Origin of the sequence: Floridaenema flaviceps BLCC-F50 (assembly GCF_041929275.2) — a bacterium.
Taxonomy (GTDB): domain Bacteria; phylum Cyanobacteriota; class Cyanobacteriia; order Cyanobacteriales; family Aerosakkonemataceae; genus Floridanema; species Floridanema flaviceps.
On record NZ_JBHFNR020000001.1, the window covers coordinates 1,953,474 to 2,184,159 of the forward strand.

The window sequence follows — 230,686 nt, forward strand, 5'->3', positions numbered from 1 at the left end:
AACTCGATTTCATTTGGGATTGGCAAAAGCGATCGCATCTATGGTAAATCATTTGCGGGAAACTCACGCTTTTACTCAAGTTGCTTTAACAGGAGGTGTCTTTCAAAATCAGGTGTTATTAGAACAGGTTAGTAAACATCTAAAAGTGATGGGTTTAACAGTTTTAACTCATAGTTTAGTACCTGCAAATGATGGCGGATTGTCTTTGGGACAAGTTGCGATCGCAGCAGCGCGATCGATATCATAATTGATTGTAAATTGCTTGAGAAACTGGAAAATATGAAAACTTTTACTGCAATTATTGAACGAGATCCAGATACAAAACTCTATGTAGGTTACGTCCCTGGATTTCCCGGAGCACATTCCCAAGGTGAAACTTTAGATGAACTACAAGAGAATCTCCGTGAAGTAATTGAGATGCTTTTAGAAGACGAGAATCCTGCCTTTCAAATGGAATAATAGCAATTAAATTTCAACTTACAAAAGGTAACATAAAATGTGTTTAGGAATCCCCGGTCAAATAGTCGAAATAACAGACGTAAAAAATAAACTTGCAACCGTCGATATTAGTGGCGTAAAACGCCAAGTTAACATCGCTTGTATCGTTGATGATACCCATCCCGTTGAATCTTGTTTAGGAGATTGGGTATTAGTCCACGTCGGTTTTGCCATGCAACGAATAGACCCCAATGAAGCAGCAGAAACCCTAAAATTACTGGAGGAACTAGCAGAAATTCAAGAATCACTAACGGTTAGTAATTAACTTTTCCCAAATGACAAATGACCAATGACTAATGACAAACTACTATGAAATACATAAACGAATTTCGCGATCCACAAAAAGCCCAAAAATTAATCGAACAAATTCGACAAATAAGCAGCCAAATTTCCAGCGAAAAACCGATTAAAATCATGGAAGTTTGCGGCGGACATACCCATGCAATCTTTAAATATGGACTAGAAGATTTGTTACCAGAAACGATCGAACTAGTTCACGGCCCCGGTTGTCCAGTGTGTATAATGCCAAAAGGTAGACTCGATGATGCGATCGCCTTAGCACAACAATCTAACATTATTTTCACAACTTTTGGCGATGCAATGCGAGTTCCCGGATCTAAATATAGCTTGCTGCAAGCTAAAGCGAATGGTGCAGATATTCGCATGGTTTATTCGCCTTTAGATGCGCTACAAATCGCCAAACAAAGTCCCGAAAAAGAAGTGGTGTTTTTTGCGATCGGATTTGAAACAACCGCGCCTAGCACTGCTTTAACTGTACTTCAGGCGGAGTGCGATCGCATAGAAAATTTTAGTTTATTTTGCAATCACGTATTAGTTGTACCAGCATTAGAAGCATTGTTAGCTAATCCCGATTTGCAATTAAATGGATTTGTAGGTCCCGGTCATGTTAGCACAGTAATTGGTACAGAACCTTATCAAGTTATTGCCGAAAGATATCACAAACCTGTCGTAGTTTCTGGGTTTGAACCAATAGATATTTTGCAATCAATTTGGATGGTTGTTAAACAATTGGCAGAAAAACGTTGTGAAGTAGAAAATCAATATAGTCGCTTAGTGCAATCTCACGGTAACGCCGTTGCTTTGGATGCGATGCAACGAGTGTTTGCGGTGAGAGAGGCGTTTGAGTGGCGCGGATTGGGTGATATTCCGCTGTCTGGGTTGAAAATGCGTCCAGAATATGCGCGTTTTGATGCGGAGGCGAAATTTACTTTCCCCGGTAGACAAGTCGCAGATCACAAAGCTTGTCAGTGTGGCGAGATTCTTAAAGGTGTGCTGAAACCTTGGCAGTGTAAGGTTTTTGGCACTGCTTGTGTTCCTGAACATCCCCTTGGTGCTTGCATGGTTTCTTCGGAAGGGGCTTGTGCTGCTTACTATAAATATGGACGTTTGTCAATAGGTAAGCGGGAAGAGGTGAAAGTTAATTAGGGCTTGCTGAAAAAAGGTAGAAAGTTAAGATATGCAAGGGTTTTACCGTTTTTTTTGCCCACAATAAGTGCAAGGTTATCACAATCTTTTAGCGCAAAAACCTTGCCTTTTTCAGGCAAATTGTAGGGACACGGCATCAATAATATTTACAACTCCTGCGTTATCTTTTGAATGCCGTGTCCCTACCCTCACCAACAGACTTTTTCAGCAAGCCCTAATTAGATTTGGTTTTTTAACCACAGATGTATATGAATATTTCTCATCTAAAAATGCCTCAACGTAAGAAAAAATTTCAGGAACGCACTATTACCTTAGCTCATGGTAGCGGTGGTAGTGCGATGCGCGATTTGATTGATGATGTTTTTGTAGGTAGTTTTGATAATCCCACTCTTTCTTTATTGGAAGATCAGGCGCGAATCGATTTAAATAGTTTAATGTTGTTGGGCGATCGCCTAGCATTCACCACAGATTCTTACGTCGTTACTCCTTTGTTTTTCCCTGGCGGTGATATCGGAACTTTAGCAGTTAATGGTACTGTTAACGACTTATCTGTTAGCGGTGCAAAACCACTTTTTCTCAGTTGTAGCGTGATTCTCGAAGAAGGTTTAGAAATTGACATTCTGCGCCGAGTTGTTGACAGTATGAAAGCAGCTTCTTTAGCAACGGGTGTACAAATTGTCACAGGAGATACTAAAGTTGTTCCTCGCGGTTCTGCTGATAAATTATTTATCAATACTACTGGTATTGGTGTAATTAAAACGGGCGTTTCTCCCTCTGCTAGAGAGATTCAACCAGGGGATATTGTATTAGTTAATGGTTCTCTGGGCGATCACGGTGCTGCTATTTTGGTAGCGAGAGGTGAGTTATCTTTAGATACTGATATTAAAAGCGATTGTCAACCTTTAAATGGGTTAGTTGATGCGATCGTTTCCGTTTGCCCAAATGTTCGGGCAATGCGCGATGCTACTCGTGGCGGATTAGCAACAGTATTAAATGAATTTGCCCAAAGTGCAAATGTAGGAATTCGTTTACATGAATCAGCTATTCCTGTTAAAAAAGAGGTAGCTGGAATGTGCGAATTGTTGGGTTTCGATCCGCTATATTTGGCAAATGAAGGTAAGTTAGTAGTGGTAGTTCCGCCTGATTCAGCAGATGAAGTTTTGGCGACAATGCGATCGCACTCCACAGGCAAAGATTCGCAAATCGTTGGCGAAGTTATTGCCACTCCTGCGGGAGTTGTATTGTTAAAAACTGAGTTTGGAACAGAAAGAATTGTTGATATGTTAGTAGGCGAACAACTGCCAAGGATTTGTTAAATGCACGAGTTAGGAATTACTAGGAATATTGTAGCGATCGCCACTGAACACGCCAACGGTTCTAGGGTAAAACGAGTATCTCTAGAAATCGGCAAACTATCAGCAATATTACCTGATTCGATCCGCTTTTGTTTCGATGTTTGTTCTCAAGAAACATTGCTAGAAGGGGCAAAATTAGAAATAATTGAAATCCCTGGTTTAGCCCGTTGTCGTCAATGCCAAACCGAGGTTTCTTTAGAAATGCCATTCGGTATTTGTCACGCTTGCGGTAGTAGCGATTTAGAAATTTTTCAAGGCGAAGAACTTAAAATTAAGGAATTAGAGGTAGAAGAATTATGTGTGTAACTTGCGGTTGTTCTGATGATGCCAATGTAACTGTTACCAATCCCCAAACAGGAGAACACACTCATGTTTTAGCTGACGGTACAGTTATTTCCCATTCCCATAACCACGAACATTCTCACGAACATCATCATAACCATTCTGTTGCCAGCGAAACTGCTCAATTGCACGCGAAAATGCACGGGACAACAGTTACTTTAGAACAAAATATTTTAGCCAAAAACGATTTATTAGCTGCCCAAAATCGCGGTTGGTTTAAAGGTCGAAATATCTTAGCACTTAACTTAGTTAGTTCTCCAGGATCGGGAAAAACAACCTTGTTAGCGAGAACGATTCAAGACTTAAAAGACAAAGTAGTGATAAATGTAATTGAAGGCGATCAAGCAACTACAAATGATGCCGATCGCATTAAAGCCACAGGTTGCAATGTCATCCAAATTAACACGGGTGCAGGTTGTCACCTAGATGCCCAAATGGTAGAACGAGGATTGCAAGAACTCAACCCTCCACTTAACTCAATTGTGATGATTGAAAATGTCGGAAATTTAGTTTGTCCGGCATTATTTGACTTAGGAGAAAGTGCCAAAGTAGCAATTTTATCAGTGACAGAAGGAGAAGATAAACCAATTAAATATCCCTATATGTTTCGTGCTAGTCAGGTAATGATCATCAACAAAATTGATTTATTACCTTATGTGCAGTTTAATGTCGATCGCTGCATAGAATACGCCCATCAAGTCAACCCTCACCTCAAAATATTTCAAGTATCTGCCACCACCGGAACAGGTTTAGAAACTTGGTATCAATGGTTAGGTATTTAACACCTCTATCCGTAGGGTGCGTTAGTGTTAACGTAACGCACCTTCTTTATGCTGATATTTTGTTTTTCGTTCCCACAGCGAAAAGAGGCAGAGCCTCTATTTTTCGTTCCCAGGTTCAACCTGGGAACGAGTTCTGGGAGGTTCTACCTCCCCCACTGTGAGATCTACCTTCTGCCTTCTTTTAAGACTCAGGAGTTTGTTCCGGCATTAAGCAAGCATCAGAATCACAACCTGCTGGCCCTGCTTCTGTCATTTCACCCAAATCATATTGACGCAAAGCAGTATAGAAGTTATCAGTTTTCCGCCGCAATTTCACCTCCTTCATTAATTGTTCATACTTTTCTTTAGAAATCGGTTCAAAGGGCAACCGAGGGAAAGTTTGCAAATCATCAAATCGGGCTAAAAGTGCTGCTGAAATGTAACCTTCATCATCACGAATAGCTTCGTAAATTCGATTAGCCAAAGCCTCAATTTCATTTTCTCGCAACTCAATAGTCGCGCTTGTATTGTGCCGCACATAATGTTTTTGGACTTGCATATAAAAGTCCATTTGTGCCAAAGCTGAGAACTTACTAATCTCAATTTCATCAGCGCCAGGTAAATCAGCCCAAAGTACAGAAACGGGAATTTCAACCAACCATTCTGAACACCGAGGATCGAAGGGATCGTTTAACAAATTCCCATTTTCATCTTTGTCAGATTGAGCCGGAATAACATTGTAACCGTAGTCAATACAAGCAAGAGCTACAGGGTCATTTTTCCTAAAGGTAATCCGCCGAATAAAGCGCTGTGCTTTTGGGGGATGCCATCCCGGAGATGCGCCAGTTAGTAATGATTTGGTTCCTGAAGGTTGAACGGTAGTACAGCGATTTGGGCGTTTGATATTGTGCTTGTCGCAATAATCCCAAACCACCCGATGCACAGTTTCTCGCCAACGATTTAAGTACTCTGCTTCCTGTTCTTTAAACTTCAATCCTTGCTCACTTTCTGGTCGTCCTTGGGTCCACCAATGTAACCAATCAACACCAAAAACCTTCACAAAAAAGTCAAATAAACCTGTAAAAGAAACCCCTACAATTGGGTCTAATTCCCGACTGTATCGATAACGAGGTTCAACAAATTCGTGATTCAAAAGTGTTGCAACAGATAAAGCACCTGCGGTGAAAGCATCCTCCTGTTCTTGGTAGTTTTTTGGATCGATTTGATTCAAGTGAATTTCTGCCAAATTACATTGTCCGGTTAGGGTGCCACCAAATACTCCTTTATGGAATTCTGGTTCATTGAAACAGAAGGTGTCGTGATTTCCTGGTAGAGGTTCGATCGATCGCACTACCTGATATTTACCTTTAGCATTAGGTTGATGACCTCTTGAAGTATCCAACCGTTGACAAGGAATCGCCGCACAATTAGTAATTTGTAAATACCACAAATCATGATGGCGAATTCCTAAATTGGTACTAGTTCCCGCCTTTGCTGCCAGATTAATCGAACAACGAATCCCACACTTAATCAACAGTAAATAAACCCGATAAGCACGGTCATAATCAGACAAATAAATCCGAATACCGCCACTAGAAACAACTGAACCATCGGCATCTGCTAACCCAGCAATGAAATGCAAAATAGATTCTCTATCCCAAGATGCAATTTCATCAAAAGCTGTAGCAGTATATTTGAGAGCGCGAACTTGTTCGGGATCAAACTGGTTTTGGAATCCCGTGTAAAGTAGACAAGGAACCTCTTTAGATTCCGTGTAATAGCGTTTTTCTCCGCTAGTTTTTCCGGCAATAACTAACTCTTGATGGCGTTTTACACCGTACAAGCGCAGTTGTAATTGTGGCTTACCATTAGATTGACAAAGGGAACCATCACCCACCAATTGACCTAATGTATAAGCCCAAGTTGGTTCGACAAATTTGCCATCCTGATAAGCAATTTGGAAAGTTTCCGTGTGTAGACTGTACTTGCTAGTTTTTAGCCGTTCTGCGAGTTCTATTGTGGTTAATTCTTCATACTTTTTAGCAAAGCGGTCTTTCACAAAGAAGCGGTGTTTTTCTGTGACATCTAAGAATGTACCATCACCAAAAGATACACGATACAATTGACGATTTTTTCCCGTCAGCATCGGTACTACTTGACTCCAACGTTGACCATTCCAAACTTCTACACTTTGTCCAACAACATCTTGAATTTGGTGCATTCCATCGCGAGTAATTAGCATGGTTTTGCCTGACACGCAATGGAAATTAGCGCCGATAATTTCACCGCAATTATGAGCAACAAAGCCATTAGCATCAAAGCGAGAAACTCCTGGTACAGTGCAATCATAAACTGCTTCTTCCCCATCAGGAATAATTGCACTAATCTGGACAGCAAATCTCTCATGGTTAAATTTACGTTTGTCCCCAGATAATAGTCTTGCTAGTAACTGTGATTTCTCTGGTTCTTGGAATCCAATTACTTGCTGAAAGACATAAATATTGTCATTAGCAATGACTAACTCATGAGATGCCTTACAGAAGTACGCCGCTAAGTTTTTCTGACTATCAGGCAACATTCTCAAGCCTTCTGCTCTGCGATTTTGATATATGGTAGAGCCAATACCTAAACGTAAGAGCATTCTTTGAACAGCTTCTAAATTAGACAAATTGCTTTGGGAAAGCCGAATGCTAATTCCTTTTTCTTGAGTTCCTTGAACACTCCCATCAGCATCAAATAAACCTCTGAGAAAGCCGCGATAAAATTCATAACTTGCTTGCTCAATTTCTGAGGTAATTACTTTAAAATGATGCTGCAAGCCAAATGTCTGAGCAAGATCAGCTAAACTTGATGAGCTAATCTCGTAGTATTTGTTTTTGGGGTGATAAATTCCTTGTAAATTTTGGGAGTATTGAGGAGGCTTAGGTAGGTTATTCACCAGACTTAAGGCATACTCTTTCATTTCCACTTGAGTATTACCCCAGTACCTCAATTTAGCTTGATAGGTGTGATTGGTTTGATTGACAGAAAAACAACCATCTCCTAAGAAATTACCCAACAGCCATCCCTGATCAAAACTACCAACACCTTCCCAAGGTTGGAGATTGCGGTGATTATGAATTAGAATGCGATCGCCAATTTTAAGACTACTAACCTCGCACCATTCTGAATACTGCTTTTTCTGCGTCTGGGCTGTCACTTTCAAAACTTGATGGTTTTTTGTCAACCGTAAGCTATAACCCTCTTTAGTTTGCACCTTAAACACTGGTTTAATTCCAGTGAAAAAGAAGCCTTCCGGGGTAGTGCTAAAAAGCTCTCCATTGACATAGACAGCTTGCTGCACTCCAATTAAATCTTTAACTTGTCTTGCGCCATATTCTGTATGAACCCAAGTATCAGCGGTAACACAAGGATTTAATCCCAAGCGAGCTAAACGATGTTCTAACTCATCAGAAGGAATATTAGGATAGTTTTCTTCTATCCATTCTTTAGCTTTACCTCGATCGTAAGCCTTAAGAAAATCAACTTTTAATTCACCTGTTGTTAGTAGATCGCAGTTAGCTCTTGCAACAGCTTCTCCAGCCCACTGAATTGCACCTTCACCAGAATAATACTGTGTTCTCACAGCTGCAATTGTTTCTTCTAATGTTGGTTTTTGATGAAAAACGCGAGAGTGATTTGCCATTCGCAAAGCATCTCTTTCTGGATCGATTCTCCAGTTTCCATTTTCATCTTGTTGCCAAAGATTAGATTTAGCATTAGCAAACAATTCATCATTACTAATTCCTTGGCGCATTCCCGCTGAATTTGAAACTAGGATTCCCTGACATACAAATTCATGAATTGTGGCAACCTCAATATCATAAGTATGGGTTGTTTTTACATCGAATTCTACCGACTTAACCTTAATAGGAATTAACTCAGTTGTATCAGGTAATAGCCTTTTTAAAGTTGGTGTAATTACTTGCTGCTGATTTGCTCCGTAATGGTATCGGTAAGTACTAACTAAAGGTCTAACCATTTCAACAGGAAACCCATGATCTTTAAATGATTTAGGACGTTGCCTTTGTCGCAGAGTGAACTGTGTTGAATAGGTAAACATTAGCTTTTGGACTGCCTCAAAAGCCGACTCGCCAACTGTTACTAATTCCCCTTCCCATTTACCTGTCCTCTTACGAATTGAAGAACATAATCTGGTAGTAATTCCTAATGAAGCATAGAGAGTTTGAACTTGGCGCAGAAAATCCTGATAGCTAGAAGCAACTAAGACTCCTTGAGAATGACATCCGTCAGCATCAGCTAATCCAGATAAATAGGCAGCCCGAATTTCCTGAGTTCCAAGCAAGATACAATCAGGAATGGAAATTGAGGTAAATGGCTTTTTGAATTGAGAAAGATACTGATTGAGTGCGCTGCTGTTTAACTGTAGTTCAAAGGCTTTTGTTTGACACTGTTCGGGTGTTCTTAAGGTGTATGTTTCTAGCCCAAATTCTTGCGCTACTGCAATCAATCGCTCAATAATTTCTGGGTGATTTTCTGCTATCCGAAATCTGACTCGCCAACCGTCTGTAGCAACAGAACCATCGCCATGTAAATAGCCTAAGAAATAAGCAACTTCTGAAGTTAAAGCGGGAACGGAAATTGGTTTAGCTTGCGATGAAATCTTTGGCTTAAATTCTGGTAATTCGGTTGGGGTTCCGGGAATTGATTGGGGTACAAAAATTAAGCGATCGCCTTCTTTCAAATCTTTCGCTTTCACCATTTTATAGTTGCCGTAAACATCAGTTAATACAGCAACTTTATGGTCAGAGGTACACTCAAAAAACCCATCTTCTGTTTTAATGCGGCATAATGACTGCACGCCTTGATCAAAAAAGTTAGTAACAGGGTAAAAACCTTTGCTGGTTAATACGCGATCGCCAATTCTAATTTTCTCGATCGGCACTAGCCCTGATATTGTATGCACCAAAGCTCCCGCAGGCAAACAGCGGCGCACATTGCCAGCAACCACGACTACCGCAGCTTCATCAATTAATAAACAGCATTCAACTGAATTTAATTGTCGCCCTAATGCTTTGTTTAAAATAGCCGCACAACGCAGATAAAGATCGGGTAATTTAATGGGATTTGCAACTCCGCCAAAACCTTTTAATCTTTCTCCAGCAGGACGAACATTACTCAAATCTACTATTACTTTAACTTCTCCAGTAAAGCGTTCATCTGTTGATAATTCCAGTAAAGTTTGATAGGATTTTACCCAACCTCTGCGGCTGTCTCCTACATAAATTGTGACTTCATTGCCAACAATTGTAACTTCGGTTTCTTCCTGCCGTTGATTGACTGGAATTGTGCCAATTTCACCTTGCAAATTAACTTTTAAATAGTTGCGAATTGCTGGTAATTGATTGATATACTGAGGTTCAAGGACGGCTCCTGTGCCACAGCCCATCATCGCCAAGTCCATCAGCAGTCCAAAGGCTCGCCAATCACAGATGTTGGTGCTGCTGCAATTGTATCCACCGGAAAAGTTTTCTGGTTGTTCGATCCATTCGACCCCACCTACCCACAACCATCGCCCAGAGGAAAGGGCTTTGATTTGGCGTTGCATCCGGTCTAGGATGGTGGCTTCTGCGGGGGTAAGTTTGCCCAGTTTGGTTAGTCCTTGGAGGGTACGATCGCACACCTCATCCCAAGTTTCCCGCCCTTTCTCCGTGCGGCGACTGTACGTTCTGAAAAATACAGGATTGGCAGCTGGCGCAGTTTCAGGAAACTGACTAGTCTGCTGTACTTTTTCAAGCTCTCGAACCATAAGATTTTTGTCATAGATCAACAGACTCACTAGTGTACACGACTTATATATGGGGCAGAAAGGTTTACAAGTGTGAGTTTTTGCGCTAGATGTGGGCTGTTAGTAGAAATAACAATCTGTTGCCTTCTACCACTTGAGTTACCTTGTCCAAGCTCTGTGGAACTTGTTGAGACTCTCCAGACAAAGGCAAAAAAGAATTTAAGTTAGGAGGATAAGTAATGACTTATCTGTACTTCCCATTCCTGTACTTAAGGAAAACTCTTCAAAAATTATTAATTAGGAGTATTCGCTATGTCGAAACTAGTAAATCCCAATCAACCATATACGTTCAGCAAAATTTTTGAACTCCAAATTGATGCTGAAGATTTTGTTATTGAGTTTGGCTACACATTTGAACGAACTAGGCTCAATTTACCTCTGTATTCTGGGGAATTGGATCGTTTAGAAGAACTCCGATCGCGTATTGAAGAGATTTTGCCTTATGTAAGCCTTGGTAGTGAAGCCTCGCGGCGAGAAATTTTGATTTCGCCAGTGGTTTTGGATCTGGTTCACTATACCAAAGCTCAATTACGAATTGAATATCCTCTCAAAGTTACAGAACAACTTCAAGGTTACTTAGATTATCTTTTGAGAACCCAAACAGAGATTTTAGTAATTGAGGCAAAGCGAGAAGATTTAGACTACGGTTTTACACAACTTACAGCTGAAATGATTGCGCTCGATCGGTGGGAGAAAACCTCAGCACAATCTATTCTAATTGGTGCCGTTACAACTGGAAAAATCTGGCAGTTTGGACGGTTAAATCGAGTAACAAAACACATTCAACAAGGCTTAGATATTTATCGAGTTCCAGACGATCTAGATCCTTTGATGCGAATTCTGGTTCAAACACTCATTGCTTAGTTTTTCAAATCACTAAATCTATAGTATTTTAAAATCAGCAGCTTTCTACAGCTTCAATTCCCAGTCCCCAGTACCTAATCCCTAATCCCTGTGTCTCTTGCTCCTTGGCGATCGCATCTCACCCACGCCTTACAACGTAACCGCAGTCTGATTTACTCCCGTTATGTGCAATTAGCGACTGTGCGGGAAAATAATCGTCCGGCTAATCGAACTGTGGTTTTTCGCGGGTTTTTAGAGAATACTAATCAATTGAAGTTTATTACAGATTCAAGAAGTCCGAAAGTTGAGCAAATAAATTACCAACCTTGGGGCGAAATTTGTTGGTATTTTGCTAATACTCGCGAACAATTTCGGATTTCGGGGAAGTTGATTTTAGTTAAAAATAATGAGGTTGATTCAGAGTTACAACAGGCGCGAAAAATTGCTTGGCAAGAACTTTCTGATGCAGGGCGATCGCAATTTACTTGGCCCCAAACTGGTAAATTCAGAGCAGAAGCCGCAGCTTTTCAAGCACCACAACCAAACCCAAATGAACCTTTAGATAATTTCTATTTGTTATTATTAGATCCCGATTTTGTGGATCATTTGGAGTTACGAGGAGAACCACAAAATCGATCGCTCTACAAAATAGATAGTGAAGGAAATTGGTTTATTGAAGAAGTGAATCCTTGATAAATCAACATCTGGACAAGTTTTTACTTAAATCCTGCACGAGTCCCAAAATCCGCCTGCGAATCAATTCGCTTTTCTTATAGCTAAACTCCTCTAAAGAGGACTCAAGACTGAATATTCTTAATATTCAAAGGCTTTCAGTCCATTTTAATGGACTTGAGCTATTAGCCCGGAAATTGATTTCCGGGCGGGCTAAAACCACAGATGCAAGATCTCAGTTTTTAGTCTTTTTTTAACCACAGATATCCACAGATGAACACAGATGTAGGCATAAATTTAAGGCAGAGACAAAAAGTATTTCTTACCTTCTGACTTCTGCCTTCTGCCTTCTGTCTTTAATTTTAAATTCCTGCGCCGTCTAAGAATTCTTGAATTTTTTTATCGTTGATGCGACAGAAGTATTTGAGATCGCAATCATCTACACCGATTGTTGCACCAACAGGAATTGCAACTGGCTGTTGAGATTGTTGTTTATTTTGTAGTTCTTCAAATTTTTGTTCTAAAAAATCGATGCGATCGACTAAAGCACGAATCACTTCTGCTTCTGAGTCGGGTAAACTTCCATGTTCCAAAGGATTAACGCGCACGCCGGAACGATAAATGATTCTACCGGGAATTCCGACAACTGTACAATCAGAAGGCACATCGCGCAACACTACCGATCCTGCGCCAATGCGAACATTGTTGCCTATGTGGATATTGCCCAAAACTTTGGCACCTGCTCCGACAACAACATTTTCTCCTAAAGTTGGGTGACGCTTACCGCTTTCTTTACCTGTACCCCCAAGAGTAACGCCTTGGTAAATTAGCGCATAATCTCCGACAATTGCAGTTTCTCCAATGACCACACCCATTCCGTGATCGATAAAAACACCATGACCAATTTGTGCGCCTGGGTGAATTTCAATCCCTGTGAGAAAACGAGCAATGTGAGAAATTAAGCGAGGGATTAAAGGAAGACCCAGCACATAAAGCCAATGAGCGAAGCGGTGCAAGAACAGGGCTTGCAAACCAGGATAGCAGAATAAGACTTCCAGCCAGTTACGAGCGGCAGGATCGCGATCGAAGATAATGCGGAAGTCAGCTACTAAGGCATTTAGCACGAGTAGATACCAACATTTGGCAATAAATAGGCACTATCGATCTTAGCGTCCCATGTCACACTTTTGAGTGTGGAGAACAACACTCTGTTTGGTTGGATTATATGGCAGAGGCAGAGGGGCAGAGGGGCAGAGGGGCAGAGGGGCAGAGGGGCAGAGGGGCAGAGGGGCAGAGGGGCAGAGGAGCAGAGGGGCAGAGGGGCAGAGGGGCAGAGGAGCAGAGGGGCAGAGGGGCAGAGGGGCAGAGGGGCAGAGGGGCAGAGGGGCAGAGGGGCAGAGGGGCAGAGGGGCAGAGGGGCAGAGGGGCAGAGGGGCAGAGGAGCAGAGGGGCAGAGGGGCAGAGGGGCAGAGGAGCAGAGGGGCAGAGGGGCAGAGGGGCAGAGGAGCAGAGGGGCAGAGGGGCAGAGGGGCAGAGGGGCAGAGGGGCAGAGGGGCAGAGGGGCAGAGGGGCAGAGGGGCAGAGGGGCAGAGGGGCAGAGGGGCAGAGGGGCAGAGGGGAAAGTACAATTTAAGTCCCCTTGTCCCCTTGTCCCCTTGTCCCCAGTCCCCAGTCCCCAGTCCCCAGTCCCCAGTCCCAATTATTCCCTAACAAGTAAAGTATAGTTACCTCTTACGCCTTCGTCTTTGGAGCCTACCCAAATTTCATATTCGCCAGATTTCCAGTTTTTGTCTTCGATACTGCCGATACCACAACGAATCACACCATTTGGCCCTTTAACGACTAATGTCGTAGGGGTACGACCGCTTCTGAGTTCTAATTTAAGGTGAGGGAAGTCTTTTTGCAATGTTAATACGTGGTCGGGTGTGGCGCTGGTGCTGTATCCGACGCAGAAGTTGTTGTCGCGATCGCGGTTAGCAATAGAAAATAGGGAGAAAGAACCTGCGGTGGAACCTGTAGCGATCGCTGTTGAAGGTTCAAATCCCGGTGCTACATTAATAGCACCATAATTAGCTGTTTGCGCCAGTACAGATGAAGTGCAAAGAAGTGTTACCCATGCGAGAAATCTAGCGTTTTTAAACTGCTTAATTGGTTGCTTTAACATAGTACACCCCCTTTTTGATTCATTAGGAATAACAATCTTTCATCTCTAAGCTATTTCAGAGAGCAATGGCTGCTTGCTGAGGGCATGACAGTTTAATTTCTGCACACTTTTTTTCGGCAGAGGAGAGAAATACCGGGGAAATTTAGTAACAAAAAACCCGGTCATTTAGGTATGAACCGGGTAATTAAAAATATTTATGCAGTTTATTTATGATTGAGGAAGTTTGTATTGGTTAACAATCCTTTGGGCATATTCTGGCACATGAGCGGCTAATTTTTCTGGGTAATTCCGCTTCACATACAAATAGTTACGAGTGAAGTGAGAGTCAATGGAAAATCGGGCATATTCCAAACCTTTGGGGCCAATTTTTTCAATTACTACGCCCATTAACTTTGCTGCCCACATCGGGAGAGTTACACCTTTGTCGTAAGCAGGAATGCTTTGCTGGACGGCGTTGCGTCTATCGCCAGAAGAGTTTACAGGTTGAGTTTCTATTAGGTCTTTAACCAAATCCAACATTTCTTGACCTGTATCATTTCTAACAACAATCCACTGCCAACCAAAGGGTGCGCCCATGTATCCGACGACTAAATCTGCCAAGCTATTAACGTAATCGAAACAGGTCATGCAGGAAGGGGCAAATACGTCTTTTAGTTCTTTAGTATTTAAACCGAAGAAGGGGACTGTTTCGATCGATCCATCTTCATGTTTAAAATGTACGCGAAAGTCCTGCATAAATTCGTAATACACGACTGTTTCAGGTGATTTGCTGGTAGTGTCCAGAAATTTTTGTAATCCGGCGCGAGTGACGTTATCGACACAGGGAGTACCTAAAACGTAGAGCTTTTCTAAACCTAGTTGTTTCTCGACGGCGCGTAATGCTTGAATTTGGCAACCAACGCCAATAACTAATAACCGTTTCATGCCAGATTGTTCTATTTGTTCTAGCACAGAAAGGTTGGGTGAAAGTGTGGGTTTGTTGACTTTGGCGGCGAGAATTTCTTCTGGAGTTCGGGCGATAATGGGCATTGGTTGAAAGCGGTCTTCTTTGGTATTTTGGACGCAGACAACGCCTTCGACCATGCCACGATTGAGCATTTCAATTGCGATCGTACTAACTATTCCCGTCCATTGTGCGCCAGGGATTGGCTGTTTTTTGCGTGCAGCCATCATATCTTGGTGAACGCCAAAATACCAATCATCCTGGTTTTCTAGGTTGCGACTGCGCCCATGAGTTTCTGCTTCTAACTCGGCTATTTGCTGATTAATAAAAGCGCAAGCTTCCTTGACATAATGTATGTAATATGTATCGCAAAGTCCGCATTCGCTACAAAGATCTTTGGCGGGGCGGCGACTGGTTGATTTGAGGGCTTTGGCTTTTTTGTGTTTGGGGGAATCTATTGCAGTCATGTAAATTTATTCTGTTATGTAAAAGATCGCTTTTATTAGGATACTTTATTCTCATTAAATGAGATTGTCGATTAATCGCTTAAACAAAGACACAGAGATAATAGTTGTATTTCCCCAAGATTGTACCTCCGTCAAATCTCGATCGCCACTAATCAAAAAAGTAGCATTTGCAGCTACAGCACAAGCGAGAAATTTTGCATCCTTTCTATCTCTGGGAAAATCTACTTCAACTGCAACATCAACTGTAGTTGTCGCGGCATTTAGAACATCAAACCAGCTTTGCTTCAGTTGCTCTGATAATTTTAAGCGAGGACGATTTAAGACTTCTTGATATTCTGCCAAAATTTCTGTTGATACTATCCATTCTATTTCAGGATTGCTGACAACATAAAGAATTATGGCTTCTGGATCTCTACCAACAACTGCGGCGGAAACTAAAACATTCGTATCAATAACAACTCTCATTCTCCCCGCCGATACGCTTCAATTTCTGCCTCAATTTCTGCTTCTGTTAGAGGACGATCTGAGTGTAAAGCTTGAGTTTCTTTTAACAAGTCTTGCATTTTTTGGGTTAAAGAACTGCTTTGATTATTTTCAGCTAAAATAATCACTTCTACTCGCTGCCCTGACTGAAATGGCAGATTAGATAAAACTACTTGCTTTGGGTCTTTTATTGTGATGTATGTTTTGTAAGCATTCATGGAAAATTGCTCCTAGCTAAATTAGTTAAGGCTGATTTTTGGCTATCTTAACCTAATTTGAATTAAAGCATAGCGATCGCATTTCTCATTTCTACAAAACTTTGCTCAGTGCGATCGTTAATGCTATCTCTTGGCAGCATCTCTCATTGGTAAGTTAACATAGCTTTTATTTACTATGCTTTTAAAGATATGAATTTTACGATCGAGATTGAACAAGAGGAAGACGGACGCTGGCTGGCTGAAGTGATTGGGATGCCAGGTGTGCTGGCTTATGGAGAAATGCGGGAAGAAGCAGTTGCTAAAGTTCAGGCGTTAGCGTTGCGAGTGTTGGCGGATAAACTGGAACACAAAGAAGTAATGCCTGAATTAGCAAATTTTATTGAGTATTTACAGTTTAAGGTTAGTTCAACTCCTGCTTTAAAAAAAGATGAACCAGAAGAAAGTAATTTTTTAATGAGTATTGCTGGTTTAGGCGAGTCTGAAGAAACAGGTTTATCCGAAAGAGATGAGGAAATTTTAAAGTCAGAAATTGATTCAGTTCGAGGCTTTTCTCATCTAGGATACAAGCAGTAAACCAAAAGCGATCGCAGCTTTCCTCCTCTTCCTTCGTGTCCTTCGTGTCTTCGTGGTTCAAATAACTCCCTCTTCCTCTGCGTCCTCTGCGTCTCTGCGGTTCCTAAAAAAAATATTTACGTAATTATTCTGAAGCAATAATAAATTAACTTCGTTTAATCTGGGATTGACCAAGTAAGTTTGAAAGCAAAAACAAATGTCAGACAATTTAACAGAAGGTGCAGCATCTATAGCCATTGGAACCGCAGCAGGCGCAGCTTTTTCTGGGACAGCTGGTGGCATAGGATTGGTTGGAAGTGGTGGCGGAATTGGTATTGGTATGGCACCAGTTGCGGTGGTGGGAGGAGTTGTTGGTGCTGCTGCTTATGGGGCTAAAAAGGCTATAGAAGAAGGAGACGCGACAGCTTTGGGTGCGATTGTAGGTGGAGCAGCTGTTGGTACTGGTGTTTCAGCAGTAGTGGGTAATATGGGTTTAGCGATAGGTGGAACAGCTGTTGGTATTGGTATGGCTCCTGTCGCTGCTAGTGGCGCAGTTGTAGGGTTAGCAGCTTATGGTTTAGGAAAATTGATTAAAACCTATTGAGCGACCCAAAACAACCGATTCTTCCTGGTTAGATTGGTTGGATTGACCTGTTTAGCTACGGGTAGATTGTGAAAAGCTTCAATTACTAATCAACCTGTAGCAATTTAAAAATATCAATACAGGCGAAAACCGATGATAAACAATTACAAAGAAAGCACAATATTTATTTCTACTGGAACTTTTACAGGTGCAGCTTTTTCTACAACTTTTGGCAACATGGGATTAGTCGGAGGATTTGGCGGAATTGGTATTGGTATGGCACCTGTTGCGGCGGCGGGAGGAGTTGTTGGTGCTGCTGCTTATGGCGCTTTTCAAGCAATAGGAGAAGGTGATGCAATTGCTATTGGTGCAATAGGAATTGGTGCGGTTGGTGGGGTTGGTTTTTATTCTGCTGTTGGGGGAATGGGATTAAGTGTTGGCGGAACAGCATTTGGAATTGGAATGGGAGCAATGGCAGCTGCGGGGGGTGTAATTGGACTTGCTTTTTATGGGATTGCTAAGTTAATTGATAAATCTGGAAGTGGGGAAAGTGCTGCACAAGCTTTCGCCAGAATGGAAGAAAAAGTTTTGTATATGGAAGCGTATACTGAGGCGCTTTATGAATTAGAATTAATGTCATTGGAGAGCGGTTTAGCTGATTTTATTTGGAAACAAAAGGTTGCCAATTTGGAAGTTGAGGAAGAATTCCAAGCACTCAAAGCTAAACTACATTCTAAAAATCGTGCTTACTGCAATTTTTCCACAGTGAACTTACATAAACAACCTTTTATTCCCTTTATAAGTAAGAGGAAAATAATATCGTTGCAAGTTCAACCTTCTCCTACTTGGCAATGTGTGAAAACTCTCAGGGGAGAGGTTGGCGCAATTAATTCTATAGCTGTTAGTCCTAATGGTGAAGTTATTGCCACTGCAAGCGATAACAAAACAGTTAGTCTTTGGAATTTACAGAAAGGAAAACAAATTTTCAGCTTTTGTGGTTTTGCGAAAGAAGTTTTCTCGGTGGCAATAAGTCCTGATGGGGAAATGCTAGTTAGTGGTGATTTTGAAAATAAGATAACTCGCTGGAATCTTCCGAAAAAACAGCTTATAGGTACTTGTTTTTATTCAATTTCTCCCTATAGTCATTTGGGTTTCGTTTACTCAGTCGCTTTCAGTCCTAATGGAAATATTTTTGCCAGTGCAAGTGCTGATAAAACTATTAAAATTTGGGGTCGGTTTACTGGAGATTTAAAATATACTTTAAATGGTCATTATGAGGCGGTTTTTTGTTTGGTTTTTAGTCCAGATGGCAAGTTTTTGGTTAGTGGAAGTATTGATAAAACTATTAGGATTTGGGATTTAAGTACTAGACGAGTTATTCGGGTTTTACAAGGTCATTCTGGGTGGGTAAGTGCGATCGCCATTACCCCCGACAACCATACTATAATTAGCGGTAGCACCGACACAACTATTAAACTGTGGAATCTGCACACAGGAGAATTAATTTCTACTTTAGACGGACACTCAACAGCAATTTTTTCTCTATCTATTAATCCAGATCAAGAAACTTTCGCCAGTGCAAGCACCAACGAAATAAAACTATGGAATTTAAAAACCGGAAAACTTTTACAAAACCTTTCTGGACGCTATCCCGTAGCTTTCACTCCTGATGGAACAACTTTAGTTAGTGGTAGTAAATACAAAGAAATTCAAATTTGGCAAAAGTCATTTACTCAAAGTGAAAATTCATCAGAAACCTTACTTTCTGGCGAATGGTGGGAGGTTTTAGGAGTACCGAAAAATGCTCAACCAGAAGATGTTAAAATAGCTTATCATCGCCTAGCCAGAAAATATCATCCTGATATTAACAACTCTGTCACTGCTAAAGCTAATATGCAAGCGATCGCCACAGCATACCAAAATTTTAGAAGCAAATGAGTGCGATCGTCATCTAATTTTCAGTCTTTTGGTGGATGCCAACCAGCAATTACCCAATAGCTACGAACTTCCAAAACATCGGCATCTTCACTTAATTTTAGTGCTGCAACTGTCGCCCGCCCAGTCGGTGTTTTTCCTATAATACGAATACTATCTTCAGCCCACTGGAAATGCTCAGACCAAACTTGGGTACGTGGATTAAAAAGACTTACTTGTTCGCTACTTTCTGGATCAACAGCAATCGTTTTGTCACTTTTGTAGCGATTACAAATTGGACAAGCTAACCATAAATTAGATTACATCATTGCTGCCACCTTTAGAGACGGGGATAATATGTTCTATCTCCAAACGTGCCATCACTAAATGCTGGGGACTTAAACAGTAACCACAGCGATTTATAGCAGCAGTACGAACGCGACGTTCTATTTCTACAGGGATGTAAATGCGAGACATTACTATTAATTAATAGCAGGTTTCAATCCACGTTCAACAGCTACCTTAAAAGCCTGGGCTTTCCGCAATAAACCATGTCGATAGACTTGCATTAATTCATCTAGTTGTTTAAATTCTGCATCATTAAGTTGTGCTTCTCTGTTACCTGCTAAAAGCTCACTTAAAGTTTCTTGCCGATCGGGTTCCATTTGCAGTTCGCAGAGAGCCAAAACCTGTTCATCTGGTAGGGAATCTACAGGTAATTCGCTAATAGCACGATCGATCCACTCTACCAACAGATCTTCAACTTTCCGATGTGTAAGAGCAGCGATTTCTTTGGCTTTTTTTGCTAAGGATTCAGATAGTTCAAGTGTAACAATTTCCGCCATTTTCTTTATTTCCACATCCCGCATAACATATTTTACAATACCTCCTCTAATCATTGCTCAAGTATAGAGTAGCGATCGCCCCTCTCCTCCTCTTCTTTCATCTTCTCTTCCTTCGCGTCCTTTGCGTCCTTTGCGGTTCAAAAAAATAACCCTCTGGCATCCCAACAAGATATCCTTAAAAAAGAACCCCATTAACTTGCCAGCATGAACTCCCAAAACCCCAGACAACTGGCATTTCTCACCTTACGAGACATTCACAAAGGCGCTTATGCAGATGTCGCCTTAGATCGTTTTCTACGTGCATCAAACCTCAACGACATAAATCGAAAATTTGCCACCGAATTAGTTTATGGTAGTGTCAGAAGACAGCGCACACTTGATGCAATTATTGACCAATTAGGTAAAAAGAAAGCTCATCAACAACCAACAGATCTCCGCACCATTTTACATTTAGGTTTATATCAATTAAGATATCTTACTAACATTCCTGTTTCTGCTGCTATTAATACTACTGTTGAACTAGCAAAAGAGAATAAATTTGCTGGACTTAGCGGAGTTGTAAATGCTTTGTTGCGCCAGTACGATCGCATCTCCACCACCAACCAAGACCCATTAATTTTACCAGAAAACCTCGTTGAAAGATTAGGAACTTTATACAGCTTTCCTAATTGGATAATTCAATTGTGGTTAGAACAATGGGGAGAAGCGGAAACGGAACAATTGTGCGAATGGATGAATCAAACTCCGGCGATCGATCTCAGAATTAATCCTTTAAAAACCACCCTTGAAGAAGTAGAAAACATTTTTAAATCAGCAGATATTTTAGTTAGAAAAATTCCTCATCTTCCCCAAGCTTTAAGGTTAATTGGGAGTACTGGCGCAATTCAAAATTTACCAGGTTTTAAAGAAGGTTGGTGGACTGTACAAGATAGTAGCGCCCAAATGGTAACACATCTGTTAGATCCGCAACCGGGAGAAACCATAATTGATGCTTGTGCCGCACCTGGAGGAAAGACGACACATATTGTAGAATTGATGCAAGATGACGGGAAAGTTTGGGCTTGCGATCGCACTCCTTCCCGCTTAAAAAAACTGCAAGAAAACGCCCAAAGATTGGATTTAAAATCAATTGAAATTTGCACTGGCGATAGTCGCAACTTTCCCCAATTTACCAATGTAGCCGATCGAGTTTTACTCGATGTACCTTGTTCTGGTTTAGGAACTTTACACCGTCACGCCGATGCGCGTTGGCGACAAACTCCCGAAAATGTTAAAGAATTATCAATTTTGCAGAGAGAATTGTTAGATAGTGCATCTAAGTATGTTAAACCTGGAGGGAGTTTGGTTTATTCTACCTGCACTTTGCATCCCTTAGAAAACGAACAGGCGATCGAAGATTTTCTCACCACTCATGCAAATTGGCAAATTGAATTACCTGCTGCTAATTCACCAATATACTCGTTTGTCACGCCGTCAGGGTGGATTAAAGTTTTACCACACCGAGAACAGATGGACGGGTTTTTTATGGTACGTTTGCGATCGACTACCAGTTGTCTAGCAGCAAATTCTTTATTAATCTAATAGATAAAATCAAGGAAAAAAACAATGGTTTCAGATTCAGATATTACAATTCTCTTCAAGATTCTCGTAGGTGTAGCTTGGATTGATGGTAAAGTTCAACCAGAAGAACGAGAATATTTATACCGACTGGCGAAAGAAAAGGGTGTGGAGAACGATCCAGAAATTTATCCCTGGCTTTATGAATTCCTCACAGTTCCACCCAGCCAATGTTATGAATGGGTACAAGAGTATTTAGGCGATCGTCCTTCTTCTGAAAAATGCCAAAATTTAATTGAAGCGATCAGTGCCTTAATTTACAGTGATAGCGAAGTTACCTCTGAAGAAGCGCAACTAATTAACACTATTCAACAATTAGATCCCGCAAATCACCCACCACAGACAATGCAAAGTGCTGTTTTGGGGGCAATTCAAAAACTTTACAAACGTTGGGTGATCAAACAAAATTAGCGATCGCACTACTAAATTTCCAAATTAGGATTTCAGATTTAGCCGAGAAGTTCTTTCAACAATCAGCAATCTGAAATCTCCAATCTGAAAGTATTATTAGTTGTTTATTAATTAGGCTTTGGGAGTACCAATACCAGGAGTTTCTTCTTTTTTCACTTCTGGAACAACAGAGGGGCGTTCTTTGTCTTCCCAGCCCACAGGACGCTTTGAATTATACCAAGCAATTGATCCGATCGTCACTGCGGCAATAAATCCGACCACATAAACTAAAGTAGCAGACACAGGAAAGTGAGGGGCATTAGCTGCGCTATTAGCTGCACTAGTCGCAGCTTCCATAAGTAGACTCATGTTCTAACAACTCCTTAAATTTTCACCTTATCTAAAGTATAAAGAATTGAAAAAAATTATCATCCTCCAGAAGTTCGAGGCTAAAAGGCAGAGGAACTTTAGGGCAGGGGGCTCTCGGAGCACAGGGGAGTTTTTCCCTAACCGTTCGGACTTCCGCGTGAGCGCTCAGTCGAACGCTGACCAAGACGGAAGCCCCTAACCCCTAGCCCCTAATCCCTAATCCAGCCCCAGTCAAGAGTCAAGAGTCAAGAGTCTCCTACCTGATTTGGTGAGTATTGAGTTCAAAGCTAGGTGCGGGTGCGGGTGCGGGTGCGGGTGCAGCCTGCGGAGTAGCTTGCCTTCTGGTGCGAGTTCTGGTGGAACTCGCACCACTAGAACTGTTGTATGTTCTGCGAGAGCGTTTGGGTTGGTAGGTTGGCGGACTGCTAGACTGCTCAACGCTCCTGCGTCTTTGACGTACTACAGGCTGCTGTGTTGCAGAACTGCTAGTGTTGGATTGGTAAGAGCGACGGCGGGGACGATCGTTGCTTTGGCTGCTACTCGAATTAGAAGTAACAGCAGTGTTTTGAGAATACCGACGACGGGGACGGAATGTGGTTTGGGTAGAAGTCGTGTTAGAAGTGCTGACACTGCTTTGCTCAATGCGCCGACGACGGGGACGGAATGTAGTTTGGGTAGAAGTCGTGTTAGAAGTGCTGACACTGCTTTGCTCAATGCGCCGACGACGGGGACGGGATGTGGTTTGGGTAGAAGTCGTGTTAGAAGTGCCGACACTGCTTTGCTCAATGCGCCGACGACGGGGACGGGATGTGGTTTGGGTAGAAGTCGTGTTAGAAGTAACTGCGGTGTTTTGAGAATACCGACGACGGGGACGAGAAACTGTGGGTGTACTGCTGGTAGCAGCTGGGCTAACTTCTCTTCGGGATCTTGGCCTACGTTCTGGTTCTGTGTTGCTATCCTCTGTTCTGCTAGCTGTAGCCTGAATATTAGACATTTTTTCTGGTTTGATCGGTAGAAGAGCTACTACACCTTTGCGACCTTCCAGTTTAGGACGTTCGGGGAATTTCTCGATCGGGATATCTTCCACCGCTTTCACCATAAATTTATTCCAAGTCCGGGCGGCGGTAGCACTAGTTCCCCAAGTCGGCGAGTTATCATCGTTTCCTAACCAAACGCCTGTGACTAGTTGGGGAATATAACCCACAAACCACAAATCGCGGGCTTGATCGGAAGTACCTGTTTTGCCTGCAACTTGGCGATCGAACAATTGCGCCGGACGACCTGTACCATCATTGACCACATCTTGCAGCATCCAACTCATGATTGCCGCTGTTTCTCCATCCAAAGCTTGTTGCGGCTGCGGTTTGGCTTCAAAAATTACTTTACCCTGTTGGTCAATTACCCGGCGAATTCCGTATCCTGGAGCGTGCATACCTTTAGCCGCAAAGGTGCCATAAGCGTTCGTCAATTCTAAAAGATTGACTTCCGAAGCACCCAAAGCCAGGGAGTAAGTGGGCTTAAGTTCTGACTTGATGCCCATTTTGTGGGCAATATCAATTACTGGTTGGAATCCCGTATTGATTAACACTTTTACGGCAACTGTGTTAACTGATAAAGTCAAGGCATCTCGCATCGAGATCCAGCCGCTATAGTCATCACTGTAGTTTTTCGGCGTATAATCATCTACCTGGAAAGGCGCATCCAAGTAACCGCGATAGGGTGAGATCCCACCAGCAATAGCCGTAGTGTACAAAAATCCTTTAAATGTGGAACCTGGTTGACGTTGGGCTTGGGTGACACGATTAAATTGGGTATTTTCAAAATCTGTCCCCCCTACCATTGCTTTGACTTCACCATTGCGGGGATCGATGGCGACTAAGGCTGCTTGTTGAAATCCTTGTTCTTTGCCGTTTTCGCTAACTACTTGATCGACTACTTCTTCAGCAACTTTTTGCCACTTAGGATTTAGGCTAGTTTCTACAGTTAAACCACCTGCTTCGATCGCATCTTGCGGCACATATTTCGGTAATTCCTGTTGAATATAGGAAGTAAAGTAAGCCGCTTGTGTGGAAAGTCGTTTTGGTGCGGCTGGCTTGAGCGCTAAAGGTTCAGCCGAAGCCGCTTGCGCTTGATCTTTGGTGATAAAACCTGCATCTACCATGCGGTTTAACACTATATTCCGTCTTTCTAAAGCTATTTTCGGATTGGCGAGCGGAGAAAAAGTTGAAGGTGCAGGTGTTACTCCCACAATCGTCGCTATTTCTGGCAAAGTCAAATCACTAGTTGGCTTACTGAAATAAACCCAAGCCGCATCAGCCACCCCGTAAGCACCTTCACCCAAATAAACTAAGTTCAGATACCTTTCCAGAATCTTGTCTTTTTTCATCTCTTTCTCAATCTTCTGCGCCAGCATCACTTCCTGAACTTTCCGAGTAATGGAGCGTTCTTGATTGAGAAAAACAATTCTGGCTAGCTGTTGAGTAATGGTACTTCCACCTTCCACCACGTTTCCGGCACTGATATTGGAAACAAAAGCCCGTCCCACACCTTGCCAGTCTACTCCCTGATGTTGGTAAAAGCGACGGTCTTCTGAGGCAATAAAGGCTTGCACCAGTTGAGGTGGCATTTGCTCTAATTGCAGCTTTTCTCTAGTCGCTGGGCCAACCTGTTGCAGAATCGTCCCGTCTTCTGCTTTGATCGTCAGAGTTCCATCTCGGACAAAGGTGAGAACATCATTGGGTGAAGGTAAGTTGCGCTCCAATGTCCACCAAGTAATCCCTGTCACCAGTGCGCCACCACCTAATGTGACGGCTGCCCCGGCCAAGAGCCAGAATTTCTTTGTCCGGTATACCGGATTATTGGGGTCTAACCAAGGTGAATCTAGGACAGATTCGGGAATATGTAGTTTAGTGGCAATTTCTCTGGTCTTCTGTTTCAGGTTACTTAACCTTCCGGTGCTGCCTGTTTCCTGATTTTGTTCCGCATCTTCTTCACTTTCAGCTATTTCTGCTTCCGTAGCAGCGGAAAAACTCCCCAGTTCTTCTAAACTATTTATTTGAGTAGGCTCAAGTGGATCTTGGGAAGTTCCGGGGGTAATTGGAGAACCATCCTTTGTCACCTCTTGGCGGGCTGTAGGTTGCTCAATTTCTGTTTCTCTGCCAGAGGTCTGTTCCGGTTGTGATTCAGAGCCACTGAACTTGGTCGAAATTTCTTGCAGTTTGGGAATAAATTTTGTCACGATACTGCCTCACACACGATACGGGCCAAGTTTAAATTCGTTTTATTTTCGGTTTTATTTATCGAATTTGCGCCCCTATACCTCTCCGTAATAGACCATCGGTAGCAGAGCGAGTCACTATGAGTTAAAATTTTAGCTCATCTCTTCACTTTAAACACTCATTTAGGTTAATCCACTCTTTGATTCTGGTCAATTAGCCTGCAAGTCGATAATAAACTGAATGGCTACCAACCATTCGCTCGGACAAACTAACAAAAAATTTGTTCGGGAGTGAGGGAGTGAGGGAGTTCCCTTCCCTCACTAAATTGTCCCGCTTGATTACCGATCGCCAACTGAATTTCGGGAATGCGATCGATCAATCAATAGAGTACAGGCTAGGCGATCGCGTTGACACAAATCCATCGAGCCGAATATTCTATCTTAGTGGAGTTCCCTTGACTCCTGGGACAACAAACTTTAACCAAAGTTCAACAACCCCGTCCTTTTTAGGACGGGGATTGACCGAACCAATTCGGGCAACGTAAGCGTTGAATAGCCCATTGAGACTTGATTTGGTACAGACTTCCGAATACTTGTGCGATTCGTTGGGTAGAAACTAACCCTGAAATGGGTGGAGGATTACCCGCAAGGTAAATGAACCTTGACAACTGAGAGAACCATGTAGGTGAGGATAAGTATCCTAGAAAGCCCAAATCCTACCGCGCAGGTGCAGCGTTGACAGCACACAGAATATAGCTTCTAGCTATATCCCCCAGGTTGGCGACTAGCCATCAAAGCCTGAAGCGGGGGTGAAAGGCGGCTCTGTTTTAAGCCTATGAAATATCCGTCGAGCGAAGTGTCCATGAGTAAGTAAAACTGAAGTCTACGTTATAACCATCGTTAGGAAGAACCAAAAAACCCATAAGGGTTGCGAAATTAGGCTGATACGCTGGAGCCAAAAGGCAATAGATAAAGGGATTGGCAAGTGGGTATTTGACCAATAAGCACTCCCAATAAACTCGGTGGAGAGTAGACACTCTAAAGACACACAGTATGGTTCCCTCGGAACGAAGTAACCCTTCGTATGCTCTTAGGGCGGTCGATTCCCTAAGTAGGTGCTAACCGGATGCTGCGAAGGGGGAGATTGAGTCAGAAGCGAACGCCTTGGGTAATGTCAGGGATATGCTGACGGACTCACGATAATGCAGATAGTAGAGGTACAAGTAGCAGTAAATATGTCTAAAACGAGTGTAAAAGCTACGGTGGAATGGAAGAATTTACCTTGGAAGAAAATTGAAAAGGTAGTCTTCAAGCTGCAAAAGCGCATCTACAAAGCTTCTAGTCGTGGTGATATTAAAGCAGTTCGCAGACTCCAAAAGACGTTGATGAAGTCTTGGTATGCAAGATGTTTAGCGGTTCGTAGAGTTACCCAGGATAACCAAGGGAAGAAAACGGCTGGTGTGGATGGCGTTAAGTCGCTAACCCCAAAGCAACGTTTGAACCTAGTCGGTAAATTGAAACTTGGGACAAAAACCAGCCCGACCAGGCGAGTATGGATTCCTAAGCCCGGAACGGAAGAGAAGCGACCTTTGGGTATACCTACAATGAAAGACCGCGCATTGCAAGCGTTAGTCAAACTGGCACTAGAACCAGAATGGGAAACGCGATTTGAACCTAACTCATACGGGTTCAGACCTGGACGCTCATGCCATGATGCGATTGAGGCAATATTTATCAGTATCAATAAAAAGCCTAAATATGTGCTAGATGCTGATATAGCCAAATGCTTCGACCGCATCGACCATGAAACACTGCTAAGAAAATTAAATACATTCCCCACCATGAGAAGACAATTAAAGTCTTGGTTAAAAGCGGGAGTGATGGACGGTAAGCAGTTGTTTCCTACACTTGAGGGTACGCCACAAGGCGGGGTCATTTCTCCGCTATTGGCTAACATCGCCCTTCACGGCTTAGAAGAAATGTTGAAGCAATACATAGAAACATTTCCTCTTAAATATCCCAGTGGCAAAGTCATGCCCAAAAGGGATAAAAGGCAAAGTTTGTGTGTCATAAGATACGCAGACGATTTCGTGATTCTCCACGAAAACCTAGCCGTTGTCCAAAAGTGCAGAGAGATAGTCTCTGAGTGGTTAAAAGGTATGGGTTTGGAATTAAAACCCAGTAAGACGAGACTTGCCCATACCCTCGTACAGTGTGAGCAGGAAAAACCAGGATTCAATTTTCTTGGTTTTTATATTAAACAATTTCCGCAAGGAAAACATCAATCAAAACAGGGTTTTAAGACAATCATCACCCCAAGCAAAGAAAAACTTAAGATACATTATGACCAAATCGCAAAAGTTATTACAGCCCATAAAGCTGTGTCACAAGCGGCACTAATCAAGCATATAAACCCTATTATCAGGGGATGGGCTAACTATTATGCGACTGTAGTAAGTAAGGAAGCTTACACAGACTTAGACAACCTTGTGTATCAAAAGTTATATGCTTGGGCAAAACGCCGCCACCCCCAAAAATCATGGGAATGGGTGTCAAATAAGTATTGGCAATCAATAGGCGGTGATAACTGGGTATTCGCAACCAAAGGGAGTAATCCCCTACAATTACTTGACCATGCTGACACTCCGATAGTGCGCCATGTGAAAGTTAAAGGCAAAGCGTCACCATACGACGGCGACCTAGTTTATTGGAGTACAAGAATGGGTAAAAGTCCTGAATTGTCAACCAGGGTTGCAGAACTTTTGGAAAAGCAAAAAGGGAAATGTACCCACTGCGGATTACATTTTAAAAACGAAGATGTGTGGGAGATAGACCATATCATTCCTAAATCGAAAAATGGAGGGAAGGGTAAAAATAATCTACAACTCCTACATCGACATTGCCATGATAAAAAGACGGCCAGCGATGGTAGTTCTGGTAACAAATCTGGCTGTAACAGTGCCAAACCTAAGCCACTTCTCAATTCAGATTATCAATGGATTGAGGATATGTTGGTAAAGAAGTATGCGTGACAAAGCACTGCATTGTTGAGGAGCCGAATGAGGCGAAAGTCTCACGTTCGGTTTTGAAGACCAGTGGGGCTGGTGACAGTCTCACTGAGTTTAATCCCTAGTTCGGATACTTCTAATCCTGATTGGTGCAGGAGTTGGGCAAGCCAAGACATCTTAATCAAGTTGGGCGAAGGGACTTAAACAATTTTGGGTTATACCAAATTATGCGAGTTCCAGTTACTTCAATTGACAATCAACCCCTAATGCCAACCACCCCTGCCAGAGCTAGGAAATGGATTCAATCTGGTAAGGCAATAAAACGTTGGTCAGATAGTGGACAATTCTATGTTCAGCTAACAGTAGAACCATCAGGTCGTGCTACTCAGGGTATTGTTATTGGCATCGATCCTGGAAAGAAATATTCCGGGATTGGTGTTCAATCATCTAAATTCACCCTTTATACAGCGCATTTAATCCTACCCTTCCAAACAGTGAAAGACCGGATGGAAGCAAGGAGGTTAATGCGACGTGGGCGTAGAGGAAGAAGAATTAACCGAAAAGTTGAATTCTCAAAACGCACTCATCGCCAAAAACGGTTTGATAATCGTCGCCAAGGTAGACTTCCTCCTTCAATTCGAGCCAACCGTCAACTTGAACTTAGGATTGTGTCTGAACTGTGCAAAATCTACCCAGTCACAGCTATTAGATTTGAATATGTTCGAGTTGATGTAGATTTAACATCTGGGCGGAAAAAGGCTCGCACTGGGAAAGGTTTTAGCCCTGTGATGGTAGGGTTAGTGCGATTCGTTGGTTTGAAAGCCGCCTGAAATGGCAGGCAGGATAAGCCGCTTGGTACAAAAGAGGACTCTACATCCTCCTAGAATCTTGACAACTTAACAGCCATGTTGGTGAGGGCTAGTATCCTAGAACCCCCAAGTCCAACCGCCCAGGTGCTGGGTTGAAAGCACACAAAGCGCCCTCTTGAAGGGTGTCCCTTACAAAGGAGACTAGCCATCAAATTTGTAACGCAGGGGTGAAAGCCTACGGGCAAGCAAGAGCCTATGGGTAGGAATACGAAGCTACGTTTGAACCATCGTAACCATGCGTCCGAAAGGAAAGGTTATGGGCTGGCAATTTTGTCCTTGACCAGTTAGCACCCCGATTGAACCCGGTGGACAGTAGCGCCCTAAAGGTTTCAAACAAATGGCTGTTAGGAACGAAGTAACCCTCCCGTATGCTCTCTTTGGAGGTCGATACCAGAGAGCAGGTGCTAACCGAATGCTACGGGATGGGAGGGATTGAGTCAGAAGCGAATGACCTGGGTAACACCAGGTATATGCCGACAGACTCACGGTGATTTGAAAGATAGAGAACACAGTAGCAATGAATAAGACTAAAACGCAGGAAAAACTGACGGTGGTATGGAACGCCATAGACTGGCGAAAGCTGGAGAAACGGGTGTTCAAGTTGCAAAAACGTATCTATCAAGCCTCTCAGCGTGGCGATGCTCGTGCAGTTCGCAAACTCCAAAAGACCCTGATGAGGTCTTGGTCTGCCAAATGTTTGGCTGTCCGTCGAGTAACGCAGGATAACACTGGCAAAAAGACAGCCGGGGTGGATGGTATCAAAAGTCTCGCACCAACCCAGCGACTTGAGTTAGTTAATAACCTGAAACTATCCCGAAAAGCTAGCCCAGTAAGAAGGGTGAACATACCCAAGTTAGGAACTTCTGAGAAGAGGGGACTAGGGATTCCAACGATGACAGACCGTGCCTCACAAGCATTGGTAAAACAAGCATTAGAGCCAGAATGGGAAGCTCGCTTCGAGCCAAATTCCTATGGTTTCAGACCTGGACGCTCGTGCCATGATGCGATTGAGGCAATATTCACAGCAATTAACCAGAAAGCCAAATACGTGCTAGATGCGGATATTGCCAAATGCTTCGACAAAATCAACCATGAAGCACTGCTCAACAAATTAAATACATTCCCCACCATCCGCCGCCAAATACGTGCATGGTTAAAAGCGGGAGTGATGGCTCGTTCAAAGCTGTTCCCGACATCTGAGGGTACGCCACAAGGAGGGGTGATATCCCCCCTATTGGCAAACATAGCCCTTCACGGCATGGAAAATCGAATCAACCAAGTTTTTCCTACGATGGTCAAACAGTCTAGGGTGACTTGGTTTCACAAAAAGGGGGAAACATTCCGTACCCCCAATGTCATTCGATACGCCGATGATTTCGTGGTAGTTCACGAAAATCTAGCCGTTGTCCAAAGATGCCAGCAGATAATTGCCGAGTGGCTAAATGGCATGGGATTAGAATTAAAGCCATCAAAAACCCGCATATCCCATACCCTCACGGAGTACGAAGGAAACACGGGTTTCGATTTCCTGGGGTTTAACATTCGCCAGTACCCAATAAGTATAAAACGGTCTGGGAAAAGCTCAAAAGGCGAACCTCTAGGCTTTAAGACACTCATCAAGCCAAGCCAGAAAGCGATAAAACGTCATGTAGAGGAAATAGGCGACATCATCAAAGCCCATAAGTCAAAGCCCCAAGAGGCTCTTATCGGGAAACTCAATCCGGTAATACAAGGGTGGGCAAACTACAACTCTACACAAGTCAGCAAAGAAACGTTTTCAACGATAGACCACATAGTCTATCAACAGCTTTTGGCTTGGGCTAAATACACCCACAGTGGTACACCACATAAAGAAATCATCCGTAAATGCTGGATGACGGTGGGAAACAATAACTGGGTATTCGCAACCAGGGACGAGCAAGGAAATCTCGTTCGGTACGCACTCATGTCAAGACTCCTATAGTCAGGCATGAGAAAGTTAAAGGCGAAGCTAGTCCTTATGACGGCAACCTAGTGTACTGGTCAACTAGAAGGGGTAAACACCCAGAATGTCCTGAGAAAGTAGCCAAACTCCTCAAGGTTCAAAAAGGGAAATGTAATAGATGCGGATTGCACTTCAGAGAAGACGACTTGCTCGAAATCGACCATAAACTCCCCACCTCGCAGGGTGGGAAGGACGTATTGAGCAACCGTCAGCTACTGCACAGACACTGCCACGACCAAAAAACTGCTAAGGATGCTCTGAGGCAAAAGAGGCAGTTGGCACAAGAAGAGTTAGCGAGGTATTTGGATGATAACCCATTCTAACCGCCTAACCCTAACCGAGGGAAGAGGTGCCCATGACAAGGGTCAAGTTACTGAGGAACCGTGTGACGGGAAACTGTCACGCACGGTTTTGAAAGGGAGACGGGAGGTAGCAATATCTCCCGCCGACCCAAACAAATGGATGGTTGGTCAATTAGAGCAATTAGCTCCCGTAACCACAATTTACGGATATCAAACTGCAAATACCCGTGAACACCTGGGATTAGTTAAGAACAAAGCTGATAAATCCAAGGCAGAGTTTACTACTCACGCAGTTGACGGGGTAGCAATTGCCGCCTCTCACTTTGTCGAATATCGTCAATATCACAAAATTAAGGAAAGTGGCGGAAATTGGTTTGGTTCAGTTGCGATTACCTCTGTGCCATTCTTTGTGATTCGCCGCCCTCCCTATAGTCGCCGTCAACTACATTTAATGGTTCCAGCTAAAGGCGGAATTAGACGCAAGTATGGCGGTTCTACAACTCGTCATGATGTTCGCAAGGGTGATTTAGTCAATTCTCCTAAAGGGATTGGCTACGTTAGCGGCGACACAGACAGACAAATATCTGTCAGCGATGCTAACTGGAAACGGTTAGGACAGATAGCATCTAGCAAAGTAACGTTAATTCGTCGTTCCAACGGATTTATCGTATCTAACTAGATTCAAGTAAAGCCGTCCTCCGCTTCGCTGGCATGACGGGGTTTCAGACCCATTTTTTGTGATGAATTGCCACCAACTAATAATTTCAGCGTAGCGAATCCACTTTTGGTAGTCGTTAAATATAATGTTTCTCCCTATCTTGTCAATTCCCCTGTAAAATATTTAAGATCAAAATCTTGGTTGATTGTTGATTAAGGAATACTCATATTAAGGAGTTTGGTGAGGATGAACGCTAAAACATTCGTTGCTATTATCAGTGCTGCTTCCGTGCTAGCTGGTTGTGAATTTAATTTGTGGGGGCCAAGTGTTAGTGATGTATCAGTCTGCGAAAAGGCTAATCCATTAGAAGGTTGTGAAAAAGAGCAAAATACTTTTAAAACAACCACCCCCCGGATATTCGCTACAGCTAAAATAGATAATGCTGTGGAAGGAACAAAGGTAAAAGTACTTTGGCGCTTAAATCAAAGCGCAACAGCCAAAAATGTTCGCATCTATGAGAAAGAATTTACCACCAAATTAGATCAAAATCAAATCACTACTGCTTTAGCTCCGGGGAAGAGTTGGCAACCTGGAAAATACGAAGTCTCCTTTGTCATAGTAGGAGATGAATCTAAGCGGGAGAGTGAAAAGTTTGAAATTAAATAATGGTTGCTTCGCTTTATTTGTTGGTTGCGTTTTCATCCACACCCACTCTTGGGATGTGGCTTTCAACGCAACATTTCAGTAAAATTTCCAACTAGGACAATTAAATTAACCTTTAGAGTATCCCAACTTTCTTAAGCTAAAAAGCTGCTTGGATGGTGGGATATTGTTATATTTGAACGTAAACAGGTTTCTTTCTTTTGCCAAAATCAGCTTAACAGATGACAAACATTGACATTTTGGGATTTATTGCTGCCGCTTTAACTACGATCGCTTTTGTACCGCAATTGGTAAAAACTTGGCAAACAAAGTCAGCAGGGGATGTTTCTTTGGGAATGTTATTTACCTTTTGTACAGGAGTATTTTTATGGTTATTGTACGGTATTTTCATCCAATCTTGGCCCGTAATTACGGCTAATTTCCTGACTTTAATTTTTAACTTGCTAATTTTATCGCTTAAGATCAGATTTGAGAAAGTATAATTCTACTGAAATTGATCGATCGTGAACTCTGCTATATTTGCTGCTGAACGGTTGCTATTTACAAAAGCAACGCCCAACACCGATGCTATTCCCACTATTTTCGCTTTCCCCAATGAGTATACAGTGGGAATAACTAGCCTTGGCTATCAAATTGTCTGGGCAACTTTGGCAATGCGTTCTGATTTAGAAGTCAAACGATTATTTACTGATATTCACGAAGAATTACCCATAAATCCTCAGTTAGTTGGATTTTCTGTGTCTTGGGAACTGGATTATATTAATATCCTGAATTTACTGGAATTTTTAGAAATCCCCCTGCGTTCCTCAAGACGTGCTGATTCAGATCCCTTAATATTTGGTGGCGGCCCAGTTTTAACTGCTAATCCCGAACCTTTTGCTGATTTCTTCGATATTATTCTCTTAGGAGATGGCGAAAATCTCTTAGATAATTTTATTGATGCTTACCAGGAAGTTCGTGACGCTGATAGGCAAACTAAACTGCAAAGATTAGCCCTAGTTCCTGGGGTTTATGTTCCTAGTTTATATGAAGTAACCTATCAAGAAGCTACAGGTGTAATTAAATCAATTCAACCAATTAATAACCAAATTCCTGCCCAAGTTGAAAAACAAACTTATCGGGGAAATACTTTATCTGCTTCCACTGTGGTGACAGAAAAAGCTGCTTGGGAAAATATCTATATGGTGGAAGTGGTACGCAGTTGCCCGGAAATGTGCCGCTTTTGTTTAGCGAGTTATTTAACTTTGCCTTTTCGCACTGCGAGTTTAGAGGGTTCGTTAATTCCGGCAATTGAAAAAGGTTTGGAAGTAACTGATAGATTGGGATTACTTGGTGCGTCGGTAACTCAGCATCCAGAGTTTGAAAATTTGTTAGATTATTTAGCCCAACCAAAGTACGATAATGTGCGGTTAAGTATTGCTTCGGTGCGAACAAATACGGTGACGCAGAAGTTAGCGGAAATTTTAGCAAAACGCGATACTCGATCGCTAACCATCGCTGTAGAAAGCGGTTCGGAAAGATTGCGGCAAATTATTAATAAAAAGTTAGAAAATCAAGAGATTATCCAAGCTGCTGTTAATGCTAAAGCAGGTGGGTTAAAAGGAATCAAACTTTATGGGATGGTAGGTGTTCCGGGAGAGGAATCATCTGATTTAGATGCAACTGTAGCGATGATGCGGGAAATTAAAAAAGCTGCACCAGGATTAAGATTAACTTTAGGATGTAGCACTTTTGTTCCGAAAGCGCATACACCTTTTCAATGGTTTGGAGTGAATAAGCAAGCTGAAAAAAGATTGAAGTATTTGGAAAAACAATTAAAATCGCAGGGAATAGAATTTCGTCCAGAAAGTTATAATTGGTCGGTAATTCAAGCTTTAATTTCTAGGGGCGATCGCAGATTATCTCATCTGTTAGAATTGACTCGTAATTATGGCGATTCTTTGGGTAGCTATCGTCGCGCTTTTAAAGAATTGCGGGGAAATTTACCCGAATTAGATTATTATGTTCATACTAATTGGGATTTAGACCAAGTTTTACCTTGGAGTCATTTAATTGGGCCATTGCCAGTAGCAACGTTACAAAAACATCGTAGCATGGCGATCGCCAATTTCCCCCAAGCCAAAGATTAATTTTAATACATAAATTTTCAAAGAAATATTAAGAATAATAGGCAACAGCAGAATTAGAAGAGTAGGCTAGTAATTATCTAAAACTGCTGAATTTTACTCTTAAATTTAAAGGAGGAAATAATCGATGCCATGGCGAAAAAATGAGTATAATTACCAAAAAATAGTCGGGCAAATTGGTGTAGGTTTGGCGGCATCTTTGTGCTTATTAGCGGCACAAAACACTAATATTAATCCAGTTAAAGCTAACAGCATAGAAATTGCCCAAGCAGCTTCAGTTTGCGAAAGTAGCGGTGGTAGTCAATTTGTCAGTGCAGAAACCAAAAACTATTTAGTATATATTTGTGGCGGAGATAATCCCAATACCTATATTGGCATGGCGAAAAATGGAGGAAATAGCATTTCTTTACCTCTGCAAACTTCTACTAGAGACAGATTTGTAGCAGTGAATGGTGATACCAGTTATACTCTGACTCGGACTGAATTAATTGTTACTAAAAACGGGCGAGTTCTGGTTAAAGAAAGGGCTCAATGGAAACGATAATAGTGCAGTATAAGATTAATGAGCAACTTATCGATCGAATACTGTTATGCTGCATTTTAAATACTCCTCACTAATTGATGCACCAGTAGAAGTTGTCTGGAACTTTCACGAAAGACCAGACATTTTGCAAATTCTGACTCCCCCTTGGCAACCTGTGGAAATAGTCCGTCGAGAGGGGGGTTTAGATGTGGGTGCAATTACCGAATTTCGCATTTTATTAGGGCCATTTCCCGTAAGATGGGTAGCAAGGCATATTGAATGCGAAAAAAATCGCTTGTTTGTCGATCGGCAAATTAGTGGGCCAATGGAAAGTTGGGTACATCGGCATTTATTTACAGAAGAGAATGGCAAAACCAAACTCACCGATCAAATAGATTACGAAATACCAGGTGGATTAATAGCTGGATTAGTTTTAGAATGGTGGGTAAATGCGCGACTAACTGATATGTTTCGCTATCGCCATGAAGTAACAAAACGGGAATGTGAAAAGTAAGTTATTGCAGACAAAATTACTAATAAAATGCAAACAACAGCAGAATATTTCTGTGCTTATTGTGGCGAACCGAACTTAACATTTGTTGATTTGAGTGCGGGTGGACAACAGACTTATACTGAAGATTGTCAAGTTTGTTGTCACCCCAACGTTTTATATGTGCGCGTAGATGAAGAAAGTTTGGATGTAGAAATTGATACGGAATATGAAGGCTAAAAATTTATTCGCTTCTCTCTGGAATTAGATGATACCACAGTGTATCCCCGCTAGGAATTGAGGGTTGGGGAAAATTTAGGAGAGAGATAAATACTATCCTTAATCCAAAACCTTGTAGAGACGTTATATATAACGTCTCTACATTATCTGTAATCAACCGAACATGATATTAGTTATTGCTGAGTTAGATTAAACACTTAAGTAATTTTTCAGTAAATTTGCGGAAAGAGTTTTGGGGAATTGGAAGAATATATTAGTGAGCAATCAAGTAATTAATGGCTCATCAATAAACTTACCAAAATCATTACGAACTCATCGTTAAGTCAAGGTAAAATTAACACTATGCAACATAAATTAACTAACACAAAAGTATTAAAATTAGCTTTGGCAAGTGCTGGCGCATTGTTGTTTTTAGCTCCTTCTTTAGGAGCAAATGCACTGAGTAATTCTCAGCAAGATGGGTCAGAAAATAGAGATTCTTTCTTAGTTGCACAAGCTAATTGTCCTACTCGACGTTCTACAGTCGATCGCACATTTGAAACTCCCAATTATTACGTGACAATTTGCTCAGGAGACTCGCGCAACTCATTAGGTTATTATGTTGGTGCAGCGAAAGATGGTAGCGGTGGGATTACTGTTCCCTTGACACGCAGAAGCGGCGACAGATACATTGCAGCTAACGGAAATACAATTTATGCCGTCACACCTTATGAGTTGAGAGTAAGTGAAAATGGCAGAACAATTCTCAATGAAAGAATTTTAGCTGCTAGTGGCGATGACACTGTTTCCGCCAGAGGTTGTCGGAACAGAGAAAGCACTTTCGTAACAGCTGAAACAGCAAGTTATGTAATCTCAATTTGTGGTGGCGATCTTCCCGGTAGTTATGTTGGTGAGTCCAAAAATGGTAATGGAAGAATTAGATTACCGTTGCAAAGTTATGGACGCGATCGCTTTGTCGCTGTTAACGGAGGTACCCGTTATACCCTGACTCCCAATGAACTCAGAGTTACTCAAAACGGTCAAACTATCCTCAGAGAAACTGTTCGTAACTGGAATTAAATTTTTATCTTACAACTCTCCGAAATTAAAAACCCGGTTTCTTCTGTGAAACCGGGTTTTTCTCTTGAGTTAAACTTAACTTAGAGCAACAAGAAAATCTTGTGCAGTAATCAAATTAGCAGAAATGCCATTCAAAGTCGCTAACAATTCATTATTGTTAGTCAGACTAATCAAAGTGTTATTTCCGCTTTGGACAATGCTCAGTTGTGGGAAAGTCAAGTTACCAGACAAGACTAAGGAATCAACCCCATCTTGGAAGTCAACAATCACATCACTACCTTGACCAACAGCTAACACAAATTTGTCACTGCCGTTGCCACCCATGAGTGAGTCATTACCGCGATCGCCACTGAGTATGTCATTGCCATCGCGACCAATCAGAGTATCATTTCCTTGACCACCATAAATGGTATCATCTCCCACTTCGCCATTGATCCAATCAGCGCCTTGATTACCGAACAACAAATCATTGCCCGCACCACCGCAAATGTAATCGTCATCGCTGGGGGAAGCGTCACCACCATTAGCACCGACACCGCCGAAAATAGTGTCGTTGCCATCACAACCGCACAGACTGTCATTGCCATGATCGCCAAATAGCACATCGTCTCCGGCATCCCCGGAAGCTATGTCATGATCTTTCCCGGCGCGGATAGTATCATTCCCTTGTTCGCCAAAGAGCGAGTCATTGCCAGTGTTGCCATAAAGCAAATCATCACCGCTACCACCGAAGATTAAATCTCTCTCGTCGTTACCGGGAGCATCGCCACTACCGCCAAACAGGGTATCGTTGCCGTGATCGCCACCCAAGGTATCATTGCCTCTATCCCCATAAAGTATGTCATTGTCTTGACCACCACGCACGAAATCTTGACCTAGACCACCGCGCACCGTATCATTACCTTCATTACCGTTAACAAAGTCGTCACCTTCGTTACCGTTAGCGAAGTCGTCGCCAAAGCCTGCGCCAATCCAATCGCGTCCTTCACCACCAAAAGTTAAATCATTTCCCTTTCCACCAAGTACGTTATCGTCACCCTCTCTTCCTAACAACAAGTCGTTACCACCGAATCCGTGAAGCAGATCATTGCTGCTAGTACCAAACAGAGAATTATCTTCGTCATTATCCAATTGCGACTGCTCGGTGGAATTTAATGCCGATGAAACACCAGGCAAATTGTTGACATTGGGATGAATAATTTGCTCGCAGAAGCAATCTATATCTGAGTTGGCTGGTGCAGGTGAGAGGGTATTAGCAATGTTCAAATTGAATGGGTAATTAACACTAGCATTTGCCGAATCTGTCGCTTTCAATAAAATAGTGACATTTCCGGCATCGCTAGTAGTTGGAGTGCCCACAAAAGTGCGAGCAATTGGGTTAAAGAATAGCCAACTTGGTAAAGGATTCCCATTAGGTAAAGTGGCGGTGTAAGTGAGAATGTCACCCACATCCAGGTCTTTGAAAGTATCAGCAGCAAAAGTGAAATTAAACAAACTGTTGGTCGTGGCAGTTTGAGTGCTAATCGGGAGATTAAGGAAAGGCGGATTGTTAACTCGGTTAATTGTCAGGTTAACAGTAGCATCAGTATTGGAATAAGCTACACCATCAAAACCTTTCCAAGTAAAGTTAGTAGTCCCGTTCCAGCCAGTAGCAGGAGTAAAGCGGAGATTGCTAATATCGGTCAGGGCAATCTCTTGATTTTGGACGACATTGCTGTTACCTAATTGTAATGTACCGTTGTTGGGAAGAGTTGTAATTTTGATTTTACTCGGAGTAGTGCCACCGGCAGCGGTAAAGTCAGTAGCAGAGAAAGTAGTCGGCCCATTTTGAGTCCCAGTTTTGTTGGTGTTAGTGCCAACTAATGAACTGTCATCATTAACAATTGTGCCCACCCCTCGGTTATTAACTATCGTGCCATTACTCGGATTAGAAAGGTTGACTAAGAAGTTTTTGTTGGTTTCTGCAACTGTATTGCCAATCACAGCAACGGAGATATTCTTAGTTATTTCTCCGGGGTTAAAAGTGAGAACACCACTAGTGCTGTTGTAATCTTTAGAAGCAACGGAAATGCCATCAGCAGTAGCGTAGTTGACAGAAACAGTTTGATAGCTGGGGTTAGATAAAGTAACGGCAAAATTGAAGTTAGTAGTGCCACTGTTACCTTCATTTTGTGACACATCGGCAATGGCAATTCCAGGGAAAGAATCATCATTGTTGATGGTTCCTATAGCAGTTGCCTTAGCGATCGTCGCGTTGATGGGATCGGAGAGATTGACATTGAAGGTTTCGTTGGCTTCGTATCTGTTATCACCATTGGAAGTAACAGTAATAGTTTTCTTGGTTTCCCCTGGTTTAAAAACCAGATTCCCATAAGAGCGGTTGTAATCTGCATCTGCAAAATTTGCACTCCCATCAGTTGTGTCGTAATTAACGACGATGACTTGAGAACTGGGATTGCTTAAGGACACCTCAAAATTGTGGGCGACAGTACCACTATTACCTTCATTTTGGGGATTCGGGTTGCTGATAGAAATAGTGCTAGGGGGGGCTGCATCCAGGTTGAAGGATTGAGTAGCTGGTGCGATCCCACCTTTACCATCAGTGACATTGTATATGAGGTTGATAGTGCCGTTGTAATTGGCAGCCGGAGTAAAGCTCCAAGTGCCATTGTTATTGTTCACCAGGGTGCCGTTAGTGGCAGTCAGGTTGGATACTGAAAGGGGATCATTTTCTGCATCGGTGAACCCTGTGAGCAAGTCGATTTGGTTGATTGTGTAGACGGTATCTTGTTTGCCAGCAGCGAGGGTGGCTTTTGTGCCTGTCAGAGTGGGGGCATCGTTGACGTTGGTGAAACTAATCGTCACCCGAGAAGGAGGAGTAGGAGTCGTACCATCGCTGACTGAGACATTGTAACCCGGAGCATTTTCGCTACCATCATGAACAAATCGAACTTGTCCGTTGTTAATTTGCGCTTGAGTAAAACTGGTGATGGCAACTCCGACGTTACTAACTAATTCAAACCGCCCATTGGTGACACCAGTAATGCTATAAGTCAGTGCGGTAGCTGGAGTGTCGGAGTCAGTGGTGTTGAGATTAGTGCTACCCAGAACTACGCTTTGTCCTTCGGTGATGCTCAGGGTATTGGTCGTTAAAACAGGCGGGTTGTTGACGTTGGTGAAACCGATCGTCACCGCAGAAGGAGGAGTAGGAGTCGTACCATCACTGACTGAGACATTGTAACCCGGGGCGTTTTCGCTACCATCATGAACAAATCGAACTTGTCCGTTGTTAATTTGCTCTTGAGTAAAACTGGTGATGGCAACTCCGGCGTTACTAACTAATTCAAACCGCCCGTTGGTTACACCAGTAATGCTATAAGTCAGTGCGGTAGCTGGAGTGTCGGAGTCAGTGGTGTTGAGATTAGTGCTACCCAGAACTACGCTTTGTCCTTCGGTGATGCTCAGGGTATTGGTCGTTAAAACAGGCGGGTTGTTGATGTTGGTGAAAGTACCGATCGTTACAGCAGACGTGGCGCTAGTAGTATTCTCGTCACTAACAGTCACATTGTAGCTGGGGGCGAAATTGCTACCATCATGAACGAATCGAACTAGTCCGTTGTTAATTTGAGCTTGAGTAAAACTGGTAATCGCAGTGCCAGGGTTACTAACTAATTCAAACCGCCCATTGGTCACACCAGTAATGCTATAAGTCAGTCTGTTCGATTGAGTGTCGGGGTCAGTGGTGTTGAGATTAGTGCTACCCAGAACTACGCTTTGTCCTTTGGTGATGCTCAGGGTATTGGTCGTTAAAACAGGTGCGTCGTTGACGTTGGTGAAACTGATGTTCACAGGTGCAGGAGTAGTTCCCGGAGCAATACCATCGCTGACTGAGACATTGTAACCCGGAGCATTTTCGCTACCATCATGAACAAATCGAACTTGTCCGTTGTTAATTTGCGCTTGAGTAAAACTGGTGATGGCAACTCCGGCGTTACTAACTAATTCAAACCGCCCATTGGTGACACCAGTAATGCTATAAGTCAGTGCGGTAGCTAGAGTGTCGGGGTCAGTGGTGTTGAAATTAGTGCTACCCAGAACTACGCTTTGTCCTTCGGTGATGCTCAGGGTATTGGTCGTTAAAACAGGTGCGTCGTTGACGTTGGTGAAACTAATGGTGACAGGTGCAGGAGGAGTAGCAGTCGTACCATCGCTGACTGAGACATTGTAACCCGGAGCATTTTCGCTACCATCATGAACAAATCGAACTTGTCCGTTGTTAATTTGCGCTTGAGTAAAACTGGTGATGGCAACTCCGGCGTTACTAACTAATTCAAACCGCCCATTAGTCACACCAGTAATGCTATAAGTCAGTGCGGTAGCTAGAGTGTTGGGGTCAGTGCTGTTGAGATTAGTGCTACTCAGAACTACGCTTTGTCCTTCGGTGATGCTGAGGGTGTTGTTAACTAAAGTGGGAGCTGCAATGAGATTATTGATGGCAGCAGTAGAAAAGGCGAAATAGTTTGTAACAGTCTTCGTTCCCGTCAAAGCACCAAGGTTGTACTGAACGGCAACACCATTGTCCGTAGAAGAATCAGTGTTGTAGGTGTTTGTCAGGTTTCCACCATTAACTATCTGAGTAAAGGGGGTGCCGTAAAATCCAGAGTACCACTGACTGAACGGAGTATTACCCTCAATGTAACCCATCACGATTTCATCGGTTGCTTGAGGATTCTGCCTCACGCCAATGAATTGTGGGTTGCCACTAGTGTCGCTTATTTGCGATCCGTTTGCGTCCAGTCCATAGGCAGGGCCTTGATCTAGTCCGGTGAGGTAGCTGTCAAAACCTGTGTCAATTTGACGGTTTGAGTGTTTGCCGCAGGAGCCGAGATCGTGAATGTCTGAGCGTAATAATTATTAGGTGCAGCATAGGAAACAGTCCAGTCCAACTTGAAATCTATCGTAGGATCATAAGTACCATTGGAATTCACATCAGCAACAAGGCTGGTAACGACTTTATAGGGGTCAAAGGTATTTCCTGTTCCCGTAACAGCAGTCTGCCCTTGACTGAGCCAAGGTGTGAAATTAGTTGCGGTTGGGGGATTAGTTGAGAGTGGATTTGCGGAACTATAAGTTGTCCCCCCAATTGCCAGAGCCGTCCTGGTATTAGCTGCGCTATATACTTGCTTGACGTTGCTTTCGGTAATGTAGAAGTTTCCATCAGAGTATATATCAATCTTTAGACCGTCCGTACTGTTAGTACCGCCTGAAGGGTTGATGGTTGCAGTTGCAAAAACTCCGGCATAAGAAGCAATTGTCGCTGGAGTAAATACATCTATAGGATGTAGCTCTTCCTCATCTCCTACTTTGCGAAGCTCCCAAGTTCCGCCACGCTCGGACGAACCCACGAGGGAATTCGATGCGTAAACCTCTGCGCCTGTTAACTGTGCCAACCGATCGACAAACTGGCGACCTTGAACTTGATCCGCTACGTTACAGCCGTAAAGTACAAGATCGCAAACATCCCACTGTTGCAATTGAGCAGCATAGCCCTTGAGACTATCCAAACTTAGTTGGGCATTTCCCAAATACAAACAGCCGGGAGAACCGTGAGAAACAATATGTACTGTTGAAATATCAGTGCGACTCGCCAAAACATCTGTCACTAGATAGATGCCGTTTTGTTTCGGGTCAAGAACAATTAATTCATAAGCGTTATCTACCCCAGCTACCAAACTCTGGTAGTCGGAAACAGCAGTGTCGATGAAAACTAGAGATTTTGGTTGGTTGGGATTAATCATATTAATCATGAGAAAACCTTCTGCATGGGGAAATTTGCCAATTGAGAGATAAAGTCCACTCGTGAGAATGGAACATTCTTCTGGAGATAGTTTTAGATGCACAAATCCTGCTAGCCCCGGAACATTCTTCTGGAGATAGTTTTAGATGCACAAATCCTGCTAGCCCCGGAAAGCAAAGGGCTATGTTGTAGTTATTGTGTTCAGGTCAAAAAGGTGACTTTGTTTTTAATCTTTCCGGATCTCTTCTTAGAGTTCCTGAATAATGTAGAGATGCACTAAATACTATTGTGGGGTGACTGCGGTAAATTTTACCTCAGAGAAAATACCTAATATGGTAAAATTTATTAATTTATTATACAGAAAGGAAAATGTTCGGTCTGGTATTAAGAAGTTGTAAAGCCGGAAATAAGCTGAGATTAATAAGTATTGGGTTACGTATTAGTGCCTAATCATTATTTGATTCACTTAACTCATGCCCGTAAATTCCAATAATGTGTTGGGATAATGCTGAACTAACATTTCAAGAATGAAGTAGGTATTGACGTAAGTAAATATATGGAACTTTACAAATTTGCTCACTGAAATTTCAAATACGCTATTTTAGTTTGAGAGAAATAAAGGTTCTGATAATTTTTTATTTTTCTAAGTTAGGCTCTTGCTTAAATTTTATTTATATTTCGTCAAAGTATTTAAAAACCGGGTTTCTTCAAGGGGTTATGAACGAAAAACCAGTGCTTTCAAATTTAACCATTTGCAAGAAACCCGGTTTTTAACCTTGGTGCAAGATCTCAGTATTTCGTAAGGTGTTTTATGTTGTGGCTACGAGATACTAATTAGGTGCGTTACGCTGTCGCTAACGCACCCTACTAAGTTAAGTTACGCTGTCGCTAACGCACCCTACTAAGTTAAGTTACGCTGTCGCTAACGCACCCTACTAAGTTAAGTTACGCTGTCGCTAACGCACCCTACTAAGTTAAGTTTTGCTAGTGGTGACGGAGGTTTTATTGATAGCAGTGGAGGAGATTTGGGGAATACTTTCCCACAGTGGAGGTCGCCAGCATAAATAGAAAAGTGCGCCTAACAAAGGAGTGAGGGAAGCTAACCGCAAAATCGGTTGATTTTTTACGCCTCTTCTGGCAATATCATCTCCCAAAAGTGTAGGAAATAAGAGGCAAAACAAACAAAATGCTAAACTCATGCCGTTAACAAAGCGACTGGTTTGAAACTGAACAATAAAGTCTTGCCAATCTCCCATTTTTAAACCGTAAATCAGCAGGATAACGGTGCTAATAGTTAAAATAAAACCTGTCCAGCGAGAGTCAAAAACTTTGAGAACAATGTCTTTTTTACCGGAAAATTCTTGATTAGCTTCTCGCAGTGCTAAATATGGTATTAAACCAATTACTCCTGTGGCTATTCCTGCTAGAAGAAAAGGCCATGCAGCTATTTTTTGCATTCTGCCATCAATTAGCATTAAACAGCTGTAAATTAGTAACCAAATCCCAACTAAAGAGAATAGGGAAAAGATTATTGGGTTAATTTCTAACCAATGTCCAGTGAAGAGATTTTTTAGTAGTGTAAGTGTGCTGGCTTGTACTGGAGGAGCGAATAAAAGGATGTACAATATGAATCCTGCCCACAAAGTCCATAATGCAATTTTTCTATTCATAATTTCGGTGACAAACTCTACTATTAGTCGGATAGTTAAGTTTAATTTACAATACCAATTAACTACGTCTGTCTTAAGTAAAGTTTTCCGATAGGTTCTTTGTGATTATACATGATTGACATTCAATAGCGTTAACCATTAAAATCTTAGCAATAAGACATAGGTAAATGAATGCTAACTGCGTTGAAGGTAAGAATATATCCGAACAAAGAACAGCAAATAGCCTTAGTGAAAAACTTCGGTTGTTGCCGCTTTGTTCGTAATTACTACCTCAACAAATCCAATGCTCAATATCAAGAAACTGGGAAGGGAATGAGTTATTGCGATATGGCAAAAGACTTAACCCAACTCAAAAAGCAATCCGAGCTTTCTTGGCTAAAAGAAGCAACAGCTACAACGCTACAGCAATCGCTGATGGATTTGGGAACTGCGTTTACCAACTTCTTTGAGGGAAGGGCGAAATTCCCTAATTTCAAAAGTAAGCATGATCAACAATCCCTGAGATATCCTGAAAGTTGTTCGATTCTTAAGAAGGGCATCAAACTTCCTAAAATAGGCGTTGTTAAAGCGGTAATCACCAGAAAGATTGATGGCAAGATTAAGTCTGTGACCATCAGTAAGACAAGCACGGATAAATATTACGCATCAATCTTATTTGAGATTGCCGATGACCCCAAAGAGAAGGAAGGGAAGATATCTGGAATCGACTTAGGGTTAAATAGTTTGGTGACGGTGTTTGACGGGAAGACAACTTATAAGGTTGACCCAGTTAAAACCACCAAGAAATACGCTAAACGTCTAAGGCGCAGACAGCAATCTCTGTCTCGCAAAAAGAAAGGTTCTAGCAATCGCAGAAAACAGATTAAAAGGGTAGCCAGAGTTCATGAGAAGATAGCGAATACTAGACAAGATTTCCTTCATAAACTCTCTCGTAAATTAGTTGACGAAAACCAAGTCATTGTAGTAGAAAACCTTTGTGTTAAAGGGATGGCGCGTACCAAGATGGCAAAATCAGTCTTAGATGCTGGTTTTGGGATGTTGGCAAACTTCCTAGACTACAAATTGAAAAGAGAGGGAGGGAAGCTTGTAGAAGTTGGCAGATTCTTCCCCAGCACAAAGCTTTGTCATTGCTGCAAATATAAGAATGATTCACTCACTTTAAAGGACAGAGAATGGACTTGTCCGAAGTGTGGAACTCATCACGATAGAGATGAAAACGCAGCGAAAAAGTGCGATTCGTTTAGTCAAAACCGAGAAATCGGGGGACGACTAGCAGTATCAAGTAACCAATAGGTTGAGAAGCACTTAAATCCTTGGTACTGACAACTTCATAACCTTGTGAGTGAAGGCAAGTATCCTAGAAAGCCAAAGTCTCATCCCGAAGACACATCGGTGAAAGCACACAAAGCGCGATATTTGTATCGCGTCCCCCCAGGTAGCGACTAGCCATCAATCCTGGAAGCGGGGGTGAAAGCGGAAAGGTGCTGACAGCCTAAAAGTCAGTTCCCCGTGAGCAAGTCCTTATGGATAACGAAAGTGAAGATGTGTCAGAACCACCGTTACGGCGAACCAGTGAAATCAGGCTGATACACTGGGAGTCCCAAAAGGGCAAAGAATAGGGTAATAGGAGGATTTTTGTCGGTCTACTAAGTGTCACCCGAAAACTCGGTGGAGAGCATCATCATAAAAGGACAAACCAAAGGTTATGAGGAACGAAGTAACCCATTTGATTACTCTCATCCAAGGTCGATTGAATGAGTAGTCAGCTAAGACGAAACCTCTAGGAAACTAGGTAACAAATGGGAGAGATTGAGTCAGAAGCGAATGCCCTATCTAACAGTAGGGATATGCTGACAGACTCACGGTGAAATAGAAGGTAGGGGTACAAGTAGCAATGAAAAAGGCTAAAGCCCGACAATCAGATAAAGATTGGTTGAGGATAGTATGGACATCGGATATACCTAATCAAGCCTGCGAAAACCCAACAGTTACCTGGAGGGATATCCAATGGAAGAAATTAGAACGTCAGGTGTTTAAGTTACAAAAGCGCATCTACCAAGCGTCTCGTCGTGGTGATGTCAGAACAACTCGCGGACTCCAAAAGCTGTTGATGAAGTCCCAGGCTGCAAAACTGCTAGCGGTGCGTAGAGTAACCCAGGATAACCAGGGAAAGAAAACGGCGGGAGTGGACGGGATTAAAAGCCTGACCCCAAAGCAACGTTTTGAACTGGCAAAACAATTAAGACTGGGTTCAAAGGTCAAACCAACTCGGAGAGTATGGATACCAAAACCGGGAACGGAGGAAAAAAGACCTTTGGGAATACCTACCATGAAAGACCGAGCATTGCAGGCGCTTGTCAAAATGGTACTAGAACCAGAATGGGAAGCACGTTTTGAACCTAACTCATACGGGTTCCGACCAGGGCGCTCATGCCAAGATGCTATCGATGCAATATTTCTAGCGATAAAGCAAAAAACTAAATTCGTGCTAGATGCGGATATAGCCAAATGTTTCGATAGAATCGACCACGAACAACTACTACGAAAAACCAATACCTTCCCAACCCTACGGAAACAAATCCGAGCATGGCTAAAAGCTGGAGTGATGGAAGGAAAACAGTTGTTCCCAACATCTGAGGGTACACCACAAGGCGGAGTTATATCCCCCCTGCTGGCTAACATCGCCCTTCACGGGATGGAAAACGCAATCATGGAAGCGGCAGATAATTTCGATATGAAACGTCCTGACGGCACACAATTAAGCAAGAGGGATAAAAGAAAGTCTGTTAGCCTGATTCGTTATGCCGATGACTTCGTTATCCTCCACGAAGACATAACCATTGTCCAACGATGTAAAGAGATAATCTCTGAGTGGTTAAAAGGCATGGGTTTGGAATTAAAGCCAAGTAAAACCCGATTAGCTCACACCCTGAAAGAATATGAATCCGAAAAACCGGGTTTTAACTTTTTAGGGTACAACATCAGACAACACCCCACTGGAAAATATACCAGTGGACGAGTCAAAGGGAAACTACTAGGCTTTAAAACAATCATCACCCCAAGTAAGGAAAGCCAGAAAAGACACTACAAAGAGGTTGCAGAAGTAATTGACAAACATAGAGGGGTAAACCAAGCTGCTCTCATAAAAAGCTTAAACCCAATCATCAGAGGATGGAGCAATTACTACTCAACAGTAGTTAGTCAAAAGGTGTTTGAAAAACTCGACCACCTGATAATCTGGAAATTACTTAAATGGGCAAAACATCGCCATAGAAATAAGGGCAGAAAGTGGAATGTCCAACGATACTTTCAAACCATTGGCGGTGATAACTGGGTATTCGCAACCAGGCAAGAAGGAACCAATCCTCTGCGGTTACTAAAACATAGTTCCACAACAATTAAACGCTATGTAAAAGTCAAAGGCGAAGCGTCACCTTATGACGGAAACCTGGTTTATTGGAGTTCCAGAATGGGAGAACACCCTGAAATGCCAAGTAGAATCTCAACCCTACTGAAGCGACAAAAAGGGAAGTGTACCCACTGCGGATTGTTCTTCAAAGATGAAGATGTAATGGAAATAGACCATATCATCCCCAAATCGAAAGGTGGAAAGGATGAATATAAAAACTGGCAACTTCTTCATCGGCATTGTCATGATACGAAAACTATCTTTGATGGTATTTCAGGCAATAAATCTGACTGTAAAAGTGTCAAGCCAAAGCCGCCAGTTAACTCAGAAATTAAATGGGTTAACGATATGTTGGTAATGACGTTTGTTTGACAAACACTATTTCGCTGAGGAGCCGTATGATGCGAAAGTATCAAGTACGGTTTTGGAGAGCAACGGCTCTCGTGAGAGAGTCGTTGACTTTAATCATTAGGGAAGAAGGGGTGCGAACACTGTCAACAAATACGGTAGGACATACCGAATTTCAAGCTTGTGGAGAGGGTGTAAGACTCGCTGGTAAAAGTAGAAATACTAGTTCAGAAAGCAACGCTCGATGAAACAAGAATCTCCCGCCACAGCGTAGCGCAGTGCGGTGAGAGTGTCAAAAAGAAACGACTAAAGTCGTTACAACGAACTTAATTATATAGATGAGGATATTAATTTTTAAGGTGTATTGCTAGTCACAATTTGTTTGGCTTCTGTTGCTTGACTTTCTTGTAAGGGAGGACGCAAGCAAAGATAGGCAAGAGGACCAAATAACGGCAGGAGGGAAACTGCCCAAAAAATAGCGGGGTTTTTCATTTTTCGCCTTGCCATAAGGGATTAATTCCGGCAATTTGACCAGTGGAAAGATTTTTAATTAACTCAAAAGTGCCTGGTTGTTGCGGTGGTGCTAAGAGAAAAGCATAACCAGCAACCGCTAACCAAAGTAACCAAAAACCAACTTTTCTAATCACAATTCCTCTTCTTTTCTGTCTGCGTTCTGGAGCGTCCTAGAGCGGTACAAAAAAATACTAACTCAATGCTTCCGACAAATAATCTGCTGCTGCTTCTACGACTGCGATCGCATTTTCATAAAGCATTCTCGTTGGCCCTAAAACACCCACACTTCCCACCGGAACAGAACCATGACAGTAATTAGCAGAAATTAGGGTACAAGTACGAATTGGTTCTAAAGGATTTTCCGATCCAATTCTCACTGTAACGCGCTTTCCTGTATTTTCTGATTCCTTGGTGGCAAAAATTAACGGCCAAAGTTGGTCTTGTTCTTCTTCCAACAAGTGCATTAACATTTTTACTTGCTGTAATTCCGAAAATTCTGGTTGACGCAATACTTCGGATACGCCACGAATTAAAATTTGGGTAACAGCTGGTGGTTTGGTGCGTCGTTTTACTTCGATGAATAAATCGCGCAAAAAGTCAGCATATTGTTGAAATTGCCGATCTAATTGCATCCAGTCTAATGTTGCTAATTCGGAAAGCGATCGCCCTCTAATTTGCGAATTCAAAAAGTTAGATAGGATTTGCAATTCGCGATCGATCGCTTCTGCATCTGTTGGATAATTTTCCGTTTGTGGTAACTCCATTAACACTGACTGAGTTTCATAACTATCCGTCACCACAATTAACATTACTTTTCCGGGCTCTACCTGGACTAATTGCAAATGTCTTACTTGATTTGTGCGGGATTGGGGTAAAGTAATCAGTGTAATATAACCACTGAGAGTCGCCAGAATTTGCGCTGCACCTTGTAACAGGGCTTCAAAACTCCAATCATCGCGATTCAATTTATCTTGCAGTACTTGTTCTACCTGACGCGCCACAGCTTCATCCGGCGTAATCAGTTGATCCACATAAATTCTATAACCAGAATCAGAAGGAACTCTTCCGGCAGAAGTATGAGGTTGATAGAGTAATCCCACTTTTTCTAAAACACCCATCGCATTACGGATTGTGGCTGGGCTAACGCTAAGATTATACTCTTCTACTAAAGCTTTCGATCCTACTGGCTCCGCCGTTGCTATATAATGACGAACTGTTGCCCAAAGGATATGCTGTTGTCGGTTAGTTAAATGGATTTGCATAGTTTATTTGAGCAAAAGAGCAATTTAAATTGATTTACAAAAGAAAGTCGTGATTTCAGCCATATTGTACTTTTTATTTAACGTAAGTTGCTAGTTATAAGATTAGTCTGATTCTTTGTACGTTGTTGGGCTTTAGCCCTCTTAGGAAACGTGGCATTATAGGGCTAAAGCCCAACAACGTACCTTTATGTAAATAACTAGCAACTTGCGTTATTTAGTAAAAGATGATATCAAATCGCTTCTACTTTAGTACAGAGTTATTCGATTTGGGATTTGGGATTTTAGATTTTAGATTTTAGTTTGACTCCGCAGGTATATTGGGAGGCTTAAACTAAGGACAGGGATTTTTGCTTGCCGCGCCTGAAGTAGGGGCTGATATTCCTCGTGAGGTTCGGTCAAGCTGTAATGGCAGTTTTTTTTATTTTGGCAGATGCTGTTTAAAGTAATTGTATTTAATATAACTCGGATTTAGGTTAAGTGCAGTTTTTTAGCTGCTAATATTTCTCAGGTAGTGCAGCGCGATCGGAATAACTATACAATTAAAAACCAGGAAAAAAGTTTTGTGTAAAGCTTCTTTCCTTGCAGTCTTCTGCCTTCTTAGAGGTTTTTAATATCGAGGTACATTGCGATCGACCGCTATGGAATAAGCATCAATCCCACCCACAATATTTTTGACATTAGTAAAACCTTGACTAATTAACCATTGGCACATTTGAGCCGATCGCACTCCATGATGACAAAGAACCAGAGTTTCTGCATCAGGATTTAGGTGGTTTTTAATATCTTCTGACCAGGTGTTAAATTCGCTTAAGGGGAAGTTTTGAAAACCTGCTAAATTGGCGATCGCTACTTCCTGTGGTTCTCGCACATCCACCAGTTGTAATCCCTCTGGAGAATTTGCCAAATAATTAGCTAATTCTTTTACACTAATTTGTCCAAGAGACTGATTTGAAAATTGTTCTGACATTGGGACACCCTTAATTAAGTCAACAGCTATCCAATTTTAAATTATATCCAACTATTTAACCAAATCCGCAGTTGATATTGCGGTAAAGACAAAGGTAATCCTAGAAATATCGGTAGGCAAAATACAAAAGCTGCCAATACTAGAAAAATCACCGTCACACCCATAATTTTCAGGCGAGTTTGGTAATGCAACCAGCGATCGACCAACCACGCCAACCCCATAAAAGCAAAAACTGCCGCACTCATATAAAGATAAATAAAAGTACAGCGTGTCACCTTTATCCAAGGTAAAAAATGCGCCGACCAATTAATTACCACAAAAGCAACCAACCACAATTCCTTACTTTGAGGGAAGTAATCAGAATAATTAATTGGCGGATTTCTCTGATTAATAACAGTTTTTAGCCAAAGCCAAACTCGTTTCAATAATAACCAAATTAACAGCAAAATAGCCAAACTGGAAAACCACCATAAAACCGGATTTCCCATCCCATAAACAGTGTAAGCTGCCTGTTTAATTCCCGGAGGTAAAGGCGGTAAAGCAGCAGCTTTAGAACTAGTCGCTGACTTTTCAAAAAGATAAACTACCGGACGAATTACTAAAGGCCAAGTATACCAACTAGAGCAATAAGGATGCACCTTTGGCCCACTTTTCATATTTTGGTGAAACCCCAACATTTGTTGATGCACTTTCCCAAAATTAGTATCTTTATTAATCTCTAAATGAGGCATCCATAGCAAAGCGTAAATTATCGCTGGAATCACAGCTAAAAAAATTACGACTTGGAACAAATTAATCTCGGAAAGATTTTGTAAAATACTTTCTTTAACTGGCTTTACCTGCGAGCGCTGACTGGGAATCCCCGGCGAAGTAACTGGGCGATTTTTGCCAAAAATCTGCACAAAATGAGCCAAAACCCATAAAATATAAATGCCTAATAAAAAGCCTAATCCATTCCACTTCACCGCCACCGATGCACCTAAAGAAATGCCGCTAAAAAACAACCAAATTTGCCGATTTTTACCTTGATTCGCTAAAGCTATCAACAAGAATAACTGACCTAAAAGGCCAAACATTACCAAATAAATATTAATCAGTGCATAGCGAGATTCTACTAAAAATAAACCATCCACAGCCATAAACAAACTAGCAATTAAAGTATAGCTGCGCCGTTTACTTAATAGATAAGCTATTCCCCCGACAACCAAGGGAAAGAAAGACCCAGTAAAAGCATTCATCCAACGATAAACCCAAGGATAAATTGCTGTACCTGATAAACTATTTAAATCTTTGCCTAAAAAGTGACTACCTAGCCACATTCCCAGGGCAATCATATATTTCCCTAAAGGAGGATGAGCATCAAAATGGGGCTGATTAGTTAAATAATCTTTGCCATATTTGACATAATAAATTTCATCAAATACTAGCATATTGAATCTGTCTAGTCCCCAAAAATGTAGGGCAAAAGACAAAGCCATTATTGCTAACATTCCGAAACTAAACCAAGCCCAAGACAACTGAGAATTTTGTTTAGTCAATTTCATAAGATTTCGATTATTTTTCCGGTTTCTGACGCTCGACGCACCCCATCAGCTACTTTTAAAGTGTACAAACTAACATCAGGTGTCACATATAAAGGTGTACCTTCAGTTAAGTGATCTAAAACCATTTTGGTTTCTTTGGCAAATAAGCCACGACGACTACCTACATTGATCGCAGTTTTTTCTTCTCCTTGAATTAGATAACCTTCGTCACCATTAAACATTAAACAACCGTTTTCGCCGTAAACTTCAAAAGGACGAGCAGCTTGGGAAAAAACTTCGCCTTTACCATAAGTTGCTTCCGCAATTAATCCACTGGTAAAGCGTAATTTAGCTGTGCAAAGACAGGCGGTGTAGTATTCTGAATCACTTTCCCAAAAGCGACTTTCACAACTGACAGTTGCTACTTTACCGAATAAATCGATTAATCTGTGCAGTCGTGACAATGCGCCAACGAAAGGAAAACCAAATTGAGTATAGTGATAAGTCCACTTACGTGGAGCAGGTTTTTGCGGATTAATAGTACTATAACGGGCGTAGAATGGCGTACCAATTGCGGCGATATTTTGCCTTAGTGCTTGGTGCAGTCCTCCGAGTAGTTCGATATGTTCAACGTGCAAAAGTTTGTTGACATTAGCGGCTAAAGAGATTAGTTCTTCAGCTTGCCAAGGATGGAGAGAGAGGGGGTATTCTACGACTACGTGCTTACCAGAGGAAAGGGCGGCATGAGCGATCGCACCATGCTCACTATTAATAGTACAAACTATCACTAAATCCACATCAGCACGCTGTACCAGCTGTTGCCAACCTAATACTGCCGTCGCTTGGTAAGTTTGAGCAAACGACTCAGTTCTTTCCGGCGTATTACCAGCCACCGCCACCAACTGGGTGCGAGGATCGGATTGCAGAGTTTCGGCTCTCAGTTTAGCCGCATAACCCGTACCGATCAAACCAACCTTCAGAGGCACTGTAACAGAAAAGCGGGCAGAAGCACTCATCTTGAAAAACTTGGGACTTAAGAGATAGGAAATTAGTAATTATTGCAGCATAGCAGTCCGGTCTAGCATACAGCGAAATTCCGCCAAAAACAGATAACGAAAAACGATTCTCTAAAACCGAAGTTGCCACTTTCTGCAATAAGTATAAGTAATCAGGATATTATTAGCAGATTTAATTACGAATCCCATTCATTCAAAGTGCTAATTCGCTATCAAATTCTTTGACTTTTCACGTAGTATCAAGAAGGTGAAAGAAATCCGATCGCAGAACCTAGCAAATTTACCTCGCTAGGACTGCTTAAGGAAAACTTATACAGCTGTCTGGAATACGTGAGAGGATTGATACATGGCAACTTACAAAGTTACGTTAATTAACGAAGCCGAGGGTTTAAATACAACCATTGACTGTGAAGATGACACTTATATCCTCGATGCAGCGGAAGAAGCTGGACTTGACTTACCCTATTCTTGTCGCGCAGGCGCTTGCTCAACTTGTGCTGGCAAAATCACCGCAGGCTCTGTTGACCAATCCGACCAGTCTTTCTTAGATGACGATCAGATTCAAGGAGGCTATGTTCTCACCTGTGTAGCTTATCCCACATCTGACTGTACGATCATGACCCACCAAGAAGAAGAACTGTACTAAGTTAGAGGAATCGAGTAGTTAGTTATCACCAGCTGATAACTAACTACTACTAAATTTCAGATTTCAAAGGTAGTGGGTAATTGGTAAATCACACCAATCACCCCATTATCTGTGCCAATCCCAAATCCCAAATCTAAAATTGACTCAAGGTTCCTGCCAAAAGATAATTGAAGGATTGAGTCGTTCCACTTGGGCACCCGGATAATAAAAATTGAGAATCTGTTGACTTGACCAACCAAGTCTAGCCAACTGAGAAGCACCAGTTTGACTTAAGCCAACTCCGTGACCAAAACCAGCACCAACAAAAGCATAACCGATCAATTCTTGGTTTTGATTTTTGAGCGGGTCTAAGTAGAAAAAGCTGCTGCGCGGAGGTTTAAAAGCGCTACGGACTTCTTCTTTATGTAATTCGACGACTCCTTTATCAGTGTAGATATTCATTTGCAAAATTCGCCCACTTTGGGCTCGTTCTGTCACCTCCATTTTTTGAATGCTTTGCAAGTTGGCGAGGGGATGTTTTTTCGATTCCAAGTAGTTTTGCAATTGTGCGGTAATATCGGGTAGTTTACTTTCGTAGCGCCAGCGAAATAGTGGTTCCTGTTCTTCGTTGAAGCCTTGTTGCAGGCTAATAAATCGGCGGACATTTTCTTCTTTGGTTAAACTGTAACGCGATAAATCCCAAACATTTTTGGTGGTATCGAGTACGGATTGTAAATAAGGTCGATCGGGCCCATTCCACACATCACTAAATCCTGCTGTAATGCCGCCAGTAGTAGAAGAATAAAGGGCATCGACTAACTCATTATTGTAGGTGAGGACTAAACCTCTAGTGGCAGCGATCGCGCGATCGGTATTCGGAATTGCGCCCTGCAAACCGTAATAAACTTGGCAATGAACATCCGCACAAAGTTCATAACCATCGATCGCAAACCGTCGCAAATTCCGCAGTGCATAAGTTCTGGCAATAATCGCTTGTGCTTCCACTGCTGCATTCTGAGCACCTGCACCTATTTCATAAGGTACAACACCGCGCAAATAAATTTCTAAAGGAACCTGATTTACTATAGTGAAATTGCCGTAGGAATTAGGCTGCATTTTCAGCGAACCATAGTATAACCTGGCAGTACGCTCGGTTTTACCTCTATTGACGCGAATTAAGTTCCTTAGCGTCGAAATTTCCACATTTTGGCGATTGTAACCCAACCCATTTACCGCCCAAAATACTTTTGGAACTCGATCGACCACTTTTGTATCTATATAAGCCGTTCGCACACCTTGAGCTTGAATCGTTTGCAACAACAACCGCCGCACTATAGCAGTGCTGTAAACATCTCTTCTGGCCCAAACTTGCCAACGGTTCGTCGGTTGAGCAATTTCTACCAAAATGCCTCGACTGCGCCATGTATTCGCTGCGTATTCCGCTGTTTCAAAGTTTGGGTGATTGCTTAAGACAACCCGTTCCTGCAAAATTGGCTCAGGTAAAGGCTGCATGGCAATTTGGAGTTGGATTTTTTCTACCGCTAGGGTGGTGGGTCTCATGTTTCCCGCCAGGAAGCGCAGGGTTAAGCGATCGCCCCCAGTCGCCTCCAAGGTAATCTGATCCAGGGGATCTTCCCCAAATCGCTGCACAATCCCCACTTGCAGTTCCACATCATCATTGACTCCCCTTTGTTGGGTTAGTCCAGGTGCCGCCATCCCCATTACACAAGTTACTGTAACTACGACACGGCAACTATTGATTAACCACGCCCAAGCACTTTGCTTAGTGCGCTTCTCCATCTCTTTGACATTACAGGTGCGAGTTTTCATGGCTGTTTTGCGATCGCTCACTTCCGAATAGATTACCCGATACTTGGTCAAAAAAACAGTTGCATTTCAAACTCATAACGACTATGATTTAATTAAGAGAGAAAACAACCAGCAACCAATCCGATGGTAAGAGTACAGGAAATCCCCCTCAAGGACATTCGTCGTCCATTGATTAGACAAACAGACCCAACCAAAGTCATAAATTTAATGAAATCAATCCAAGAGATTGGTCAACTTGAACCGATCGATATCTTGGAAGTAGAAGGAAAATACTATGGCTTCTCCGGCTGTCACCGCTACGAAGCCTGCCAAAAACTAGGCAAAGAAACCGTGCTCTGCCGAATCCGCAAAGCACCTGCCTCAGTCTTAAAAATGCACCTAGCTTAGGGGAAGTTTTGAGTTGTAGGGGCAATTCATGAATTGCCCGTACAGAGTTTTGAGTTTTGAGTTAATTAACTTCCCAAGAGTCCCCGTTCTCTGTTCCCTGTTCCCTGTTCCCAAAGAAGCGATCGCGCTTTGCACCTCACTAAGTAGGTAGATGTAAATAAAGTAAAAAGCAAGGTGGGCTCTCTAGGAGAGCCCCATCCTTAGATAACGACGATCGTTAAAGCACTTACCATGACTAACTTTAAGCGCCAAACCGCCTGAAGATGGCTAGCCTGACTCCCTAGCCGAAACAGGGGGGTGCAGGGGTACTCCGGGTGCTCCGGGTGCAGGGGAGAAAATGATGGAAAACTTATCTTACTTCCTACACCCTATTCCCTACACCTACCCCCTGTTCAGGAGTTCCCTTCTACCTCACTAGCTGCTCCCTTCGCTGCTAGGCTGGCGCTTAGGGCGAGGAATAGGTTTGGGAAGTGGTTTGTTGCTTCCGCCTGGAGGTGCTGAAGCACCCTCTGGAGCACCTGGGCGCTGGGGACGATCTTTCTTCCAAGGTTTTTTCCCACCCGGACCACTACCAGCGCCCATGCGTTTTCCTCCGGGGCGCGGTTTTCCTGGTCTTCTCTGGCGTACAGAGGCAATATCTTGTGCTTGTCGAATTACCAGAGAATCAGCCTCTCTGACCACCTGAAAGTCCCAGAAGTAACCTACAGCTTTCTTTTCCAAAAGACCATTGAGGGTCAATTTGAAGAATTTGGGTTTATCACTTTCCTTCTTGGGTGCTTGCTTAATCTTGACGATGATTTTTTGTTGGTCAAGAGATTGGAAAACAACTTCACCACGAATGGAAAAATAACCATCTTCGGCTGGTTGAGCCGAAGATGGCGCTGCTGGTGCTTCTGCTGGTGCTTCTGCTTCTGACTCAGCAGCTAGACGCTCTTTATCTAATTTTTCTGGTTCCCAAACGCCAACAATTTGCACATGAAGGTCGCCTTGTTCTTGTCTGGTTCTGGGATAAACTACCCACAGGTGTTCGTTTGCCAAATCTAAGTGATTTTTGACTAAACTCATTACCCGACCTAGCAAAACAGCATCAATCTGTTTCCCATCTGCGGTAATAACGTTACCACGAGTAAATTGTTCTTCACTGGCAACATATTTTCCCCGTACTAAACCAATAGCTCGATATTGCAAGGGTTCGCTCGGAGGTGGAATTGGTTGTAGCCGTGATAGATTATCTTGCTCAGTTGTAGTATTGGCTTGATCGGAATTTGTGTCTGAGTTGGCTGTTGGCGTAGCAGGAGCAGGATCTACAGTTGCAGTTTGTTCACCTTTTTTAGGTTCACTTTTGTGAACTGCAACAATTTTAGGAGCAGCTTCGCTCTTAGGAGTCGAAGGGACTTCTGGGCGGGATAGGTTCAGCAGTAGTTTTAGGCGCACCTGTTGCTTTAGGTTCGCTCTTGAGAGTTGAGGGACTTTTGGGCGGGATAGCTTCACGAGTGGTTTTAGACTCACTTGTTGCTGTTGGTTCGCTTTTGGCTGTCGGAGCGCTTTTAGGCGGGTTGGGCCGACGCGCCACTGGCGGCTCAGTTGCTTGAGCAGGTTCGGGATTACTAGAGGACTGAGGAAACTGATTAGGATTGGGAGAGGGACTCATAAAAACTCCTTGGAGCGGAGACACACTTTTTTCTGGCTTGGGATGGAAAAGGTCTGGTTTTGATTCAGGAGGATTAGTTGATCCCCCTGTACCAGTCAACAGCCAAAACCTGTATTTACTACTCTATTCTTTTGCTGAACATTTCGTAATTCACAGGATGCTCACAATCCACTCTACTAAAGCAGTTGATTGCGAGCGACAAGTTTTTTAGCCTGTCTATTTTACTCAATGCAATATATATCTTGTTTCATCCGTAAAGTTTCAGTAATTATTTGCATAGTTAACGATCGTCTTAATTGTGGGCATTGGGCTGCTTGTCTGCCTGTTTGGTTTTGGTTACATCAGCGACCCATAGTTGATAATATTAATCAGAGTTCAAAAAAGTTTTGTGTCTGAAAAGCTCCGCCGCTGGTTAATTTTTGGGTTTCTGCTCTTGGGGACTATCTCTTTCGTGATTCCCACTATTATGCCTTTTTTGGGTGGTTCGCCCAATCAAGAATCCTCTTCGGCTCGAACACCTGCATCTATTCAAACGCCAGCAGGGAAGCAAGAGGAATTACTTGCTCAGGCGAGGGGTTATCAGTTAGTCCTACAACGAGAGCCTGATAATGAAACGGCTCTCAAGGGATTGCTGTTTACTCAGCTAGAGTTAGTCCGTCAGGGAGCCGCAGATGTGAAAACCACGATCGAACCCTTGGAAAAGTTGGCGAAACTAAAGCCGGAAAATACGGAATACTCGGTTTTACTGGCTCAGGCTCGGCAACAAACTGGCGATCGCGAAGGAGCCGCTAAAGCCTATCGCTCAATTCTGGAATCTCAGCCAGGGGATGTCAAGGCTTTACAAGGTTTAGTCAGTTTGCTATTGGCTGAAGGTCGTCCCGAAGCTGCTATTGGTTTACTGCAAGATACTTTGGAAAGCGCTCCCAACCTGAACCAAATTAAGCCTAACACTGTCAATGTAATTTCTGTGCAACTGATGTTGGGACAGGTCTACGCTGAACAGGAACGCTATGCTGATGCCATCAATGTTTACGATAATGCGATTAAAGCTAATAAGGAAGATTTTCGTCCGGTTTTAGCTAAGGCTTTGGTGTTACAAAAACAAGGCAAAAATGAGGATGCTAAATCTCTTTTCAATTCCGCAGCTAATTTGGCTCCGGCTCAATATAAAGACCAAATTGTTAAATTAGCATCGTCATCTCCCGCTGCTGCTTCTCCTGCACCAACTGCACCTACCACTCAGGAACAACCGGAAAGTAAGAATTAATTGGTAATTGGTAATTGGGCATTGCAATATCCTTAAATTCAGGTCTGTGCCGCTTATTTAATTAACGAGCCTTGCACAATAACCAGTTACCAATTAACTTTTTAAACACCTTCTAAATAAGATACTAAGGCAAATAGGAGAAACAATAATCCTCCCATAGCTGTTAATCTGCGTTCGGAAATTCGTTTGGCAATTAGTCTACCGCAGGTAACTGCGATCGCCGCACAAATTCCATGCCCTAAAATGGCTCCAGTGGTAACTCCAAAAGCATTGTATCCTGCTGCTAAACTAATTGTGGCAAACTGCGTGCGATCGCCCCACTCTGCCACAAATGTCATCACAAATGCTTTAATCACCACTGCTAATTTACTCTCCTTACGCCGAATTTTTGCTTCGGCTTTGTTCACCACTTCTAAAGCTTCTTCTGCTTCATCACAGCAAGGTTTAGCTGGCATTGTACTGGCTTCATAAAGTAACTTTAGCCCAAAGGCAACGAACAACACAATTTCTGCATAATAAACATATAATTTCGGTAAAAGTGATACCACTTGTCCCATTAAAACCGATAATATTGTCATGGCGGCTAAGGCTGCGGTAACACCAATAAATATCAGCTTCCGCGAATGACGCATGGCTAAAATTGCCGCAATAAAAAATGTTTTGTCGCCTAATTCTGAGACTGTAATTAACAATAATCCAGCAGTAAAAGCTGTCAGCATTCTCTCAAACTCTCCTCTTGTTTTTGCTTTCCCTGAGTGAGCTTGATGAGTGCAAATAGACTTCACCAAGCTCACATCAGTTGTGAACTTAGTGAAGGTCTCGCTTGCAAGATTAATAGGCTCAAAATTTACTTGAGCTTGAAAAACTTGTCACCCGAACCAGGCTCATCGCCAGTATGTTGATTCAGATGGGCTAGGCAAATCTTTATTCGCTATTGCTCAGATTCGCTAGCAGCTACTCCCCTTCGCTTACAGATGTAATTGTACATCTATCTTCTGAAGTAAACAAGTAGTTTTCTTCTCATTGTTGTTTCATTTTTTCGTTGAGTTGGCTAGGATAGTGCTTTAAATATTTTCCAGGTTTTAATATTGATTTGAAATGCGGTTTATTTAAACGATCGCATCTACATCGATTCCCAAATGCGATCGCTAATCGAGCTTAGGCTTACAATCAGTAAAAGATAAAGCTTCTTCATCAAGATAACCTGCTATAGCCATTTCAATTACTGCCCAAACCGGATAATTCATTGTTTTAGCTCGCATTTCCAGTCCGTTACGAATCTTTTCAGGTAGTCCTTCCAGAAAGATTTGTGCTAATTCAGGAGAGAGATGTTCATTGATAGCAGGTTGGGTTTGCATAGAGTTAGTCCCTCGCTGGAATTTTCACGTTATAGGGTGGGTTAATAGCTTGGATGATTAGGCTTTTTAAGGAGAATTCCTTGATTCTGATTCCTTGAGACGTTGCGATAATAGGCAATCTTCAAAGCTGAAAGCTTCAGAGTCTAGAAAACTGGCAATTGCCATTTCAATCGTAGCTTCCAGGGAACATTCTAGCTGATTTGCTTTTTCAAGTAGGGCGACTTTTACGTAGTCAGGCAAATATGGCATTAGCGAATGAATAGCTTCTGGTGGCAAATGTTCGATCTTGAGGGTCTGCATTATTGTTCTCTAGGAATTTTAACGTTGTAGGGAGGATTTGTAGCTTGAAGGATCTGGGTTTCTAATTGATATGATAACCCTGGTTTTTGCCATTGGTTGAGGGTAACGAAGCACGCTCCATTTGAACAAGTCCGATCGCACCCACATCGATCACCACACACGAACGCACTCTCCATTTGAACAAGTCCGATCGCACCCACATCGATCACCACACACGAACGCACTCTCACCCTTCCCTCTTGTAAACCGTACATAATAAAATGTTGGAAGGCTTGTTGATAATTCAAGCCTGCTGCTTTTAAATCAGCGTTATGTTCTAGATAATAGCGGACATCAAAACCTAATGAAGATGTGCGTCCCTCATCTATGCCATATTTAATTAAATGTTCAATACCTGTCAACTCATCTCGGTTTACAGCCTCAGCAACGTCTGTGTTTTTGTCTCAATAATAGTTATTTTCAAATTCGATATTGGGAGGGTGGGTTTTGATTTTTCTCTTGTTCCTTTGAAAAAGGTACGTTGTTGTGCTTTAGCACTAGCGGCGCTGAAGCGCAACAACGTACTTAGAAAGTTAATACTTCCTTTCTTGTGGTTCAAACATGGTGATACTTACAGGTTTATACTGAATCTCAACACCTGCGAGAGAATAGTAAGCTAGGGTATGTTTGAGGAAGTTACTATCATCTCTGTTGGGGAAATCTTCCCGACAATGGGCACCGCGACTTTCTTGACGGTTTAAGGCAGATGATAAGATTAATTCTCCCACAATCATCAAACTACGAAGTTCGATCGCTTCCATAATCTCCGTATTCCAAACTGTCCCTTTGTCGTCTAGATAAATATTGTCGTATTGTGCTTTTAACTGTTGCAATTGGTTTAATCCTTCTTGCATTAATTCCGCAGTGCGAAATACTCCACAATATTGAGTCATGCAATCTTGGAAAGTTTGACGTAATTTGCCAATTCTGATTTCTCCCTTTTGCTCAAAAAGTGATTGAATTTGGGTTTGTGCTTGGGCTAAATATAGCGTTTCATCAATTTCGGGAAGTTTTCGATTTTGAACGTATTGTGCGATCGCAGCACCAGTTCTTCTGCCATAAACGACACATTCTAATAACGAGTTACTTCCTAAACGATTTGCACCATGAACGGAAACACAAGCAGCTTCACCCGCAGCAAAGAAACCTTCAATTAAACTATCAGCACTACTGCGAACTTGACCATCGGTGTTAACTGGAATTCCGCCCATTGAATAGTGTACAGTTGGACGCACAGGCATGGGTTTTTCTACCGCATCAATTCCTAATAATCGATGTGCTTCTTCCCAAGCGAAGGGAATGCGACTCATGATTTTTTCCCTTCCCATGTGCCGCAAATCTAGGTAAACAAAAGGCCCGCCGCAGCTACCATCAGGATGGGCACCTCTAAGAGCGCGGATTTCCAAAGCGATCGCTCTTGAGGTAATATCACGAGGAGCGAGTTCCATTCGGCTAGGGGCGTAGGTTGCCATGAAGCGATCGCCATTACAATTAATGAGATAAGCACCCTCGCCTCGCACTGCTTCCGAGATTAACACACCTACCGGATACAAACCAGTCGGGTGAAACTGCACAAACTCCATATCTTCCAGAGGAACACCCGCCAAAGCAGACATTGCCAAACCATCACCCGTCGAGGCATAGTCATTAGAAGTAGTATTAAAAGCCCGACCATAACCACCAGTAGCAAACATAATAGCTTTAGCGCGGACAACTTGCATTTCCCCATCGCGAATGCGGTACATGACAATACCCTTCGCTTGTCCTTCCTCCAAAATCAACCGCATCACATACCATTCGTCATAGATGTGAACGCCGTAGCGACGGAGGTTATTAACTAATTCATGTAAAATTGCATGACCTGTTTTATCAGCAGCGTAACAGGTGCGACGATGGGAATGTCCGCCGAAAGCACGTTGGGCGATGCGACCATCAGGCAAACGCGAGAATAAAACGCCCATGTGTTCCAAATCAATCAAAACATCTGGCGCTTCACGGGTGAGAAGTTCTACCGCATCTTGGTCTGCTAAATAATCGGAACCTTTGACGGTATCAAAAGCATGAGCTTTCCAAGTATCTTCTAAGTCTACATTGTTGAGAGTCGCGGCGATACCCCCTTGGGCGGCGACGGAGTGAGAACGAATTGGGTGAGTTTTGGCGATTACAGCTACATTTAATTTTGGATCGGTCCGGGCGATTTCCACAGCGGCGCGACACCCAGCTAATCCCCCACCAATAATGATGACATCGTGTTCTAACATTCTCAGTTTTAAATCCAGATTTCCTCTTTATCTATGGTTACTCACAAAAAAATTCCCCGCAAAAAGCAGGGAAATTCTTTATATGAAAGGCAGAAGGCAGAAGGAAAGAAAGGATAAAGGTTATATTTCTCCCCTGCCCCTCTGCCCCTCTGCCCCTCTGCCTCTTCTCAAGTAGCTTCAGCAGTTTTCGGTTTAGGTACATTCACCGGACTAGTGCGAGTAGTTTCCTTGGCATCAATGGGTTTGAATTCAATGTGGTTTAATAAAGTGGTGACGAAGGCAAAAAGTAAGAAAGGCAGGGAAAGAACTACAATTAATCCCACAGCAGCTAAGGCGTAAATTTGCCGACTAGTACTCCATAATGCCAAAGCAGAAGCTAAAGAGAGGAAAATTACAATTAACCAAACTACTATTTGACCGTAGATATCGCCAAAGGTAAGAGTGCAGACCATCCGATACTTTTGTATCTCATTAGCCATGATGCGATCCTCGTAATATTGCTATAAATTTCTACGTTAAAGTTTGAATTAGGGTTTGGTTGATTTTTCAAGATTTTTTTAAATATTTGCAATAGAACTTTACAATTTGTTGACCTTTGTCAGGAAATAAAATTAATTAAAGTAGATAAACGTATCAATTATTACTGTAATTTACTTAAAGGATTTACCGCAAATGATTTTATCCCATCCAGCTATTATTAAGCGCTACAGTAAATTAGGCTTGTTTAGCTTAATTGCGATCGACACCATCTTCGCGCTAATCTATTTGATAAGTGCTGTAACTACAGGCAAACCTTTAGGGGTTTTTGATTTCGATCGCCAATGGTCAATCCCTGTAGTATATTCTGCAATTCAACTTCTGGCAATTGGAATTTGCTTAGTAATTGCGGCTTTCCGAAAAAAGCGTTCTGCACCGCTTCCTTCCCGTTGGTTCCTCTTAGCGGTAGGTGTAGGATTTCTCGATTTATTCATCGAAAAACTGTTTAAATTCCACTCTTCGGAATTACCAAAATTCCTCAATTCTTTAGATTGGATGCCTCGATTTCCCGGTGGAGGTGGTGCTTGGATATTTGTCTATGTACCCGCAGGAACTATCATCATCTTGCTTGGTTATCGGGACATAATAGCACTTTGGAAAGCTTATCCAAAAGGAACATTTATTACAGTATTAGGAGTCGTCCTTTCTTTTGCTGGCGGAGTATTTCTAGATTTTATCTATTACTTGTTTTTGCAAGTTAAATTCGCTCAGATGGCAGAAAATGGCAACTCATTAGCATTGATTTTATCTACTTTAAAAATCACCATTGAGGAATTTTTAGAAATGTTTGGCGAAAGTATAACTCTCTACGGTTTGAGTTTGTTTTTAGTCAAACGATTAGAACGCAGTATTTAACTGATAAACCGGACTTTGCTATAATGGAAACTATTATACTTACAAACATTATGTATAGAGATATTGGCGTTGGCAGGTGAAACTGGCGACTAACTAAGAAACTGGGTTTATGCCATAATTAAGGTATTCTTACCCTAAAGGAAAGGAGAAAAAGAAAATAATGAATGACTTAGAAGTTAGATATATCACAGATTCTTATGGCAATCAAACGGCGGTAGTGATTCCCATTGATTTATGGAGGAAAATTCTACCGGAAGATAGTCAATCCATCGAAACAATAACTGAAAGTATTGAAGATTATTGCCTTAATAAAGCCATGAATGAGGCGAAAGAAACTCCTCTGCTCAGTCGGGAACAAGCTCTTGAATTTTTAGCGGAGGCGGAGGATTGAATATTGAGTATAGAACCCTATTTTTGAGGGATTTGAAGAAGCTGAGAAAACAAGAGATTTATTCGTCTATTTATGAATTAGTCTTTACAACTTTGCCAGAAGCGACATCTATTCAAGAGTTACCAAATGTTAAAGCCTTAGCTGGAACATCGAACCGATATCGTATCCGAGTTGGTGATTATCGGATTGGTTTTGAGGTCAATGAAGACGGGATAGAACTTATGCGAGTTCTGCACCGTAAGGAATTTTATCGGTATTTTCCTTGAGTAAAAAAGAGGCTCTGAGAAACTTAGGTTTCAAAATAAACAGTTAAATCACTAAGGAACAAAACTATGAAAGGGATTCAATTTGTTGTGAATGAAGCAGGAGAAAAGCAGGCGGTATTGATTGATTTAGCCCAGTGGGGTAAGTTGTGGGAAGATTTTTATGATTTGTTGGTAGCACATACTCGTCAGGATGAGGAAGAGGTTTCTTGGCAAGATCTTAAGCAAGAAATCGAGGCTCAAGCTAATGACAAATTAGGGTTATATTGTCCGTTTTAAAAAGTCGGCGGCTAAGGAGTTACGAGAGCTAGATATCGATAGTCTAAATTAAAATATAGAATTCATCAAATTTAATTACTTGAGAATTTGGTTCTCGCGTATCAAAGCAATAACTGCTAACTGTACCATTGGCAGTATCTAAAATACTAAAAACAGTGATATCATTACTGGCAATATATGGCATTGGTCGATCGCTTTCATCAACTAAAGGTGCAATTGTTGGTAATATTGGATCTAATCCGTTGGGGTCGCCAGTTGCCGCATAATTTTCGGAATTGTTAATAGGTACAGGTCGTTTGTTATTGCCTAAAGCTGCACCGTAAGAGTTACCAACGTTGGAAGTTTCTAGAAAGTTAACGCCACTGGAATTAATGAAACGATTCCATAAATGGGAATGTCCAAATAATACTAATTGTACTTTTGCGGCGTTGAGTAATGGTTCAATATCCCGAATTAAGTAATCTTTTTCTTTGGGATATTGATAGTGAATGGATTTAATTGTGCCATCGCCATCTCGATCGATTATTTGCACCGGATAGGTGAATGGAGGAACAACATTATCACCTAAAGAATGGGGAGGATGATGTAACATTACTACTTTATATTTTGCTTGTTTAAATTCGGGACTGTTTAATTCTTTTTCCAACCATTGATATTGAGGGCTACCTTGATGAATTGGCTCGAAAATATGTTGTCCGTATCCCCAATTTATAGGGTTGTTTAAATCGCGATCGCACTCCCGATACTTCCCCTTAATACTACTTGCAAGACTAGGACTGCGCCAAGCACAAGCAGCAAACAAAACTACTAAACGCACATCACCAATAGTAATTGCATAATATTTTTCACCGCCAAAACTATCATTAGGTAAAGTAAAAATTTCTTGGTAAGTATCGGTATTAAAAGAGTAATCTTTTAACCAGAGTTCTTCGGGAATCTCAGCTTTATCCTGATACATTTGTTTGGCAAGTTCTTGGGGAAAAGCATCATAAAATTGTTCGCTTAAGCTGCTTTCTAGGGAAAATTTACCCATAACTTCGTGATTTCCGATGGCGGGAAATATCGGCGCGTGTTGAATGATTTCTCCGCCTTTGTAAATAGTAAAAGTACCATTTTTTTCTAGTTCAGATTTAGCTTTTCCTTGCAAACAGGGGAAGAAAGCATTACCTCGGTTGTCATCAAACCATTCGGAAGCGCGATCGGGTACATTCACCAAATCACCTGCAAAGAAAACTGCATCAACTACGCCAATTGTTTCAGTTAGTTTTTGCAAATTAGCAGCAGTCATTGGTTTTAATTGATGATCGGAAGTCAGCAAAATTTTTAAAGCTGTTCCCGGTAAAGGTTTAGCTGCAAGAGTAAAAATTTCACTACTCACAATTTTCCCATCTTCCCTTTCACTCTTTACTCGATAAGGAACTCGTTTCCCTGGAATTAAATTAGTTATTTCTGCTTCATGTCGCCAAATATCGCGCACAACTGGTTTTTGATAAACTTGGTTTTCTTCGGTTTGTTCCCCAAATTTTGACTTTTGATCTTCGCGGGTGCGACTTAGTTTAATTGTGTTGGCGCTAACAATTTTGTCCAAGTCATAACCAAAGGTAACGGTGTGGCGAGAACCGGGAAATTCTGTAAACCAAACTACTCGAATCGAGTTTTCTGTAGGAAGTTGCAGAAATGGATCGGTTAATAGTTGCGGTTGAGATATCATCACGATCGGAAGTTAGCGACTAATGCTATTCTCTCAGATCCCCGACTTCTTGAAGAAGTCGGGGATCTTAGGGACTAATGCTATTCTCTCAGATCCCCGACTTCTTGAAGAAGTCGGGGATCTAGATTCATTAAAATAAAGGTGGGCGATCGCACTGAGAAACAGGATAGACTATGGCAGCAAATAATCGAGCACCTTGGGAATTTGGCAGATTTTTCCAAACTCTCACTTACTTTGAGGTAATTCCCTTTGTCAACTGCATTCAGAGGATATTTTCAGGAAATTTCAAGGAAAAATCTACTCAATTTAAGGGAGGAAAAAGAGTGGGAGTAGTATTAGTAGCTGGTGCAACTGGCGGTGTAGGAAAGCGCGTAGTAAAACGACTTCTAGAACGCGGATATTCAGTACGCGCCTTGGTGCGAAATGTGGAAAAAGCAAGAGAAATGTTGGGTAATAACCTCGAATTAATCGCAGGTGATATTACCAAACCGGAAACTTTAACGGAAGAAGTTTTCCAAAATATTACTGCGGTAATTTGTTGTACAGGTGCGCGTGTGCAACCTGTGGAAGGCGACACTCCTAACCGGGAAAAGTACTATCAAGGGGTGAAATTTTATATGCCTGAAGTGGTAGATTCTCCCGAAATTGTAGAATACCAAGGTGTGAAAAACTTGGTGCAAGCAGCTGCGAAATATTTAGGGAAACCTGACGAAAAAATAATTTTTGATTTTCGTAATGCTAACGATGATATCAAAAATGTTTGGGGTGCGATCGATGATGTAGTGATGGGTGGAGTTAGCGCCAGCAATATCCAATTAGTAGATAATACTGCTTTATTTGCTGGTAATGTTTCCACTGCTAATTCGGGAGGGTTCGCTTCCATTCGCACTCGCAATTTTGATACACCTTTAGATTTATCTGCTTACGAAGGTGTTGATTTGCGCGTTAAAGGTGATGGCAAACGTTATAAATTCTTTCTGCGTACCGACACCAAATGGGATGGAATTGGTTATAGCTATTCCTTTGACACGATCGCAAATACTTGGATCGATATTCGCATTCCTTTTGCCGATCTAGTTCCCGTTTTTCGCGCCAAAACTGTACCCGATGGCGAAAAGATTGATGCTAGTCAAATTCGTTCTTGCCAATTAATGTTGAGCAAATTTGAATATGATGGCGCACTCAATCCTAACTTTACTCCAGGCGGTTTTGCCTTGCAAATCGAAACAATTAAAGCTTACAATGGTGCGAGTTTACCTCAGTTTATCTTAGTAAGCTCTGCTGGTGTAACTCGTCCAGGTCGTCCGGGAATTAACTTAGAAGAAGAACCCCCAGCTGTGAGAATGAATGATGCGTTAGGGGGAATTTTAACTTGGAAATTGCGGGGAGAAGATAGCGTCAGAGAAAGTGGAATTGCTTATACAATTATCAGACCTTGTGCGTTAACTGAAGAAGCAGGAGGCAAAACTTTAGTTTTTGAACAAGGCGACAACATTCGTGGAAAAGTAAGTCGGGAAGATATCGCCGAACTTTGCGTACAGGCGTTAGAAGAACCAAAAGCTTGTTACCTCACCTTTGAAGTGAAAGAAACAGAAACCGCTTCCACTGGAGAAAATTGGCAAAATTTGTTTAATAGTATACAGCCAGATTTGCGATCGCCAATCTAAACCACTCCCAAAAACCGGATTTTGCCCGCAATTAGGCAAAAACCCGGTTTCTTCTTCTCTTCTCTTCTTCTGCGTTCTGGAGCGCCTGGAGCGGTTTCATATTATACTGTTACGCAATATGACATAATCCCTGTATAATGCTGTGACTTGACAAAAAAGGAAATTAGCCTTTTCATCTGTTCAAGTTAGTAAATTCAACTGACGCAATACAAGCAAGTCAAATTGCTTTTGGTGTGATAGGAGTGTTAAAAATGGATAGCGCAGAACCAATCAATAATGGTTCCGAGTCTCAGTCGGCTAATTTTCCATCAGAAACGGAGAAAACTTCTCCAGTTCAGCGATGGCAAACTTTAAAAACTAGCGCAGTAAAGCGAATTCAATCAGCTGCAAAAAATCAAAGTCTTTTGTGGGGTTTAGCATTTGGTGTAACAACCGCTGTTGCTGCTAGTTTGGGACTTACTTTGGGGATTTTTGCACCTTTACCTTTTGTCGCACCAGAACACCAAATGCGATCGCTAACTGATATTATCCAAAAGTTTGCCGTTCATAAAATGACGCGACCAATTAATATTTTAGTCATGGGAATTGACCGAGTTCCTGATGCACCGAAAGACTCACCTGCTGGTTTAAATGGTCGCAGTGATACATTATTATTATTGCGTTTAGACCCCAGCGATAACTCGGTGAAAATGCTTTCTATTCCCCGCGATACTCATGTAGACAATCCGTTTTTAAGTATTGATAAAATTAACCAAGCAAATGCTGATGGTGGTGCAGCTTTAGCCGCTGAAGTTGTTAGTAGAACTTTGGATGGTGTACAGATCGATCGCTATCTCAGAGTCACAACCGAAGCATTTCGTCAATTAGTTGATTTAGTTGGTGGGGTAGAAGTTTTTGTGCCGAAAAAAATGCACTATAAAGATGTCACTCAACATTTAGAAATTAATTTAGAACCAGGGTTACAAACTCTCAATGGAGCACAAGCAGAACAATTTGCGAGATTCCGTCAAGATGAAAATGGCGACATTGGTAGAGTCCAAAGACAACAGTTATTATTAAAAGCTGTCAAACAACGTTTAACAAATCCCAGTATTTTGACTCGCTTACCACAAATGATGTCAGTCATGAAAAACTATGTGGATACTAATATAAATTGGGAAGAAATGTTAGCCTTGGCAAATTTTGGGCTGAACTTGCAACAAACTGATATTAAAATGGTAATGTTACCGGGTCGATTTAGTGAAACGGGAGAGTTTGATGGCAGGAGTTATTGGGTGATTGATCGGGAGAAGCGCGATCGCCTCATGCAAGACTATTTCAGTGTAGAAGCTAAGGAAATTGCCACAGAGAATGATAATAATCCCAAAACTTCAGTTCGCATTGCCATTCAAAATGCCTCTGGTCAACCAAACATAACTAATAGCGCCGCTCAATATTTAAGAAAATTAGGTTTCCGCAATATTTATGTAATTCCTGATTGGCCCGAAAACCAAACAAAAACCCAAATCATTGTCCAAAAAGGTGATATTAAAGCAGCAGAAAAATTACAATCAGCTTTAGGAATAGGTAATATTGAACCTGCTTCTATTGGAGATATTAAATCCGATTTAACCCTGCGTATTGGTGAAGATTGGACACCATCCACAGCAGCTAATTTTTAAGTTCGTCAAGTTTGTTGTAACGACTTTAGTCGTTGCCTTGTCAGATAGAAGGACTAAAGTCCTCACAACGAACCTGTTTAATCAACCTCCATCGATCGACCAATGAGGCGGATCGTATCGCAAGTGAATTACACCATAAGTAGCGCCTACTTGCCAAAGAACAGTATTTTGATAACTAGTCCGAGGTTCACCAATACTAACTATAGTCCCTTGAGCATTTTTCACATTTAATGTTCCTTCCCAAGTAATTTCCCAATCAATTGCATAACCTTGAGTATGGCGAGAAACTAACGCCACAGGATTACTACCAATCCCATAAGCATTTGCCATATCTCGCGCCGCTTGCACAGAAGCAGCATTTGTATAATGTACCCAATCAATAGCTACGCCGGGATAAGAAGGCACATTTTGTGGTGCAATTTCTCCACGAGAAATCTTCACCGAATAGTGCATTAAATAAGCCCTTTGTGGCGGTCGATAAACACTAGCAATTACTATTTTGGCACCTGCTGCCCGTAGTGCTTGCTCAAATGCTTCGACTCTTTGGCGAAATGGTGAAACTAAATCAGCAATTGTATTTCTACCAGGAAAAAAGTTTACCCAATTAGCACCACTTAATTGTTGTCTTAATCTTCTTGCATATTCGGTAATATTATCTAAAGCTGCTGGCAAATCTGCGCCTAATTTCTGTTTAGTTGTTGGGGAAAGAGTTTGTTCTAATCTAGGACGAAAATTGATATCTATCTTTTTGTAAGTTTCGCCTAATCCTTCTACACTCGTCGTGCCAAAATCACCATCAATTGCTAATGGGGGAACCAAAGAGCCTATCACATTTAAACTTCGCTGCAAATCTCTAATTTCTGTTATCCCAAAATTGAGATAACTTAAAATCATATTAGCAGTACGATTAGGCACAAAAAATAGATATCCCTGTTCTAAAGCTTTGCGATAGGTTGTAGTATCTACCACTCCATTTACAGGTAAATTATTTCTTTGCTGATAGTTCCGAGTGGCTGTATCTGTTACAACACCAAAAGATCCATCAGCTGCCCCAATTGAAAAATTTTTGAACTGTAAAAATTGCTGCCAAGCGCTGACATAAAGCCCTGTCGAGCCTTTTCTAATTGTTTCTAATTTTAGAACATTAATATTAAAAGCCATAAATCAACCTTACTAGATCTTGGATTTCCTCCCAAATTATCATAAAGAGAGGATTTATTTGCCAATTCCTAACGAGAAGACTTGGGAGGATAGCTTAATAGTTATGCCGGAGGTAAAATCAATCTCTTGAGGACTAATTCTTGATTATCTAAAAATGGATTCATTTGGTTTAAATCGTATAATCCGTTTTTAATATCTCCCGCATATTGACGCATGAGAACTTTACAGGGAACTGGGGTAGCTACTCTAGCTTGGTTTTTGTCCCAAGGGGAAATTAGAGCCTGATTATTCCCGTAATGAGCCACCCATAAACCATGACATTGTGCGCCAGATTTCATGGCTGTACTCAGGTTTTTAGTAGTAGTACTATCTGCTGCATTCAGGTAAACAGCAGGCAAAAATCTGACCCTAGTACTGCTTTTAATTACCGCTGTTGACCAGCCTATATAAAAACCGACAGATAAAGGATCTATTGGTTCCACGTCTAGGAAAAAATACAAGCCGTCTACTTGTATGGAAGCTAAATAACTTTCTCCAAAAGTGTTTAAAAGATCTCTCGCATGAAGACTACCTAATTGTTCTCCTACTTGTTGAGTTTCATCTACTCTATTAGTTTGGCGAGAGATGGGTAAAATTCTAATTCCTGCATTTCGGAGAATTTGATTTTCCGTAGCCCGGAAGTATTCTCCAGAACTAAGATTACCTTGGAAATATCTGCCCCAAAAACGTGGAAGAGTGCCCATAAGTTTTTGAGCTTCTGGAATCATAAAAGCTTGCACTCTTTGCAAACTATCAGCACCAGCCATTCCTCTTAGAGTTAAGGAACTAGGCCACTCTGGTATCCAGCCAATTATTTTTTTGTGTTTATCAAGATTAGTCCAAGTAATACTACCAACAATGCCATCTACCTTAAGACCGATATTTTTTTGAAATCTGTTAACTTCTGCTAATGTTTGGGAGCCAAAATCTCCATCTAAATTCATTGGCCCATAGCCACATCCATTTAACTGATCTTGCAGAAATACCACCCAATCTCCTTTCATTCCTTGTTTTAGTAGGGGGCGGTTTTGGGGTTCAACTCTCAGCATAAATTTTGTCCCACTAGAACTATAAACGACGTTTTCACGCTAAGTCCATATATCTTGTTTCTGCACTCATTTGAGTATACAGAATAATTGCTCGATTTTGTTACAAAAATTCACTGAATAATACAGCCAAACTCTAGTTTTGTAAATAATCTAGCTAGGAAGAATTTACAATTTCTCAGAGTTTTAGGGGTGTGGTATGACACCCTACAGTCTCTAATTTTCTGGAGCATTGTTGATTAGTTAGTAAATTTTTTAGCATTAATATGCTGAGAAAAGGCAATACAAACAGGCATTTAATGCAGAGAAAGTCTATTGTGCAAGTGTTTTTATTGAACAGTTTCCTTAAAGGATTTAATGTATGTTTAGATACGATAGTTTACTTAACTTCCCGAACTGAGGAACTGAGCCAATGCGGTCAGTACACTAAAATAAAGCTTTAATTGTGCCTCAAGTTCAGTCTAAACTAAGGTGGAAATCTTTGATAAAACAATGCTGTTAACTCGATTTTTCCGGTTTTTTAAGTACCTTAACTTTGCTGTTGTGCAGGAAGTCCTAAAGCGCACTTTCAGTCAGAGATTACCAGGTTTAGCTGCTGAAATGACTTATCACCTGATGCTGTCTTTGTTTCCAGCGATTATGGCATTTCTAGCAGCAATTGGTTTATTTAATCCCTTAAAAATTACTTTTCAAACTCTGTTAATTAGAGTGACGAAAGTTGTACCAGATGCAGTAGCATTTCTCCTGGGTGGCTTTATTCAAGAAGTGCTGAGAACTGAAAGTCAATCATTATTTTCTCTGAGTTTTTTCTTTTGGATTTGGTCGGCTTCTGCGGGAATGAGTGCGGGAATGTATGCGCTGGATAAAATACAGCGAATTCCTCAAGAAGAGATGCGACCTTTCTGGAAAGCTAGATTAGTTTCTATAACGCTAACAATAGCAACTATGTTTTTATTGATTAGTGCTGTAGCGTTAGTATTTATTACTGATTATTTGGTAAATTTTGCTGCTAGTCAAAATACCTTGATGAGATTTGATATTTTAAGATTTTGGCAACGCTTAAGTTTACCTCTGGCTTTAGGAATTGCGGCGTTAACGATCGCTTTTATTTACCGTTTTGGCTCTAGTCGTTGGATTGCGGGAACTCCCATTTTACCAGGGGCAATTCTCGCTACATTAGCATGGGCAATTCTGTCTCAAGGGTTTAAAATTTATGTCTCTAGTTATGGAAATTTTAATCGAGTTTATGGTGCTGTGGGCGGTTTTATAGTGCTACAGTTGTGGATTTATCTCAGTTGTTTGGTGTTGCTAATTGGCAACGAGTTAAACATTACTGTTGGGGAAGCAATGCAGCGACGAAAAGTGTTAAAAATGTAGATTAGCTTGGTTTGTGGTAAGTAGGGATCGGGAATTAAAATAAGGTAGGTACGTTGTTGCGCTTTAGCGCTAATAAGAGCGCCCAAGCGCAACAACGTACTGCTAGATCATGACGGGTTGTTTGAGTAAATCTAAGGCGCGATCGACTTTATCGGGCAAAATTACGACTAAACTATTTTCGGTAGCTTTGAGTAAAGCTGTTTCGATCGCTGTTTGTTCATCCAAAATAATTTCGTAGGGAAAATCGGGCTTTTCTTGAGTAATTCCTTCCCGAATTAAAGCGGCAACTTCCCCTCGATTACGACCGCGATTATCCTCATCTTCCTTAATAATAACTCGGTCGAAAATTTGGGCAGCTAACATTCCTAATTTCCGCAAATCTTGCTCACGGCGATCGCCTGGTGCGCCAATTACACCGATGCGTTCTCCTGTTGACCAATTCCCCACAAATTGACCTAAAGCTTGATAACCAGCTGGGTTATGAGCATAATCTAATAAAACCTGAAAATTTGCCCAACTAATTAAATTCATTCTTCCGGGAGTTTGTTCCACTGAAGCGCGGAAAGTTCGTAAAGCGGTGCTAATATCTTCCACTTTCACGCCTTGCACATAAGCAGCAAGGGAAGCAGCTAAAGCATTGGCAATCATGAAAGGTGCTTTTCCGCCCAAAGTTAAGGGAATATTTACCGCAAGTTCGACTTGAATTACATTTTCGCCGGAAAGGAAACATAAGTAACCATTGTCATAAACTGCGGCGACTCCACCATTTTTGATATGTTCCCAAATTATCGGATTCCAACGATCCATTGAAAAGTAAGTTACTTTCGCTTTTTGGCGATCGCTTTTTGCCATTGCTGCTACTAATGGATCGTCAGCATTTAATACTACAAAACCATTGGGACTAGTTGCTTCTGCAATCACACTTTTAACATGAGCCATGTCTTCTAAAGTGTTAATATTATGTAATCCCAAATGGTCGTCGGAAACATTCAAAACAACCCCAACATCGCATTGAGAAAATGCTAAACCAGAACGCAAAATCCCACCTCTAGCTGTTTCTAAAACTGCCACTTCTACCGAGGGATCTTGCAATATTAATTGGGCGCTTTGTGGGCCTGTATTATCTCCTGGTTCTGCTAAGAAATCACCGATATAAGTGCCGTCGGTGGTGGTGTAACCTACGGTTTTTTTGGTTTGGCGCAAAATATGAGCAATTAAGCGAGTTGTGGTGGTTTTGCCGTTAGTTCCTGTGACTGCGACAATGGGGATTTGATGGGGGCGATCGAGCGGATATAACATATCCAAAATTGGTGCAGCAACGTTGCGCGGTGTGCCTTCGCTTGGTTGCAAGTGCATTCTTAATCCCGGCGCTGCATTGACTTCAACAATTACGCCATCTACTTCGGTTAATGGGCGAGAAATTTCCGGGGAAGTAATATCAATTCCGGCAATATCTAAACCGATAATTCTTGCCGCTCTTTGAGCGATCCAAACATTTTGGGGGTGAATTTCTTCGGTGCGATCGATCGCAGTTCCCCCAGTACTCAAGTTAGCAGTTGCTTTTAAATAGCAGATTTCTCCCTTTTCCAAAATGCTATTTAAACTTAATCTTTGTTCGGCTAAAAGTTGTTCGCTATGTTCATCAATTGTAATCCGAGTCAGGATATTTTCATGCCCATCACCCCGACGAGGATCTTTGTTGACTTGGGCGATTAATTCCGCAATTGTCGATCTACCATCTCCGACAACATGGGCGGGAACTCTTTCCGCAACGGCGACAACTTTGCCGTTAATTACTAATACGCGGAAATCCCGTCCTTTGTAATATCTTTCTACCAAAACTCCGCCGGATTTGGATTCACTTTTTGCCAAATCATAAGCGGATTCGGCATCACGCCAAGAGTTAATATTTAAAGTGATTCCTCTGCCATGATTGCCATCTAAAGGTTTAATTACAATGGGAAAACCAATTTCTTCAATGGCATTTTCTAATTGGCGCAAACGGTAAATTACTGTGCCTTTGGGAACTGGCAAATTTGCTTCCCGCAACATTGTAATTGTGCCTTCTTTGTCGCAAGCGAGTTCAGTTCCTAACAAGCTGGTGTTACTAGTTTGGGCGGCAACAATGCGTCGTTGATGAATGCCGTAGCCTAGTTGAACAATACCTCTGGCTGGTAATTCTGTCCAAGGAATTTTTCGGGCTTCGGCTTCTTTCAGAATAGCTTCAGTGGTTAAACCAAGGGATGTTTCTGCTTTTAATTTTCTTAAATCTTCTAAGTCTAATTTTAGTTCTTTTTCGGGATAGTAACCGCGATCGATAATGTTTTCGACTAATCTTAATGCGGCTTTTGCGGCATAACGACCTGCGGCTTCTTGGCGATATTCAAATATGACGCGATAAACTCCTGGTTTAGATGTGGAACGGGCGCGACCAAATTTAACCCGTATTCCGGCTAAGGTTTGTAATTCTAAGGCAACGTGCTCGATAACGTGCCCCATTAATGTGCCTTGTTTAACTCGTTTGAGGAAACCTCCGCGATGTCCCGGTGAGCAAAAGTGTTCTTCTAAACTAGGTAAAATTTGGATTAATCCTTCATAAAATTCGGGAATCTCGTTTGAATAAATTTCGTTCATTTCTTCGAGATCCAGCCACATTTCAATTAGTTTGTGTCGGTTAATACTCCAGTAGTTTGGCCCTCTTAGTGTTTGCAGTTTAATTATTTTCATACTCTGCTCAAACTCGCTTGCTTATTATTACTTAAGCTTCCTAAATTTTCTTGGTTGTCGTCGTCCTACAATAGGATCGCCCGATCGGGTGATTCAGAAATTTAGATCCCCGACTTCTTCAAGAAGTCGGGGATCTCAGGGGTGTTAGTCGTCAGGAAATTGCCAGCAAAGAATATGTTCGACTTCTGTACTTCCACAACTACAGGTTTCATAAGTGGATGCTACCCATTCTTTGTGACAGTGACGACAGTGGCAGAGAATATTATGCAGGTTGGCAATAGTAATTTTCATCTGCCATTCTTGGAGTTCATCTGGGGTTAATTGGGGATTATTTTCTGGCATTTTAAATTCTCCCAGTTAAGAAATAGGTGAGCATTTCTCCTTTACCTTTGATTTCGATATATCCGCGTTGTTCAAATAAGTAGCGATCGCGCAAATAATGATAGGTTGCTTCTGTTATTTGAATTTTTCCTGGCAATCCATGAGATTCCATGCGGCTAGCAATATTAACGGTATCACCCCACAAATCATAAGTAAATTTTTTCGTCCCAATTACGCCAGCAACTACATCTCCGCTATTAATGCCAATTCGCATACTTAAAGAGTTGTTGGTTTCTTCATTATATTGAGCAATTGTTGCTTGCATATCGAGCGCCATTTCTGCGATCGCGATCGCGTGATCTTCCCGCGCTTTTGGCAACCCTGCTACTACCATATAAGCGTCGCCAATTGTTTTAATTTTTTCCAATTTATGTTTTTCTGCTAATTGATCGAATTCCGAAAAAATTTCATTTAATATTTCTACCAGTTCCGTTGCCGATACTCTCGAAGAAAGCTGTGTAAACCCAACAATATCAGCAAACATTACGCTAACTTCACTAAAATAATCAGCAATAGTGCTGGGGTGACGTTTTAATCTTTGGGCAATTTTATACGGTAAAATATTCAGCAACAAGTGTTCGGTTTGCTCTTGTTCATGGCGCAGTGCCAATTCTGCTCTTTCCCGTTGCATAAATTGTCCAATTTGATTGCCAATAGTTACCATTGTTTGTAATAAGTGATCGTCGCATTCTTGGCGCTGGCAACTAAAAAAACACATCACTCCTAAAACTTCGTTTTCATGAAGAATCGGAAATGCAAAAGCGCTGGATATTCCAGCATTTGCTGCAAGTTGCGATCGCACAAAGTTAGCATCATTAACTAAATCACTGCTCCATTGAGGAACACCTGTTTGCCAAACTTTTCCCGGTAAACCCTCACCTAATTGAAAAACTGTTTGCTTAGTTACTTCAATAAATTCGGCAACTTTTAGGTATGGTTTAAACCAAATTTCTAAACATTCTAATTGAGTCTTTTCATAGTTTATTTGTGGTAGCCAAAATTCGCCTATATCCCAACTTAAAGTTTCACATACTGAGAGGAGAATTTTTGGTAATGCTTGCTTAAGATTGTTTGAATTTGAAAGGTAACGACTGATAAAATACTGTGCAAATAAACGTTTTTCTATCCGCCTTCTTTCCTGTTCAATTATTTGTTTTTCGGTAATATCTCTACCAATATATAAGAAATCTTGAACCCCTGGTATTTCTGTGGGAATAGTAGAGCAAGAAAAGGCTACATTAAGTTGTTTTCCCGTTTTAGTATGACAAATTAATTCTATATCTGGCAAGCATTCACCTGTAGATATTACTGCTTCGTTAATTATTTTTAGTTGACTTTCATTATTACTAATAATAATAGATATATCTTGGTTAATTAAATCGTTTTCACTATATTCAAATAATTTTTCGGCTGCTTTATTTATAGTTTTAATTTTTCCAGCTTGGTTAGTAACTACTAAAGCATCTGCCATTGAGCCGATAATTTTATCGATGTATTGGTTAGAAGCGGATAGCTTACTGAACAACAGTTCTAATTCATTGTTTCTTTGAATTAAAGTTTGCTCTAGGAGCATTTTTTCCGTAACATTTTCTAAGATTATGAGTAATTGATTACTCATATTTTCATCATTTTTGATAATATAAAGGTCAATGTATAAAGTTGAATTAGAGCTAGTTAAACGCGCAATACCTTTGTAATCGAAATACTGGCGATCGCCTTGTAAAATTTCCCTAAGTATGTCTTCTACTCCGACTAATTCGGGGAAAACTTCACTAACATCTTTATGCAAAATTGCTTCTGATTCAAATTCGGTAAATTTTTGCACTCCCGCTGATATTTCTACTACTTTAAAATTTTCATCGGTTAGCAAATAGTCTATAGAGGACAATTTTTTTTGAAAAATCTGCTCAATTTTTGATGGTTTCATCTGGGAATTCCTGAATATTTACATGACCATAAAACTCTGGAAAAAATTTTTTTGTTTAACCAGCCGATAGTTTATTCGGGAAAAACTATTTTGTGAGCTAGTTTTTCAAAAATGAGATCGACATCTTTACCTGTTTTTGCGGAAGTGGCATAAGTAGATAAGACTCGCACCTGCTCGCTAAAGTCATAAGTAGTAAGTAATTTCTCCATTTTCTCCTCATCAAATAGGTCTGATTTATTAAAAGCAATGATAATAAATCCTTTCGGGTTTATTGACAAAAATAGATTTAAATGTTCCGTTAACCGATCGACTGTTTCTTGGCGGGTAACATCTGCAACTAAAATTGCGCCGCTAGCTCCTTGTAAATAGGAAGGTGCGATCGCTTTAAATTTAGTATGACCTTCTAAATCCCAAATCATCAATTGTAAATTTTCCACTTTCTGTTCAGGAGTTTTGGCTAATTCAATAGTTTTCCGAGAAATTTTCACCCCCACAGTTGAAAGATATTGATCGCTAAATTCCCGTTCGACAAACCGCCGAATCAAGCTGGTTTTTCCTACCCCAAAATCACCCACTAAACAAATTTTCTTCGAGATGGTAGACATAGTTATTCACTGATTTGCTGCGACACCGCTGGTTGAAATTCCACACATCTAGCTAACCATAATGGTTTTTGAGAGTCTACACCCAAAGGAGGTGTTGGTGCTGCTAGAGCTTGCAATCTTTTAGGCTCTATTCCTTGAATAATTAAAGCATTTTTAACTGTTTCCGCACGGGTTTGTGCTAACTTAAGGTTAGTATCGGGAGAACCAATAGGATCGCTATAACCCATGATTCTCAAAGACAAGTTTGGATATTGATTCAAATAAGCTTTGATTTGCAAAATTTTGTTTTTATTCTCTGCTTTTAACTCTGCCGATCCTGAATCGAAATAGATGCGGGTTGCGATCGCTTGCGGTTGAACTTGCACCGTATTAGTAACAGTTTTTACACCAGGAATTTGCTTGAATGCTTGAGTAATTTTTTCCCCATCTTCAATTTGAGATACCGTTCCCTTAACCAGTACTTTACCATTTGAGTATAGAGAATAAACGGTTACTCCATTAATTTTATTTAAAGTAGAAGTTACCCGTTTAATTTCCGAAGCTATTTCTACAGGATTAGGCGGTACTTCGACTGCGATAATTTGGTTTTCTAACAACTGATAGGGGGCAATTTTTCTGGCTATTTCTTCAGCTTTGGTGCGGAGATACTGATTTGGTAAATTTCCTAATAGCTGCAATTTCCCATCATCAACCCGCACTTCTAAACGATAAACTGCTAATTCTGGAGTCGATGCTAAAGCTTGAACTACATCTTTTTCTAAACGGCGATCTGTGCTTTCACGATATTGCCAGTATCCCCAAGGTAAGATGATTGCACCTAACAGTAAGGAAGCAACAATTAACAGTCCAGAAGGTCGAAATCCTTGACGTTTTGCAGCTGGTTCACCAATTTTAATTAATTGGGATAAAAGTTCGTGAACTTTTTCAGGAATAGTATCAGGATCTCCGGCAAAAGTTTCTATTTCGTTACCAGCAACTTGCACAATATTGTAGAGAGTTTGCTGGATTCTGCGAATATACCATTGGGGAGTTTTCCCTTGAGTTACTACTGATAAATAACAGTATCCTGCTACTTCTAAAACAATTTTAGAATTGCCATAATCGATCGCGTCAATTTCCGAAACATCTCCCGATCGAGCAATACAATCATTCACAAAACTCCGAATCGCTGTGAGCATCCCAGCTACCATATCTGATTCTAGTCTTTCTTTGTCCTCTGGTTGAGCTTCTGCGATTAATAAACCTGAGCTTTTGTGAATTAAAAATACTGCACGAACCTTAAAAGGAATAGCTTCTTTAAGAATTAGTTCTGCTTCCGAAACCCCTTGCATTTTGGCGCGAATTTTGCGAGTTATTCCTTCTAAACTGAAAGTATTCTCTATTTTTTCATTAATCGATCGAATCGCATCAGCCATGTATTTGCTAATAGTGCTACCAATCACCGGGTAGAGAGCATCTACCATTGCATCTCGTTCCAGCACTATTTGTTCTTTAATCGCTTTCCCCATTTCTGATGCTAGTGCTTTGGAGATAGCGTTTTCATCTATTTTCTTTTGCTCTTTAATTGCTTCTGCTAATTCCGGCGCGATCGCTTGAGCAATTTCTTGGGGATGTTGGCGAATTTGTTGGGAAATTGCTGGTGGAAGTAAAGGTGCGATCGCCGTAATTAAGGCTTCTTTATCTTCTTCTCTTTTATTCTCAATTACTCGATCGATAATTGGGGTAAGAGCCTCAATCATTGCTTCTGGATCTAACTTAATTTGCTGCTTAATTGCGATTGCTATTTCCGGTGCAATTGCTAGAGCTATTTCCTGCGGTTCTTGACGAACTTCTAAAGAAATTGCTGGTGGAATAGCAGCAGCAATAGCAGCAGCAATACTGTTTTTATCTTGCTGAGTTTTAGCTCCAATTAATTCATGAACGATCGGAGTTATAGAATTGACTAATGACTCCTTTGATTCCTGGGAATCATTAATCTTTCGATTCATTAACTCGGAAAGTACTGGCAAAATTAAATTAACTAATTCCTGCGGCTGATAAATTTGATCCTCAATATTAGCCAGTTTTTGTTCAAATTTGCCAATTATAGCTTGCAATTCCGCTAATTCTGGTTCTAATAAAAGAACTTGCAACCGTTTATAAGCATCGTATAATTCTTCTACGTTATCATCATAATGTTCCAACAATGAGCCGGAAGGTTTAGATACTTCTTTATCCTTAATTTCGGTGAATGAGTTTAATTCTTCGGTTGGTTTTTCTATAGCTGCTAGGATAGCAGTTGGTAAATCTTCCCACTTTTCCCCCCCCAAATTATCGATTTCTAATTCCTGCTTAATTTCGGGAAATGAGTTTAATTCTTCGGTTGGTTTTTCTCTAGCTGCTGGGATAGCAATTGGTAAATCTTCCCGCTTTTCCCCCCCCAAATTATCGATTTCTAATTCCTGCTTAATTTCGGGAAATGAGTTCAATTGCTCGGTTGGTTTTTCTGTAGCTGCTGGGATAGCAGTTGGTGAATCTTCCTGCTTTTCTCCCCCATAATTATCGATTTCTATATCTTGTTGAGCAATTTCTGATACTGTATTTAACTGTTCGCTACTATCAGTAGTACTATCAGCAATTAAATTATTAATATATTTGTCTGTTCGTACAATTTTTAGGTCAACTAATAAGTTGATTAGCTTTTCTACCTCAATTTCTGTTTCTTTATTATGGTGATTAGACTGATAAACAGAAGATTCCAGCTGATTGATTTCAGCTGGATTTTCTGGAGATAAGCTCATAAGTTACAACCCCTGCTTTTAATTGTTAGCTACGTACCCGAAGTAGGGAGTTGAAAACTTATCTCGTAAGCTTTCAACTCGTTAGTTTTAGATTATTCCCATTTTTTACTTTGTTCTATAATTGGGATATCCGTGTAAACATCATCATCATCTAGTGTTACAGCTTGTTTTAATTGCGGAACAAATTCATTTCCTTTCAGTCGCATTCCTAATTCAAACAAGATTTCTGCCACATCATCTTTAGAGACTTTCGCATCTCTCATAGATGTCAAACGTCGCTCTAATTCTTCAAAAACTTGAATTCTCAAAGTCCGAACATCTTCTTGTAATTTAGTTCTACCTTCTGTTAGTTCTTTGCGAATTGAACTACTTTGGCTGTCAAGATTTTGATCCAGTGCTTCTAGAGCATTAGTAAACTTTTTATTGACTCGATCAACTTGTTGTCGTAAATCGCTAATTTCCTCTTGATAACTTAAGCTAATAGATCTGAGTTTTTTCTCTAAAGAATCAAATGCTGAACGTAGTTCTGTCGATACAACTGTCTTTACCTGATCGATGCGATCGCGCATTTCTTGTTGTAGCAGAGAAATGTCAGATTCTAACTTCTCAAAGCGATTATCATATTCTCGCAACTGAGGGCCAAAAATAATATCGCGGATCTGGTCAATGTTTCCCAGTCTTTCCCGCATTTCCTCCTTGCTAATTTCTGACATAATTACACCTTTCTAGATAAAGTTAATCATTCACACCCATTAGAATTGTATCGGTTCAGGCGTTATTTAGTAATCTAGCACTGATTCCAGAATAAATTCATGTTCAGTTTAACATTGTATCTAATCACCTTCACCTCTACTCACATTTTTATCTTCATCTAATCTTTCTTAATAATTTACTCATCCACCGATCGGCTGCAACTGTGGCTCAACCATAGAAACACCTGCTGCTCTTTGATATTATGTGTTATTAAACACCTCTTTGTGTAGATACCGCAACTTGCTCAAATGATGATAAATTAGTATTTATTCCACATTTGGTATCAAGGAATAAATTTATTTACCGCTACTTAGTATAACTCGATCAGCCATGCAGATTACCCAAAGCCTTCACGCAACTATTCTCGTTACTAACCTAGAACAATCTGAACATTTCTATGGCAAAATCTTAGGACTATCCAAAGTAGAGCGATCGCTAAAATTTCCCGGTGCCTGGTATGAAATTGGTAACTTCCAAATTCACCTAATTGTTACCGAAAAAATAGTCCCAGATCTGGTAGATTCTGAAAAGTGGGGACGCAATCGCCATCTCGCTTTTTCTGTTACTGACTTAGATGCTGCCAAAGAACAATTAATCGCTCATAATTGCCCTTTTCAAGTCAGTGCTTCCGGTCGTCTGGCCCTGTTCATTCAAGATCCTGATGGTAACATTATTGAGTTGAGTCAGGTTTGATGAAATTCACCTTTCCCAACACTACTTTTCCCTGATTTTAGCCAGATAAATCCTTCATCTTACTCAGTACATCTGATAAGCTAATGGTAAAAAACATTGCTTATATTTACAGCGATCCTCTGTGGGAAACAACAACCGAAACATCTATTTTTCCCCCAGAAGTAGAGCGAATTTACCAAGATTTAGGAGGACGACAGCAACTCGAAAAACTTTTAACAGACAGCCAAACTGAACCACCAGAGAATCTCATAATTCGCAGTTTAGCAGAGTTAGGAGATTCTGTACAGGAAGTATGCGATCGCCTGCAAAAAATCGAATCACTTGGGATTAAATTGATTGTAGAAGAAAAAAACTCTTCCATTTCGCAAAACAGCAAAATTGACTTACTCAAACTATTACAAGAAATTCAAAATACCCAACGCAGTCGCCGCTTAAAACAAGGACACGCCCGCAATCGTTTAAAAGCCTTACCTCCCCCTGGCAAAGCCCCTTATGGTTATCGCCGAGGTAAAGATAAATACATTATAGATAAAAGTGCTGCTCCCGTAGTCCGCTACTTTTTTGAACAATTCTTACTATTTGGTTCTTTGCGGGGGGCTGTTCGTTATTTAGCCAAGAAATATGGGAAAAAAATATCAGTATCTACTGGAAAACGTTGGTTAATTAATCCCGTTTATCGAGGCGATTTAGCTTACCAAAACAATCAAATTATTTCTGATACTCATGCTGCCATAATTTCCAGAGAAGAAGCAGCACAGATCGATCGCCTTTTACGCCGCAATCAACGAATGTCTCCTCGTACCGCCAGTGCGCCTCGTTCCTTAACCGGATTAGTTGTTTGTGGCGAATGTCGATCGCCCATGAATATCGCCAGAGTCACCACACCCAGAAAAGAAAAGGAATATCTTTATTTACGCCCAATTAACTGTCCTAAATCCCCTAAATGTCGAGCAATTTCCTATCAAGAAATATTAGGTCAAACTATTCAACTTATCTGCCGAGATTTGCCCCTAGCAGTTGCTCAAATGCAATTACCAGACATGGGAGAAATGAAGAAAAATTTGGCAGGTGCGATCGCGCAAAAGCAGCAAATTCTCACCCAACTACCTAACTTAATTCAACAAGGAATTTTAGACCAAGAAACTTCCCAAATTCGCGCTTACAAACTCCGCACAGAAATTGCTCAACTTCAATCAAAACTAGCAGAATTACCACCAGTAAATTTGCGCGAAACCGCACAAGCAGTCTCTATTCCTCAATTTTGGCAAGACTTATCTGAATCAGAACGCAGATTTTATTTCCGTGAGTTTATTCGAGAAATTCAATTATCGCGAAAAGATAAAGACTGGCAATTACAAATCAAATTTATCTTTTTTTATCTGACTTGATTTGACAAAGCTACATTTTTGAAATCACAGAAGCGCAATTATATTTCGTAGGGTGCGTCAGAACCTAAAAATTATTTTTCCTTACCTAAAATCGTGAAAACTCTCGTCGGGCATCCTGCCCACCCCACAAGAGTTACAGCTTTCTTGTGGGGTGGGCTCTCCTAGCCCGCCCCATCCTTAGATAACTATTCTCACTTTATTTATTTACACCTACTTATCGTTTACGTAAATAATAGATACAAATCTGTAGGGGCGGGCTTCGCCGTGAGCTCTGCCGAACGGTTTAGCCAAAACCTTTGAATGCCCAGCAATCAGATTGAAGTCAAAACCCGCTCCTACAAAGCATCTGTAGCTTTTCTGTTTAACTGGATTTTTCTTGATCCGTTCCAGTAATAAATGGTGCGTTACACTGCGTTAACGCACCCTACAATGTTTAAGCAAATTTAAATTAGAACATTGTAAAATTATGTGAAGTAGCGTCTTTTGTTCTTCCAATGAAACTCCATCGTCACATTTTTAGCGTCTTACTCGTTCTTTGTTTAGCCTTACTTCCTTGGTTTAACTTTATTCCAGGTGCAGATGCCCTTGGCGGAAAACTTCCTCCTTTAAATCAACCCGCACCGACATTCACATTACCTACAAATACAGGTGATGGTGAAGTATCACTCACTGATTATCGTGGTAAATGGGTAGTACTTTATTTTTATCCTAAAGACTTTACTTCTGGTTGCACTTTAGAAGCTCGAAGATTTCAACAAGATTTGCCCAAATACCAACAAATAAATACCCAAATAATTGGTGTTAGCGCTGATTCTGTAAATACTCATGCCGAATTTTGTGATTCAGAAGGATTGAAATTTCCCTTACTTGCTGATACCAATGGCAAAGTTAGTAAAGGTTATGGTTCTTGGTTAGGAGCACTTTCCATGCGTCACACTTTTATTATTGACCCAAATGGAGTAATTCGGGAAATTTTTACAGGAGTTAACCCATCAATTCATAGTAAAGAAGTTTTAGCACGTCTTAATGAATTGCAAGAGGCATCTTCTTAAATCATTCTCTTAGTAACAGTAGGGTGGGTAATTTCCACCTTACTATTTATGGTTGCAGATAATCTAAAAAACGATCGCCAGAATCCGCCCGCACCAATCCCACAATCACATCTGGTAAAGCAGCTAAACTGGGATATATTAAATAACGAGGTTCCCATTGAGGATGAAACTTTTCTTTAAAACTGTGTAATCCTTGAAAATTATAAAAATGATTTAAATGTTGATAAAGGTAACGCAAAGCTTTTTCTAAACGGGGAGATTCTTGCTTTTCTCCAATCCCGGAAAGCGCTGATAACCCAAGGTCGAATTTTTCATAACCAAGTTGTTGATAATGCTGTAGCAGGGACACAAACAAAAATTCCATCACTCCATTTTCCACTTCAGCACGTCGCCGCATTAAATCAACAGCAATTTCCTTTGCTTGATTGGCCCAGATCAAGTTAGCAAAAGCAGCAATCTCAGTTGATGAATTTTGGACAACAGCGATCGCATTATTCCGTAAATACTTATCGTTAAACCAGCCTACAGAAAATCTCTTTTCTGCACCTTTCATCATCTGCAACCATTCATCACTTATAGGTTTTAATTTATCTAGCAATTCTTTACTAATTGGGGGTTCGTAAAATTTAACTTCATAGCCTAATTTAGTAAAGCGATTCACAGCAGTCCTTAAATTTTGATTGGCTTTACCTTTAGTACTAAAAGTTGTTAAATCAACAATAGCTGCTTGACCAATTTGCAAAATTCGCCAACCTAAAAGCCGATAAATCTCTAAATTATTTGAGCCAGTTTGGTAAAATGCTGGATACCAATCATTCCGAAAACAGAAATTATTAAATCCTAAAATTGTTTCGGCTAATTCTGCTTTTGGGCCAATGGGATCGCCCAGAGCGATCGCACCCCTACCCTTTGGCACATAAGCAATCACACTGTTACCTGAAGGACTAAAATAATAAAATTTATCATCTAATAAAGTTAATCTAGCAAGCGGCGAAATACCATATTCTCGCACTATCGTTTCCGCCTTCTCCTGTTCTTGTTCTGTCGCCGATCTCCGCAACAAAACTGGGCGCAATAACATAAATAAAGCATAACCAAGTGTAGCCGTTCCTACCACATAAATGGAATTAATAAAAAATTCTCCATAGCGAGTTTTAGCTTCTAAACCAGCGTTATCTTCAGTAAAAAAAACAGCCAATGTTTGTAAGAACGCTTGGATCAAATTAAAATTAATTGGCTGCCGATCGACCTCAAATTTACCATCAAGAATAAAAAAGCCAGCTGTTCCATAAGCAGTAGTAAATAATAAAGCTCCTATTAATACAAAAATTCCTTGGGCAATAGAAGGGCGATCGGATTGAGCAGTAAAAACTCTCCTCATGAATAGCAATTGAATTAACAATACTCCAGCTAGTATGCACTCTTCATAATCCCAACCTTTAATTAAATGACTGAAAATCGAAATAATTAATACCGTTATAGTCAGTAACAAAGCTACTCGTTTGCGACGAAATAAATTAGCTGCTAATGTTAATAAAATAAAGCCTGTCAGTGCCGCAAAAATATGTCCACTAGCACGAATTTCAAAGGGAACAATTTCCCTCAACCACCGAGTTCTTTCTGATAAACTTGGTATCACAGCGGATATCAAATTAACTACTCCCATTAATGCTGTGAGTAGCGTTGCTATCCATAAACCAACTCTAGTTTGCTTTGCTAACAAAGTCTGAACCCCAAATTCTACTCTAACCAAACTTAGTTTAAGAAATTAGGGCTGTAATTGCAATTAATGTTGTAGATATAATACTGCGATTTTTTCCTAAAGTTTGCTGTTTTTTTGGAACTGCTGCCCTACATAGATCAAAGCATCATATAAATGTTTGTGCCAATAGTTCCAGCCTGCATCCGGCCCGACAATACCATGTCCGCCTGGAAACATATTAAACTGATTAGCAATACCTAAACTATTTAAAGTTTGATGAAACTGGCGTGTAGCAACCAAAAAATCGCGATCGTTTTCTCCAGCATCCAAATAAACTCGCAAGTTTTGCCTCGCTTTTGGTGGTATCTGTTGGATAAACTTTTGCGGGCTATTTTGTGGCCCACTAACATCAGTAAAGTAACCACTAGAACTAAACAGAATACTAAAGTTATTCAAATGACGTAAACCAATATTAAAAGCCCCCCAACCACCAGAAGATTGTCCTCCCATTGCCCAATATTCAGGATTTGGCAAAGTCCGGTAACGCGACTTCACTAATTGTACTAATTCCGATCCAATCATTGTGCCTACTTTACCGTTAGGGCCATCATAATATTGTGAGTCCCATAGTGGGCTAGTTCCTCGGCGATCGTTACCATCAGGAGTTATTACAATTGACGGTGGTAACTGATGCTTTTGGTAGAGATCGTGTAGCACTGTCGTAACAGCTGCCTTTTGTTCCCAAGCACTAGCATCTCCATGTCCTCCATGTAACAAAAAAATCACTGGATAGCGTTTTTCAGGATTTTGAGCATAGCCTGGTGGTAGTATTAAACCGTAGGTTCGCACCTCACCCATTGCAGCACTTTTATAGGTTTTTAGCTCAAACTTTAATCCTGTATTTGCTTCCGCTTGGGGAGGATCTAACTGCGGCGCACCAGCAACGAATACATACCAGTATCCGCTTGCTGCTAAGATAGCTAAAGTGAGTGTAATAATGGTTAAAATTTTCCCTGGTTTCATAAGGTTAAATTCCCAAACATAGTATTAACGTAACAACCCAGAAGTTTTAGATCCCCCTAAATCCCCCTTACCAAGGGGGACTTTGAATCCGGTTCCTACCTTTGTCAAAAGGGGAATTTGAATCCGCTTCCCCCCTTTGTCAAAAGGGGACTTTGAATCCGCTTCCCCCCTTTGTCAAAAGGGGACTTTGAATCCGCTTCCCCCCTTTGTCAAAAGGGGACTTTGAATCCGCTTCCCCCCTTTGTCAAAAGGGGACTTTGAATCCGGTTCGGTTCCCCCCTTTGTCAAAAGGGGAATTTGAATCCGCTTCCCCCCTTTGTCAAAAGGGGACTTTGAATCCGCTTCCCCCCTTTGTCAAAAGGGGAATTTGAATCCGGTTCGGTTCCCCCCTTTGTCAAAAGGGGAATTTGAATCCGCTTCCCCCCTTTGTCAAAAGGGGAATTTGAATCCGCTTCCCCCCTTTGTCAAAAGGGGAATTTGAATCCGGTTCGGTTCCCCCCTTTGTCAAAAGGGGAATTTGAATCCGCTTCCCCCCTTTGTCAAAAGGGGAATTTGAATCCGCTTCCTCCCTTTGTCAAAAGGGGACTTTGAATCCGCTTCCCCCCTTTGTCAAAAGGGGACTTTGAATCCGGTTCGGTTCCCCCCTTTGTCAAAAGGGGAATTTGAATCCGGTTCCTCCCTTTGTCAAAAGGGGAATTTGAATCCGGTTCCTCCCTTTGTCAAAAGGGGACTTTGAATCCGCTTCCCCCCTTTGTCAAAAGGGGACTTTGAATCCGGTTCGGTTCCCCCCTTTGTCAAAAGGGGAATTTGAATCCGGTTCGGTTCCCCCCTTTGTCAAAAGGGGAATTTGAATCCGCTTCCCCCCTTTGTCAAAAGGGGAATTTGAATCCGCTTCCCCCCTTTGTCAAAAGGGGACTTTGAATCCGCTTCCCCCCTTTGTCAAAAGGGGAATTTGAATCCGCTTCCCCCCTTTGTCAAAAGGGGAATTTGAATCCGCTTCCCCCCTTTGTAAGGGGGGTTAGGGGGGATCTAACCAACAATCTATGCAACTAGCAACTTGAGTTATTAATTAAATAGTTTCACAGATATTTGTCTTTGTGATGACACTAAGATAAAGTTTATGTGACAGGTAAACACCAAATTTATTTAGGTAAATTGGTCAATGGAAATTCTGATAGTCGAAGATGAACCGGAAATCGCCAAATTAATTCAATTAACTTTGGAAAATGAAGGGTTTTCTTGTCAACAAAGCCGGGACGGATTGAGTGCCTTGCAAACTTTTCAACAGCAGCAACCAGATTTAATTATTTTAGATTTAATGTTACCTGGTTTAGATGGGTTGGAAGTTTGCGCCCGGATTCGCCAAAAACCGGGGCCAAAAGACCCTTATATTTTAATGTTAACTGCTAAAGGTGAAGAGATCGATCGCGTAATCGGCCTATCCACAGGCGCAGATGATTACTTAGTTAAACCTTTTAGTCCCAGAGAATTAGTTGCTAGAGTTCGGGCATTATTGCGGCGCAGTTTGCGACAAGGAGGCAACAGTTTAGTCTACCGAACCCCTCATTTTACTGTTGATATCGATCAACGTACCGCCCAACGACAATTACATCCTAATGAATCAGAAACCTTAGACTTAACTACGTTAGAATTTAACTTGTTAAGCACTTTTATTAGTCAACCGAATCGGGCTTGGAACCGTACTCAATTAATAGATAAACTTTGGGGAGATGACTTTTTCGGTGATGAACGAGTAGTGGATACTCACGTCGCCAGATTGCGGAAAAAAATTGAACCAGATCCAGCAAATCCTACGTTTATTAAAACAGTAATTGGTGTAGGTTACAAATTTGAAGATCCCGGTTAAAACTTGCTAAATTTATCTGTAGAATCAATCTGAAATTTAAAATCGAATGACCAAAGTTGGGTTGCGATCGCGTTTATTTCTCTCTCACCTCCTAGTAATGATGGTAGGAGTAATCAGCTTAGTAATTATTGGAAAAATATCCTCACCCAGAATATTTATTCTTCATTTACAACAACTAGAAGGAGACGGCTACCAAATACGTTACGCCCGAACTAGGCTAATTCAAGGATTTGAAATTGCTTGGAGTCGGAGTACATTTTGGTCAGTTTTAGCTGGCGCTACTGCTGCGGGCGCATTAAGTTATTGGGTATCTCGGCGCATCGTCCAACCATTAAATCAAATGGAAGAAATTACCCAAAAATTTGCCACTGGGCACTTAGATGAACGAGTACCTTCCTTAGAAATTCCTGAACTAAATCAACTCGGAAGTAGTTTTAATCAAATGGTTTCCAGTCTTGAAGGTGTGGAAGTACGCCGTCGAGAATTAGTTAGTGACTTATCACATGAATTACGCACACCATTAACAGTAGTTCGCGGTTATTTAGAAGAACTTGCAGATGGTACAATAGAACCATCACCAGAAATTTACCAGCAATTAGCTAGAGAAACCAAGCGCTTAGAAAGATTAGTTAATGATTTACAGGAACTTTCCAAAGCCGAAGCTGGATACTTACCAATTAGTTTACAACCTGTGAATTTGCGACCTTTAATTGAGTCATTAGTGCAAAAATTTGCAGACCAATTATTAGAAGATGGCCCTGTTTTACGTCTGCAATGTCCGGCACAATTACCTTTAGTATTAGCAGATATCGATCGTGTAGAACAAATTTTAGTCAACCTCTTAGGAAACGCCGTTCGCTACACAAGCCAAGGTACAATTACCTTGCGGGTTTGGAGTGAACCTGGTAAACTTTGGATTGCTGTAATTGACACAGGACTTGGAATTTCCCCAGAAGATTTACCTCATGTATTTGAGCGTTTTTGGCGGGCCGATCGTTCCAGAGCAAGATATTCTGGAGGAACTGGAATAGGTTTAGCCATCTCTCGCCGCTTAATAGAATTACAAGGCGGTCGAATTGAAGTAGAAAGCAAACTTGGTCAAGGTAGTACATTTCGCTTCTTTCTACCTTTAGCTTAAGTCATAACTTTGACACAGAAAAATCATCACGCTGTCACATTTATTTGCTAATTTAAGAATGTGAGATTTTATTTTTCACTAATTCTTGGTATTACAATTTTCATTTACTATTTATTATGCTATCAACATTTTTAGCCATATTTTCCATAGCTTTTCTCAGCTTTTGTGGAATGTTAGCCATTGCCTACTTATTTCCCAACTCTTAATTAATAATGAACCGCTCCAGGACGCTCCAGGACACAGAGGAAAGAGGGAGAATATATGGGGGATAACTAAACCGGATTTGGTATGATTCTTTAGTCCGCCTTCGCGGACTAAGTTTTGTGTAGACGCGGTTGAAACCGCCCTATTATATAGGGGATACTTAACCCAGATTTGGTATAAGTCCTAATTAGAAAATGTTGTAAAAGTCATAATCTTAAGTCAAATTTCCGTAATATGCTCAGTAGTATTTTTACCTTTATTCTTAATAACATACATTAAATAATCAGCCTTTTCGATAATTTCATCAACGGTTTCTGGACAATTAATATAAGTAATAGCGCCGACACTAAAAGTTACAGGCCAAAGATTTTTTTCCATAACCTCTAAAAGTACATTGCGGACTCTATTAATAACTATTTGAGCAGGTTCATAAGCTAATCCAGGCAGTAAAATAATAAATTCATCCCCACCAACTCGAGCCACAATATCAGTTTCTCGCACGGTATTTTTGATGGTGTGGGCTACTAGTTGTAAAACCCGATCGCCAACTTTATAACCACCGTAATCATTAATATTTTTAAAATTATCTAAATCGATATAAGTTACTGTGAAAGGATGACCATAACGCCGCGACTTCTTCAACTCCATGCTAGCCAATTCAGTAAATAATTTTCGATTAGCCACACCAGTTATTTCATCAGTTCTGGCTAATTTACTTTCTCTTTCCCGGGTGTTATGTAATTCCGCAAGCAGATAGTTTACTGTCAAATAGAAGGCTAACCGGATGAAAGCATTCCAATAAGGGAGATAATTCGCTAAGGTAATTTCGCCTTTTAATTGATGAATTGAAAACCAAACTGTAGCGCAAGCAAAAGATATTAATATACCAAATTTTTCACTGACAAACCAACTAACTAAAGCCACAGGAATCAAAAAAAATATTGAAGCAATATCAGGTGAGACTAGGTAATCAATAACCCCGATCGCAATTACGAGTAAAATACTTAACCCGATTAAAAAAGATCTCGATCGGTTTTCCAGATATCTAAATAGGTACACCACAAATTCCCTGAAAGCGTTAATAGTTAGAATGGCTTCCTCCTTAATCATACAAAAGGGATAGGCCAAACACCTATCCCAAGAAACAAATTTACGTTAATTTACTCATTTGTGTTCTTTAGCTTTCCTTATTCTTGTTGCTGTTGCTGTCTATTAGGCAAAGCACCAGGTTGCACAACTAAATCAACATTCTGCCCATTGCGACGCACTTCCATTGGCAAACGAGCACCAACACTGCTGGCATCTACTGCCTGTTGTACAGAGTTAGAATCTTTCACCGATTGATTGTTGATTTTGCTGATAATATCACCAGAACGTAACCCGGCTCTTTCGGCTGGGGAACTTGGCATGACTCGGACAATTAACACGCCATCATCTTCATTGACGTTCAAATTGAGTTCGGGATCGCTGTTAATATTTTGCTTAATCTCAGGAGTCAAGTCTACCATCTGAACGCCTAAGTAAGGATGTTGCACCTTGCCGTCAGAAATTAGCTTGTTAGCAATGCTTTTCGCGGTGTTGACTGGGATGGCAAAACCAATGCCTTGGGCACCTTGAATAATGGCTGTGTTGATCCCAATTACTTCCCCAGAAGCGTTTAACAGTGGCCCACCAGAATTACCTGGGTTAATGGCTGCGTCTGTTTGCACAAAGCTAACTCTTTGATCGGGAACGCCGACTTGACGACTGCTGCGACCTGTGGCGCTGACAATTCCTGTGGTGACGGTATTATCTAAACCAAGGGGGTTGCCGATCGCGATCGCCCATTCTCCCGGTCTTAAACTATCAGAGTTACCCAGCTTCACTGTCGGCAAGTCTTTAGCATCAACTTTGATCACTGCTACGTCAGTCACCGAGTCTGCACCCAACACTTTACCTGTTAAAGCGCGACCATCTTTCAGGGTAACTCTCACGGTGTCACTACCGGAAACAACGTGGGCGTTAGTCAAAATGTGACCGTCAGAGTTGATAATAAAACCGGAACCAGTTTCGCTGACTTGGCGCGATCGTGGCATTTGTGGCATTCCGCGACCACCGAAAAATTGCCCAAAAAACGGATCTTCCTCCATACCTCTCGACATTCTCGTACTCACGCTTCTGGAAGAATCAATTCTCACTACTGCAGGTCCGACGTTCTGCACTACACTAGTGACAAAATTGCTATCAGAATTAAATGGTAATTGGGCTACGAGGTTTGAGGTAACTGATTTATCCGTTGCTTGAGAGGGCAGATTACTTTGTGATAATAAATTGCTACCTGCCAAGCTAATTCCCGATCCTAATAGCACTAACGACAAATAAGTGAATACCCTGGGCATAGCAAATTTCTTAGTTCCTTGATTGTTAGGTTTGGTATCTTTAATTTCCATTTTTTCTAATTCTCCTGAAACTTCAACTGTGGTGTTTTCTGTTGTGGGTTGGCAATAGTTCTTAATCTCGTAAGTAGTAACTTCTGATCCGGAGACACTCCATAAGACTTATCTTTAGTAGTAGTAGACTGTTTTGCTTTACGTTTTTGATTCTAGATATTGAGTGTGACACTTTGATTACAAGTGTGTGTCAATTTAATGGCAATTTTTTCCCGTAAACAAATTTAGGGACGGGCAACGTTTTTTGCGCTTCTGCCTTGGAGCCTTTCTTTGGTCAAAGATCCTTGGATGCTAAGAATTCAGGTCTAGCTTGCTGGGTTTTTAGTAGTGTATCTGTTAAAGAACTCCAGTCTCCTTGTTGGATATGGGTAATTATTTGGTCGAGAGTTTGGCGATAGGAAAAGAGCGATCGCAACAATTGCTCTTGATTATAGGTTGCCATCAACACTCCCAATTCGGGATTTCCACCCCCTACCCGACTGGTATCCCGAAATCCTGAACTAGCTAAATTGTGGGATAATTCCAATACATTAGCATCAGTTTCACTCAAGCAAGCACTAATTAAACTTGCACTTATCATCACTGGTAAATGGGAAATCCAAGCCACTGCTTTGTCATGTTCTTCGGGACGACAAAGGTAAAATTTAGCTTGGAGCGATCGCACAATTTCCCCAACTATTTTTACTGATTCTGGCGTGCTATTTTCTACCGGAGTTAATACGTAAGGTTTGCCAACAAATAAATTAGATTGCGCCGCCTCTATTCCACTTTCCGCAGTTCCCGCCATTGGATGTCCGCCGATAAAATTGGGCCAAATTTTAGCTGCTTCTGCTACAATTGGCGATTTAACCGAACCGACATCAGTTACAATTGCTTGTTGCGAAAGATGGGGAATTAATTGTTCAATTGTGGGAATAATTAAATCTAAAGGTGTACAAATAAATACTACATCAGCTGCGGCTAAAAGTGACAGATTCACGCTAGCATCATCAACAATGCCTCGATCGATCGCCCTTTGACAAGTTGACTCGCGCCGACTGACACCCAAAACTTGATAACCAAGCGATCGCAAATCTAACGCTAAAGAACCACCAATTAAACCTAACCCAACAATTCCAATATTCATTTCTAATCTAATTACAAGAAATATCGTACTGTAGTCACTACTCTACCTTTTTTCGCCCTTAAAGCCAACTTCAGAAATAAAGTTGTTTGGTTATGTAATAAATTTTCCCACCAATTGCGCGTCACAAAAGCGGGAATAATTACCGTTGATAAAAGACCCTCATGTTTGTTTTCAAACTCATCGACAAACTGAACAATGGGAGAGATCACAGAACGATAAGGCGAATCTAGAATTACCAAGGGAATATCTGCTTCTAAAGTTTGCCATCTTTCCTGCAATTTTTCTTGATCGGTGTTACCAATATCCACATGAATGGCGACAATTTCATCTCCTATACTCCGGGCATAATCTAACGCCTCAAGTGTACCTCGATGCAATTGACCAACTACTACTACTGTGGGATGAGCGATCGTTTCTCCTTTGGGACGACGAAGAAAATAATTGCTAGGTGCAAATCCTTGAATACTTAATCTTTCGGCGACAAATTCATAGTGAGTGTGAATATTGATGAAGAGAATTACCACTAAAGGAATTGCCACGACAACTAACCAAGCGCCCAGAAAAAACTTAGTTGATACTATTACTGCTAAAACTAATGTAGTAGCTAATGCGCCCAAGCTATTCATTAAAGAACTTGCTTTCCATCCCGATGTCTTTTCTTTAAACCAATGGAGTACCATTCCCGCTTGGGAAAGAGTAAAAGAAGTAAACACACCCACCGCATATAAAGGAATCACAGCGTTGACTTGTCCCCGGAAAACAACAATTACAATTGCGGCAAAGATACTGAGAAAAATTATCCCATTGGAGTAGACTAAGCGATCGCCCAACAAAGCCAACTGTCGGGGTAAAAATCCATCCCGTGCCAAAAAGTAACACAGTCTAGGAAAATCAGCAAAACTCGTATTTGCCGCTAAAAGTAAAATTAATAAAGTAGCAATTTGGATAAAGTAATAAAACGGATTATTATATCCTAAAATTTCCCTTCCTAATAAAGAGATTATCGTTTGTCCTGACTCTGGAGCAATGTGATAAGCATTAGTTAAAAGCGTAATTCCCAAGAACATAATTCCCAGAATTTCGCCCATATATAATAATGTCTTCCGAGCATTTTTCCATTCCGGTGGTTTAAAAGCTAAAACTCCATCAGAAATCGCTTCAACTCCAGTTAAAGCCGTACAACCCGCCGCAAAAGCTCGCAAAACAAAAAACAAACTAAGTGATTCTTGTGCGGGAATAACCGGATAACTTTGGGGAATATGACCAGTTAATTTTTGATAAAACCCGATAATCAACAGGATAAAAATACAGACGACAAATGTATAGGTAGGAATCATAAATATCCGACCTGATTCGCGCACTCCCCGCAAATTCGCTACCATGATCAAAAATACAAAAATCAAACACAGTTCTACTGTGAAATTTTGCAAAGCAGGAATTGCAGAAGTTAAAGCTGCCGTTCCCGCAGAAACGCTCACCGCTACCGTGAGGATATAATCAATCATTAAGGAAGCAGCTGCGACTAATCCCGGATATAAACCCAGGTTCTCACGAGCCACGATATAAGAGCCACCGCCTTTAGGGTAAGCGCGGATAGTCTGACGATAGGACATGACCACAATCACCAGTAGGATAACGATTCCAGAGGCGATCGGCAAAGACCAACTCAGCGCCCCACTACCCGCAGCCACTAAAACCAGTAAAATCTCTTCAGTAGCATAAGCAACTGACGAGAGAGCATCTGAAGAAAGTACTGCTAACGCAGCGGCTTTACTTAATCGTTCTTCCGCGTGAGCGCTAGTTGGTAAAGATTCACCCAATATGAATTCTTTTAGTTGAGCGTAGAAGGACATATACAGTCGATATATATAATGAATAGTTCCAGCTTACAGGAAATCTTAGCTGACGATAGACTCCAGGGTAACAATTGACAGATGAACATAAAAGATGCTGTACTAGCCTCTCCCCTAATAGGGAAACTAGAAGTATAAAGAACTTCTATATTTAAGGAGAAATTATCTTCATCCATTCCCCACAACAGGAAATAGGTGCAAAATGTAGTGACATATCAGTTTAGCCTCTAATCCTGGGTCTAAAATGCCAATATTCATCAGCAGTTAACTAATTTTGCTATGGGCAAAACCCAAAACAAATTTTTATCGGTTAAATTTGGGTGTTTCTAAGGAAGTCTTATGGAAGTAGAAGAATTTTTAAATAAATATGCCCAAGGAGTCCGTGATTTCACGGGAATTAACTTAACGGAAGCGAACTTAAGTGGAATCAACTTAAGCGGAGCAAATTTGAGCGAAGCGAATCTGAGTATATCAAATCTCAGTGGAGCCAACCTCAGCAGAGTTAATTTTAACCAAGCAAAACTTAATGTAGCGAGGCTCAGTGGCGCGAATCTGACACAAGCAAATTTATCTGGAGCAATTCTGAATGTAGCTAATTTGGCTAGGGCTGACTTGCGGGAAGCGGATTTATTTCAAGCTGCAATGATTCGCACAGAATTAATTAGGGCGGAACTGAGTGGCGCTAATTTGACTGAAGCTAATCTTACCGGAGCAGATTTAGGAGAAGCTAGGCTCAGATTAGCTAACTTGAGAGGAGCAAATTTAAGTGAAGCCAATTTGCGGGGAACGAGTTTAACAGGAGCTAATTTACAACAAGTTAATTTACATGGTGCGGAATTGAGCCGAGCAGATTTAAGCGGTACAGATTTACGTGGTGCAGAACTCAGACAAGCGAATTTAGGCATGGCGAATTTGACGGGGGCGGATTTGCGGGGAGCGAATTTAAGATGGGCGGATTTAAGCGGTGTAAATCTACGGTGGGCGAATCTTAGTGAAGCGAAACTCAGCGGCGCAAATTTAAGCGGTGCAGATTTAAGTAATGCCAATTTAATGAATACTAGTTTGGTGCATACGGATTTATCTCAAGCTAATTTAATTCAGGTAGATTGGATTGGTGCAGATTTAACTGGGGCAAATTTGACAGGGGCTAAACTCTATGCGGTGTCACGGTTTGGGATTAAAAGCGAAGGGATAAATTGTGAGTGGGTGGATTTGAGTCCTGAAGGAGATCGATCGCAAATTTATCGTTTAAATGCCGAAGAAGCTAGCAGATTTTTTCATCAAACATCCCCAACAATTCGGATTATTGTTGATGCTTCTTTAAATCAGGAAGCTAACTTTAATTTAGCCGCAAGTTATTATCAAATTTCCCAAGAATACTCTAGCTTTGCCCGTCCCGCTAGTATTGAGGTTGGCGAAAGAAAAACTACCATTATCTTAAGAATTGATAGCGACGAACAGCTATTTATTAGTGCTTATTTAGCTGTTTCTCCCTTTGCCAATAGTAAAAAAATTCAACAAAATATTATTTCAATATTGCGATCGATCCAGAAACAAGCCGAGGAGTATTTGTTACTAGAATCCGAGAGGATTGAATTAGAAAAAATTACTAATCACATCAATCAAACCAGTGAAAGTATCAAAGATATCGATCCCAGAAAATACTTAAGTAAAAACATCAGTCAAATTGAATTCTTTAAAGCTCCTACACAAATTACCCTGACTAACTCTAGCGAACAAGCTTTAAATATTTATCAAGATTTTAACTTCGGAAAACGCTTTGTTATGAATAATGTGTGGGAAACCTTACCAGATAAAATACCGGATACAAAATTAGTGCTACCACCGCTAAATTTAATTTTTGATTTCCTGAGAAATTCTTATCTCTAAATTCATAATCAAATTAGGGATTTTTTGTAATCCCTAATTAAAATAAGAGTTAGGAGTACATAACTCCAATGATTCAGTTAATTCAATTGTCCCCAGTTTGATGGCAAGGTAGCCAGATGGAAATAGAAGAATTACTCAGCAGATACGCAAATGGAGAACGTAACTTTGCAGCAATTAATCTAAGTGAAGCGCAATTAAGCGGAGTTAACTTGAGTGATGCAAACTTAAGTAAAGCCAACTTAAGTATCGCCAATCTCAGTCGGGCAAATTTGAGTAGAACAGATCTAAGCTACGCTAAGTTGAATGTGGCTAGGCTCAGTGGAGCAGATTTATCTCAAGCTAACTTGAATTATGCTATTCTCAACGTCAGCAATCTAATTTTGGCTAATTTAGGCGATGCAGAATTAGTAGAAGCCACCTTAATTAGAGCCGAATTAATTCGGGCTGAATTTAGTAGAGCGAATCTCACAGGTGCTAACCTCAATAATGCCAATCTTAGAGAAGCAAGACTGAGACAATCTAACCTGAGTCGTGCTAATTTGAGTTCTGCTGACTTGAGGGGTGCTTCTTTAATCGCCGCTAATTTAGAAGGAGCAAATCTGCAAGGTACAGATTTAAGTAGAGCCGATTTAAGTAGTGCTAATGCGACAAACGCTGAATTTAAACAAGCAAATTTGAGTTTTTGTAACTTGAGTGGCGCAAATTTAAGTGGAACAAATTTGCGCTGGGTAGATTTGCGCGGAACCAATTTGCGTTGGGCTGATTTAAGCGATGCTAAATTAAGTGGTGCTAACTTAACAGGAGCAGATTTAACTAATGCTAACTTATACAATGCTAGTTTGGTTCATGCTGATTTAAGAGAAGCAAAATTAATGTATGCTGATTGGACTGAAGCTAATTTATCTGGAGCAAATTTAACGGGCGCAAAACTGCATTCTGTATCTCGATTTGGGTTAAAAACCGAGGGGATAATTTGTGAGTGGTTAGATTTGAGTCCTGATGGCGATCGCACACAAATTCGTCGCCTCAGTCCCGAAGACGTAAGAAAGTTTTTTCATCAAACATTACCCACAATTCAAATCATCATCGACGCTCCCCTAGACCATGAATCTCACATCGTTTTAGCCAATGCCTACCATAAAATAGCGCAAAAATACCCACCTTTATCCCAACCACCAACCATCAAAGTTGGTCATCGTCGCACCATGTTAACTTTTGCAATGGCAAACGACGAGCAATTATTTTGTGCTGCATTCGCCGCTATATTGCCTTTTGTAGATAGTGAAGAAACTCAAAAAAATATTGTGCGGTTTTTGCAAATGTTACAATCTGATAATCTTAATATTTTCCAAAATAAAGATAAAACAAGGATTAAAAAAACTGCTGAGGTTTTGACAGCAGATCTAGGCCAGAAATTTCAGATAAAATTAATGAAACCTGGTTTAAGGATTCCCAAAAGATTGAAATTTTTTCAGGCTCCAACTCAAACAGTTTTATGCAATTCAAGCGATCAAACATTGCCAGTATATAATCATCCTAACTTTGGCAAACATTGGGCAAAATCCTCTAACTTTGTCGATGCTGATGAATTTACTTCCATTAAATCGGTGAAATACACTTTACCAGAAAGTAGTATTCTATCAAATTTTGTGAAAAACTTTCCTCATAGCTAATAAAGAAGTAATGGCAGAGGAAATAATTTAAAATAAGCTTAAAGGCACTGTAGTTGTGAAGTGAAGTGAAGTGATGAGCAATATGCGCGATCGCATGAACAAAATGATGGGGCGCACCCGCTTTGTTGTCAGTCGGATTTTCATTCATTTAGCAGGTGATGAAGTCGCCCCATTAATCGGCGTACTCAATCAAGTTGGTAGAGACGCAATCGATGCCGAAGGTGAGATTGATGTCTTAGGTGAAGGATTAGAAGAAATTTGCCTAAGTCTATTACGAAATGACGTATATTGGCGATCGGCAGCCAATGAAGGAAACGTATTTTGGGACGAAGGGGAAGCAGGCGATGAAGTAAATTATTTATTTACCGACTCGGCTCAACGTTACAAAAGTGACTCATACACGAATGAACAGGTAGGACAAACCGAACCATTATCCATACCAGTCACTCGTAACTTAATTGTTATGATTACAGTAGCATTTGAAGGTGAAGTACCTCAATTAGAAACAGATCTTGCTGAGATTAACGCTCTCAAAGCTGGTTTAAAAGCTCTGATTAATTTACATCATCAAAGGACTCTAAGAGCCATCCAAGTTCATTGGTCTCCAGCCAGATTAAGTGATGAACTAACCGACGATCAAATATTGGAAAATTATCCAGAACTCATCCCTCTATAGATATATATTTGAAAGTTGGAAGCAAATTTTATTAAGCTCTTACTAAGCTCTAGAGAGTGATTAACCACAAATCGAAGTTCCTGAAAACAGCATGAATATCAATCGATCGACACTGCGTAAAATCACTGTACTCTTTCTCTCATTAACCTTGTGTTGGACAACCGTCGCTTGCGGCGGTGGAAACACAGTTTCCAACACACCAGTAGGAAATCAGAACTATCCTGCAAGAACAGTTTCCAGCAAAATCAGTGCCGGAGAATACCCCGTACAACAGGCAAGATACAACGATGCCAACGGCGAATATAGCCTGATGTTGCTCAACACGCCGCCTGGAACACCCGCCAACTTCCGCACCACAGACTTACAAATGGCGCAACTCACACCAGAGGAAATTTCCGCTGGCAAAAAGAGTTACCTGAAGGTAGACAACAACGGTCAAACATCCTTACATATTCCCGAAGACTTCAAAATTGAGTATATCCGCGCAGTCACGGAAACCCGTCCCGATCCGCAAACTGGACAACCTCAAACCGTAATAGTCCGTCAAGAAAGCGGTGGTTTCTGGGCACCATTTGCAGGTGCAGTAGCAGGTAACTTAGTCGGCAATATGTTGTTTGCACCGAGATACTACGTACCACCAGTTTATCAACCAGGAATGTCCGTAATGACTGGTTACGGTGGATATGGCAATACCTACAGCCAAGCTACCACTAGCTACCAACAACGGTATAACCAACCACCTGCGGCAGTAAGAAATCGCCCAGCTTATATCCGTACCACAGGTTCACTGAGAAATTATCCTTCTGGGAGTGGTACATTCGATCGCCCAAGAAGCACCACACCCGGACAAAGAGCCACTGGTTCTGGTTTCGGTTCCAGTACCCTGAGACAATCAGGTAAATCTGCACCTAGTTCTAGTGGCACCTCCAGCTTCGGCAGCGGTGGGCGCTCTCGCAGCACCTCTGGCTTCGGTAGCCGCAGCGGTGGCTTTGGTAGAAGACGGTAGGTACTAGGGACTAGGAACTGGGGACTGGGAAGGGGTTAGGGGGTTGGGGTTGGGGGTTAGGGAAAAACTCCCCTGCCCCTCTGCCCCTCTGCCCCTCTGCCCCTCTGCCCCTCTGCCCCTCTGCCCCTCTGCCCCCCTGCTCCCCTGCCCCTCTGCCCCCCTGCCCTGCCCAAATCCGCTGGGGAAATTATGAAAACCAATGACCGACTATGTTACTTTTTTTAATAGAAGTGAGAGCGTAGCAAAGCTCATCCTTTTCTAAAGGATCGAGAAGACAATGCTCAACTGAGCTAACAACCTGCATAAAATTAAACACGGGCTGTATTTGCCTTACAGTTCTAAGAGGCAAATATTTTTATCCCTAAAGCAGACAAAGGTTGGCTTTTAATTAAACCCATCCTCAAAGCAGGAGATTGGGAAACGCGACATCAGCAATACGTGAGATTAGGAACTCTTGGTTCATGTTTAGTAAGCAGGCAAAGGACTCGACATTATATAACTGGTTCCAGGAACGCCTGGAAATTCAAGCACTTGACGAAGATATAAGCAGCAAGTATGTACCTCCCCACGTAAATATTTTTTATTGCTTGGGTGGGATTACCTTAGTTTGCTTTTTGATCCAGTTCGCCACTGGATTTGCTATGACCTTCTATTACAAGCCAACTGTTACCGAAGCATTTTCCTCGGTGCAGTACATCATGAATGAAGTCAACTTTGGATGGTTAATTCGTTCCGTCCACCGTTGGTCTGCGAGTATGATGGTGCTGATGATGATTCTGCACGTTTTCCGAGTTTATTTAACTGGTGGTTTCAAAAAGCCCCGGGAATTAACTTGGGTAACAGGCGTGGTTTTGGCTGTCACCACAGTTTCCTTTGGTGTAACTGGTTACTCCTTGCCTTGGGATCAAATTGGTTATTGGGCGGTAAAAATCGTTAGTGGTGTACCCGAAGCGATTCCCGTAGTTGGTGTATTGATTGCTGACTTGTTACGTGGTGGTTCTAGTGTTGGTCAAGCTACCCTAACTCGTTATTACAGTGCTCATACTTTTGTGCTGCCTTGGGTGATTGCGGTATTTATGCTGCTACACTTCCTGATGATTCGCAAGCAAGGTATTTCTGGCCCCTTGTAATATCAGAAGTTAACTGCTGTTTTTTGATTTCTCAACAGAGGAGCGCACTTTTTAAAGATGTCCATACAAAAGAAACCGGATCTTAGCGATCCCGTATTACGTGCAAAACTAGCTCAAGGCATGGGTCACAACTATTACGGTGAACCAGCTTGGCCTAATGATTTGTTGTACACTTTCCCGATCGTAATTATGGGTACGATCGCATTGTGTATCGGTTTAGCAGTTCTCGACCCCGCAATGGTGGGCGAACCTGCCGATCCTTTTGCCACACCTTTGGAAATTCTGCCAGAGTGGTATTTGTGGCCCGTATTCCAAATTTTGCGTACAGTACCTAACAAACTGCTAGGTGTATTGCTGATGAGTGCGGTACCAGCAGGTTTGATTTTGGTGCCTTTCATTGAAAACGTCAACAAATTCCAAAACCCCTTCCGTCGTCCAGTAGCAACCGCAGTATTTTTATTTGGTACTTTGGTAACTCTGTGGCTAGGTATTGGGGCAATTTTCCCGATCGACAAATCTTTAACTCTCGGTTTGTTCTAAACTGAAGCAAGTTTTAATTGATGCCTGCTGATTTTTTTTGTTCTCAGAAAACTTCAGCAGGCATCAAGCTATTTTAGAAGGCAGAAGGCAGAAGGCAGAAGGCAGAAGGCAGAGGACAGAGGGCAGAAGAGAAGAAAAGCTATTGTTTTAGCAATTAATAATTATGCAAAATTTGTTATTCATCTTCTCGCAAATCTCCCCGCAAATTTTCACCTTCATTAATCATTTGCGGGGCAAAACCGGGATTAGAGAGAAGTTCTTTGGGGTTGTCGGGAATGTTACCAGTGCGAACTAAATCTCTGGGGTCTACTACACGATCCATATCCATTTTAGGAGGAGCATCAACATTTTCTTTGTATCCCGGCTGTTTAGGTGTCTCAGCCATAATTATTTTCAACCAATAACATACGTTTTCAGCCTAGAATTAGTATTAGGAAATACACACTATCTGAAGACAGATAAAGTTAAAAAATGGCGAAAAAGCAGAAGTTTCCTCATTTAGTTGGTTCCAAATGGACAGCTTTACAAAAAACTTGGGGTTGGAGACATTTTCAAGTAGTAAATCGCAAAAACCAAGGGGAATGGGTATTTGCTGAGATGGTAGCTTCCTGCGATCCAAACGTGCGGTTTTGGATTAATGCTAAAGCGCTGAAAGATCGGACAATGTGGCAAGCTGGTTGGCAAACTTTACAAGAAATAGAGAATATTGAGTTAAACTCAGAAGAAGATATGATACCAGAAATACTTTAATAAAGCTGAGATTGGAGTAACCTATAATTTAAAGGTGCAGCCAAGGTCAAGTGATGGAAACAAAACGCCTGGGAAAGAGTAATGTTAGTGTAAGTGCGATCGGTCTAGGTGGAATGCCAATGTCTTTAAGCAGCAGACCGCCTGAATCGCAATCAATTCAAGTCATACATCGTGCCCTTGACTTGGGAATTACATTCATTGATACAGCGGATTCTTATTGTAAAGATGAAACAGATAAACATCACAATGAGAAACTAATTGCTAAAGCATTAAGCGAATATCCTGGTGATATTAGTAATGTAATTGTTGCTACTAAGGGCGGATTGATGCGCCCGAATGGTGCATGGACAAGAAATGGGAATCCTGAGCATTTAAGGAAGACAATTAGGGAAAGTTTTGCAGCTTTGGGTGGGGGGAAAGCGATCGATCTATGGCAATATCACGCACCAGATCCAGAGTATAGTATTAAAGAATCGCTGAAAGTAGCAAAAGAAGCTGTAGACGAAGGATTAATTAAATTTGTTGGTGTTTCTAACTTTTCAGTTGAGCAAATTAAACAGGCGCGTGAGATAGTAGAAATTGTTTCGGTGCAGAATCAATTTAATCCTTGGTATCGCTTACCAGAAATTGATGGAGTGTTGAAATATTGTGAGAGAGAGAGTTTAACGTTTTTACCTTGGAGCCCCTTGGGTGGGAGTCGGAGAGTTGGTAGTTTAGAAGATGTAGAAGCGATCGCAGACCTAGCAACTGAAAAAGGAGTATCAGTATATTGTATTGTTTTAGCATGGTTAAGAGCCAAATCGCCTTGTGTTTTGCCGATACCTGGGGCGAGTAAAGTTGCTAGTATTGAGGACTCAGTGCGGTCGTTGGAAGTAACATTAACTGAGGCGGAAATCGCAAAGATCGATCGAGGTACAGAAGGTTAAAAGGTACGTTGTTGCGCTGTCTTCGCTAAAGCGCAACAACGTACCTAATCTTATCCGAAATAGCGACCAGCCATTTGCATCGCATCAGCGATATCAACATCGCCATCGCCATCAGCATCGAGGAAATTATTAACTACAGGATTTCCACCTTGGGGATTTTGGGTATTGTTACCAGCTTGGAGGAAATTGAGTACTAGAGGAACTAACATGGGGAGAAGTTGGAGGATGGTATTGCGATCGATCCCCGTTCTTTGCGAAACTACATCTGCGACAGATTCCCACTGAGAACCAAACAAAGCATTAACAGCGGAAGGATTGGGAGAAGTTCCAGCAAATTGATTAATGATACTTTCAACTAATTGATTACCACCTTCAGCACGCTTTTCCTGTAAAGCAGAACGCACCAAACTACCAACACCCGACAAAGCAGATTGCATTGTAGAATTATCAGTACCTTGGTTGTTTTGTACTTGTTGGACGCTATTAAAAATGTTAGCCAGTTGACCTGCATTAGCTTGCAAGTTAGGGTCATTAACTGCGTTGAGTATTTGGTCAAAAAGTCCCATAGTTTTAGCTTTTTGAGATTATATAAATAAAGTTCTCACATTTGCTTGATAATCGTAAACAGAGTTTACCCAGATAGACAAAAGCCTTATGGCTGAATTTTATCATGAAGTGTAGTTGCGATTGTTCGATGAGTCGTCGTTGGTTTGTGCGATCGATCTTACCAGGGGCGCTTTCGTTAGGTATTTTAGGTGTTACTCGACCAGCTTTAGCCCAAAAAACCGCGAAAGCTTTAGTGCTCAGTTGCATTGATTTTCGGATTTTGGAAGCAGAACGTTATTTTTTATCTTTAAATAACTTGGGGAATCAGTATGATTTAACTGCTTTGGCAGGTAGTTCTTTAGCTTTAAGTGGTCTGCCTCATCCGGCAGATGCTCAAGCTTTTTGGGATCAGTTAGAGTTATCTTATCGGTTGCATCATATTCAAAAGGTGATTATTTTGGATCATCAAGATTGTGCGGCTTTTGCTGATAAAGTTAGTCCTGAGTTGAGTAAGGATGCAGAGTTGGAGTTGCAGGTGCATCGGGAGTATTTGAGTAGGGTTTATTGGGAGATTCGGGAGCGTTACCCGGATTTGAATATTGAGTTATACTTTGTAGGTCTGAATGCGGATGTTAAGCCGATAAGTCCTTTGGCGAAGGTTTAAAGAGTTTTTTTTGAACCGCAAAGAACGCAAAGAGCGCAAAGAAGAAGAAGGAAGAAAAGGATTAGGAGGAGAGGACTATGCGTTTAATGCCGTCTTTGAGTATTTGGACGTTGAAGTTGATTAGAAGGGCAAGAGGGTGTTTGGTTGCTTTAAGATAGGAAATTACTCTTGCTTGTTGTATCGGAGGTACGTTTTCCAAGGCTTTTAATTCAACAATTAAGTTATTTCCCACTAAAAAATCTAATCTGCCTTCGCCAACTTCTTGACCCTTGTAGTGGACTGCAAAAACCACTTGACGCTTGAAAGGTATTCCTCGCAAGTCAAATTCTACAGCTAAAGCCTCCTCATAAACTGCCTCTAAAAACCCTGGCCCTAATAGTCGATGTACTTCGATCGCTGCCCCAATTACAGCATAAGCCAGCTGCTCCACTTCTTGACTTGGTTGCCTCATCCTTTTCTCTCTCCTTCTCTTTCTTTGCGTCCTTTGCGTCCTTTGCGGTTCAAAAAAACTCTTCCCCCCTCTCCCTATGGCAAAATTTTACAAGAAACAGCGAATCCCTTAACCAATGACACTAAACCTCCCCCCCCAATACGACCCCTTTTCCACCGAATCTAAGTGGCAAACATTCTGGTCAGAAAACCAAACCTTTAAAGCTGACCCCAAAAACGACGGAAAATCCTACAGCATGGTCATTCCCCCACCCAACGTTACGGGTAGTCTCCACATGGGTCACGCTTTCGGACAAACTCTCATGGATGTTCTCGTCCGTTACCATCGAATGCAAGGTTACAATACTCTTTGGGTTCCCGGAACTGACCACGCCAGCATCGCAGTTCACACCATGCTGGATAAGGAATTTAAAAAAGAGAAAAAAACCCGCTTTGATTTCGGTCGTCAAGCATTTTTAGAACGCGCTTGGGAATGGAAAAATAATTCCGGGGGTGCAATAGTTAACCAGATGCGCCGTTTGGGTATCTCGGTTGATTGGTCGCGGGAACGTTTCACAATGGATGAGGGTTTAACGAAGGCGGTTATTGAAGCTTTCGTTCGCCTTTATGATGATGGTTTGATTTATCGTGGCAATTATTTAGTTAACTGGTGCCCAGTTTCTCAATCTGCGGTTTCAGATTTGGAAGTGGAAAATAAGGAAGTAAACGGTCATTTATGGCATTTCCGTTATCCACTAACTGATAATTCGGGTTATTTGGAAGTCGCAACTACTCGACCGGAAACTATGCTGGGTGATACTGCTGTTGCAGTTAATCCGTCGGATGAACGCTATCAACATTTGATTGGCAAAACTCTAACTCTACCTATTATGAATCGGGAAATTCCGATTATTGCTGATGAGTTGGTTGATGCTAGTTTCGGGACTGGTTGTGTTAAGGTAACTCCGGCACATGACCCGAATGATTTTGAAATGGGTCAGCGTCACAATCTGCCGTTTATTAATATTATGAATAAGGACGGTTCGCTTAACGAAAATGCGGGGCCGTTCCAAGGTCAAGACCGTTTTAAGGCACGGGAAAATGTGGTGAAACGGTTGGAGGAAGATGGGTTTTTGGTGAAGATTGAGGAGTACAAGCATAGTGTACCATTTAGCGATCGCGGAAAAGCCCCGATCGAACCTCTCCTCTCAACTCAATGGTTTGTCAAAATTCAATCTCTCGGTGAAACAACGTTAAAATTCTTAGATGAACAAAATTCCCCCAATTTTGTTCCCCATCGTTGGACTAAAGTCTATCGCGATTGGTTAGTAAAATTAAAGGATTGGTGTATCTCTCGTCAATTATGGTGGGGACATCAAATTCCCGCTTGGTATGCTATCAGCGAAACGAATGGCGAAATCACAGATAATACGCCTTTTGTTGTCGCCTACACGGAAGCAGAAGCTTGGGAAAAAGCTAAAGCTAAGTTTGGCGAAAATGTCAAAATAGAACAAGACCCAGATGTTTTAGATACTTGGTTTTCTTCCGGTTTATGGCCTTTTTCTACTTTAGGTTGGCCCGAAAAAACAGAGGATTTAGAATTTTATTATCCGACAGGTACGCTAGTTACTGGTTTTGACATCATCTTTTTCTGGGTTGCCAGAATGACTTTAATGGCAGCTTATTTCACAGGAAAAATGCCTTTCCGTGATGTTTATATTCACGGTTTAGTCTTAGATGAAAATGGCGAAAAAATGTCTAAGACTAAGGGAAATGGTATCGATCCTTTGGATTTGATTGATAAGTATGGAACTGATGCAGTACGCTATACTTTGGTACGGCAAGTAGCTGGCGCAGGTCAAGATATTCGCTTAGATTACGATCGCAAAAAAGGTGAGTCTTCAGCAGTAGAAGCTTCCCGAAATTTCACCAACAAATTGTGGAATGCTTCCCGCTTCGTAATGATGAATTTAGAGGGATTAGAACCCAGTCCCCAGTCCCCAGTCCCCAGTCCCCAGTCCCTAGAATTATCTGACCGTTGGATTCTCTCCCGATACTATCAGGTGGTGCAGCAAACTACTCAATATATCGATAATTACGGTTTAGGTGAAGCAGCAAAAACACTCTACGATTTCTTCTGGGGTGAGTTCTGCGATTGGTATATTGAGTTAGTCAAATCTCGTCTGCAAAAAGATGCTGATGCGACTTCTAAAAAGGTTGCTCAACAAACTCTTGCTTTTGTTTTGGAAGGGACTTTAAAATTAATTCATCCCTTCATGCCTCACATAACTGAGGAAATTTGGCACAGTCTCACTCAAGCTGATGATTCAGCATCTTTAGCGTTACAAGAGTTTCCGAAAGTAGATCCAAATCTGATTAATTCTGAGTTGGAAGCAGATTTTGATTTGTTAATTAACACGATTCGCACAATTCGCAATTTACGCGCTGATGCTGATATTAAACCATCAACTAAAGTGACGGCAATTTTGCAAAGCGAAAGTGAAAAAGAACGCCAAATTCTCACATCAGGCGAGACTTACATTCAAGATTTGGCGAAGGTGGAAAAACTAACTATTACTCCTAGTTTAAATGAGGATGTTGGACAATCAACTACTGGCGTTGTTGGTACTGTTCAGGTAATTGTTCCTTTAACTGGTGTGGTAGATATTGCAGCTTTACGCAGCAAGTTAGAGAAGAAATTGAGCAAAATTGAGAAGAATATTCAATCACTTTCAGCAAGGTTGAATAATCAAGCTTTTGTGGCGAATGCTTCTCCTGAAGTTGTCCAAGCTGATAAGGATGCTTTGGCGGAAGCGGAGAAACAAGCGGAAATTTTGCGCGAAAAAATGCAGCAACTTCAGTAAGTTTTTAGCGTGAAAACCAAGGCGGGCAGGATGCCCACCCCACAAGAATTACAGCTTTATTGTGGGGTGGGCATCCTGCCCGCCCCACAAGAATTACAGCTTTATTGTGGGGTGGGCATCCTGCCCGCCCCATCCTTAGATAACTATAATCGTCTTCATCAATGATAAAGTTAATTTTACTGCCGCTAACGAGTTTTAGGCGATCGCGGATTTCTTGAGGCAGGGTAATTTGTCCAGTTTCGGTGACAGTTGCACTAAGCATAATCCTCATGATGGTAGGTCGGGTTTTGCGGCTATTTTAGCGCGATCGCTATAAATTTACGAAACAGCAGAAAAGGTACGTTGTTGCGCTTCAGCGCCTTTCTTTGGCGCTGAAGCGCAACAACGTACCTCAAAAATTCTTTAGGTCTTGTGACACTTGCGTAAGTCCTAGAAGAGATTTTACTTCGTGCTTTAACTTCAATTTCACCAGTTTCCTGAAAGTTTATTTGCGTTTAGCTGCTGCTTTTTTAGCTGCTTCTTTAGCTGCTTTTTCGGCTTTTTTAGCTGCTTTTTCCGCTTCAATTGCTGCTAATCTCGCTTGTTCTTTTTCTTCGGCAATTTTATCTAAGTAATAGTGATAATCTCCTAGATAAACGCGGAATTCTCCATCGCGAATTTCGACAATTTTGTTAGCAACTTGGGAGATGAAATAGCGATCGTGCGAAACTATAATAGCGGTTCCATCATAGTTTTGCAATGCTTCTTCCAACATTTCTTTAGCAGGAATATCTAAATGGTTTGTCGGTTCATCTAATATTAGTAAGTTAGCTGGACGTAACAACATTTTTGCTAAAGCTAGTCGCGCTTTTTCTCCTCCACTTAATGCACCAACTTGTTTATATACTGTGTCACCGCTGAACAAGAAACGACCTAACAAAGTGCGAACTTCTTCGTTTTTCCATTCTGGTACTTCATCATGAATTGTATCCATGACGGTTTTTGTTAAGTCTAATGCTTCGGCTTGATTCTGTTCAAAGTAACCGGGAATTACGTTATGTGCGCCTAGTTTTACTGTTCCTTCGGTGGGTTGTTCTAACCCTGTAATTAAACGCAATAGTGTAGATTTACCAGCACCATTGGGGCCTAAAAATGCTATGCGATCGCCTCTTTCAATTAACAATTCTGCTCCTAAAAACAGAATCTTATCATCATAAGTATGCACCATATCTTTGATAATTACTACTTCCCGACCGCTACGAGGTGCTGGGGGAAAACGAAAATGCAATGTTCTCAAAGAACCTGTGGGTGCTTCGATTTTTTCAATCTTTTCTAATTGTTTTTCTCGGCTTTTTGCTTGGGTGCTGCGAGTGGCGCTGGCGCGGAAGCGATCGACAAATGCTTGCTGCTTCTCTAATTCCTTTTGCTGACGTTCGTAAGCTGATAGTTGCGCTTCTTGATTTTCGGCTTTTTGCAGCAAATAGTTGGAATAGTTACCTAAATAAGTAGTAGAAACTCCCCGTTCAGTTTCCACAATTTGCGTACAAAGACGGTCTAAAAACTCCCGGTCATGTGATACAATTACCATTGGAGTTGTTAAACTTTTCAGATAATTTTCCAACCATTCAATTGTTTCTAAATCTAAGTGGTTTGTCGGTTCGTCTAACAGTAACACATCGGGTTTTTGTAGTAGGATTTTCCCCAAACTCATTCGCATTTGCCAACCGCCACTAAAAGCGCTAACTAAGCGATCGCCATCCCCCTGTTCAAAACCTAATTCTGGCAAAATCTTATCAATTTGCGCGTCTAAAACATAACCATTTAAAGCTTCAAATTTCCTTTGAAACCTATCCATTTCGTGAATAAGTTTATCTAACTCTTCTGGGGTCGCAGTTTCCATTTTCCGATGCACTTCTGACAAAGCTTCATGCACATCATTTGCTTCCCCAAAAGCACGCCAAAATTCTTCTTTAACTGTGCGGCTAGGGTCTACTTCAAATTCTTGGGTGAGATATCCTATATGTAAACTTGCGGGACGAATGATTTCGCCAGATGTCGGTTCAATTTCTCCGGTGATAATCTTGAGTTGGGTAGATTTACCCGCACCATTGACACCAACTAAACCGATTCTATCCCCTGGCTTGACTTCCCAGTTGACATCTTTCAAAACCTCGCCTGTGGGGTAAATTTTACTAATATGTTCGAGTCGCAGCATTCAGAAGTCTCCAGGAAGTTAAAACAAGGGGTTTTTCGCCGCTCGATCGGTGCAGCAATAAAACAGGTCGAAACAATCTTAACAAAATTTAATGCCGATTGTTTTAGGAAAGTGCGTTGGCGTAGCCTGCCGTAGGCGTATCGCTTCACTCCCAGTTTTAATTAGAAGATTCCAGTTGCGCCGCCTTCCTGACTTCTTCTATATCCAACTCTAACGCCTGTGCTATTTGTTCGACAGTTAACCCCAATGCTAACAACCGGGGTACTGTTGCTAATTTGGTTGCTATTTCACCTTCTTGACGACCTTCTTGGAAAGCATCTTGATAGACTCTTGTTTGCTTTAATTCACTTAATCCAAACATTGCTTCTATCTCCTTTTGACTCTTGTTTGGTAACTTGTAGACCAATATAGTCTCTATTAATTGTAATACTTGGGTCTGGGTTAGTTCATCAGGTATTTCTGACCTGACTTTATTTATCAGATTTCTTGCTTGTTCTACGGCGTTTTCTTCTGGGGAAATGACTAATTTGATAGTTCCAACACCAATAGATTGTTCTGCTATTTCTCCCAGTTGATTTAGATAAATACGTCTGACTCGTTGACTGGTGAAAAATTCGCGGTAATGTTTGATATCTCCGGTGTCTGTGTTTTGGTTGGGATATAAAACTACTGCACGCCAGTCATTTTCGGGCTTGTTTTGACGCAAGTATAAAAAGATTTCGGCGAAAAAGCGAGAGTAGAATTCTGAGTCGGGTTGAAACTGAACTTCGAGAAAGTATATTGGGTTTTCTTCGCCTGCTGCGGGGAGAAATACGCCGTCAATGCGAAAGGCGGTTTGTTTGATTTCAACTGATGAGAATTGATAGTTGTTTGCTTCTTCTGGGGGACGGTTGATTAGTTCAAAGAAGATGCTGGGGAAAGTTTGGAATAGGCGGTAGAAGAGGGAGTCGGTTTTCACGAATTGGGAAATTTGGGGATTTGTTTGATTTTAGTTTAAGGGTAGGAAGATAAGGATGTTATCCCGAAGTTAAGGAAGTTAAGCTAATGGTTAATTTTGTTGTTATAGATTTGCTGGTGTCTGGAATGCTTGTTGGTGCTGAATTTGCCAAGTTGACTTTACTACAGCTTATCTTCTTGCTTAACTTCGGGAACTCCTCTGGTTAAGGTTGGTTTGATGGTGCAAATTAGATTCTGTTACCCCAAATGTTCTGAGGGAGGTAATCAGTGGTAAATTTATTTGTGCCGGAAAATGTTGAGATGTTTTCGGAAGCGTTAATGGGAACGGTGGAAAAGACTATTACTCAAAATCTGCCGGGAAGAGTTAAGTGTTTGGGTAGTTATTGGCCTGCTCGATTTTATCATTCTAATTGTGATGTTATTGTTTTTCCTGATGATTTTGTTAAGGTTGTTGGTAGACAGGGAATTACTATGCTTGTGGTTCCGGTAAGTTTGGGGAATTAATCATAATGGTTTGATTTTTCAGCCCGCCCGGAAATCAATTTCCGGGCTAATAGCTAAAGTCCATTAAAATGGACTGAATAAAAATATTTCATATTATGTTTGATCGGTCATAATATCCTTTTTCCAACACCCTGTAGAGACGTTATATATAACGTCTCTACATTATAGGTAATCAAAAGGACATGATATCAGTCCGTTTGAACGGACTTTCGCTATTAGCCTGCGATTTGAATCGCAGGTGGGCTGTAAGCGTAGCCATTAAATCTGTTTCCCGTTAACCTTTCTAGGGTTCATTTTGGAATAGAATACTCAACAGAACGAGGGTTATCCATTCGTTTAGAAGCATCTAATATTTCTAATCCGACAACATTTCCATCTTGATCATAATCAACAATAAATCCTGGTTTTTCTTCATCGCTTTCTTCAATTGGGGAATTGTTAAAGATGATTCTCATAACATCTACTTCAGGATCGTAAGTAATTTTCATGATTGTCTCCAATATTTCTGTATTCGGCTGGTTCGATAAACTGTTATTACAACCATTGGTTGTACATCATCTGCTACTATAACGCGGAGTAAAAATCTTCTACTACCGCCAAAGTCAACTTGTGATTGATAAGCTTTGCGCCCTTCTTTTTCAGAAACAATTTGTTGAGGGTTGGCTAAAACAGATTCTACTAAAGAAATAGGAATTCTTCGTCGTTCTATTTCTGTTTGAGCGTGGTTAGATAAAATATAGTTCATATTGCATCTGGTTAATGATTTTCCCCATTTTCCATCGCCCGTTGCACTTTCTCAACTTGGTTGGGTGCTTCCATTTCCGTGAAGAGTTGAATTGCTTGTTGAAAATTTGGCTGACTTTTTTCGGTGTCTCCCATTTTTTGATAAGTTAAGGCAAGTTGATAGTAAGCTTCTGCTAAGTCGCATTTAGCGCCTATTTTTTCTAGGAGTTCGTTCGATTCTGTATGATGGGAAAGTGCTGTTGTAAAATCTCCCTGTTCTCGGTAAAGTTCTGCTAGACCACAGATAGCTTTAGCCTTAACCTGAGTATAATGACTTTCTTCTGCATAACTAATAGCTAAGCGGTACTTTTCAAAAGACTTTTGATATTCTCTTAAATTTCTGTATGCTTCACCCAAAAAGATTAAGCTATAGCCTTTTGCCCATGCTGATTGTAACTTTGTTTTTGACATAAATGTTTCAATCTTTAAGGCGAATTGGCGTGCCTCTGATTCATACTTATCCCCAAAGTACGAATTTACGAATGCCAAACAAAACCAAGCATAAACTGTATATCGATGATATTCCGAATTTTCGGATATTTGAATAACTTGTTTAAATAAAATTACTGCTTCTTCTAATTCCCAAATATATATTTTGCATAAACCCATATTTAATAATGAAACTATTTCAATATCTTTGGCAGATACATCAATTGCTATTGCTTTAGCCTGTTCATTACATTGGATAGATTTATGTATATGACCTGTATGCTCATACAAAGTTCCAAGAATATTGTAAATTCTACTTACAGAGTAACTAGGTTGAACCTTTTCTGTTATTCTGGCTATTACAGAAATAATTAGTTGTAAATAACCAATTCTAGAAAATGATATACCAAGTGGCTCACCTTCTTCCCATCCATCCCATTGATTTTTACGCCGTTTAACAATCACAGTTACAGCTAGCTCATAGTCATTAATCTCTACATAATGGTAGTAAGCCTCAGAAGCTTTCAGCGCATCCTCGATAGTTTCAACAGTCTTAACACTTTCCGTCCAAAAATCTGCCGCTTTCCGATTCGCTGTCTCCCAATCTTCACTTTCCCTGAATCTTTTTACCGCTTCTGCCCGAATCACTGGATGCAGCCAGTATTCTCCATTGTAAAATTCTACTAAAGACCGCTCTCTCAAAGATTTAATTACCCGCCGATGTTGATTATTTGGCACATCCCAAAGCAAACAACACAAACCATTTTCAGGAACCTTTGGAACATCTTGATATCGATAACATCCCAAACGGCAGAGAAGTTTATAGGCAGATAAATCTAGTTTTTGCAAACGATCGAACTGACTAACAACTAAACCTTCTAATTCTCTCTCAATCAACAAATCATCTTTATTTGCTTGCCAATAAGCCGCTAAACTATTGTTAAACTCCTTAATCGCACCAGGGAAAATTTGCATAGCTTTGGCATTTCCCCCATAAGCTTGGTGCATGGCATTTAGCACTTCTGTATCTGTCTGAATTTTGCGGCTGTTAAAAAACTCTTCCCATGCAGCGACATCCAAACCTTCCAAGCGATAATTCTCAACTGTTACTGCTGCTTCGCGCAGGCATTCGCGGCTGGTAATTAGGGTAACAGATTGCACTGCTGGATCAGCTAAAGCAGTGAATAATTCCACATATTTTCGATGTGCTTCAATACACCTGCCATTTTGATCTAGTGCTGGTTCCAAATTATCAATTAATATACCTATTCTTTGGTTGGGATTTCGCAAATGCTGCCTCAATCTATCCAGGGTAACGCCAAACTCTCGCCCTGGTTCTTCTTCAAAATATCGCCGCAACCATTCCTCAATTACACTTTCAGCTGAGGTAATATTTTGTGTTTCCTTTGCCATCCGCAGATCGAGTATTTGATCGAATCCCTGCGTGTGGAGAAATTGCCACGCCAGCGTTGTTTTGCCGATACCGCCTTTACCGTGAATGACGATCGCTTTTGCACCTTGTTGAATTAGGTGGTTGAGATCTGCGATCGCACCCTCCCGCCCCACAAAATTCGGATCTAGCTTCGGTGGCGATACCCTAACAGTAACAGAAAGGTCGTCTTCCTCTAGTTTTAGCCCCAATGCTGTGAACAAAGCCTCGATCGAGGGTCGATCAACCTTTTCTTTCCGTCGCCGTATCTTTGAAACAGTGTCGGGATGTAACTTGGATAGTTCGGCTAAACGTTCATTAGAACATTTACCGCCAAAATTTTTCTCTAGCGCATTTTGGAATTTATTCCAGCCATTCTCGCTGAGGACACGACTCCCCCGATCCCGTTCTGTTTTCTGTTGATTCATCGCCTATCTGCCTAAAACCCTGGTTGCCGAAGTTACACCGAATCTTAAGGAAGATAATAGCTTTTTTGGGATTTTAGGGTAGGGATGCGATCGCAAAATGTATCTTCTCTGGAATCTGGAAAGCCCTTGGCTACTGCTTACCAGCAATTTTAGCCAAAAATGCCAAAGTTCCGGCCTATCTCCCGCATCTTCTCTGGTTGAGATTGTTTACAGTTTGGAGAATGGACTCAACTGATAAGTCAGGAGTCCTAAAAATCTATGAACGGCAAACTTTTGCAAGGCTTCTTAAGTGTACTGAGTATCATCGCCGATGTCCTCACAATTTGGCATGACGATCGCGCTTTAGCAGTTGCATTGGCTGTGGTGATAGCATATTTCCTATATAGGTTATGGGTGAAAAAGCAAAAGAATAAAGACAAACAATAAATCAACTCACTAAACCAAACTCGCCCGGAAATCAATTTCCGGGCTAATAGCTTAAGTCCATTAAAATGGACTGAAATTTTCATTTTTAGTCCTCTTTAGAGGAGTTTTGCTATTAGCCTGGGGTTTGAACCCCAGGCGGGCTGAAATCGCAAATGCAAAATCTCAATTCTCTCCTCCCTCTTCCCTTCGCGTCCTTTGCGTCCTTTGCGGTTCAATTCAAAACTGCATCTAACAACAAATCAGCCCCAAGCCGCACTACATCTGTACAAGGCAAACCTGTCTCTATCTTAACTTGCTCGATCGCACTTCCAGCCCTTTCCTCATCCAAATGTGCGGTATTAAGCGCGATCGCACTCACCTTAACCTCAGCAAAAGCGCCCCCACAAAAAGCCACAGTTTCATACAATTTCACCACCTCTTTTAAAGGTGGAATTGGTACATGGGGAAGGTTGCGAATGTGGGCTTGTCCGGCGCGATGTACTAATATTAAATGTGTGGGTTGAGAACCGCGCAAAAGTGGTAAAGTTGCTGTTGAACCTGGATGCAAAAGTGAGCCCTGTCCTTCTACAAACAGAATTTCATTCTCTTCTCCATGACGCATTACTAACTGTTCAACTGCACCCGCAGCAAAGTCTACTCGTATTGCATCCAAAGGAATTCCATCACCAGAAATCATAATTCCTGCTTGTCCAGTTCCCAGGAATTTTGATTTTAAACCTCGACTTTGTGCGGCTTTATTTAATTCTAAACAAGCTGACATTTTGCCAACTGCCATATCAGTTCCAACGGCTAAAATACGACGACAGATTAGCGATCGCGCCTTCCCACTCCCCACACCTAAACCCGCAGGTTCTTGACGAATATCCCAAATCCATTGTCCTTCTTTTAGTAATGTTTGAATCTCTGGATTTTTTCCTAATTGGGTGTGTAAACCGTTCATTACAGATAAACCAGCAGCTACCCCTCCTTTAACTTCTTGAAACCAAGGATCTGGTAAAATTCCCCCGGAAGGTGCAATGCCAATTGCTAATACATCGGGATGGTAAGAAAGCGCCTCTTCTACTGATGCTACAATTGGTACATCGTAAGGTATTCCTGTTAGTTTGGGTAGAGATTCTCCGGCTGATTTTTGGTCGATTACTGCTACAATTGGCGATCGACTATAGCGTAAAAGCGCTAATCCAGTTTTGCCGTGAGTGCCTTTGATTCCTTCATGGAGTAGAATGGCTAATTTTTGGTTAGGTTTGAGCATAATGATATCGGTTTAAATGTTTACTTCAGATGTTATAGGAATCTTATTTGATTTGTAAGAGAGATTTTTTTGAACCGCTCCAGACGCAGAGAACGCAGAGAGAAGAAAGAGTTTATGATCTAGATAGGATTATTTGGTTAATGTTACTCCTAATCCAGGTAAATCATTGGGTAACAAACGACCTTCTTTTATTGTGGCACCATTAAAAGGATCGTCTAATAAATTTAGGTGACTGTCTAAGTCTAAATGATCTGCTAATGGCGCAAGGTGGGAAAGGGCGGTGTTTGTCAGCGAACTATCAGAATAACAGCCAAACATTACTTTTAATCCGCAAGCTTTGGCTGTATTAATCATTCTCATTGCTTCAGTTAAACCGCCAGATTTCATCAATTTAATATTGATTCCATCAACTTTATCTGCTAAACTGGGAATGTCTTTACTTGTAAAGCAACTTTCATCTACAAAGATAGGAAGCGGGGATTTTTGCTTTAATTCTGGTAAGGTTTTTTCCTCTCCTTTTTCTAAAGGTTGTTCTACATAAGTTACGCCATATTGAGCTAACCATTCACACATTTTTACCGCATCTTCCAAACTCCAACCGCCATTAGCATCGACGCTGAATTTTGCTGTGGGTACTTGTTGGTAAACGGCGGTGAACATGGCTTTATCTGCTGCGATTCCTTGGGGATTACCCAGTTTGATTTTAAATACTTTGGCATCGAGAAAGTTTACCCAATCGCGCACTCTTTGTACCGCAGCTTCGGGGGTGTTTATGCCAACTGTGACGGAGGTGGGGACGATATTATTACAATCTAAACCCCACATTTTCCAGAGTGGTAAACCTGCCTTTTTTCCCATCCAATCATGTAATGCTACGTCTATTGCTGCACAGGCGGCGGAAGGTAATTTGGTTTCAATGAAAACTTGTTCTATTTGTTGTCTTTGGGAAGGGTGAAATTGTTCTAATTTTGGGGCTATTTGTTGGAGAGTTTCTTGGAGAAAGGGGGTAGTTTGCGGGGGGTTGTCAATGGAAAAAGGCGACGCTTCTCCCCATCCGGTGATTCCTTCCTCTTCAATTTCTACCCAAATGTTTGTGGTTTGGGATGTTGTTCCTCTACTTATGGTTAAGGGGAAGCGTTTGTTTACGGTGAAGGTTTTTATTTTGATTTTCATGCGTTGATTGGGTTGGATTTTTTGAACGCAGATGAACGATGCTGAGGTTTTTTTTATTTGGAATTAAGAAGGGTTGTTTCCTAGTTCCCAATCGTTTGTTACTTTTCCCCAGTTCTGTAAATCTTGCAATCCTGAACCGTAAGTTAAGTCGTATTGTAAAGGGGTGATGGTAATATAATTTTTGCGGATTGCTTCAACGTCTGTGAGAATTTCTGGGGGTAAGAAAGGATGGGTTTGGGGTTCTATTTCTTCCTGTGCTTCTCCGGTTAACCAATAGTAGGTTTTGCCACGCGGATCGAGGCGTTTTTCAAATACATCAATGTAGCGACGTATTCCTTGGCGAGTGATTGCTACTCCGGCAATTTCTTCCCATTCTACAGGCGGTACATTGACATTTAACAACATTAATTGGGGTAATGGTTTTTTGGTTAAACGATCTAATAAAAGTTTGGCAAAATTCGCCGCAGGTTGAAAGTCTCTGTTGGTAAAACTGGTGAGACTAAAAGCTATTCCGGGTATTCCTTCAATTACTCCTTCCATTGCAGCGGAAACTGTTCCTGAATATAAAATATCTGTGCCTAAATTGGAACCGTGATTGATGCCGGAAAGTACATAGTCGGGAGGACTATCTAATAATGCCCAGATGCCTAATTTTACACAATCGGAAGGAGTTCCAGAACTTGCCCAAGCTTTTACCGAGGGATGGAAAACTGATTCTACCACTTCGGCGCGAATGGGATCGTGCAAGGTTAAACCATGTCCGGTTGCCGATCGCTCGCGGTCAGGACATATTACACTAACATCATGGCCTGCCTCTGCCAAAGTATTGGCTAAGGTGCGGATGCCAAGTGCGAAAATACCGTCATCGTTACTGATTAAGAGTTTCATATTCTGATTTTCAGAGATTATGAGCTTCGGATCAACCGCAGTTCTAAGAAAATAGGACTTACGCACTGAACCCTAAAACCTAGATCCCCCCTAACCCCCCTTACCAAGGGGGGAATATGTAAAGCCCCCTTGCTAAGGGGGTTGGGGGATCTGTAAAGCCCCCTTGCTAAGGGGGTTGGGGGATCTGTAAAGCCCCCTTGCTAAGGGGGTTGGGGGATCTGTAAAGCCCCCTTGCTAAGGGGGTTGGGGGATCTGTAAAGCCCCCTTGCTAAGGGGGTTGGGGGATCTGTAAAGCCCCCTTGCTAAGGGGGTTGGGGAATATGTAAAGCCCCCTTGCTAAGGGGGTTGGGGGATCTGAGTGCGTAAGTTCTAAGAAAAAATCCAAAATCTCTTAAACTGGTAGCGATAGGCTGTGTTTACCCACACCTTTCCCCTTCTGTTTGACAATAGATTAGCATGACGAATCAGCCGAATGAATTAGAGGCAAAACTAACAGCGTTAAAAGTTGACGCGCAACAAGCGATCGCCGCTGTTAATACTCTACCCCAACTCGAAGAATTGCGAGTTGCCTATTTAGGTAAAAAAGGTCAACTTTCCCAAATTTTAGGCGGTTTGGGTAAACTTTCCCCAGAAGAACGTCCGAAAATTGGCGCATTAGCGAACGAAGTTAAAGAAGCTTTGCAAACTGCTTTAGAAAGTCAGAAATCAACTTTACAAGCTGCTGAAATTCAAGCGCGGTTGGAAGCAGAAACTATTGATGTTACAATGCCAGCGGTTTTCCGTCCCCAAGGTCGAGTGCATCCTATTAATAGTACTATTGATAGGGCGATCGATATTTTCGTCGGAATGGGCTACACTGTGGAAACAGGCCCAGAAATGGAAACCGATTACTATAATTTTGAAGCATTAAATTTCCTCCCAGATCACCCCGCCCGTGATATGCAGGATACTCTCTATTTACCTGATGGAAATTTGTTGCGAACTCACACTTCCAACATTCAAATTCATTATATGGAAGAGAACGATCCACCAATCAGAGTAATCGCACCTGGGCGTTGTTATCGGCGGGATACTGTTGACGCTACCCACACGGCAGTTTTCCATCAAATTGAGTTTTTCGCTGTTGATGAAAACCTAACTTTCACCGATTTGAAAGGTACAATCAAAGAGTTTTTGCATCAAATGTTCGGTGAAGAAATGGAAATTCGTTTCCGCGCCAGTTATTTCCCTTTTACTGAACCTTCCGCCGAAGTTGATATGCGATGGAAAGGTAAATGGTTGGAAATTATGGGTTGTGGAATGATCGATCCGAATGTGCTCAAATCTGTTGGTTACGATCCTGAAACTTACACAGGTTTTGCGGCAGGTTTTGGCGTTGAAAGAGTCGCTTTACTGTTGCACCAACTTGATGATATTCGCCGTTTATATAGTAGCGATTTGCGCTTTTTGCGGCAGTTTTGATGAGGGACTGGGGACTGGGGATTGGGGATTGGGAAAAGAGGAGAAATAAGTAAGTTTAATTTATTCTATTTTTCAGTCTCTTGGGTCTGTTTTCAATCTTGAGATCCCCCCCAACCCCCAAGGGGGGAGTAAGAATTTCAAAATTTACCTTTAAAAGAGGAAGTAAAAAGTTCAAATTCCCCCTTTAAAAGATGAAGTAAAAGTTCAAAGTCCCCCTTGTTAAGGGGGATTTAGGGGGATCTAAATTTGATGGATAACTTTGAAAAAACGCCCCAGTCCCTAGTCCCTAGTCTCCAGTCCCCTCTTCCGACAATTATCACAATGTCCGCATTTCATCTTCTCCGCTTCTTGGGAAAAGCCAAAAGCCTTTAACAGAAATTGCCAGCGACATTGGCGAGTTTGCAAATATTTTTCCATCTGTTTCGCTGCGTCGAATTGATTGGAACTTTGGCTTTTTTCTCCCGATTTTATTATATAATTAAAAGGGTCAATCCAGGATAATTTATTCATACTATGTAACAAGGATAAAGCTATAGCAGCTTCGGGAAATTTCCGGGAAATGTCATTAATATTGCCTTGTTTGGGTAGTTTGTTTAATAGTTGTTGGGCTTGGCGTTGTTGCGATCGCATTTTCCCCTCAAAAAACTCCCGTCTTTGCTTATCTCCCGAATCTAAAAATCCCGTCGGTTCACTCATTAATAATAACGCTTGGGAAACTTTCCCATCTCTCCCCGCCCTGCCAATTTCCTGCACATATTCCGAGAGTAATAACGGTGGTTGAAAATGAATTACCCACCTGACATCCGGTTTGTTGATACCCATTCCAAACGCGGAAGTACAAATTACAAAAGGCACTTTTCCCGAAATCCAATCTCTTTCAATTTCTCGCCGTTCTTGGGGATGTAAACCTGCGTGATAAGCTGCGGTTGTGCAACCTTTTTTTCGCAACCATTCGGCAAGTTCTTCGCTATCTTTGCGAGTTCGCACATATACTAAACCCGCTTGTTTTGGTCTAGCTTGAATAAATTTTAGCAGTCTATGTTTGCGTCCGCAAGGTGTCCAAGCAATTTGGACTTTTAAGTTGAGATTATCTCGATAAGGGTTGAGGCGGAAAATTTCTGGTTGTTGTAATTGTAATACTTGTTGAATAGTTTTTTGGGCGGAAGGATCTGCCGTTGCGGTGAAAGCTGCGATCGCCATTTTACTCCCCGCTGGTTTATCCTTAAGTAAAGCATCTCTTACCGTTCCCAACCGTCGATAAGCTGGGCGAAAAGTATCACCCCATTGCACCAAACAATGTGCTTCATCTAATATCAACCCATTAATTTTTAACTGTGGTTGCGCTAACCGTTCCCAAACAGGTTTACTCAGCAAAGTTTCAGGAGAAACATACAGTAATCTTAACCTTTGTTGCTCCAAAGCTGCTAAAATCCGCTTGCGTTCACCAGTCGATAACTCACTATGTAAAAGTGCTGCGGGTAACTTCCGCTGACGCAACTCTTGCACCTGATTTTCCATCAAAGCTACCAAAGGCGAAACCACTAAAGTTAACCCAGTTTGTAGCAAAGCCGGAAGCTGAAAACAAATCGACTTTCCCCCACCAGTCGGCATAATAATCATTGCATCTTTTTGGGACAATAAGCAACGAATTACCTCGCCTTGTGGCGGACGAAAATCATCATAACCCCAAATATTTTTGAAAGTTTCCCTAACCCTTTCCCAAGACATAGAATCAGAAAAATTATCTGCGTTCATCTTCTTTCTGAGCTACTCGGAGGATAAATAAATTGTAACTCATTGGAGTTCTCGCTCAATTTCTGCGATCGCATCCTCAAAACCAATCACTTCATCATCAGCAGCTTTTGCATTATCAAAAGCCCGAATAGATTCTAACTCTTCCAATTCTTCCAAAAGTTTTTGGTAATCTGCCATATCCAGAAAAACGCCGATGCGCTTCCCACTTTCATCTACTAAATATCGCTCTTTGTAAGGAGTCATGGAATTTCCTGTAGGCTAGTTAGGTATTATTATAATAGCTGCAACTGTTCGCGATCGCACTCACCACAATCTTAAACTTACGACTAGAGCGATCGCACTTACTATGATGATATATTTCTATTACATTGCTATTGAATCAGAAAATTGCTAAAATTAAAAAATGGCTAAATATTTAACTATTAGTGAAGCACAAGAAAAACTGCCAGAATTACCAGATGAGTTGACTGATGATTTGGCGATCGTCACCAATAACGGTCAACCTGTAATGGCAGTTATTAGCTATGAGCAGCTAACATCTCTTTTAGAAACTCTTGATATTCTTTCTGATTCTGAGTTTGCCAATCGACTGAAAGAAAGTATAGCTCAAGCAGAAAGAGGAGAAACAATTTCTTGGGAGGAAGCTAAAAGGAAATTAGGACTATGACAAGTCCAAACCAAAACAATTTAGAATATACAATTGAACTGACTCCCTTAGCTTTAGAAATGCTAGCAGAAGTCAAAGATCGGCGGGAACAGCAAGCTTTGAGCGATCGCATCAATAAACTGAAAACCGATCCAGAAAAACAAGGTAAACCTTTAATAGATAAGCTTCAAAGTTATTTTAGCGTGCGGGCTGTCGGTCAGCGATACCGCATTATTTATCGAATTGTGGAAGAGCGAGTTGTAGTTTTAGTAGTAGGAGTTGGCAGGCGCAAAGAGGGTGATAAAAAGGATATTTATGCAATTATGGAGCGATTTTTAGAGGAGTAAGCAATCAGAGGGAAAAGCTCAAGCTGATTGAGAAGCAAAAAGATTTATTCCCTTCCAATCTATTAAAAGGTGGGAAACATCTTCAGGAGTCTGGAAATTACCACTAAAGAACTCAAACTCATTTGGTTGACGATTAAGTTGCAGAAAAAAGCCTAAAATACTACAGTGATCTTTAACGCCAAAGGGATAACCATTTATTTTCCAGTTATCGGCATTTGCAGCATAGTCTCGAACGGTGTTCAATGCTATTTTAACCTTGGGTGAATAATGAGAAATTAAGTTGATAATTACTGATGGTTCTTGGGAAATTTCACAAAAAAGCTCGATCGCTTCATAAGGCAAACTAGAAGCTTTAGCTTTCATATCTGCTAAGGCTATACACTTATCCAATGCTTGCAAAAATTTATGTTCTGAATCAATCATATTTTCTCCTACTTTCACTTAATCTTTGTCCCCAAGGGTATTGTTGATTTGCTATCTAATGCGCTGCTGGTTGTTCCATACCTTGATTTACTACAAGTTCGGATTCTAAAACTTCATGCCTCAAGAGAATTTCATCAATATCATTTCCCTCTCCTAATGATAACCTCTCCCAAGCTTCTGCTATATCAACATCAGGAACTAAATTATATTTGTAGCCGCTGCCAATGACGTAATTCTTTGCTCGTTCAACTTCTTCAATACTCAAATTATAGCGAATCGCAATTGTGGGAACATCTTCAGTGACTTGTAAAATATTTTCGGATCTTTCGATCGCATTTTTATAGAATTTTCTCTCTAATTGGCTTAGATGCGACCATCTTTGCTCCCTTGTCATCGAGTTACCTAGTTTATATTGGCTTTGACAAGTTTATAACAATCACAACTACTTCAATTACTTTTTGTAAGGTGGATGTTTTTTCTGCCATATTTATCGGTGCAATTGGGATAATTTTATTGTAAGCGATCGCGAAGTTCCTAGTATTCTTATTTAGTCAAAAATTGCTAAACAAAACAAAATCAGGAGCTTGTAAAAGTTTGAATATAGTTGTATAATAGAATTCAACTAATCTGTACATTAACTAATGCTATCTTACAAAATAACATCTCCAAGTGATGCAAAAAATGATTTTTTTAATTTGTTAGACCAGGTAGGAGAAAATCGTCAGGTCTATATCATTAACCGTCGTGAAGGTGAAAATGTAGCATTGATCGCTGAGTCAGATTTGCTAAGTTTGGTTGAGACGGTTTACCTTTTGCGATCGCCTGCAAATGCGCGTCGGTTAATCGATGCGATCGAAGAGTCTAAAACAGGAAAAATTGAACCTCAAACTATCGTAGAACTTCAACAGGAGTTGGGGATTGACAAAGAAGAAAAAAAGAAAGCTGATCCCGATGAAGTTAAGCCAATTGTAATTAATCGCACTCCGGGTTTTAGTTCTCAATTTAAGGAAGATTTAGCCTGGTGGTTCAAGCAAGATTTTCAGAAAGCCTCGAAAATTTTAGATTTAGTTACGACTGTGATGCAAGATCCTTTTGATGGTATTGGTAAACCAGAACCATTAAAATATATGGATGCTGATATTTGGTCAAGGCGGATTGATTTAGAACATCGGCTTGTTTATCGAGTGGGAAATACTCAGATTGACTTTCTCTCTTGTCGGTATCACTATGAATAATCGGTATTTTACCCTAAAGTTTCACTTGATTGATTTAAGTTTATCCTAGCCTCATCTATTTGAATGATAATGATTCCGAGAAGATTTGACAACTATTCTCTCAATCGTTTGCTTCAGTAAACATCATCGTGAGAACCAAGGGTATGTAATAATATCGCTTCTTCTTGCGATTCTGTATGCGGTACAAATTCAAATATTATCCGGTTGCTATAATCAATAGAACATGACCACGTACCAGACAAATCTCCTTTGAGTTTATGAGTTCCTAAACTAGAGTGAAACGGATCTTCAGCTAGTTGTTGTAATGTTCTTTCAACCAGAATTCGTAGCTGTGGATTTCGACGCGATATGCGCTTAAAATCTCGAATAAATCGTGAACTCCATAGCAAGCGCATCAACTATCTAACTCCTCTAAAAGATCTGCGATCGAACCGCTACGCACTTTTCCTTCAGCATACTCTTGACGTGATTCTGCAACCGCTTGCAATATTTCATCCCGACGCTGTTGTTTCAAGCGCTTTTCGATGACATCGATCAGGATAGCTTGTTCGTCGGGAGATAGTGCTTCTACTACTTCAATTGCTTTTTGTAAGGTGGATGTTTTTTCTGCCATATTTATCGGTGGAATTGGGATAATTTTATTGTAAGCGATCGCGAAGTTCCTAGTATTGCTATTTAGTCGAAAATTTGCTAAATTAAAAAAATCAGGAACTTATAAAAGTTTGCTAGATGGTTGGATTACATAGTTGAATTTTACCAGAAGGGAAAAGTCGATCGCAGTCTATAATTCCAAAGCTACTCTTAAACAATTATTCACCTCATTCATAGCTTCAGGCGAAAGACATCCTAGTTTTCTCACAATCATCTGCTTATTTAATGTAAAAATTGACTCGCAGCGAACTACAGAATCAACTCTGATACCAGCAGTAGAAATTTCATCTCCAGTTATCAAATATTGCGTTGCTGTCAGAGAACGATTAGTATTAGAAGTACAAGCGACAATCATTACATCATCAAGAATTTGGTTAAGCCGAAGTGCTGAAATAATTACAGCAGGGCGAAGCTTAAACTCTTGAAGCTGAGTTGATGGCATTGGTACTTGACACAAAACCACATCACCGCGCTGTAAGTTCATTAGCAAAAAGTTCGTCATAAATATCATTTTCAGCGCTTAACCAATCTTGATAAGCCTGAGATACAGGTATTGGTTGAGCAGCATTTTTTTGTTTTTTTAAGGAAACAGCTAAATCTAACAACGCTGATAATTCCTCATCTGAAAGTTGCTCGATCGCACTTAGCAGTTCTTGACGAATATTCATAATATTACCTGTCGCTGGTTATATTTTAATATATAGTGTTAGCGATCGCACTTCCGATCGAATTTAATCAAGATGAACTAGCATATATTTTATAGACGTTTGCTCAAGGAAAGTTTAAATTATGTCAGATACTACTGTAAAAAATAAAGTTCTGAAGGCGGTGGAGGAAATGTCACCAGACGTTACTTTTGAAGAAGTGATGGAACGCCTTTACTTTTTGTACAAAGTTGAACAAGGTTTAAAGCAAGTCGAGACGGGTGATATTATTTCCCATGTAGAAGCTAAAAAGCGAATTAAGAAATGGCAATAATAAACTGCACAACTATAAGCGCAATCGCCCGCTACCAAAATCAGACAAGAAAAATCTTATTCCACTTTTTCTTAAGCAAAAATGAATGAAGAGTTAAAAAACCGATTTTCCATCAGCACAGACAAAGGTAAATTGAACCTAGAAACAATTCACAACTTCCTAAAAAACTCCTATTGGGCGCAAAACATTCCTTTATCAGTTGTCGAAAAATGTATTAACAACTCTTTCTGTTTTGGGGTTTATGAAGGTGATAAACAAGTTGGGTTTGCTAGATTAATTACAGATTATGCGACTTTTGCTTATTTTTCCGATGTGTTTATTTTAGAAGAATATCGCGGTTTAGGTTTGGGTAAATGGTTAGTTGAAACCATGTTGCAGCATCCCGAATTACAAGGTTTGCGGCGATGGTTGTTAGCGACAAAAGATGCACAGGAACTTTATCGACAATTTGGGTTTCAAGAGGTGAAAAGTTCTGATTCTTTTGCGTTTATGGAGATTTTTCGAGGGGATGTTTATACAATTTAGCCTATAGCTATTCATCAAATTAAGACAATCACGAGTTTAAAAATTTTAAATGTTCACCCTTAATTTTGAGTAAATCATCCAAGCTTCCTTGTAATTTTAACTGACTTTCTTCTAAATAAATAATCTCATCTGCTCTACAATTAACACTAGGACGATGACTAATCATAATAGTTGTTTTCCCTTGACGATACTCTAATAATTCATCTAATAAATTTTCCTCGCTAATGGGATCTAATCCTGATGTTGATTCATCTAAAATTAAAATCGGAGGATTATTAACAAGCGCCCTAGCTATGGCTAATCTTTGTCTTTGACCTCCTGATAAATTTGCCCCAAATTCGCCTAATACGGTAAAATATTTGTCAGGTAGTTTATCAATGAATTTATCTGCTTGGGCAAATTGACAAGCTTTGACGATCTCTTCAAAAGTCACATGAGGTGATCCGATTCGGAAATTTTCAATGATACTCCGACTCCAAAACTGCGCTTCTTGTGGGACTAAAATCACTTGTTTTCTGATACATTCTAAACTTAAATTTTGTAAATTATAAGCACCTACTCTAATCGTTCCTCCCTGCAATTCATATAATCCCGCAAGCAGTTTTACTAAGGTACTTTTTCCACAACCAGATTCCCCGATCAGTGCGGTGATTTTTCCCCCTTTAATATTCACATTAAAATCTTTAAATAAATCTAATCTTCCCGCATGATGATATAATATATTTTCACAGTAAATCTGGTCATCGTTTTTAAATGTCACCCATTCTTTATGATGATCATTATCGGTTTCTGAAGGATAATCAATGACGGAAAAAATTCGTTCAATTATAGTTCTTACTCTAATAAGTTCAGTAATTAAACCAACTATTGCCGTCATAAAAACAGTAAAATTAACATTCATGCTATTAAATGCTAATAGTTGTCCAATCGTTAATTCTTTACTAATAACTAAGGTACTCCCAAACCAAAGTAAGGCGATTCCGCCAATACTAGAAATAATTTGAGAAGAATTTAGATTAGTAATTCCTATTTGTCCAATTTTAAATTCCAAATTTGCTAATCGACCAAATCGACTTTGTAAATCTTCCCACAGTTGAGGTTCAGCGGTAGTTGTTTTCAGCGTAATCGCACCTTTAAAACTTTCGATTAATACCCCATGAAGTTCTCCTTCTAATACCAGAATATCCTTGATTTTTCTGATTAAAGAAATCCTAAATATTAAAGGTGAAATCCCTGTCAATAAAGTAATAAATAAGATTACCAAAGTTAACTTAACACTATAAAATACCATTAAAACAAAAGAAATAATGGCAGTAAAAGATTGAGTTAAAATTTTCACAAGGATTTGCGAAACAAAAAAGTTAATTTCTTGAATATCTTTTAAACGACTTACTACTTCGCCGCTGCGATGAGTTTCATAATAATACAGAGGTAATCTTAAGATTTTTAATCCAAATTGTTTCACTAAGTTTAATTGTAACCGATTGGAAAATTGAATGGTTAAATTAGCTTGAATTATGCCTAATCCTCCACTAACTAAGTTCATAATAATAATGGCTATGGTTATTCCTCTCAAAATTTTTTCTTCTCCTCTAATTAATACATCATCGGTTAATATTTGAATTAGAAAGGGTGATGTTAAGGCTAAAACACCCATAACAATATTAATTAATAATACTTCAAACAGAATCGATTTATAAGGCGCAAATCGCTTAAATAATCTACCAATTCCCTCTATTTTATCGTCTGGTTGTTCAGCAAAACGTACTGGATCTGGTTGTAATAAAAGTGTGATAAATCCTGACCAACTTTCCGCTAATTCTTCACGAGTTACATAACGCATACCCACACCGGGATCTGCAATAATATATTTTTTGCCTTTTTGTCCATATAAAACGACATAATGATAACCTTTCCAGTAAATAATTGCGGGTAAAGGTGCATTTTTCATTTGATCTAATATTTGCGGTTGCGCTCTGGTGGAACGAGCATCAAATCCCAAATTTTCTGCACCCCTTCTTAAACCTGTTAATGTTGTTCCTAATTGACCCGTACCAACTGCTTCTCTAATCCGATTAATACTAAAATTTTTTTGATAATATTTAACAATTGTGGCTAAACAAGCTGCTCCGCAATCTTCTTCGCTGTGTTGTAAGACAATGGGATATTGTTTCATATTGAATAACATATAAATATGTTATTTTAACATAGCGAGATAACCAATAATTTATACTTGTAATAAAATTTAAAATTTAGCAAATTAACCTCGCTATTTCATTTTTTTAGTCGCTTTAGCAGAAGTCTGCTAAAGCGACTAAATATTAATTGACTAGCAAAAATTCAAACTCGTAGGGCTTTTTGCAATTGTTTGTGACAGAAATTTAACTAGCGTGCTGATATTCTACCGCCACGTACAAACACTTCTTCTTCAGCAGTGATATTAGTGAATAAAGAATTATTACGAATGTCTTTGCTGGTTTTGTCAGTGTTGTTGGTGGTAGCGGTGTTGTTAATTGCTTTCATGGTGTTATCCTCTTTATAGGTTGATTTTTTGGGATGTAATTTGAGATTGGGTGAAGCAGAACCGCAGGGTAAAGTTAATAGATAACCCTTGGTATGACAGAAATTTAACTAGGCTGCTTATCTGAAGCTGCGACCGCCACGTACAAACACTTCTTCTTCAGCAGTGATATTAGTGAATAAAGAATTATTACGAATGTCTTTGCTGGTTTTGTCGGTGTTGTTGGTGGTAGCGGTGTTGTTAATTGCTTTCATGGTGTTATCCTCTTTATAGGTTGATTTTTTGGGATGTAATTTGAGATTGGGTGAAGCAGAACCGCAGGGTAAAGTTAATAGATAACCCTTGGTATGACAGAAATTTAACTAGGCTGCTTATCTGAGGCTGCGACCGCCGCTTACAAACACTTCTTGTTCAGCAGTGATATTAGTGAATAAAGAATTATTACGAATGTCTTTGCTGGTTTTGTCGGTGTTGTTGGTGGTAGCGGTGTTGTTAATTGCTTTCATGGTGTTATCCTCTTTATAGGTTGATTTTTTGGGATGTAATTTGAGATTGGGTGAAGCAGAACCGCAGGGTAAAGTTAATAGATAACCCTTGGTATGACAGAAATTTAACTAGGCTGCTTATCTGAGGCTGCGACCGCCGCTTACAAACACTTCTTGTTCAGCCGTGATATTAGTGAATAAAGAATTATTACGAATGTCTTTGCTGGTTTTGTCGGTGTTGTTGGTGGTAGCGGTGTTGTTAATTGCTTTCATGTTTGTGTCCTGGGATGAGATATACTTTGTGTTTCCTTATGTTTAAAAACATAATTTATAAAAAAATAAATATCAATTGTGGCTTCCACTGAATTTTTTCCTAATCATGTCTTGACAAAACCTCATAAACCACTTTATTTGATAAAATTTTCGTGAATCTTTCTCCTGAAAGCCTTACCAATATTGAATTGCTGGAAATTCCGCAATTATGCTGAAAAACCCTAATCCTGATTTTCTGCCCGTCTCTCAAGAGGATGAATTTCTACCTCCTGTGAGTGGCTGGACAATTTTTGGCGGTCTATTTTTAGTGGGGACAGTCGCCATAGCCTTTAGTGTATCTGCTTTTACACCCTTACCCGTCACCGTGAAAGCCACAGGACTGGTGCGCCCTAACGGGGGGGTGAAACTGGTACAAGCACCCAGCGATGGGACTGTGATTGGGATTGATGTGAAAGAAAATGAAACTGTAACTCAAGGAAAACCTTTAGTTACTTTGGATGCTTCTCGTTTTAGCACTCGCCAAGTCCAACTTCAGGGGAGCGTAGAACAAAATTTGCAACAATTACAACAGGTTTCAGAGCAATTAAGGAATTTAAACCTACAACTGAATGCAGAAGAAGAAAGAATGAAAAGAGCTATAGCTTCTGCTGAGGCGGATTTTCTGCGGATGGAAAAAGAGTATAACGAACGGCGTTTAACTGTGCAAGCTCAAGTGAATGAAGCCAGAGCGAATTTGCAAGTTGCTGAGGAAGAATGGCAAAAAGCTCAAAGCGATATTAAAGCTTCTGAAGCTTCTTTACGCGCTAGTCAATCTGCTTTAAAAAGTGCTCAACAAAAACGCGATCGCTATCAAAAAATAGGAGAATCTGCGTTAGGCAAAAATCAAATTGAAGAAGTTCAATCAGCTGTTGAACAGCAACAGGAATCGGTAGCAGAACATACCGCATTATTACAAAGTCAAAAACTAACTGTAATGCGTCAATTAAAAGCTGTAGAATCTGCCAAAGCTAAGTTACAATCTGTCTTAGCCACTCTTAATCCTAGCGATGGTTTGGTGACAATGGCAAAAGAAAAAATCGCTCAAGAAAAAGCCGCAGGAGAAGCGAGTTTAGCGCAGTTAAATCAGGAAAAAAATAGTTTATTACAACGCAAAAGTGAACTCGAAAATCAATTAGGAAGTGAACGTCAAGAATTATTACAAGTGCAACGAGAAATCAATAAAAGTGTTGTTTCTGCACCAATATCAGGAGTGATTCTTAAATTAAATTTGCGGAATCCGAATCAAACTGTCCGCATGGGAGAAGAAATTGCCCAAATTGCTCCTAGTGATACTCCTTTAGTGATTAAAGCTAAAGTTTCTACTGAGGATATCGGTAAAGTGAAAATTGGACAAAAATCACAAATGCGGGTGAGTGCTTATCCTTACCCTGATTATGGAATTTTACAAGGAACAGTAATAACGATTTCTCCTGATGCTATTATCCCACAAAATACAGGAGCTAATCCTATTCCTCCTTACTATGAAGTAACGATTCAACCGGAGCAATTATATTTAAAAGACAATCCCAAAAATGCTTTACAATCGGGAATGGAAATCCAGGCTGATATTATTGCTAAAAATGAAACTGTGTTGAAGTTTATTTTACGGAAAGCAAGGTTATTCACTGATTTGTAATATATTCTGATGTTTTTTTAGATCGATCGCACCACTAAAACATAATTCAAAACCCTCCATTCACCCAACAAAAAAGCTACATCTACATCCGCGTTCATCTGCATTCATCTGCGTACTAAAAATTGGAGTTTAGACTAAATAGCCTTTTTAGCGGGTTTTAGTTCTCCCGGACTCTACCAATAGAGTTTTTATCTACCAAATATCCTCTACTGGTAGCGTCCGGGAGAATTAGTCTAAACTCCAGTAAAAAAGAACTCAGGCAAAAACAGATAACTTACATCTACCATCTGTGGTCAAAAAAAAGCACGAAAGGAAACCTCCCTTCGTGCTCAAAAATTAACCTTTCAAAACCTAAACAGAAGCAGCAGCAGAAGTATTTCCCTCAGCTTTCCCCACTTCCTCCTGCTTTTTCAACGCCGCATAAAGACGATTCAAAGCATTAATATATGCTTGAGCAGAAGCGACAATAATATCAGTATTTGCCGAATGACCAGAGAAAATTCTTTCGCCATACTTCAACCGAATCGTCACTTCCCCGATCGCATCAATACCCGCAGTCACCGACTGAACAGAAAACTCAATTAACTGATTTGGCACATTTACCACCCGGTTAATTGCCTTATAAACCGCATCAACAGGGCCAGTACCGATCGCCGCATCAGTCAACTCTTTACCTTCAGGAGTTCTCAAAGTTACCGTTGCCGTTGGACAAGCATTACTACCACAAGAAACCTGCACCAATTCTACTCGGAAAAGGTCAGGTGCTTGCTGAATTTCATCATTAACAATTGCTTCCAAATCCCAATCAGAAATCTCTTTCTTTTTGTCAGCAACTTCCTTAAATCTGATGAAAGCTTTGTTTAAATCGCCTTCGGAAATTTCAAATCCCAACTCTTTCAACCGCGCCCCAAAAGCATGACGACCGGAATGTTTACCCAAGACAATTTGATTGTTATTCAAACCAATCAATTGGGCATCCATAATTTCGTATGTGAGTTTATTTTTCAAAACTCCATCTTGGTGAATGCCAGATTCATGGGCAAAAGCATTCGCCCCAACGATCGCTTTATTCGGTTGTACCAACATCCCAGTTAAATTAGAAACTAACCGCGATGTTTTGTAAATTTGCTGAGTGTCAATATTAGTTAATGGTGCTTCCGAATCTACTGGACGACCCAAGTAAGGATTGTAATATTGTCTCCTGACATGAAGCGCCATGACTAACTCTTCCAAAGCAGCATTTCCCGCCCGTTCGCCAATACCATTAATGGTGCATTCTAATTGTCTGGCACCATTTTTTACTGCTTCCAAAAAGTTAGCAACTGCCAAACCTAAATCGTTGTGTCCGTGAACGGAAATAATCGCTTTGTCGATGTTGGGAACGTTATCTTTAATCCCCTTAATTATCGCCCCAAATTCAGCGGGTGTAGTGTAACCAACCGTATCAGGAATATTAACTGTTGTTGCGCCAGCTGCGATCGCCACCTCCAACACCTGATACAAAAATTCTGGATCGCTTCGTCCTGCATCTTCCGGGGAGAATTCCACATCATCCACAAAGGATTTCGCATAAGCAACCATTTCTTCGGCAATTGCTAAAACTTCCGATCGCGTCTTTTTCAACTTGTATTGCAAGTGAATATCAGAAGTAGCAATAAAAGTGTGAATGCGAGGTTTTGCCGCAGGTTTTAAAGCTTCCGCAGCAGTTTGAATATCCTTTTTCACCGCCCTAGCTAAACTACAAATAGTCGGCCCATCTTCTGTACCTACCGTTTGGGCAATGCGATTTACCGCCTCAAAATCTCCCGGACTCGCTACCGCAAATCCTGCTTCAATAATATCCACTCCCAAACGTGCTAATTGCTTGGCAATCAACAATTTTTCATCCACGTTTAAAGTCGCGCCGGGGCACTGTTCGCCATCGCGCAAAGTGGTATCGAAGATAATAATTCGATCGGGTTTCGTGTTCATTTTCTTCAGCCTCCTGTAACTGAAAATTAGTAAAAGTTAAAACTTTTTCATCACTTATCATTTGCGAATAAGTAATAGGTAACTGACTTTTGGCAATCTACCATTCACCAATTACCTAATAGCTTTTTAACCATTTTTTCTTGACCTAGAGGTAACATCTATTACCAATTAGCGTCCCAACATTAATAATCTATTTTCTCAATGTGTGCGCGAATATCATTTAGGTCGATGTATCTATCTGTGGCATTACGTAATTCTCTAGCAATCATTCCTTCAGTAGAAACTACTGTGATATGAGTATTTTTTGAGCGGAGAAGTTCGATCGCTCTTTCAAAATCTCCATCTCCACTAAATAAAACCACTTGATCGTATTGATCGACGGTATTGAACATATCAACAACGATTTCTATATCTAAATTAGCCTTTTGTGAATATCTACCAGAACTATCGTCGTAATACTCTTTAAGAATCTTAGTCCGAACTGTGTAACCTAAACTAATTAACGCATCCCTGAATCCTCTTTGATCTTGCGGATCTTTTAATCCTGTATACCAAAAAGCATTGATTAGATTTATATCTGGATCGTTAGTGAAATACTGCAAAACACGACGGGGATCGAAAAACCAACCATTTTTTTGTTGGGCGTAGAACATATTGTTCCCGTCTACAAAAATAGAAAGACGGTTCTTGGAATTAGCCATAGAAACTTACTGCTAAAATTTGTAGAAAACTATTTAAGTGGAATACTCAATTATAGCAACTCTGCCTAACCAAAGTTAATAAGAAGTCTTTTACTAGCTAGTCAAACCTTTATTTATACTTCTTCAAGCTTAGAAATTGTCTATATAATCGAGCTTCAAACGAGCGGATTGACTTCCATAGAGTGCGCTAGGGACTGTTCATCCTATTTTCACTCTACTTTACTAAATTTATTGAGTTGATTGCTTTTTAGCCTCCATCTTAGTCCATATTTTCCTCCCCCAGTAAATTTACTGAATTTTGTTTTATCTCTAGCCTAGCTCTATGAGAGCCGAATCACCTGGGATCACCTGTTTTAGCATTTTAACTCTGAGAAGCTAATTCTACTAACTAGGCTACTTGACAAAAAATATATTTTACCTACTTGTTTAACCTGAAGGGTAAGTTAGTCGTTTTCCATCAGTTACTTCCTCTTAACATTTCTAAGTAATACTAGCCTAGCGATGTTTCACCACAACTACAGGTTTGTGTATGTAGTCAGGTTAGGACAGAAGGTGTACCAAGGTCAAGAAGCCAAACTATTCATTTCTAAGTATGACAGGAGGGATATAAGTTAAGTTTCCACTGCTATTGGCTTTTATGACTATCCTATCTGAGTCTGAAATTATGTAACTATTTAAGTTACTTTTTGGACTATTTCAGTGGGGCTTCACTAATTTAAGTAAACGTCGATACTAGAAAATTAGTTACACTGCTGTTCTAATTTTGAGTTATCATTAAAATTTTTAATTGCTAGTTGGTTATATTTACCACATTCTCTTAATGTTGCAATAAATTTAAGTTTTATGTCCGATAATCAAACTGATACTACAATCAATCAGGAGAAAACAAATTGCCAGGATTCCGGTTCGATAAATTCCCGATCGCCACAAGTTATCCCGGTCTTTTGTATAAAAACATACAAAAATTTTAGCAAAGGATATTGAAGATAAACTTCCGATCGCAGTTATACTAGGCAGAGAGTTAATTTTTCTAAAGATCTGGGAACAAAATCCAGAAATTACCTTTTGCTCATCACAGCCAAAAAGTTGGATTAGTTAAGTGAAGCAAAATATACCTGTGGTAATAAAGAACTAAAGAGCCAAGTAGCTATTCTAAATAAGGAATAAACAAATAAAATTGGAAACTTACAGATAATAAATACTCAACTCAAGATGAGAGGTAAGATATGCCATTAAAACCAACCGTAGCCTCCAGTAAGTTAGATAAGTCTACTACAGAACTTCCCTCAGTAAAAAGCAAATTAACTAGCTCCAAATCCAGAGGTAAACCTTTGCAGACTAATCGTTTTCATCGTTGGGGTAATATAGTTGCCGGAGTGTGGGTTATAGCAGCAGCGATCGCCACAGGAATGAACCCGCAAGTAGTGCAGAAAGTTGAAAACGAAATGCAAAACCTATTTTTTCAACTGCGAGGGCCAATTGCTCCACCTGATAACATTGTGATTTTAGCGATCGACAATGACACATTATCAATTCCCAAACAACTATATCAAATTAATCCCAAAGATAATGCTAGTTTAGAACCATTACAAGGCTTTCCCTTCAAAAGAACAGCTTATGCACAAGTAATAGATAAACTAATGGCTGCTGGGGCAAAATCTGTAGCTGTAGATATAGAATTTGTTGATCCTAGCAGTTATGGAGCAGCAGACGATCGCCGCTTGCAACAAACATTACAGCGCTTTGCAGGTCGGATTACTTTACCAGTAGCTTACGATGAATACAACACTCCTACCGGAGTACAAGTACAACTAATAGAACCATTACCACTATTACAAACAAATCCAATTTCTCTGGGTTCAATTAATTATTTATTAGAGCCAAATGGGAAAATTCATCGTTTTACTAACGCCTATCGTCAGAAATTAGCAGCAAATTATCAACACCAGCTACAAGCAACTGACAACCTGAAATTAAAGAAAGCTGGGTTTGATTTTGCCGAAGCAACATTACAAGCTGCGAAAATAAATTATCCGCCAGCCAAAGGCGATCGCATAAATTTCTTCGGTTCCAAAGGCACATTTAAACAAATATCCTTTTGGCAAGTATTAGACCCAAGAGAAGGGAAAAAAATCCTTCAGGAATTTAAAGACAAAATTGTATTAATTGGAGCCACTGATCCCAGCTTAAAAGATTTTTATCCCACAGCATTTTGTTCAGAAATGCCTGGAGTAGAAATTCATGCCAATGCGATCGCCACCTTGCAGCAAGGAACAGCCCTCGCCAAAGCAATTTCCAATAGATTTATCGAAGCAATAGTTGTACTAATAGGAATTGGTGGAGCAGCGATAATACTCAAAAAACAAAAAAATAATACCAGTAGACTAAGCTACACAATAGGCATCGCCATTGCCTGGGGAAGTATTAGTTATATTGCCTTTATTCACGGGTACAAAATATTACCTACAGCTGTGCCAATGATGGCGATCGTCCTCACCGGGATTAGCTATTCAACAACCACAGCAGCCCAAGAAAAAGTTAAAAAACTCTTACTCCATCAAACCTTAAAGCGATATGCAATTTCACCGATCGTCAAACAAATTATCAGCCAACAAGACGATCTAGCCGACCTACTTCCCATAAAAGACCTAGAATCATCCAGCAAAAAAATTGGTGGTCGCTACGAAATCATTAAAATATTGGGTTCAGGAGGATTTGGCGAAACCTACATAGCCCAAGACACCCAGCGACCAGGCAATCCCTTATGTGTAGTCAAACAACTTAAACCAGACATTCATAACCCCAAACATTTAGACCTAGCTAAACGTTTATTTCCGCGAGAAGCAGAAACCTTAGAAAGGCTAGGTAAACATGACCAAATTCCCCAACTTTTAGCTTACTTTGAAGAAAATGAAGAATTTTACCTAGTCCAAGAATTTATTGATGGACATTCCTTAGAAGACGAATTACCACAAGGTAAGCAAGTTCCCGAAGGCGAAGTCATCAATATGTTAAAAGAGCTCTTAACGGTATTAGAATTCGTCCATAATAACGGAGTTATTCACCGAGACATTAAACCCAACAACATAATTAGACGACACTCAGATCAGAAATTAGTCCTCATTGATTTCGGTGCAGTCAAACAAATTAGCACTCAAGTACTAAACAGTGAAGGCTCAACTCGCTTCACAGTCGCCATTGGTACACAAGGATATGCACCATCAGAACAATGTAGCGGTAGACCAAGACCAAACAGCGACATCTACGCATTAGGAATGACCGCAATTAAAGCCCTCACAGGAGTATCTCCTACACAATTAATTCAAGACCCAAAAACAGGAGAAATCTTGTGGACACATAAAGTGCAAATTAGCCCAGAACTAGCAGCTATAGTCAGCAAAATGGTGTGTTACGATTTTAATCAAAGGTATCAGACCGCAACAGAAGTAATAGAAGATCTTTTAGAGTTAACCAACTCTCCTAATCATGCTTTGCCTGCAACAAAAAATACACCAGAAAAAACAGATTACCTAGAATTAAACCTTCCTACGAGAAACTGGTCAGAAGCTTCACTGGAAATCACAGATGCTTCAGAACAGGAAATAGATACCAAAAACTGGACAAATGATTCGTTAGATATGACAGATTTTTCAGAAATTAATACTCCCACAAAAAACTGGTCTGTCGAATCTCAAACGTTTTCCCTACCGCCTAACAATTAAATTATCACTAATCAGAAAAACTATTTCTGAAAAACTGGTAAACGCCAATAGCTTTTCTGATAACAAAATAAATTAAAGTCCACTAAAGCGCCGATTCAGTATTCAAGATAACCTGGAAAACAGGGTTTCTATGATTACTAAATCGGCGTTTTAGTGCAGCACATCGTAACTAGACCAACCACACACACCAGCTTAAGGGTGTAATCAAAAGTCAGTAGACCGAAAAGCGATCTGTAAAGGCAGGTGTAGGGGGTAGGGGTTAGGGGGAATGGGTGTAGGGAACAAATATTGGACAATGCGATCGATTTGTTTCCCCTTTTGAGTCCGACTCTTTTCCCTACCCCCTACCCCCAGGGCTGATTCATTGTCATCAAATAAAATTAAACAGACAAGGGGACTCTTGGGACTCTTGGGACTCTTGGGATGAGAGGCAAGTTGATTTTTCCTTTGTTTGCAACATCTCTCCTACACAAATCAATTTCTCTGTTGACCATGAATTAGCCCTGCCCCTACCCCCTAACCCCTACACCCCACTTTCATCAATAACTTTGTGATCTACTGAAAGTATTTGGTTAAGACTGACACGGGGGCACAGAGAAGTTTTTGGGAAATCGCCAACGGGTTTTAACCCGTTAACTTAAGCCTCTGGCCGTGGCGGTGGCGCAGGCGGTGGTGGCGCAGGCGGTGGTGGCGCAGGCGGCGGTGGTGCAGGCGGTGGTGGCGCAGGCGGTGGTGGCGCAGGCGGTGGTGGCGCAGGCGGTGGTGGCGCAGGCGGTGGTGGTGCAGGCGGCGGTGGCGCAGGCGGCGGTGGCGCAGGCGGTGGTGGCGCAGGCGGTGGTGGTGCAGGCGGCGGTGGCGCAGGCGGCGGTGGCGCAGGCGGCGGTGGCGCAGGCGGCGGTGGCAGAGGCGGCGGTGGTTCTATGGGTGGCGCAGGCGGCGGTGGCGCAGGCGGCGGTGGCGCAGGCGGCGGTGGCGCAGGCGGCGGTGGCGCAGGCGGTGGTGGCGCAGGCGGCGGTGGTTCTATGGGTGGCGCAGGCGGCGGTGGCGCAGGCGGCGGTGGTTCTATGGGTGGCGCAGGCGGTGGTGGCGCAGGCGGCGGTGGTTCTATGGGTGGCGCAGGCGGTGGTGGCGCAGGCGGCGGTGGTTCTATGGGTGGCGCAGGCGGCGGTGGCGCAGGCGGCGGTGGTTCTATGGGTGGCGCAGGCGGCGGTGGCGCAGGCGGCGGTGGCGCAGGCGGCGGTGGCGCAGGCGGTGGTGGCGCAGGCGGTGGTGGCAGAGGCGGCGGTGGCGCAGGCGGTGGTGGCAGAGGCGGCGGTGGCGCAGGCGGCGGTGGCGCAGGCGGCGGTGGCGCAGGCGGCGGTGGCGCAGGCGGCGGTGGCGCAGGCGGTGGTGGCGCAGGCGGTGGTGGCAGAGGCGGCGGTGGCGCAGGCGGCGGTGGCGCAGGCGGCGGTGGCGCAGGCGGCGGTGGCGCAGGCGGCGGTGGCGCAGGCGGTGGTGGCGCAGGCGGTGGTGGCAGAGGCGGCGGTGGCGCAGGCGGCGGTGGCAGAGGCGGTGGTGGCGCAGGCGGTGGTGGCGCAGGCGGCGGTGGCGCAGGCGGTGGTGGCGCAGGCGGCGGTGGCGCAGGCGGTGGTGGCGCAGGCGGTGGTGGCGCAGGCGGTGGTGGCGCAGGCGGTGGTGGCAGAGGCGGTGGTGGCGCAGGCGGTGGTGGCAGAGGCGGTGGTGGCAGAGGCGGCGGTGGCGCAGGCGGTGGTGGCAGAGGCGGTGGTGGCGCAGGCGGTGGTGGCAGAGGCGGTGGTGGCGCAGGCGGCGGTGGCGCAGGCGGCGGTGGCGCAGGCGGCGGTGGCGCAGGCGGCGGTGGCGCAGGCGGCGGTGGTGGTTCTACGGGTGGCGCAGGCGGCGGTGGTGCAGGCGGGGGTGGCGCAGGCGGTGATTGATTAAACAAAACCTCCCCAGCTTCAACGGGAGGGAATGATTCTAAAGGATTTCTATCTATAGGCGAATTGTTTGGTAAAGGCGGATTCGGTTGAGGGAGGATAATTTTAGATTCATCAAAGGCTAGTGACAGATCGCAATTTGAGGTATTCCCGGAACTAGCAGCAGGAGAAAAAGAAATTTGTAATTGGAAAGACTCATCTACTGCTCGGCTTTCCTGCTTTCCCGCAACGCCAGAAGCAGCGCATCGCAGCACAACTTGGTATGGGTTTGATATATTTGTGCGAAGGCGGACAAAAGCTGGAGTTTCTAGAATACCTTTACCAGTTATAGGAGGCTGAGCAGCTAAAGCTGTGGAAGTTTCAGCTTGAACTTGTGTTCTAGCGGGATCGGTTGCAACTTGGTTTGTTAATTCAGTTAGATTGAGACCTCTGGTTAATTCACTGGTTTCATAAAAAGTTTTTAGATCAAAATCATATATGCCTGTAATTCTGTCTTTTTCGATGACTGCTAACTGTCCGGCTCGCAGTCCTTCTCGTTGTGAGCCACTTTGGTTAAATACTTCTATGTTGCTATCTGTGAGAGCGCCTACGATCGTAGTATTGGTATCAGGAATGTAGCGCACAAATAAGGCAGAGCCTCGAATTCCTGCTCTAGCGTTAGGCGTTCGCACGCGAGTTTCGCCCCGCCCAGGCGGAATCAGCAGCAACATCGTACCGTTGTTCAGCCGAAAAGTACGGGTATTGGGTAAAAACAAAAATACTGCTTGTTGACCAATGCGGGCTAAAGAACCATCATCGAAGCGTAATTCTGCTAAAGATTCTGGCCCTGTTGCCAGGGAATCTCCCGGACTGACTCGATCGTATATTCTGGCAGGTCGCCCTCCTTGATTTTGCGGAATCAGCCGCACTAAATTACGTATACTTTCAACAATGGCTCTGGTTAAGGGCGTTTGAGCACGTACCGCCTTGGGTAGTGAGAAGGCTATAATGCCCCATAAAATTACGCCCACAAGCAGAATTAACTTTTGAGACATGGATCTACCTCAGCAAGAAAACCCGTACCATCGTAATTGGAATAGCCGCTTTAAGCCCATACTACAAAGATAAGGTCTTTAGTGTCTGGCTTGATTTCACTTTTGGGTAAATGGAATCAACCATTTAAGCGTCATTCCTTTAGTTAGATTCAGGTGTTGATACTAATTTAATCCAACTTTGTGGGTGGTTTTAGGTTGAGAATTAATTCTAAATCAGTATTCCGCTGTCAATCTCTTTCCGGGAGTACCATTATTAGCAAGCTAAAAGTTTCTTTACAGCACTATTTAGAACCACTGCGGCAACCTAAAGAAAGTCTTTTTTTCTGGTTGTTTTTACTGTCTAGTGGTGTAGCTTGTTTGACTTGGGATTTGAATGCTGCTGTCGCTAGTCCAGGCACTTTGGAAAGAGAGTCTTTTGCTCCTGATTTTTCCGGGGAAAGTTTACGTCATCTGGCTCCTAATTTACCACTGATTTCTGAAGAAAAAACTGTTTTGGATTCGGTAAGTAAGTCCGCAGCAGATTTGCAAATTCCAGGTTTAGCGGTAAACCTTGATGGTGTGGTGACTGTCGAAAGTTTAGCAGTGGATGATATTCCACCAAATAATCTGCCTGATTCTGATTCTTCTGTGGCTCAAACGGAAACACAATCAACACCAGAGAATGTAGAGATCGATCCCGATTTAGGTAGGTTGCGGTTGCGGTTACAAAGGGTTCCGCCTACGGAACGCCAACCTGTTTTATATTTTGTGCCTACGCTAAATTTTTCCCGCAGTAATAATCCTTTTTTTAGTATCGATCCGGTTACGGATTCACAGTTTTCCCCTGGATTGCTGTTTTGGTCAACGCCAAAGATTGGTGAGAGGACTTGGTTAAGTTTTTCTTTGGATGGGAACTTGACTCGTTATTTTAAGGAGTCTCAGTTTGATTATAATTTGGTGCGGTTTAAAACGGGTGTTCGTCAACAGTTAAATTCTCGGATGACTGGGGAAGTTGGTTGGTATAATCAACAGCTGTTTCGGACTAATGGCGATCGCTTTTTGCAGGAAAATTTCTTCTATTTGTGGTTATCACGACGCGATTTTCTCTCTCCAAAATTAGAGCTATTTTCTTATTATAATGTGGCTCTGGATTTGGCTGACCCGGACGATCGCAGTCGGTTAACTCACTTTTTAACTCTCTCTTTAGGTTACTATGTTCGCCCAACTTTCCAAGTCGGTGTTGAATACCAATTTTTCCTCTCTGACTACACGAAAGTACAGCGTCTAGATTATTTTAGTCGCTTTCTGGGTCGGGTGACTTACAGTATAAATCGCCAGAACCAATTAATTTTTAAGTTTGGCTTTAGTACGGGAGATTCTTCGGAGAATTTCTTGAATTACAATGATTGGTTATTTAATCTCACTTACAGCATCACATTTCCGATTTATTAAGATAGGAACACCAATCACTCCAACTACCTGCGTAAAGTTTGGCTGTTTTAATTCCGGCTATTTCTAATGAGAGTAAGTTGACGCAAGCTGTCACGCCAGAACCGCAATAAACAATAATTTCTTCGGCGTTTTCTACATCTGACCATCGGCTTTTTTGTGCTTCTGGTGGTTTGGCGTTTCCTTGTTCGTCTGTGACTTCTTGCCAAGGGTAGTTTACGGCACCAGGAATATGTCCGGCGATCGGATCTATTGGTTCTTTTTCCCCTCGGTAACGTTCGCCTTCTCGCGAGTCAACTAAAACAACTTCGGGTAAATCTTTGCGGCTTTTAACTGTTTCAATATCGACCACTATTGGCGATCGCAAATTCACCACAAATTTCCCCGGTTTACCAGTTGGGATCGCATCTGACACCGGATAATTACCATTCACCCAAGACTTCCACCCACCATCTAACAAAGCTACTTTGTCATGTCCCATATAGCGCAATAACCACCATAAACGCGCCGCAAAACCAAACCGAGAATCATCATAAGCAACAACTAAAGTTTCCTGACAATTGATGCCAATTGCTGCTAACTTTTGGGCTAATTTTTCTATGTTAGGTAACGGATGTCTTCCCCCATGTTCTCCCACTGGCGAAGAAAGGTCTTGATTCAAATCAAGATAGAATGCACCAGCAATATGACTAGTTTGATATTGTTTGCGTCCTAATTCTGGATCGGCTAACGAAAAACGACAATCAACAATGATAACTTGGGGGTCTTCCAGATGTTCAGATAGCCATTGGGGAGAAACAATTAAAGGAGTGTCAGACATTGGCGATACTTTGGCTGGATTTCAGGAGAAAATTAGCTGATTAAAGTATATTGGCTGCAACTAGAGTTGGCAAGCGGGGTGGGTTCGCAGCGGGTAAAGTGGGATGGGGGAAAAGCGATCGCTTAACTCTGAAAGTCAAAGGTTAAGATAAAATCGAAAATCAAGTGCGATTCGTTCCTGCCAAAATGGAAGGTTAATGAACCGAAGTGCAAGCAGGGTAAAGGCTCTCAGTTATTCGTAAAAACTGAAACAAACCTTTAACAACTTAGTAACCGTAGCGGTGAAATTCCGCTCTCGCTAGATGCAGGCGATGACAGCATATCCCACCCTGGGGAGACTGAGTATCAAGCTAGGAAAGCTGGGAAAGTAAGGCGGTATATCGGAACCTGACCCGATAAACCCCGTCACGCACAGTTAGTCATGGTTAGTAAGCGAACTTCTTACAGAACCATCGTCACGATTTACAAGCCTAAGCAGGTTATCGGCTTGCCCAAAAGGAAAAGGGAAAACCCTGCCCAGAAGGGACGGGCATTGGACATTAAATTTACTATTTTAATGTTAAAGCATAACAGATTTTGATTTCTGTTAAGTCTGCATCCAAAATAGCCCCGGTGGAAAAGAAGAACCTAAAAACTAACGTCAAACGGTAACTAGGAACGAAGTAACTCAATGTGTTCTCTTATGGTAGGTCGATACCATAAGCAGTCACTCAGGCGCAAGACACATTGAATGGGATTGCCTAAGAAGCAAATGCTCCTGGTAATGCGGGAGATAAGCAGACGTAGGCACGTTGATTCGGATGGTAAGGCAGTAAGTAGCAATAAATATGTCTAAAGCCGAACTAAGTTTCAGGATGGAATGGATTCACGATATCCCTATTTTCAAAGGGGTAGTCCATAAAGAATGGAAAAAACTACCTTGGAGAGGAATAGAAAAGCGTGTATACAAGTTGCAAAAACGGATTTACCGAGCCGCTCAACGTGGTGATGTCAGAGTACAACGCAGACTCCAGAAAACACTGATGAAGTCCTGGTCAGCAAAATGTCTGGCGGTACGAAGGGTCACTCAGGACAATCAAGGCAAGAAAACGGCAGGAGTGGACGGGAAGAAAAGCCTATCCCCAGAAGCACGTATAAAACTGGCAAACAACCTGAGATTAACACACAATTCCAAGCCAGCACGACGGATTTGGATACCCAAACCGGGAAGAGACGAAAAAAGACCCTTGGGCATACCGACTATACATGACCGTGCATTGCAGGCACTAGTAAAACTAGCATTGGAACCAGAATGGGAGGCTCACTTCGAGCCAAACAGTTACGGTTTCAGACCAGGGCGCTCATGTCATGACGCTATCGGACAAATATATGTCAGTATCAATAAAAAGCCAAAATACGTACTAGATGCTGATATAGAAAAATGCTTCGATAGAATCAACCATCAGGCTCTTCTATCCAAATTAAATACGTTCCCTACCATGAGAAAACAAATCAAAGCATGGTTAAAAGCGGGAGCGATAGACGAGGGAACATTCACGGCTACATCTGAGGGAACCCCTCAAGGTGGAGTAATATCACCATTACTCGCCAATATAGCCCTTCATGGGATGGAATCACTAGTTAAAGAGGTGTCCAAAACCGCTTATCTAGTTCGATATGCCGATGATTTTGTGATATTACACAAAGACATAACCATAGTCCAAAGATGTAGGCAGAAGATAGAAGAATTCCTGAAAGACATGGGTTTAAGGTTGAAAGATAGTAAAACAAGAATCTCTCATACCCTCCACAAGTATGAAGGAGATATCGGATTTGACTTTCTGGGATTCAATATCCGCCAATATAAAGTGGGAAAAACTCACTATGGAAAAACAGGCGGAAGATTCAAAAGTCGAATACTAGACTTCAAAACCAACATCAAACCAAGCAAAGAGGCGTTGAAAAAACACACAACAAAAACGGGTAAAATCATTCACAAAAATAAACACCAACCACAGGCATTGCTAATCAAGCGCATCAATCCTGTAATCAAAGGGTGGAGTAACTATTACTCGTGTGTGGTCAGCAAAGAGATATTTTCCAAAGCCGACAATATTATCTATCAACAACTCAGAGCTTGGGCGGTTAGAAGAAGAGGAAGGAAAAACATTACAAAAGTAATGAAGAAGTACTTTCACACCGTCAACGGGAGAAATTGGGTCTTCTCAACAAGAGAAGAAAACCCATTAAGACTATTAAGACACGCTGAGACTCCAATAGTTCGGCACATCAAGGTAGTCGGAGATAAAAGCCCGTATGATGGGGACATCATATACTGGAGTACAAGAATGGGGCAAAACCCGGATATGCCAAAAAGGATTTCGTATCTCCTGAAGGCACAAAACGGAAGATGCGCCCACTGTGGATTACTCTTTAAAGATGGGGATTTAATGGAATTAGACCACATCATCAGAACCTCCCTTGGTGGAACTGAAAAGGTCAACAATAAACAACTTCTCCATCGACATTGCCACGACCATAAAACAGCTTGTGATAAACAAGTTACTGGCAACAAAGAATTAGAAAGGTACATTGAACAAAACCCTTTCTAATCGCCTAAACCCTACAAATGGGTAACGCGGTATGTGGTGACAAACACCGGAACAACAAGGAGCCGTATGCGGTGAAAGTCGCAAGTACGGTTTTGAATGGGAGGGTAGAGGGGTGACTCTCTACTCGACCCCTAACTCTGACAGATCTCAAGCAACGGAGACTAGCAACTTGGTCGCTTCTAAAGACACACCAGCAAAGACAGAGCAACAGCCCTTTATCACCGACCCGGCTGTACTGGAAAAAATCATTATCAGCAAGCTAAATACTCGCATTTATCCGCGTGGAGAATTGGTACTGCCTTGCGTACCATCCATGCTAGATAATTACATGAAGCGACTGGAAACACTCTTTGAAACCTTTGGTAGACCTTTTTCACAAGCAGAATTAGATCAGTTGCGTCAGATTCTTAGTAAAAGACTACAGCAAGGATTTGAAGTTTCTCCCCACTCTAACGTAATCATAAAATACGAGCCAGCCAAAGCGCCAGAAGTGGGTTTAACTTGCAACATTTCCACAGCCGTTTCTACAGTTGCAGACCAATATAAAAGCTGGGTAGAAAACAGAAAACCCCCCTTATTTGGTTCTCATCCAGATGCCAAAGTCATGTCTGTGGTATCAGAAATGAACCAAGACCCTAGTACTACACCAATTTTAGACGTAGGAGCCGGAACAGGTCGCAACACATTGCCATTAGGAAGACAGGGTTATTTAGTTCACGCTGTAGAACTAACACCCGCTTTTGTCCAACAAATTCAAGCAGCTGTAGAAGCAGAAAGTTTGCCAATAGTAGTTACTGAAGGTAACATTCTCGACCCAATGGTAAGAATGCGACCTGCACACTATAAATTAGCAATTGTTTCCGAAGTAATTTCCCATTTTCGCGATGCAGACCAACTGCGACTTTTGCTAGCCAAAATGAGTGATGTCTTGCGTTCAGGTGGCTTATTACTATTTAATACTTTCTTAGCTGTTGATGGTTATGAACCCGATCGCACTGTCAGAGAAATGGCAGAAATTGCTTGGTCATCTGTATTTACAAGAGCAGATTTAAAATCAGCAATGGAAGGTTTACCATTGGAAATAATTTCCGATGAACCAGTATTTGAATATGAAAAAGAAAATTTACCAGAAGAAGCTTGGCCTCCCACAGGTTGGTTTATTAATTGGTCAACTGGTAGAGATCTTTTCCCCATAGCTAATGGTAGACCACCAATGGAATTACGCTGGTTACTTTGCAAACGTACTTAAACTAATTGTAGGGTGCGTTAACGCAGTGTAACGCACCAATAATTTTTTTTACTAATTGTAGGGTGCGTTAACGCAGTGTAACGCACCAATAATTTACATAAAGCTGATTTTTTAGAGTTAGCGATCGCTCTTTTCAACCATTCCCCAAAGTCAAAATACCTGATAACATATCCACCACCAACCGCCGACTTTTCAACCATTGCCGACCAATTAAAATTTCATTTTTATCGATAAAATAATCTCCACTCTCAGGCTCAACAGCAATATACCAGTTGTAATGAGTTTTAATTAACTCTGGTTGCACTCGTTTAAAAATTACTTCGCATCGCTGACGGAAGGCTTTACTTTCAGCTTGCCATTGTGCTTTCCTTTCCTCAGACCATTGGATTTCTGGAAAAATTCTGCCTCGCCGTACCACCCGATTAGATTTAGTTTCAGCCATTGTCTTTCCTATGAAAAAATTTTAGTTTAAGTAGGTAGATCTAAATAATGTAAAACTCTCGTCGGGCTCTCCTGCCCACCCCACAAGATTTTCAGCTTTCTTGTGGGGTGGGCAGGAGAGCCCGCCCCATTGATAGATAATTATTTTCACTTTATTTATTTGCACCTACTTAATTATAAAACCACCCGAAAGAGAAAATCGGGTGGCTTAAGTAAATTATCCATCAATTAAATCAAAGCTTGTAAACGTTGAATTAGTTGTGCTGGCTGAAGCACTCCTTCAATTCTGTCTACAGGTTCGGCATTTTTAAACAGGATTAAAGTTGGCAAAGCGTAAATATTATGTTGCGATGCTAACTGAGGATACTTTTCGGAATCAATTTTTACAATTCTTAATCGATCGCTCAACTGAGCATTCACATCTTCTAAAATCTTTGCCATCATTTTACAAGGGCCACACCACTCAGCGTAAAAATCCACCAACACAGGCAAATCGGACTGACTTAACAAATCGTCAAAACTTGTGAACTCTTGTTTTGTCGCCATATAATAAAACCCCTTTTTGAACAACCATAAATACATCCTAATTCCTTATTTAAAAAATTCTGTCCGACTAGGGTACAAATCAACCTAAGATAGTTAGCGCAGTGTTTTTACTTACTGTGGCATTCAGACAGAAAAGAGGAATTTTTCATGGAACCATTGCCAGAGGATCTTCAGCGTTTACGTGGACAAGTTGCTATTGTTACTGGTGCATCACGGGGAATTGGTCGCGCCATTGCTTTAGCGTTAGCCGCAGAAGGCGCAAAAGTGGTAGTTAACTACGCTAGTTCCAGTACCGCAGCTGAAGAAGTGGTAGCCAAAATTAACAGCATGGGGTGTGAAGCGATCGCCTTACAAGCAGATGTTTCGCAAGCTGAACAAGTAGACAGTCTCCTCAATACTGTTATGGAAAAGTGGGGTCGCTTCGATGTGTTAGTTAATAATGCCGGAATTACCCGCGATACACTTTTATTACGCATGAAACCAGAAGATTGGCAAGCGGTAATTGACCTGAATTTAACAGGCGTTTTCCTCTGTACTCGCGCCGTTAGTAAAGTAATGTTGAAACAACGTTCTGGTCGAATTGTTAATATTACTTCTGTGGCTGGACAAATGGGAAATCCTGGTCAAGCAAATTATAGTGCTGCTAAAGCTGGCGTAATTGGTTTTACTAAAACTATTGCCAAAGAATTTGCTAGTCGGGGAATTACAGTAAATGCTGTTGCACCAGGATTTATTGAAACAGATATGACCAGCAATTTAAAATCTGAGGAAATCCTCAAATATATTCCTTTAGGACGTTACGGAAAACCAGAAGAAATTGCTGGTATGGTGCGTTTTTTAGCTGCCGATCCTGCTGCCGCTTATATTACTGGACAAGTGTTTAATGTCGATGGTGGTATGGTGATGGCCTAACTAATTTTAGATTTTAGATTGAGAACCTAAAATCTAAAATCCAGTAATTACCAATCTCTTTAATTATGCGGGTAATTTTTGAACGTACTGGTGGTTTTGCCGGAATACGGATGACAAAAACAATTGATATTGATACGCTTCCAGAAAGCGAAAGAAATCACCTACAGCTGTTAATTGAGGCAGCTGATTTCTTTGAATTACCTGAAATTATAACTTCTGCTAATTCTCAACCCGATCGCTTCCAGTACCAAATCACTGTAGAAAAAAGTCAGCGACAACACAGAGTTAGAGTTAGCGAACAAGCAGTTCCAGATACTTTAAGACCCTTTTTAGAATGGCTGATAAGAGCAAAGTGATTAGGGACTGGGGACTGGGGACTAGGGCGGGGTTAGGGGTTAGGGGTTAGGGGTTAGGGAGGTGGGCAGTTTTGAATTTTCCTCTCCTGGAGCCCCTCTGCGCCTCTGCGCCTGGAGCCCCTCTGCGCCTCTGTGCCTGGAGCCCCTGGAGCCTCTGCCTCTAGAGTACTCCTACTTGTTGCCAAGCGTTACGGACTGCTTTTTGTTCTAAACTTTCAGGGCCATATAATTCGCCTGCGATCGCAATAATTGTATTAGCAGCACGTCTAAAATTAGCTCTAGAACGTAAGCGATCGCGCAAAGCAATATACCAAATTCTTCCGGCTTTTTCCCAAGCATAACCGCCTATTTCGATCGCAGCTAAATAAAAAGCACGGTTAGGAATTCCTGAATTTATATGCACCCCACCATTATCATCTCGACCTCGATATTGGTCTTTAACATTTGCAGGTTGGGGGTCTTTACCAAGTAAAGGATCGTTGTATGCTGTTCCTGGTTCTTTCATGGAACGAATACCCACACCATTGATTTTTTCGGTAAACAAACCTTCGCCAATAATCCAATCAGCTTGCTCTGCGGTTTGATTGAGCAGTCTTTGTTTTACTAAAGCCCCAAAAACATCAGAAAAAGATTCATTTAAAGCCCCTGATTCCCCATAATAAATTAAAGCCGCTTCGTTCTCTGTTACTCCATGAGTTAACTCATGAGCAATCACATCAACAGCTTTAGTAAACCGATTAAAAATTTGCCCATCTCCATCACCGTAAACCATTTGATTACCATTCCAAAAAGCGTTGTCATAATTTACGCCATAATGAACGGTAGAATCTAAACGCATACCGCGATCGTCGATGGAATTGCGATCGTAAATATCACGGAAAAAATCGTAAGTCGCGCCCGAACCATCATAAGCTTCATTTACCGCTAAATCACCTGTTGGCGGATCGTTTTCCACACGCACCAAAGTTCCTGGTAACTCAATCCCATTTTTCGCATCATAAATAGTGCGGCGTTTTTCCCCTGCTGGGGTCATTAATGAAATCCCACCAATTGCTTCCCTTCGTCCGCGAAACTGCTCGGAAACTATTAATGTTTGAAAAGCCCAATTACGTTGTTCATCTGTTCCATTTATAGCGATTTCCCTCAGCATATAGGGAGGAACAATGCAGCAAATTGGACAAATACACTTCCGACTATGGGAAGATGTTGATTTGGTAAATTTTTTCTTTTTCACACTCATAAATTATCTCCTGGGTAAATCGATTTTTGATGGTAGAGTTTAGATTGGTATTTTGCACCCAGAAGTATAGACTAACTAATGCAAAATGGAAAATTTAAAGTTCTAAAAAGTTTGAACAATTAATCTGCAACGGTTGATGAAACAGCTATTATTAAATTTTCAATAAAAAGAGGAATTTGGGATGGGAATTGAGAAAATTTTATTCCTAAAACTTAGCGAGCCGTAGGGTGCGTTAGTTGTAACGTAACGCACCATTCGCTTCACACTCAAAAATCAGTTGCCTATGATTTTGTATTCAGACGTACAGGAGGTGCAGCTGCTGCACCATAATTTACTCGGCAACCAAGATTGAATACACTAGAGCCACATTCTAAAGGTACTACTTCACCTCTGAGCATGGCGCTACAGCTTACGTAACCGTCGCTATTGGTGTCCTTGATCATACATTCAATGGGTTGAGCATTGGCGTGTTTAGACCAATCTCTCATCCCCATACTGGCAATTATGTGTGCCCAAAAGAAATTAAGGGTAAATATGCCAATAGCAAAGATAGCTAAAATTGTACCGATGATTCCTGCTTTCACTTTCCAATTATTGAAAAATCCACTTACTTTAGCTTGAACTGGTTGTGTTGCCGAGGGAGTTGTAACTGTAGGAGTGGCAACAGGGGTTGAAGTTACAACGGTCGGAGATTGATTAGTTGTTTGTTCTGGTTGAGTTTCAGACATGGGAGCTTTCCTAATCCATTAACTCAGACTAAACTGGTCAGCGACCACGATCGGGGAAAGTAGTCACAGGACAACTGTAACATCTCCCATTGTGAGCTTCACTGCTCTGAAAAACTTACCCAAATCTAACTAAACTTGTTAATCTGACGTGGTGTTTTCTTCCTGCTTCCACCAAGGGTGTCGGCACCAACTTGTCCGCAGGCGTTATCTCTTTTCAGGTCGAGCCGACCTTACTTTTTCTTGAGGGGCATTTTCCAAATTCAGCGAGGCAATTCATCCGACATTTTTAGGTAAAACTTGCTGAGTATGTTCCAGATGTCTCACACAATACATTCTAGAAAAACTTGTTGTTTCCAACAACAACAGCACCCAAACTGGACTTACCGAGTGATTTCCTCTGTTAGTTAATTCAACTTGGAGAGACAATGAAAAACTTAGCTTCTGTTGTCTTACTCCCCTTTTTGCAGTTGAGGAAATATCAGTTTTCTAGTTGTTGAGTGCTGTTGTTAGTTAACACAAGAGATAGTAAAAGAAACAGCTTTTTTCCTCCTTAATTCAATAGTGGGCTTAGGCTGTAATCTTTATCTGAGAAGCTCTTGAAGCTTCTATTATTAATTTACCATCTTCCTAAAGATTTGCTTGGAAATGATAAATAACTTTACTTTTCCCTTGAAAGGAAATAATCAGACTATCTCAACTATAGGGAAATAATTCTGGGGAAAGGTTTTCTGCAAAGCCTCGTAACGCATGGGGGTTAGGATCGGGATGATGATAAGCAGGCGATCGCTAACACAGAGAATGTTAAAGAAAGCTCGTGCTATTAGATACCAAGTGCGATCGCAAATCATGTCATGTCTGACGATAGAACAAATAGGAGAAACGGAATACTAAGCTTGTGGGATAACCTGTTTTGTGTGAGTGCAAAGTTATGACATCAGATATTCATGAAGACGATCGCCAAGAAAGCGGTAGATACGATCCTCAAGATAATCCGGGAACCGTTGGCAGCAACAAGATATCAAGCTTTCCTAACTTCCGGGGAACGAAAGAAACAAAATTTTATTACCTTTAGCTTTCAGGCTTTCTTACTTTATCACTGAATAAAAGCGATCGAGTCTTTCCTGACTCTTTCCTAATACTTGTGTATCTAATTTCCCGGTTTTTGCTGCTTTCATTAAGGCATACATCGCATCGTAATATAAATCTTTATCATAAGAGAGCAAAATCAAATCTACCCCAGCATTAATCGATTTCACAGTAGCATTTTCTATGCCATCTTTGCTCCCATAAACCGCTTGCATTCCAAAATCATCGGTAATTAAAATACCATTATGTTGCCAGTTTTGGCGAATAATATCTGTCACTACTTTATGAGAAAAAGAAGCGGCATTTACTGGATCTACTGCCATTAATTTAGCGTGTCCAATCATCGTAAATGCTTGGGTATTTTTCATCACTTCCCGAAAGGGAACCCAATCATCATTAGTTAAATCTGCTAAAGAAGCATTTAATTCGGCTTCCGCAATATGGGTGTCAGTTTTGACTCTTCCTAAACCGGGGAAATGTTTAATTGTACATTTAACGTTGTATTTTTCTAATGTTTGGCAATACCACAAAGCAACTTTAGCGACGACTTCTTTATTTTCCGAAATCGCACGGTAGTTAATCTTAGAATATTTATCATTAACAACTCTGATTCCTTTGTTTAAATCAACTACTGGCGCAAAATTCAAATTCACCCCAATTTCTGCTAATTCTTGCCCTTGTTTAGCTGCATATTCAATGACTTTCTGTTTTTGTTGGTCGAGGTTTTTTTCATCATCAATTATTCTGGCTAAAGAAGGTAATTTAGTTAAGGGTGGTGATAATCTTGATACTATGCCTCCTTCTTGATCGGCAGCAACTAAAAGAGGAGGTAAACCTTGACTTTTGCGAATTTCTTGTAAGGTTTTAATTTCTTGTTTTACTTGCTCTTTCGTTTTGCCGATCACATTTCTGTTGGTGATAAAAACTCCCGCTACTCCTTGTTTTTCCACTAATAATTTTAGTTCTTCAAAATCTCTGTAACCAATGACGAAATGCTGACCTAAATTGACAATTTTTGGAGTTTCGGGAGTTTTGGGAGTTTTGGGGGTTTTGGGGGTTTTGGGAGTTTTGGAGGTTTTGGGGGTTTCTGGGGTTGCAGAGGTTAAATTTTCTAAGACAGTTTGTTTGGTTAACAAGAAATTTACTTGGGAAGCTGTAGCAATAGAAAGACTCAACCAAGCTAAGGCTACAATTATTACGCTAAGTCGTCTTCCTTTGCGGTGAAAGATTTTGTGAAAAGCCCAAATTTCTGTAAGAATTAGGAAGCTACTAAGAATGATAATTAGCCAAAATAAAAAGGTTCCCCAATCTGACCAAGCAGGGGTTCTAAAATAGAAAGCTAGGAAAAAAACACCAGAGGCTAAAGCTATTCTCAGTAGTCTACTTGAATTACTCATAAAAAAAGTACACCCCAACCTATCCTTACACCTAACTTTTTAGCTAAAATGCCCTTGGGCACCAACTTTGATTAAAACAATTCAATCTTGGGAGAGATGACAAGCTATTTTAATACTAAATTAGCTAAATTAATCTGCAACCAGAAACCTGTTTTGGGTGTTAGAGTCGTTGCAGTGACAAACTAGCAGTATCTTAAACTAAAAGTACGATTAGCGATCGCACAGCGATGCCAATGCCGAATATGATTGATGCTACTATTTCTGCCCAAACCTCTGATACTGAGACTTTTAACTGCACTTGGAGCGGAGAAATTTGTTCGATCGAAGGCGTAATGTACCTTCAATGTTCGGACAGCACACGCTTTCGCGTCGCACAAAAACTCCCCGAATGGAAGGAAGGAAAGCGCAGTTGGCAAATTATCCCCAGCACTGATTCTACAGGCGAAGTGTCTCAGGTGACGCTGGTTAGTTCGGAAGAATTAACCAGTGAAACAGAAGCAGCGGATATCTGTCAGTTAGTGGGAAGGGTGGTACAACTTGGTAAACGCAACTCTTTAGTTCAGTTTAAGATCAAGCGATCGGAACAAAAAACTATCAAGCTGACTTTACTGAATTCCCAAAATCTTAATCTGAAACTAAGTCAATTGCTCAAAGTGCAAGCGCAACGAGTGGGAAAATTTTTGCAAATTTTGAGTGCAGTATCTGTTGACGAAAATCAGGAAAGCAGTGGAGAATATCAAATTACACCTGTCTCAATTTTGCCAACTGTAGAACCTTCTAAAAAGTTACCATCGCCAGAATCTCCACCGCCAAATGATGCTGCTTTAACTGCACTTTTTGAAGAAACAAAAGAGTCAGGTTGGCAACTTGCGCCAGCAATCAAACGGCGTGATGGTTGGGAGTGGGAAGCAGTTTTGCCAACGACGGGAAAACGTGCCAGAGTATTGATTAAAGGGGAAAAAATTAAAGTTTATGAATATGCACCAGAGATTAAAGAAATAGTTGATAAGGCAAGCGATCGCGAAATAAAATTTGATGCTCAAGATAAAGTAAATACTAGATTAATTGTCCGTCCTTTGGGTGCAGCAAAGGGAATTGGTGCTTCTTGTTTTCAAGTATTTATTGGCCCTTATGAAATTGTAATGGATTGTGGCACTCGTCCGAAAGGTTACGATCCTTTGCCAGCATTAGATTATTTACAAAACCCAAATTTACTGTTAATTACTCATGCTCATCAAGATCATATTGGTGCAGTTCCGGTGTTTCATGCTCAGTTTCCGGGTGTCAGAATGATTTGCACTCCGGGAACGCGAGAAATTGCTCATGTGATGTTACAAGATTGTTTGAAAATTCAGCAAATGACTGAAGATTCGCCGGAACTTTTTGATGAGACAGATTTAGAAAGAACTTTGTTTCGGTTAGAAACTCAACCAATTGGAGTAGATTTTGAACCTTTACCGGGATTAAAGGTAAGATTTATTAATGCTGGTCATATTGTCGGTGCTGCTTGTATTTATATGCAGTATCGCGATCGATCTATACTCTACACTGGGGATTACAATACTACTTCGAGTCGGACAACGGAAGGTTTAAAATTAGCAGATTTGCCGAAAGCAGATATGTTAATTACTGAGTCAACTTATGGCGCAGATAACCATCCTAACCGGAAAGCGCAAGAGAGTGCTTTGTTGGAAGCGATCGCAGAAGTCGTGAAAAAAGGCGGTAATGTTTTAGTTCCAGCTTTTGCATTAGGAAGAGCACAAGAAATCATTTTAGCAATTCGCACATCGTCGGTATTTCATAATCTAAAAATTCCCATTTATGTTGATGGGTTAGTCAGAGCAGTTACCGATGTTTTTCGAGACAATTTAAGCTTACTTCCCCAATCAGTCAAAAACTTCGCGCAACAAAAACAAGAACCTTTCTTCGATCCTAATTCTACTACTTCTCCCGTCATCCCCATTACTTCGCCTAGACAACGACCTTTAGTAATGACAAAACCCTGTGTAATTATTGCTAGTTCCGGGATGTTAACGGGTGGTCCTTCAATTTATTATGCTACTACTTTGTTAGAAAGAGAAAACGCCGCTATTTTCATTTCTGGTTACACTGACGAAGAAAGTCCTGGTCGTTTGTTGCAAAGTCTCAACACAGGAGATACGGTAACATTAGAAGGCAGAGAGATAAATGTAAAAGCGCAAATTCGCAAATTTAACCTAAGTGCTCATGCGGACAAAGTGGGGTTAACTCAAGTAATTCATCGGGTAAATCCCCAGCATTTAATATTAATTCACGGTTCCCACGAAGCATTACATGAATTGTCGCGTGCTGGAGATTTAAAAGAGAAATATTATGTTCATATTCCCTCAGTTGGAGATGAAATTGTTTATGGACAAGCGCCGGGACATTTAAGTGCGAGAAAGTTGGTACAATTTGATTTACCGACAGAGTTTGAAGTGAATGTAGAAGCAGAAGTCGAAGGTGCTTGGATTAGGATACCGGAAGAAATTGTGGAATCAGATCCGCGTTGGCAACTGTTAGCTGGAAACGGGATTTTAAAAGCGAGATGGGAAGGTTTTCATTTAAAACTTAGTCCACTAACGCAGAAAGATATTGTGGTGGAGGAGGCGATCGCATCTGGGGAAGATTGTTGTGCAGTGTGTAACTTTTTCCGCGCCGGAAAATGCCAATCAGAAGAAAGTCCATTGTTTAGTTTTTCCGTAGATCCTACTAGTAAATGTTTAGAATTTATCAGACGGGGTGTAGTAGTTGAAACCTACTTAGAACCGGAAGATGAAGAGGAAATTTTCGCAGAAGAGGACGAAGAAATGGATGATTTTTACTTGCTTCCTGAAGACGAAAATTGAAAACTGTAGAGACGTTATATATAACGTCTCTACAGTTAGGTGTAAAACTAACCAACCGCAAAATCTGTATATTGACGCATAACAGGTGGATCTAAACCCAAAACAATATCTTGCTTTGGTACACCAAGATCAACTAATTTATTAGCAATACCAACCTCAGTTCCGTCCTGCTGCACCCAAATTTTACCATTAATAATATCCAGATGCAGAACAACTCCATAAACTCGTTTTGATCCTTGCCAACCTACATAAACAAGTTGATAACGATCGCGTTCGGTATCAAAAATTGTTTCTGCTTTAATGCGATCGTCCCAAACTAATTTAGAATGTTCAACAAGCAACTGTTGAATATAATTTCGATAGGTTTCTAAGGTTGCCATCGCTCAATTACCTCCAGTTCAGGATTGTAGCTTAATATATAGAGTTGATTTTGTTGCACAACTTCTTGAATAAACGGTGCAAGGAAGAATTGCTCGTAAATATTATTGGGTACTGCTAAATAAAGAATTCGCTCTTTTTCTTGAGTTAATAACGCTGCACGATAGGCGATAAATTGTCCCAAAGCTCCATAAAATTCGGAAATTTTAGATGGACTAAGAAAACTTTTAATCTCAACAGCAATTTTCCGTTCACCTTTTTCCGCCGCAATCACTTTTTCTGCACCTAAATCAATTGCTAAAGCAAAACTACCAGCTTGTAAAGGATAAGGATCGTGAGTAATTGACCATCCATCTTTTTGTAGTGCAGTTTTAACAACTGTGTGAAAAGCATCTTTAGCAGACATAACTATTTTTATTTTACAATAATTGTTTAAAAAGAAGATCCCGGTTGTTTTAAAAACTCAGCTTCTTCCGGCGTTGTCTCCCTGCCTAAAATTTGATTGCGATGAGGAAACCTACCGAAACGCTCAATTATTTTTAAATGTTGGATGGCATAATCAATACAATTAAGACTATCAGGATCGTCGCCTAATTGTTCAAATAATGCCAAAGATTGACGCTGATGTTCTAAATTTTCGCTATGCTGAAACGGTAAGTAAAAAAACCAGCGTTGTACGGGCAAAAATTGGCGATCGAACCCTCGTTCAACAGCATATTGCGCCAAAGCGAGTGCTTGCGGATCGGTAACAAAAGCTTTTGGACGATCGCGAAACATATTCCGAGGAAATTGATCGCACAAAATAATAAATGCTAAACAACTTTCTGGTAAATCTTGCCAATGATTAAGATTACCAGATGCCGCTAATTCATAATCAGATAAAAAGCGGGTTTTCACTAGTTGGTCAAATTCTGAGTTTCTGCTAAACCAAATATTGCGAGGTTTGCCATAATTGGATCGATCGGGCGTACCGAACCAAAAGTTTAAAATTTCCTGAAAATTCGCCATAATTAATTGAGATTGCTAGACTGTTTGATATTATTTAAAAACCAGATAAGCGGAAGAAAAGATGAAAGTAAAAGCAGCAGTTGCCCATAGTGCCAAACAACCTTTAAGCATTGAAATCGTTGATTTAGAAGGGCCAAAAGAAGGGGAAGTTTTGGTAGAAATTAAAGCAAGTGGAGTATGTCATACTGATGCTTATACTCTTTCCGGTGCCGATCCAGAAGGACTTTTTCCTGCTATTTTAGGGCATGAAGGGGCAGGAATTGTGGTGGAAGTGGGATCGGGGGTGAAAAGTTTACAAAAGGGCGATCGCGTAATTCCTCTTTACGTACCCGAATGTCGCAATTGCAAATTTTGTCTTTCCGGCAAAACAAATCTCTGTCAAGCTATTAGAGAAACCCAAGGAAAAGGCGTAATGCCAGATGGTAGCAGTCGCTTTTCTTTAAATGGCAAAATGCTACATCATTATATGGGAACTTCAACTTTTGCTAATTATACAGTAGTTCCCGAAATTGCCTTAGCAAAAATTCGGGAAGATGCACCTTTAGAAAAAGTTTGTTTGTTAGGATGTGGCATTACAACTGGAATTGGTGCAGTAATTAATACAGCAAAAGTGCAAGTTGGAGATAATGTTGTAGTTTTCGGTTTAGGAGGAGTTGGTTTAAGTGTAATTCAAGGTGCTAAATTAGCTGGTGCTAACATGATTATTGGGGTAGATATTAACCCAAATAAAAAGGCATTAGGGGAAAAATTAGGGATGACTCATTTTGTAAATCCTAAAGAAGTAGAAGGCGATTTAGTTCCTTATTTGGTAAACTTAACTAATGGCGGTGCTGACTTTAGTTTTGAATGTATTGGCAATGTCAAAATCATGCGTCAAGCATTAGAATGTTGTCACAAAGGTTGGGGAACTTGTGTAATTGTTGGCGTTGCTGGCGCTGGCGAAGAAATTTCTACTCGTCCGTTTCAATTAGTTACTGGACGAACTTGGAAAGGTACAGCTTTTGGTGGGACAAAAGGACGCACACATCTGCCAAAAATTGTTGATTGGTATATGGAAGGTAAAATAAATATTGATGATTTAATTACCGAATTCATGCCCATTGAAGATATTAACAGAGCTTTTGACTTAATGCACGCAGGTAAATCAATTCGGAGTGTGGTTACTTTTTAGATCCAATGACAGGCAATGACAGGCAGGATGCCTGTCCTACAAGATGGAAGATTCTTACCAATGACAAATGACAAATAAACAAATGACTGAATCAGGAATTTTTGTACATCAATTTGAACTTGGGCCTTGGGATAATTTTATCTACTTGATTGGCGATCGCGCAACTCGTACCTGTGCGGTAGTCGATCCAGCTTGGGACGCACCCACAATATTAACAGAAGCGGAAAAATTGGATGTGAAAATTACTCACATTCTCTGCACTCATAGTCACTTCGATCATGTTAATCGAGTCAACGAAATTTTAGAAGCAACTGACGCGCCAGTTCACATGATGGGAGAAGAAATCGATTTTTCAGGGTTTAAATGTGAAAACTTAGTGCGTCATTCTCCCAGCGATAGTTTAGCGATCGGTCAACATTTAGAAATTACCATGATGCACACACCCGGACATACTCCCGGATGCACAAGTTACCGTATTCCTGATGCTTTAGTCACCGGAGATACGCTGTTTGTAAATGGTTGTGGACGCTGTGACTTTGTTGGCGGCGATCCCGAAAGAATGTTTTACACATTGCAAGATTTAGTGAGAAAATTACCGCCAGAAACCACCATGTACCCAGGTCATAATTACGGTGACAAACCAACAACAACCTTAGATATGCAACTGCAAACAAATCCCTACTTACTCTTACCCACAGTCAAAGATTTTGTCAGTCACAGAATGCAAGGAAAAACCCCCAATACACCACTTCCCCCCGAACCAAAATGGCATTCTTAAATGCTCTCTTTCTTTCCTTCGCGTTCTTCGCGTCTTCGCGGTTAAATAAAAAGAAATTATGAGTGAATCAGAAGCGATCGCAAAAACCCCATCCCCGCGAACCCTAGAAACCTTAAAAAACGACTTCCGTCAACTTGGATTACAACCAGGAATGACAGTAATAGTACACAGTTCCCTTAGTTCTTTAGGTTGGGTTTGTGGAGGTTCAGTAACAGTTATTCAAGCTTTAATGGATGTCATTACGCCAAATGGTACATTAGTAATGCCTACCCATTCTGGCGAACATTCCGATCCAGCTACTTGGCAAAATCCACCTGTTCCGAGTGATTGGTGTTCAATTATTCGGGAAAATATGCCAGCTTTTGATCCTCAAATAACACCCACAAGGGGTATGGGAAAAATTGTCGAAACCTTTCGGAGTTATCCCAAAGTTTTGCGAAGTTATCATCCAGCAGTTTCCTTTGCAGCTTGGGGAAAACACGCCGAAACTATTACCAAAAATCACTCTTTAGATTACTCCCTTGGTGAATCTTCTCCTTTAGCTCGCCTTTATGATTTAGATGGTTGGATATTATTATTAGGAGTAACTTACGATAGTTGTACTTGTCTGCATTTAGCTGAATATAGAGTACCACATAAAAAAGAAGCTCTGCGTGGTACAGTGGTTTTGGAAGGCGATCGCCGAGTTTGGAAAAATTACCAAGATATTGAATATAATCAAGACAGTTTTGAGCAACTAGGTGCTGCTTTTGAACAGACTCAATCTGTCAAAATTTCGGCAGTTGGTTCAGCAGAAGCGAGATTTTTTCCAGTTAAGTCAGCAGTAGATTTTGCGGTAGATTGGTTGAGTAATAAATTAAATTACTAGTTATGAGCTTAAGCGTTTTCGATCCCCCTAAATCCCCCTTACCAAGGGGGACTTTGAATTCAGTTTCCACCTTGGTAAGGGAGACTTGGAATTCAGTTCCCACCTTGGTAAGGGAGACTTGGAATTCAGTTTCCACCTTGGTAAGGGAGACTTGGAATTCAGTTCCCACCTTGGTAAGGGAGACTTGGAATTCAGTTCCCCCCTTGATAAGGGAGACTTGGAATTCAGTTTCCACCTTGGTAAGGGGGACTTGGAATTCAGTTTCCACCTTGGTAAGGGGGACTTGGAATTCAGTTCCCACCTTGGTAAGGGAGACTTGGAATTCAGTTCCCACCTTGGTAAGGGAGACTTGGAATTCAGTTCCCACCTTGGTAAGGGGGACTTGGAATTCAGTTCCCACCTTGGTAAGGGGGACTTGGAATTCAGTTCCCACCTTGGTAAGGGAGACTTGGAATTCAGTTCCCACCTTGGTAAGGGGGACTTGGAATTCAGTTCCCCCCTTGGTAAGGGGGACTTGGAATTCAGTTCCCACCTTGGTAAGGGGGACTTGGAATTCAGTTTCCACCTTGGTAAGGGGGGTTAGGGGGGATCAACAATATGTGGAACTAAAGTAGAGGGAAAAATGCAAGAATCACAACGTCAAAGATCGTTGCAAGCGTTAGAACAATTTCTCGCCACTCCCTTAACAGATTTACTGCAAAAAGATAATGCTAAAAATGCGGAATCTGCAACTTTAACTTTGTTTCATTCCGTCGCTGCTACCGTTCCCGCTTACCAAGCGTTTTTAAAAGCACAAAATATTAACCCGGAAACTATTCAAAGTTTAGCTGATTTCTCCCAATTACCGCAAGTTACTAAAGAGAATTATCTAAAAGTATACTCATTAGCTCAATTATGCAAAAACGGAAAAATAGAAAGTTGCGATTTAATTGCTGCTTCCTCTGGTTCTACTGGTAAACCCACGTTTTGGCCTAGATTTTTCAGCGATGAGTTAGCAATTACTACTAGGTTTGAGCAAATATTTCATGATAGCTTTTTTGCTGATACTCGCCGGACTTTAGCTGTGGTTTGTTTTACTTTGGGAACTTGGGTAGGCGGTTTATTCACAACTAATTGTTGCCGCTATCTTGCTAGTAAAGGTTATCCGATTACAGTAATTGCACCGGGAAATAACAAAGAAGAAATTTTCCGAGTTGTGCAAGAGTTGGGGAGTGCTTTTGAACAGGTGGTTTTGTTGGGATATCCGCCATTTATTAAAGATGTGGTTGATACGGGAATTGCGCGAGGCGTTGAATGGCAGAAATATAATATTAAAATGGTGTTTGCGGGGGAAGTTTTTAGCGAGGAATGGCGGAGTTTAGTTGGGGAAAGAGTGGGATCGACTAATTTTTGTTATGACTCTGCTGCACTTTATGGAACTGCTGACGCGGGAGTTTTGGGAAATGAAACACCTTTGAGTATTTGTATTCGTCGTTGGTTGGCGAATCATCCCGAAGCGGCAAAAAGTTTGTTTGGAGAATCGCGTTTACCGACTTTGGTACAGTACGATCCTTTGAGTCGGTTTTTTGAAGTGGAAAATGGGCAATTGTTGTTTTCTGGGGATAATGGAATTCCTTTAATTAGATACAATATTTTAGATACTGGTGGGATAATTCCTTATGATGAAATGTTGAGGCTTTTGGGAGAATACGGGTTCGATCCGTTAACTGCTTTGACGCAAGAAAGAGGAGTTAGGGAATTACCTTTTGTTTATGTTTTTGGCCGATCGAATTTTACAGTTTCCTATTTCGGTGCTAATATTTACCCGGAAAATGTCACCGTTGGATTGGAACAACCTGTGATTAAAGAATGGGTAACGGGGAAGTTTGTTTTGCAGGTGAAAGAAGATGCCGATCGCAACAAGTCCCTCTCAATTGTGGTAGAGTTAGCACCAGGAATCGAAGCTAGCAAAGATAAGAAATTGGCGATCGCAAAGTCCATTCTTTCCCAACTGCGCCGACTCAACAGCGAATTTGCCAACTATGTTCCCGAAACATATCAAATGCCCCAAGTCACACTTACTCCTACAGGAGATCCAGAGTATTTCCCGATCGGCGTTAAGCATCGCTACACCCGCAACTAACACATTCAAAAAGGTACGTTGTTGCGCTTTAGCGCCTCTGTTTAGCGCTAAAGCGCAACAACGTACCTGACTTGAAAGCTTAAGACTTTGCCAAAAAAAAGCGCCTCTCAGAGTAGAAAGCATTATCGTGATAAGCGTTTGAACACTTGACATGAGGCGGAAGGTAGATGAGTAACTTCAGCCTGATTGATAAACAAGTCTTCATAACCAAGTTGTCAGACTTATTGACACTGAACTAAAAGGAGATTTTCATGACAGCTATTAAAGTAGGCATTAACGGATTTGGTCGCATCGGTAGATTAGTATTCCGCATCGGACTGAGTAATCCAGAAATTGAAATGGCTTGCATTAACGATCTTGTACCACCAGAAGCGATCGCCTACTTATTAAAATATGATTCCACACACGGTCGTTTCGCGGGCACAGTCGAAGCCAAAGAAGACGGCATCGTTGTTAACGGCAAGTTCATCCCTTGCGTATCGGTGAGAAATCCCGAAGAACTACCTTGGGGAAAAATGGGCATCGATTACGTAGTTGAGTCCACCGGACTATTTACCAGCTTTGACGGCGCATCCAAACACCTCACAGCAGGCGCGAAAAAAGTTTTAATTTCCGCCCCCACCAAAGACCCCGATAAAGTACCAACCTTAGTGATGGGAGTCAATCACGACAAATACGACCCCAGCAAAGATCACATCGTTTCTAACGCCAGTTGCACCACCAACTGTTTAGCCCCCGTCGCCAAAGTAATCAATGATAACTTCGGACTCGTCGAAGGCTTAATGACCACAGTTCACGCCATGACAGCCACCCAGCCAACAGTTGACGGGCCCAGCAAAAAAGACTTTCGCGGTGGACGTGGTGCAGCCCAAAACATCATCCCCGCTTCCACAGGTGCAGCAAAAGCCGTTACCCTAGCGATTCCAGAACTGAAAGGCAAACTCACAGGCATGGCTTTCCGCGTACCCACTCCCGACGTTTCAGCCGTTGACTTAACCTTTAAAACGGAAAAAGCCACCAGCTACAAAGAAATCTGCGAAGTCATGAAGGCAGCATCGGAAAACGAACTCAAAGGAATTTTGGGTTACACCGAAGATGATGTAGTCTCCAGCGACTTTACCACAGATCCACATTCCAGCATTTTCGACGCAGGTGCTGGAATCGAATTAAACTCGAATTTCTTCAAAATAGTTTCTTGGTACGACAACGAATGGGGTTATTCCAGCAGAATGGTTGACCTAATCCTGGCAATGGCAGCCAAGGAAAAGGCGCTTCAGCCAGCTTAGAGGAGATGGGGGGATGGGGGGATGGGGGGATGGGGGGAGTTCCTTAATTTACATCAACAACTCTCCCCACCTCCCCACCTCCCCACCTCCCCACCTCCCCACCTCCCCACCTCCCCAATCCCCAGTCCCTAATCCCCAATCACCATGAGAGTAGCAGTTTTTAGCACTAAACCTTACGATCGCCGTTTTCTCGAAGCAGCTAATGAAAAACATGGGCATGAATTAGAGTTTTTTGCTGCTGAATTCAATGCTAATACTGCTCCTTTGGCGGCAGATTTTCCGGCTGTTTGTATATTTGTAAATGACAATGCTGATGCTAAAGCATTGGAAATTATTGCTTCGCGAGGCACAAAATTATTGGCTCTCCGTTCTGCTGGTTTTAATCATGTAGATTTACAAAAAGCCGCAGATTTAGGACTTACGGTTTTGCGCGTTCCGGCTTATTCGCCTTATGCGGTTGCTGAACACGCCGTCGGTTTAATTTTAACTTTAAATCGGAAAATTCACCGGGCTTATAACCGAGTGAGGGAAGGGAATTTTGCTTTAGAAGGATTGATGGGTTTTGATATTCACGATCGCACAGTCGGCGTAATTGGTACGGGGAAAATTGGGCAAATTTTCGGCAACTTGATGCAGGGTTTTGGTTGTCAAATTTTGGCTTACGATTTATATCCTAATGCTGAATATGCGGCTTCTGGTGCTAAATATGTGGATTTACCAGAATTGTTTGCCAACTCGGATATTATTTCTCTACATTGCCCTTTGACTCCTGAAACTTACCACATAATTAACGATTGGGCGATCGAGCAAATGAAACATGGAGTAATGCTCATTAACACCAGTCGCGGCGCATTAGTTAATACCGAAGCAGTGATCGCTGGGTTAAAATCTGGCAAAATCGGTTACTTGGGTTTAGATGTTTACGAACAAGAAGAAAACTTATTCTTTGAAGACCTTTCTACGGAAATTATTCAGGATGACGTTTTTCAGCGTTTGTTAACTTTCCCCAATGTAATTGTAACCGGACACCAAGCATTTTTCACTGAAGAAGCAGTGCGAAATATTTGTGAAACAACCCTAAGCAATGTGAGTGATTTTGAGCAAGGCATTACTTCTAAAAATGAAGTTAAAGCCCCACAAAAAGCAGCTGCTAAATAGGTTCGTTGTAAGGACTTTAGTCCTAGTTCGTTTTAAGCGGAGAGTGTCAATGTAATAAATCGTGCATTACTTCTAGTAATTCTTGAGTTGAGTAAGGTTTAGGTAAAAATTTGTTAGCAGTGGTATTTCCTACATCTTGTAAATGTGTACCGGATACTAACCCACTAGAGGCAATTGTTTTGACTTCGGGATTGATTTTTTGTAGGGTGCGAATAGTCTGAGTACCATCTAATACTGGCATCATTATGTCTACTAATACTAGTTTAATATCGTTTTTATGTTCTACATAAAGAGCGATCGCTTCTACGCCATCTTTCGCAGTCAAAACTTGGTAGTTATAAGCGGTTAAGGTACTCTTAGTAATTTCTCGAATCGCAGCTTCATCATCTACCACTAAAATTAATTCACCGTTTCCCATTGGTAATTCCCAATCTTCCTCATATAAATCTGCTGCTGCTTCTACAGCGGGAAGATATACTTTAAATTCACTACCTTTGCCTAATTTGCTGGAAACAGTAATAAATCCCTTGTGACTTTTGATAATTCCAATCACAGTGGAAAGTCCTAATCCGGTGCCTTTACCAACTTCTTTAGTAGTAAAGAAAGGTTCAAAAATGCGATCGAGAATTTCTGGAGCAATGCCAACTCCTGTATCATTAACCGTAATTACTACATAAGATCCAGGTTGGACATCCATTTGTAATTGGGCATCATTTTCGGTAATTACTAAATTCTCGGCGCTAATAGTTAAACTGCCACCTGTAGGCATAGCATCACGGGCATTAACACACAAATTCATTAACACTTGATGCAGGTGAGTAGCATCACCACAAACTGCCCACAAGTCCCTGGATACATCAGTGTAAATTTCGATCGCTCTGGGAAAAATCTCTTCAACAATTTTCTTAATTTCCTTAATCAAATGGCGAATTTGTAAAACTCCATGTTCACCATCTAATCCCCGTGCAAAAGATAAAACTTGTTTGATTAATTCACTACCTCTTCTGGTGCTATCTTCGAGAATTTCTAACCATTGTTGCCCTTGGGCGCTAGTAATTTGTAATTTTAAAAGTTGTACTGCCATGAGAATGGGAGCTAAAATATTGTTCAAGTCATGGGCAATTCCTCCTGCTAGAGTGCCAATGCTTTCCATGCGTTGCGATCGCAAAAATTGTCGCTCCATCAATTGTTTTTGTGTAATATCAGTATTCACCATTAAAATTGCTTTTGGTTCTCCTACTGAATCACGCACTAAACTCCAACGACTCTCAACAACAATTTCCTTGCCATCTTTTGTTACCTGTTGTAATTCTCCCTGCCATTCCCCTTTGCTGCTAACAGTTTGATAGATATTTTCCACCTGTGGAGGTGTTTCCCAATAGAGCAAATTATTAGCACACTTGCCTAACACTTCTTCTTTTTTCCAACCGTAAAGTCTCTCTGCTCCTTTATTCCAAAATAAAACCCGATGATTTAGGTCACGAACTAAAATTGCATCTGTTGTCACATCAAGTAAAGCAGCTTGTTGGCGGATTTTTTGTTCTGCTAATTTGCGTTCAATTAGTTCCTGTTGTACTTGTTGATAAAGTTGTGATTGTTGAATGGCAATTTCTAATTGAGTCGCCAATTGTTTCAGCAATTCTATTTCCCAATTTTGCCATTTTCGCGGATTTGAACAATGATGAGCCACCAATAAACCCCATAATTTATTTTCCTGTAAAATGGGGACAACTAAATTGGCACGAACTTGAAATTGAGCCAGTAAATTAATGTGGCAAGGCGATAAACCTGCGGTCAAAATGTCTTCTACTGCTTGAATTCCACCTCGTTCATAACTCTCTCTTCGAGCCGTATCTTTGAAGAAAGAATCTGAGATTTTTTCTCCTAAAATTGGCTGCCAATTCGGAGCAACTGATTCTACGGCAACAACTCCACTCCAGTCTGGATCGAAGCGGAAAATCAAAACGCGATCGCTCTCCAGTAACCGCCGAACTTCCGTCACAGTAGTATTAAGAATTTCATCTAAATCTAAAGATTGGCGAATTCTTTGAGCAATTTCTGCAACTAATTTTTCTCTTTGGGCTTGTTGGCGTAAAGCTTCTTCTGCTTGTTTGCGATCTGTAATATCGTTGCGAACAGCAATATATTGATAAGGATTTCCTTGAGCATCCAAAAAGGGAACAATTGTCGTATCTACCCAGTAAATACTACCATTTTTAGCCCGGTTCCTAATTTCCCCTTTCCAAACTTTGCCTTGAGAAATTGTGCTCCAAATATTCTGAAAGAAGGCTTTTGGATGATAGCCAGAATTAATAATACGGTGATCTTTTCCTAGTAATTCTTCCCGACTGTAACCAGAAATTTGGCAAAATTTATCGTTAACATATTGAATTACACCTTTATTGTTGGTAATAGCAACGATCGCAGATTCATCCAAAGCAAATTTGAAATCTGCTAATTCTTTATGGGACTTTTGTAAAGTTTCTTCTGCCCGTTTGCGCTCAGTAATATCTTGGGTTATTTTAGAAAAACCGCAAATTTTTCCGGTGCCATCCTGCAATGCTGTAATTACTACATTTGCCCAAAAGTAAGAGCCATCTTTCCCCACGCGCCAACCTTCATTTTCCACTCTACCAACTGTTGCTGCTATTTCTAATAGTCTATCGGGTTTTCCCTGGGCTACATCTTCAGGTGGATAAAAACGAGAAAAATGTTGTCCAATAATTTCCTCTGCTTGATAACCTTTGATTGCTGATGCGCCTTTATTCCAACTAGCAACATAGCCGTTAGCATCTAATACAAAAATGGCGTAATCTTTCACTCCATTAAGCAACAGACGGAAACGTTCTTCACTTTCATGCAAAGATTTTTCAGCTTTTTGACGATCGCTTTCTGCTTGTTTACGCTCAGTAATATCTTGCCAACTACCCACTATTTCGCTCGGATTACCCGCCCCATCACGTAGTAGTTTTAATTCGTCATAAGTCCAATGATAAGTACCATCTTGGTGCAAAAAGCGATACTCATAACTATGGTGTCCCTGTGCGAATAAAATTGGTATTGCTTCGGCAATTAGAGTCACATCTTCTGAATGAACATGAGCGAACCAAAAATTGGGATCGTTCAGAAAATCCTCTGCTGAATAACCAAATAAAGCAGTAACATTTTCACTAACGAAAGTTGCTGGGTAACTCGCCGTTGGTTTGCAGCTATAAATCACAACCGGACTAGTCTTTAATAAATGTTGTAATCTTTCTTGAGTTTTTAGTAATAATTCTTCGGTTTGCTTGCAATCGGTAATATCTTGACCTATGCCGATCGTCTTCCCATCAGAAAGCTTCACATTTGCCCAACTAGTATTGGGCACCCGACCATCTTTAACATGAGTTTTCAAATCTTGCCATTGCTGATATTCTGCCTTTTGAATAAACTCCCAAACTTGTTGTCGATACTGTGGATCGGGATAAAATTTCGTCAAAATATCCGGCGAGTCTTCTAATTCCTCTAAAGTCCAACCTAAAGCATTTACCAACTCTTGGTTAATCATTTGCAGCTTTCCTTCTCGCGCAAAAAAGCCCATCATCACAGGAATATGAGCAAAAATAGCGTGCAAAATTTCCTTTTGTTGCTGAGTAACTGCATTTAACGCTTGATTTACAGATGTGCTATTACAAACCACTTGTAACATTTGTTTTTGGGCTATTAGCAAACTCTGGGTTTGCTGAAATTCTGCTAAATTTTTCCGTAATTCTAGCTGAGCGATCGCCTGATGGCTTAATACTTGAAGTGCGGAAATTTGTTTTTTTGTCAACTCTCGAGGAATCCGATCGATCGCACATAATGTCCCCAAAGCAAGCCCATCAGATGTAATTAAAGGCGCACCTGCATAAAATCTAATGTAGGGTTCTCCAGTTACTAAAGCATTATTCGCAAATCTCCCATCTTTCCGAGCATCCTCAACAATGAACGGTTCTTTTTGCAAAATAGCATAATTACAAAAAGCTACATTCCGGGGTGTTTCGGTAACTCTCAGCCCTAGTTTAGATTTGAACCATTGCCGCTCTGCATCTACTAAACTAATTAAAGCGATCGGTGTCTCACAAATCTGGGCGGCTAAATTTGTTAAGTCATCAAATACTGCTTCTGCTGGAGTATCCAATATTTGATACTGCTCCAGCGCTGCTAAACGTTTCTTTTCATGATCGGGAAGAACAGCTTTCATAATAAGTACAGGGATTTTTGGTGCGATCGCAATAAACTAAACGATTAAAGTCCTCTATTATTGGAATACCCTTTACCGGGCTAGCTGATAAAATTACTTAACAATTAGTTATTTATTTTTTGAAATAAAATACTTTTTTTCGGAAATGAAACTTTTTCCTAAACTTTGACTAAAAATCAATTTTTTTACTTTTACCTATTTTTCTATAGTTGTAACAAGTTTAATGTAAAACGGGATGTCATCTGAGGATCTTTATTCTCTTATTACAATAGACGAGCTTCCTTAATTAAACAGATTAAAGGAACGAACCCAGCCTTACCTTGGTACTCAATAATTGTTGCCACAACTTTGCTAACTGATGATAGCGATCGCACTACACCTCTTAAGGAATATTTAATTTTAACACCCCTGACAGATTCAGCATCATTTTACTTGCCTTAGCTTAGAGTTAAGCTAACCAAGTTACCTTGTTGATTATGAACTATGAATACAGTCATCCCCGGAAGCAAAATTTACAGTTGGATTCCTTAGAAGAGGAAATTCTACTTGGATTACAAATATGTGGAGAACTTTTAGTTCAATCTAAGGATATTATGTTAGGTGCGCTAGCCTATCAAGGTTGGTTAGAGCATGGTCGCTGTTTGGTGATAGTTAACCTACCCAATGTCAAAGATGTTTCCGGTGCAATTGAATTACCAATGGGGTTAATGCTGCACAACGATCCAGGAATTAAGTTTTTTGGAGCAGAAGATTTGCTCGAACAATATAATCCTCAAACTGAAGGAGTATTGGTTGTCTCTCACACAAATTTAAATTACTGTATTGCTTGTGCTTGTATATTTGCTCCTAGCTTTCCCCCACAAATTTGTTATGAAGAAATCATGAGTAGACCTTGGGAATTTGACATTGGTTGATTTCTTCACAGATGATTGGTAGTAGGTAGTAGGTAGTGGGTAGTGGTATTCCTACTAGCTACTACCACCCTCAATCTGACTAACTACCAACTTGAGTTAATTAGTCAGTGCAGTTTTTTAAACATGGTTTTTCCCTTGACAATTGACTAGTTTTCTGTATAAGATTTAGCTGCAATAAAGTAACTAGTTACTCAGAATTTATTTTAATATTTAATAGCGGTAATATTTCCCTGTACCCTCCAGCCGGAAAAATCCTCTCCCCCCCCATTTCACTAAACCATTGAATCCGCTAAGATATCAAAGCACACCAAACTTAGCAAAGTAGGGAAACTCCGGTGCAAGTCCGGGGCTGTGCCGCAGCTGTAAGCGAAAATAGATTAGGTAGTTTTTCCACTGTCTACATCGCTAGCCAGAACGCCTACTTATTAACGTCCACTTTATTTTCCTGCGTCGCACAGGAAAAAGGATAATTAATTAATGCCTACTGTAAGTTTATCGACTTTGACCACTGTAACGGATTTAGAATTGCCTACATTGCCCCTACAAAGACCATTATTAATGATTGGTCATGGAACTAAAGATGAAGAGGGAAGACAAAGTTTTTTAGATTTTGCTGCTGCTTATCAAGAATTGGATCGATCGCGCCCCGTAGTCCCATGTTTTTTAGAACTAACTGGCCCGACAATTCAAGAAGGGATCGATCGCTGCATCGAACAAGGATACACAGAATTCTCAGTTTTACCAATTTTATTATTTGCCGCCCGCCACAACAAATTTGATATTACCAATGAATTAGACCGCGCCAAAATTAAATATCCCCAACTGAAATTTCACTACGGTCGGCACTTTGGAATTACCCCGAATATATTGGAATTGTGGCGATCGCGTCTAACTCAACTTGACAACGAAAAATATCCCCGTTCCGAAACAGTTTTATTATTTGTCGGACGTGGTTCCAGCGACCCAGACGCTAACGGCGACGTTTACAAACTAGCACGAATTCTTTGGGAAGGAAGCGGCTATTCCACAGTAGAAACCTGCTTTATCGGCATTACTCACCCACGATTAGAAGAAGGATTTCGTCGCGCCAGACTTTACCAACCCAAGCGAATAATCGTTTTACCTTACTTTTTATTTACCGGACTTTTGGTAAAAAAGATTTTCGACGTTACCGCCCAACAACAAACCCAATTTCCCGAAATAGAAATGGTTTGTTTGCCAGAAATGGGCATTCATCCCCAACTATTTCAAGTAATGCGAGAACGGGAAATAGAAACCCAATTAGGCGAAGTCCAAATGAACTGTGAAATGTGCAAATTCCGCCTTGCTGCTGTCAGTAAAAACGGCAATGGACATAGCCACAGTCACGGACATTCCCACGATCATCATCACCATCATCATCATGAGCATAATCACGATCATGGGCACAGTCACGACCACTCACACCCAGCTGTAGATCCTTACGCAGATTTAGAAAAATATCATCAAAAAATCTGGCAAGCACCTTAACTACTAACCAGATCCCCGACTTCTTCTGTGAAGTCGGGGATCTAGATATCATATTCAGTAAAATCTAAACTCCTAACATTCAAAATGAGCAAAGAATTTCGCATAGGGGAAAAAGTCCGAGTCGTAGCATTACCACCTTACGTGAAAACTGCCGAACCGATGCCAATGCTACGTCCACCAGATGTAATTAAGTTAGGAGAAGAAGGAGTAGTGATCGATCGCCGTCCCGGAGGTTATTGGGGAGTGCGCTTTGCCAGAGGCAACTTTTTACTCGACACTCAGTATATTGAATCTACTTAGCTTGACACAGATCCCCGACTTCTTCAGATCCCCGACTTCTCTAAGAAGTCGGGGATCTGAAGAAGTCGGGGATCTTGCCCTTCACAACAAACTTTCTGGTGAAATTATTCCTTCTTGAGCCATTTTTTCAATCACTTGCAGTCCGCGAGGGTCGCCAACTCGTAACAGAGAAGCTTTCGCGTCTTCCCTGACTCCCATATCGCGGTCTTCTTCCATCACTTGAATTAAAGCATCGATCGCACCAGCATATACTACATTTGATGGTAGTTCGCGACAGAGTTGCCCCAAAGACCAAGCGCAGTTACTCCGCACCGCTGCGACTGGATCTTGAATTAAAGCTTCAATTAACGGGGGAATGGAAGCGACTACTGCTTCGTAGCCTAACTCAGCCATTTGCGCCAAAGAACTAGCTGCCCATAAACGTACAGCCGAAATATCAGTTCGTAAAGCATCAGTCAGGGGGGCGACAGAACGGCGATCGCGACAGTTCCCCAGCGCCCAAACAATGCCTTTACGGACATAACCATTCCAATCTCGGTTTAATTGGTTAATTAACGGTTCTACCGCATCAGCACCCGGGTTACGCCCCAAACCATAAGCCGCACTTACCCGCACCAACGGACAAGCATCTGTCAACAAACGAATTAAATGGGGAATGGCGCGTCGATCTTGTAACTCACAAAAAGCTCTGGCTGCTAGCATTCTTTGCGACGTTTCGGCTGCATTCAACAGCGCCAACATTGCCTCTGGATCGGGTTTAGCAACCTCTTCTTCTTCCAGTGGTTCTAGCTGATCTAAGGGACTTTGCAGATCAGCTTCCGGGTCAAGTAGGGTCAGGTCGTCGTCATCATACATAATTCTCAATTACCTTATCAGACCTGATACCATCAGTCTGTTACTCAGGTTAGCGATCGATAAATCTATTTGTTGTTGATGGTAGAGAGGCACAAGAAAGGAATCTTTCATTTTTCCCTACTTTTGTAAATAAACACTAAGCAACTGCAATTAATTTTACGACCAGGCTCAAACTTAAAATCATAACGTTATTTTTCAAGTTTTGTTCTTTATTTTAGTATATTGGACTACAGAAAGACTAAATTGAATAGCAACTCTTAAACATCAGGAGCAGAATGTGACAGATCACCTAGAACAATATCGACGGTTAGCCCGTGCAATTAGATTCGTTCCCCCTTTGCCAGAATCTCATCTAGCAGAAACAAAGGAAAATCATTCTAGCTGGGCTTCATCAGTATCGCATTTTCCCGCGACAAACACACCATCACCCACAAAACCAGAGGAAAATTTTGGCCCACCTCCCGATCCATCGGAACATATAGCCGCTTTGGTACAGAAAGCGGTTTCTGGGCATACTGTTTTGCCAGTTACTTATAGTGTTCAGGAAAATGTAGGCGATCGCATCAGTCGATTAAACCAAAACACAGAAACTCAACAGCATAAACCATTAATCATTCTGCCAAAAATTCCCGCTCCCGATCCCAACTGGACTGGGCCCACTCCAGTTATTCATCAACAAAATGCTGAGGTCGAAGTAGCAGCAAATCATCCACCAGAAACTTCAACTAATGGCAAGTTGTCAGTTGAACAAATAGCTTCAGCAGAAATAAAATTACAGGAAAATTCAATTCTTCCAGTATTAGAAACACCACCTTCAGAGGAGTTAGTAGTAACACCTTTGAACAACGAAAATTCTGCTATAGAAACTCCATCAGAACTAGTAGAAGTTGGTACATTAGCAACAAAAATTGCGCCAGTAGAAACATCAGAAACTGAACCATCTTCAGAGATTGTTGTTGAGCCGGAAACAGTTACCGAAGCACCTATTCAAGAAACTGTTGTTACTGAAATAACGGAAAATTTAAATGTTCAAGAAACAGTAACAGAACAGCTAAAAAATGTTGCCGATTTGCTCACAGAAGTATCCGAAAAAGTACCAACCCCTGAACCAACAACAACTAAAAAATCATCAACTAAAAAATGGCTGATCGCAGAAGTTGTCTGTCCTAAATGTGGTTCTAACAAAGTTAAAGAAAAAGGATACACTAACGGTCAACAAAAATACACTTGCAAAAACTGCGGTAAACGTTGGCGTGTTGATTTAGAACCAAATGGGGAAAATGATTAACTAGTCAAGAAAACCCAAAGTACGTTGTTGCGCTGTCTTCGCTATACAAGAGCGCTGAAGCGCAACAACGTACCTAAGAAATCCTCTTCACCATCCACAGAGATTGAGGTTGATAACCTAATTGGGAATATAAGTTAATTGCTGGTTGATTGGATTGAAAAACTTGGAGACTGATTTGGCGATCGCCCCGACTTTTTGCCCAATCTTCGCCCAATAGCATTAAACTTTTCCCAATGCCTTGGCGACGATGTTCGGGAGCAACATAGAGGAGAAAAATGTGGGCATGGCGATCGCCTTTTACCTGATCGATTCCATTACCCACCCATAAACAACCTACTTTAATCGCCGCAGCATTTACCACCTTTTCTTCCACCCACCAAACCGGAGTTTCCTGCGAAAAATACTTCTCAACCGTAACAGCTAAATGGGAAAAATCCTGCTCAGGAAACAGTTCTTGGTAAGTTTTCTGCATAAACTTCACCAAAGTAGCCCGATCTAAACTCGAACCAGTAACAAATTGATAGTTTGCGGGTAGTTTGTAGACCATCTAGGAAGCAGAAGTTACTTCTTCAACTGGTGCGGGTGCTGCCATATCCGCAGGTAAAAAGATGCGCGAACTCACTGCTAGTAAAGCGACTAAAAAGACTAGTAAAATCAAAAAAGGAGCAACGTACTGACGAAAAATAGCCATAGTTTAGAATTGTCCGGTTTGAGCGAAAAAATTGTTTTCCGAAACCTTTTCCAGTCTCTATATTACAGTTTACAACTAGATTTCAAAATCTTCTCTTTCATCTAATCCAGGTCTGGGCATCGGTTGAGGTCGAGGATTCCAAGGAGCGACAATAGGTAAAAGCGCTAATCCTGGTAAAGCTGCGAAAATACTGATTAGGAAAAATAAAGGCCAACCTGTTTTTGCTGCTAAAAAGCCGGAAGGAGCAACCAAAAGGTCTCGACTAACAGCCATAAAACTAGTGAGCAAAGCGTATTGAGTAGCCGAAAAACGCTGGTTACAAAGACTCATTAAAAAAGCCACAAAACCCGCTGCTGCAAGTCCTCCGCAAAAGTTTTCCACATTGATACTCAACACTAAAAGCGGATAATTTTTTCCAGCTTGCGCGAGGACAAAATAACCAATATTACTTAAAGCTTGCAGTAAACCAAATATCCACAAAGAGCGATTAATGCCGATTTTACTGAGAATTGCACCTCCGGTTAATGTTCCCACAATCGTAGCAATTAAACCCATTCCACCACGAATTGCACCGATTTCTTTTTGAGCGAAACCAGTTTTAATTAAAAAGGGAGTGGAAAGACTGCTCAAGAATGCGTCACCAAGACTGTAAAGGACGATGAATAGCAGAATTACAAAACCTAAAAGTAAGCCATGTCGGTAGAAAAAATCGCCAAAAGGTAAAACAACTGCTTGTTTTAAAGATTCGGGACGATTTTCGTCTTCTGGTGGCTCTGGCGCAAAGAATGAGGCGACTACACCGACGAGCATGAGGAGGGACATTAACAGAAAAACAGAAGGCCAAAGGATGCTATCAGCGAGAATAAAAGCTACGGAACCTGTGGCTAAAAGGGCGAGACGATAGCCTAAAACGAAAACGGCTGCACCAGCGCCCATTTCTAGTTTTTCTAAAACGTCGGTGCGGTAAGCGTCAGCAGCAATATCTTGGGTAGCGCCGAAAAAGGCAATTAATACGGCATTAATGGCGAGAAGTTGTAAAGCTTGTCCCGGTTTTTGGAAGTAGAGGGCGGCGATCGCTAAAATTAAAGCTACTTGAGTAATCGCCAACCAACCACGCCTGCGCCCTAAAAATGGGGGTACATAGCGATCGAGTATAGGCGACCACAAAAACTTCAGGGAATAGGGCAAATTTACCAAAGCAAACAACCCAATGGCACCTAAATCAACTTTTTCCACAGTCATCCAAGCTTGCAGGTTGCTTCTCGGTAACAAAAAAGGCAACCCAGAAGAAAATCCTAATAACAAAAGAGCCGCCATTTTGCGACTCTGGAAAACTTTGAGAAAAGACGGAAAAGATTTCACAACTAATTAAATAACTCCTCTAAACTTTGAGTTATCTTCGCACAAAAAGGGACTGGGGACTGGGGACTGGGGACTGGGGACTAGGGATTGGGGAGTGGGAAAATTTTGAGTTTTGAGTTTTGAGTTTTGAGTTTTAAGTTGGAAAGTTGGATGAGTTTTAAGTTAGGTACTTTTCTTGCTCCCCTGCTCCCCTGCTCCCCTGCTCCCCTGCTCCCCTGCTCCCCATCTCCCTTAATAGTTGCGCCAAACACCGACTAATGTTCCTTGGAGTTGGACTTCTTGTGCTGGTGCTTCGATGGGTTGATATTTGGCGTTGGCGGGTTTGAGGATGACGCGATCGCTTTTGCGGTAAAAGCGTTTTAAAGTTGTACCATGTCCTTCAACTCTCGCGGCTACAATTGTGCCATTCTTCACTGTGTCGGGTTGGGCGACGGGGCTCAGAATTACTAAATCACCATCAGCAATATGATCTTCGATCATGCTGTCGCCCATTACCCTTAAAGCATAAGTTTTTGGTGGTAATGCGTTGGCAAGGTCGAGTTTTTCTACGGAATCGGTGTAAGGTTCTACCATGCAACCTGCGGCGATCGCTCCTAAAATCGGTACGCTACTACTAGGTTCGGTTTCTATTTGCGATCGCAAAATTCTATAAGTGCGAGCTTTGCCATCTGACCAAGTAATATATCCTTTTTCTCGCAAATGATCTAAGCGACTTTGGACGGGTGCTGGCGATTTTAAATTCATCGCTCGCATCATTTGTCTAATTGACGGGGCATAATGATGCTGGTTGATGTATTCAACTAGCCAGTCGTAAAGTTCTTGTTGAGCTTCTGTGAGGGTTTCCATAGTAGAATTCCGGGTAAGTGTTCTAGACAGTTTGTGATTAGTTATGAGCGATCGATTCATCACTCAAAAATTTATCTTCTAGAACATTCGTACTATTAAAAACCCCTTTTTGTCCAGTATTTTATAAAAAAGGATATAGGTTGAATTAAAAATTGGCGAGGAAAATCTCAGCATTTATGCTGGAATATATCTTAGTTTTTTTGCTTTGAATAATTCAAGAGTTAGACGACAACACTAAATATGGGGGGATGGTGCGTTACGTTTCCCTAACGCACCCTACGGATGGAATTAATCTGCGCCGAGTAAACTTGCTAATAAAGCTTTTTGGGCGTGCATTCGATTTTCTGCTTGATCCCAAAGTCTAGACTGTGAACCTTCCATGACTTCATCTGTAATTTCTTCGCCACGATGAGCAGGTAAACAATGTAAAACAATGGCATCTTTGTCAGCCACACTCATCAATTGTTCGTTGACTTGATAAGGTTGAAAAACGGGAATTCTATTATCAGCTTCAGCTTCTTGACCCATACTAGCCCAAACATCTGTGTAGATAACATTTGCGCCTTTAGCAGCAGCAATAGGATCGGTTGTAATTGTAACTTCTGTGCGATCGCCTGCGATCGCCTTAGCTTTTTCTGCTATATTTGGGTCTGGTTGGTAATCGCTTGGTGAAGCAATTCTCACATTCATTCCCACCATCGCACAACCGAGCATTAGGGAATTAGCCATATTATTCCCATCTCCAACGTAAGTCAAAGTTAAACCTTCCAACTTACCAAAACATTCTTTTGCGGTTAATAAATCTGCCAAAACTTGACAAGGATGTTCTAAGTCAGTTAAAGCATTAATTACCGGAATTTTGGCATAATCAGCAAAAGTTTGTAACTCCTCTTGTTTAAAGGTTCTGATTGCTAAGATATCTAAATACCGATCCAAAACTCTGGCGGTGTCTTGTACTGGTTCGCCACGACTGACTTGGGTAACATTAGGATTAAGGTCAATTACTTGTCCTCCCAGTTGGTACATCGCCACAGTAAAACTTACCCTAGTTCTAGTCGAAGCTTTGGAGAAGATTAACCCCAGAACTTTGTTACAGCGAATATTTACTTTTTTGGATTTCATTTGTGTAGCGAGATCCAAAAGTTGTAATACTTCTTCTGGAGTTAGGTCTGCTAGACTTAATAAATCTCTGCCTTTGAGTGTTTCCATGCTTTTTCCTAAATTGTTGTGAAATGCGATCGTCCTGAGAATTTTCTCAAGAAATCAGCATTTTAAAAAGCTAACAGATCTTTTCCCTTAAGCCTAGCCACATCTTTGGCATTTTCTGACATTTATGTACGTTGTTGCGCTTCAGCGCTCTTCTGATCTTGGTAAAAAGAGCGCTAAAGCGCAACAACGTACATGAGCTTAATCTGATTTATAATAACAAATAAAGATTGGTTGTTTATTGAGAGCAACAAAAAATGACTCAGCTATCTGAAAATCAAACTCCGCGTCGAGGCAGAGTATTTCCAGAACGCCAATTATCTCCCGAAGAAAAAGCACTTCGTCAGGCTGAAGGTGAAGAATTTGCCAACCGTTGTCGGGTGATTTTTGAACGAGTTAAACCGGAACTAATTAAGGAGCATTACGATTGGTTTATTGTGATTGAGCCGGATAGTGGCGACTATTTTATAGACGCAGATGAAATGGTGGCAATACAAAAGACTCGTGAAAAATATCCTCATACAAAGAGTCTCATTATGCGTCTAAATGAAACAGGAACCTGTGGCAGAATATGATTACAGGCGAATTTAACAGTAAGGGAGAGTTAATTTTTGAAATAGGTTTGATTGCTGCTGATGGTGAAATTATTGAAGTTAAAGCACTCTTAGATACAGGTTTCACAGGCTGGCTAGCAATTGATAACCAAGATGCCGAAAGTTTGGGATGGATTCTTGGGAGTCAACAACGAAATATGGAGACTGCACGCGGCGAAGCACGGTTTAATTTGTATCAAGGAAATGTACTTTTTGATCGAGAAGAATTCGCAATTTTAGTTTTGGGTGGAGATGAGTTGCCAGATATTTTGTTGGGTGTGTATTGGCTACAAACAAAGAGACTTGTGGCTGATTTTCCGGCAGGAGTTTTGACTTTAGGATAGGTGAAAAAACGCTTCAAAAACCGGGTTTCTTTAATAAACCGGGTTTTTGTTGTGGTGAATAGGATCAGATAGCTTAATTATCTGTGTGAGTCAGGCATTATTAAAATTTTAGAATCTGCCAAAGATACTTTTTACGCCGTTTGATTGAAAATACCCTACTGGCTGTGTTACAAAAGTGCTTCTAATTTTGAAATTTCACGTTCCTTCATGTATCTCGTAGGATCAGCCAATCCTAGCCGAGCAAACACACTTTTACGCTTTTGACACCGTTCGCACTCACCGCAATGATACAGATTTCCCCAAGTGCAACTCCAACTTTCAGATAAATTGATGCCTTCATCAAGTCCTAGTTGCAAAACATCATCATCTTCCATTTCAATGAAAGGTGCTTTAACAGAGATTTGAATCCCTGTATTCAGTCTTATAACTGTTTCTACTGTTGATACAAGAAGGGGAAGATTTGGTACACGGGAGATGTCCGACTTAGTACCACCATAATACACATATTCATATTTATGATAAGCAGCGTGTATACCGCACATAGTTTGAATCATGCAAGAGCCACGAGGAATACGTTCATCTAAACCACCTTCTGTAACAGTTTCATAAGGTGGCTCACTGTAGGCAATCAGCAAGTTTCTCAGATTAGGTATATCGATATATTCAAGAGGGACTCCCAATTCATTACAAACTTTTTTAGCATAAGATAACTGCCGTTCGGCACTGTACTGGCCTACATTAATAAATATTGCTCCCAGCCGTGAGGTTAGTCTTTTCTTAAGAGCATGAAGCATGATCGTTGACTCCATGCCTGCTGAGAGCATTACTAATGTGTCTTTGTCTTCTACAATAAACTTCATACTTCTTTTTCCTCTTAATATGTGTTTGGATAGCAATAGCATAAGCTAGTACTGTATAACCATGAACTAATAAAGATTAGCTAATGTGTTAGAATTAGGTTAGGAAAATTTTTGATAAAGAATCTCCAACAATGCCATCTACTGAGTTATTCACCGAAGCTGCAAATGAGTGGGACTTGGAAACTCTTTATACAGACCTCGCTTCTGCGAAGGGGAAGCGCCTGACACCAGTAGAAAAGTTACACCTACGGGGATTGCTTTGTGGTTATAGTCCTGCTGAATTAGCTGAAAAGCTGAATAAAAGCGCCAAGGGTATTGGTGTTGACCTTTGTAACACTTTGTATCATTACGTTAAGAACCTTGTCGGTAAAGGCGATGAAAAGATAGAAAATTGGAGAAATATAGCTGAATGGCTTGAGGAAGCAGGATATAAATCTCAGTCATCTGCTGAATATGAAACAAGTGATTGTTTGCCATTAGAATTTTTAATAAAAAGAGCGAATATCACAATTGATAAACATAAAGTAATCGTTGATATTAACTTGCGAATAGTAGCATCCTCACCTTTAGAAAATCTTCCAACAACAGAAGGAATAGATACTAACGGCAAGGTTTAAAGTTTAAGAAAAATTACTGCATCCAATTTTCATTTAAAAACATATTTTTGGGCGACTTTCCAATAACGGGAAAAACGTTTTAAATCAATGTAACCGTCATAATCTAAAAAAGGATCGATCGCCACCACCAACAACCTAACATCTTTCTCAATTTCCCCACAAATCTCTTTAAATCTAGGGCTAGGACTTTCCGCAGTCACCACAGTATCAGCCTCATGTTCTTTGGCAAAAGCTAACACCTCATTTGCCACATCACCGCGACGAATCACCACAGGTAACTCTAACAAACATTCATAAATAAAAGTAATTCGTTTCAGACTAATTTGCCATTCTTGAAGTAACGCTTCATCCCAAACCCAAATAGCAGGCGCATCAGGATATTGCAGCAAAGCGGGATTTTTCGGGCTCAAACAATCACCATGTATCCAAATAATTTTAGTCATTTGTCATTTGTTGTTTGTCATTTGTTATTTGTCATTTGTCATTGGTGAGCATCCACAGTAAAAATAACTTCTGCAAAAACAGATAACCTAGATATACCATCTGTGTTCATCTGTGTTTATCTGTGGACATCTGTGGTTTAAAAAACACTTTCAACCTCGCCGTTTACCCTTTTGCCAACTTTGACTCCCACTGCGATTTTCCAAAGGTGCAGCTTTAGGAAACAAATGCTTTTCCAAATCCTCATAACTTCCCTCAAAATCACATTTACCATACAAAGGACATTGACGACAATAAACCCCTTCTGTATAACGTTCTAAATTTTCACGATTAAAAAAGTATGGTTTATGACTAAAAGTACTAGCAATCCATTGCCAAGAAAGATTATTACTAGCGGGATCTCCATCTAATAAATGTGATAAAAACCATTTTGCGCCAACTTGCCAACGAATTCGTCGCCAATGGACAATATAAGCTGCCATCCACATTCTGGCATGGTTGTGTAAGTAGCCATGCGATCGCAAATCCTGACTAAAATTATCGATACAAACTAAACCTGTACTTCCCGAAATAATATCTTCTGGAAGATTATCTGCATAATCTTTCACACTGTAACCAGTTTTGTATGCTTCTCGATCCTGCCAAATTTTATCTCCCAATTGGGCGTATAATCTTTGCCAATAGTCTCGCCAACCCAACTCGTTAATTAATTTGGTAGCATCATCTTGATTTTGCACTTTTCCTAAAACAGTATCACGCACTTCTGCTAAACTGAGTACGCCATAGCGAATATAAGGCGAAAGCTTGGTGAGAGCACCAGTTAGGAAATTGCGCGATTTAGCGTAACTTACTGGGTCAATTTTTTGCAGCATTTTTTGGGCTGCTTTCCTTCCACCCAATGTTTCGCTAATATGTTCATCTTCTGTTGCTGCATCGGGAAATTGCTCTGTGAGGTAAGTAACTAATTGATCGCGGTTACTAAATTCGCGTTGCATATCTTTGGTCATTTGGGATCTCTTTGGCGCTTTTTTCCACTGTTTTTAGGGTAACTGATATCTGAGGAAACCACCAAATTTACTAAACTACTTTTGTTGATCTTTTAGGAGTGAGAATATGCGTTTCCTTCCCCAAATTCCTTTAGTCATAAATTTCAGCCAGCAGAAAAATTGGTCTTTATTCACTGTGTTTTTGTTAATTTTGACGGTAGTTCCTGTAAAAATCTATCCCCATACAGAAGCACAGGGATTTATTAATAGTGTAGTCGCTCAAGAAACTTCCCCAGCAAATTTTACCCTGGCAAAAACTATTTCTCGGCATTCCGGCGGAGTTAAGGGTATTGCCATTAGTCCTGATGGTGAAACTTTAGTTACTGGTAGTAGTGATAAAACTATTAAAGTTTGGAATTTGCAAACAGGTGAATTACAAAGAACTCTTTCTGGACATACAGCGCCAGTTTTAGCGGTAGCGATTAGTAAAGATGGTACAAGTTTAGTGAGTGGAAGTAGCGATCGCACTATCAGAATTTGGGATTTAAAAAGCGGAAGATTGCGAAGAACAATTTCTGGTCATACTGGCGGAATTTATTCAGTAGCGATTAGTCCAGATGGCAGAACTTTAGTCAGCGGAAGTGGCGACGGAACAATTAAAGTTTGGAATGCGACAACTGGGAATTTACAACGAACTTTGCGTCCTAATGCTGGGATGATTTTATCAGTAGCGATTAGTCCTGATGGAAAAACGATCGCCAGTGGTAATCAAGATTTAACCGTAAAACTTTGGGATATTAGCAACGGAAAATTGCTGCGAAATCTCACCGGACACAGTAATTATGCAGTTTGGTCAGTTGCTTTTAGTCCCGATGGTACAAGATTAGCTAGTAGTTCCCATGACGGCGCAATTAAAATTTGGAATACGGAAAATGGCGAATTACTAAACACTTTTAAAGATGAAAGTCCAGTTTTTTCTGTAACTTTTAGTCCTGATGGAAACACTCTTGCTAGTGGCGACCAAGCTAGTCAAGTAAAAATTTGGGATATTAGCAATGGAAATGTCTTACAAAGTCTAGCAGGACACAGCGACAAAGTAGAATCAGTAGCTTTCAGTCCTGATGGCAAAACCCTCGTTACTGGTGGTAGTGGCGCTAAAGATACAAGTATTAGAATTTGGCGCTTACAGTAGTAAAGCAGATTGTAGAGACGTTTCATGAAACGTCTCTACTGCTAAAAATCTACAGTTTTTTACTACCAAAAACTTGGGCTTTATAATCATCTATTATTTGCCACAGTTCTTGGCGAGAACCAGCATTGAGTAAGTAACGGTAAACAAACCAACCTGAGTAGATAATACCAATTAGCTGAAAGAAAGGTTCAAAGAAGGGAATTTCATTAAAAGTATCCAGCAAGCCTGAGATCACTTTCAGGGCAATTATACTGGCAATAATTGCACCAACAACTGTTAAAGGTCGTTGATAATCTCTGAAGAAATTACCCACAGAATCAGGTAAGCGATCGAGTATTTCTGAGATTTGTTCACCGAATTGTTGCCACTGAGTTTGGGTGGTGGTGGTAAAATCCGGTTCATCAGGTAAACCTGATACCTTAATTTCTACGTTGGGTAGTTGCACTTCTACTGGGGGGGTGGTTTCGACTTTGGGAGTTTGCATTGTTGGTGGGGGTGTAGGTGGTGTGGGTGGTGTAGGAGGTGTCATCTCTGCTTTTAGAGTTAAATTTTCCGTAGTTGTGGACGGTGGGGGAGATGTCACTTCGGTTTTAACCTGTACATCTTCAGGTGGTGGAGGTGCGACTTTCTCCTCTTTTTTCTTAATCGGTTCTATTTCTGGAGGAGTTGGTGTAGTTGGATTTTCAGCTTGAGGTTCCATTTTGATTTTTCGAGAACGACAATTGAAACGAATGGTTACGAAACAAGACTATCAGGATTAAGCGATCGTACTAAAGGACTTAGACATAATTGATAAGATTATTTTAATTTGTAAGATTTGTGTAACTATCTGTAGCTGTATACGCCCTCTCTCGTAAGCTACATTTATTGACTAATAACTTAAAGTTCCTGGTTACTAGCGTGGTGATAGTTTGGATTTGGTAGAAGGTAGTGGGTAGTAGGATGGAGACTACCCATTACCCACTACCCAGTACCAGCCTCGATCGTATAACTAGCAACTTAAGTTAATATTTTGCTGTGTTTTCAACCAATAAGTATGTCTCATCGTCCCATTTATCTAGATAACCATGCGACTACGCCCCTCGATGAACGGGTATTAGACGCTATGCTTCCTTACTTCCGAGAAAATTTTGGCAATCCTGCGAGTGTAAATCATATCTACGGTTGGGAAGCGGAAGCCGCCGTGAAACAATCTCGCCAAATTTTAGCCGCAGCTATTCACGCCACACCTGAAGAAATTATATTTACTAGTGGGGCAACCGAAGCTAACAACTTAGCCATCAAAGGTGTTGTTGAAGCTTATTTTCAAAAAGGACGACATATAATTACTGTCCAAACTGAACATAATGCTGTTCTCGATCCTTGCGAATATTTACAATCCTTGGGTTTTGAGGTTACTTTCCTTCCCGTACAAAAGGATGGATTGATCGATCTAAACTTGTTGGAAAAAACCATCCGTCAGGATACAATTTTAGTTTCTGTAATGGCGGCGAATAACGAAATTGGCGTTTTGCAGCCTTTGGCAGAAATCGGGGCAATTTGTCGGGAACATGAAGTGCTTTTCCACACCGATGCAGCCCAAGCAATTGGTAAAATTCCTCTGGATGTAGAGGAGATGAAAATTGATTTAATGTCTTTGACGGCGCATAAAATTTATGGGCCAAAAGGAACAGGTGCTTTATATGTGAGAAGACGCAATCCCAGAGTCAGATTAGCGCCACAAATGCACGGTGGTGGACATGAACGGGGAATGCGATCGGGCACATTATACACCCCGCAAATTGTTGGTTTTGCCAAAGCAGTCGAGTTGGCACTTTCCGAAATGGAATCTGAAGCCAAACGAATTACAAATTTACGTCAGCGTTTGTGGGCAAAAGTTTCCCAACTTAACGGCATTGTGTTAAATGGTCATCCAACTCAAAGATTACCAGGAAACTTAAATATCAGTGTGGAAAATGTCGATGGTGCTGCACTTTCCTTGGGATTACAATCAATAATTGCGGTATCTTCGGGATCGGCTTGCACTTCGGCAAAAAGTGCCCCTTCTCATGTTCTAACAGCCTTGGGACACTCGCCAGAGTTGGCTTTTTCCACAATTCGCTTTGGAATTGGTCGGTTTAATAATGAGTTAGAAATTGACCTAGCTGCTGAACATTTGTGCAAGACTATTAAACCCTTGCAGACTGTTTTTAGTTCAATTTAGCGATTGTAAAGTTGAGTGGTTTTTCGTAAGCGATCGCTCAATTCATCACTCAACAAATCGGAACTAGTGAACCGCCATCGCCAATTTCCCGCATTCACACTAGGGTCATTCATCCGGGCGCGATTATCCAATCCTAAAACATCTTGTAAAGCAATTATTGCTAAATTAGCGACGGAAGCCAGCGCCATCCGAATAAAAACCCAATTGATTTCTTTAATTTCTTGGTAATGGGAATAACCTAAATATTCTGCAATATATAGCCTTTCCTTGTCACTTGCTTTTTCCCACCAACCAATTATCGTGTCATTGTCGTGAGTGCCGGGATAAACCACACAATTAGGGATGTAATTATGGGGTAAATAAGAATTTGTGGAATCATCGGCAAAAGCAAACATTAAAATTCGCATTCCGGGGAAGTTAAAGCGATCGCGCAACTCCTCCACTTCCGGGGTAATAATCCCCAAATCTTCCGCTAAAACTGGGAGATCTCCTAAAGCTTTGCCCAACTTTTCAAAAAACTCTTCCCCCGGCGCTTTAATCCATTCCCCTTTTAATCCCGTAGTTTCTCCAGCAGGGATGCGCCAGAAAGCTTCAAAACCCCGAAAATGATCGATTCTGACAATATCTACATATTGCAAAGTCGCTTTAAATCTGTCAATCCACCAAGCATAATTAGTGCTTTGTAAATGTTCCCAATTATAAACAGGATTTCCCCACAATTGCCCAGTTTCGCTAAAATAATCCGGGGGAACACCAGCCATCCAAGCAGGTTCTAAAGTTTGAGGATCGAGGGCAAAATTTTCTTGATTCGCCCAAACATCTGCGCTATTATGACAAACATAAATGGAAACATCGCCAATAATTTGAATGTTTTTCTCATTGGCATATTTACGTAACGCTTTCCATTGTTCAAAGAACTTAAATTGTAAGAATTGATGATACAAAATTAACTCTTTTAAAGCTGACTTTTGTTCTTTAATCGCTTGTGGTTCTCTTCTCGCAATTGCTTTGTCCCAATAATTCCAAGCTTGTCCATTATGCACTTCTAAAAGTGACATAAATAGCACATAATCATCTAACCACCAAGCTTGTTCTCGACAAAAGTTTTCCAATTCAGGATTTTGTCGCTCTTTTAGAGTTAAGCGAAAGCGATCGAACGCCAATTTCAAATACTCATACTTGTGGGGAATAACTTCGTCGAAGTTAACGCGATCGTAAGCACCTTTTTCACTCCCCGCAATAGGATTTTAATTCCTCCGATTTTAGCAATCCTTCACTTACTAATTTTTCCAAAGAAATCATTAAAGGATTGCCAGCAAAAGCACTATAATTCATAGTATAAGGCGAGTGTTCATATCCCGTTGGCCCTAACGGTAACACCTGCCAAAATTTTTGACCGCTTTCAACTAAAAAATCTACAAAATTATAAGCTGCTTGTCCTAAATCACCTATACCAAATTCGCTAGGTAAACAAGTAGGATGTAGTAAAATACCACTAAAACGCTGCAAAGTCATAGTTTCCAATAAATAAGAAATAGAAGCTCAGAAATTTGAGCTTAAACCAAAGAGATAATTTCCCTTTACCTACCGGATAATACTAAATCTTTGCAGTCTCCAGCATAAGCCTTAAGAGTGATTTTCAAATTAAAAAGTATGGGGCAGGCAGGATGCCCACTCCACAAGAAAGCTGTAACTGTTGTGGGGCGGGCATCCTGCCTGCCTTGGTTTTTATGTGATTTTACTCAGGTTTTTTCACTGTCCAAATGCGTCCATAATTACTAGGAATAGTTAACCAATATTCTTGATCGCTGGAAACATTACTCAAATTATTTGCGCCATGCAGTTGTTCTTGGTAATCTCCACTAATAGGAAACCAGAAAGGAACTGTGCGATCGGAATTACCAAAATTGAGTGCTACCAAACTAAAACTTTTACTGTCATAGCGTGAGAAAAGCAACACATTTTTTGATTGATAACGGTCATAATTATTATAAAAGAAATGTTCACCATTGCGAAATTCGGAATGTTGGTTACGCAAATTAATCAAGTTTCTAACTAAAGAAATTACACTTTTACCAATTGGGTCATAAAAATAATCCCAACGGACTGGACGGAATAACATTACTCGTCCCGATCCCGCATAAGGAAGGTAATAATTTTCCCCTAATTCTTGACCTTGCCAAAGTAAAGGAATACCTTTAGCAGTAAACATTCCTATCAAATAAGGTTGTACTTTGTACCATAAATCTCGATTACCTTCTTGGAGTAATTCATTATCTCGGAATATGGTGCCAAAGTTGCAGACAAAGCGGGAATGGTCGTGATTTTCTATGTATTGTAGTGCGGTTTTACTGATGCGATCGCCATTCCTTACTTCCTCAGTAGGATAATCCACTAAACCAAACTGATAACCCAATTCTGTTAAAGAAAAACGATTACCAGAAGCCACTCCCTTAGCCGCATCCAGGGTCAAATTTTGCCAAGTGCAATTGCTATAAGTTGCTGCCAAAATTTCTTTTGGCGCTTCCAATTGTTCTGCACATTGAATCAAGTTAATCTCGCCATTGTAGAAAAACTTTTGCCAATGTCCTCCTGCACTTTGCTTTTGTTTAACTGTTTGATATGTCTGATAAGTTAAATTAGCATAACCTTTTCCCGTAGCACCATCCCAGTAATTAGGGACGCAATCATAGCGAAATCCATCAACATGATAACGATCGAGCCAGTAATAATTAACTGTAAAGAAAAAGTCTTGAGTAAACTGACGATTAAAATCAGTACTTTCCCCAAAGTAATCTTTGGCGAATGCACCCATAAATGGATTTTCGCGATAACCTAATTGCCTGTAAATATAGCTGTAAGGAAAATGTTCGCTGGTATGACCATAAACCACATCTAAAATTACCGCCATGTTTCTTTGGTGTGCTGCATCAATTAATTCTTGCAGGTTCTTTCTGTTACCAAATCTTTCATCAACACCAAAATAACCTATTGGTAAAAATCCCCAATCTACAGTCATTCCCACATTAGAAACTGGCATGATTTCAAGGCAATTAATTCCCAAATCTGCCAGATAATCCAAGCGTTCAATTGTCCCAGCAATATCACCACCAAATTCGTTAATCATTAACTCATACATCACCAAATTTGGGAGTGCAGGAGTTTTCCAAACTAATTCATTTTCACTCCATTGATGGTCTTGATATCCCAAGGTGATGGCAGATAATTTACCGATGCCAAATTCTCTGGCAAATGGATCGATAATCCAATCAACTTCTCCTCGATTTGGGTTAAACAAACAATAACGATAAACATACTTACCAGGAGTTCCCCAAGCAGATTTGGGATGCGGTTTTGGGTGATTTTTGATATCTACTGTAGCTGACCAATAATCGCCGTATTCGGGATCGATCGCATAATCTAAAGAAAATTCTACAGGTTGAATAAATTGCATAAATTGATCCTGTTCATGGATAATTTTTACCTTTAATTGATTGCCATTATTAGCAGAAACCCAAGGCAAAAACAACCCAAAATTAATCACACCATCGGAGATTTCTCTAGCGCCTAACTTATCTAATGGTAAAAGTTTCATTTGATGTTATGTTACCTTTATGTCTGAAATGTGGTTCAAGTTCCTTATTCAGTAGTCAACTATCAACACCAGGAATTTTTGCTAAATTACCACATAACGTGATTTCTTTCTTTAACCACTCGCAGATAAACATTTTGAGTCTGTAAAACCAAATCAGCCCAACAAAACCGCTGTTTCAAATCGTGGTAAGCATTCTCTACTAAATGCTGCGCTAACTCTGGATGACGCAAAACTTCTAAAATTCCCCAAGCTAAGGAATCAGCATTATTTGTCCAAGTTACAATCCCGGTTTTACCATGTTGCACTACTTCCGGCAAACCGCCTGTATCTGAAACTACCACAGGTACTTTCGCCGCAAAACTTTCTAACGCCACAATCCCAAAAGGTTCATAAAGACTCGGAAAAACAGCACAATTAGCAATGGTTTGGAATTTATTTAAGTCTCCATCAGACATGAAGCCTGTAAAACAACAATTGTCCCATATTCCTAGTTCCCAAGCTTGTTTTTTAAGATGATCGGTGTTACCACCACCAACGATCACAATTTTAACTTTTCCTGCCATTTCCCAAATTACTCTAGGTGCAGCATTTAACAGCAACCAAACGCCTTTTTCGTGAGAAATTCTCCCCACATAATAGACAATTTTTTCATCATCTTTGGCAAAGCGGCGACGAAATTCTTGGCGATCGAACCCGTTACCGTTTTTCTTTTCGGGACGAATGCCATTATAAATGACATCTATTTTGTCTATAGGAGTAACTAAAACTCTGCTGACTTCGTGGCGCATATATTCAGTGCAAACAATTACTCGCCAAGATTCATAAGTCAGGCGTTTTTCTTTTTCACAAATGTAACGTTGTTGATAATTATAAATTCCATTATAACGACCATATTCTGTAGCATGAATCGTCGTTACTAAAGGAATTTTAAAATAATGTTTGAGAGCGATCGCAGCATCTCCTACTAACCAATCATGAGCATGAATTACATCAAATGGCCCCTCTTCCATAATCAGTTTACCGCCATGAGTACCCATGCTATTATTCAAATTGCCGATCCAGTGCAAAAAATCATGCCCCCAGCTTACTGGTACCCGGTGGATATTTATCCCTTCCACCAATTCATACATCGGCGCTTCCCCGAACTCTGATGTAATCAAATGGACTTCATGCCCCAGTTTGACTAATTCCGGGTATAGTTCTGCTACATGACGAGAAATTCCTCCCACAATTCGCGGCGGAAATTCCCAAGATAACACCAGAATTTTCATCAGTACCAATTCCAATAAGCTAAGAGAGTTTAAGTAAGCTACATTACAAACCAATACTATCAGTATGGTCATTGTAGCTTACCGAGTTTAGTTATGTTAAGAAAAATCTTTCCCTAGTTGGCTCTAACACTTTGGTTTATTTAAGATTGGCGTGATTTCCTTACGGAATACCTGCCATGCAGAAACAGCATCAGAATTAGATTGTACTGCTTTCTGCATCAGAATAACTCCATCTTCAAAGCCAATTATTCCGTATAAGCCATTACCAAATATCTTATCAATAGTTCGCACGCTATCTTGTAAAATTTGGCAATCTTGTTTAAAGGCGACTTGGTATTTGTTTAATTGCCATAAATCTGCGATCGCATAATCTACACTTACCACCTCTTGCCGATCGTTAGTAAACTGTAAAGCTGGAAACCTAATAATCTCCCTTCTTCCTGACAGATGAGGCACTATATAAGTAGTTGCTGCCACACTCCTATCTGCTGGAATTCTATCTAATAGGTTACGGATACTACCTGCGTGCTTCCACTGAACATTTATTGGTACATATACCAAAGGGCGAAATGAGTCTGGTACAAGAAAAGATAAAGTACGATTTGGGTTAGAAGTGAAAGTAAACACCAGCGAAAGGCAGATACAAATTATCCAAAACCTCTGCATCGATATTTTCAGCAATTTCGGGTGTTTTTCCCACCAATTAACCAACTTACCAATTAGTGCTTCCACACTCCGAAAAATTGGGTAAGCAAAGAAATGACGTAAAGAAATTAAACCACCAGCAATTAAATCTCTGACAGGCGCATCAATTAATTTTTCTCTTCCTGCTGCCCACCAAAGAATTGTACCGTAGCAAAGTCCCGGAACCACAGTCATCGCATAGCGAATATTAATTGCTAGTACAGACTGTCCTTGACCCAAAAGTAATTTTAGCAGCGGAAAACCTGCGATCGCCCAAGCCGACGGCGAAACAGCTGGTACAAAAGCAAAAGGCAACCAATGTCCTATAAAATAAGTGATAGTTCTGTCTATCGGTGTAATTAATTCTACAAACAACCGCCAAGGATTTCTCACCATTCCCCAAATAATTTCTACAGTAGAAGCCTCAGTTCCCTCGGCATACTGACCAAACCTTTCCATCATAAATCGTTGGGAAATATCCGCCGAAAATATTGGCATGATTAGGTTAGTCAACACCAACATATAACCAAAAGCCAGAACACAAACCCCTAAACCAATCCGAGGAAACCTCCGGCTAGCTATCATGTAAAAACCAACACCAAACAAACTAACTCCCCCATCTTCCCTCACTGCCAAAATCAAAACTGCCAGCAAACCAAACAGCCACCACCGCCGTTTTTCCATAGCCAAAAACAACCCAAAAGTAAATAAAGGTATTTGGCAGATATCATGGAAGTTAGAGAGAGTAGGCCCGATAATTGCATTAGCACCATAAAAACTAAAAGTAATTATTGCTGCTAGACGTGGTTGCAGATATTGTCTAGCTAAGGAGTACAAAACTAAACCAGCAGCAGTAACCAAAGTAACCTGCAATACAGTCAACGTTGTAGGAGCGGGAAACAATGAATACAAGGGTATCCAGAGCAACAAAGCTGGTGTGAAATGCTGCCCTAACCTGTGATAAAACACAGACGGTACTTCGCCGTTGTGGACTACGTTCGTCGATAACTGGGAGGACAGAGAACTTTGAAAAAATCGACCGTGAATACCATTCCAAAACACCTGATTAAATATTCCTTGGTCGTAGGAAGCGTAAAACGTGAAATAACGATGCAGAGTCAAACCCAACATCAGCACGAAAAACGCGATCGCTACAGCAATCACCCCTGTTAAATAGGGATGTTTCCTCCCGTTTAGTACCATCATTCACTTAACATTCAACGCCGATGATAAGCCTCTCACATTGCTTTCAATTACTCAAGATACTAGCCACAATGCTGTTACCACCCCCGGTTTGACGTGGCATAGCCGCTTTCAGGGCAAAATCAATAAGTTTTCAATAGTACCAGGCTCCCTAAGTACCCAAAACGCGATAGCTTATAGATATAGGAGCTATGGGTAAGCTATTCTACCTGGAACAGGTTTCGCGATCGTCAACTTCTAAAAAAGGTTTAACAATTTGTCCGCCGTGGTGAATAGAGATTGCATACCAGCAGATGCTGAAAAGTTAACTCATCCCCAAACGCCTCTACAGCTACTATTATTTGTAGACCAGCGTCCGAGTTCCCATGAGCAACTACAGCGGCTTCTTGCTTATCTAGAACATCTCAGGAGTGATTACCCCTTTGAACTGGAGATAGTCGATGTTGGACAACAACCATACCTCGCCGAACACTTTAAACTAGTAGCAACCCCAGCCTTAGTCAAAATTCACCCACCACCGCGCCAAACCCTAGCTGGAAGTAATCTACTCTGTCAATTACAAGATTGGTGGCCTCGTTGGAAAAATAGTGCCGAAGATTACGTAAAACTGCACGAATGGCCTAACAGTAATACTCAAAATACCCCTTGCTTCGCTGATTTTGCCGAACTGATTCGCCTCTCAGAAGAAATATTTCGCTTAAAGAAAGAGAAAGAGGAATTGCAACAGCAATTGCAGTTTAAAGACCGCATTATTGCCATGTTAGCTCACGATCTTCGCAACCCGCTAACCGCTTCCTTAATCGCCATAGAAACACTAGAAAACAATTACAACATTGAAACCGGATTCAGCCCCAAATTATCACCCGCTTTAACCATGCGTTTAATCAAACAAGCGCGGATGCAATCTCTCAATATTGAACGGCTGATTACTGATATTTTACAAGCAGCACAGGGAAGTTGTGCCGAACTGCGTATTTTACCGAAAAAGCTAGACTTAGCTGTACTTTGTAAGGATGTAATCGATTGTTTAAAACATCGATTTGAAAGCAAATCTCAAGAATTAAAAACTGATATTCCCAACGACCTTCCTTTAGTTTACGCTGACCCAGAAAGAGTGCGTCAGGTGTTAGTAAATCTTTTAGATAATGCCAACAAATATACTCCCGAAGGTGGCACGATCGAAATTTCTATTTTACATCGAACTACCCAAAAAGTTCAGGTCAGTGTAGGTGACAATGGGCTAGGTGTGCCCGAAGAAGACCGCGAAGCTATTTTTGAAGAACACTATCGCCTCAAGCGCGATCGAGATAAAGAAGGATACGGAATTGGTTTATCCCTTTGCCAACGTATTATTCGCGCTCACTATGGTCGAATCTGGGTAGATTCAGTGGCAAAAGGTGGTAGTTGTTTTAGTTTTACTCTTCCTGTTTATCGTTAGTCATTGGTCATTTGTCATTAGTCATTGGTAAAGAGATTGACAAATGATTTAGGAGTTGGGTAGTTCACATGAGATCGATCGAACCTTTTGATAGCAACACCGTTGAAGTAGATGGCATTTGCTTTGCAACATTCATGCCAGAACGAGTCTTGAAAATACCAAAACAAAATGGCGATCGCACTCCTTTACAATTGGGAATTAAGATTACCAACAACACTTCAATTCCTCGGTATTTCAGCTTTTTGTTCTCTTTTACTCCAGAAATTAAAACTCCAGATGGTCAAATTAGAGGCTCAGGTTATAGCACCGATCGACTTCTTAAACCGCTGGTTTCTGATTTTTTGTTAGCTAAACTATTCGAGACTGTGACGTTTTCCCTAAATGCCGAGCTTTATTGGACAAAGTTATCCATAAAAGACCGTTGTGAAACACTAGTAATTTTTATCCCTTTCCGAGATGGTTATTTTATGTTCGATTTCTTAAATCCAGGGATTTATCAGATGCGATTTACTTATCAGGTTCATTCTAGCACGGTAGAACACACCTATCAGAGATGGATTGATCCGAGTATATTACAAAGTCTCTGGATTGGGAAAATAGCTACTCCGTTTGTAGAATTTCGCTTAGTCGAATCCTAAAGAAGCTCTGCAATTAACCTGATTTTGCCTGAAGTTTTTTAAAGACAGTATCAAATCTCTTTTAAAGCTTGAATAATTTGTAAATTAGCTATAGGAAACTCATAACTTGGTAATTCATCCACTGTCACCCAGCGAATTTCATCACATTCTATTGGCTGAGGTTCTCCACTTTCATGGCGGCAATGATAGACATTTAATGTTACATGAAATTGACTATAAGTGTGGTTAATAGTAATTAAATGATCGCCAATTTCCACTCCAATAGCTAACTCTTCTTGAATTTCTCTTTTAATACAATCTTGTACAGTTTCACCCGGTTCTAATTTTCCCCCCGGAAACTCCCACAATCCTCCCATTAATCCTTCTGGGCGACGGCGATCGATCAAAATTTTACCTTGTTCATTCCAAATAACAGCAACACCGATAATTTTGTGGGGTAGGGGGGAAATCATTTCTGACATGGGCAGGGGAGCAGGGGAGCGGGGGAGCAGGGGAGCAGGGGAGCAGGGGAGCTTCAGAAGAGGATTAGGGTAATGTTTCCATTAATGGTTGATATCCCTACTTTCTTGATTTTGAGAAAGTGGGGAGAATAGGGAAAGTTTTTTCGGCAAAATGTTTAGTAATTAAAAGGATTTTTTCTGGGTAATTTGAATTACTATTCATGCAAGCAATTAAGTTAGCTAATCCTGTGCGATCGCACTATTGGGCTTCTGAAGAGTTGGCTTCTGTTGCTTGTAAAGACTTCTCGAAAGCCATTCTTTGTTCCGCATTCCGCAGAAAGTAACCGCTAATCATCGCTGACGCTAATAGCCGTCCTAAATGTTCGCGATTAGTGGTAATGGTAATCCCAAATTGTTCGGAAGGTAAATTTCCCAAAAGTCCCACGATATTCCGTTCCATTACCTGAAATACATCCCCAGATGTGGGTTTAGAGAGTTGGGCGATCGTTTCTGGACTCAGGGATTGTACGTATTGCCATAGCCAATTATTTGATTCTGACTCATCTCCAGAGAATTCGGGGAATCGATTGGATGGATGTTTCACTTTATTTACTCCCTTTTACTTGCAGCCTCTTAAGTTTTTAGTTGAGACGTTCTGGCAGCAGTCTATGGTTCCTGGTACTAAAATGACTACCTAAGTTCTTTTTCACTACTCTAGCAGTCTATTTATGAAAATGGCATCTTTTAAAATTGAAAATTGAAAATTGAAAATGAAGAAATCCACTGATCGACAGTATTATTTCAGTGAATTTCCCCTTTCAACTGGCGATAAATTCGTCGATGTCGGCTTTACGTTTGCGGAGTTTGGTGAGTGCTTCCCGTTCAATTTGGCGGACTCTTTCGCGGCTAATATTTAAGCGATCGCCAATTTTTGCCAAAGTCAACGCTTGCCCATCTTCCAAACCAAAGCGCATTGCCAACACTTGCTGCTGCTGCGGGGTTAACTCTGCCATCAGCTTTTCCAAATCTGTATGCAGAGCCGACTGGACAGCAAAATCTTCTGGTGAAAGACCAGTATCTTCTAAAAGTTCTCCCAATTCTGTATCTTGGTTATCTCCGACGCGCAAATCCAGTGATAATGGTTGACGCGCTCTTTCTAAATATTCCCGGACTTGTTTGGGAGTTAAATCTAGTTCTTTTGCCAGTTCTGCTGCTGTGGCTGCTCTGCCTAACTGTTGGGAAAGTTGACGTTGAGCTTTTTTAATTTTATTGAGTTTTTCAGTAATATGAATTGGTAAGCGAATCGTGCGGCCTTTTTCGGCGATCGCACGAGTAATAGCTTGGCGAATCCACCAGTAAGCATAAGTGGAAAATCGGTAGCCTTTAGTCGGGTCGAATTTTTCTACCCCTCGCTGCATCCCGATACTGCCTTCCTGAATCAGATCCAACAAATCTACATTACGTTTTATGTATTTTTTGGCGACTGATACCACCAATCGCAAGTTAGCTTCCACCATCTTACGCTTAGCGTATTCGCCCTCTCTGACAATCTGCTCTATTTCTGCCTCAGACAGACCAGATTGCTGCACCCACTCAGTAATCGTGGGTTCATAACCTAGCTGAGCAGCCAAAGATTCTTTCTCAGCCTGCAAAGCTGTTAAGCGCTGCACTTGCTTACCGTACATGATCTCCTGTTCGTGTGTCAGCAAGGGAACCCGACCAATTTCACGTAGGTAGGTGCGCACAAGATCTGTTGATGTCTGACTGGTCTTCATGGCGCTTTACTTTAACTATTATTAACAATTGTAACTTTTATGAGTGAATTTGTACAGCGTCTTGTATGTATTACTGGCACTATTTAACACCAGTCCCATCCTTTGATAAAGGCGACAAGGGTTAGATATAGAGGGTACAGCACGAACTAAGTAAAAATTGCATCCTGTAAAACAAAATCATAATGATTTTAGGGGGGACTGGGGACTCTTGACTGGGGGACAAGGGGACAAGGGGACAAGGGGACAAGGGGACAAGGGTAATTTTTATCTTCTGCTCCGAGAGCTCCCCCTGCTCCCCTGGAGCCCCTGTTCCCGAAAATTTACCAAGGGGATCTGGCTTATAATCGCAGGTAGTGCAACAATAATCCATAAATTTTTAATGAAGAGTTGCACCATGACGATCTCAGCAGTATTAGAACGTGCGTTTGACCAAGGTTACGCTTTAAAGGTTATCAGTGGTTTAAATAACTTCGATCGCCAACGAGTAGCAGCAATAGTAAAAGCTGCCGACATGGGGGGAGCTACCTTTGTTGATATCGCCGCTGATGCAGAATTAGTGAGACATTGCCGCGAACTTACTAGCTTACCAATTTGTGTTTCGGCTGTAGAGCCAGAATTGTTTGTTACAGCAGTAGAAGCAGGAGCAGATTTGATCGAGATTGGTAATTTCGATAGTTTCTACGCTCAAGGACGGCGCTTTGAGGCTCCAGAGGTATTGGAGATTACTAAGGAAACGCGATCGCTCCTACCAAATATTACCCTCTCAGTTACCGTTCCCCACATTTTAAGCTTGTCCGAACAAGTGCAATTAGCCGAAGCACTAGTCAAAGCAGGCGCAGACATCATCCAAACTGAAGGCGGTACCAGCGCTGCCCCCACCCACCCAGGCACATTAGGCATGATGGAAAAAGCTGCCCCCACTCTAGCCGCAGCCTACGAAATTTCCCGTGCCGTCTCAGTACCAGTGTTGTGTGCTTCCGGCATTTCCAGCGTTACCGCACCCCTAGCCATTGCCGCTGGAGCCAGAGGCGTTGGTGTTGGCTCTGCCATCAATCAATTAAACAGCGAAGTCGCAATGGTAGCAGCTGTTCGCAGCATCGTCGAAGCGCTAGCGACAGAAAGCAGAAAGCAAAAGGCACAAAAGTTTTAAGTTTTGAGTCAGAGAGTTTTGAGTTAGGGAGAGTTTGGGAAGTTTTAAGTTTTGAGTCAGAGAGTTTTGAGTTAGGGAGAGTTTGGGAAGTTTTAAGTTTTGAATTCTCCTCTCCTGTGCTCCCTTGGCTCCCCTGCTCTCCTGCATTAAGCCAGCGCATCTTTCAAGGCATACACTACTTGCTCTTGTTGCTCTTGTGTTAATTCCGGGAACATGGGCAAAGATAAAACTTGGTGGGAAACTTGTTCGGCTACAGGAAAACTGCCTGGTTGATAGCCTAGATTTTGGTAAACTGGCTGCAAGTGCAGGGGAATGGGATAGTAAACCATTGAAGTAATGCCTTGCTGCTGCATTTTAGTGCGTACTTGATCTCGCCGGGAGTTTGGCTCGGAGGTTTTACTTTGGTTGTTTGCGGCTAAGATGCGAATTGTGTATTGATTCCAGACACTTTTCCCACCTGGTAAACTCTGAGGTAAAACAATTCCGGGGAGAGGTGCGAGTAAGTTTTGGTAACGGGCTGCTACTTGAGAACGTTGGGCATTCCAGGCTTCCAAATATCCTAATTTGACTTGGAGAATGGCAGCTTGTAGAGCATCTAAACGGCTATTTACTCCGATTTCTTCATGGTAATAGCGACTTGGAGAACCATGCTCTTTTAACATTCTCACGGTAGCGGCTATTTTGCGATCGTTGGTTGTGATTGCGCCTCCGTCGCCAAATGCTCCTAAGTTTTTGGTGGGAAAGAAGCTAAAGCAACCGATATGACCTATGCTACCAATTTTGCGATCGCGCAGCGTGCCGTCAGGCGTATCGCTCCAAGTCGCCCCCGTAGCTTGAGCACAGTCTTCGATAACAGCTAGATTATGCTTTTGCGCCACTGCCATCAACCAAGTCATATCCACAGGTTGCCCAAACAAATGCACTGGTATAATTGCCTTAGTTTTACTAGTGATGGCAGCCGAAACTTGGTTAATATCTAAATTAAAAGTTTGGGCATCAATATCCACAAACACTGGTGTTGCGCCCACCGTACTAATTGCCTCTGCGGTGGCTATAAAAGTAAAAGGCGTGGTAATCACTTCATCGCCAGCGCCTATCGAGAGCGCTCGCAATGCTAAGTATAGGGCATCGCTACCAGAATTACAGGAGACAGCTTCAGAAACTCCAATGTAAGCCGCAAAGTGTCGCTCAAAGTTTTCTACTGTGTTGCCACCAATATAACGACCTGAAGCCAGCACGCTCAATACGGCTGCATTTATTTCTTCCTCAATGGTTTTGTATTGCTGGGCTAAGTCAATAGGGGGGATGTTGTTCACTCGATTACCAGAATTTTCAACAGTTTTAGCAATCAAGAATACCACTACTAGGAATTGCTAGTACAAGAAGGCTCCAAGCCAAGAAAGCTTATATAGTACTCAAATTAATATAAGGCTAGTCAGTTGCTCAAAGTCAAGAATAATTCTTGCTAGTTAGTGGTCGATAATTGCGATCGAACAAAGATAAGATAATTATTCTATATTCTTCCCCACCCCTGCTCCTTTGAGTTCCCCTACCATCTGCCTTTTGAAAATTACAGGACATTGAAGAGTGGATTTAATTCAACTTGATCCCATAAAATTAGTTATATCCTTGGGGCTAATCGTTGTTGCCATTGGGTTGTCGGCTACGCAAAAATTAGGGTTGTCATGGTCGATCGCAAGAAGCACGATACAAACGATCGTACAACTATTAGTGGTAGGCTACTTTCTGGCAGCAGCTTTCGAGTTTAGGAATCCTTGGGCTGTTTTGCTGGTTGTGGCTATCATGCTGACAATTGCTGCCACAGTCGCCCGCAACCGAGTTAATCAAAGAATACCGCAAATATTGCCCGTTGTCTGGCTTTCTCTGTTAATTAGCACTACCTTAACTCTGGTTTACATTAACCTTTTAGTGCTGCAACAAGAGCCTTGGTATGAACCTCAGTATTTCATCCCTTTAGCCGGAATTTTACTAGGAAATGCCATGAATGGTGCGGCTATTGCCCTAGAACGTTTGACTAGTTCCCTCAACTCTAGTCGTTTAGAAATTGAAACTCATCTCAGTTTAGGTGCGACTCCCCAACAAGCTGTTGCTTTGTACCGCAAAGAAGCAATTAAAGCCGCAATGATTCCTAATTTAAATACTATGTTGGTTGTAGGCGTGGTAACTTTACCCGGAACCTTCACCGGACAACTTTTAAGTGGAGTATACCCTTTAGACGCGGCTCTTTACCAAATGCTGATTTTGTTCATTCAGTTATTTGCCACTTTAATTACCACTTTTTTAGTAACTCAAGGCATTTCCCGACAAGTTTTTAATTCAGCAGAACAGTTAAAGATTTAGTGGGCGAGGGAACAGGGAAAAAGAGGTAGTTAGTTAAATAATTTATTTTATTTTCTCCCCATCTCCCCATCTCCCCATCTCCCCATCCCCCCATCTCCCCATCTACCTCAACTAGGTTTAGGAGTATACTTGCCAATTAAAGCGCGAGTGTGATCGTAAATTTCTAGGGGTAAAACGGAATTTTCGCTAATAGCTTCTAGTGCTGATTGTAGAGTTTTTAAGTGATCGTCTACTCCGGCTAAGGTGTTAGCATCGCCATTTATGCCAGCACTCATGGCGGTTCTTCTGACGCTATTTACATAAGCAGGTGTGAGGTAAACTTTAATGCCTTGACGAGTGACTATGTGATCGCAAATTTTCGGTGAAACGTTGCAAACTCGGTTTAAGTCAGTGTTAGCTTTTTGCAAAACTAAGGCAACTTTTAATCTGTCTTCTGCTTGATTTAAACTGCTGCTGTAACTATCAATTAGTGGTTGAGCTTGGGTATAGTAAAAAGTGCCTTTGGGGACTTGTTGCGCGTAAGTTAAAGCTCGTCGCCAACTGGATACTGCATCTGACAATTGATTTGTTTGTTCTTGGTTTTGGGCGAGACTGGCTAGGGTGAGGGATTGATTATAAATGTTAGCAGAAATTTGTTCTTGATTTCTGCGATCGCGCACCGTTGCTAATTTCGTTTGGTAATTATCCAATAATTCCTGGGCTTCTTCATGCGCTGTGACACTTCTGGGAATTGATGATAGAGTAGCGATCGCTTTTTCCCAAATCGATTCTACTTCTTGCCAATTTTCTAATGATTTAGCTGACACTTGCCGCAACTCTGCTGTTTGTGCCGCTTGCTTAGCAGCAACAATCTTATTTTCCGTAGTTTCCTCTAAATTAATTCGTTGATTTATTTCTCCTGAATTATCCCGATAACTCAGCAGTTTTTTCTGAGCAAAAGCATAGACTGGGCTAGTTTTGGGAACTTGTTTTAATAAAGCAGATGACTGCTTCCAAAGTGAGTTTATCTCCTGCCATTCTGCCACTGAATGAGGAGAATTTTGGCTGTTTTCTGCTGCTTCATCTGCCTTTTTCATCGCCATTAAAACCGGATCGATCGCATTAGCTTGGTTTTGATAATTGGGCAATAATTTCTGTGATTCCCCATAATAACTAGACCAAGGGGGAATACTTTCTAATAATTGATTAGCTGTGGTTAATTTCTGTTGAGTTCTTTCTAAATCTTGTATGGTTTTGGCTTTTTTAAGAGTTTGGTTTGCTTCTTGACCAAGTTGTTTTGCCGTTTTAATTTGGGGGCATGAGCCAATTACACAAGGACGACTAAACGCATAAAGACTGCTTAAAAAAGCGACTATTGTCACCGTAGCAGCTGCAATCACAAACTTGGGTGACAAGGAAATTTCTTTTCTTTCTGTTTTTGTAGTTCGTCGCCCTTCCGGGGTGATTAATGGCTCATAATCTGGTTCTGTTTCTGGTATCGCTTGACTTGGCGGTTCTTCCAAAGATAAATCCGCCATTGAGTCTGATTCAGTTTCAGATTGAGCAACTAAATTATTTAACGGAGTTAATTCATCCAGCTTCTGTTCATCAATTTTTTCGGGATAAAACAGCGCGTTACTATCATTACTATCATTTTCTTCAGGAGATTCTTCAGTTTCTTCGGATGCTTGACCTAACCAGCGAAATAAATCATCAAAATCATCATCATCATTATCATTTAATTCTGCATTGTTTAACCAAGCTGCTGATTTTTCAATAATAAAATCTTGCACTGCACGGGGTTCTTTTTGCCCTACGGCTCGCAAATAAAGCCGAACTTTTTCTGTAAATTCTGGTTGGGCTTGCTGAATACTTTGCTGTAGCACCCGAAATATAGGTTGAGCTTCCGGCTCTACGGACTGGGAATGTTGCGCTAGCACCAGTAAAATGTCGTTTTGCAACATACATCTTACCTGAAGGCGGGGGAAGTTCGCCAATTCTGCTTGTAAGCGTTCTTGTAAAAATTTGGCTAGTTCTTGGAGTTCACTGGGTCGGACGGCTGTTTGCATATAACACCACCTTAATCTATTTAGAGTGAAGAATTTGATATCTTGATCTTGAGATGGGCGAACTGCGTCTAAATTTATGCAATTCCTAATAGTAACGAGTTCTGTTGGCTGACGATCTGAACTATTTAATTCAGAGTACGCAATTAGCCAAACCTTTTGGTTTAATCAATCTTTTAGTTTAATGCCATGTCTAAAAATCACATTCCATTGTCTCAACAAGTTGTATTAATTACCGGAGCTTCTGCGGGAATAGGGGCTGCTTTGGCTCAGGTTTTAGCCCAAAATTTCTTGGGAATACGATTGGTGTTAGCGGCTCGTAACCAGGAAAAGTTGGCTCATGTTGCCAATTACTGTAGCAAAGCTGGGGCCGAAGTGATGATAGTCCCTACAGATATCTCCCAAGTTGAGGAAGTGGAAGCTTTGGCGCGAGCAGCTGTGCTACGTTTCGGCGGAGTGGATGTTTTGGTGAATAATGCTGGCTACGGTCAAATGGGCCCTGTAGAGTTAATTCCGGCGGCGGCGACAAGGCGACAGTTTGAAGTGAATTTATTGGGCCCATTGGCTTTAATTCGGGAGTTAATTCCTGTGATGCGCGATCGCGGTGGTGGCAGAATTGTTAATATAAGTTCTCTCGGAGGAAGATTGGCATTTCCCTTTGGCGGTTTGTACAGTTCCTCTAAATTCGCTCTCGAAGGTCTCAGCGATGCTCTACGTATGGAGTTGGAGCCATTTAACATCAAGGTTAGCGTGATTGAGCCGGGGCCTGTGACTACGGAATTTTTTGATGTCGCTGGTAAAGGGGTGCTCGAAACAGTCGCAGATCCCGAAAATACTCCCTACCGCGCCGCTTTCCGCCAGTTGGAAAAACTCCAAGAAAGAACTAGTAGTCGCGCTTGGACTGCCGAAAGAGTAGCCCAGGTAATTGTGAGATCGCTCACAGATAATAATCCTCGACCAAGGTATACTGCTGCAACTGCTGGTGATTTTTTGTTGTTTATGATGACCAAAGTATTACCTACAAAATTTGTAGATCGCTTTTGGCAAAAGTTTTATGGCATCGATTTAGTGGCCCAAGATTGGAAAAAACAACAATCTTTGAAAAGTAAGTAATGAGTCATTTGTCATTTGTCATTTGTCATTTGTGGATTTTAACATCTTGACCAATGACCAATGACCAACTACCAACTACCAACTACCAACTACCAACTACCAATTACCAATTAATTAAAAATGGATTTATTAGAATATCAAGCCAAAGAGTTATTTCGTCAAATTTCCATCCCAGTTTTACCTTCCCAAAAAATCGATCATCCCAGAGACATTAAAAGTTTGGAAATTCCCTATCCAGTAGTCCTTAAATCTCAAGTGCCGACTGGTGGTAGGGGAAGGGCTGGGGGAATTAAGTTTGTGGAAAATACGATCGATGCGATCGCCGCTGCCCAAACAATCTTTCGCCTACCAATTATGGGCGAATATCCCGAAGTTTTACTCGCCGAAGCTAGATACAATGTCCAACAAGAATTGTATTTAGCAGTAGCTTTAGATTACTCCTTGCGCCGTCCCGTTTTACTCGGTTCTCCTAAAGGAGGCATGGATTTAGATTTGGTAATGAAACATCTGCAACAGGTGATAGTAGAAGATGAATTTTCTAGCTTTTATGCCCGAAAATTAGCCATGAAAATGGGATTACAGGGGAATCTCATTCAATCAGTTAGCGCCATCATTGAAAAGATGTTTAACCTATTTTTGGAAAAGGATTTAGACCTAGTAGAAATTAATCCTTTAGGCGTTAGTCCTTCAGGAGAATTAATGGCTTTAGATGGCAAAATTACTGTTAATGATGCAGCTTTAGCTCGTCATCCTGACTTGTTAGTATTAGCTGAAAAAATCAATTTACACAACATTAACAAAGCTAAAAGCAATGGTTTTTGGGGATTAGATGGAAATATAGGCGTAATTTGCAATGGTAGCGGTTTGGCAATGGCAACATTAGATTTGCTCTACCAAACAGGCGGAAAACCTTTTGGTTGTATTAATTTGGGTGAAAATCGTTTAGCTGAAAATCAATCCTGCCCTTTTAGCTGTTTGTTGCAAAAAAGTTTAGAAATTACCTGCAATCAAAATGGGATGAAGGTATTACTAATTAACATCATGGATGGTTTAGCTTCCTGTGAAGAAATCGCTGATGTTATTGTTAGTTATACTCAAAATGATGCTGGTGGCTATCCTCATTTTGTCGTGCGGTTAGTTGGGAGTAACTTAGAAGCAGCGAAAGAGCGTTTAGCCGCAGTAGGCATTACTTTGTCAGAACAGTTGGATGAAGCTGTAGCAAAAGCGGTATCTTTGGCAAAACCAACCGGAAAACGTTATTCATCGAATTAATCTGCCTTTGGAAAGACTAGATTAGCAAATAATCTCATACTGTAGGATCAACCAATGGGGTGAAGTTTGTTTGAGCCTATCTGCTTTACTCTGAGGGTGAACTAAAGATCCAGCGGTTGAGAGATTACACTTATCCAAAAATTTTTTTGGAGATTTTCTCTAAATTGTTTACTACAGACTGTGCTATTCAACAGTCTGCATTACACTGTTTGTTAGAGTTTGGGAAAAACTATGCAATTCTCACACAATGTATATGATGTAGCGATTATTGGAGGTGGCATCTCTGGCACCGCCTTACTGTACAGTTTATCCAATTACACTAACATCGATCGCATTGCGTTAATTGAGAAAAATCCCGGAGTTGCTTTAGTCAATTCTCATAAAACCAGCAATAGTCAAACCTTACACTTTGGCGATATTGAAACTAATTATACTTTGGAAAAAGCTCGCAAGGTTAATCGCGCTGCGACTTTAGTCAAAAATTATCTGTTGCGAAACGATTCTAGCCAAGAAATTCACAGTAAATATCATAAAATGGTTTTGGCGATCGGCAAGGAAGAAACCGCCGAACTCCGCGCCAGATACCAAGAATTTAAGTCTCTGTTTCCGAAATTAAGATTGATTGACAGAGATGAAATTGCATTACTAGAACCTAACGTAGTTAAAGGTAGAGCCGCTGATGAGGAAATTTTAGCTCTCTACACTGACGAAGGTTACACGATAGATTTCCAAAAATTAGCCCAATCTTTCCTGCAAAAATCAGTTGTAAATGAACAAAAAACGATTGATTTGATGTTAGGAACCAAGGTGAAGAGTATCAAGAAAGAAGGCGAATTTTATCAGGTAGAAACGGACAAAGAAGCGATCGCTGCTAAAGTAGTAGTATTTGCTGCCGGAGCCTATAGTTTACTATTCGCCAAATCTCTTGGTTACGGCAAAGATTATGCCTTATTAAATGTAGCTGGCAGTTTTTACATTGCGCCTGGAGTTTTAAACGGCAAAGTCTATACAGTACAACTCAAAAAGATACCTTTCGCCGCCATTCATGGAGATCCAGAAGTTCACGATGCCAGTCAAACAAGATTTGGCCCAACAGCAAAGGTAACGCCACTATTAGAACAGGGGAAATATGGGACATTTTTTGATTATTTAAGAACTGCTGGACTCAGCATTGCTGCATTTTTGAGCTTCTTTAATATCCTTACTGAACCAGCAATTTTAAAGTATGTCGTGATGAATTTTATTTACGATATACCTTTTATTGGCAAGCGTTTATTCCTCAAAGAAGTTCAGAAAATTGTGCCGACAATCAAAGTGGATGAAGTAACACTCGCTCAAGGCTATGGCGGAATTAGACCGCAAATTGTTAACCTGAAAACTCATCGTTTAGAAATGGGAGAAGCCAAAATTATTGGGGAGAATATTTTGTTTAATATTACTCCCTCACCGGGCGCTTCTACCTGTTTACAAAATGCGGAAGATGATACAGAAAAAATCGTTGCTTTCTTAGGTGAAGGGTACAGTTTCGAGAAACAGAGATTTGAGCAAGAATTAGCGGAGCAACGAGTTTTAAGTAGGTGTAAATAAATAAAGTGATAATAGTTATATTAGGATGGGGCGGGCTCTCCTGCCCACCCCACAAAAAAGCTATAACTCTTGTGGGGTGGGCAGGAGAGCCCGCAAAAGTTTTCACTTTATTTATATCTACCTTCTTAGTTAACATTGGCTAATTAAACTGTAGAAGCTGTAGAGACGTTTCATGAAACGTCTCTACTTTTTTATAGGTACTTTTTAAAGGGGGAATCTACCAAAAATATAAAGTTTTTCCGGCTCTTTCGATCGCAATAGTTTGAATAGAGTATTTTAGTTTAGCGATCGCCAAACGTAATTTTAACTGTTCTTCCTCAAACCGCCAAGTTGTTTGATAGTCACTGCAATTAATTACCAGTGTATCTGGAGTAGCAAAGGCATAAATTACCCCATCATCATTTAAGCCGCTGACTTCCAGAATTCGCTGCCCTAATTTTCGAGCATAAGATACCTGTTCGATTAATATTTCTGCTATTGGATTCATTGTTACCTCCGATTTTTTACCCATGAAAAGCCTGCCTTCAAACTAGTGTGAGAAGGTTAAAGAATTAAAGAACCAATCAATACCTAAGTCATCTCCAAAATCAGGTGCGATTTGAAGCTAGTTTCTCTAATTCCTTGATTGAGACAGGCGAGAAAAACTTTTCTGTTTATATTCTGTATCCTATTTTACGATTTGCCCTAAAAATAGATCTAGTTAAAAAAAGTTTACAAAGGGGGAGTGCGATCGGATCTGAGGTTGCACCACGAAAGACTAAGGCTGATGCGGTATTTTGGGTAGGGGAAAGAAGTGTTACATTAAACACTGTGGTTGCTGTCTTCCCGCAAGGAGCAACAGCATTAACAACAAGTGCCAGAAGTTCGCCTTCAACAACAAGGAAACAAAAAATGGGAAAAATAATTGTTACTGATTTAACTCGGTTTTCAAAACCTGATCAAGTCTGCATAGCTGGGATTGATATAGAAACTGGTGAGTGCATAAGACCTCTTCCCTATTTAAGTAGTGCTGAATGTGAGAAACTTCATATTCTCCCTGGAACAATACTTAGTGGCAACTTTACTAAGCGTCAACAAGTAGAAGGCCCCCATCAAGAAGACAGCAGCTATCAAAATCTCTCTTTTCATAGCTCTTGCTCTTCAGATGAATTTAAGAAAGTGCTTGAGTATGGTTTAGTAAATAGCTTAGAAGAGGGATTTAATATTAAACTGGATAAAAATCAGAAGCATATCCCAATAGGTCACGCTCTGAATCATTCAATTATTACGGTGAAAGTTCATCCTAAAACTATAAATATTGCAGAAAGTAGCTATAAACCAGGCAAAATGACGGTTAGTTTCTGTGATTGGTCAAATCGTTGGTTTAACTATATGTCTATAACTGACTTAAATTTTTATAATTATGCAATGAAGCATCACGAAGATAATAATCTTGATAGCCTCAATAAATACATCAAATCTCGGCAGGAAACCTATCTAAGAATTGGGTTAAGTAGAATTTATAAATCTAATGGAAGGGAGGGTTATTGGATTCAAGTAAACGGCATTTATACATTTCCTGATTACAAGCTGTAACTGCGATTCCAAGTGATCGGATCGCGATCGCAAATCGCACTCACCAACAGAGCTAGAATTGCGATCGCATAAAATAAAACAGCTAGCAGCAGGGTGGGCATTGCCAACTTTTACCGCTATGTGCTGATGACTACAGCTTGTCCCTTAATTGCTGTAGGCAAATTTGCTAAAATCTTTGGTATCAGAGGCTTCAGATCCGCCAAGCGGTTAGATGATGCTTGCAAAACAATCACCGCTATGTCAAATTCTGGCAAATTTTGCTGAAATGAAAGATTACGGTCAACTGTAATAAAAACATCAAATTCTGCCGATGCGAGAGTAAGAAGTTGTCCATTTTTTGTTCCCGCCCATCCCATCTGCGGAACTGTTTTTACCTCGTAGCCTATAAATTCTCTCGCAAGTTTGCGATCGATGCACTCATCTAGAAGAAGTTTCATGCTATGCCACCATACTAACAAGTTGTTTTCCAACCTCTTCTAGTAATTCGATAACTTGCTCTCTAGTTACTGTCGGAAATCCATCAAGGAAATCATCTATTGACTCTCCTGCTTTCAAATAATCAAAGAGTGTCTGCACCGGAACTCTTGTGTTAGCAAAAACCGGAGTCCCACCCATAATTTCAGGGGACGTACTAATAACTGGTGAGTTCTTAAACATAGTCTTTTATCTTTTTAGTCTAGTATCTATCTTAAATGCAAAAAGTCGAATTTAGGGATCGCTTCATCCTTCCAATAAAGATCCCCTCTGGCAAATTGAAGATAGCAAAATCACCGGAGATTTGGAAGCAGTTCAGGATAGCGCAACTCATGTAAGTATCCTGCCCAGAACTACAATGTTGTTAGAGAAGTACGAAGCAGCACTGGCAAACACTCAAAACGATTGGGAAAAAGTTAAATGAGTCGAGGCAATCAACAGGAGAACAGCAATGTCATGGATCTTTAGTTTGTCAGCTGAGTGTGGTAAAGAACAGACTGCCGCCGAGCAGTTTTCTGATTATTTCGATCGAGTTTCTTGGATTCTTTCCAATAATAACCAATCCCAATGTCAAACTGGAATTTTTCAAGATATCGAGGATAATTGGTGGTGTCGAGTTACTCCAACTGGTATCAGTGAAGTGGGAATAAACACACCAGAAACCGCTTATATTATGACAGAAGTCGGTATTCTGCTATATCAACATTTACGTTTTGCTCCCACTTTTCGCTATGCTTTGGTTGGTTTAGAAGTAGACGAATTTAGAACTTATAGTGAGTTGCTTGAAGACACTTCTTCCCCATCTTTTCCGGGGTTAGTTTTAGCTGAAACAATTTGGCAGTTACTTGGAGCGCCATCAGATTTTCGATCGTTCAGTTCAGGATATGTCTGGAAACCATACCAAGGAGAAGTTTATCAGCCACTAATGGTATCGTCAGATTTGAAGAACAAACTCAATGAATTGCTCAATGTGGGGTAATTGCGATTCTGCGTGAGTGCGATCCTTCGCGATCGCACTCACCAACCAAGCTAGAATTGCGATCGCCTAAAATAAAAGTGAATTAATTAGTTTCTAAGTAACTGTAATTAAAACTCTTATCAATTGTTGCTGATTTTTAAGTAATAATATCTACTCCTACGAGAATTCCCTTAAGTAAGTGTTAACTTTGCTAAACATAAATAGCAATTTCCGGCTTGTATGTTATCTTTTTTCATTGTAATTTGGAAAATACATCTTTTTTAAACTTAACATCTATCTAAGGTTAGAGTATGTTAAAGAAATGATGGAGGAATGAATAGCGCGATCGCCCGGAATAGAACCCAATGTTTTAGATACTGTACATTAATATCATTATTTCTGGGAATAATAAGTACAACCATTGGCAAGAGCTTGAACGGTAAATGCTTTTCCTGGTAAGACATATTCTCTTGCGATAGCGATGCAAAATCTAAAAGATTTTATCCACTTAAGTTGAATTATAGTAGAGCAGGTTTTTTATGAGTTCAGTAACAACATCTTCTAAAGGACGATCGCCAGAACTAAAACATCTCCAAGAGCAAATTGCTCAATTAGAACAGCAACTTGCCCAAGCACAACAGAGAGAAAAGCGATCGCGCCAACTTTTGCAGTCTATAATTGATGCTTCCTCAGACTGGATTTTTGTCAAAGACCGCAATTTTCGCTGCCTTCTAGCAAATCAAAGTTTTGCTACTGCCATTGGTACTACCTCAGAGTCGATTTTAGGCAAAAATGAACTGGAATTAGGTTATCCAGAGGAGGTAGTTTTTGGCAATTCAGAAGCAGGAATTCGAGGATTTCGCCACGATGACTTAGAGGTTTTAGCAGGAAAAACTATTTGTAATCCTTTGGAAATAAGCTCAACAGTTGAAGGTATTCGGATTGTGGATGTGCGGAAAATTCCTCTTTATGATGACAATGGAGAAGTTTACGCAGTTCTGGGATTTGCTCAAGATATTACCGATCGCAAACGTGCAGAAACAGAATTTTACCAAACCAAAAATTTTCTCGAATCTGTACTTAGTAACTTGCCTGTAGCTGTAGTTGCTAAAGAAGCAAAAGAGTTGCGATTTGCGTTTTTTAATCAAGCTGCGTCACAGTTATTTGGACTGAGTGCAGACCAAGTTTTAGGCAAGAATGATTATGATTTATTCACCAAAGAACAAGCCGAATTTTTCATCAATATCGATCGGCAAGTATTAGCCAGCGGTAAAACTATAGATATTTCTGAAGAAGATGCCCTAATCCAAGGGGAAAATCACATTTTACGAACCAAGAAAACAGCGATTTTAGATGAGTTAGGGCAAGCCAAATATTTATTAGCAATTACTGAAGATATTACAGAGCGAAAACGAGCGGAACAAGCCCTAAAAGAGTCGGAAGCACAACTGCGAAAACAGACAGAAGATTTAGAGCAAACTTTACAAGAATTACGCCGCACTCAAACTCAATTAGTGCAGAGTGAAAAAATGTCTAGTTTGGGGCAATTAGTTGCTGGAGTTGCTCATGAAATTAACAACCCAGTTAACTTTATTTTTGGCAATCTGAGTCACGCTAAGGAATATACTCAAGATTTGTTGGGATTGGTAGAACTTTATCAGGAATATTATCCCAATCCTCATCCTGACATTCAAGCAGAGTTAGAAGCGATCGAGCTAGATTTTCTCACAGAAGATTTGCCCAAACTTTTAAATTCCATGAAAGTAGGCGCAGATCGAATTCAGAAAATTGTTGCTTCCTTAAGAACTTTTTCTCGCATGGATGAAGCGGAAATGAAAGAGGTAAATATTCATGAAGGAATTGATAGTACCTTGATGATTTTGCAAAATCGCTTAAAAGCAAAACCCGATCGACCAGAAATCAAAGTTATTAAAGAATACGGCGATTTACCTTTGGTAGAATGTTACGCCGGACAATTAAATCAGGTATTTATGAACATTGTTGCTAATGCGATCGATGCTTTAGAAGATGCCTACAATGCCAAAATATTAGTTAATCCGGCAATTAGCATTCACACCAAAATTATAGAAAACAATCAAGTGATGATTATCTTATCAGATAACGGGCCAGGAATTACTCAAAAAGTAAAATCTCACCTATTCGATCCCTTTTTTACTACTAAACCAATTGGCAAAGGAACAGGAATGGGACTGTCTATTAGTTATCAAATTATCACCGAAAAACATCATGGAACTTTAGATTGTTTTTCTGAACCTGGAAAAGGCACAGAATTTGTAATTAAAATTCCTCTCAAACAACCAGTGGGTTTGTTGTAAGCACTTGGGCGAAGACAGCACCTACAAAAACCAGTGGGTTTGTTGTAAGCGCTTGAGCGAAGACAGCACCTACAAAAACCAGTGGGTTTGTTGTAAGCGCTTGAGCGAAGACAGCACCTACAACAAACCAAAAATTTTTAGCTAAAATCTACATTGAAGAACTCACTAAAAAGAAAGGTCATGGTACAGTATAATCCATTGCCATCAGAATCATTAGAAACCGAATATTTTCTTGAATCTGACGAAACTCCAGTGGACAACGAACTACAAAATTTAGTACCCAATTTATTGTTATCAATCTTGTGTTTAATTTGGTCTAATCGACAAGATTGGTTTTTTGGTGTAGATATGGGAATTTACTACGCAAGCGATCGACCTGCAATTGTCCCTGATGGTTTTCTCAGTTTAGGAGTAGAGCGTTTTTCAGGAAAAAATGGACGTTTAAGTTATATCCTAAAACGAGAAAACCAAGTAGCACCAATCTTAGTATTAGAAGTAGTTTCTAATACTTACAGAGGCGAGTACAACCAGAAGAAAATAGATTACGCTGAATTAGGAGTTTTGTATTATGTAATTTACGACTCTGGTCGTTATCATAGTAGACATGGTGATGCTTTTGAAGTGCATAAGTTGGTAAATGGCGTTTATCAAAGATTATCAGGTGAACCAGTTTGGATGGCAGAAATTGGTTTAGGAATTGGACGAGAAATGGGAACTTATGAAGGATGGAGGAGAGAATGGTTGTATTGGTATGATAGCGAGGGAAATCGGTTTTCCCATTCCCAAGAACTTTTAGAACAAGAACGACAACTCAGGGAAAATTTACTTGCTAAATTGAGGGAAAAGGGAATAGATCCTGATACGTTGTGATAGTGCGATCGCACTTCAATTTACAGATCCAAACACTTTAAGGTGCAGCCAAAAACCCATCACTTAAACCAGCATCTCTTAGTCGAGGCGCACCAATATTTCTGCTGAGTACTGCTAACCCTGCCAAATGTGCTTGTAAACCAGCGGTACTAGCACAGCAATCTGTTAAAATTATTGGTTCAATGCCAATATCAAAAAGATCCATTGCTATTTTCAAAACACACATATCAGTATCGATACCCACAATAAAAATTCGCTTAATAGCCTCAGCATGAAGATAATTACATAACTCATCTGGCATTCCACAAAGTCCAGCTTTGGAAAAAATTAACTCTGGTTTAGCAAAAGGTTGCAATTCTGGGACAATATCTGTTTCTGGTTGATCGGAACAATTATGCCAATCGAGTAATTTTTGATAAGGGCTATCTGGAGAGTTGAGAAATCTAGTAAACAACATCGGTGCATACTCATCTTTTTCAATCAAACGAGCGACTCTTTTGGGGATATGATGAGTAAATTGGTTAATAAAACCGCACTGGACATCGACAATAAGTAAAGGTTCCGCCATGATTTGATTATGGTTAATACAACTTGTTTTGACACTAGCCCGACTTGGGCAAAAAGTCTAATATCTATTGGTAGAGAAAGATATTATTGTGCAGTAATAGATAGAATTTAGGTATAGATTGCTATGGTCAAGAAAAGCTATCTTCTGTTTTTGGGAGCGAGTTTTTTGCTGAGTCTGTTGGGATGGCATAAACTACCAGTTATTTCTGCGGAACAACCTTCTGTTCCTCAGTTAACAATGAAAGTACCAAGTAGCAACAATGTTGATGCTGCTTCTTGGTGTAAAATCGGGGTAAATCAGGGACGTGAACAACCACTAGGTTTTGCTAAAGTGCTATTTTATCGAGATAAATCTGATCCCCAAAACAAGGAATACATCGTAGGTTGTATCACCAATAATTCTCGGCAAACTATACAACACATTCCAGTAACTTATGTTTTGCAATATCCACCAGGGAAAAACACATTTAGTGGCGGATTTAATAGTTTAACTTTTGCTACTCCTATTCAACCAAGACAAACTGTTTATTTTCGTAGTGGTTTTGAAATTGATTCTGATGCTTCGGGTGTGGAAGTGAGTGTGGTAAAAACAAAGCAAAAAGACCAAACTATTACTTATGAACCAATACAGCGTTTAATCATTCAGCGACGTAACTAATTGTGCTAAAGTAACAAGAGATACGTTTTAGCTAAATTATGGCGAACAGCGGAATTACTCGCTTCCCGCCCGAAGATAGCTTACACTCTTGTCTTGTTTTAACACCAACCTTGTTCTATTACTAAATGTTTTTTGCTGGGAAATAAGTAACTGCTTAAGCCGTGCCAAAAGTGAAACTAGGGATAAACAACTATGGAACAGTTAGCAGAAAAAAATTGTGTTGCTTGTGAAGGAAATTCACCCCGCATAAGTGATACAGAAATTGCTGAACTTAAGCCGCAAATTCCTGATTGGGAGATTGTCGAAGAAGAGGGTGAAGCACGTCTGAAGCGAGTTTACAAATTTCGCGATTTTATGACAGCTTTAACCTTCACTAATAAAGTGGGTGACAAAGCAGAAAAAGCCGGACATCACCCAGCTTTACTCACTGAATGGGGCAAAGTAACTGTTAGTTGGTGGACTCATTCGATCGGTGGACTGCACATAAACGATTTTATTATGGCAGCAAAAACTGATAAAGTTGCTGAAGAGTTTGTCACCAAATAATTGTCAAATTTAACAGAAGTAAAATTGTTAATTCTCCTGTTTTAAGGTAACTTATGAGTTATGATCTTTACTTAAATCATAACTCATAATTTCTCGCTAAACACTAATAATTTAATCTCCAAAATGGGTAATCAATCAACAACCGCTACTGTTTCTCGCACTCCTTTATTTGATTTAGCTTTAGAATCTAAAGCTAGATTTACGGAATTTTCCGGCTGGGAAATGCCTGTTCAATACAGTGGAATAGCACAAGAACATCAAGCAGTTAGAACTGCATCGGGAATGTTTGATATTTCCCACATGGGCAAATTTACCATGCAGGCAAAAAATTTAATTTCTCAATTACAAAACTTAGTTCCTTCTGATTTAAGCAGTTTACAACCTGGTCAAGCTCAGTATACTGTTTTATTAAATCCTGAAGCTGGAATCATTGACGATATTATTTTTTACTATCAGGGTGAAGCAGCCGGAATGCAGCAGGGAGTAATGATTGTTAATGCTGCAACTACGCCAAAAGATAAAGCTTGGTTGTTGAATAATTTAGAAACATCAGAAATAGATTTTCAAGATATTTCTCAAGACAAAGTTTTGATTGCAGTACAAGGGCCACAAGCAATTTCCCAACTGCAAAAATTTGTTAAAGAAGATTTAAATTCGATTAAATCTTTCGCTCATTTATTAGGTGTTGTATTAGGAAAACCTGCTTTTATTGCCCGGACTGGCTACACTGGGGAAGATGGTTTTGAAGTGATGTTAGACCCAAATGTGGGTGTAGAATTGTGGCGTAATTTATTAGCAGAAGGTGTGGTTCCCTGTGGACTAGGTGCGAGAGATACTTTGCGTTTAGAAGCAGCAATGGCACTTTACGGGCAGGATATTAATGAAGGTACAACGCCTTTAGAAGCAGGGTTAGGTTGGTTGGTACATTTAGATAGAAAAGGCGAATTTATTGGTCGGGAAATATTGGCAGAACAAAAAGCATCGGGAGTAGAAAGAAAACTGGTAGCTTTGCAAATGCAAGGGCGTAATATTGCCCGTCAAGGTTATCCGATAAGCTATGAAGGGGAAACGGTGGGAGAAGTGACGAGTGGAAGTTGGTCGCCTACTTTGGAATGCCCGATCGCACTAGCTTACCTCCCCACAAATTTAGCTACAATCGGTCAAGAATTACAAGTGGAAATTCGCGGCAAATTCTATCCCGCTAAAGTAGTGAAAAAGCCTTTTTATCGTTCTCCGAATAAGGCGTAATTTTTATAGGTACGTTGTTGCGCTTTAGCGCTCTCATAGTAGCGAAGACAGCGCAACAACGTACATTTTTACTTTGACTGTTGCTGAGAAATTAATTTAGTAAACTCTTGCAAAGCTCGATCGTATTCTTTACCTGCTGCATCTTTAAAATCATTATGTCCCGCAGTTTCCACAACTAAAACTCGCTTCGGTTCATTGGCAGCAGCAAACAGTTCTCTTCCGTGCCAATATGGAATAACTCGATCGGCTTTGCCATACAGTACTAAAACTGGCGATCGCACCTTTTTAATTTTGGCGATATTATTAAACTTGTCAAACGGAAACAGCGGAATTTGGGTTACTACTCGAAAAGTACTCACAAAAGTGTTTTCTAAAATTAACCCTCCTATAGGTTGGCGACTCGCTAAATCTACTGATGGCCCTCCACCAACAGAACGACCGTAGAGTATAATTTTTTTGGGAGTTACACCTAAGTTTTGTGTCAGATAATCATAAGCAGCATCAATATCTTTATAAGCATTTTTTTCGGTGGGATTTCCTTGACTAGTACCATATCCTCGATAATCATAAGCAAAAACCGCAAATCCCAAGTTTCGCAACCCTTCTAATATCTGGAAATTGTCGCCTAAATCTTCAGCATTCCCATGACTGTAGAGAATGGTAAACTTAGCTTGAGGATTAGGTAAGTAAATTGCTGAGATTTTTACCCCATCTTTAGTCGTTAACTTGAGAATTTGATTGTTATCTTGGTAAGTAGATGGTTGGGGTAAAAAAATCATCCGATCGCTAAAAAAATACGCATATAAGCCAACACAAGCATAGATAAAAATGATCGATCGCATAACTCGCAAAAAAGAAAACTCACCTATTAGCAGTTTTTTCAAATTTTTCTTATTCATAATCAGTCGCTAACAATCAGGCTGATAAAATTAGCCTTCAGGGGAAATAACCCGATAATCTGTACCTATATCCACGATCTGTCAGTTCTGCCTAAAATGCAACTGCAAAATCATTAAATTCTCTATCTTTGTGAGGAAATTAAATGACCTTTGAATATCCCGATGACCTGAAATACCTTGACACCCACGAATATATCCGTGTTGATGGCGAAATTGCTACGATCGGCATTAGCGCCTTCGCCGTAGACCAACTAGGTGACATCGTATTTCTAGAATTGCCAGAAATTGGCGACGCACTTAGCAAAGGAGAATCCTTCGGAACAGTTGAGTCAGTAAAAGCAGTAGAAGACCTCAAAGCCCCCATTACTGGAACAGTAGTCGAACGCAACGAAGCAATAATTCAATCACCAGAAGAAATAAGCGAAGACCCCTACGGCGAAGGATGGTTACTCAAAGTACGCATCGACGACCTCGACGAAATAAAGGATGCCATGTCCGCAGACGAGTATCGCGCCCAAGTTGAAGGAGAGTAGGGACTGGGGACTCTTGACTGGGGACTCTTGACTGGGGAGGTGGGGACAAGGGGACAAGGGGACAAGGGGACAAGGGGACAAGGGGAAATTAATTAATTCAAAACTCAAAACTTTCCTTTCTTCTGTCTCCCCATCCCCCCATCCCCCCATCCCCCCATCTCCCCATCCCCCCACCTCCCCATCTCCCCATCCCCCCATCCCCCCATCTCCCCATCCCCCCACCTCCCCATCTCCCCATCCCCTCGATCGCAAATACTTGTTAAAACTTAATTAAGTCAATTGTGGAGAATCATTAAGTGGCAACTTCTAGCCCTTCTACCAAGTCTAGCCCTCAAGTGGGACAAACAGACAGTTTTGCTACCAGGCATATTGGCCCTAGCCCAGAAGAAATTAAACAAATGCTGGAATTGCTTGGACTTTCCAGCTTAGATGAACTGATAGAAAAAACTGTTCCCCAAGCAATTCGCATTTCTCGTCCTTTACAATTGCCACCCGCCCAAAGCGAATATGCAGCCCTTGCCAATTTAAAAGAAATTGCCTCCAAAAATCAGATATTTCGCTCTTTCATTGGTATGGGTTATTCTAATTGCATTACCCCACCTGTTATTCTGAGAAACATTTTAGAAAATCCCGGTTGGTACACAGCTTACACTCCCTACCAAGCAGAAATTGCCCAAGGAAGATTAGAAGCATTATTAAATTTCCAAACCATGATTATTGAATTAACAGGTTTGGAAATTGCCAACGCTTCTTTATTAGATGAAGCTACCGCCGCTGCTGAAGCCATGACCTTGAGTTATGGTGTAGCTAAAAACAAAGCTAAAGCTTTCTTTGTCTCTCAAGATTGCCATCCCCAAACGATCGAAGTCGTCCAAACTCGCGCCAATCCTTTAGGAATTGAAGTCATCGTTGGCAACCATGAAAATTTCGCCTTTGACCAACCAATTTTCGGCGCGTTACTACAATATCCCGCAACCGATGGCACAATTTATGATTACCGAAAATTCATCGAACAAGCCCATAAAGTTGGTGCATTAGTCACAGTAGCCGCAGATATTTTAAGCTTAACTTTACTCACTCCCCCAGGCGAATTCGGGGCTGATATTGCAGTAGGAAATACCCAGCGTTTTGGCGTACCTCTAGGTTATGGTGGCCCTCATGCCGCATATTTTGCCACCAAAGAAGAGTTTAAACGTCAAGTTCCAGGCAGAATAGTTGGTATTTCCAAAGATGCTAATGGAAAACCAGCTTTACGTTTAGCATTGCAAACTCGCGAACAACATATTCGCCGGGAAAAAGCTACAAGTAATATTTGTACTGCCCAAGTTTTACTAGCCGTAATTGCTAGTATGTATGCGGTTTATCATGGGGCGGCAGGACTGAAGCGAATTGCCGAAAATATTCATCAGTTAACACACCTTTTGGCTGAAGGATTAAAGCAGTTAGGTTACAAAATCACTGGGGAATATTTCTTTGATACTATTAGGGTAGACTTAGGAAGTCGCAGTTTAACAGAAATTCTCCAAGCCGCAGAAGTTCAGCAGATCAACCTGCGAGTTTTTGATCACAAATCTGTGGGTATTTCCCTAGATGAAACTACCACTATCAAAGATTTACAAGACCTTTGGGCAATCTTCGCACTAGGAGAAGAATTACCTCTTGAATTCGCCGGGGCAATTGATGAATTGCCTCAACAAATTCAAAACTCTTTAATTCGTAGTAGTAATTATCTAACTCATCCCGTCTTTAACCAATATCATTCGGAAACCGAATTATTGCGTTATCTCCATCGTTTGCAAGCCAAAGATTTATCATTGACAACTTCAATGATTCCCTTGGGTTCTTGTACAATGAAGTTAAACGCAACAGCGGAAATGATTCCCGTAACTTGGGCAGAATTTGGCAAAATTCACCCCTTTGCACCCCTTTCTCAAACTAGGGGTTATCAAGTAATGTTCCAACAGTTAGAAGAATGGTTGGCGGAAATTACAGGTTTTGCCGCAGTTTCTTTGCAACCAAATGCGGGTTCTCAAGGTGAATATGCCGGACTTTTAGTAATTCGGAAATATCACGAAAATCGGGGAGAAAATCATCGCAATGTTTGTTTAATTCCGCAATCTGCACATGGAACAAATCCAGCTAGTGCGGTAATGTGTGGTTTAAAAGTTGTGCCTATTGCTTGCGATGAACAGGGAAATATTGATGTATCTGACCTGAAAAATAAGGCGGAAAAACACAGCAAAGAATTAGCCGCTTTAATGGTGACTTATCCTTCTACTCACGGGGTTTTTGAGTCAGAAATTAAGGAGATTTGTGAAATAGTTCACTCTCACGGTGGGCAAGTTTATATGGATGGGGCTAACATGAATGCCCAAGTTGGTTTATGTCGTCCGGGAGATTTTGGTGCTGATGTTTGCCATTTGAACTTACACAAAACTTTCTGTATTCCTCATGGTGGCGGTGGGCCGGGAATGGGTCCGATCGCAGTATCATCCCATTTAGTACCTTTTTTACCCAGTCATTCTGTAGTAAAAATTGGCGAACAAACAGGTATTGGGGCGGTTTCTGCTGCACCTTGGGGTAGTTCTAGTATCCTGCCAATTTCTTGGATGTACATCGCAATGATGGGCGGGGAAGGATTAACAGAAGCTACCAAAGTGGCGATTCTTAATGCTAATTATATGGCTCGTCGTTTGCAAGATTATTACCCGGTTTTGTACAAGGGAAATAACGGTTTTGTGGCGCATGAGTGTATTTTGGATTTGCGATCGCTCAAAAAATCTGCTGCCATAGAAGTTGATGACATCGCTAAACGATTAATGGATTATGGTTTTCACGCCCCTACCGTTTCTTGGCCTGTTGCAGGTACAGTAATGGTAGAACCAACCGAAAGCGAATCGAAAGCAGAATTAGACCGTTTTTGTGATGCCATGATTGCCATTCGTCAAGAAATTGCCGAGATTGAAACAGGCAAAGTTGATGCGGAAAATAATGTGTTGAAAAATGCACCTCACACCGCAGAAACTTTAATTAATGATGATTGGAATCGCCCCTATTCTCGCACCCAAGCTGCTTACCCAGCACCTTGGTTAAAAGAATACAAATATTGGCCTCCTGTCAGCAGAATTGATAATGCTTTTGGCGATCGTAATTTTGTCTGTTCCTGTCTACCAATGTCAGCTTATAACGAGTAATTTGTGACTAGGGACTAGGTACTGGGTACTGGGAAAAAATAATCCAAGAAAAGGTAAAAGAAAAGAGAAATCTACTCCATCTTTTACCTTTTTCTTTATAAAAGTAACCTTGGTAAATTCAGAAAATGATTGATTTGTAAAGAATCCCAGTCCCTAATCCCTAGTCCCCAGTCGCTAATCAGCATGGTAAAAAGAAACTTCCGCACCACAAGTGTTACAAAAACCGTCACCACCGTAAACGCTGCCATCCCCATCTTGCCAGTCAAATGAATTACCTTGACAAAATGGACAGTTTGGTGATTGTGATGGATATTGACTGACGCATTCCCAACGACTTCTCGGACTGCCGATAATATCTTCTAATTTGTGAGGAATATTAACAGGAAGACCATAGTCATTATCGAGCAATTCTTCAACAATAAATTCAAAATCTTCTATTCTTTCAATATATTTATAGATGCAGCGCATCGCCCGATAAATTTTCCCGTCAATTGTTACTACTTGAGATTTTTGAATTCCATCTTTACGACCAATATTTTTCCAACCTACCAAAATCTCTTGTTCTTGGTAAAAATCATTAAGTAATTTTTGCATAGATTCAAGGGGATTAGTGGCAAAAAAACCTAACCACTTTTCTCCCCCAACCCTCATACTGTAACCAGTATTTCCTACTGCTCGATCGAGTAATTTAGTAAATTCTGCTATCTCTTCGTCTACTTTTTGATGCCCTAAGTGACTGTTGCGGCGTTTCGCATCAGCAAAGTTGAATATTGCTAGATATCCTGGCAATCTTCCGGTAATTTCAGCCTGGAACTTTTCTTCCCGTTTTGAAAGCATTGCTATAAACCTAACTTTTTTGATTAAGCTCTTTGGGTTTTTCCGTCGATTCTAATTGTTGATTAATTTCCTTTAACTCGGACGGCTCTCCCATACTTATGGTGATAAGTAAACCTGATTAATTAAGGAAGTGCTTATTTATCAAGGGTTCCCAGTCCCTAGTCCCTAGTGCCCAGTCCCTAAAACCAGGGGGACAAAAGTAAACAAGACTGTGTTAAGTTTTGTAAAATTTACGCAAGCCCCGACAGTAGGCTGATTAAGCATCTTTATAAAACTTAAGAGAGTTAACATTATTTATGTCCGATTACTTAGGCTTCTAAACCCCCAATTTAAATACGTATGTACTTAAGTAATATGATATAGTCTTAAGTAACGAAACAAACCCAAGGGTAAATCTGCTTCGGTTAACAATGAATAGGGTGTGAAATAGTAACGTTGACCCAAATTTGAGAGCATACTTGGTATTGCAGACATAATTGCCCTCTATCCCAAAGCACTGTTTTTTTGGGAAATATTGATTTTTGTGTGCGTATTTTTTGGCAAAACAGTTGTCATAAAACAGGTTCCTATATAGTTACGATTGACCATTAGTTTCACCGATTACTTAAATAGAGTCTTGTCTATGTACCTTCTACCATCTCAAAAGATCGATCGCCTTGAGCAAGTATTTGCCATACAACAGCTATCCTATGTGTTGTACATAACATTAAACAGATTTTTCATAGATCTAAAGGCATACAAAAGGGTTATTTTCTATCTCCTGAGTAGTAAATTAAGGGTCATTTCCTGATGTTACTTAAATGCTGTGTTATAATATTAGTTAATGATGAAATCGCACGAATAAATCTGCTGCTGTTAGCAAAAAACAGGGTGTAGAACAGCAATATTGAGCGAGATTGGAGATTGCTAATTCTTCAATAAAAAACTTACAAAACAGCTTCTCGTTAATTTACCTGGCTGCTTACCATGCTGTCATTCTTGATGGCATCTTGGTATTGCATACATAATTATCAACCTCTGTTCCACAAGACTTTTTTTCTGGGATAAAAGTTGCTGTGCATATTTTTTGGGGAACCTGTTGCGTTAAAACAGGTTGCTGCATGGTTGCGATTGACCATTAAGCAGTTTGTTGATTTTCGCTTACGTAAATAGAGATGTTTTTATTTCATTTAAGAGTCTAATCTATGCACATTCTACCCTCTCAAAAGATGGATCGGCTTGAGCAAGCATTGGCACCTTTACATCAAAAGTACGATCGAATAGCAAAAATGCTAAGAGTTCCATTTCGGTCGATCGGATTCTTTAAATTTCTTCAAGGCATTCCTGTTCATCCAACCCGTGAATCACTCTACTATGCAGTAGCCTTGCTGGACACAAACGATCCCAAGATGTGTCAGCGAGGTGTAGAAATAATACAGACAATCTTAACTCTCCAAGACAAAGATTCGCGCAGCCAGACCTACGGACTTTGGCCCAAATATTTAGAAGAAAAACCTTTTAAGATAGTTCAGCCCGATCCAAACTGGCGCGAATTTTTAGCTACACAACTGCTACAAGTTGCGCTTAATCATCGCGATCGCTTATCTCCCAACCTCATAGCCAAAATTGACGAGGCTATCCTGTGTGCTGCGTATAACATTAAACAGCGCAATATTCCTCTTGAATACACAAACATTGCCATTATGGGCATTTATGTAACGTTGCTTACAGGACAAATCTACAAAATAAATTATTTGTACAATTATGGGATAAATCGTCTTGAGCAATTCTGTCAATATATCCTAGAACAGGGTGGTTTTCCTGAATACAATAGCCCAGATTATACCATCATTGCCTTAGAAATTTTAGGTCGTCTGAGGCTATATGCCAAAAATGTCAACAATGCCAAAATAGGAGAACTGCTTGAAGTGCTCTATCGTTTGAGTTGGAGGGAAATTGCAACTCATTTTCATCCACCTACTCGGCAATGGGCAGGTCCCCATAGCAGAAGCTACAGTACATTACTCAAAAAGGAAGTATTAGCATTAATAGAACGCTCTACTTCAGAACAGATAAATTTTGGCATTGTGGAAAAGTACCCTACCCTAGATGAGCATCGCCTCTCCTTACCTTGCCCAGATGATTTAGAAACACTATTTCTGCAATTAAATCACCCTCGCACTGTAACTCAAACCCTTTCTGAGAAATCACCCAAACAAGTTCTCACCACTTATCTTGCTCCGTCTTTTGCCTTGGGAAGTGTCAATTACAGTGACTTTTGGCACCAGCGACGACCTTTACTTGTCTATTGGGGGACACATAAAAAGCCAAGTTACTTAAGATTACGCTGTTTATACAACAACGTGGATTACGCAGCCGCACAATTTTTTAGTGTTCAAAATCAGGGCAATGTTCTCTGTGGTGTTTCTTTTGCTACTGATATTAACCCGATCAATCCTTACCTCAGCCAAAACACGAAATCTAACTCTACACTGCTGCTCAAAGATTTACGGTTGCGTTTTGAGTTTGGAGGTTCTATTGATATGAATAGTCTCAGAACTCAGCTTTCATCATTAGCTACCCTGGACTCATCTTTGTGTCTCTGTTTTGATGATTTAAGTATTCAGATCCGAATTCCATACGCACAATTTGGCGAATCAACAGGTAAATGGGAAATTCATCAGGATTCACAATGTTTTTATCTGGATCTGTTGCTTTGGGCTGGGAAGAAACAAGTATTGGATCTTTCTCATCTGAGCCAAGGTGCGATCGCATTTGCCCTCAAAGTAACAACTGAAAAAATTTTATCTTCTGAAGTCTCAATCAATCTTGTTGATAATTGGCTAGAAACGGAGTGGGAAAATCTCCATCTTAAACTTTGGACTAAACCCGCCAAACAGCAGTTTTTAAACATATCAACTTTTTCCAGTGACATAGATAAATAAATAGCTCTTTTTTACTTGATACCAAATCCTGGTTAGTTACCCCCGATATCTTCTCCCTCTTTCCTCTGCGTTCTCTGTGTCTGGAGCGGTTTATTATAAAGGGGGTTTTTAACCCGGATTTAGTATGAGCCAGTATTTCCTACTGCTCGATCGAGTAATTTAGTAAATTCTGCTATCTCTTCGTCTACTTTTTGATGCCCTAAGTGACTGTTCCGGCGTTTCGCATCAGCAAAGTTGAATATTGCTAGATATCCTGGCAATCTTCCGGTAATTTCAGCCTGGAACTTTTCTTCCCGTTTTGAAAGCATTGCTATAAACTAACTTTTTTGATTGGACTCTTTGGGTTTTGCTATCGATTCTAATTGTTGATTAATTTCTTTTAACTCAGACAAGGAACAATGCAAACGGGGTCGATCGGGATTTGTTAAATCTAGTTTATCCCAAGGAATTCTATATCCACCATGAATTTTTCTCGCTCCCATTAACTTTAAAATTGCCAAACCTAATTTCCAAGCAGATAAACGTTCTAAAATTGCTGTAGAACCAACTAAATATTCCTCAATTATCCATTCATCGCCCTGCTTTTCTGCTCGAATTTCCTCTATTCGCCCAATCGGTTTACCTCCTGAATCCAATACTGATTTACCTAATAGTAATTCCAAATTAAGTTCGCGAGTTGTCATTACTTTTCTCCGGGAATTTTGACAATAACTTTATCTTTTAACCATTTTTCGTAGGCGATCGCAGGCGTTTGTTCCACATCTACATCAACATCTACATCAATTCCCACATCCAGTACTTGCGAAAAAGGAATCCGAAAAGGTTTTTTCAGTCTCGCGCCCCATTTACTCTGAATCGTTACAATTAACCGTTCTAATTGAGGATGAATTCGTCTTCCTAGTGTCGGTAAACCTACTTCAATATAGGCTAAACGTGGGGGTTGTCCATCACGTAATTCAGCAATAATGCCATCGACTCTGCCCATTTTTTGCTGATGGCGATCGACCAATTGATTATCAAGCACATCGCGAAAAACTTCCATCTCATCCTCCCCAAATCTCTAAAGGAATCGCAGAGATCGCCAATACAAAAGTCAATCCAATAATGAAAACCACAATACTATTATTAAACCATCCGTTGCGATGGGAACCAACATAAGATTCATCATTTAACAAAATCAAAAACGGCAAAACAACCAATGGTAAAATTACTGCCGTAAGTGCCATAGAAAACAGAGTTAATTGTAAAGGATCGATCCCAACAACCATTAAAAGTGACGCGAGAAACACAAAAACAGAGTAAACCATACTGAAGCGAGAAGCTTGTTTAGGATTGAGATTTTCTCCCCAATTCCAACCAAAAGTTTGCGCCACAATATAAGCCGTATCAAGGCTAATTTCCAACGCCGCCCCAAAGCAAGCAATTCCTAATGAAGCAGCAAATAATATAAAACCCCAATAACCAAAAGGTTGAGTTAAAACTAAAGCCGCTTGTTCGTAACTATCTACTTGAATTCCTTTAGGATTCAACACTAAAGCTGCTACAACTAACACCCCAAGAGATACAATACTACCAAAAGCCATTCCTACAGCTGAAATCACACGATTAATTCCAATATCTTCCTCATTCCATTCACTTTCAACCGCACCAGATGAATAAAAATAAAACAGATAGGGACTAATAATTGCACCTAAAATACTGACGGCAATGAATAAGTAATGAGCAATGTCTTGTTTAGGTAAAGTTGGTAATAAACCCGAACCCAATTCCGTCAGATTCGGGTGCAATTTAATCGTTGCAAAAACAAAGACGAGTGTAATTAACCCTAGTGAAGAAACTCCATTTTCAATTATCTCAAAATTGCCTTTCCAAAGCAGCAACCAAATTGCCAAAGTAACGGGTAAAGCCCACCATTGAAAACTAATACCTGTGACTAATTGCAGAGCAATACAAACGCCGCCAATTTCTGCGGCTAATACTAGAAAATCAACAATAATTTCTGCAACTAAAGGGATGAGTAAAAAACGAAAACCCAGACGTTCGCGTACTGCATCTACCAGGGTATGTTTGCTCACAGCTGCTAAACGTCCAGACATTTCTACTAAAGCAATGACGCAAATTGTACCTAACACAATTGCCCAAATTAATTGAAACCGAAAGGATGAGCCAGCCTCCGCCGCAGTTGCGATCGCACCAACATCTAAAAAACCTCCAATACTTGTGAGGATTCCTAACGCCACTTGCAGAACTTTTTGGATTTTCATGATTCCCCACCCAGTCTTTTAATCAAAGTATTAATCGCTTGTTCTTGAGCGGACAATTGTTGCATTTTTTTACTCAAAGTATCGCGATCTTTTTGCACGACAGCTGTTCCCATTTCTCCCACAGTTCGTTGCATCTGTTGTACGCTATTTAAAACCTCGTTCCGGTTTGGTTCCGGCGTAACTTTCGCTAATTTTTCGATCTCTTTTTGCAGTTTTTCCTCAGTAGTTTGAAGCGTTTGTTTAGCGTAAGCATTAGGTACATTACCCTGTAGCCAGAAGTCGCCAACTAAGTGGGCGGTTTCTGTCCAAGATGTCACAGTTTTTAATTCTTTTGTCAGGCTTTCAGTAGAAGGCTGGACGCTACAAGCAGTTGTTGTAGAGATCAACAGAACAAGCTTCCAGATAGAGCGCGATCGCATAAAATCCAGCCTTCCACAAGTTTAAACTCTATAGCTTAGATATATCACTATTGTTATTTTTTGAACTTATTCCCAAGATAGAAAAAGATATTTCACTCCACTCTCCCTAAGACTGATTTATCGCTACTGAAAAAGGATATTATTAAAAGTATATAAATATTTGCCACTTGTCATATCGAATACAAAAAATAATGCTACAGATCTCTCTCCCCATCCCCCTATCCCCCCGCCTCCCCACCTCCCCGCCTCCCCATCAGTTATCTGTAGCAAACATTTGGGTATTCGATATCAGCAGGAGCGATCGCGCTTTTGGCGATCGCATTTGCCCTCCAAATCACCAGAAAACGTGCGCGGAAGCCCCTGGCTTGAGACATGGGGAGGAAGCGCACGCCCGCGGTTTTAACCGCAGTCAAGTTCCTGGCTTCCATTTTTGGTTCTCAATATATTTCTTAACCACATCCAATGGCGCACCGCCAACAGTAGCCACAAAATAAGAATTAGTCCACAAGGTAGGTAATCTACTTTTGAGCCAGGGAAACTCTTGCCTCAAATAGCGAGATGACCTACCTTTCATGATTTTAATAACTTGTTGAACACCAAATTGCGGGTCAATACCAATCAATAAATGAACATGATCTGGCATAATCTCAAGTTCAATAATCTCGCACTTCTTCTCTTGAGCTACTTGTTGAATGATTTCTTTGAGTCTAGTATCAACACCATTGACTAGTACTTTGCGCCGATACTTGGGAC

The 230,686-nt window shown here is 40.9% G+C and carries 212 protein-coding genes, 9 pseudogenes and 1 riboswitch (2 of these 222 only partly in view); of the genes and pseudogenes, 108 read left to right on the forward strand and 113 right to left on the reverse strand.

Annotated elements, in window-relative coordinates:
* From hypF to hypB, 7 genes are all read left to right on the forward strand, one after another.
* Positions 1 to 247, forward strand: the 3' portion of a protein-coding gene (gene hypF / locus ACE1CI_RS09370; protein ID WP_413266202.1) for a carbamoyltransferase HypF. 2,105 nt of this gene lie to the left of the window's left edge; the window shows 247 of its 2,352 coding nt (coding positions 2,106-2,352); the start codon falls outside the window, past its left edge; its stop codon occupies positions 245 to 247.
* 32 nt (positions 248 to 279) lie between these two features.
* The gene (locus ACE1CI_RS09375; protein WP_413266203.1) at positions 280 to 459 is read left to right on the forward strand and encodes a type II toxin-antitoxin system HicB family antitoxin; all 180 of its coding nucleotides are present in this window, start codon (positions 280 to 282) and stop codon (positions 457 to 459) included.
* A 37-nt stretch (positions 460 to 496) separates the two neighbouring features.
* On the forward strand, positions 497 to 763 hold the full coding sequence (locus tag ACE1CI_RS09380) for a HypC/HybG/HupF family hydrogenase formation chaperone (RefSeq protein ID WP_413266204.1): 267 nt from the start codon (positions 497 to 499) through the stop codon (positions 761 to 763).
* A 44-nt stretch (positions 764 to 807) separates the two neighbouring features.
* Positions 808 to 1,944 carry a hydrogenase formation protein HypD gene (gene hypD / locus ACE1CI_RS09385; protein WP_413266205.1) on the forward strand — a complete coding sequence of 379 codons (1,137 nt, stop codon included), beginning with the start codon at positions 808 to 810 and terminating at the stop codon, positions 1,942 to 1,944.
* Between the two features lie 248 nt (positions 1,945 to 2,192).
* A complete protein-coding gene (gene hypE, locus ACE1CI_RS09390; protein WP_413266206.1) occupies positions 2,193 to 3,260 on the forward strand; it encodes a hydrogenase expression/formation protein HypE in 1,068 nt (355 codons plus the stop codon).
* Positions 3,261 to 3,605, forward strand: a complete 345-nt coding sequence (gene hypA, locus ACE1CI_RS09395) for a hydrogenase maturation nickel metallochaperone HypA (protein WP_413266207.1) — start codon at positions 3,261 to 3,263, stop codon at positions 3,603 to 3,605.
* Entirely contained in the window at positions 3,596 to 4,423 is an 828-nt protein-coding gene (gene hypB, locus ACE1CI_RS09400) for a hydrogenase nickel incorporation protein HypB (protein ID WP_413266208.1), read from the forward strand. The genes hypA and hypB overlap by 10 nt, the downstream gene beginning before the upstream one ends.
* Positions 4,424 to 4,604: 181 nt before the next feature.
* Here hypB and nrdJ read toward each other — a convergent pair whose 3' ends face one another.
* Entirely contained in the window at positions 4,605 to 10,211 is a 5,607-nt protein-coding gene (nrdJ, locus tag ACE1CI_RS09405; protein WP_496615359.1) for a ribonucleoside-triphosphate reductase, adenosylcobalamin-dependent, read from the reverse strand.
* Between the two features lie 291 nt (positions 10,212 to 10,502).
* Here nrdJ and ACE1CI_RS09410 point away from each other — a divergent pair, with 291 nt between their 5' ends.
* Together ACE1CI_RS09410 and ACE1CI_RS09415 are read left to right on the forward strand one after the other, a co-directional pair.
* Positions 10,503 to 11,114 (forward strand): hypothetical protein, encoded by a 612-nt coding sequence (locus ACE1CI_RS09410; protein WP_413266210.1) that lies wholly within the window; start codon positions 10,503 to 10,505, stop codon positions 11,112 to 11,114.
* A gap of 90 nt (positions 11,115 to 11,204) precedes the next feature.
* On the forward strand, positions 11,205 to 11,786 hold the full coding sequence (locus ACE1CI_RS09415) for an Npun_F5749 family FMN-dependent PPOX-type flavoprotein (RefSeq protein ID WP_413266211.1): 582 nt from the start codon (positions 11,205 to 11,207) through the stop codon (positions 11,784 to 11,786).
* A gap of 341 nt (positions 11,787 to 12,127) precedes the next feature.
* On the opposite strand, the gene cysE is transcribed toward ACE1CI_RS09415, so the two are convergent.
* The 5 genes from cysE to ACE1CI_RS09440 form a co-directional block, all read right to left on the reverse strand.
* A complete protein-coding gene (gene cysE, locus ACE1CI_RS09420; protein WP_413266212.1) occupies positions 12,128 to 12,889 on the reverse strand; it encodes a serine O-acetyltransferase in 762 nt (253 codons plus the stop codon).
* Positions 12,890 to 13,464: 575 nt separating this feature from the next.
* Entirely contained in the window at positions 13,465 to 13,929 is a 465-nt protein-coding gene (locus tag ACE1CI_RS09425) for a hypothetical protein (RefSeq protein WP_413266136.1), read from the reverse strand.
* Positions 13,930 to 14,136: 207 nt separating this feature from the next.
* A complete protein-coding gene (locus tag ACE1CI_RS09430) occupies positions 14,137 to 15,339 on the reverse strand; it encodes a Coenzyme F420 hydrogenase/dehydrogenase, beta subunit C-terminal domain (protein WP_413266137.1) in 1,203 nt (400 codons plus the stop codon).
* 54 nt (positions 15,340 to 15,393) lie between these two features.
* Positions 15,394 to 15,804, reverse strand: a complete 411-nt coding sequence (locus tag ACE1CI_RS09435) for a putative toxin-antitoxin system toxin component, PIN family (RefSeq protein ID WP_413266138.1) — start codon at positions 15,802 to 15,804, stop codon at positions 15,394 to 15,396.
* Positions 15,801 to 16,040, reverse strand: a complete 240-nt coding sequence (locus ACE1CI_RS09440) for a hypothetical protein (protein ID WP_413266139.1) — start codon at positions 16,038 to 16,040, stop codon at positions 15,801 to 15,803. The genes ACE1CI_RS09435 and ACE1CI_RS09440 overlap by 4 nt, the downstream gene beginning before the upstream one ends.
* A 189-nt stretch (positions 16,041 to 16,229) precedes the next feature.
* Between ACE1CI_RS09440 and ACE1CI_RS09445 the strand changes: the two are divergent.
* The 3 genes and pseudogenes from ACE1CI_RS09445 to ACE1CI_RS09455 form a co-directional block, all read left to right on the forward strand.
* A pseudogene (locus ACE1CI_RS09445) lies at positions 16,230 to 16,406 on the forward strand (type II toxin-antitoxin system HicB family antitoxin); the annotation flags it as partial.
* Between the two features lie 403 nt (positions 16,407 to 16,809).
* Complete coding sequence (locus ACE1CI_RS09450) at positions 16,810 to 17,196, forward strand: hypothetical protein (protein ID WP_496615361.1); 387 nt, start codon at positions 16,810 to 16,812, stop codon at positions 17,194 to 17,196.
* A 132-nt stretch (positions 17,197 to 17,328) separates the two neighbouring features.
* Positions 17,329 to 19,113 (forward strand): WD40 domain-containing protein, encoded by a 1,785-nt coding sequence (locus tag ACE1CI_RS09455; protein ID WP_413266142.1) that lies wholly within the window; start codon positions 17,329 to 17,331, stop codon positions 19,111 to 19,113.
* A gap of 291 nt (positions 19,114 to 19,404) precedes the next feature.
* On the opposite strand, the gene ACE1CI_RS09460 is transcribed toward ACE1CI_RS09455, so the two are convergent.
* The gene (locus ACE1CI_RS09460) at positions 19,405 to 19,566 is read right to left on the reverse strand and encodes an HNH endonuclease (RefSeq protein ID WP_413266143.1); all 162 of its coding nucleotides are present in this window, start codon (positions 19,564 to 19,566) and stop codon (positions 19,405 to 19,407) included.
* A 5-nt stretch (positions 19,567 to 19,571) separates the two neighbouring features.
* Complete coding sequence (locus tag ACE1CI_RS09465) at positions 19,572 to 19,988, reverse strand: hypothetical protein (RefSeq protein WP_496615362.1); 417 nt, start codon at positions 19,986 to 19,988, stop codon at positions 19,572 to 19,574.
* A gap of 150 nt (positions 19,989 to 20,138) precedes the next feature.
* Between ACE1CI_RS09465 and ACE1CI_RS09470 the strand changes: the two genes are divergently transcribed.
* Positions 20,139 to 21,515 (forward strand): 16S rRNA (cytosine(967)-C(5))-methyltransferase, encoded by a 1,377-nt coding sequence (locus ACE1CI_RS09470; RefSeq protein WP_413266145.1) that lies wholly within the window; start codon positions 20,139 to 20,141, stop codon positions 21,513 to 21,515.
* Positions 21,516 to 21,539: 24 nt separating this feature from the next.
* The gene (locus tag ACE1CI_RS09475; RefSeq protein ID WP_413266146.1) at positions 21,540 to 21,962 is read left to right on the forward strand and encodes a tellurite resistance TerB family protein; all 423 of its coding nucleotides are present in this window, start codon (positions 21,540 to 21,542) and stop codon (positions 21,960 to 21,962) included.
* Positions 21,963 to 22,073: 111 nt separating this feature from the next.
* Here ACE1CI_RS09475 and psb35 read toward each other — a convergent pair whose 3' ends face one another.
* Together psb35 and ACE1CI_RS09485 are read right to left on the reverse strand one after the other, a co-directional pair.
* Complete coding sequence (psb35, locus tag ACE1CI_RS09480; RefSeq protein ID WP_413266147.1) at positions 22,074 to 22,310, reverse strand: photosystem II assembly protein Psb35; 237 nt, start codon at positions 22,308 to 22,310, stop codon at positions 22,074 to 22,076.
* A gap of 256 nt (positions 22,311 to 22,566) precedes the next feature.
* On the reverse strand, positions 22,567 to 25,548 hold the full coding sequence (locus tag ACE1CI_RS09485) for a PBP1A family penicillin-binding protein (protein WP_496615363.1): 2,982 nt from the start codon (positions 25,546 to 25,548) through the stop codon (positions 22,567 to 22,569).
* 278 nt (positions 25,549 to 25,826) lie between these two features.
* Here ACE1CI_RS09485 and ACE1CI_RS09490 point away from each other — a divergent pair, with 278 nt between their 5' ends.
* The 12 genes and pseudogenes from ACE1CI_RS09490 to ACE1CI_RS09545 all read left to right on the forward strand — a co-directional run bounded on the left by ACE1CI_RS09490 (position 25,827) and on the right by ACE1CI_RS09545 (position 37,449).
* Positions 25,827 to 26,072 (forward strand): hypothetical protein, encoded by a 246-nt coding sequence (locus ACE1CI_RS09490; protein WP_413266149.1) that lies wholly within the window; start codon positions 25,827 to 25,829, stop codon positions 26,070 to 26,072.
* 690 nt (positions 26,073 to 26,762) lie between these two features.
* The gene (ltrA, locus tag ACE1CI_RS09495) at positions 26,763 to 28,559 is read left to right on the forward strand and encodes a group II intron reverse transcriptase/maturase (protein ID WP_413266150.1); all 1,797 of its coding nucleotides are present in this window, start codon (positions 26,763 to 26,765) and stop codon (positions 28,557 to 28,559) included.
* A 200-nt stretch (positions 28,560 to 28,759) separates the two neighbouring features.
* Positions 28,760 to 29,332 (forward strand): annotated as a pseudogene (locus tag ACE1CI_RS09500) (RRXRR domain-containing protein); the annotation flags it as partial.
* Between the two features lie 589 nt (positions 29,333 to 29,921).
* A pseudogene (gene ltrA / locus ACE1CI_RS09505) lies at positions 29,922 to 31,711 on the forward strand (group II intron reverse transcriptase/maturase).
* A complete protein-coding gene (locus ACE1CI_RS09510; protein WP_413266154.1) occupies positions 31,695 to 32,369 on the forward strand; it encodes a hypothetical protein in 675 nt (224 codons plus the stop codon). Before ltrA (ACE1CI_RS09505) ends, ACE1CI_RS09510 begins: the two are co-directional and overlap by 17 nt.
* A gap of 225 nt (positions 32,370 to 32,594) precedes the next feature.
* Positions 32,595 to 33,014, forward strand: a complete 420-nt coding sequence (locus ACE1CI_RS09515; protein WP_413266155.1) for a hypothetical protein — start codon at positions 32,595 to 32,597, stop codon at positions 33,012 to 33,014.
* Between the two features lie 218 nt (positions 33,015 to 33,232).
* Complete coding sequence (locus ACE1CI_RS09520; RefSeq protein ID WP_413266156.1) at positions 33,233 to 33,493, forward strand: SemiSWEET transporter; 261 nt, start codon at positions 33,233 to 33,235, stop codon at positions 33,491 to 33,493.
* 21 nt (positions 33,494 to 33,514) lie between these two features.
* On the forward strand, positions 33,515 to 35,140 hold the full coding sequence (locus ACE1CI_RS09525) for a B12-binding domain-containing radical SAM protein (protein WP_413266157.1): 1,626 nt from the start codon (positions 33,515 to 33,517) through the stop codon (positions 35,138 to 35,140).
* 124 nt (positions 35,141 to 35,264) lie between these two features.
* The gene (locus tag ACE1CI_RS09530; RefSeq protein WP_413266158.1) at positions 35,265 to 35,681 is read left to right on the forward strand and encodes a hypothetical protein; all 417 of its coding nucleotides are present in this window, start codon (positions 35,265 to 35,267) and stop codon (positions 35,679 to 35,681) included.
* 46 nt (positions 35,682 to 35,727) lie between these two features.
* The gene (locus ACE1CI_RS09535; protein WP_413266159.1) at positions 35,728 to 36,174 is read left to right on the forward strand and encodes an SRPBCC family protein; all 447 of its coding nucleotides are present in this window, start codon (positions 35,728 to 35,730) and stop codon (positions 36,172 to 36,174) included.
* A gap of 27 nt (positions 36,175 to 36,201) precedes the next feature.
* Entirely contained in the window at positions 36,202 to 36,390 is a 189-nt protein-coding gene (locus tag ACE1CI_RS09540) for a CPXCG motif-containing cysteine-rich protein (protein ID WP_413266160.1), read from the forward strand.
* 342 nt (positions 36,391 to 36,732) lie between these two features.
* Positions 36,733 to 37,449 carry a hypothetical protein gene (locus tag ACE1CI_RS09545; RefSeq protein WP_413266161.1) on the forward strand — a complete coding sequence of 239 codons (717 nt, stop codon included), beginning with the start codon at positions 36,733 to 36,735 and terminating at the stop codon, positions 37,447 to 37,449.
* 75 nt (positions 37,450 to 37,524) lie between these two features.
* Here the strand turns inward: ACE1CI_RS09545 and ACE1CI_RS09550 are convergent, their stop codons facing one another.
* From ACE1CI_RS09550 to ACE1CI_RS09560, 3 genes are all read right to left on the reverse strand, one after another.
* Positions 37,525 to 42,189 carry a cadherin-like domain-containing protein gene (locus tag ACE1CI_RS09550; RefSeq protein ID WP_496615364.1) on the reverse strand — a complete coding sequence of 1,555 codons (4,665 nt, stop codon included), beginning with the start codon at positions 42,187 to 42,189 and terminating at the stop codon, positions 37,525 to 37,527.
* Positions 42,190 to 42,266: 77 nt separating this feature from the next.
* Complete coding sequence (locus ACE1CI_RS09555; protein ID WP_496615365.1) at positions 42,267 to 43,349, reverse strand: DUF4347 domain-containing protein; 1,083 nt, start codon at positions 43,347 to 43,349, stop codon at positions 42,267 to 42,269.
* Positions 43,350 to 44,220: 871 nt separating this feature from the next.
* Complete coding sequence (locus ACE1CI_RS09560; protein ID WP_413261977.1) at positions 44,221 to 44,916, reverse strand: DUF2834 domain-containing protein; 696 nt, start codon at positions 44,914 to 44,916, stop codon at positions 44,221 to 44,223.
* A 171-nt stretch (positions 44,917 to 45,087) separates the two neighbouring features.
* On the opposite strand from ACE1CI_RS09560, the gene ACE1CI_RS09565 reads away from it, so the two are divergent.
* The 3 genes and pseudogenes from ACE1CI_RS09565 to ACE1CI_RS09575 form a co-directional block, all read left to right on the forward strand.
* Positions 45,088 to 46,209 (forward strand): RNA-guided endonuclease InsQ/TnpB family protein, encoded by a 1,122-nt coding sequence (locus ACE1CI_RS09565; protein ID WP_413261978.1) that lies wholly within the window; start codon positions 45,088 to 45,090, stop codon positions 46,207 to 46,209.
* A gap of 601 nt (positions 46,210 to 46,810) precedes the next feature.
* Positions 46,811 to 48,697 carry a group II intron reverse transcriptase/maturase gene (gene ltrA, locus ACE1CI_RS09570; protein WP_413263864.1) on the forward strand — a complete coding sequence of 629 codons (1,887 nt, stop codon included), beginning with the start codon at positions 46,811 to 46,813 and terminating at the stop codon, positions 48,695 to 48,697.
* 95 nt (positions 48,698 to 48,792) lie between these two features.
* A pseudogene (locus tag ACE1CI_RS09575) lies at positions 48,793 to 48,947 on the forward strand (RNA-guided endonuclease TnpB family protein); the annotation flags it as partial.
* 232 nt (positions 48,948 to 49,179) lie between these two features.
* Here ACE1CI_RS09575 and ACE1CI_RS09580 read toward each other — a convergent pair.
* From ACE1CI_RS09580 to ACE1CI_RS09600, 5 genes and pseudogenes are all read right to left on the reverse strand, one after another.
* A pseudogene (locus ACE1CI_RS09580) lies at positions 49,180 to 49,320 on the reverse strand (DUF2834 domain-containing protein); the annotation flags it as partial.
* Between the two features lie 57 nt (positions 49,321 to 49,377).
* The gene (gene hrcA, locus ACE1CI_RS09585) at positions 49,378 to 50,448 is read right to left on the reverse strand and encodes a heat-inducible transcriptional repressor HrcA (protein WP_413267536.1); all 1,071 of its coding nucleotides are present in this window, start codon (positions 50,446 to 50,448) and stop codon (positions 49,378 to 49,380) included.
* A gap of 607 nt (positions 50,449 to 51,055) precedes the next feature.
* Positions 51,056 to 51,415, reverse strand: a complete 360-nt coding sequence (locus ACE1CI_RS09590) for a rhodanese-like domain-containing protein (RefSeq protein ID WP_413267535.1) — start codon at positions 51,413 to 51,415, stop codon at positions 51,056 to 51,058.
* 41 nt (positions 51,416 to 51,456) lie between these two features.
* A complete protein-coding gene (locus ACE1CI_RS09595) occupies positions 51,457 to 52,959 on the reverse strand; it encodes a dolichyl-phosphate-mannose--protein mannosyltransferase (RefSeq protein WP_413267534.1) in 1,503 nt (500 codons plus the stop codon).
* Positions 52,956 to 53,954 (reverse strand): Gfo/Idh/MocA family protein, encoded by a 999-nt coding sequence (locus tag ACE1CI_RS09600; RefSeq protein WP_413267533.1) that lies wholly within the window; start codon positions 53,952 to 53,954, stop codon positions 52,956 to 52,958. The genes ACE1CI_RS09595 and ACE1CI_RS09600 overlap by 4 nt, the downstream gene beginning before the upstream one ends.
* Positions 53,955 to 54,300: 346 nt before the next feature.
* On the opposite strand from ACE1CI_RS09600, the gene ACE1CI_RS09605 reads away from it, so the two are divergent.
* The gene (locus ACE1CI_RS09605) at positions 54,301 to 54,600 is read left to right on the forward strand and encodes a ferredoxin (protein WP_413267532.1); all 300 of its coding nucleotides are present in this window, start codon (positions 54,301 to 54,303) and stop codon (positions 54,598 to 54,600) included.
* 144 nt (positions 54,601 to 54,744) lie between these two features.
* Here ACE1CI_RS09605 and ACE1CI_RS09610 read toward each other — a convergent pair whose 3' ends face one another.
* Entirely contained in the window at positions 54,745 to 56,460 is a 1,716-nt protein-coding gene (locus ACE1CI_RS09610) for a SpoIID/LytB domain-containing protein (RefSeq protein ID WP_413267531.1), read from the reverse strand.
* A gap of 72 nt (positions 56,461 to 56,532) precedes the next feature.
* Here ACE1CI_RS09610 and ACE1CI_RS09615 point away from each other — a divergent pair, with 72 nt between their 5' ends.
* A complete protein-coding gene (locus tag ACE1CI_RS09615; protein ID WP_413267530.1) occupies positions 56,533 to 56,796 on the forward strand; it encodes a ParB N-terminal domain-containing protein in 264 nt (87 codons plus the stop codon).
* 414 nt (positions 56,797 to 57,210) lie between these two features.
* Here ACE1CI_RS09615 and patR read toward each other — a convergent pair whose 3' ends face one another.
* Together patR and ACE1CI_RS09625 are read right to left on the reverse strand one after the other, a co-directional pair.
* Entirely contained in the window at positions 57,211 to 58,230 is a 1,020-nt protein-coding gene (gene patR / locus ACE1CI_RS09620; RefSeq protein ID WP_496615366.1) for a heterocyst master regulator PatR, read from the reverse strand.
* Positions 58,175 to 58,447 carry a hypothetical protein gene (locus ACE1CI_RS09625; RefSeq protein WP_496615367.1) on the reverse strand — a complete coding sequence of 91 codons (273 nt, stop codon included), beginning with the start codon at positions 58,445 to 58,447 and terminating at the stop codon, positions 58,175 to 58,177. Before ACE1CI_RS09625 ends, patR begins: the two co-directional genes overlap by 56 nt.
* A 388-nt stretch (positions 58,448 to 58,835) precedes the next feature.
* Here ACE1CI_RS09625 and ACE1CI_RS09630 point away from each other — a divergent pair, with 388 nt between their 5' ends.
* Entirely contained in the window at positions 58,836 to 59,714 is an 879-nt protein-coding gene (locus ACE1CI_RS09630; RefSeq protein WP_413267528.1) for a tetratricopeptide repeat protein, read from the forward strand.
* 101 nt (positions 59,715 to 59,815) lie between these two features.
* Here the strand turns inward: ACE1CI_RS09630 and ACE1CI_RS09635 are convergent, their stop codons facing one another.
* The 6 genes from ACE1CI_RS09635 to ACE1CI_RS09660 all read right to left on the reverse strand — a co-directional run bounded on the left by ACE1CI_RS09635 (position 59,816) and on the right by ACE1CI_RS09660 (position 64,151).
* Positions 59,816 to 60,433: a TMEM165/GDT1 family protein gene (locus ACE1CI_RS09635; RefSeq protein ID WP_413267527.1), complete on the reverse strand. Its 618-nt coding sequence runs from the start codon at positions 60,431 to 60,433 to the stop codon at positions 59,816 to 59,818.
* Positions 60,434 to 60,862: 429 nt separating this feature from the next.
* On the reverse strand, positions 60,863 to 61,072 hold the full coding sequence (locus ACE1CI_RS09640) for a hypothetical protein (protein WP_413267526.1): 210 nt from the start codon (positions 61,070 to 61,072) through the stop codon (positions 60,863 to 60,865).
* A 66-nt stretch (positions 61,073 to 61,138) separates the two neighbouring features.
* Complete coding sequence (locus tag ACE1CI_RS09645) at positions 61,139 to 61,372, reverse strand: hypothetical protein (protein WP_413267525.1); 234 nt, start codon at positions 61,370 to 61,372, stop codon at positions 61,139 to 61,141.
* Positions 61,372 to 61,773 carry a hypothetical protein gene (locus ACE1CI_RS09650; protein ID WP_413267524.1) on the reverse strand — a complete coding sequence of 134 codons (402 nt, stop codon included), beginning with the start codon at positions 61,771 to 61,773 and terminating at the stop codon, positions 61,372 to 61,374. The genes ACE1CI_RS09645 and ACE1CI_RS09650 overlap by 1 nt, the downstream gene beginning before the upstream one ends.
* A gap of 171 nt (positions 61,774 to 61,944) precedes the next feature.
* The gene (locus tag ACE1CI_RS09655) at positions 61,945 to 63,672 is read right to left on the reverse strand and encodes a succinate dehydrogenase/fumarate reductase flavoprotein subunit (RefSeq protein ID WP_413267523.1); all 1,728 of its coding nucleotides are present in this window, start codon (positions 63,670 to 63,672) and stop codon (positions 61,945 to 61,947) included.
* A gap of 167 nt (positions 63,673 to 63,839) precedes the next feature.
* Positions 63,840 to 64,151: a hypothetical protein gene (locus ACE1CI_RS09660; RefSeq protein ID WP_193979772.1), complete on the reverse strand. Its 312-nt coding sequence runs from the start codon at positions 64,149 to 64,151 to the stop codon at positions 63,840 to 63,842.
* Positions 64,152 to 64,344: 193 nt separating this feature from the next.
* Between ACE1CI_RS09660 and ACE1CI_RS09665 the strand changes: the two genes are divergently transcribed.
* The 4 genes from ACE1CI_RS09665 to ACE1CI_RS09680 all read left to right on the forward strand — a co-directional run bounded on the left by ACE1CI_RS09665 (position 64,345) and on the right by ACE1CI_RS09680 (position 65,997).
* A complete protein-coding gene (locus ACE1CI_RS09665) occupies positions 64,345 to 65,064 on the forward strand; it encodes a DUF8692 domain-containing protein (RefSeq protein ID WP_413267522.1) in 720 nt (239 codons plus the stop codon).
* Positions 65,065 to 65,224: 160 nt separating this feature from the next.
* Positions 65,225 to 65,455 carry a RelB antitoxin-like protein gene (locus ACE1CI_RS09670; RefSeq protein WP_413267521.1) on the forward strand — a complete coding sequence of 77 codons (231 nt, stop codon included), beginning with the start codon at positions 65,225 to 65,227 and terminating at the stop codon, positions 65,453 to 65,455.
* A complete protein-coding gene (locus tag ACE1CI_RS09675; protein WP_413267520.1) occupies positions 65,452 to 65,721 on the forward strand; it encodes a type II toxin-antitoxin system RelE family toxin in 270 nt (89 codons plus the stop codon). The genes ACE1CI_RS09670 and ACE1CI_RS09675 overlap by 4 nt, the downstream gene beginning before the upstream one ends.
* A 66-nt stretch (positions 65,722 to 65,787) precedes the next feature.
* On the forward strand, positions 65,788 to 65,997 hold the full coding sequence (locus ACE1CI_RS09680; protein WP_413267519.1) for a hypothetical protein: 210 nt from the start codon (positions 65,788 to 65,790) through the stop codon (positions 65,995 to 65,997).
* A gap of 43 nt (positions 65,998 to 66,040) precedes the next feature.
* Here the strand turns inward: ACE1CI_RS09680 and ACE1CI_RS09685 are convergent, their stop codons facing one another.
* Positions 66,041 to 67,708, reverse strand: coding sequence for a purple acid phosphatase family protein (locus ACE1CI_RS09685; protein ID WP_413267539.1), 1,668 nt, complete (start codon positions 67,706 to 67,708; stop codon positions 66,041 to 66,043).
* A gap of 173 nt (positions 67,709 to 67,881) precedes the next feature.
* On the opposite strand from ACE1CI_RS09685, the gene ACE1CI_RS09690 reads away from it, so the two are divergent.
* Together ACE1CI_RS09690 and ACE1CI_RS09695 are read left to right on the forward strand one after the other, a co-directional pair.
* On the forward strand, positions 67,882 to 69,375 hold the full coding sequence (locus ACE1CI_RS09690) for a CIA30 family protein (protein WP_413267518.1): 1,494 nt from the start codon (positions 67,882 to 67,884) through the stop codon (positions 69,373 to 69,375).
* A gap of 251 nt (positions 69,376 to 69,626) precedes the next feature.
* Positions 69,627 to 71,036 (forward strand): LCP family protein, encoded by a 1,410-nt coding sequence (locus ACE1CI_RS09695; RefSeq protein WP_413267517.1) that lies wholly within the window; start codon positions 69,627 to 69,629, stop codon positions 71,034 to 71,036.
* A gap of 81 nt (positions 71,037 to 71,117) precedes the next feature.
* Here ACE1CI_RS09695 and ACE1CI_RS09700 read toward each other — a convergent pair whose 3' ends face one another.
* A complete protein-coding gene (locus ACE1CI_RS09700; protein WP_413267516.1) occupies positions 71,118 to 72,197 on the reverse strand; it encodes a peptidoglycan-binding domain-containing protein in 1,080 nt (359 codons plus the stop codon).
* A gap of 101 nt (positions 72,198 to 72,298) precedes the next feature.
* Entirely contained in the window at positions 72,299 to 73,285 is a 987-nt protein-coding gene (locus ACE1CI_RS09705) for a peptidoglycan-binding domain-containing protein (protein WP_413267515.1), read from the reverse strand.
* Between the two features lie 489 nt (positions 73,286 to 73,774).
* Here ACE1CI_RS09705 and ACE1CI_RS09710 point away from each other — a divergent pair, with 489 nt between their 5' ends.
* A complete protein-coding gene (locus ACE1CI_RS09710) occupies positions 73,775 to 74,659 on the forward strand; it encodes a YihY/virulence factor BrkB family protein (RefSeq protein WP_413267514.1) in 885 nt (294 codons plus the stop codon).
* A gap of 102 nt (positions 74,660 to 74,761) precedes the next feature.
* Here the strand turns inward: ACE1CI_RS09710 and cphA are convergent, their stop codons facing one another.
* From cphA to ACE1CI_RS09740, 6 genes are all read right to left on the reverse strand, one after another.
* The gene (gene cphA / locus ACE1CI_RS09715) at positions 74,762 to 77,386 is read right to left on the reverse strand and encodes a cyanophycin synthetase (RefSeq protein WP_413267513.1); all 2,625 of its coding nucleotides are present in this window, start codon (positions 77,384 to 77,386) and stop codon (positions 74,762 to 74,764) included.
* Positions 77,387 to 77,530: 144 nt separating this feature from the next.
* The gene (locus ACE1CI_RS09720) at positions 77,531 to 77,728 is read right to left on the reverse strand and encodes a hypothetical protein (protein WP_413267512.1); all 198 of its coding nucleotides are present in this window, start codon (positions 77,726 to 77,728) and stop codon (positions 77,531 to 77,533) included.
* Position 77,729: 1 nt separating this feature from the next.
* The gene (locus ACE1CI_RS09725; protein WP_413267511.1) at positions 77,730 to 79,694 is read right to left on the reverse strand and encodes an adenylate/guanylate cyclase domain-containing protein; all 1,965 of its coding nucleotides are present in this window, start codon (positions 79,692 to 79,694) and stop codon (positions 77,730 to 77,732) included.
* Positions 79,695 to 79,765: 71 nt separating this feature from the next.
* On the reverse strand, positions 79,766 to 80,299 hold the full coding sequence (locus ACE1CI_RS09730; protein ID WP_413267510.1) for a Rab family GTPase: 534 nt from the start codon (positions 80,297 to 80,299) through the stop codon (positions 79,766 to 79,768).
* Between the two features lie 2 nt (positions 80,300 to 80,301).
* Entirely contained in the window at positions 80,302 to 83,079 is a 2,778-nt protein-coding gene (locus tag ACE1CI_RS09735) for a BON domain-containing protein (protein WP_413267509.1), read from the reverse strand.
* A gap of 92 nt (positions 83,080 to 83,171) precedes the next feature.
* Positions 83,172 to 83,792, reverse strand: coding sequence for a hypothetical protein (locus ACE1CI_RS09740; RefSeq protein WP_413267508.1), 621 nt, complete (start codon positions 83,790 to 83,792; stop codon positions 83,172 to 83,174).
* 370 nt (positions 83,793 to 84,162) lie between these two features.
* On the opposite strand from ACE1CI_RS09740, the gene ACE1CI_RS09745 reads away from it, so the two are divergent.
* The 3 genes from ACE1CI_RS09745 (at position 84,163) to ACE1CI_RS09755 (ending at position 86,965) form a co-directional block, all read left to right on the forward strand.
* Entirely contained in the window at positions 84,163 to 84,525 is a 363-nt protein-coding gene (locus ACE1CI_RS09745; RefSeq protein WP_413267507.1) for a VOC family protein, read from the forward strand.
* An 83-nt stretch (positions 84,526 to 84,608) separates the two neighbouring features.
* Positions 84,609 to 85,913 carry a recombinase family protein gene (locus tag ACE1CI_RS09750; RefSeq protein ID WP_496615368.1) on the forward strand — a complete coding sequence of 435 codons (1,305 nt, stop codon included), beginning with the start codon at positions 84,609 to 84,611 and terminating at the stop codon, positions 85,911 to 85,913.
* Between the two features lie 494 nt (positions 85,914 to 86,407).
* Positions 86,408 to 86,965: a peroxiredoxin gene (locus ACE1CI_RS09755; RefSeq protein WP_413267505.1), complete on the forward strand. Its 558-nt coding sequence runs from the start codon at positions 86,408 to 86,410 to the stop codon at positions 86,963 to 86,965.
* 46 nt (positions 86,966 to 87,011) lie between these two features.
* Here ACE1CI_RS09755 and ACE1CI_RS09760 read toward each other — a convergent pair whose 3' ends face one another.
* Both ACE1CI_RS09760 and ACE1CI_RS09765 read right to left on the reverse strand, forming a co-directional pair.
* On the reverse strand, positions 87,012 to 88,688 hold the full coding sequence (locus tag ACE1CI_RS09760; RefSeq protein WP_496615369.1) for a phosphatidylglycerol lysyltransferase domain-containing protein: 1,677 nt from the start codon (positions 88,686 to 88,688) through the stop codon (positions 87,012 to 87,014).
* A gap of 96 nt (positions 88,689 to 88,784) precedes the next feature.
* Positions 88,785 to 89,690: an alpha/beta hydrolase gene (locus ACE1CI_RS09765; RefSeq protein WP_413267503.1), complete on the reverse strand. Its 906-nt coding sequence runs from the start codon at positions 89,688 to 89,690 to the stop codon at positions 88,785 to 88,787.
* Positions 89,691 to 90,852: 1,162 nt separating this feature from the next.
* Between ACE1CI_RS09765 and ACE1CI_RS09770 the strand changes: the two genes are divergently transcribed.
* Positions 90,853 to 91,557 (forward strand): response regulator, encoded by a 705-nt coding sequence (locus ACE1CI_RS09770; protein ID WP_413266599.1) that lies wholly within the window; start codon positions 90,853 to 90,855, stop codon positions 91,555 to 91,557.
* Positions 91,558 to 91,603: 46 nt separating this feature from the next.
* A complete protein-coding gene (locus tag ACE1CI_RS09775) occupies positions 91,604 to 92,695 on the forward strand; it encodes an ATP-binding protein (protein WP_496615370.1) in 1,092 nt (363 codons plus the stop codon).
* 423 nt (positions 92,696 to 93,118) lie between these two features.
* Here ACE1CI_RS09775 and ACE1CI_RS09780 read toward each other — a convergent pair whose 3' ends face one another.
* From ACE1CI_RS09780 to ACE1CI_RS09795, 4 genes are all read right to left on the reverse strand, one after another.
* Positions 93,119 to 93,961 (reverse strand): GGDEF domain-containing protein, encoded by an 843-nt coding sequence (locus ACE1CI_RS09780; protein ID WP_413266601.1) that lies wholly within the window; start codon positions 93,959 to 93,961, stop codon positions 93,119 to 93,121.
* Positions 93,962 to 94,086: 125 nt separating this feature from the next.
* Entirely contained in the window at positions 94,087 to 95,328 is a 1,242-nt protein-coding gene (locus ACE1CI_RS09785) for an HhoA/HhoB/HtrA family serine endopeptidase (RefSeq protein WP_413266602.1), read from the reverse strand.
* A 274-nt stretch (positions 95,329 to 95,602) separates the two neighbouring features.
* Complete coding sequence (locus ACE1CI_RS09790) at positions 95,603 to 96,454, reverse strand: prephenate/arogenate dehydrogenase (protein WP_413266603.1); 852 nt, start codon at positions 96,452 to 96,454, stop codon at positions 95,603 to 95,605.
* A gap of 11 nt (positions 96,455 to 96,465) precedes the next feature.
* Positions 96,466 to 98,307 carry an APC family permease gene (locus ACE1CI_RS09795; RefSeq protein ID WP_413266604.1) on the reverse strand — a complete coding sequence of 614 codons (1,842 nt, stop codon included), beginning with the start codon at positions 98,305 to 98,307 and terminating at the stop codon, positions 96,466 to 96,468.
* A 339-nt stretch (positions 98,308 to 98,646) separates the two neighbouring features.
* On the opposite strand from ACE1CI_RS09795, the gene ACE1CI_RS09800 reads away from it, so the two are divergent.
* The 6 genes from ACE1CI_RS09800 (at position 98,647) to petD (ending at position 105,222) form a co-directional block, all read left to right on the forward strand.
* Entirely contained in the window at positions 98,647 to 100,197 is a 1,551-nt protein-coding gene (locus ACE1CI_RS09800; RefSeq protein WP_413266605.1) for a pentapeptide repeat-containing protein, read from the forward strand.
* Between the two features lie 116 nt (positions 100,198 to 100,313).
* On the forward strand, positions 100,314 to 101,870 hold the full coding sequence (locus ACE1CI_RS09805; RefSeq protein WP_496615371.1) for a pentapeptide repeat-containing protein: 1,557 nt from the start codon (positions 100,314 to 100,316) through the stop codon (positions 101,868 to 101,870).
* Between the two features lie 73 nt (positions 101,871 to 101,943).
* Positions 101,944 to 102,546: a DUF1517 domain-containing protein gene (locus ACE1CI_RS09810; protein WP_413266608.1), complete on the forward strand. Its 603-nt coding sequence runs from the start codon at positions 101,944 to 101,946 to the stop codon at positions 102,544 to 102,546.
* Between the two features lie 91 nt (positions 102,547 to 102,637).
* Positions 102,638 to 103,552 carry a hypothetical protein gene (locus tag ACE1CI_RS09815; protein ID WP_413266607.1) on the forward strand — a complete coding sequence of 305 codons (915 nt, stop codon included), beginning with the start codon at positions 102,638 to 102,640 and terminating at the stop codon, positions 103,550 to 103,552.
* Positions 103,553 to 104,013: 461 nt separating this feature from the next.
* Positions 104,014 to 104,682: a cytochrome b6 gene (petB, locus tag ACE1CI_RS09820; protein WP_413263986.1), complete on the forward strand. Its 669-nt coding sequence runs from the start codon at positions 104,014 to 104,016 to the stop codon at positions 104,680 to 104,682.
* 57 nt (positions 104,683 to 104,739) lie between these two features.
* Positions 104,740 to 105,222, forward strand: a complete 483-nt coding sequence (gene petD, locus ACE1CI_RS09825; RefSeq protein ID WP_413263985.1) for a cytochrome b6-f complex subunit IV — start codon at positions 104,740 to 104,742, stop codon at positions 105,220 to 105,222.
* A 175-nt stretch (positions 105,223 to 105,397) separates the two neighbouring features.
* Here petD and ACE1CI_RS09830 read toward each other — a convergent pair whose 3' ends face one another.
* Entirely contained in the window at positions 105,398 to 105,607 is a 210-nt protein-coding gene (locus ACE1CI_RS09830) for a hypothetical protein (protein WP_413263984.1), read from the reverse strand.
* 86 nt (positions 105,608 to 105,693) lie between these two features.
* Here ACE1CI_RS09830 and ACE1CI_RS09835 point away from each other — a divergent pair, with 86 nt between their 5' ends.
* Together ACE1CI_RS09835 and ACE1CI_RS09840 are read left to right on the forward strand one after the other, a co-directional pair.
* Positions 105,694 to 105,972 carry a TIGR02450 family Trp-rich protein gene (locus ACE1CI_RS09835; protein WP_413263983.1) on the forward strand — a complete coding sequence of 93 codons (279 nt, stop codon included), beginning with the start codon at positions 105,694 to 105,696 and terminating at the stop codon, positions 105,970 to 105,972.
* A gap of 53 nt (positions 105,973 to 106,025) precedes the next feature.
* Positions 106,026 to 106,898 (forward strand): aldo/keto reductase, encoded by an 873-nt coding sequence (locus ACE1CI_RS09840; protein WP_413263982.1) that lies wholly within the window; start codon positions 106,026 to 106,028, stop codon positions 106,896 to 106,898.
* Between the two features lie 50 nt (positions 106,899 to 106,948).
* Here the strand turns inward: ACE1CI_RS09840 and ACE1CI_RS09845 are convergent, their stop codons facing one another.
* Positions 106,949 to 107,464: a DUF937 domain-containing protein gene (locus ACE1CI_RS09845; RefSeq protein WP_413263981.1), complete on the reverse strand. Its 516-nt coding sequence runs from the start codon at positions 107,462 to 107,464 to the stop codon at positions 106,949 to 106,951.
* Between the two features lie 128 nt (positions 107,465 to 107,592).
* Here ACE1CI_RS09845 and ACE1CI_RS09850 point away from each other — a divergent pair, with 128 nt between their 5' ends.
* On the forward strand, positions 107,593 to 108,108 hold the full coding sequence (locus ACE1CI_RS09850) for a carbonic anhydrase (protein WP_496615373.1): 516 nt from the start codon (positions 107,593 to 107,595) through the stop codon (positions 108,106 to 108,108).
* Between the two features lie 61 nt (positions 108,109 to 108,169).
* Here the strand turns inward: ACE1CI_RS09850 and ACE1CI_RS09855 are convergent, their stop codons facing one another.
* Complete coding sequence (locus ACE1CI_RS09855; protein WP_193985537.1) at positions 108,170 to 108,559, reverse strand: GxxExxY protein; 390 nt, start codon at positions 108,557 to 108,559, stop codon at positions 108,170 to 108,172.
* A 115-nt stretch (positions 108,560 to 108,674) separates the two neighbouring features.
* Here ACE1CI_RS09855 and ACE1CI_RS09860 point away from each other — a divergent pair, with 115 nt between their 5' ends.
* On the forward strand, positions 108,675 to 111,401 hold the full coding sequence (locus ACE1CI_RS09860) for a valine--tRNA ligase (RefSeq protein ID WP_413263979.1): 2,727 nt from the start codon (positions 108,675 to 108,677) through the stop codon (positions 111,399 to 111,401).
* A 4-nt stretch (positions 111,402 to 111,405) separates the two neighbouring features.
* Here ACE1CI_RS09860 and ACE1CI_RS09865 read toward each other — a convergent pair whose 3' ends face one another.
* From ACE1CI_RS09865 to ACE1CI_RS09875, 3 genes are all read right to left on the reverse strand, one after another.
* Positions 111,406 to 111,663, reverse strand: a complete 258-nt coding sequence (locus ACE1CI_RS09865; RefSeq protein ID WP_496615374.1) for an AbrB/MazE/SpoVT family DNA-binding domain-containing protein — start codon at positions 111,661 to 111,663, stop codon at positions 111,406 to 111,408.
* Between the two features lie 222 nt (positions 111,664 to 111,885).
* The gene (locus ACE1CI_RS09870; RefSeq protein ID WP_413266501.1) at positions 111,886 to 113,595 is read right to left on the reverse strand and encodes an ABC-F family ATP-binding cassette domain-containing protein; all 1,710 of its coding nucleotides are present in this window, start codon (positions 113,593 to 113,595) and stop codon (positions 111,886 to 111,888) included.
* A 157-nt stretch (positions 113,596 to 113,752) separates the two neighbouring features.
* On the reverse strand, positions 113,753 to 114,553 hold the full coding sequence (locus ACE1CI_RS09875) for an Rpn family recombination-promoting nuclease/putative transposase (RefSeq protein WP_413266502.1): 801 nt from the start codon (positions 114,551 to 114,553) through the stop codon (positions 113,753 to 113,755).
* 266 nt (positions 114,554 to 114,819) lie between these two features.
* Between ACE1CI_RS09875 and ACE1CI_RS09880 the strand changes: the two genes are divergently transcribed.
* Positions 114,820 to 115,056: an NfeD family protein gene (locus tag ACE1CI_RS09880; protein ID WP_413266503.1), complete on the forward strand. Its 237-nt coding sequence runs from the start codon at positions 114,820 to 114,822 to the stop codon at positions 115,054 to 115,056.
* A gap of 290 nt (positions 115,057 to 115,346) precedes the next feature.
* Here ACE1CI_RS09880 and ACE1CI_RS09885 read toward each other — a convergent pair whose 3' ends face one another.
* The 3 genes from ACE1CI_RS09885 to ACE1CI_RS09895 are packed head-to-tail and all read right to left on the reverse strand — an operon-like array spanning position 115,347 to position 118,125.
* Positions 115,347 to 115,544, reverse strand: a complete 198-nt coding sequence (locus tag ACE1CI_RS09885) for a DUF2283 domain-containing protein (protein WP_073592320.1) — start codon at positions 115,542 to 115,544, stop codon at positions 115,347 to 115,349.
* Positions 115,541 to 115,801 (reverse strand): DUF4258 domain-containing protein, encoded by a 261-nt coding sequence (locus ACE1CI_RS09890; protein ID WP_413266504.1) that lies wholly within the window; start codon positions 115,799 to 115,801, stop codon positions 115,541 to 115,543. The genes ACE1CI_RS09885 and ACE1CI_RS09890 overlap by 4 nt, the downstream gene beginning before the upstream one ends.
* Positions 115,802 to 115,812: 11 nt before the next feature.
* On the reverse strand, positions 115,813 to 118,125 hold the full coding sequence (locus ACE1CI_RS09895) for a tetratricopeptide repeat protein (protein WP_413266505.1): 2,313 nt from the start codon (positions 118,123 to 118,125) through the stop codon (positions 115,813 to 115,815).
* 258 nt (positions 118,126 to 118,383) lie between these two features.
* On the opposite strand from ACE1CI_RS09895, the gene ACE1CI_RS09900 reads away from it, so the two are divergent.
* Complete coding sequence (locus tag ACE1CI_RS09900) at positions 118,384 to 118,551, forward strand: hypothetical protein (protein WP_413266506.1); 168 nt, start codon at positions 118,384 to 118,386, stop codon at positions 118,549 to 118,551.
* A gap of 211 nt (positions 118,552 to 118,762) precedes the next feature.
* Here ACE1CI_RS09900 and ACE1CI_RS09905 read toward each other — a convergent pair whose 3' ends face one another.
* The 3 genes from ACE1CI_RS09905 to surE all read right to left on the reverse strand — a co-directional run bounded on the left by ACE1CI_RS09905 (position 118,763) and on the right by surE (position 121,864).
* Entirely contained in the window at positions 118,763 to 119,803 is a 1,041-nt protein-coding gene (locus tag ACE1CI_RS09905) for an N-acetyltransferase DgcN family protein (protein ID WP_413266507.1), read from the reverse strand.
* Between the two features lie 129 nt (positions 119,804 to 119,932).
* Positions 119,933 to 120,976, reverse strand: a complete 1,044-nt coding sequence (locus ACE1CI_RS09910; protein WP_413266508.1) for a dipeptide epimerase — start codon at positions 120,974 to 120,976, stop codon at positions 119,933 to 119,935.
* A 63-nt stretch (positions 120,977 to 121,039) separates the two neighbouring features.
* A complete protein-coding gene (gene surE / locus ACE1CI_RS09915; protein WP_413266509.1) occupies positions 121,040 to 121,864 on the reverse strand; it encodes a 5'/3'-nucleotidase SurE in 825 nt (274 codons plus the stop codon).
* Positions 121,865 to 122,320: 456 nt separating this feature from the next.
* Here surE and pheS point away from each other — a divergent pair, with 456 nt between their 5' ends.
* Positions 122,321 to 123,325, forward strand: a complete 1,005-nt coding sequence (gene pheS / locus ACE1CI_RS09920; RefSeq protein WP_413266510.1) for a phenylalanine--tRNA ligase subunit alpha — start codon at positions 122,321 to 122,323, stop codon at positions 123,323 to 123,325.
* 279 nt (positions 123,326 to 123,604) lie between these two features.
* Here the strand turns inward: pheS and ACE1CI_RS09925 are convergent, their stop codons facing one another.
* Together ACE1CI_RS09925 and ACE1CI_RS09930 are read right to left on the reverse strand one after the other, a co-directional pair.
* Positions 123,605 to 125,080: a RecQ family ATP-dependent DNA helicase gene (locus ACE1CI_RS09925; RefSeq protein WP_413266511.1), complete on the reverse strand. Its 1,476-nt coding sequence runs from the start codon at positions 125,078 to 125,080 to the stop codon at positions 123,605 to 123,607.
* A gap of 39 nt (positions 125,081 to 125,119) precedes the next feature.
* Positions 125,120 to 125,323 (reverse strand): RelB antitoxin-like protein, encoded by a 204-nt coding sequence (locus ACE1CI_RS09930; RefSeq protein ID WP_413266512.1) that lies wholly within the window; start codon positions 125,321 to 125,323, stop codon positions 125,120 to 125,122.
* Positions 125,324 to 125,483: 160 nt separating this feature from the next.
* On the opposite strand from ACE1CI_RS09930, the gene ACE1CI_RS09935 reads away from it, so the two are divergent.
* Both ACE1CI_RS09935 and ACE1CI_RS09940 read left to right on the forward strand, forming a co-directional pair.
* Positions 125,484 to 125,747 (forward strand): type II toxin-antitoxin system Phd/YefM family antitoxin, encoded by a 264-nt coding sequence (locus ACE1CI_RS09935; protein WP_413266513.1) that lies wholly within the window; start codon positions 125,484 to 125,486, stop codon positions 125,745 to 125,747.
* The gene (locus ACE1CI_RS09940) at positions 125,744 to 126,073 is read left to right on the forward strand and encodes a type II toxin-antitoxin system RelE family toxin (protein WP_413266514.1); all 330 of its coding nucleotides are present in this window, start codon (positions 125,744 to 125,746) and stop codon (positions 126,071 to 126,073) included. The genes ACE1CI_RS09935 and ACE1CI_RS09940 overlap by 4 nt, the downstream gene beginning before the upstream one ends.
* A gap of 18 nt (positions 126,074 to 126,091) precedes the next feature.
* Here ACE1CI_RS09940 and ACE1CI_RS09945 read toward each other — a convergent pair whose 3' ends face one another.
* Together ACE1CI_RS09945 and ACE1CI_RS09950 are read right to left on the reverse strand one after the other, a co-directional pair.
* Positions 126,092 to 126,496: a hypothetical protein gene (locus ACE1CI_RS09945; protein WP_413266515.1), complete on the reverse strand. Its 405-nt coding sequence runs from the start codon at positions 126,494 to 126,496 to the stop codon at positions 126,092 to 126,094.
* A gap of 55 nt (positions 126,497 to 126,551) precedes the next feature.
* The gene (locus ACE1CI_RS09950) at positions 126,552 to 126,890 is read right to left on the reverse strand and encodes a hypothetical protein (RefSeq protein ID WP_413266516.1); all 339 of its coding nucleotides are present in this window, start codon (positions 126,888 to 126,890) and stop codon (positions 126,552 to 126,554) included.
* A 247-nt stretch (positions 126,891 to 127,137) separates the two neighbouring features.
* Here ACE1CI_RS09950 and ACE1CI_RS09955 point away from each other — a divergent pair.
* Together ACE1CI_RS09955 and ACE1CI_RS09960 are read left to right on the forward strand one after the other, a co-directional pair.
* A pseudogene (locus ACE1CI_RS09955) lies at positions 127,138 to 127,437 on the forward strand (type II toxin-antitoxin system Phd/YefM family antitoxin); the annotation flags it as partial.
* Positions 127,414 to 127,731 carry a Txe/YoeB family addiction module toxin gene (locus tag ACE1CI_RS09960; protein WP_496615605.1) on the forward strand — a complete coding sequence of 106 codons (318 nt, stop codon included), beginning with the start codon at positions 127,414 to 127,416 and terminating at the stop codon, positions 127,729 to 127,731. The pseudogene ACE1CI_RS09955 and the gene ACE1CI_RS09960, both read left to right, overlap by 24 nt.
* Positions 127,732 to 127,844: 113 nt before the next feature.
* On the opposite strand, the gene ACE1CI_RS09965 is transcribed toward ACE1CI_RS09960, so the two are convergent.
* The 4 genes from ACE1CI_RS09965 to ACE1CI_RS09980 all read right to left on the reverse strand — a co-directional run bounded on the left by ACE1CI_RS09965 (position 127,845) and on the right by ACE1CI_RS09980 (position 129,050).
* On the reverse strand, positions 127,845 to 128,126 hold the full coding sequence (locus tag ACE1CI_RS09965; protein WP_413266532.1) for a type II toxin-antitoxin system RelE/ParE family toxin: 282 nt from the start codon (positions 128,124 to 128,126) through the stop codon (positions 127,845 to 127,847).
* Entirely contained in the window at positions 128,126 to 128,344 is a 219-nt protein-coding gene (locus ACE1CI_RS09970; RefSeq protein ID WP_413266519.1) for a hypothetical protein, read from the reverse strand. The genes ACE1CI_RS09965 and ACE1CI_RS09970 overlap by 1 nt, the downstream gene beginning before the upstream one ends.
* A 168-nt stretch (positions 128,345 to 128,512) precedes the next feature.
* Positions 128,513 to 128,866: a type II toxin-antitoxin system PemK/MazF family toxin gene (locus ACE1CI_RS09975; protein WP_413266520.1), complete on the reverse strand. Its 354-nt coding sequence runs from the start codon at positions 128,864 to 128,866 to the stop codon at positions 128,513 to 128,515.
* Positions 128,847 to 129,050 (reverse strand): hypothetical protein, encoded by a 204-nt coding sequence (locus tag ACE1CI_RS09980; RefSeq protein WP_413266521.1) that lies wholly within the window; start codon positions 129,048 to 129,050, stop codon positions 128,847 to 128,849. The genes ACE1CI_RS09975 and ACE1CI_RS09980 overlap by 20 nt, the downstream gene beginning before the upstream one ends.
* 121 nt (positions 129,051 to 129,171) lie before the next feature.
* Here ACE1CI_RS09980 and ACE1CI_RS09985 point away from each other — a divergent pair, with 121 nt between their 5' ends.
* Together ACE1CI_RS09985 and ACE1CI_RS09990 are read left to right on the forward strand one after the other, a co-directional pair.
* On the forward strand, positions 129,172 to 129,360 hold the full coding sequence (locus ACE1CI_RS09985) for a hypothetical protein (RefSeq protein ID WP_413266522.1): 189 nt from the start codon (positions 129,172 to 129,174) through the stop codon (positions 129,358 to 129,360).
* A gap of 81 nt (positions 129,361 to 129,441) precedes the next feature.
* Positions 129,442 to 129,885: a GNAT family N-acetyltransferase gene (locus ACE1CI_RS09990; protein ID WP_413266523.1), complete on the forward strand. Its 444-nt coding sequence runs from the start codon at positions 129,442 to 129,444 to the stop codon at positions 129,883 to 129,885.
* Positions 129,886 to 129,913: 28 nt separating this feature from the next.
* Here the strand turns inward: ACE1CI_RS09990 and ACE1CI_RS09995 are convergent, their stop codons facing one another.
* The 5 genes from ACE1CI_RS09995 to ACE1CI_RS10015 all read right to left on the reverse strand — a co-directional run bounded on the left by ACE1CI_RS09995 (position 129,914) and on the right by ACE1CI_RS10015 (position 133,164).
* Positions 129,914 to 132,073, reverse strand: a complete 2,160-nt coding sequence (locus tag ACE1CI_RS09995) for a cysteine peptidase family C39 domain-containing protein (protein ID WP_496615377.1) — start codon at positions 132,071 to 132,073, stop codon at positions 129,914 to 129,916.
* 197 nt (positions 132,074 to 132,270) lie between these two features.
* Positions 132,271 to 132,408: a hypothetical protein gene (locus ACE1CI_RS10000; RefSeq protein ID WP_413266525.1), complete on the reverse strand. Its 138-nt coding sequence runs from the start codon at positions 132,406 to 132,408 to the stop codon at positions 132,271 to 132,273.
* Positions 132,409 to 132,525: 117 nt separating this feature from the next.
* The gene (locus ACE1CI_RS10005; protein ID WP_496615378.1) at positions 132,526 to 132,660 is read right to left on the reverse strand and encodes a hypothetical protein; all 135 of its coding nucleotides are present in this window, start codon (positions 132,658 to 132,660) and stop codon (positions 132,526 to 132,528) included.
* A gap of 117 nt (positions 132,661 to 132,777) precedes the next feature.
* Complete coding sequence (locus tag ACE1CI_RS10010) at positions 132,778 to 132,912, reverse strand: hypothetical protein (protein WP_413266526.1); 135 nt, start codon at positions 132,910 to 132,912, stop codon at positions 132,778 to 132,780.
* 117 nt (positions 132,913 to 133,029) lie between these two features.
* Entirely contained in the window at positions 133,030 to 133,164 is a 135-nt protein-coding gene (locus ACE1CI_RS10015; protein WP_413266526.1) for a hypothetical protein, read from the reverse strand.
* Between the two features lie 208 nt (positions 133,165 to 133,372).
* Here ACE1CI_RS10015 and ACE1CI_RS10020 point away from each other — a divergent pair, with 208 nt between their 5' ends.
* A complete protein-coding gene (locus tag ACE1CI_RS10020; protein ID WP_413266527.1) occupies positions 133,373 to 134,839 on the forward strand; it encodes a beta-barrel domain-containing protein in 1,467 nt (488 codons plus the stop codon).
* 351 nt (positions 134,840 to 135,190) lie between these two features.
* Here ACE1CI_RS10020 and ACE1CI_RS10025 read toward each other — a convergent pair whose 3' ends face one another.
* On the reverse strand, positions 135,191 to 136,810 hold the full coding sequence (locus ACE1CI_RS10025; protein ID WP_413266528.1) for a 2-isopropylmalate synthase: 1,620 nt from the start codon (positions 136,808 to 136,810) through the stop codon (positions 135,191 to 135,193).
* A 182-nt stretch (positions 136,811 to 136,992) separates the two neighbouring features.
* Entirely contained in the window at positions 136,993 to 137,511 is a 519-nt protein-coding gene (gene labA / locus ACE1CI_RS10030; protein ID WP_413266529.1) for a low amplitude/bright protein LabA, read from the reverse strand.
* A gap of 1,226 nt (positions 137,512 to 138,737) precedes the next feature.
* On the opposite strand from labA, the gene ACE1CI_RS10035 reads away from it, so the two are divergent.
* The 3 genes from ACE1CI_RS10035 (at position 138,738) to ACE1CI_RS10045 (ending at position 143,785) form a co-directional block, all read left to right on the forward strand.
* A complete protein-coding gene (locus tag ACE1CI_RS10035) occupies positions 138,738 to 141,233 on the forward strand; it encodes a CHASE2 domain-containing protein (protein WP_413266530.1) in 2,496 nt (831 codons plus the stop codon).
* Between the two features lie 920 nt (positions 141,234 to 142,153).
* On the forward strand, positions 142,154 to 143,167 hold the full coding sequence (locus ACE1CI_RS10040) for a hypothetical protein (protein WP_496615620.1): 1,014 nt from the start codon (positions 142,154 to 142,156) through the stop codon (positions 143,165 to 143,167).
* Positions 143,168 to 143,644: 477 nt separating this feature from the next.
* Positions 143,645 to 143,785, forward strand: a complete 141-nt coding sequence (locus ACE1CI_RS10045; protein WP_496615621.1) for a hypothetical protein — start codon at positions 143,645 to 143,647, stop codon at positions 143,783 to 143,785.
* 41 nt (positions 143,786 to 143,826) lie between these two features.
* On the opposite strand, the pseudogene ACE1CI_RS10050 reads toward ACE1CI_RS10045, so the two are convergent.
* Positions 143,827 to 144,201, reverse strand: a pseudogene (locus ACE1CI_RS10050) (FecR family protein); the annotation flags it as partial.
* 195 nt (positions 144,202 to 144,396) lie between these two features.
* On the opposite strand from ACE1CI_RS10050, the gene ACE1CI_RS10055 reads away from it, so the two are divergent.
* A complete protein-coding gene (locus ACE1CI_RS10055) occupies positions 144,397 to 145,632 on the forward strand; it encodes a hypothetical protein (RefSeq protein ID WP_413262822.1) in 1,236 nt (411 codons plus the stop codon).
* On the opposite strand, the gene ACE1CI_RS10060 is transcribed toward ACE1CI_RS10055, so the two are convergent.
* Entirely contained in the window at positions 145,613 to 146,449 is an 837-nt protein-coding gene (locus ACE1CI_RS10060; RefSeq protein WP_413262823.1) for a sulfurtransferase, read from the reverse strand. The genes ACE1CI_RS10055 and ACE1CI_RS10060 overlap by 20 nt on opposite strands.
* Before the next feature lie 853 nt (positions 146,450 to 147,302).
* Here ACE1CI_RS10060 and ltrA (ACE1CI_RS10065) point away from each other — a divergent pair.
* Both ltrA (ACE1CI_RS10065) and ACE1CI_RS10070 read left to right on the forward strand, forming a co-directional pair.
* Positions 147,303 to 149,039 carry a group II intron reverse transcriptase/maturase gene (gene ltrA / locus ACE1CI_RS10065; RefSeq protein ID WP_413262826.1) on the forward strand — a complete coding sequence of 579 codons (1,737 nt, stop codon included), beginning with the start codon at positions 147,303 to 147,305 and terminating at the stop codon, positions 149,037 to 149,039.
* A gap of 169 nt (positions 149,040 to 149,208) precedes the next feature.
* Positions 149,209 to 150,288, forward strand: coding sequence for a class I SAM-dependent methyltransferase (locus ACE1CI_RS10070; protein WP_413262824.1), 1,080 nt, complete (start codon positions 149,209 to 149,211; stop codon positions 150,286 to 150,288).
* A gap of 133 nt (positions 150,289 to 150,421) precedes the next feature.
* On the opposite strand, the gene ACE1CI_RS10075 is transcribed toward ACE1CI_RS10070, so the two are convergent.
* Complete coding sequence (locus ACE1CI_RS10075) at positions 150,422 to 150,730, reverse strand: hypothetical protein (RefSeq protein ID WP_413262825.1); 309 nt, start codon at positions 150,728 to 150,730, stop codon at positions 150,422 to 150,424.
* Positions 150,731 to 150,957: 227 nt separating this feature from the next.
* Positions 150,958 to 151,275, reverse strand: a complete 318-nt coding sequence (gene trxA, locus ACE1CI_RS10080; RefSeq protein ID WP_413266163.1) for a thioredoxin — start codon at positions 151,273 to 151,275, stop codon at positions 150,958 to 150,960.
* A 147-nt stretch (positions 151,276 to 151,422) separates the two neighbouring features.
* Between trxA and fabG the strand changes: the two genes are divergently transcribed.
* Both fabG and ACE1CI_RS10090 read left to right on the forward strand, forming a co-directional pair.
* Positions 151,423 to 152,187, forward strand: coding sequence for a 3-oxoacyl-[acyl-carrier-protein] reductase (gene fabG, locus ACE1CI_RS10085; RefSeq protein WP_413266164.1), 765 nt, complete (start codon positions 151,423 to 151,425; stop codon positions 152,185 to 152,187).
* Positions 152,188 to 152,252: 65 nt separating this feature from the next.
* Positions 152,253 to 152,543, forward strand: a complete 291-nt coding sequence (locus ACE1CI_RS10090) for a protealysin inhibitor emfourin (protein WP_413266165.1) — start codon at positions 152,253 to 152,255, stop codon at positions 152,541 to 152,543.
* A gap of 160 nt (positions 152,544 to 152,703) precedes the next feature.
* Here ACE1CI_RS10090 and ACE1CI_RS10095 read toward each other — a convergent pair whose 3' ends face one another.
* Both ACE1CI_RS10095 and ACE1CI_RS10100 read right to left on the reverse strand, forming a co-directional pair.
* Complete coding sequence (locus tag ACE1CI_RS10095) at positions 152,704 to 153,783, reverse strand: M4 family metallopeptidase (protein ID WP_413266166.1); 1,080 nt, start codon at positions 153,781 to 153,783, stop codon at positions 152,704 to 152,706.
* Between the two features lie 281 nt (positions 153,784 to 154,064).
* Positions 154,065 to 154,511 (reverse strand): hypothetical protein, encoded by a 447-nt coding sequence (locus ACE1CI_RS10100; RefSeq protein ID WP_413266167.1) that lies wholly within the window; start codon positions 154,509 to 154,511, stop codon positions 154,065 to 154,067.
* A 765-nt stretch (positions 154,512 to 155,276) separates the two neighbouring features.
* Here ACE1CI_RS10100 and ACE1CI_RS10105 point away from each other — a divergent pair.
* The gene (locus ACE1CI_RS10105) at positions 155,277 to 155,402 is read left to right on the forward strand and encodes a hypothetical protein (RefSeq protein ID WP_413266168.1); all 126 of its coding nucleotides are present in this window, start codon (positions 155,277 to 155,279) and stop codon (positions 155,400 to 155,402) included.
* A 37-nt stretch (positions 155,403 to 155,439) separates the two neighbouring features.
* Positions 155,440 to 155,583: a hypothetical protein gene (locus ACE1CI_RS10110; protein WP_413266169.1), complete on the forward strand. Its 144-nt coding sequence runs from the start codon at positions 155,440 to 155,442 to the stop codon at positions 155,581 to 155,583.
* Between the two features lie 13 nt (positions 155,584 to 155,596).
* Here the strand turns inward: ACE1CI_RS10110 and ACE1CI_RS10115 are convergent, their stop codons facing one another.
* Complete coding sequence (locus tag ACE1CI_RS10115; RefSeq protein ID WP_413266170.1) at positions 155,597 to 156,994, reverse strand: glycoside hydrolase family 3 N-terminal domain-containing protein; 1,398 nt, start codon at positions 156,992 to 156,994, stop codon at positions 155,597 to 155,599.
* Between the two features lie 227 nt (positions 156,995 to 157,221).
* On the opposite strand from ACE1CI_RS10115, the gene ACE1CI_RS10120 reads away from it, so the two are divergent.
* Positions 157,222 to 159,861: an MBL fold metallo-hydrolase gene (locus ACE1CI_RS10120; RefSeq protein WP_413266171.1), complete on the forward strand. Its 2,640-nt coding sequence runs from the start codon at positions 157,222 to 157,224 to the stop codon at positions 159,859 to 159,861.
* Between the two features lie 47 nt (positions 159,862 to 159,908).
* On the opposite strand, the gene ACE1CI_RS10125 is transcribed toward ACE1CI_RS10120, so the two are convergent.
* The 3 genes from ACE1CI_RS10125 to ACE1CI_RS10135 are packed head-to-tail and all read right to left on the reverse strand — an operon-like array spanning position 159,909 to position 161,247.
* Entirely contained in the window at positions 159,909 to 160,241 is a 333-nt protein-coding gene (locus ACE1CI_RS10125; RefSeq protein WP_413266172.1) for a XisI protein, read from the reverse strand.
* Positions 160,229 to 160,645 carry an element excision factor XisH family protein gene (locus tag ACE1CI_RS10130; protein WP_413266173.1) on the reverse strand — a complete coding sequence of 139 codons (417 nt, stop codon included), beginning with the start codon at positions 160,643 to 160,645 and terminating at the stop codon, positions 160,229 to 160,231. The genes ACE1CI_RS10125 and ACE1CI_RS10130 overlap by 13 nt, the downstream gene beginning before the upstream one ends.
* Positions 160,646 to 160,671: 26 nt before the next feature.
* Positions 160,672 to 161,247, reverse strand: a complete 576-nt coding sequence (locus ACE1CI_RS10135; protein ID WP_496615380.1) for a DUF924 family protein — start codon at positions 161,245 to 161,247, stop codon at positions 160,672 to 160,674.
* Between the two features lie 61 nt (positions 161,248 to 161,308).
* On the opposite strand from ACE1CI_RS10135, the gene ACE1CI_RS10140 reads away from it, so the two are divergent.
* From ACE1CI_RS10140 to ACE1CI_RS10165, 6 genes are all read left to right on the forward strand, one after another.
* Entirely contained in the window at positions 161,309 to 162,418 is a 1,110-nt protein-coding gene (locus ACE1CI_RS10140; RefSeq protein ID WP_413266175.1) for an S-(hydroxymethyl)glutathione dehydrogenase/class III alcohol dehydrogenase, read from the forward strand.
* 67 nt (positions 162,419 to 162,485) lie between these two features.
* Positions 162,486 to 163,196, forward strand: coding sequence for an MBL fold metallo-hydrolase (locus ACE1CI_RS10145; protein ID WP_413266176.1), 711 nt, complete (start codon positions 162,486 to 162,488; stop codon positions 163,194 to 163,196).
* A gap of 58 nt (positions 163,197 to 163,254) precedes the next feature.
* Positions 163,255 to 164,064 (forward strand): AAC(3) family N-acetyltransferase, encoded by an 810-nt coding sequence (locus ACE1CI_RS10150; protein WP_413266177.1) that lies wholly within the window; start codon positions 163,255 to 163,257, stop codon positions 164,062 to 164,064.
* Between the two features lie 622 nt (positions 164,065 to 164,686).
* Entirely contained in the window at positions 164,687 to 166,186 is a 1,500-nt protein-coding gene (locus ACE1CI_RS10155; RefSeq protein WP_413266178.1) for a phenylacetate--CoA ligase family protein, read from the forward strand.
* A gap of 251 nt (positions 166,187 to 166,437) precedes the next feature.
* A complete protein-coding gene (gene gap / locus ACE1CI_RS10160; RefSeq protein WP_413266179.1) occupies positions 166,438 to 167,472 on the forward strand; it encodes a type I glyceraldehyde-3-phosphate dehydrogenase in 1,035 nt (344 codons plus the stop codon).
* A 144-nt stretch (positions 167,473 to 167,616) separates the two neighbouring features.
* Positions 167,617 to 168,630 carry a 2-hydroxyacid dehydrogenase gene (locus tag ACE1CI_RS10165; RefSeq protein WP_413264009.1) on the forward strand — a complete coding sequence of 338 codons (1,014 nt, stop codon included), beginning with the start codon at positions 167,617 to 167,619 and terminating at the stop codon, positions 168,628 to 168,630.
* 46 nt (positions 168,631 to 168,676) lie between these two features.
* On the opposite strand, the gene ACE1CI_RS10170 is transcribed toward ACE1CI_RS10165, so the two are convergent.
* The gene (locus tag ACE1CI_RS10170; protein ID WP_413264010.1) at positions 168,677 to 172,852 is read right to left on the reverse strand and encodes a PAS domain S-box protein; all 4,176 of its coding nucleotides are present in this window, start codon (positions 172,850 to 172,852) and stop codon (positions 168,677 to 168,679) included.
* 476 nt (positions 172,853 to 173,328) lie between these two features.
* On the opposite strand from ACE1CI_RS10170, the gene ACE1CI_RS10175 reads away from it, so the two are divergent.
* The 3 genes from ACE1CI_RS10175 (at position 173,329) to sipA (ending at position 175,575) form a co-directional block, all read left to right on the forward strand.
* Positions 173,329 to 173,766, forward strand: coding sequence for a hypothetical protein (locus tag ACE1CI_RS10175; protein ID WP_413264011.1), 438 nt, complete (start codon positions 173,329 to 173,331; stop codon positions 173,764 to 173,766).
* A gap of 274 nt (positions 173,767 to 174,040) precedes the next feature.
* A riboswitch (cobalamin riboswitch) is annotated at positions 174,041 to 174,206 on the forward strand.
* Between the two features lie 37 nt (positions 174,207 to 174,243).
* Positions 174,244 to 175,275 (forward strand): sirohydrochlorin chelatase, encoded by a 1,032-nt coding sequence (locus ACE1CI_RS10180; protein WP_413264012.1) that lies wholly within the window; start codon positions 174,244 to 174,246, stop codon positions 175,273 to 175,275.
* A gap of 84 nt (positions 175,276 to 175,359) precedes the next feature.
* A complete protein-coding gene (sipA, locus tag ACE1CI_RS10185) occupies positions 175,360 to 175,575 on the forward strand; it encodes a regulatory protein SipA (protein ID WP_413264013.1) in 216 nt (71 codons plus the stop codon).
* An 81-nt stretch (positions 175,576 to 175,656) separates the two neighbouring features.
* Here the strand turns inward: sipA and ACE1CI_RS10190 are convergent, their stop codons facing one another.
* Positions 175,657 to 176,430 (reverse strand): HEAT repeat domain-containing protein, encoded by a 774-nt coding sequence (locus tag ACE1CI_RS10190; protein WP_413264014.1) that lies wholly within the window; start codon positions 176,428 to 176,430, stop codon positions 175,657 to 175,659.
* Between the two features lie 277 nt (positions 176,431 to 176,707).
* On the opposite strand from ACE1CI_RS10190, the gene ACE1CI_RS10195 reads away from it, so the two are divergent.
* Positions 176,708 to 177,718: an IS1/IS1595 family N-terminal zinc-binding domain-containing protein gene (locus tag ACE1CI_RS10195; RefSeq protein ID WP_413264015.1), complete on the forward strand. Its 1,011-nt coding sequence runs from the start codon at positions 176,708 to 176,710 to the stop codon at positions 177,716 to 177,718.
* Positions 177,719 to 177,791: 73 nt separating this feature from the next.
* On the opposite strand, the gene ACE1CI_RS10200 is transcribed toward ACE1CI_RS10195, so the two are convergent.
* The 5 genes from ACE1CI_RS10200 to argF form a co-directional block, all read right to left on the reverse strand.
* Positions 177,792 to 178,265 carry a GNAT family N-acetyltransferase gene (locus ACE1CI_RS10200; protein ID WP_413264016.1) on the reverse strand — a complete coding sequence of 158 codons (474 nt, stop codon included), beginning with the start codon at positions 178,263 to 178,265 and terminating at the stop codon, positions 177,792 to 177,794.
* Positions 178,266 to 178,409, reverse strand: a complete 144-nt coding sequence (locus ACE1CI_RS10205) for a DUF8624 family small hydrophobic protein (RefSeq protein ID WP_413264017.1) — start codon at positions 178,407 to 178,409, stop codon at positions 178,266 to 178,268.
* 75 nt (positions 178,410 to 178,484) lie between these two features.
* Complete coding sequence (locus ACE1CI_RS10210) at positions 178,485 to 179,771, reverse strand: AmpG family muropeptide MFS transporter (RefSeq protein ID WP_413264018.1); 1,287 nt, start codon at positions 179,769 to 179,771, stop codon at positions 178,485 to 178,487.
* Between the two features lie 231 nt (positions 179,772 to 180,002).
* Positions 180,003 to 180,617, reverse strand: coding sequence for a transcriptional repressor LexA (gene lexA, locus ACE1CI_RS10215; protein WP_413264019.1), 615 nt, complete (start codon positions 180,615 to 180,617; stop codon positions 180,003 to 180,005).
* A 288-nt stretch (positions 180,618 to 180,905) separates the two neighbouring features.
* On the reverse strand, positions 180,906 to 181,826 hold the full coding sequence (argF, locus tag ACE1CI_RS10220) for an ornithine carbamoyltransferase (RefSeq protein ID WP_413264020.1): 921 nt from the start codon (positions 181,824 to 181,826) through the stop codon (positions 180,906 to 180,908).
* Positions 181,827 to 182,080: 254 nt separating this feature from the next.
* Here argF and ACE1CI_RS10225 point away from each other — a divergent pair, with 254 nt between their 5' ends.
* Positions 182,081 to 182,398 (forward strand): hypothetical protein, encoded by a 318-nt coding sequence (locus tag ACE1CI_RS10225; protein WP_413264021.1) that lies wholly within the window; start codon positions 182,081 to 182,083, stop codon positions 182,396 to 182,398.
* Entirely contained in the window at positions 182,395 to 182,760 is a 366-nt protein-coding gene (locus tag ACE1CI_RS10230; protein ID WP_413264022.1) for an aspartyl protease, read from the forward strand. Before ACE1CI_RS10225 ends, ACE1CI_RS10230 begins: the two co-directional genes overlap by 4 nt.
* Positions 182,761 to 182,927: 167 nt before the next feature.
* Here the strand turns inward: ACE1CI_RS10230 and ACE1CI_RS10235 are convergent, their stop codons facing one another.
* Entirely contained in the window at positions 182,928 to 183,620 is a 693-nt protein-coding gene (locus tag ACE1CI_RS10235) for a 7-cyano-7-deazaguanine synthase (protein WP_413264023.1), read from the reverse strand.
* Positions 183,621 to 183,751: 131 nt separating this feature from the next.
* On the opposite strand from ACE1CI_RS10235, the gene ACE1CI_RS10240 reads away from it, so the two are divergent.
* Positions 183,752 to 184,237, forward strand: a complete 486-nt coding sequence (locus ACE1CI_RS10240; RefSeq protein WP_413264024.1) for a helix-turn-helix domain-containing protein — start codon at positions 183,752 to 183,754, stop codon at positions 184,235 to 184,237.
* Between the two features lie 29 nt (positions 184,238 to 184,266).
* Here the strand turns inward: ACE1CI_RS10240 and ACE1CI_RS10245 are convergent, their stop codons facing one another.
* Both ACE1CI_RS10245 and ACE1CI_RS10250 read right to left on the reverse strand, forming a co-directional pair.
* Positions 184,267 to 184,680, reverse strand: a complete 414-nt coding sequence (locus ACE1CI_RS10245) for a hypothetical protein (RefSeq protein ID WP_413264025.1) — start codon at positions 184,678 to 184,680, stop codon at positions 184,267 to 184,269.
* Positions 184,681 to 184,830: 150 nt separating this feature from the next.
* Positions 184,831 to 185,685 carry an FAD-binding domain-containing protein gene (locus tag ACE1CI_RS10250; protein WP_413264026.1) on the reverse strand — a complete coding sequence of 285 codons (855 nt, stop codon included), beginning with the start codon at positions 185,683 to 185,685 and terminating at the stop codon, positions 184,831 to 184,833.
* A gap of 106 nt (positions 185,686 to 185,791) precedes the next feature.
* Between ACE1CI_RS10250 and ACE1CI_RS10255 the strand changes: the two genes are divergently transcribed.
* Complete coding sequence (locus tag ACE1CI_RS10255) at positions 185,792 to 186,856, forward strand: WD40 repeat domain-containing protein (protein WP_413264027.1); 1,065 nt, start codon at positions 185,792 to 185,794, stop codon at positions 186,854 to 186,856.
* 49 nt (positions 186,857 to 186,905) lie between these two features.
* Here ACE1CI_RS10255 and ACE1CI_RS10260 read toward each other — a convergent pair whose 3' ends face one another.
* Positions 186,906 to 187,556 carry a CAAD domain-containing protein gene (locus ACE1CI_RS10260; protein ID WP_413264028.1) on the reverse strand — a complete coding sequence of 217 codons (651 nt, stop codon included), beginning with the start codon at positions 187,554 to 187,556 and terminating at the stop codon, positions 186,906 to 186,908.
* Between the two features lie 336 nt (positions 187,557 to 187,892).
* On the opposite strand from ACE1CI_RS10260, the gene ACE1CI_RS10265 reads away from it, so the two are divergent.
* Positions 187,893 to 189,059: an IscS subfamily cysteine desulfurase gene (locus ACE1CI_RS10265; protein ID WP_413264029.1), complete on the forward strand. Its 1,167-nt coding sequence runs from the start codon at positions 187,893 to 187,895 to the stop codon at positions 189,057 to 189,059.
* Here ACE1CI_RS10265 and malQ read toward each other — a convergent pair.
* From malQ to ACE1CI_RS10285, 4 genes and pseudogenes are all read right to left on the reverse strand, one after another.
* Positions 189,056 to 190,574: pseudogene (gene malQ / locus ACE1CI_RS10270) on the reverse strand (4-alpha-glucanotransferase). The gene ACE1CI_RS10265 and the pseudogene malQ overlap by 4 nt on opposite strands.
* A gap of 223 nt (positions 190,575 to 190,797) precedes the next feature.
* Positions 190,798 to 192,654 carry an alpha-amylase family glycosyl hydrolase gene (locus ACE1CI_RS10275; RefSeq protein WP_413264031.1) on the reverse strand — a complete coding sequence of 619 codons (1,857 nt, stop codon included), beginning with the start codon at positions 192,652 to 192,654 and terminating at the stop codon, positions 190,798 to 190,800.
* Between the two features lie 86 nt (positions 192,655 to 192,740).
* Positions 192,741 to 193,925 carry a glycosyltransferase gene (locus ACE1CI_RS10280; RefSeq protein ID WP_496615606.1) on the reverse strand — a complete coding sequence of 395 codons (1,185 nt, stop codon included), beginning with the start codon at positions 193,923 to 193,925 and terminating at the stop codon, positions 192,741 to 192,743.
* Positions 193,926 to 194,048: 123 nt separating this feature from the next.
* A complete protein-coding gene (locus ACE1CI_RS10285; RefSeq protein ID WP_459564042.1) occupies positions 194,049 to 195,815 on the reverse strand; it encodes a DUF2079 domain-containing protein in 1,767 nt (588 codons plus the stop codon).
* Between the two features lie 262 nt (positions 195,816 to 196,077).
* On the opposite strand from ACE1CI_RS10285, the gene ACE1CI_RS10290 reads away from it, so the two are divergent.
* Both ACE1CI_RS10290 and ACE1CI_RS10295 read left to right on the forward strand, forming a co-directional pair.
* A complete protein-coding gene (locus ACE1CI_RS10290; protein WP_459564043.1) occupies positions 196,078 to 197,250 on the forward strand; it encodes a histidine kinase in 1,173 nt (390 codons plus the stop codon).
* Between the two features lie 68 nt (positions 197,251 to 197,318).
* On the forward strand, positions 197,319 to 197,888 hold the full coding sequence (locus ACE1CI_RS10295) for a hypothetical protein (protein WP_413264033.1): 570 nt from the start codon (positions 197,319 to 197,321) through the stop codon (positions 197,886 to 197,888).
* Between the two features lie 50 nt (positions 197,889 to 197,938).
* On the opposite strand, the gene mutT is transcribed toward ACE1CI_RS10295, so the two are convergent.
* From mutT to ACE1CI_RS10310, 3 genes are all read right to left on the reverse strand, one after another.
* Entirely contained in the window at positions 197,939 to 198,340 is a 402-nt protein-coding gene (mutT, locus tag ACE1CI_RS10300; RefSeq protein WP_459564044.1) for an 8-oxo-dGTP diphosphatase MutT, read from the reverse strand.
* A 247-nt stretch (positions 198,341 to 198,587) separates the two neighbouring features.
* On the reverse strand, positions 198,588 to 198,932 hold the full coding sequence (locus ACE1CI_RS10305) for a DUF760 domain-containing protein (RefSeq protein ID WP_413264035.1): 345 nt from the start codon (positions 198,930 to 198,932) through the stop codon (positions 198,588 to 198,590).
* Between the two features lie 214 nt (positions 198,933 to 199,146).
* Positions 199,147 to 200,103 (reverse strand): RNA polymerase sigma factor, RpoD/SigA family, encoded by a 957-nt coding sequence (locus ACE1CI_RS10310; protein WP_413264036.1) that lies wholly within the window; start codon positions 200,101 to 200,103, stop codon positions 199,147 to 199,149.
* Positions 200,104 to 200,497: 394 nt separating this feature from the next.
* Between ACE1CI_RS10310 and ACE1CI_RS10315 the strand changes: the two genes are divergently transcribed.
* Positions 200,498 to 201,253: a DUF561 domain-containing protein gene (locus ACE1CI_RS10315; protein ID WP_413264037.1), complete on the forward strand. Its 756-nt coding sequence runs from the start codon at positions 200,498 to 200,500 to the stop codon at positions 201,251 to 201,253.
* Positions 201,254 to 201,399: 146 nt separating this feature from the next.
* Here the strand turns inward: ACE1CI_RS10315 and ACE1CI_RS10320 are convergent, their stop codons facing one another.
* Positions 201,400 to 202,569 (reverse strand): DegT/DnrJ/EryC1/StrS family aminotransferase, encoded by a 1,170-nt coding sequence (locus tag ACE1CI_RS10320; protein ID WP_413264038.1) that lies wholly within the window; start codon positions 202,567 to 202,569, stop codon positions 201,400 to 201,402.
* Positions 202,570 to 202,840: 271 nt separating this feature from the next.
* On the opposite strand from ACE1CI_RS10320, the gene ACE1CI_RS10325 reads away from it, so the two are divergent.
* On the forward strand, positions 202,841 to 203,614 hold the full coding sequence (locus ACE1CI_RS10325; RefSeq protein WP_413264039.1) for an ABC transporter permease: 774 nt from the start codon (positions 202,841 to 202,843) through the stop codon (positions 203,612 to 203,614).
* A 107-nt stretch (positions 203,615 to 203,721) separates the two neighbouring features.
* Here the strand turns inward: ACE1CI_RS10325 and ACE1CI_RS10330 are convergent, their stop codons facing one another.
* A complete protein-coding gene (locus ACE1CI_RS10330) occupies positions 203,722 to 205,662 on the reverse strand; it encodes a hypothetical protein (protein ID WP_413264040.1) in 1,941 nt (646 codons plus the stop codon).
* A 186-nt stretch (positions 205,663 to 205,848) separates the two neighbouring features.
* On the opposite strand from ACE1CI_RS10330, the gene ACE1CI_RS10335 reads away from it, so the two are divergent.
* The 3 genes from ACE1CI_RS10335 to ACE1CI_RS10345 all read left to right on the forward strand — a co-directional run bounded on the left by ACE1CI_RS10335 (position 205,849) and on the right by ACE1CI_RS10345 (position 209,631).
* Positions 205,849 to 206,772 (forward strand): SDR family oxidoreductase, encoded by a 924-nt coding sequence (locus ACE1CI_RS10335; protein ID WP_413264041.1) that lies wholly within the window; start codon positions 205,849 to 205,851, stop codon positions 206,770 to 206,772.
* Positions 206,773 to 206,892: 120 nt separating this feature from the next.
* Complete coding sequence (locus tag ACE1CI_RS10340; RefSeq protein WP_413264042.1) at positions 206,893 to 208,044, forward strand: ATP-grasp domain-containing protein; 1,152 nt, start codon at positions 206,893 to 206,895, stop codon at positions 208,042 to 208,044.
* A gap of 231 nt (positions 208,045 to 208,275) precedes the next feature.
* On the forward strand, positions 208,276 to 209,631 hold the full coding sequence (locus ACE1CI_RS10345; protein ID WP_413264043.1) for an FAD-dependent oxidoreductase: 1,356 nt from the start codon (positions 208,276 to 208,278) through the stop codon (positions 209,629 to 209,631).
* A 217-nt stretch (positions 209,632 to 209,848) separates the two neighbouring features.
* On the opposite strand, the gene ACE1CI_RS10350 is transcribed toward ACE1CI_RS10345, so the two are convergent.
* Positions 209,849 to 210,118, reverse strand: a complete 270-nt coding sequence (locus tag ACE1CI_RS10350) for a hypothetical protein (protein ID WP_496615385.1) — start codon at positions 210,116 to 210,118, stop codon at positions 209,849 to 209,851.
* Positions 210,119 to 210,222: 104 nt separating this feature from the next.
* On the opposite strand from ACE1CI_RS10350, the gene ACE1CI_RS10355 reads away from it, so the two are divergent.
* Positions 210,223 to 211,206: a dual OB domain-containing protein gene (locus tag ACE1CI_RS10355; RefSeq protein WP_496615386.1), complete on the forward strand. Its 984-nt coding sequence runs from the start codon at positions 210,223 to 210,225 to the stop codon at positions 211,204 to 211,206.
* A gap of 116 nt (positions 211,207 to 211,322) precedes the next feature.
* On the opposite strand, the gene ACE1CI_RS10360 is transcribed toward ACE1CI_RS10355, so the two are convergent.
* Together ACE1CI_RS10360 and ACE1CI_RS10365 are read right to left on the reverse strand one after the other, a co-directional pair.
* Positions 211,323 to 211,643 (reverse strand): DUF5615 family PIN-like protein, encoded by a 321-nt coding sequence (locus ACE1CI_RS10360; RefSeq protein WP_413264046.1) that lies wholly within the window; start codon positions 211,641 to 211,643, stop codon positions 211,323 to 211,325.
* A gap of 1 nt (position 211,644) precedes the next feature.
* Complete coding sequence (locus ACE1CI_RS10365; protein ID WP_413264047.1) at positions 211,645 to 211,863, reverse strand: DUF433 domain-containing protein; 219 nt, start codon at positions 211,861 to 211,863, stop codon at positions 211,645 to 211,647.
* Positions 211,864 to 211,933: 70 nt separating this feature from the next.
* Between ACE1CI_RS10365 and ACE1CI_RS10370 the strand changes: the two are divergent.
* The 4 genes and pseudogenes from ACE1CI_RS10370 to ACE1CI_RS10385 all read left to right on the forward strand — a co-directional run.
* Positions 211,934 to 212,104, forward strand: a pseudogene (locus ACE1CI_RS10370) (Tse2 family ADP-ribosyltransferase toxin); the annotation flags it as partial.
* Between the two features lie 27 nt (positions 212,105 to 212,131).
* Entirely contained in the window at positions 212,132 to 212,659 is a 528-nt protein-coding gene (locus ACE1CI_RS10375; RefSeq protein ID WP_413264048.1) for a hypothetical protein, read from the forward strand.
* A 518-nt stretch (positions 212,660 to 213,177) separates the two neighbouring features.
* Entirely contained in the window at positions 213,178 to 214,974 is a 1,797-nt protein-coding gene (locus ACE1CI_RS10380; protein WP_413264049.1) for a PAS domain-containing sensor histidine kinase, read from the forward strand.
* Between the two features lie 180 nt (positions 214,975 to 215,154).
* Positions 215,155 to 215,844 (forward strand): Uma2 family endonuclease, encoded by a 690-nt coding sequence (locus ACE1CI_RS10385; protein WP_413264050.1) that lies wholly within the window; start codon positions 215,155 to 215,157, stop codon positions 215,842 to 215,844.
* A gap of 37 nt (positions 215,845 to 215,881) precedes the next feature.
* Here the strand turns inward: ACE1CI_RS10385 and ACE1CI_RS10390 are convergent, their stop codons facing one another.
* A complete protein-coding gene (locus ACE1CI_RS10390) occupies positions 215,882 to 216,412 on the reverse strand; it encodes a cysteine hydrolase family protein (RefSeq protein ID WP_413264051.1) in 531 nt (176 codons plus the stop codon).
* 123 nt (positions 216,413 to 216,535) lie between these two features.
* Here ACE1CI_RS10390 and ACE1CI_RS10395 point away from each other — a divergent pair, with 123 nt between their 5' ends.
* From ACE1CI_RS10395 to gcvT, 3 genes are all read left to right on the forward strand, one after another.
* Complete coding sequence (locus ACE1CI_RS10395; protein WP_413264052.1) at positions 216,536 to 217,069, forward strand: hypothetical protein; 534 nt, start codon at positions 216,536 to 216,538, stop codon at positions 217,067 to 217,069.
* A gap of 192 nt (positions 217,070 to 217,261) precedes the next feature.
* Complete coding sequence (locus ACE1CI_RS10400) at positions 217,262 to 217,615, forward strand: 4a-hydroxytetrahydrobiopterin dehydratase (protein ID WP_413264053.1); 354 nt, start codon at positions 217,262 to 217,264, stop codon at positions 217,613 to 217,615.
* Positions 217,616 to 217,738: 123 nt separating this feature from the next.
* Positions 217,739 to 218,863 carry a glycine cleavage system aminomethyltransferase GcvT gene (gene gcvT, locus ACE1CI_RS10405; protein WP_413264054.1) on the forward strand — a complete coding sequence of 375 codons (1,125 nt, stop codon included), beginning with the start codon at positions 217,739 to 217,741 and terminating at the stop codon, positions 218,861 to 218,863.
* 68 nt (positions 218,864 to 218,931) lie between these two features.
* Here the strand turns inward: gcvT and ACE1CI_RS10410 are convergent, their stop codons facing one another.
* Positions 218,932 to 219,762 (reverse strand): alpha/beta hydrolase, encoded by an 831-nt coding sequence (locus ACE1CI_RS10410; RefSeq protein ID WP_413264055.1) that lies wholly within the window; start codon positions 219,760 to 219,762, stop codon positions 218,932 to 218,934.
* A gap of 143 nt (positions 219,763 to 219,905) precedes the next feature.
* On the opposite strand from ACE1CI_RS10410, the gene gcvH reads away from it, so the two are divergent.
* Both gcvH and gcvP read left to right on the forward strand, forming a co-directional pair.
* Positions 219,906 to 220,295 carry a glycine cleavage system protein GcvH gene (gcvH, locus tag ACE1CI_RS10415; RefSeq protein ID WP_413264056.1) on the forward strand — a complete coding sequence of 130 codons (390 nt, stop codon included), beginning with the start codon at positions 219,906 to 219,908 and terminating at the stop codon, positions 220,293 to 220,295.
* 296 nt (positions 220,296 to 220,591) lie between these two features.
* Entirely contained in the window at positions 220,592 to 223,489 is a 2,898-nt protein-coding gene (gene gcvP / locus ACE1CI_RS10420) for an aminomethyl-transferring glycine dehydrogenase (RefSeq protein ID WP_413264057.1), read from the forward strand.
* 174 nt (positions 223,490 to 223,663) lie between these two features.
* On the opposite strand, the gene ACE1CI_RS10425 is transcribed toward gcvP, so the two are convergent.
* On the reverse strand, positions 223,664 to 224,326 hold the full coding sequence (locus ACE1CI_RS10425) for a hypothetical protein (protein ID WP_413264058.1): 663 nt from the start codon (positions 224,324 to 224,326) through the stop codon (positions 223,664 to 223,666).
* A 345-nt stretch (positions 224,327 to 224,671) separates the two neighbouring features.
* The gene (locus ACE1CI_RS10430; protein WP_413264059.1) at positions 224,672 to 224,800 is read right to left on the reverse strand and encodes a hypothetical protein; all 129 of its coding nucleotides are present in this window, start codon (positions 224,798 to 224,800) and stop codon (positions 224,672 to 224,674) included.
* Positions 224,801 to 225,510: 710 nt separating this feature from the next.
* On the opposite strand from ACE1CI_RS10430, the gene ACE1CI_RS10435 reads away from it, so the two are divergent.
* Positions 225,511 to 227,250 carry a DUF8769 domain-containing protein gene (locus ACE1CI_RS10435; protein WP_413264060.1) on the forward strand — a complete coding sequence of 580 codons (1,740 nt, stop codon included), beginning with the start codon at positions 225,511 to 225,513 and terminating at the stop codon, positions 227,248 to 227,250.
* 119 nt (positions 227,251 to 227,369) lie between these two features.
* Here the strand turns inward: ACE1CI_RS10435 and ACE1CI_RS10440 are convergent, their stop codons facing one another.
* From ACE1CI_RS10440 to tnpA, 7 genes are all read right to left on the reverse strand, one after another.
* On the reverse strand, positions 227,370 to 227,558 hold the full coding sequence (locus ACE1CI_RS10440; protein ID WP_413264061.1) for a hypothetical protein: 189 nt from the start codon (positions 227,556 to 227,558) through the stop codon (positions 227,370 to 227,372).
* 9 nt (positions 227,559 to 227,567) lie between these two features.
* Entirely contained in the window at positions 227,568 to 227,933 is a 366-nt protein-coding gene (locus tag ACE1CI_RS10445) for a hypothetical protein (protein ID WP_413264062.1), read from the reverse strand.
* The gene (locus ACE1CI_RS10450) at positions 227,933 to 228,292 is read right to left on the reverse strand and encodes a hypothetical protein (RefSeq protein WP_413264063.1); all 360 of its coding nucleotides are present in this window, start codon (positions 228,290 to 228,292) and stop codon (positions 227,933 to 227,935) included. The genes ACE1CI_RS10445 and ACE1CI_RS10450 overlap by 1 nt, the downstream gene beginning before the upstream one ends.
* A 1-nt stretch (position 228,293) precedes the next feature.
* Positions 228,294 to 229,508 (reverse strand): NRAMP family divalent metal transporter, encoded by a 1,215-nt coding sequence (locus ACE1CI_RS10455; RefSeq protein ID WP_459564045.1) that lies wholly within the window; start codon positions 229,506 to 229,508, stop codon positions 228,294 to 228,296.
* A gap of 2 nt (positions 229,509 to 229,510) precedes the next feature.
* Positions 229,511 to 229,831 (reverse strand): hypothetical protein, encoded by a 321-nt coding sequence (locus ACE1CI_RS10460; RefSeq protein ID WP_496615387.1) that lies wholly within the window; start codon positions 229,829 to 229,831, stop codon positions 229,511 to 229,513.
* A 359-nt stretch (positions 229,832 to 230,190) separates the two neighbouring features.
* Entirely contained in the window at positions 230,191 to 230,361 is a 171-nt protein-coding gene (locus ACE1CI_RS10465) for a hypothetical protein (RefSeq protein ID WP_496615388.1), read from the reverse strand.
* On the reverse strand, positions 230,343 to 230,686 hold the 3' portion of the coding sequence (gene tnpA, locus ACE1CI_RS10470) for an IS200/IS605 family transposase (RefSeq protein WP_413264066.1). The gene runs 64 nt beyond the window's last position; the window shows 344 of its 408 coding nt (coding positions 65-408); its start codon lies off the right edge, out of view — the gene reads right to left on this strand; its stop codon occupies positions 230,343 to 230,345. Before tnpA ends, ACE1CI_RS10465 begins: the two co-directional genes overlap by 19 nt.

Bases quoted from the DNA above. Each gene is read 5' to 3' on its own strand.
- ACE1CI_RS09950 (WP_413266516.1), bottom strand. From the start codon at position 126,890: ATGACAAGGGAGCAAAGATGGTCGCATCTAAGCCAATTAGAGAGAAAA.
- ACE1CI_RS09600 (WP_413267533.1), bottom strand. From the start codon at position 53,954: ATGAGTGCTTCTGCCCGCTTTTCTGTTACAGTGCCTCTGAAGGTTGGT.
- ACE1CI_RS09605 (WP_413267532.1), top strand. From the start codon at position 54,301: ATGGCAACTTACAAAGTTACGTTAATTAACGAAGCCGAGGGTTTAAAT.
- ACE1CI_RS09850 (WP_496615373.1), top strand. From the start codon at position 107,593: ATGAGTCGTCGTTGGTTTGTGCGATCGATCTTACCAGGGGCGCTTTCG.
- ACE1CI_RS09970 (WP_413266519.1), bottom strand. From the start codon at position 128,344: ATGGCAGAAAAAACATCCACCTTACAAAAAGCAATTGAAGTAGTAGAA.
- argF (WP_413264020.1), bottom strand. From the start codon at position 181,826: ATGGAAACACTCAAAGGCAGAGATTTATTAAGTCTAGCAGACCTAACT.
- ACE1CI_RS09455 (WP_413266142.1), top strand. From the start codon at position 17,329: ATGATAAACAATTACAAAGAAAGCACAATATTTATTTCTACTGGAACT.
- ACE1CI_RS09460 (WP_413266143.1), bottom strand. From the start codon at position 19,566: ATGTCTCGCATTTACATCCCTGTAGAAATAGAACGTCGCGTTCGTACT.
- ACE1CI_RS09965 (WP_413266532.1), bottom strand. From the start codon at position 128,126: ATGCGCTTGCTATGGAGTTCACGATTTATTCGAGATTTTAAGCGCATA.
- ACE1CI_RS10020 (WP_413266527.1), top strand. From the start codon at position 133,373: ATGCTGAAAAACCCTAATCCTGATTTTCTGCCCGTCTCTCAAGAGGAT.
- ACE1CI_RS09695 (WP_413267517.1), top strand. From the start codon at position 69,627: ATGGATAGCGCAGAACCAATCAATAATGGTTCCGAGTCTCAGTCGGCT.
- ACE1CI_RS09860 (WP_413263979.1), top strand. From the start codon at position 108,675: ATGACACTAAACCTCCCCCCCCAATACGACCCCTTTTCCACCGAATCT.
- fabG (WP_413266164.1), top strand. From the start codon at position 151,423: ATGGAACCATTGCCAGAGGATCTTCAGCGTTTACGTGGACAAGTTGCT.
- ACE1CI_RS09475 (WP_413266146.1), top strand. From the start codon at position 21,540: ATGGTTTCAGATTCAGATATTACAATTCTCTTCAAGATTCTCGTAGGT.
- ACE1CI_RS09530 (WP_413266158.1), top strand. From the start codon at position 35,265: ATGCCATGGCGAAAAAATGAGTATAATTACCAAAAAATAGTCGGGCAA.
- ACE1CI_RS09770 (WP_413266599.1), top strand. From the start codon at position 90,853: ATGGAAATTCTGATAGTCGAAGATGAACCGGAAATCGCCAAATTAATT.
- ACE1CI_RS09885 (WP_073592320.1), bottom strand. From the start codon at position 115,544: ATGAAAATTACTTACGATCCTGAAGTAGATGTTATGAGAATCATCTTT.
- trxA (WP_413266163.1), bottom strand. From the start codon at position 151,275: ATGGCGACAAAACAAGAGTTCACAAGTTTTGACGATTTGTTAAGTCAG.
- gcvT (WP_413264054.1), top strand. From the start codon at position 217,739: ATGGGTAATCAATCAACAACCGCTACTGTTTCTCGCACTCCTTTATTT.
- ACE1CI_RS10450 (WP_413264063.1), bottom strand. From the start codon at position 228,292: ATGGAAGTTTTTCGCGATGTGCTTGATAATCAATTGGTCGATCGCCAT.
- petD (WP_413263985.1), top strand. From the start codon at position 104,740: ATGTCCATACAAAAGAAACCGGATCTTAGCGATCCCGTATTACGTGCA.
- ACE1CI_RS09705 (WP_413267515.1), bottom strand. From the start codon at position 73,285: ATGCTGAGAGTTGAACCCCAAAACCGCCCCCTACTAAAACAAGGAATG.
- ACE1CI_RS09830 (WP_413263984.1), bottom strand. From the start codon at position 105,607: ATGGCTGAGACACCTAAACAGCCGGGATACAAAGAAAATGTTGATGCT.
- ACE1CI_RS09985 (WP_413266522.1), top strand. From the start codon at position 129,172: ATGTCAGATACTACTGTAAAAAATAAAGTTCTGAAGGCGGTGGAGGAA.
- ACE1CI_RS09990 (WP_413266523.1), top strand. From the start codon at position 129,442: ATGAATGAAGAGTTAAAAAACCGATTTTCCATCAGCACAGACAAAGGT.
- sipA (WP_413264013.1), top strand. From the start codon at position 175,360: ATGAGCAAAGAATTTCGCATAGGGGAAAAAGTCCGAGTCGTAGCATTA.
- hrcA (WP_413267536.1), bottom strand. From the start codon at position 50,448: ATGCAAATCCATTTAACTAACCGACAACAGCATATCCTTTGGGCAACA.
- ACE1CI_RS09640 (WP_413267526.1), bottom strand. From the start codon at position 61,072: ATGCAAACCCAACCTGCTATCAATGAACATCTCTCTCCTGAATTAGCA.
- gcvH (WP_413264056.1), top strand. From the start codon at position 219,906: ATGACCTTTGAATATCCCGATGACCTGAAATACCTTGACACCCACGAA.
- ACE1CI_RS10190 (WP_413264014.1), bottom strand. From the start codon at position 176,430: ATGTATGATGACGACGACCTGACCCTACTTGACCCGGAAGCTGATCTG.
- ACE1CI_RS09865 (WP_496615374.1), bottom strand. From the start codon at position 111,663: ATGCTTAGTGCAACTGTCACCGAAACTGGACAAATTACCCTGCCTCAA.
- ACE1CI_RS10230 (WP_413264022.1), top strand. From the start codon at position 182,395: ATGATTACAGGCGAATTTAACAGTAAGGGAGAGTTAATTTTTGAAATA.
- ACE1CI_RS10380 (WP_413264049.1), top strand. From the start codon at position 213,178: ATGAGTTCAGTAACAACATCTTCTAAAGGACGATCGCCAGAACTAAAA.
- ltrA (WP_413266150.1), top strand. From the start codon at position 26,763: ATGTCTAAAACGAGTGTAAAAGCTACGGTGGAATGGAAGAATTTACCT.
- ACE1CI_RS09545 (WP_413266161.1), top strand. From the start codon at position 36,733: ATGCAACATAAATTAACTAACACAAAAGTATTAAAATTAGCTTTGGCA.
- hypA (WP_413266207.1), top strand. From the start codon at position 3,261: ATGCACGAGTTAGGAATTACTAGGAATATTGTAGCGATCGCCACTGAA.
- ACE1CI_RS10180 (WP_413264012.1), top strand. From the start codon at position 174,244: ATGCCTACTGTAAGTTTATCGACTTTGACCACTGTAACGGATTTAGAA.
- surE (WP_413266509.1), bottom strand. From the start codon at position 121,864: ATGAAACTCTTAATCAGTAACGATGACGGTATTTTCGCACTTGGCATC.
- cphA (WP_413267513.1), bottom strand. From the start codon at position 77,386: ATGAAAATAATTAAACTGCAAACACTAAGAGGGCCAAACTACTGGAGT.
- ACE1CI_RS09720 (WP_413267512.1), bottom strand. From the start codon at position 77,728: ATGCCAGAAAATAATCCCCAATTAACCCCAGATGAACTCCAAGAATGG.
- ACE1CI_RS09835 (WP_413263983.1), top strand. From the start codon at position 105,694: ATGGCGAAAAAGCAGAAGTTTCCTCATTTAGTTGGTTCCAAATGGACA.
- ACE1CI_RS09945 (WP_413266515.1), bottom strand. From the start codon at position 126,496: ATGATTGATTCAGAACATAAATTTTTGCAAGCATTGGATAAGTGTATA.
- ACE1CI_RS09560 (WP_413261977.1), bottom strand. From the start codon at position 44,916: ATGAATAGAAAAATTGCATTATGGACTTTGTGGGCAGGATTCATATTG.
- ACE1CI_RS10235 (WP_413264023.1), bottom strand. From the start codon at position 183,620: ATGAAGTTTATTGTAGAAGACAAAGACACATTAGTAATGCTCTCAGCA.
- ACE1CI_RS09870 (WP_413266501.1), bottom strand. From the start codon at position 113,595: ATGCTGCGACTCGAACATATTAGTAAAATTTACCCCACAGGCGAGGTT.
- ACE1CI_RS10395 (WP_413264052.1), top strand. From the start codon at position 216,536: ATGGTCAAGAAAAGCTATCTTCTGTTTTTGGGAGCGAGTTTTTTGCTG.
- nrdJ (WP_496615359.1), bottom strand. From the start codon at position 10,211: ATGGTTCGAGAGCTTGAAAAAGTACAGCAGACTAGTCAGTTTCCTGAA.
- ACE1CI_RS10090 (WP_413266165.1), top strand. From the start codon at position 152,253: ATGCGGGTAATTTTTGAACGTACTGGTGGTTTTGCCGGAATACGGATG.
- ACE1CI_RS09685 (WP_413267539.1), bottom strand. From the start codon at position 67,708: ATGATATCTCAACCGCAACTATTAACCGATCCATTTCTGCAACTTCCT.
- ACE1CI_RS09510 (WP_413266154.1), top strand. From the start codon at position 31,695: ATGATAACCCATTCTAACCGCCTAACCCTAACCGAGGGAAGAGGTGCC.
- ACE1CI_RS09750 (WP_496615368.1), top strand. From the start codon at position 84,609: ATGGTAAAAAACATTGCTTATATTTACAGCGATCCTCTGTGGGAAACA.
- ACE1CI_RS09535 (WP_413266159.1), top strand. From the start codon at position 35,728: ATGCTGCATTTTAAATACTCCTCACTAATTGATGCACCAGTAGAAGTT.
- hypE (WP_413266206.1), top strand. From the start codon at position 2,193: ATGAATATTTCTCATCTAAAAATGCCTCAACGTAAGAAAAAATTTCAG.
- ACE1CI_RS09655 (WP_413267523.1), bottom strand. From the start codon at position 63,672: ATGTTAGAACACGATGTCATCATTATTGGTGGGGGATTAGCTGGGTGT.
- ACE1CI_RS10045 (WP_496615621.1), top strand. From the start codon at position 143,645: ATGCCTGTAATTCTGTCTTTTTCGATGACTGCTAACTGTCCGGCTCGC.
- ACE1CI_RS10095 (WP_413266166.1), bottom strand. From the start codon at position 153,783: ATGAGTGTGAAAAAGAAAAAATTTACCAAATCAACATCTTCCCATAGT.
- ACE1CI_RS09725 (WP_413267511.1), bottom strand. From the start codon at position 79,694: ATGAAACCATCAAAAATTGAGCAGATTTTTCAAAAAAAATTGTCCTCT.
- ACE1CI_RS10010 (WP_413266526.1), bottom strand. From the start codon at position 132,912: ATGAAAGCAATTAACAACACCGCTACCACCAACAACACCGACAAAACC.
- hypD (WP_413266205.1), top strand. From the start codon at position 808: ATGAAATACATAAACGAATTTCGCGATCCACAAAAAGCCCAAAAATTA.
- ACE1CI_RS09660 (WP_193979772.1), bottom strand. From the start codon at position 64,151: ATGGCTAATGAGATACAAAAGTATCGGATGGTCTGCACTCTTACCTTT.
- ACE1CI_RS09700 (WP_413267516.1), bottom strand. From the start codon at position 72,197: ATGGCTTTTAATATTAATGTTCTAAAATTAGAAACAATTAGAAAAGGC.
- ACE1CI_RS10165 (WP_413264009.1), top strand. From the start codon at position 167,617: ATGAGAGTAGCAGTTTTTAGCACTAAACCTTACGATCGCCGTTTTCTC.
- ACE1CI_RS10265 (WP_413264029.1), top strand. From the start codon at position 187,893: ATGTCTCATCGTCCCATTTATCTAGATAACCATGCGACTACGCCCCTC.
- hypB (WP_413266208.1), top strand. From the start codon at position 3,596: ATGTGTGTAACTTGCGGTTGTTCTGATGATGCCAATGTAACTGTTACC.
- ACE1CI_RS09410 (WP_413266210.1), top strand. From the start codon at position 10,503: ATGTCGAAACTAGTAAATCCCAATCAACCATATACGTTCAGCAAAATT.
- labA (WP_413266529.1), bottom strand. From the start codon at position 137,511: ATGGCTAATTCCAAGAACCGTCTTTCTATTTTTGTAGACGGGAACAAT.
- ACE1CI_RS09680 (WP_413267519.1), top strand. From the start codon at position 65,788: ATGAAAGGGATTCAATTTGTTGTGAATGAAGCAGGAGAAAAGCAGGCG.
- ACE1CI_RS10275 (WP_413264031.1), bottom strand. From the start codon at position 192,654: ATGAAACTTTTACCATTAGATAAGTTAGGCGCTAGAGAAATCTCCGAT.
- ACE1CI_RS10115 (WP_413266170.1), bottom strand. From the start codon at position 156,994: ATGAGTAATTCAAGTAGACTACTGAGAATAGCTTTAGCCTCTGGTGTT.
- ACE1CI_RS10005 (WP_496615378.1), bottom strand. From the start codon at position 132,660: ATGAAAGCAATTAACAACACCGCTACCACCAACAACACCGACAAAACC.
- ACE1CI_RS10120 (WP_413266171.1), top strand. From the start codon at position 157,222: ATGCCAATGCCGAATATGATTGATGCTACTATTTCTGCCCAAACCTCT.
- ACE1CI_RS09840 (WP_413263982.1), top strand. From the start codon at position 106,026: ATGGAAACAAAACGCCTGGGAAAGAGTAATGTTAGTGTAAGTGCGATC.
- ACE1CI_RS09800 (WP_413266605.1), top strand. From the start codon at position 98,647: ATGGAAGTAGAAGAATTTTTAAATAAATATGCCCAAGGAGTCCGTGAT.
- ACE1CI_RS09635 (WP_413267527.1), bottom strand. From the start codon at position 60,433: ATGCTGACAGCTTTTACTGCTGGATTATTGTTAATTACAGTCTCAGAA.
- ACE1CI_RS10385 (WP_413264050.1), top strand. From the start codon at position 215,155: ATGGTACAGTATAATCCATTGCCATCAGAATCATTAGAAACCGAATAT.
- ACE1CI_RS09710 (WP_413267514.1), top strand. From the start codon at position 73,775: ATGCTGTTAACTCGATTTTTCCGGTTTTTTAAGTACCTTAACTTTGCT.
- ACE1CI_RS09845 (WP_413263981.1), bottom strand. From the start codon at position 107,464: ATGGGACTTTTTGACCAAATACTCAACGCAGTTAATGACCCTAACTTG.
- ACE1CI_RS09810 (WP_413266608.1), top strand. From the start codon at position 101,944: ATGAGCAATATGCGCGATCGCATGAACAAAATGATGGGGCGCACCCGC.
- ACE1CI_RS10150 (WP_413266177.1), top strand. From the start codon at position 163,255: ATGAGTGAATCAGAAGCGATCGCAAAAACCCCATCCCCGCGAACCCTA.
- ACE1CI_RS10280 (WP_496615606.1), bottom strand. From the start codon at position 193,925: ATGAAAATTCTGGTGTTATCTTGGGAATTTCCGCCGCGAATTGTGGGA.
- ACE1CI_RS09895 (WP_413266505.1), bottom strand. From the start codon at position 118,125: ATGAATCAACAGAAAACAGAACGGGATCGGGGGAGTCGTGTCCTCAGC.
- ACE1CI_RS10445 (WP_413264062.1), bottom strand. From the start codon at position 227,933: ATGACAACTCGCGAACTTAATTTGGAATTACTATTAGGTAAATCAGTA.
- ACE1CI_RS09905 (WP_413266507.1), bottom strand. From the start codon at position 119,803: ATGCTCAAACCTAACCAAAAATTAGCCATTCTACTCCATGAAGGAATC.
- gap (WP_413266179.1), top strand. From the start codon at position 166,438: ATGACAGCTATTAAAGTAGGCATTAACGGATTTGGTCGCATCGGTAGA.
- ACE1CI_RS09935 (WP_413266513.1), top strand. From the start codon at position 125,484: ATGGCTAAATATTTAACTATTAGTGAAGCACAAGAAAAACTGCCAGAA.
- ACE1CI_RS09690 (WP_413267518.1), top strand. From the start codon at position 67,882: ATGGCAGCAAATAATCGAGCACCTTGGGAATTTGGCAGATTTTTCCAA.
- ACE1CI_RS09910 (WP_413266508.1), bottom strand. From the start codon at position 120,976: ATGAAAATCAAAATAAAAACCTTCACCGTAAACAAACGCTTCCCCTTA.
- ACE1CI_RS09805 (WP_496615371.1), top strand. From the start codon at position 100,314: ATGGAAATAGAAGAATTACTCAGCAGATACGCAAATGGAGAACGTAAC.
- ACE1CI_RS09515 (WP_413266155.1), top strand. From the start codon at position 32,595: ATGAACGCTAAAACATTCGTTGCTATTATCAGTGCTGCTTCCGTGCTA.
- ACE1CI_RS10400 (WP_413264053.1), top strand. From the start codon at position 217,262: ATGGAACAGTTAGCAGAAAAAAATTGTGTTGCTTGTGAAGGAAATTCA.
- ACE1CI_RS10250 (WP_413264026.1), bottom strand. From the start codon at position 185,685: ATGACCAAAGATATGCAACGCGAATTTAGTAACCGCGATCAATTAGTT.
- ACE1CI_RS10075 (WP_413262825.1), bottom strand. From the start codon at position 150,730: ATGGCTGAAACTAAATCTAATCGGGTGGTACGGCGAGGCAGAATTTTT.
- ACE1CI_RS10040 (WP_496615620.1), top strand. From the start codon at position 142,154: ATGGGTGGCGCAGGCGGCGGTGGCGCAGGCGGCGGTGGCGCAGGCGGC.
- ACE1CI_RS10430 (WP_413264059.1), bottom strand. From the start codon at position 224,800: ATGTCTGCAATACCAAGTATGCTCTCAAATTTGGGTCAACGTTACTAT.
- ACE1CI_RS10035 (WP_413266530.1), top strand. From the start codon at position 138,738: ATGCCATTAAAACCAACCGTAGCCTCCAGTAAGTTAGATAAGTCTACT.
- ACE1CI_RS10340 (WP_413264042.1), top strand. From the start codon at position 206,893: ATGGATTTATTAGAATATCAAGCCAAAGAGTTATTTCGTCAAATTTCC.
- ACE1CI_RS09815 (WP_413266607.1), top strand. From the start codon at position 102,638: ATGAATATCAATCGATCGACACTGCGTAAAATCACTGTACTCTTTCTC.
- ACE1CI_RS09645 (WP_413267525.1), bottom strand. From the start codon at position 61,372: ATGCAGACCCTCAAGATCGAACATTTGCCACCAGAAGCTATTCATTCG.
- ACE1CI_RS09940 (WP_413266514.1), top strand. From the start codon at position 125,744: ATGACAAGTCCAAACCAAAACAATTTAGAATATACAATTGAACTGACT.
- ACE1CI_RS10155 (WP_413266178.1), top strand. From the start codon at position 164,687: ATGCAAGAATCACAACGTCAAAGATCGTTGCAAGCGTTAGAACAATTT.
- ACE1CI_RS10315 (WP_413264037.1), top strand. From the start codon at position 200,498: ATGACGATCTCAGCAGTATTAGAACGTGCGTTTGACCAAGGTTACGCT.
- ACE1CI_RS10360 (WP_413264046.1), bottom strand. From the start codon at position 211,643: ATGAAACTTCTTCTAGATGAGTGCATCGATCGCAAACTTGCGAGAGAA.
- ACE1CI_RS09755 (WP_413267505.1), top strand. From the start codon at position 86,408: ATGAAACTCCATCGTCACATTTTTAGCGTCTTACTCGTTCTTTGTTTA.
- ACE1CI_RS09670 (WP_413267521.1), top strand. From the start codon at position 65,225: ATGAATGACTTAGAAGTTAGATATATCACAGATTCTTATGGCAATCAA.
- ACE1CI_RS10205 (WP_413264017.1), bottom strand. From the start codon at position 178,409: ATGGCTATTTTTCGTCAGTACGTTGCTCCTTTTTTGATTTTACTAGTC.
- ACE1CI_RS09380 (WP_413266204.1), top strand. From the start codon at position 497: ATGTGTTTAGGAATCCCCGGTCAAATAGTCGAAATAACAGACGTAAAA.
- ACE1CI_RS10285 (WP_459564042.1), bottom strand. From the start codon at position 195,815: ATGATGGTACTAAACGGGAGGAAACATCCCTATTTAACAGGGGTGATT.
- ACE1CI_RS10350 (WP_496615385.1), bottom strand. From the start codon at position 210,118: ATGAATCCAATAGCAGAAATATTAATCGAACAGGTATCTTATGCTCGA.
- ACE1CI_RS10435 (WP_413264060.1), top strand. From the start codon at position 225,511: ATGCACATTCTACCCTCTCAAAAGATGGATCGGCTTGAGCAAGCATTG.
- ACE1CI_RS09790 (WP_413266603.1), bottom strand. From the start codon at position 96,454: ATGAATATTGGAATTGTTGGGTTAGGTTTAATTGGTGGTTCTTTAGCG.
- ACE1CI_RS09730 (WP_413267510.1), bottom strand. From the start codon at position 80,299: ATGTCTACCATCTCGAAGAAAATTTGTTTAGTGGGTGATTTTGGGGTA.
- ACE1CI_RS09995 (WP_496615377.1), bottom strand. From the start codon at position 132,073: ATGTTATTCAATATGAAACAATATCCCATTGTCTTACAACACAGCGAA.
- ACE1CI_RS10145 (WP_413266176.1), top strand. From the start codon at position 162,486: ATGACAAATAAACAAATGACTGAATCAGGAATTTTTGTACATCAATTT.
- ACE1CI_RS10015 (WP_413266526.1), bottom strand. From the start codon at position 133,164: ATGAAAGCAATTAACAACACCGCTACCACCAACAACACCGACAAAACC.
- ACE1CI_RS10335 (WP_413264041.1), top strand. From the start codon at position 205,849: ATGTCTAAAAATCACATTCCATTGTCTCAACAAGTTGTATTAATTACC.
- ACE1CI_RS09665 (WP_413267522.1), top strand. From the start codon at position 64,345: ATGATTTTATCCCATCCAGCTATTATTAAGCGCTACAGTAAATTAGGC.
- ACE1CI_RS09795 (WP_413266604.1), bottom strand. From the start codon at position 98,307: ATGTCCTTCTACGCTCAACTAAAAGAATTCATATTGGGTGAATCTTTA.
- ACE1CI_RS10425 (WP_413264058.1), bottom strand. From the start codon at position 224,326: ATGCTTTCAAAACGGGAAGAAAAGTTCCAGGCTGAAATTACCGGAAGA.
- ACE1CI_RS09855 (WP_193985537.1), bottom strand. From the start codon at position 108,559: ATGAGGCAACCAAGTCAAGAAGTGGAGCAGCTGGCTTATGCTGTAATT.
- ACE1CI_RS09930 (WP_413266512.1), bottom strand. From the start codon at position 125,323: ATGACTCCTTACAAAGAGCGATATTTAGTAGATGAAAGTGGGAAGCGC.
- ACE1CI_RS10345 (WP_413264043.1), top strand. From the start codon at position 208,276: ATGCAATTCTCACACAATGTATATGATGTAGCGATTATTGGAGGTGGC.
- ACE1CI_RS09465 (WP_496615362.1), bottom strand. From the start codon at position 19,988: ATGATTAGAGGAGGTATTGTAAAATATGTTATGCGGGATGTGGAAATA.
- ACE1CI_RS10170 (WP_413264010.1), bottom strand. From the start codon at position 172,852: ATGAAAGCTGTTCTTCCCGATCATGAAAAGAAACGTTTAGCAGCGCTG.
- ACE1CI_RS09735 (WP_413267509.1), bottom strand. From the start codon at position 83,079: ATGAGCTTATCTCCAGAAAATCCAGCTGAAATCAATCAGCTGGAATCT.
- ACE1CI_RS09615 (WP_413267530.1), top strand. From the start codon at position 56,533: ATGGTAAGAGTACAGGAAATCCCCCTCAAGGACATTCGTCGTCCATTG.
- ACE1CI_RS10000 (WP_413266525.1), bottom strand. From the start codon at position 132,408: ATGAAAGCAATTAACAACACCGCTACCACCAACAACACTGACAAAACC.
- ACE1CI_RS09925 (WP_413266511.1), bottom strand. From the start codon at position 125,080: ATGAACGCAGATAATTTTTCTGATTCTATGTCTTGGGAAAGGGTTAGG.
- ACE1CI_RS10100 (WP_413266167.1), bottom strand. From the start codon at position 154,511: ATGTCTGAAACTCAACCAGAACAAACAACTAATCAATCTCCGACCGTT.
- ltrA (WP_413262826.1), top strand. From the start codon at position 147,303: ATGGAATGGATTCACGATATCCCTATTTTCAAAGGGGTAGTCCATAAA.
- ACE1CI_RS10125 (WP_413266172.1), bottom strand. From the start codon at position 160,241: ATGGCAACCTTAGAAACCTATCGAAATTATATTCAACAGTTGCTTGTT.
- ACE1CI_RS10375 (WP_413264048.1), top strand. From the start codon at position 212,132: ATGTCATGGATCTTTAGTTTGTCAGCTGAGTGTGGTAAAGAACAGACT.
- ACE1CI_RS09470 (WP_413266145.1), top strand. From the start codon at position 20,139: ATGAACTCCCAAAACCCCAGACAACTGGCATTTCTCACCTTACGAGAC.
- ACE1CI_RS10140 (WP_413266175.1), top strand. From the start codon at position 161,309: ATGAAAGTAAAAGCAGCAGTTGCCCATAGTGCCAAACAACCTTTAAGC.
- ACE1CI_RS10310 (WP_413264036.1), bottom strand. From the start codon at position 200,103: ATGAAGACCAGTCAGACATCAACAGATCTTGTGCGCACCTACCTACGT.
- lexA (WP_413264019.1), bottom strand. From the start codon at position 180,617: ATGGAAACCCTCACAGAAGCTCAACAAGAACTTTACGACTGGCTAGTT.
- ACE1CI_RS09590 (WP_413267535.1), bottom strand. From the start codon at position 51,415: ATGTCAGAACAATTTTCAAATCAGTCTCTTGGACAAATTAGTGTAAAA.
- ACE1CI_RS09625 (WP_496615367.1), bottom strand. From the start codon at position 58,447: ATGAGTCCCTCTCCCAATCCTAATCAGTTTCCTCAGTCCTCTAGTAAT.
- ACE1CI_RS09440 (WP_413266139.1), bottom strand. From the start codon at position 16,040: ATGAATGCTTACAAAACATACATCACAATAAAAGACCCAAAGCAAGTA.
- ACE1CI_RS09375 (WP_413266203.1), top strand. From the start codon at position 280: ATGAAAACTTTTACTGCAATTATTGAACGAGATCCAGATACAAAACTC.
- ACE1CI_RS10465 (WP_496615388.1), bottom strand. From the start codon at position 230,361: ATGGAAGCCAGGAACTTGACTGCGGTTAAAACCGCGGGCGTGCGCTTC.
- ACE1CI_RS10365 (WP_413264047.1), bottom strand. From the start codon at position 211,863: ATGTTTAAGAACTCACCAGTTATTAGTACGTCCCCTGAAATTATGGGT.
- ACE1CI_RS10060 (WP_413262823.1), bottom strand. From the start codon at position 146,449: ATGTCTGACACTCCTTTAATTGTTTCTCCCCAATGGCTATCTGAACAT.
- ACE1CI_RS09450 (WP_496615361.1), top strand. From the start codon at position 16,810: ATGTCAGACAATTTAACAGAAGGTGCAGCATCTATAGCCATTGGAACC.
- petB (WP_413263986.1), top strand. From the start codon at position 104,014: ATGTTTAGTAAGCAGGCAAAGGACTCGACATTATATAACTGGTTCCAG.
- ACE1CI_RS10175 (WP_413264011.1), top strand. From the start codon at position 173,329: ATGAACTATGAATACAGTCATCCCCGGAAGCAAAATTTACAGTTGGAT.
- ACE1CI_RS09595 (WP_413267534.1), bottom strand. From the start codon at position 52,959: ATGAAATTGACTAAACAAAATTCTCAGTTGTCTTGGGCTTGGTTTAGT.
- ACE1CI_RS10135 (WP_496615380.1), bottom strand. From the start codon at position 161,247: ATGGCGAATTTTCAGGAAATTTTAAACTTTTGGTTCGGTACGCCCGAT.
- ACE1CI_RS10105 (WP_413266168.1), top strand. From the start codon at position 155,277: ATGATGATAAGCAGGCGATCGCTAACACAGAGAATGTTAAAGAAAGCT.
- ACE1CI_RS10110 (WP_413266169.1), top strand. From the start codon at position 155,440: ATGACATCAGATATTCATGAAGACGATCGCCAAGAAAGCGGTAGATAC.
- ACE1CI_RS09765 (WP_413267503.1), bottom strand. From the start codon at position 89,690: ATGAAACCAGGGAAAATTTTAACCATTATTACACTCACTTTAGCTATC.
- ACE1CI_RS09785 (WP_413266602.1), bottom strand. From the start codon at position 95,328: ATGGAAATTAAAGATACCAAACCTAACAATCAAGGAACTAAGAAATTT.
- ACE1CI_RS10240 (WP_413264024.1), top strand. From the start codon at position 183,752: ATGCCATCTACTGAGTTATTCACCGAAGCTGCAAATGAGTGGGACTTG.
- ACE1CI_RS09745 (WP_413267507.1), top strand. From the start codon at position 84,163: ATGCAGATTACCCAAAGCCTTCACGCAACTATTCTCGTTACTAACCTA.
- ACE1CI_RS10410 (WP_413264055.1), bottom strand. From the start codon at position 219,762: ATGAATAAGAAAAATTTGAAAAAACTGCTAATAGGTGAGTTTTCTTTT.
- ACE1CI_RS10200 (WP_413264016.1), bottom strand. From the start codon at position 178,265: ATGGTCTACAAACTACCCGCAAACTATCAATTTGTTACTGGTTCGAGT.
- ACE1CI_RS09435 (WP_413266138.1), bottom strand. From the start codon at position 15,804: ATGAGAGTTGTTATTGATACGAATGTTTTAGTTTCCGCCGCAGTTGTT.
- ACE1CI_RS10390 (WP_413264051.1), bottom strand. From the start codon at position 216,412: ATGGCGGAACCTTTACTTATTGTCGATGTCCAGTGCGGTTTTATTAAC.
- pheS (WP_413266510.1), top strand. From the start codon at position 122,321: ATGACGAATCAGCCGAATGAATTAGAGGCAAAACTAACAGCGTTAAAA.
- ACE1CI_RS10330 (WP_413264040.1), bottom strand. From the start codon at position 205,662: ATGCAAACAGCCGTCCGACCCAGTGAACTCCAAGAACTAGCCAAATTT.
- ACE1CI_RS10260 (WP_413264028.1), bottom strand. From the start codon at position 187,556: ATGGAACCTCAAGCTGAAAATCCAACTACACCAACTCCTCCAGAAATA.
- psb35 (WP_413266147.1), bottom strand. From the start codon at position 22,310: ATGAGTCTACTTATGGAAGCTGCGACTAGTGCAGCTAATAGCGCAGCT.
- ACE1CI_RS09565 (WP_413261978.1), top strand. From the start codon at position 45,088: ATGCTAACTGCGTTGAAGGTAAGAATATATCCGAACAAAGAACAGCAA.
- ACE1CI_RS09425 (WP_413266136.1), bottom strand. From the start codon at position 13,929: ATGTTAAAGCAACCAATTAAGCAGTTTAAAAACGCTAGATTTCTCGCA.
- ACE1CI_RS09540 (WP_413266160.1), top strand. From the start codon at position 36,202: ATGCAAACAACAGCAGAATATTTCTGTGCTTATTGTGGCGAACCGAAC.
- ACE1CI_RS10245 (WP_413264025.1), bottom strand. From the start codon at position 184,680: ATGACTAAAATTATTTGGATACATGGTGATTGTTTGAGCCCGAAAAAT.
- ACE1CI_RS09980 (WP_413266521.1), bottom strand. From the start codon at position 129,050: ATGAATATTCGTCAAGAACTGCTAAGTGCGATCGAGCAACTTTCAGAT.
- ACE1CI_RS10440 (WP_413264061.1), bottom strand. From the start codon at position 227,558: ATGCTTTCAAAACGGGAAGAAAAGTTCCAGGCTGAAATTACCGGAAGA.
- ACE1CI_RS10130 (WP_413266173.1), bottom strand. From the start codon at position 160,645: ATGTCTGCTAAAGATGCTTTTCACACAGTTGTTAAAACTGCACTACAA.
- ACE1CI_RS09520 (WP_413266156.1), top strand. From the start codon at position 33,233: ATGACAAACATTGACATTTTGGGATTTATTGCTGCCGCTTTAACTACG.
- ACE1CI_RS10225 (WP_413264021.1), top strand. From the start codon at position 182,081: ATGACTCAGCTATCTGAAAATCAAACTCCGCGTCGAGGCAGAGTATTT.
- ACE1CI_RS09430 (WP_413266137.1), bottom strand. From the start codon at position 15,339: ATGACTGCAATAGATTCCCCCAAACACAAAAAAGCCAAAGCCCTCAAA.
- ACE1CI_RS09740 (WP_413267508.1), bottom strand. From the start codon at position 83,792: ATGTCAGAAATTAGCAAGGAGGAAATGCGGGAAAGACTGGGAAACATT.
- ACE1CI_RS10295 (WP_413264033.1), top strand. From the start codon at position 197,319: ATGAGATCGATCGAACCTTTTGATAGCAACACCGTTGAAGTAGATGGC.
- ACE1CI_RS09775 (WP_496615370.1), top strand. From the start codon at position 91,604: ATGACCAAAGTTGGGTTGCGATCGCGTTTATTTCTCTCTCACCTCCTA.
- mutT (WP_459564044.1), bottom strand. From the start codon at position 198,340: ATGATTTCCCCCCTACCCCACAAAATTATCGGTGTTGCTGTTATTTGG.
- ACE1CI_RS09900 (WP_413266506.1), top strand. From the start codon at position 118,384: ATGAACGGCAAACTTTTGCAAGGCTTCTTAAGTGTACTGAGTATCATC.
- ACE1CI_RS10255 (WP_413264027.1), top strand. From the start codon at position 185,792: ATGCGTTTCCTTCCCCAAATTCCTTTAGTCATAAATTTCAGCCAGCAG.
- ACE1CI_RS10025 (WP_413266528.1), bottom strand. From the start codon at position 136,810: ATGAACACGAAACCCGATCGAATTATTATCTTCGATACCACTTTGCGC.
- ACE1CI_RS09975 (WP_413266520.1), bottom strand. From the start codon at position 128,866: ATGAACTTACAGCGCGGTGATGTGGTTTTGTGTCAAGTACCAATGCCA.
- ltrA (WP_413263864.1), top strand. From the start codon at position 46,811: ATGAAAAAGGCTAAAGCCCGACAATCAGATAAAGATTGGTTGAGGATA.
- ACE1CI_RS09890 (WP_413266504.1), bottom strand. From the start codon at position 115,801: ATGAACTATATTTTATCTAACCACGCTCAAACAGAAATAGAACGACGA.